Raw genomic sequence first — 225,861 nt, forward strand, 5'->3', positions numbered from 1 at the left:
ACAAGTACATCTGGCTCGGCACCACCAAGGTCTTCGACTCCTTCACCTTCGCCTTCGTGGAGACCGCGCACGGCTGGATCTGGTGCTACGGCTACCGCTTCAGCGACGAGCGGAGCACCTGCGTCATCGAGTGCTCCCCGGAGACCTGGACGGGCCTTCGTCTGCACGAGGCGAGCGAGGCCGAAGGGCTCGCCCTCCTGGAGCGGCTCTTCGCGGGGCCCTTGGACGGGCATCGTCTGATCGGCCGCGCGCACGCCGACGGCAGCGCGCAGTGGCTCAACTTCCGGACGCTGACCAACCGGACGTGGCACCGCGGCAACGTGGTCCTGCTCGGCGACGCCGCCCACACCACGCACTACTCGATCGGCGCGGGCACGACGCTCGCCCTGGAGGACGCGATCGCCTTGGCGGGCGCGCTACGGGGGAGCGATGCGCTGCGGGGGAGCGATGCGCTGCGGGGAGGCCCGCGGCTCACTCCCGCTCTCGCGCGCTACGAGCGGGAGCGGCGCGCCGCCCTGCTCTCCGTGCAGAGCGCGGCGCGCTACAGCGCCCAGTGGTACGAGAACCTGCCGCGCTACATCGGCCTCGACCCGGCCCAGATGTTCGCGCTCCTCGGCCAGCGCCACTCCCCGCTGCTCCCGCACGTCCCGCCGCAGCTGTACTACCGGATCGACCGCGCCGCCGAGCAGTTGGAGCCGCTGCGCAGGATGAAGCGCTGGCTGGGCCCGAGGGTTGCCCGCACCCTGCACGGCCGCTCGCGCCCGCAGACTCCTCGGGGCTGAGCCGCGGCGCGCCGGGGCACGCGTACGGGCGCGGCGGGTCACGCGTACGGCCGCGGCGGGGGAGAGGTGAGCAGGCCGTCCACCGCCCGTCCGAACATGTGGCGCGCGGCGGCCCGGAGCACCCCGTCGAAGGCCCGCGGCAGCCACCGCACCCGCAGTTCCTCGCGCCAGACGACCGCCGAACCGGCAGTCCCCGGCCGGGCGGACACCTCGATCTCGGCCCACCCCGTCACGAACGAACCCCGCTTCTCCAGTCGGCACATGCCGCCGCCCTCCGTGGCGGGGCCCCACGTCACGACCTCCATCACGTCGTCGAACCCGAGGGGGCCGAGTCCGCTGCGGGCGACGAACACCGTGCCCTCGCCGCTGGGCGGGGGCGTGCGCACGGTGATCCGCGTCAGCGGCACCACATCGGCATGCCGCTCCCACGTGGTGAGCCGGCGCCAGACCTCGGCGGCGGGCAGAGACGATTCCCGCTCGATACGGAAGAGAGCCACACGTCGATCCTGCCAGGGCTAGGGGCGGTAGACCTTCCCCGGCTCGGCCTTCCCCGGCGCGAGCAGCTGCGGAACCGTCACGAAGACGTAGCCGCGCTTCTTCAACGCGTCGATGATGCCCGGCACCGCGGGCACCGTCCCCTTGTAGATGTCGTGCAGCAGGATGATGCCGTCCCGCTTGGTCTGATCGATGACGCGCTTTCGGATCAGGGCGGAGTCGTTGGTCGTGTAGTCCTTGGCGGTGACGCTCCACAGGACCTCCGAGAGGCCCTCCTCGCGCGCGATCTCGTTGACGTCGGGGTTGGTGCGGCCCTGCGGCGGGCGCATCAGCGTCGGCTCGTGGCCGGTCAGCTTCTCTATCGCCTCGTCGGTCCTGCGCAGTTCCTCGCGCGCCTCGTCCGGCGTGATGTCAGTGAGGATCTTGTGCGACCACGTGTGGCTCGCCACCTCGTGCCCCTCGGCGGCCATGCGCTTCACCAGCTCGGGGTGCTCGGCGATGTGGTTCTTGCCGAGCAGGAAGAAGGTGGCCGGCACCTTCTCCTCCTTGAGGATGTCGAGCAGCCGCGGCGAGTTCTCGCTCGGCCCCGCGTCGAACGTCAGGGCCACGCACTTCGCCTTGCGGCAGTCGACCGTTCCCAGCTTCGCCTGGCGCTCGACGCTCACGGACGCCGCGTCCTTGCGGACGGAACTGGGCGCCGTCGTGTCCACCTTCGTGCATCCCGTCAGGGCGACGGCCATGACCGCGGAGGTCATGGCCGTCATGGAAGCGGCTCGACGGAACGCTGGGGTGGATCTCTTCATCTTGCTTTTCGCAGCAGGCATGGCGAGCACTATACATAGCGTGTATAAACGCCATGTATATACGGGGTGCATAGACGTACGGAGGTCTCTAGTGGCCGTCCGTAAGGGCCCCTATTCAGGCGTCGACTCCCTAGCCCCGGAGAGAGGTATGTGACATAGTACTGACGTGACAGAGCGGCTGACCTGCGATGTTGTGGTTGTCGGCGCCGGGATGGTGGGCGCCGCGTGTGCCCTGTACGCGGCGCGGGCGGGGCTGTCCGTCGCCCTGGTGGACCGCGGGCCGGTGGCCGGCGGTACGACCGGGTCCGGCGAGGGGAACATCCTCGTTTCCGACAAGGAGCCAGGGCCGGAGCTCGAGCTGGCCCTCCTCTCCGGCCGGTTGTGGACGCGGCTCGCTGCCGAGCCGGGCGTGGGCGAAGCCATCGAGTACGAGGCCAAGGGTGGCGTGGTCGTGGCGTCGTCCGAGGAAGGACGCGCGGCGCTGGGGGAGTTCGCCGCCGGGCAGCGCGAGGCGGGGGTCGACGCGCGGGCCGTCACGGCCGACGAGCTGCACGACCTCGAACCGCACCTCGCACCCGCCACGGCAGGCGGCGTCTTCTATCCGCAGGACGCCCAGGTGATGCCGTCCCTGGCCGCGGCCCAACTACTGCGCATGGCACGGCGTTTGGGGACCGAGCTGCGCACAGGCTGGACCGTCACCGCAGTGCTGCGAACCGCGGCCGGTGCGGTACGCGGGATCCGTACCGACGGTGGCGAGATCCACGCCCCGTACGTCGTGAACGCGGCGGGCACCTGGGGCGGCGACCTCGCCGCCCTCGCCGGAACCACCCTGCCCGTGCTGCCCCGGCGCGGCTTCGTCCTGGTCACGGAGCCACTGCCGCGCATGGTCCGGCACAAGGTGTACGCCGCCGACTACGTGGCGGACGTGGCCAGCGGTTCCGCCGCGCTCCAGACGTCACCGGTGGTCGAGGGGACAGCGGCGGGGCCGGTCCTGATCGGGGCGAGCCGCGAACGGGTCGGCTTCGACCGCTCCTTCTCCCTGCCGGTCATGCGGGCCTTGGCGGCCGGGGCGACCCGGCTCTTCCCGTTCCTCGCGGACGTCCGCGCGATGCGCGCGTACATCGGCTTCCGCCCCTACATGCCGGACCACCTCCCCGCCATAGGCCCCGACGCCCGCGTGCCGGGGCTCATCCACGCCTGCGGGCACGAGGGCGCGGGGATCGGACTGGCCACGGGGACGGGCCACTTGATCGCACAGACGCTGGCCGGGACGGCCCCGGATCTGGACCTGACTCCGTTCCGTCCCCACCGTTTCGCCGACAGCCGGTCGTCCGAGGAGGCGCCTTGAGTGGACGAATGAGTGGACACACCGTCACGTTCGACGGCCGGGAGATCCCGGCCCTGCCGGGCCAGACAGTGGCCGCGGCGCTCTGGTCGGCGGGCATCACGGCCTGGCGCACCACAAGATGGGGCGGCGAACCAAGGGGAGTCTTCTGCGGGATCGGCGTCTGCTTCGACTGCCTGGTGGAGATCAACGGGCGGGCGAATCAACGGGCTTGCCTGGTACCGGCGGCTCCCGGAGATGTGATCAGGAGCGGAGATGAGGACGTTGCGTGACGGCGGTGGCGCTTCCCCGGGGCGCGGCTGGTCGCTACGGGGCAATCGGGTAGGTGGGCGGGAAGGCTCGTTCGTCCAGGGTGGGATGCGGGGTTATGGGCGGGTGGGCGGTAGAGGCGGGAGAGGCCCGTTCGGCAAGGGCCGGATCCCGGGGGCCCAGCGGTGACGCCGGAGGCGCCGCCCCGCACACTGGCGGTGATCGGCGCGGGCCCCGCAGGCCTCGCCGCAGCGCTGGCCGCCGCGCAGCGGGACCTAAGGGTCACGCTGATCGACTCCGCCCCGCAGGCAGGCGGACAGTTCTACCGCCGCCCCGCAGCCGCGCTGGGCGCCCGCCGCCCGCAGGCCCTGCATCACCAGTGGCGTACATGGGAGCGGCTGCGGGACGGGCTCGCGGAACAGATCGCGGCGGGCGGCATCACGCACCTGACGGAACATCACGTCTGGTTCGTGGAACGCGTAGAGGGAGAGGGCGGCTTCGCCGTGCAGGCCCTCATCGGCCCCGAGCAGCAGGAGTCCGTGGCCCTGCGCGCCGACGCCGTGCTCCTCGCCACCGGCGGGTACGAGAAGGTCCTGCCCTTCCCCGGCTGGACCCTGCCCGGCGTGGTCACCGCCGGTGGCGCGCAGGCCATGCTCAAGGGAGGCCTCGTCCTGCCGGGCCGCACCGCCGTTGTGGCCGGAACCGGGCCGCTGCTCATGCCCGTCGCCGCCGGGCTCGCGGGGGCCGGGGCCGAGGTGGCCGCCCTGGTCGAATCCGCCGACCCCAAGGCCTTCGCGCGGCACGCCGCCACCCTCGCCGCCCACCCGGACAAGCTCGCCGAGGCGGCCCGGTACGGCGTGCAACTGCTGCGCCATCGCGTCCGGTTGACGCCCCGTCACACCGTCGTCCAGGCGCACGGCAAGGCGTCCCTTGAAGCTGTGACCATCGCCGCGCTCGACCCCGCGGGGCGCGTCAGGCCAGGCACTGAGCGGCGTTTCCGGTGCGACACCCTCGCCGTCGGCCATGGCATGCTGCCGCACACCGATCTCGCCGAAGGGCTCGGCTGCCGCGTCGACGGCCTGAACGTCGCCGTCGACGCCGAGCAGCGCACCGACGTCCCCGGCGTCTGGGCCGCGGGGGAGGCGACAGGCATCGGGGGAGCCGCCCTCTCCCTCGCCGAAGGGCACATCGCCGGACGTTCGGCCGCCGCCCGGCTCCGGGGGCGTACACCCGACCCGCGCGCCTGGGCTGCCGCCGCCAAGTCCCGTACCAAAGCACGGGAGTTCGCCGCCGCGATCAGCCCCGTGTACGCGCCTCCCGCGCACTGGGCCGAGCAACTCCGCGACGACACCCTCGTCTGCCGCTGCGAGGAGGTGCCCGCGTCGGCGGTCCGCGAAGCCGTCGACGAGCTCGGGGCCACGGACGCGCGCTCCGTGAAACTCCTGACGCGGGCCGGCATGGGCTGGTGCCAGGGCCGGATGTGCTCGGCGGCCGTCGCCGGACTCGCGGGCTGCGAAGAGCGCTCCGCACGGCGGCCCTTCGCCAGACCCGTCCCCCTCGGCGTACTCGCGCAGACCCCCGACGAAGACGAGCCGACCCCCTCCTCTTGAGCCGCCACGAAGGGACCCCGCCGATGACTCAGCCCGTGACCCCGCCCGCAGCACACCCCGCCCGCCCCTGGCGCGGCGTCCTCGTCGCCACCGCCCTCCCCCTGAACGAGGACCTCTCCATCAACTACGGCCGCTTCGCCGAGCACTGCGCCTGGCTCGTCGAGAACGGCTGCGACGGCGTCGTCCCCAACGGGTCGCTCGGCGAGTACCAGGTGCTCACCCCCGACGAACGCGCCAAGGTCGTGAAGACGGCCGTCGCGGCGGTCGGCGGGCCGCGCGTGATGCCCGGCGTCGCCGCCTACGGCTCCGCCGAGGCCCGCCGCTGGGCCGAGCAGGCCAAGGACGCGGGCTGTGCCTCCGTGATGCTGCTCCCGCCGAACGCCTACCGCGCCGACGAGCGCTCCGTCCTCGCCCACTACGAGGAAGTGGCCAAGGCAGGCCTCCCCGTCGTCGCGTACAACAATCCCGTCGACACCAAGGTCGACCTGATGCCCGAGCTCCTCGCGAAGCTGCACGCGGAGGGGTACATCCACGGCGTCAAGGAGTTCTCCGGCGACGTGCGCCGCGCGTACCGCATCGCCGAAATCGCCCCGGAACTCGACCTGTTGATCGGCGCCGACGACGTCCTGCTCGAACTCGCCCTCGCGGGCGCCAAGGGCTGGATCGCCGGTTACCCGAACATGCTGCCCGCCGCGTCCGTCGAGCTCTACCGCGCCGCCGTGTCCGGCGACCTGGGAACGGCCACCAAGCTCTACCGCCAGCTGCACCCCCTCCTCCGCTGGGACTCCAAGCCCGAGTTCGTCCAGGCCATCAAGCTGTCCATGGACCTCGCCGGGCGTCACGGCGGGCCCTGCCGCCCCCCACGGGTGCCGCTCCTTCCCGAGCAGGAGAAGGCCGTACGCACCGCCACCGAGCGAGTCATCGCCGCCGGGCTCGGCTAGCAGCTCCACGGCACCAGAGCGACAAGCGAAAGGCACCGCACATGCGCAGCAAACTCGTCCTGCACGCGGTCGACTCGCACACCGAAGGCATGCCGACGCGGGTGATCACCGGCGGCATCGGCACCGTCCCCGGCGCGACGATGAACGAACGCAGGCTCCACTTCCGTGAGCACCGCGACGACATCAAGCAGCTCCTGATGAACGAACCGCGCGGGCACGCGGCCATGAGCGGCGCGATCCTCCAGCCGCCCATCAGGACCGACTGCGACTACGGCGTCATCTACATCGAGGTCTCGGGCTATCTGCCGATGTGCGGGCACGGCACCATCGGCGTCGCCACCGTCCTGGTCGAGACCGGCATGGTCGAGGTCGTCGAGCCGGTCACCACGATCCGTCTGGACACACCGGCGGGCCTCGTCGTCGCCGAGGTCACCGTCCAGGACGGTGCGGCGAAGGCCGTCACGCTGAAGAACGTGCCGTCGTTCGCCGTCGCCATCGACCGCGAGATCACCCTGCCCGACGGCCGTTCGGTGACGTACGACCTGGCCTACGGCGGCAACTTCTACGCGATCCTGCCCCTGGCGCAGTTCGGACTCCCCTTCGAGCGCGGGCGCAAGGACGAGATCCTCGCGGCGGGGCTCTCGCTGATGGAGGCGATCAACGCCGAGGGCGAGCCGGTGCATCCGCAGGACCCCTCGATCCGCGGCTGCCACCACGTCCACCTCTACGCACCCGGCGCCACCGCCCGCCACTCGCGGCACGCGATGGCCATCCACCCCGGCTGGTTCGACCGCTCGCCGTGCGGCACCGGCACGAGCGCGCGCATGGCCCAGCTGCACGCGCGCGGGGAGCTGCCGCTGGACACGGAGTTCGTCAACGAGTCCTTCATCGGCACGCGTTTCAGTGGCCGGCTCCTCGGCACCACCGAGGTCGCGGGAATCCCCGCCGTACTGCCCAGCTTCACCGGCCGTGCCTGGGTGACGGGCACCGCGCAGTACCTCCTCGACCCGGAGGACCCTTTCCCGGCGGGGTTCGTGCTCTAGCGGGCTGGGATACTCGACGCAGCCGTACGACGTGACATTGCACCCAGGAGGAACCGCCCCCATGGCCGCCCGGCGCACCCCCGCCCCCTCCGCTGCCCCCGCGGCCCTGCCCAGCCTCGGCGGGACCCGCAGCAGCTACCGCGAGCGGGTCGCGGACGCCCTGCGCGCCGCGCTCATCGCGGGTGAACTGCGGGCCGGCGAGGTCTACTCCGCGCCCACCCTCGCCGTCCGCTTCGGCGTCTCCGCCACCCCGGTCCGCGAGGCCATGCTCGACCTCGCCAAGGAGGGGCTCGTCGACACGGTGCCGAACAAGGGCTTCCGGGTCACCGCGGTCTCCGGGAAACAGCTCGACGAGTACAAGCACATCCGCGCGCTCATCGAGATCCCCACCACGGCGGAGCTCGCCACGTCCGCGGACCCCGCCGCGCTTGAGGCACTGCGGCCGGTGGCGCGGGAGATCGTCACCGCGGCGACGGCCGGCGACCTCATCGCGTACGTGGAGGCCGACATCCGCTTCCACCTCGGCCTGCTCGCGCTCTCGGGCAACGACCACCTGGTCGAGGTGGTCGGCGACCTGCGCAAGCGTTCCCGCCTGTATGGCCTCCAGGCGCTCGTCGACGCGGGGCGCCTCGATGTGTCGGCCGAGGAGCACCTGGAGATCCTCGACGCGCTGCTCGCCCGCGACGAGGAAGCCGTACGCACGGTGCTGACCCGCCACCTCGGTCATGTGCGCGGCCTGTGGGCGGCCGATTAGCGCCAAGGCCGTGTCGGTCGTCGCCGGCATGCATGGGCGACGTTCGCGTCTGCCAAGTGCGTGGCCGTTGAAGCTAGTTCGGGGGTGCCCGTCGGCGTCCGCCCGAGTAGGGTCGGGGGCTGCGTGACGGCCGGCGGTCGCCGCCTGACGTCTCGCGGGCAGTACGGCGGGCCTCCGGGCCCGTACCCCCCACACACAAAGAGCCGCGCGTGCGCGGCCGCAGATCAGGAGCACCAGTGCAGGGCACCCCCCACATAGCCAGCACACCGCACGACGGGCGATTGCCGTCCGAGCCTCCCTGCCCACCGGGCGCGCTCGGGCACCCGGCGCGGCAAGGCGTCGCCACGGCGAGGCAGGACCCGGTCGTGCGGCTGCCTCCCGCCGAGCCTCAAATCCCCGTGTTCATCGACGAGTCGGGCTGGCGCAGGCGGACGCTGCAAGGGCTCGGACTCGCCGTGGGCTGCGCCTGCGTCGGGTATCTGCTGTTCGTCGGCACGCTCGTCAGCGGGTTCTGGCAGCCCGTCGGCACACAGCCGCCGAGCACGAACGCACCGGCCGGCCCGCACTCACCCGCGGCCCCCTCCCGCCAGGACGCGGCCTCTTCACGCCAGGACGCGACCCCCTCCCGCCAGGACGCGGACACGTCGCCGGAAGACCCCGGCGCTCCCGTCCCCGCCGGGGCCCGCGCGGACCGGGACGACCACCGCCGCCCGCCGGCCGGCAGATCAGCCCCGCCGGCCGGAGGCCCGAAGCAGTGAGCCGGCGCGACGCCGCCGTCCGCCGACCACCGCGCGGACACTGGCTCGTGCTCCTGCTCGTCCTCCTCGTGGTCGCCGTCGTGCTCCTCTTCGAGGGCTGGACCACCCACCAGGTCGACGCCGCACGCACCAAGCCGCCGTGCACCCGGCCGATCCCGCGCGAAGCGGACGACGGCAAGCCGCTGCTGCGCTTCGGCCCCAAGGGGGTCACCACCGCCAACATGCCACCGGGCACCGCGGCGCTCACCTTCGACGGCGGACCCGACCCGGTGTGGACGCCGCGCCTGCTCGACCTGCTGCGCAGGCACCACGCACGGGCGACCTTCTTCGTCTACGGGAAGGACGCGGCCCGGCATCCCGAACTGACGCGGCGGATCGTGCGCGAAGGCCACGAGATCGGCTCGTACACCTACAGCGGCGGCGATTTCGGCGTCGCGTCCCCGCTGCGCACTCGCCTCGAACTGTCGCTCACCCAGACCGCCTTCGCGGGCGCGGCCGGCGTCCGCACCACCCTGCTGCGGCTGCCGCACACCACCGCGGCGGACACACTCTGCGGCCCGCAGTGGCCGGCCGCGAAGCGCGCGGCCGAGCAGGGCTACCTCGTGGTCGCGTCGGACTACAAAGACCGCAAGCCGTGGCGCGGAGTGGTGACACAGCACAGCCAGACCGACCTCGGCTACCGCGAGGCCGAGAAGTTGCTGCGCGACCCCAGAGTGACGTCGTTCACCACCGTCAGCGGTGGCCTGGGCCGCCCCTCCTTCACGCAAGCGGTCCCGGTCGCCCAGGAGATCGAGGGCGAGGGCCTGATCTGGTCGCAGCGGCTCGGCAAGGCGTTCCTCAACGTGATGGTGTGGACGCTGACCCTCGCGGGCGTGCTCGGCGTCCTGCGGATGCTCCTGTTCGCGTTGTTCGCCCGGCTCCACGTACGCAGACTGCACCGGTACCGGCCCGGTGCGCCACGGCTGCGCGAGGTCCGTGACCCGGTGACGGTCCTGGTGCCCGCGTACAACGAGGAGGCCGGTATCGCCTCCACCGTGTACTCGCTGCTCGCCTCGACCCACCCGCACTTTCAGGTCATCGTCATCGACGACGGCTCGACCGACGCCACCGCCGACATCGCCGAGGACATCGACGACCCGCGGGTGACGGTGGTCCGGCAGCCCAACGGCGGCAAGCCGAGCGCCCTCAACACCGGCCTCGCGCACGCCCGGTACGACATCGTCGTGATGGTCGACGCGGACACCATCTTCGAACCGGAGGCGCTCGCCCGCCTCGTCCAGCCGCTCGCCCACCCGGCGGTCGGCGCGGTCAGCGGCAACACCAAGGTCGGCAACCGCCGCCGCCTGCTCGGCAAATGGCAGCATCTGGAGTACGTACTCGGCTTCAACCTCGACCGGCGGATGTTCGAGGTCCTGGAGTGCATGCCGACGGTGCCGGGAGCCATCGGAGCCTTCCGCAGGGACGCCCTGATGGGTGTGGGCGGCGTCAGCGACGAGACCCTGGCCGAGGACACGGACCTCACGATGGCGCTCTGGCGGGCCGGCTGGCGCGTCGTCTACGAGCAGTCGGCGGTCGCGTGGACCGAAGTGCCGGTCAGCGTCCGGCAGTTGTGGCGGCAGCGCTACCGCTGGTGCTACGGCACCCTCCAGGCGATGTGGAAGCACCGCTACGCGGCGGTGGAGGTCGGCCCCGCGGGACGCTTCGGCCGCCGGGTCATGCTCTACGTCACGCTGTTCCAGATAGTGCTTCCGCTGTGCGCACCGGTCGTGGACATGTTCGCCCTGTTCGGGGTGCTGTTCCGCGACCCCGTGGAGGCGGCTCTCGTCTGGTGCGGTTTCCTCGCCGTCCAGCTGGTGACCGCCGCGTACGCGCTGCGGCTCGACCGCGAACGGCTGCGCGTGCTGTGGGTGCTGCCGCTCCAGCAGTTCGTCTACCGGCAGTTGATGTACCTGGTGGTCATCCACTCCGTGCTGACGGCGCTGCTCGGCACCCGCCTGAAGTGGCACAGCATGAAACGCACCGGCACCGCCGACCCGTATCTGCTCGAAGCGCCGCCCCAGGAGGCGCGGCGGAGTCTGCAAGGGAGCTGACGATGACAGACCCACTTCCGTTCACCGACCGGCCCAGCTCCCGCTACGGGCCCCGGCGCGCCCACGCCCGTCAGGCGAAGAAGAAGCGCAGGCGGCTGCGGCGCGCGGTGCTCGCCGTGCTGACCGGCGCCGTCGTCGCGGCGGGCGGCACGTACGGCTGGGCCGAGACACGGCTCCAACGGGAGGTCGACCTCGGCGCGTACGGGGACCGTCCGCCACCCGGCGAAGGCACCAACTACCTCATCGTCGGCTCGGACAGCCGCGACGGTCTCTCGCCGGACGCCGTGCGGGATCTGCGCGCCGGCGGGGGCGGCGGACGGCGCACCGACTCGATGATGCTGCTGCACACCGGCGCGCACGGGACCAGCATGGTCAGCCTGCCGCGCGACTCCTGGGTCACCGTGCCCGGCCGCCTCGACACATCGACGGGCAAGACCAAGCGCCCCGAGGGGGACAAACTGAACGCCGCCTTCGCCTACGGCGGCCCCGAACTCCTCGTGCACACCGTGGAGCGGAACACCGGGCTGCGCATCGACCACTACGCGGAGATCGGCTTCGCGGGGTTCGTGAACATCGTCGATGCCATCGGCGGCGTACGGATGTGCCTCGACCGGGACATCAAGGACAAGAAGTCGGGCGCCGACCTGCGCCAGGGCTGTCACACCCTGGACGGCAAGCAGGCGCTCGCCTTCGTCCGCCAGCGGCACCAGGAGAAGGAGGGCGACCTGGGCCGGTCGAAGAACCAGCAGAAGCTCCTGTCGACCCTCGCCCACCAGGCCGCGAAACCCGGCACCCTCTTCGACCCGACGGAGATCGGCCCGGCGATGCGGGCCGGGCTCGAGACGCTCATCGTCGACAAGGACATGAGCCTGCGCGATCTCAGCGAGATGTTCCGCGCCGTGCAGAGCGTCTCGGGAGGACAGGGCAAGCGGATCAACGTACCCGTGTCCGGCTTCGGCGTCCCCACCTCCAAGGGCAACGTACTGAAGTGGGACGCCGAGAAATCGGCCCGCCTCTTCGCCGACCTGCGCCAGGACAGGCCGCTGACATGACTCAGGCCATCTCGGGCTGTGGTTCCGGCTGGAGCGCGGGCGCGTCCTTCGGCTCCCAGGGCCGGGTGGTCCGTACGTAGCCGTGGATCACGGACAGCATCGACGCCATGACCAGGGGGCCGAACACCCACGGATGCCGGGCCATCTCCATCGGCAGGTAGCGGTAGGTCACCAGAAGCGCGGCGAAGACCGCCGTGCCGTGAGCGATCAGCCGGATGCCCGACGGGTCCCAGCCGCGGTCGTACGCGCGCAGGGCGCCCTCGACGGTGAGGGCGAACACCACACCGGCCACGAGGTCCACGCCGTAGTGGTAGCCGAAGCCGAGCGTCGCGCTGAGGGTGGCGACCAGCCAGAAGGTCCCCGCGTAGCGCAGAAGGCGCGGGCCCTTGCGGGAGTGGATGAAGATCGCGGTGGCCCACGCGGTGTGCAGGCTCGGCATGCAGTTGCGCGGGGTGAGCCCGTCGTACGGCACCGGGTGGGGGGCGCTGATCGGCGGCGGGGTGTGCGGCCACAGGTTGGCCGCAGCCCACTGCAGGCCGCCGGTTCCCGAGGTGCCCGGACCGTAGGCGAAGATCGGCCCGACCACCGGGAAGATCATGTAGACGGCGGGGCCGAGCAGGCCGATCACCAGGAAGGTGCGCACCAGGTGGTGGCGCGGGAAGCGGCGCTCGGCCGCCACGTTCCGCAGCTGGTACAGGGCGGCGACGACCGCGGCCACCGCGAGCTGGGCGTAGACCAGGTCGATGACGTGGGGGACGAGCGGGCCGCTGGCGTCGAGTATCCGGCCCGCGAGCCACGACGGGTTGCCCAGCGCGTGATCGGCGACCGCGAGGTAGGGGTCGAGCACGGTCGGGCGGGTCTTCGCCGTGATGAGCAGCCAGGTGTCACCGGTTTTTCGGCCGGCCACGAGGAGCAGACCAAGCCCGACGCCCTTCAGGAGCAGGACACGTTCCTCGCCCGCGCGGCGCGTGAACGCGACGAACGCCCAGCCCAGCATCACCCATAGCGCGCCGTTGCCGAAGAACTGGCCTTCGGGCACCTCGGCGTCGACCGCCCACCGCACCACCACGAAGACGAGGTCGATCCCGATCGCCGCGCCTGCCGAGATGAACCGCTGCCGCCAGGTGAGCACCACCATCATCAGCGCCAGACCGCCGTACAGCGGCCCCGGTTTGGGCGGGAAGAGCACCTCGCGCGCCTGATTGGTGAGCGGCCCCGGTACGCCGCCGTAGCGGCGCGCGGCGATCTCCAGCGCGATCAGGAAACCGAGGGCCACCACGCCCGCCGCGACCCAAAGGATCACGCGCGGCCGAGACCGAGCAGGCCGTGCGGGACCTGCGGGACCTGCGGGCTGTGCGGGACCTGCGGGCTGTGCGGGACCTGCGGGCCGCGGAGCCCGCACGGCGGAGTCGGTTCTGCGAGGTATTCGCGAAATCACTCGCGAAACTATAGGTATCCACTTTTTCCCACCGACGGCGGGGCAGGGTACTCCCTCGGTCGATGGCCGAAGTCGCCCCCTACGGGACCGAGGCCTCCGAGCGGCATGTTTGCATATGTCCATGATCATTAGCGCAGAGCAAACACCGGGCAGCGAGCAAACACCGGGCGGCGTCCAGCAGATATCGGGCAGCCCGCAGCAGGCCCTCCAGCAGGCCCTCCAGCAGGCGCCCGCCCCGCGGACGTACGTGGACCGCATCCTGGAGCACTGGAACAAGGACGGGGACGCCGAGGCGCTTGTCCAGGGCGCGCGGCGGCTGACCCGGGGCGAGGCCCGGCGGCAGCTGTTCCGGCTGGGGCACGCGCTGCGCCGCCGGGGACTCGAACCGGGCGACGGCGTAGGGCTTTTCCTGGCCAACCGTGTGGACTCGGTCCTGGTGCAGCTCGCGGTCCACCTCATCGGCTGCCGCGTCGTGTTCCTGCCGCCCGAGCCGGGCCCGGGCGAGCTCGCCGCGCTGGTCGAGCAGTCCCGGGCGCGGGTCGTGGTCACCGACCCGCTCTTCGCGCCGCGGGCCGCCGACGCGGCAGGCCGCAGCGTCCACGCCCCCGAGCTGCTCAGCCTCGGCCCCTGCGAGCAGGAGTGCGAGGACCTCCTCGCCCTGGCGGCCGAGTGCCCCGAGGTGCGCCCCGAGGGCGTGCCCGCCCCGGGTGAGGACGAGGCCGTCACCGTCCTCTACACCGGCGGCACGCTGGGCCGCCCGAAGCTCGCCGCGCACAGCCACCGGCTCTACGGCGCGCTGGTGGACCGGGCGCAGGACGCACCGCAGGAGTCCCGCCCCTCGGTCTTCCCGGTCATGGCGCCGGGCGCGGACAGGGTGCTCGCCGCCACGCTGCTCACGCACGGCAGCGGCCATCTCACCTCGGTCCAGGCGCTGGTGACAGGTTCCGTACTCGTCGTCCTGCCGGAGTTCGAAGCGACCGCGGCACTGAAGGCGCTCCGCGACGAGCGGATAACGGCCACCATGTTCGTACCGCCGATGCTGTACGCGCTTCTCGACCACCCGGAGTGCGTACCGGGCGCCCTGCCCGCGCTGCGCCGCATCGTCGTCGGCGGGGCGGCCTCGTCACCCAGCAGGCTGCAGCAGGCGGTCGAGGTCTTCGGACCGGTGCTCAGCCAGGGCTACGGCCAGTCGGAGGCGCTCGGCATCGCCGCGTTCGGCGCGGAGGACCTCGCGTCGGAGGGAGCCAGGCGCCCCGAGCTCTGGCGCAGCTGCGGCCGGGCGATATCCGACACCGAGATCGAGATCCGCGCCGGGGCCGACGCCGAGGACAGCACAGCGGCGCTCCCCGCCCGCCAGGTCGGCGAGGTGTGTGTACGGGGCGAGACGGTGATGCTCGGCTACTACGAGGACCCGGAGCGCACCGCGGAAGCACTGCACGACGGCTGGCTGCGCACCGGGGACATGGGCTACCTCGACGCCGACGGCTACCTCTTCCTCGTAGACCGGGCCAAGGACATCATCGTCACCGGCAGCACCAGCGACAACGTCTACTCCCGGGTCCTCGAGGACTTCCTGCTCACGCTGCCCGGAGTGCGCAACGCGGCGGCGCTCGGCGTACCGGACGAGGAGTTCGGGGAGGCCGTACAGATCTTCCTGGCCACGGCCGAGGACACGAACGTCGACCCGGCCACGGTCGGCGCGGCGGTGACCGCCGAGCTGGGTGACCTCTACACACCCCGCAGGACGATCCTGCTCGACCGCCTGCCGACGACGAAGGTCGGCAAGGTGGACAAGAAGGCGCTGCGGGCGGCTTGGACGGCTGGGGCGACGGCGGCGGCCGGCTAGAGCTGGCCCGGTCGCCCCAGAAGAGGCTCGCCGCTACAACCAGTCCCGTCGCTTGAAGATGAAGTACAGGCTGACGCAGACCACGGCCATCAGGGCGATCGCGAAGGGGTAGCCGAACGCCCAGTGCAGCTCCGGCATTTCGTCGAAGTTCATGCCGTAGATCGTGCCGACGAGGGTGGGGGCAAACAGAATGGCGGCCCACGAGGAGATCTTCTTGATCTCCTCGTTCTGTTCGAAGCCCGCCTCCGCGAGCGCCCGCATCTCCGCGTTCTGCTGCTGGGTGACGAGCGTCGAGTTGACCGTGAGGATCTCGGTCAGGGCCTGGCGGAAGCCGTCGACTCGTTCGCTGGTGTGCGTGACGTGGTCGGCGACGTCGCGCAGGTAGCGCTGGAGTTCCTCGTCGGTGCGGTACTTCGCGAAGCCCGCCATCAGGGAGTGCAGCATGGACACCAGGGGGCGGGTCGCCCGCTGGAACTCGACCATTTCCCTGGAGAGTTCGTAAATGCGGCGGGAGACCTCCGGGTCGCCGCTGAAGACCTCGGTCTCGATCTCGTCGATGTCGTTCTGCACGCCGGCGACGACCGGGGCGTACCCGTCGACCACCGCGTCCAGGATCGCGTACAGGACCGCCTCCGGGCCGAGCTTGAGGAGGTCGGGGCTCTCCTCCATGCGGCGGCGTACGGCGGTCAGGTCCGGGGCGGCGCCGTGGCGCACCGTGATGACGAAGTCCGGGCCCACGAACACGTGCAGTTCACCGAAGTCGACCTCCTCCGGGGCGTCCAGATAGCGGGCCGCGCGCAGGACGACGAAGAGGGTTTCTCCGTAGCGCTCCAGCTTGGGCCGCTGGTGGGCCTCCATCGCGTCCTCGACGGCCAGCTCGTGCAGGTCGAACTCGGCCGCCAGGGAGAGGAGTTCGGCCTCCGTAGGGCGCGCGAGGCCGATCCATGCCATGCCGTCGCGCTGCTCGCGCAGCTCTCGGAAGGTGTCGGCGAGGGAGGCGGGCGTCGCGACGCGGACTCCGTCGCGGTAGAGCGCGGCCTGTACGACGCTCGCGGCTTCCTGCGGTGCGGAGGGAGGGGGCGCGGGGGCGGCCTCGGGGTTCCCGGAGCCCCCGTTCCCGGAGGCCGAGGAGGTGCCGGCCGGGGCAGAGCGCCGCCAGCCGTGCCTCTTCGCGCTCGGTACGGGCCGGGCCCGGCGCTCCGCCATGCTGGCTGCCTCCGATGTCGGGCGGTATTGGACAGTGTTTGTCGGTTTTCGGTTCTCGGTTTTCGGTTCTCGGGTTGAAGCAGGATATACGCCTCAAATGTCACGAGCGTGGCGACATCTCGAACGCCGGGCACGTCGTACGTCGGGTACGCCGCGCCGGACTTGCGACCGCAGGTGTCCGCCGGCCCGGCTAGCGTGCCGAGCATGACGAAGACGCCGAGTACGCCGAGCACGCCGAAGACCCCGAAGTCTGCGGGCCCTCAGTCGAAGCCGCCCCGCGCGCAAGCCGACCGGCACACCGCCCCCGTACTGAGTACTCGCGCCCTCAACCGCGCCACCCTCGACCGCCAACTCCTCCTGCGTCGCTCGGCCGACCTCTCCGTCGAGGGCGCCGTCAGTCACCTCGTCGGCCTCCAGGCGCAGAACGTGAAGCCGCCCTACTTCGCCCTCGCCGCGCGGCTGGCGGAGTTCGATCCCGAGGACCTCTCCGCGCTTCTGGCCGCCCGCGATCTCGTACGCATCGTCACGATGCGCTCCACCATCCACCTGCACACCGCCGACGACGCCCTCGCTCTGCGCCCGCTGGTGCAGGCCGCGCGCGACCGTGAGCTGCACGCCTTCCGCAAGGGGCTGACCGGCGTCGACCTGGGGGAGCTCGCCTCGCTCGCCCGCGCGGCCGTCGAGGAGGAGCCCCGGACCATGAAGCAGCTGCGGGAGATCCTGCTGCTCCGCTGGCCCGACGCCGACCCGCAGTCGCTCGCCGTCGCCGCCCGCTGTTCGCTTCCGCTGGTCCAGGTCACCCCGCGCGGCCTGTGGCGGCGCAGCGGACAGGTCGCTCTCACCACCGCCGAGCACTGGCTCGGCCGCCCGAGCGAGCCGGTGCCCGCCCCCGACGCCACCGTCCTGCGCTACCTCGCCGCGTTCGGGCCCGCCTCCGTCAAGGACATGCAGACCTGGGCCGGTCTGACGCGGCTGCGGGAGGCCTTCGAGCGGCTGCGGCCCCAGCTGTGTACGTACCGTGACGAGAACGGCGTCGAGCTCTTCGACCTCCCCGACGCGCCCCGCCCCGACGCGGACACCCCGGCTCCGGCACGCTTCCTGCCCGAGTTCGACAACCTCCTCCTGTCGCACGCGGACCGCACCAGGATCGTGCCGGCCGACTACAAGGGCCGTACCTGGAAAGGGAACTTCGCCTACAGCACCCTCCTGGTCGACGGTTTCCTGGCGGGCGTGTGGCGCATCGAGGAGGGTGCGGGAGCGGGAGCGGGAGCAACCAAAGAGTCCGCCGTCCTCACCATCGAGCCGTTCGGAACCTTGACCAGAACCCAAAGGCGCGAACTTGCCGAGGAGGCAGACCAGTTGTTGAGCGGGCCGATGAACCAGGCAGCCACGTACGACATCCGCTTCGGCACGGTCATCGAGCACTGAGCCGCACTGCGAGGGGCACGGAACGGCCAAGGCCTCAGTCCGCACGTCCCGTCGCCGCGACCGTCACGCCGAGCCCGATCATCGTCACGCCCCCGGCCCCGCCGATCAGCGAAAGGCGCCGCTCCGAGCGCGCGAACCAGGTGCGCGCCGCGGACGCCGTCAGACCCCACAGCGTGTCCGTGACCAGCCCGATGCTGATCGGGACGAGACCGAGGAGCAGCATCTGCGCGGGCAGATGCCCCGCCGAGTGGTCGACGAACTGAGGCAGCACCGCCGCGAAGAACACGATGCCCTTCGGGTTCGTCACGCCGACGAGCGCGCCATCCAGGACCGTACGCAGATCAGTGCGTGCCTCGCCGGGGGAGGCAGCCCCCATGGACTGGGCCCGCATCTCCTTGCGGTGCCGGAAGGCCTGCACACCGAGGAAGATCAGATAGGCGGCTCCGGCCAGCTTCACCGCCATGAACACGGCGGCCGAACGCTCGACGAGCGATCCGACGCCGAACGCGACCGCGACGACGAGGACGTACGACCCGAAGACGTTGCCGATGGCCGTCGCCAGGGCGGTGCGCCTGCCATGGGCCAGGGCCCGGCCGATCACGAACAGGACGCTCGGCCCCGGGATCACGATCACCAGCAAGGACATCGCCGCGAAAGCGAGAAGCCGGTCGGTGGCCACCATGCCCATCATCCCCTCCAGAGCCCATTCAGCCGTTCGTACAGCCGTGTTCGGCCACCACTCCTGCAGCAGCCATCCGCCGGCCATGCAGCAGACCATTCAACCCGACGCTCCCGGCAGTGCGCCCAACAGCGCGCCCGGCAGCGCTCCACCGTCGCTCGCTCGGTGTCGTGAGTCTCGTCGTCACTTCGTGAGACGAGACTGGCGTTGTGGCCGCCGAACCACGCCGATTCGGCGATCATGCTCGGGCAGAAGAGAGCAGGGCAGGGCAGGGCAGGGCAGGGCAGGGTGACGCATCGGTCGGGAGGCCGGTGCGGGAGATGCGAGAAGGGTGGTCGGTGGCTCATGACGGACAAGGGCGTGACGGAGGAGTTCCGCGCGGCGAGGGACTTCCTGCTGCGGCATCGCGAGGACTACGACGCCGCGTACGAAGGGTTCAGCTGGCCCCGGTTCGAGCGGTTCAACTGGGCGCTCGACTGGTTCGACGTGATCGCCGACGGTAATGACCGCCCGGCCCTCCACATCACCGAGGAGGGTGGGGGCGAACAGCGCTTCAGCTACGCCGAGTTGGCGGCACGCTCGAACCAGGTGGCCAACTGGCTGCGCGAGCAGGGCGTCACGGCCGGCGACCGGATTCTGGTGATGCTCGGCAACCAGGTGGAGCTGTGGGAGACCGCGCTCGCCGCGATGAAGTTGCGCGCCGTGATGATTCCGGCCACCCCACTGCTCGGGACAGTCGACCTGCGGGACCGGATCGAGCGGGGCAGGGCGCGGCATGTGATCACGCGAGGGGAGGACGTAGGGAAGTTCGAGGGCGTTCCCGGCGCGTATACAAGGATCGTGGTCGGGGAGGGCTCCGGCTCCCCGAGCGCGGGATGGCTGGCGTACGCGGACACGGCATCGGCTGCTGAAGACTTCGAGCCGGACGGCCCCACGGAGGCCGACGACCCGCTGATGCTGTACTTCACCTCGGGCACGACCTCGCAACCGAAGCTGGTGGAGCACACCCATGTGTCGTACCCCGTCGGGCACTTGGCCACGATGTACTGGATCGGGCTGAAGCCCGGCGACGTACACCTCAACATCTCGTCACCCGGCTGGGCCAAGCACGCCTGGTCGAACCTCTTCGCCCCCTGGAACGCGGAGGCGACGGTCTTCATCTACAACTACACGCGCTTCGACGCCGGCAGTCTGATGGCGGAGATGGACCGGGTGGGCGTCACCAGCTTCTGCGCCCCGCCCACGGTGTGGCGGATGCTGATCCAGGCAGATCTGGGTCAACTGCGTACGCCACCAAGGGAGGTCGTGGCGGCCGGAGAGCCGTTGAACCCCGAGGTGATCGAGGCGGTGAACCGCGCCTGGGGCGTGACGATCCGGGACGGCTTCGGCCAGACGGAGACCGCCGTCCAGGTGTCCAACTCCCCGGCCCAGCGCCTGACCCCCGGCTCGATGGGCCGTCCGAGCCCCGGCTACCGCGTCACGCTCCTTGACCCGGTCACCGGCGCACCGGGAGCGGCGGAGGGCGAGATCTCCCTCGGCCTGGTGGCGAGGCCCGTCGGCCTGATGACCGGCTACCACGGCGACGCGGAGCGCACGGCCGAGGCGATGGCGGACGGCTACTACCCCACGGGCGACATCGGCTCGCTCGACGCCGACGGGTATCTCACCTATGTCGGCCGTAGTGATGACGTCTTCAAGTCCTCCGACTACAAGGTGTCCCCCTTTGAGCTGGAGAGCGCCCTGCTGGAGCACGAGGCGGTGGTCGAGGCCGCGGTGGTCCCCGCACCGGACGAGCTGCGGCTCGCGGTGCCGAAGGCGTACGTCGTGCTGGCGAAGGGCTGGGCGCCGGGCGAGGAGACGGCAGAGGCGATCTTCGCGTACACGCGATCGGTGCTGGCCCCCTACAAGCGCCTGAGGCGTATCGAGTTCACCGAGGAGCTCCCCAAGACCATCTCCGGCAAGATCCGGCGGGTCGATCTCCGGGACCGTACGGCATCGGGGGCGGTGGACGAGTGGCTGGAGCGGGGCAGGAGTTGAACACGCCGACGCGGCTTCACGCAGGCATCCGTTCGAGGGTCGACGCAGCGAGGGTCGACGCAGCGTTGACCCCCACGTCACACTTGACGCCGTGCTTCACAAGGGAGGGGCTGCGGTGGATGGACTGAGCGAGACGGCTGAACAGGGCGAGACGGCCGGACCGGGCGAGACGGCTGGCCCGGGCGAGGCGGCTGGACCGGGGGAGAAGGCTGGACCCGGCATGCTCTCCTACACCCACGGCGTCAGTTCGACGCCGCTGCTCGGGGACACCGTCGGGCGCAATCTCGACCGGGCCGTCGAGGCCTGGCCCGAGCGGGACGCGTTGGTGGACGTGGCGGCGGGGACGCGCTGGTCGTACGCCGAATTCGGCTCCGCCGTCGCGCAGTTGGCCCGGGGCTTCATGGGGGTCGGGGTCGCCAAGGGGGATCGCGTCGGTATCTGGGCGGTGAACTGCGCCGACTGGGTTCTCGTGCAGTACGCCACCGCGCGGATCGGCGCGATCATGGTGAACATCAATCCTGCTTATCGCGCCCACGAGTTGGAGTTTGTGCTCAAGCAGGCCGGGGTGACGGTGCTGGTCGCCTCGCAGGCGTACAAGTCGAGCGACTACCGGGCGTTGGTGGATCAGGTGCGGCCCGGCTGTCCCGAGCTGAGGTCCGTGTACTACATCGAGGACGGCTCCTGGGATGAGCTGCTCGATGCCGCGGCGGTGGTGACCGACGCCGAACTGGGTGCTCGTGAAGCCACGTTGAGTTGTGACGACCCCGTCAACATCCAGTACACCTCGGGCACCACCGGCTTCCCGAAGGGGGCGACGCTCTCCCACCACAACATCCTCAACAACGGTTACTGGGTGGGCCGGACGATCGGTTACACGGAACAGGACCGGGTGTGCCTGCCCGTGCCCTTCTATCACTGCTTCGGGATGGTGATGGGCAATCTGGGCGCCACGTCCCATGGTGCCTGCATCGTCATCCCCGCACCGTCCTTCGACCCCGCCGCCACGCTGCGGGCGGTGGAGCGCGAGCGCTGTACGTCGCTGTACGGGGTGCCGACGATGTTCATCGCCGAGCTGAACCTCCCCGACTTCGCCTCGTACGACCTGAGTTCGCTGCGCACGGGCATCATGGCGGGCTCGCCCTGCCCGGTCGAGGTGATGAAGCGGGTGGTCGCCGAGATGCACATGGAGGAGGTGTCCATCTGTTACGGCATGACGGAGACGTCCCCGGTCTCGACGCAGACGCGGCGCACGGACGACCTGGAGCGGCGGACCGGCACCGTGGGCCGTGTGCTGCCGCACATCGAGGTGAAGGTGGTCGATCCGGTCAGCGGAGTGACGCTGCCGCGTGGCGCATCCGGCGAGCTGTGCACGCGGGGCTACAGCGTGATGCTCGGCTACTGGAACGAGCCCTCGCGCACCACGGAAGTGATCGACGCCGGGCGCTGGATGCACACCGGCGACCTGGCGGTCATGCGGGACGACGGTTACGTCCAGATCGTCGGCCGCATCAAGGACATGATCATCCGGGGTGGCGAGAACATCTACCCGCGGGAGATCGAGGAGTTTCTGTACGGCCATCCGAAGATCGCCGATGTTCAGGTGGTGGGTGTCCCCGACGAGCGCTACGGGGAGGTTCCGCTGGCCTGCGTGATCCTGCGGGACCCGGCGGATCCGCTGACCCTGGAGGAGCTGCGGGGCTTCTGCCAGGGGCAGTTGGCGCACTACAAGATCCCCGCCGGACTGCGGCTCCTGGAGAGCTTCCCCATGACGGTGTCCGGGAAGGTACGGAAGATCGAACTCAGGGAGCGGTACGGGGCGTAGTCCCGGCCGGGGTGAGATCGCGGCGCATGGTCACGCGCGGCCAGCGGTCGAGGCCGAGCTCGGCCTCGTGGGCGCGGATCTTCCGCAGCCCCGGGGTGAGTTCGGCCTCGCCGAGCACGCGGAAGCCGATGCGGGCGTAGTACGGAGCGTTCCAGGGGACGTCCGCGAAGGTGGTCAGGGTGAGGGCTTCCCTGCCCTCCTCGCGGGCACGGTCGGCGGCGTGCTCGATCAGGGCTTGTCCGATGCGGCGGCGCGCCGCTCGGGGGTGCACGGTGATCTGCTCGATGTGCTCCGCGGTGTCCACGGGTTCGCTGATGAGGTACGCCAGGGGTGCGAGGTCGGTGCCGTCCGCCTCGGTCGCCACCCAGGCCCGGCCTGCCCTGCGGAAGCTTTCGAGGGTCTCGATGCCGGGGGGCTCGTCATCGGCGATCGGCGCCATGTCCAGGGCGCGGAAGAGTTCGCCTGCGGCGCGCTCGATGTCCTGGAGTGCGGGGAGCTCGGCTGTCGTGGCGGGGCGGATGAGCATCTGTCGAGTATGCCGTCGGCCCGCCCACCGCCCACCGCTCACCGCTCACCCCGCGGCCACCAACTCGTCCGCCGCGCCGTTCACCGGCTGCGGGGTTCCCGCCAGGTCGATGACGAACAAGGGGATGGCCAGGGTGTCCGCCCGGGCGCGGGCGGGTTCCTCGTAGCCCGCCAGGGAGAAGCAGACGCAGGTGACGGCGTCGGACATCGCGCTGAGCCATACGCACTCCACGTCACGCAGTGACGTCGGCTGCACGGACGGTTCGATCAGGGCGAGCACGCCCCGCGCCGACACCCGCACCCCGGAAGGCGCCCGCTTGACCGCTCCCCGGATGTCCCCGTACCCGAGCCACCGCAGATACAGCCCCGCCACCGTCACCGCGTCCCGCGCCGTACGCACCGGCACCGGCTTGAAAGCGGGCCGGGGCGTCGGGGCGGTCCGGGGGAGCGAGATGTGCGCCGGGGGGAGGGGAGGGCGGGCCGGAGCGGTGGGAGAGGAGGACGCGGTGGGAGGAGAGGAGGGAGCGTCCGAAGGCGCCTGTACGGCCCGCACCGGAATGCGCAGCACCGCCCCGCACGCGCAGCCCAGCTCGGGCTGCGGCCACTGGTCCCTGCGTCCGCACATCCTGCACCGCACGGTCACCCACTCGTCCGCCCACGTCCGGTCCGTCACCGGCGTCACCGTCGCGCCGCGCGCCACCGGCACCGCCACGGGGGCGCCGCACGCGCAGGGGTAGGACGGCGGGGCGTACACATGATCGCGCCGGCAGACCGGGCACCGTACCGGGACGCCGCTCTCCGTCATCACCCTCACCCGTCACCGCTCACCGGTTCGTGCTGTCCATTCTCCCCCAAGTGGGTTGGCGGTGGGGGGTAGTTGAGCCAAGAACAGCGTGCCCGCCAGGGTCAGTGGACGCACTCCGCGGGGAGCCAGGGCAGCGTCCCATGTGTCCCGGCGTCGGTCAGCCCGGCGACCTGGCGGCGCGGCACCGCACCGAGCGCCCGGACCTCGCGGGCGGAGCACCTGCGGAACCCCTGGTCGCGGGCGAGGGTGGCACGCCCCCCGGCAGGGCGGCCGCGCGTCCCGTCCCATCGTGTCCGTCGCATCCGCCCAGTCCGCCCAGTCCGTCGTGCGCCGGGAGCGCGGGAGCCGTCCGAGAGTTCCGAAACCCCCCTGCCCGAGCAGAGGCCCGGCCGTCCAGCGGCCGTCCAGCGGTCGTACTGCCGCCGTACCGCCGTGGGCTCTGCCCGGCAGGCGACGCCTCTGGTGGGTCGGCCACGGTCGAGTCCCGAGGGTGTGGCCCCCACGGTGTGGCCCGAATTCGCCCGCTGGGAAGCCCCCTTCGCGCTGCCCGGTTCCCGGACATCTCTTGACTGTCCGCGCCGCGCCCCCCTACATTGCTTCCATATAGCAGAACATAATTTCCACAATGCGGAAACAGAAGCTCACCGCGGGGCGCGACGGGAGCCGGATCCGCCAGCCGTATCCGTCAGCCGCATAGCTGATGAAGCTGTCGAAGCTGTTGTCGAAGCAGGAGAACCCCATGGCCCGTATGACCGCTGTCCGCGCGGCAGTCGAGATCCTCAAGCGCGAGGGCGTCACCAACGCGTTCGGTGTGCCCGGCGCCGCGATCAACCCCTTCTACAAGGCGCTCCAGGAGGGCGGTGGCATCGACCACACCCTCGCCCGGCACGTCGAGGGCGCCTCGCACATGGCCGAGGGCTACACCCGCGCCAACCCCGGCAACATCGGCGTCTGCATCGGTACGTCGGGCCCGGCGGGCACCGACATGATCACCGGCCTGTACTCCGCGACCGGTGACTCGATCCCGATCCTCTGCATCACGGGCCAGGCGCCGACGCACCTGCTCCACAAGGAGGACTTCCAGGCCGTCGACATCGCGACGATCGCCAAGCCGGTCACCAAGATGGCCGTCACGGTCCTGGAGGCCGCGCAGGTCCCCGGCATCTTCCAGCAGGCGTTCCACCTGATGCGCTCGGGCCGCCCGGGTCCGGTCCTCATCGACCTGCCGATCGACGTCCAGCAGACCGAGATCGAGTTCGACATCGACACGTACGAGCCGCTGCCGGTCTACAAGCCGACCGCGACACGCGCGCAGATCGAGAAGGCCATCACCTACCTGGTCGAGTCCGAGCGTCCGCTGATCGTCGCCGGCGGCGGCATCATCAACGCCGACGCCTCCGACCTCCTGGTCGAGTTCGCCGAGATCACCAACACCCCGGTCGTCCCGACCCTGATGGGCTGGGGCACCATCCCCGACGACCACGACCTGAACGCGGGCATGGTCGGCCAGCAGACCGGCCACCGCTACGGCAACGCCACGTTCCTGGAGTCGGACTTCGTCCTCGGCATCGGCAACCGCTGGGCCAACCGTCACACCGGCTACAAGCTGGACGTCTACACCCAGGGCCGTAAGTTCGTCCACGTCGACATCGAGCCGACCCAGATCGGCAAGATCTTCGCCCCGGACTACGGGATCGCCTCCGACGCCAAGGTCGCTCTCGAACTCTTCGTCGAGGTCGCCAAGGAGCTCAAGGCCGCCGGCAAGCTCCCCGACCGTTCCGCGTGGGTCGCGTCCCACCTGGAGCGCAAGGAGACCCTCCAGCGCCGGACGCACTTCGACAACATCCCCATGAAGCCGCAGCGCGTCTACGAGGAGATGAACAAGGCCTTCGGCCCGGACACGCGCTACGTCACCACCATCGGCCTCTCGCAGATCGCGGGCGCGCAGATGCTGCACGTCTACAAGCCGCGCCACTGGATCAACTGCGGCCAGGCGGGCCCCCTCGGCTGGACCATCCCGGCCGCCCTGGGCGTTGCCACCGCGGACCGCGACACCCCGGTCGTCGCGCTCTCCGGTGACTACGACTTCCAGTTCATGATCGAGGAGCTGGCGGTCGGCGCGCAGCACCGCATCCCGTACGTCCACGTCCTGGTGAACAACGCCTACCTGGGCCTGATCCGCCAGGCGCAGATCGGCCTGGACATCAACTTCCAGGTCAACCTGGAATTCGAGAACCAGAACAGCCCTGAGCTGGGCGTCTACGGCGTCGACCACGTCAAGGTCGCCGAGGGCCTGGGCTGCAAGGCCATCCGCGTCACGGACCCGAACGAGCTGGGCGAGGCCTTCGAGAAGGCCAAGAAGCTGGCCCAGGAGCACCAGGTCCCGGTCGTCGTCGAGGCGATCCTGGAGCGCATCACGAACATCTCCATGAGCCCCACGGCCGACATCAGCGCGGTCAAGGAGTTCGAGGAACTCGCCACAGAGCCGGGCCACGCGCCCACGGCCATCAGGCCGCTGAAGGTCTGACGCGGCGCTGATCACTGACAGGGGCGGTCCACCCGTGGGGGGTGGGCCGTCCCTTTAGTGTGTGCGGATGGAATCGCTTGAGGGCCTGCACGTCATGACCTGTGCGGACGCCGCGGAGCTGGACGCCTGGCTGGCCGCGCACCACGGCACCGCACCGGGCCTGTGGCTGATGGTCGCCAAGACGGCCTCGGGCGTGCCCTCGGTGACGGCGGGGGAGATCATCGACACGGCACTCTGCCACGGCTGGATCGACGGCCAGCGCAGGTCGTACGACGACGTGTACTACCTCCAGAAGATCACCCGGCGCCGGCCGCGCGGCCTCTGGTCGAAGGTGAACGTCCAGAAGGTGGAGGCCCTGACGGCCGCGGGACGCATGCGCGAGGCGGGCCTGGCAGAGGTGGCGGCGGCCAAGGCGGACGGGCGCTGGGCGGCCGCCTACGAGTCGCAGCGCAACGCCACGGTCCCCGACGACCTGGCGGCGGCGCTCGCGGCGACCCCGGCGGCTCGCAGGACGTTCGAGGCCCTGGGCAAGTCGGACCAGTACGTGGTGTTGCACAGGCTGATGACGGCGAAGACCCCCGCGACGCGTGCCGCCCGCCTGGAGCGGATGGTCGCGAAGCTCGCTTCGGGCGAGAAGGTGAGCTAGGCAGGCTGCTGTCTGCGGGGTGCGTCGTGGTTGCTCGCGCAGTTTCCCGCGCCCCTGGCGGGGCTGCCGGTGGGCGCCCCTTTAGGGGCGCGGGGAACTGCGCGACCAGCCCCCACCCACCCGCAGACAAAGAAGAGCGGCGAGCACGGGACCGTCCGTACTCGCCGCTCTGGCTCTGCTGAAATGCCGTACTGCCATGTGAAGTTGTAGCCGCCCGACCGCGCGCGACTGGCGGAACATGCATACGCGCTGCCGGACGGAGTCATGGGGGCCCAGGGGCCAAGAGCTCCAGGCCAAGGCCCAGGGGCCAGAAAACGGCTGGGACCGCGGCGGCTGCGAATGGCTCTGCGGGTTCCTCTTCCCTCAGGTCGAGAAGGGGATCGCAAGGCCTTTACCACCGCACTGGCTCGCATGGCCGCCGCGGTCCTCGTCCGGCCCGGTCCACCACGGGACCACCCCTCATCCGGGTCCGTGATGGCGCGGGCACAGCACCGGTGAGCTGACCTCCCGTCAGATCACCGGTGCAGCTCGGGAGTTCTAGTCCTCGCGCAGGGCGCGGACAGCCTCCTCCACGCGCTTGCCGTAGTCGGCGTCGGCGGCGTGGAAGTGGGCCAGGTTCTTCTCGATGACGTCGTCACGGGTGACCTGCGAGAGGCCGCCCGCGATGTTCGCCACCAGGCGCGCCTGCTCCTCGGCCGACATCAGGCGGTACAGCTCGCCGGCCTGGAAGAAGTGGTCGTCCTTGGTGTGCAGCGGAGCCTCGTGCGTGCCCGTGTGGCCCTGGATCGCCAGCGGGGCGGAGAGCGGCTGACCGGTCTCGGCCGGGCCGTCGTACGAGTTGGGCTCGTAGTTCTTGCGGTCACGGCCGTACGCGTTGGCCGCCATCAGGCCGTCACGGCCGTAGTTGTCGGCCTTGCCGCCGAGGACGGCCTTCGGCGCGTTCACCGGGAGCAGGGTGTGGTTGACGCCGAGGCGGTAGCGGTGCGCGTCCGCGTAGGCGAACAGGCGGCCCTGGAGCATCTTGTCGGGGGAGGGGCCGATACCCGGAACGAAGTTGTTCGGGGAGAAGGCGGCCTGCTCGACCTCGGCGAAGACGTTGTCGGGGTTGCGGTCGAGGACCAGACGGCCCACGCGCTGCAGCGGGTAGTCGCTGTGCGGCCACACCTTCGTCAGGTCGAAGGGGTTGAAGCGGTAGTCCGCCGCGTCCGCCGCCGGCATGATCTGCACGTGCAGCGTCCAGGACGGGTTCACGCCGCGCTCGATGGCCTGGAGGAGGTCCGTCTGGTGCGAGTTGGCGTCCTTGCCCGCGAGCTCGGCGGCCTGATCCGACGAAAGGCTGCGTACGCCCTGGTTCGTCTTGAAGTGGTACTTCACGAAGAAGGCCTCGCCCGCCTCGTTCGTCCACTGGTAGGTGTGCGAGCCGTAGCCGTTCATGTGGCGGTACGACGCGGGGATGCCGCGGTCACCCATCAGCCACGTCACCTGGTGCGTCGCCTCGGGGGAGTGCGCCCAGAAGTCCCAGACGTTGTCCGGCTCCTGCTTGCCCGTGAAGGGGTCGCGCTTCTGGGAGTGGATGAAGTCGGGGAACTTGATCGGGTCCTTGATGAAGAACACCGGGGTGTTGTTGCCGACGAGGTCGTAGTTGCCCTCTTCGGTGTAGAACTTCAGCGCGAAGCCGCGCGGGTCACGGACCGCGTCCGCGCCGCCGAGGCTGTCCGCCACCGTGGAGAAGCGCAGGAACGTCTCGGTGCGCTTGCCGATGGCGCTGAGGAAGTCGGCGGAGGTGTAGGCGGTGACGTCGTCGGTCACCTCGAAGTAGCCGTAGGCACCGGAACCCCGCGCGTGCACCACACGCTCCGGGATGCGCTCGCGGTTGAAGCGGGCGAGCTTCTCGAGGAGGTGCTGGTCCTGGAGGAGAAGCGGGCCACCGACGCCGGCGGTGGCTGAGTTCTGATTGTCGGCGACGGGAGCGCCGGACTCGGTCGTGAGCACACGCTTCGACATGGTGGCGGGATTGACCTTCCGTACGGACTACTGAAACTGCTGAAGTGACGTGAGCGTAAGTACGCCTGAACAGCTACGTCAACAGTTTGTTGAAGTTGAGGTTAGGGTTCCGGGCCGCGGCGACGCCTGGGCGCGACAGGACAGGTGTCAGCGCCGCCACGGCCCGGAAGTTGAGGGAGCTCTCGCGAAAACCCTTGGGGCTGCTTAGAGCTCGGCGCCCGAGAGGCGCTCCACGCCGCGCAGCAGCGCGGAGTGGTCGAGGCCGCCGTCACCCTGCGTGCGCAGCGAGGCGACCAGCTGGGCGACCACGGCGCCGACCGGGAGCGAGGCACCGACATTGCGGGCGGCGTCGGTGACGATGCCCATGTCCTTGTGGTGCAGGTCGATCCGGAAACCGGGCTTGAAGTCGCGCTTGAGGAAGTTGTCCTTCTTGCGGGTCAGGACGGTCGAGCCCGCAAGCCCCCCGTTCAGGACGTCGAGGGCGGCGGTCAGGTCCACCCCGGACTTCTCCAGGAAGACGACGGCCTCGGCGCACGCCTGGATGTTCACGGCGACGATGAGCTGGTTGGCGGCCTTCACGGTCTGACCCGAGCCGTGCGGACCGCACAGCACGATGGTCTTGCCGAGGGCGTCCAGGAGCGGCTTGGCCTCGTCGAAGTCGGCCTGCTCGCCGCCGACCATGATGGAGAGCACGGCCTCGATGGCACCGGCCTCGCCACCCGACACGGGGGCGTCGAGGACGCGGATGCCCTTGTCCTTGGCGGCCTTGGCCAGGTCCACGGAGGTCTGCGGGGTGATCGACGACATGTCGACGATCAGCGCGCCCGACTTCGCATTCTCCAGGATGCCGTCCGCACCGTATGCGATGGCCTCGACCTGCGGCGACGCGGGCACCATCGTGACGATGACGTCGGCGTCCTTGACGGCCTCGGCGATGGACTTGGCGACGGTGCCGCCGGCCGCGGCGAGGCGGTCCAGCTTGTCCTGCTCAAGGGTGAAGCCGGTGACGGAGTAACCAGCCTTGATCAGGTTCTCGGACATGGGGGAGCCCATGATGCCGAGTCCGATCCACGCGATCTTGGGAAGGTTGCTCATGAGGGAGCCTCTCTAAAACTCTTCTACTTCAACGAATCGGGTGCTGGGTGCCGAGTGGGCGGGTGGGAGACACCCGCCGCGAAGCGGCGGACTAGCCGGCGGCCGGCAGCCAGCCGAAGGCCTCGGCGCTGGGCCGGTCGCCCGGCTTGTACTCCAGGCCGACCCAGCCCTCGTATCCGGCCTTCTGGAGCTGGTCCAGCAGCTCTTCCAGAGGCAGCGACCCCGTCCCGGGGGCCCCACGGCCAGGGTTGTCGGCGATCTGCACGTGCGCGGTCTGGGCGACGTAACGATCGATGACGGCCGGGAGGTCCTCACCGTTCATGGACAGGTGGTACAGGTCCATGAGGAACTTGGCGTTGCCGAGCCCGGTGGCGGAGTTCACCTTGTCGATCACGGCGATCGCCGCGTCCGCGCTCACGATCGGGCAGCGCGGCGACTCCGGCTTGTTCAGGGCCTCGATCAGCAGCACCGCACCCACGCGGTCGGCCTCACGGGCCGCCAACGCCAGGTTCTCCAGGGCGAGTTCGTCCTGAACGGCGGGGTCGACACCCTCCACCCGGTTGCCGTAGAGCGCGTTGAGCGCCTTGCAGCCGAGGGACTCGGCGAAGTCCGCCGCCACCGAGAGGTTCGCGCGGAACTTCTCGCTCTCCTCGCCCGGAATCGACAGGGCGCCGCGGTCCGGTCCCGGCAGCTGTCCCGCGTAGAAGTTCAGGCCCACCAGCTGTACGCCGGCGTCCGTGATCGCGGCCCGGAGGGCGTCGAGCTCGGACTGCTCGGGGGTGGGGGCGTCGACCCAGGGCCACCACAGCTCGACCGCCGTGAAGCCCGCCGCGGCGGCAGCCGCGGGGCGCTCCAGGAGCGGGAGTTCCGTGAAGAGGATCGACAGGTTCACATTGAAGCGCTGGTCGGAGTATCCCATGGGGCTTCCGCGCTCCTTCCGTATAGCGGAAGTTAATTTCTGTCTGATGGAAGATTGCCGTCGAGGATCCGCCCTTGTCAAGAGGGGGCTGCCGGAAAATCACCACGCGGCAGCAGTCGGCAGTAGGTTGTGCGCGTGCGATTGAGAGTGGAGTTCACGACCGAACCCTTCGACCTGGACGAGGCGCCCGCCCATGCGGTGGTGGCCCGGGACGTCATCCAGGGGGCCGAGCTCGACGCCGTGGACGTCGGCCCCTTCGGCAATACCGCGGAGGGCGGCGCGGACGAGGTCCTGACCGCCGTCGACGCGCTGCTGCGCAAGGCCCTGGAGGCGGGTGCCACGCGCGTCTCGCTCCAGGTGAACGTGCTCGGAGAATCGGGGGAGGCCGTCGAATGACCGGTGCCAGAGACGACCACGGCCCCTTCGTGGCCGCCGTCAAGCCGCTCGTGGACGCCATGGGCGGCGAGATCGTGCCCCCCGACGAGGCGGGCACCGACGACGTCGTCCTCGCCTGGGAGGGCGAGGACGTGGTCGCCGTACGCCTTCCACAGCTCGCGGACTCCCTCGACCACATCCTGCTCGCCCTGGAGCGCAAGCGCGGGATGCCCCTGTCGGACCTCGACCGCAAGGCCAAGCAGGAGGTCGTACGGATACTCGAGGCGCGAGGCGCCTTCGCCGTGCGGCACGGGGTGGAGACGGTCGCCGGCGCGCTCGGCGTATCGCGCTTCACCGTTTACAACTACCTCAACCGTTCCACCTGACCTCGCGAACCTCCCAGGTCAGAGCGGTTTGGAAGGCCGCCGTCCGTTAACCGGACGGCGGCTTTTGTTTCTCGAAGTTTTCAACAAAGTGTTGACGTGGTGTTTCGGCTGGCGTTAGCTATCCGCAGCCCGTCCAGCACAAGGCCGTAAGGCCACGGAGGCACCCGTGACTTCGAGCTCGACGCCGGGCCTTGCCCGGTTCAACGCCTTGCAGGAGAGTGCGGCCACCGCCGCTCTCCACGAGGCATGCGCCTCATCGGCCTGGGGAAGCAAACTGCTCTCCCAGCGCCCATTCCCCACCGTCGAAGCCCTCTTCGCCGCCAGCGACGCCGCCATGGCCGAGCTGAGCGCCGAGGATCTGGCCGAGGCGATGGCCGGGCACCCGCCGATCGGCCGCCCGAAGCCCGGGGACCCCACGTCGTCGCGTGAACAGCGCGGCATGGCGGGGGCCTCCGAGGAACTCAAGGCCGAGATGCTCGAACTGAACCTGGCCTACCAGGACCGGTTCGGACATGTCTTTCTGATCTGCGCCACCGGGGCGACCGGCGAGCAGATGCGTGACGCGATGAAGGCACGGATCGGCAACACGGCCGAGGCGGAGCGCGAGATCGTGCGCACCGAACTCGGGAAGATCAACCGAATCCGTCTCACCCGTCTCGTAGAAGAGGACAAGGACTGATGAGCACTGACACCACCGCCTCGGTGTCCACGCACATCCTGGACACCAGCGTCGGACGCCCCGCCGAGGGCGTCGCCATCTCGCTCACCGCCCGCAGCGGCCGTGACGCCGAGTGGGTGGCGCTCGGCGGTTCCGCGACCGACGCGGACGGGCGCTGCAAGGACCTTCCGGCCCTGCCGGAGGGGACCACACACGTACGACTCGACTTCGAGGTCGAGGCGTACTTCGACAAGAAGCAAGCCGAGGCGCAGCAGGACGCCCCCCGCGTAAGGGACAGCGGTGCGTTCTTCCCGGAGGTGGCGATCACTTTCGCCGTCACACCGGGCGAGCACTACCACGTACCGCTGCTGCTCAACCCGTTCGGCTACTCCGTTTACCGAGGGAGCTAGCAGACATGCCCACGATTCTCGGCCAGAACCAGTACGGCAAAGCAGAGAACCGCGTCGTCAAGATCACGCGGGACGGCGACACCCACCACATCAAGGACCTGAACGTCTCGGTCGCCCTCTCCGGCGACATGGACGACGTCCACTACTCCGGCTCGAACGCCAACGTCCTGCCGACCGACACCACCAAGAACACGGTGTTCGCGTTCGCCAAGGAGCACGGCATCGAGTCCGCCGAGCAGTTCGGCATCCACCTCGCCCGTCACTTCGTGACGACGCAGGAGCCGATCCACCGCGCTCGGATCCGGATCGAGGAGTACTCCTGGGAGCGCATCGCGACCTCGGACAACAACTCCAAGTTCATCGGCTCGGACGAGGTCAACCACTCCTTCGCCCGCAAGGGCCAGGAGCTGCGCACCAGCCAGATCACCTTCGACGGTGAGAACTGGGAGATCATCTCCGGGCTCAAGGACCTCACGGTCATGAACTCCACCAACTCGGAGTTCTGGGGCTACGTCAAGGACAAGTACACGACGCTGAAGGAGGCGTACGACCGCATCCTGTGCACCGACGTGTCGGCCGCCTGGCGTTACAACTGGACCAGCGACGCGGACCGGATGCCCAACTGGGAGAAGTCGTACGAGCAGGCCAAGAAGCACATCCTGCAGGCCTTCGCCGAGACGTACTCCCTCTCGCTGCAGCAGACCCTCTACCAAATGGGTTCGCGCGTCATCAACAGCCGGAGCGAGATCGACGAGATCCGCTTCTCGCTGCCGAACAACCACCACTTCCTGGTGGACCTCGAGCCCTTCGGGCTGAAGAACGACAACGAGGTCTACTTCGCGGCGGACCGTCCCTACGGCCTGATCGAGGCCACGGTTCTCAGGGACGGGGTCCAGCCGAAGATCCCGGTCGACATGACCAACCTCTGATACGGGACGCGCGCCCCCGTCCGTCCGCAGCGGACGGGGGCGCGCCACACCGGAGGGAACAGCAGCAATGGCACAGCCTGCAAAGGGGCCGGCGAAAGGCCCGTGTTCCACCCCATCGGACATAGCTGACAGCGAGTCAAATCCCGACTGTCATCCGGTGGATGAGAAGCTCCACCCCTCGCGGCTCGTCCCCGCCGCGCTCCAGCACATCGCCGCCATGTACGCGGGCGTCGTCACTCCGCCGCTGATCATCGGCCAGGCCTGTGGCCTGGACACCGTGGCCCAGACCCGGCTCATCGCGGCGGGCCTCCTTATCGCAGGACTCGCCACCATCCTCCAGACGCTCGGCGTCAAGGGATTCGTCGGCAACCGGCTCCCCTTCGTCAACGCCGCCTCGTCGGCGGGCATCGCGCCCATCCTCGCCATCGCCGAGACCAACGCCAAAGGCGCACAACTCCCGGCCATCTATGGCGCGGTGATGGTCGCGGGCGTCTTCTGCCTCGCCATCGGCCCGTTCTTCGGCAGACTGCTGCGCTTCTTCCCGCCGCTGGTCACCGGCGTCGTCATCACCCTCATCGGCGTCACGCTGATGCCCGTGCCCGTGAAGTGGGCGCAGGGCGGGGACGACACCGACCCGACGTTCGGCGACATGAAGTACCTGGCGCTCGCCGCCTTCACCCTCGTCGTGATCCTGCTCTTCCAGCGCTTCGGACGCGGCTTCCTCAAGCAAGTCGCCCTGCTGGCAGGCATGTTCATCGGAACGCTGGCCGCGATCCCCTTCGGGATGGCCGACTTCACGTCCGTGCAGACGGCCCCGCTCGCCGCCCTGCCGACGCCGTTCGCCGCCGGCGCCCCCACCTTCCAGCCCGCCGCGATCCTCTCGCTCTGCATCGTGATGCTGGTCCTGATGACCGAGTCGGCGGCCGGCATGCTCGCCCTCGGCGAGATCTGCGAGCGCGAGACGAACGGCAAGACCATCACGCGCGGCCTGCGCACCGACGGCATCGCGACGCTCGTCGGCCCCGTCTTCGGCGGCTTCCCGACCTCCGCCTTCGCGCAGAACGTCGGCGTCGTCTCGCTGACCCGCGTCCGCAGCCGCTACGTCGTGGCCGTCGCCGGTGGCGCGCTCATCGTGCTCGGGGCCTTCCCGGTGCTGGGAGCGGTCGTCAACGTGGTTCCCATGCCGGTACTCGGCGGCGCGGGCATCGTCCTGTTCGGCTCCATCGCCGTGAGCGGCATCCGCACGCTCTCCGAGGCCGGCCTCGACGACAGCTCCAACATCATCCTGGTGGCCGTGGCGCTCGGAGCGGGCATCATCCCGCTCGCCGCGCCCACCTTCTACGCCGAATTCCCGGCCTGGGCGCAGACCGTCCTCGGCTCCGGAATCAGTGCGGGAGCGCTGGCAGCGGTCCTGCTCAACCTGTTCTTCAACCATCTCGGCACCCGTGGCCCCGCGGCCGCGGCACTCAAATCTTCCTAGGGTCATGCCGTGCCCACATCGCCACTCACCACAGAAGGAAGAAGCACCATGGCAGCACCGGCAGACCTGCAGCGCATCGTCATCGAGAACTGCGCGATCGCGACCGTCGACGCGAACGACACCGAGTACGCGTCGGGATACGTCGTCGTCGCGGGCAACAAGATTGAGTCCATCGGCGCGGGCAAGGCTCCCGAGGGCCTCGCCAACGTCGTACGCCGTGTGGACGGGACCGGTCACCTGGTGACCCCCGGCCTGGTCAACACCCACCACCACTTCTACCAGTGGATCACCCGCGGCCTCGCCACCGACCACAACCTGTTCCAGTGGCTGACGGCGCTCTACCCGACCTGGGCCCGCATCGACGAGCAGATGGTGAAGGCCGCGGCCCAGGGTTCGCTCGGCATGATGGCCCGCGGCGGTGTCACCACCGCGATGGACCACCACTACGTCTTCCCGAAGAACTCGGGCGACCTGTCCGGCGCCATCATCGGCGCCGCGAGCGACATGGGTGTGCGCTTCACCCTCGCCCGCGGCTCCATGGACCGCAGCGAGAAGGACGGCGGCCTGCCGCCGGACTTCGCCGTCGAGACCCTTGAGGGCGCGCTCGCCGCGACCGCCGAGACCGTCGACAAGCACCACGATGCCTCCTTCGACGCGATGACCCAGGTCGCCGTCGCCCCCTGCTCCCCGTTCTCGGTCTCGACCGAACTCATGAAGCAGGGCGCGGAGTTGGCGCGCGCCAAGGGTGTACGTCTGCACACCCACGGCAGCGAGACGGTCGAGGAGGAGAAGTTCTGCCACGAGCTCTTCGGCATGGGCCCGACCGACTACTTCGAGTCGACCGGCTGGCTCGGTGACGACGTGTGGATGGCGCACTGCGTCCACATGAACGACTCCGACATCGCCGCGTTCGCCCGCACCGGCACGGGTGTCGCGCACTGCCCCTCCTCCAACGCGCGCCTCGCGGCAGGCATCGCCCGCGTACCGGACATGCTGAAGGCGGGCGTCCCCGTCGGCCTCGGTGTCGACGGCACCGCGTCCAACGAGTCCGGCGAGCTCCACACCGAGCTGCGCAACGCGCTGCTCATCAACCGCCTCGGCGCCCACCGCGAAGCCGCCCTGAACGCACGTCAGGCGCTGCGCCTCGGCACCTTCGGCGGTGCCCAGGTCCTGGGCCGCTCCACGCAGATCGGGTCGCTCGAGCCGGGCAAGCTCGCCGACCTGGTCCTCTGGAAGATCGACGGTATCGGGCACTCCTCGATCGCCGACCCGGTGACCGCCATCGTCTTCGGCGCGGCGGCCCCGGTCACGCTCTCCCTCGTCAACGGCCGCCCGATCGTCGAGAACGATCGTCTGCTGCACGTCGACGAGGACGCCATCGCCCGCTCCACGCGGGAGGAGGCGCAGCGCCTCGCGCGGATCGCCGCCGGGAGCTGAACACCTGGAACTCCGGTCAGGGGGGACGGCCCCTGACCGGACTTGAGCAGCCGAGCGGGCTGCTCAAGTGCCGCCCCGGAACGTGGCCCAAAGCTTCACGTTCCCGGGGCGGTCAGTACTACCTGGGCGCACCACCCACCGGTTTCGCCGGTACTTCTCAGCACCACTTCTCAGCACTACTTCTCGGCACCACCCACAACTTCATACCGAGCAAGCCCTTGCACCACGCACCACCTCCCAGAAGCGAAAAGTGCCGGCAGAGCCGCCCGTACTGGAAAACAACCGGAGGAGCCACAGTGGCCACTCAGCCCAGGTTCACCAAGCAAGGCACCACCCCAGGCACCACTCCAGACCCATCCGATGTCGACGGCGAGAGCGCCATAGCCGGCGAAAGTGCCGTCCACCCCGTCGACCAGAAGCTCCCGCCGCTCAAGATGGCGACGACCGGTCTCCAGCACGTGGCGGCCATGTACGCGGGTGTCGTCGCCCCGCCGCTCATCGTGGGCGCGGCGATAGGCCTCTCCGCGAAGGAACTCACCTTCCTGACCGGAGCCTGTCTGTTCACGGCAGGACTGGCCACCTTCCTCCAGACGCTCGGCATCTGGAAGATCGGCGCCCGTCTGCCCTTCGTCAACGGCGTCACCTTCGCGGGTGTCGCCCCGATGATCGCGGTCGTCGAATCGACCGACAACAAGGACGACGCGCTCCCGATCATCTTCGGTGCGGTGATCGTCGCGGGCGTACTCGGCTTCATCGCGGCGCCGTTCTTCTCGAAGCTCGTCCGCTTCTTCCCGCCGGTGGTGACCGGCACGGTCATCACGCTCATCGGCATCTCGCTGATGCCGGTCGCCTTCGGCTGGGCGCAGGGGCCGGTTCCGGGCGCGGATGACTACGGCTCGATGAAGAACCTGGGCCTGGCGGGCATCACCTTGGTGATCGTTCTGCTCCTTCGCCGCTTCACCACCGGCTTCGTCAAGCAGATCGCCGTGCTCCTCGGCCTCATCGTCGGCACGGTCATCGCGATCCCGTTCGGGGTCACGGACTTCAGCCCGGTCGGCGACGCGGACATCGTCGGCTTCCCGACTCCGTTCCACTTCGGCGCCCCGCAGTTCGCGGCGGCGGCGATCGTCTCCCTGTGCGTGGTGATGGTCGTCTCCATGACCGAGTCCACCGCCGACATGCTGGCGCTCGGCGAGATCGTCGACCGCCCCGCCGACGAGAAGACCATCGCGGCCGGCCTGCGCGCGGACTGCCTCGGTTCGGCGGTCAGCCCGCTCTTCAACGGCTTCATGTGCAGCGCGTTCGCGCAGAACATCGGCCTGGTCGCGATGACGAAGATCCGCAGCCGGTACGTCGTCGCCGTGGGCGGCGGCTTCCTGGTCCTGATGGGCCTGTGCCCGATGGCGGCCTCGCTGATCGCGGTCGTACCGCGGCCGGTGCTCGGTGGCGCGGGTGTCGTCCTGTTCGGATCGGTCGCGGCGAGCGGCATCCAGACGCTGGTCAAGGCGAACCTGGAGCGCGACAACAACGTCCTGATCGTGGCCGTCTCGCTGGCCGTCGGCCTCATCCCGATCGCGGCGCCGGAGTTCTACCACGCGTTCCCGGAGACCGCGAAGATCATCCTCGACTCGGGCATCTCCACGGGCTGTGTCGCGGCGGTGCTGTTGAACCTGGTCTTCAACCACATCGGCAAGCGGGGCGAGGACGACGACGTGACCAATCCGATGGAGCCTGGGGGAGAGATCGCTGAGCAGAGGGTCCACGAGGAGCGCGAGGTGCACAAGGGGTCTTCCCCGGCGGGGGCCCACTGACGTAACGTGCGTGACGCCGCCCGTATGGCGGAAGTTACTTTCCAGTCGGAGTTGTGGTCGGCTCCGCCGCGCGCCTCGTGGACTCCCGCGCGGCGGGGTCGACTTCCGGCGTCACGCACACGGAAGAAGCGCCACCATGAGTTCTCAGCACAGCCCTGGCGAGAAGGCGGCGGCGGTCGGCGCAGCCGACCCCACCGACGCGGCCCCCGAAGTTCATCCGGTCGACGAGATCCTGCCGCCGGGCCGGATGCTCGTCGCAAGCCTCCAGCACGTCGCCTCCATGTACGCCGGCGCGGTCTCGGTCCCGCTCGTCGTGGCCGTCGCCGCCAAGATGTCGCCGGGGGACACGGCCGTACTCATGGGCGGCAGCCTCCTGATGGCGGGCATCGCGACGCTGCTCCAAACCCTGGGCATAGGCAACTTCATCGGTTCGAAGCTGCCGTTCGTGAACGGCGTCTCGTTCGCGGGCGTCGGCGTGATGCTGACGATCATCACGACCCAGGGCGGCGTCGAGGCGGGGATGCCGGTCGTCTTCGGGGCGATCATCGTGTCGAGCATCTTCGGCTTCCTGGTGAGTTCGTACTTTTCGCGACTGGTCCGCTTCTTCCCGCCGGTGGTGACGGGATCGGTCATCACCTTGATCGGCGTCTCGCTGATCCCCGTCGCGTACGACTGGATCGTGGACGATTCGGCCACGGGCACGCCGGAGCCGGGCAGCATCGGCCTCGCGGGTGCGACGGTCCTGGTCATGCTGTTGCTCCAGCGCTTCACGCGGGGGTTCCTCAAGCAGATCAGCATGCTCTTCGCGATGATCTTCGGAACGCTGCTCGCGATCCCGATGGGCCTCGCCGACTTCTCCAAGCTGGACGACGCCGCGCTGGTCGGCATCCCCTCGCCACTCCACTTCGGAGCACCGGAGTTCAACATCCCGGCCATCATCTCGATGTGCGTGGTGATGCTGGTGATCCTGACGGAGTCGACGGCGGACATGATCGCCCTGGGCAAGATCGTCGACAGGGATGTGGACGAGAAGACGATCGCGCGCGGCCTGCGCGCCGACGCGCTCGGCTCGGCTCTCAGCCCTCTCTTCAACGCCTTCCACGCGAGCGCGTTCGCGCAGAACATCGGCCTGGTCGTCATCTCCAAGGTGCGCAGCCGGTTCGTGGTGGCGCTGAGCGGAGCAATTCTGGTCCTGATCGGCCTGAGCCCGGCCGCTGCGAGGCTGATCTCCGTGGTTCCGATGCCGGTCCTCGCCGCGGTCAGCCTCTTCCTCTTCGGCTCCATCGCGGTCAGCGGCATCCAGACACTGCTCCAGGCGGACCTGCATCGGGGCGACAACGCCCTGATCGTGGTGGTCACCCTCGGCGCGGGCTTGGCCCCGGCACTCTCGGACGGCTTCTACGACGCGTTCCCGGCCTGGGCGCAGATTGTTCTGGGGTCGGGGATTTCTACGGGGTGTTTGTTGGCGGTGGCGCTGAACTTGGTGTTCAACCATCTGGGGAGTGGGGCGAGTTCGAGTCCTGCCGAACCGGAGCCTGCGGTCACGCACTGAGCCCAGCGGTGCGGCTCGGCTCGGGCGGTGCGCGGGAATCCGACATCACCCTCGCCGCGCCACGTCCGTGTCGCATACGTGCCGGACCAGGGCTGTACGGCCCTGCTGAACTCGGCGGCATGCCCGCACCCGCCACGAAGCACCCGACCCACCGCCGGCCTGATGACGACCCTGCCCGGCATCCTCGCGGCGTCGCCGCACCGGTTGTCGGCGGTGGCCGTGATGGCTGGGGCGGGGACGAATCCTGTTTCGGGCAGCGTCGAAAGTTCTTCCTCCGGCGCCGGGCGACCGGCAGCGTTGTCACCGGAAAGATGACCGCAATCCACGGTTCGGGGGAACCATGCTCATCGCATCACGCTCCATCAAAACCGCACTCATCGGAGTGAGCAGCGCCACGCTGCTCGCCACCGGGGGCATGGCCGAGGCCTCGGCCTCGGCCGCGCAGAAGACGACCACCACCGCTGCCGCCGCCAAGAAGCGGATGAGTTCCGCCGAGTCGGAGAGCTGGGGTTACGGCAAGGTCAAGTGGACGTTCACCAAGGGCCACCGCGGGACGTTCTCCAATATCGACTCCTACGCGAAGGACAAGAGCTGCGACAGCAAGGAGGTCTACGTCCAGCTCCACGCGAGGACCACCTCCGGCAAGACGCTCAAGGTCAACCTGGCCCAGGACGACTGGTGCAGCGGCGGCGGTGACTCGTACAACAACAGGACGTGGAGGATCGGCTACAACGTCAAGTGGGCCCGCGCCGTCGTGTGCAAGAACGAATGGGGCCCCAACAACACCTGTAAGGCCGGCAACAAGCAGTACTACCCGTTCTGATCCCTGTCCGAGGGAGGTGGGGAGGCCCAGGGCGCGGGGCGGGGCGCGCCCTGGGCCCGGGGTTTCTCAACCGGCCGTCGCCGGGGCCCTGTCGGTCGCCAGCTTGATGGCGAGGACGCCCAGCACCGTGCCCATCACGTACCGCTGAATTCGCAGCCACGTCGGGCGGCGGGCCAGGAATACCGCGATGGTGCCCGCCGCCAGGATGATGGCGAGGTTCACTCCCAGGCTGATCGCGATCTGGAGGCCGCCGAGCACGAAGCCCTGGAGGAGGGTGTGGCCGGCTGACGGGTCGATGAACTGGGGGATGAGCGAGACGTACATGATGGCGACCTTCGGGTTCAGGAGGTTCGTCAGCACTCCCATGGTGAACAGGCGCCGGGGGGAGTCGGGGGACAGTTCCTGGTGGGCGAAGACCGATAGGCCGCCCGGCTTGAGTGCCTTCCAGGCCAGCCATGCCAGGTAGGCCGCTCCCGCGAGTTTCACGGCCAGGTACAGCTGCGGGACGGCGAGGAAGACCAGGGACAGGCCCAGGTTGGCCGCCGTCAGATAGATGATGAACCCGACGGCGACCCCCGCCAGCGAGATCGCTCCGGCCCGCCTGCCCTGGGTGATGCTCCGCGAGACCAGGTACATCATGTTGGGGCCGGGTGTGAGCACCATGCCCAGGGACACCACTGCGACGCCGAGCACCGCGTTCGTTCCGATCATTGGACAAGGATCGAACGGTGGTGCCGTGCAGCACCAGCGACGAATGCTTTACGCGACACGTAAGCGCTGCTACATCGGCGCGGGATGTGCGTGTGCGGTGTCCCGCGCCGATGGTGTCGGTCAGCCGATGCGGTAGGCGTCCCCGTACACCTTCCACTCCAGTGGCGGGTCCAGGTTCAGGTTGCCCTCGTTCAGGAACACCCGCTGTGCCGTGTCGACGCGGCTGGTGTCCTCGTGTGCCTCCTCCTGCTTCATCGCCCAGACGCGTGCGTCGAGGAACGCGTGGAGGTACGTCACCTCGTCACCGCCCTGCGCCGGCGGTTCGGCCGAACGCAGGGCGCGCTGGCGGATGTTGCGGAAGCTGGTGCTGTCGCCGCCGTCGCCGTGCATGACGATCGCGTCGTAGTACGCGAACTGTCCGAGGACGCCGATGCCGTCGGCCTTGCCCTGTCCGACCGCCGGGTTGAAGTAGACGCGGTCGCGCTCGTCGTTCTGCGCCCTCTGGAACTCGGAGTCCTCGGCGGCCCTTTCCCAGTCGCCCTTGTACGTGGGGTCGAGGCCCTCGTGGGAGTCGGTGCCGTCCACCTCGCGCAGGGCGGGGAGGTACTTGGCGAGGATGTTGCCCGGCGCGCGTTGGGTGTAGAGCTCGACGAGGTCGAGCATGTCGCCGGTGCCCGAGCAGAAACCGATGATCCCAGCGGTGTAGCCGCGGCCGTCGCCTATGTCCTCGCAGTAGCGGTAGTACTCCTTCCAGTTGAGGTCGGAGTTCTCCGCGCTGCACACGATCTTCATGGCGATCTCCTTCTTCGCCGGATCGTCGAGCCCGCCCGCCTTCGGGGTGGGGGCGGCGCCTGCCGTCTGCGAGGCGATGACCGGGCCCGCGACGAGCGAGGCGCCCAGGAAGGCGAGCACTGTGCGGCGCGAGGTGTGGGTGGGGGGAGTGGGGATGTGACGGGGAGTGGGCACGGGGCCTCCAAGGTGGGGGGAGTACGTCGATCCGATGACGCTTGGGCTCTTCCGTGTTCTGTTAGGAAGGTTTCCTACCAGAGTTCGGAGGTGCCGTATACCCGTCAAGGGAGGGCGAGTTGCCGATCTTGGAGGCCTTGTCCCGCCGGTTATTGAGTGTTGGTCAGCCGTTCGCGCACCTGCACGGCGACTTTGTACGTGTCTCCGGTCGGCCGGGTGGCGAGGTGGCCCGGGTCGCGAACCCAGCCGTCCTCGATGGCGAACCAGTCGATGGCCTTCGGGTCGCGCTTCTCGTCGAGTGCGGCCCTCAGTTCCGCGAAGTACGTTTCCCAGCGCAGCCGGTAGAGCCCGCCGACGAGGCCGGCCCACTCCCGGTTGGCGTAGTCGCGCAGCCCCGCGTCCGCCCCGGCCCGCGTGCCCCACACGGTGAGCAGCGACAGCTGGTCGTACGCGAGACGCTCGCGCTCCGTCGCGTCCGCGCCCCACGAGCGGGCATCGGCGACCCAACGGCCCAGGAGGTGGCGGGAGTCGGTGGCCACCAGTTCGTCGAGCAGGTCCATCAGGGCGAGCCAGGTGCGGGTCAGGCGGTCGAAGCGGTCCTTGTCCTGATCGTCGTACGCCTTCTTGATCTGGGGGAGCAGTACCCGGCTGCGGTTGGAGAGCGCCTGCCGGGCCACGTCCAGGACGTCGCGGCGGTAGGCGGATGAACGCCTCAAGTCGGGGCGTGTGGCCAGCAGTTCGGTGAGTGCGGGTTCGAAGTCCTCCGGCTTGTACCGCATCGCCTTCGGGGACCAGGCCGCCGCCGACTTCGCCGCGAGGTCGGGGCGTGCGCCGAAGAGGCCGTCCGCGCCCTCGGACCACTCGTCGGCGCGGGTCGTGCCGTACGCGGTGCGGCGCAGGATGTCCCAGGCGGCGGCAGCGTGCGGGTCGGCCGCGCCGTAGCGGGACACGGGCCAGTCGTCGAACCAGGAGGCGAGGTCCAAGTCGCCCGTCCGCCAGGCGAGTTCCGAGAAGAGCTCGAAGGCGGCGGGGTTGTTGTCGGCCGCCTCCGGCATCAGGGAGATCCCGCGCTGCGTGCTGCCTTCCTTGGTGCGCCACTTCTCGTAGAGCGCGGCCCAGTCGGGGGTGTTGGCGCCGAGTGTGGTGTGGCCGCCGAAGTTCCAGATCGAGCCGAAGGTGTAGGGGGTGTCGTTCCAGTCGGACTCGCGGTCGGTGATCTTCGAAAAGCGGTCCGAGAGGCCGTCTACCACGAGCATCCTCGACTTGTCGACGGCGTCGACGATGGCCTGGGGAGGGTTGCTCTGCCAGCCGAGGATCACCCAGGTGGCGCCGGGGTGCGCGGACCGGAGGGCTTTCTCGACGGCCTTCGCGGCGACCGGCACCGGCACGTCGCCCGGCTTTCCGCCCTCGTGGAGGAGGTCCATCTTGTACATCGTCGACGCGCCGAACAGCTCGTCCTGCGCACGGTAGAAGGCGGCGGCCACCCGGCCGAAGTGCTCGGTGCGCGGATCGAGCCAGTCGGGGCGCGCGAAGCCGACCCAGTCGCCCTGCGGCACGGTCCTCGCGCCGGGGTTCTTGGCGGCGAAGCCGGGCGGAACGGTTCCGAAGTAGCCCGGGAGGACCGGGGTCATGCCCAGCTCACGCAGCCGGTCGGTGATCCGGCGCCCCAAGGCGGCCCGTTGGTCCAGGAGTTGACGCGAGACCGGATACGGGAAGGTGGACATGTTCTGGAGCAGCCACCACGGCTGATGGGCCGGGGCTGGGATCCACTCGCGCATCTCCTGGTCGGAGTAGCCGAACTCCTGGAACACGCGGTGGTAGAGCGCGTCGGCGCCGACGTAGACGAGCACCTCGTTGTAGCCGTGCAGGGCGAGCACGTCGATCTCCCGCTCCCAGTACGACCAGTCGTGGTACGCGCCCGTGTAGCCGTCGTTCGTGTCGTTGAGGGCGAAGCGGTGCGGGGCGTTCGCACGTCCGGCCGCCGGCTTGTCGAGGCCGGGGAGCCGGTCGGGCAGGTCGAGCTGGTCGCCGGCCCAGGTGATGTTCACCCGGGCGGTGTGTTTCAAGTAGTGGCGCAGTCCGGTGAGTTGGACGGCGGGCGTCGGTCCGGCGATCTCGATCCTCCCGCGCCGCCCGGACACCCGGAAGGTGTCGGTGGGACCCGCGGTCGTGAACGTCAGCTGCTTCCAGTGTCCTGGCAGCAGGCGCCGGGCGGCCTTGACCGCGGGCGAAGCGGAGGCCGGGGCGCCGTCGGCGGTGGAGCCGGAACAGGCGACGGCGGCGCCGGTGGTCCCGGCGATGGTGGCGAGGAAGGTGCGACGGGCAAGGGGCATGACGTAGGGATACCCTCCCGGTTCGGCGGTGCTCGGCAGCCGCCCGGCCGAAGCGGGACGGCGCACCACGATGAACCGCGCGCGAACCATGGTCAAGTACGCGCGGCCATCGCCGGCGCCCGGCTCGACCGCACCGCCGCGCGGCAGGAGCGGTGACGCGATGTCGTCCGGCGAAGCGGCGTCCTGAGTGTGGCCCACTCCCGGGAATTTGGAGCAGTCATCGGAGCGGTGGCGTGCGAACATGCCAACCTCGAACCCATCAGGGCCGGTTGGGCGCATTGACATCCGATGTATTCAACCCTACGTTCCCGAGCGACCCGTCAACCTCAGGGAGCCGCCCCCATGCGCACACAGCTCAGTCGCACCCGGCGAAGAGTCGCCGGGATCGCCTTGCTCCTCGCCTCGGCCCTCGCCGCGACCGCCGTCCCCGCCGCGGTCGCGGCGCCGACGGAACCCCCGGCCGCCGCACCCCGCGCGGCCGAGCGGGCCGACTCCGCGGGCCCGGGAACGGACCACGCCACCGACGACCCCTTCACCGCCGACCGCACCAGCTGGTTCCGGCAGGACCGCTTCGGCATGTTCATCCACTTCGGCGCCTACTCCAACCTGGAGGGCGAGTACAAGAAGGCCGACGGCTCCCTGTGCCGGGACGCCGAGTGGATCCAGCGCCAGTGCGACATCCCGAAGGCCGAGTACGAGAAGCAGGCCGCGACGTTCAATCCGGCCGACTTCGATGCCAAGGCCGTGGTCAAGGCGGCCAAGGACGCCGGAATGCGCTACATCGTCATCACCTCGAAGCACCACGACGGCTACGCGATGTGGCCCACGAAGGTCAACGACTGGAACCTGCGCGACCGCTCGTCCTTCGACAAGAACCGCGACATCCTCGCCGAACTGAAGAAGGCCTCCGACGACGCGGGCATCAAACTCGGCTTCTACTACTCGATCTGGGACTGGCACGACCCGGACTTCCCCGACCCGGCGACCTTCCCGAAGTACGAGAAGCGGATGCGCGCCCAGCTCAAGGAGCTGGTCGACACCTACGACCCCGCCCTGCTCTGGTTCGACGGCGAGTGGGACACGGACAAACCCCACAACCCCTGGACGGCGAAGCACGGCGAGCAGCTGGAGGCCTACCTCCGCGACATCGACCCGGACCTGATCATCAACAACCGCGTCGGCAAGCGCCGCGTGGTCGACGGCGACTACGGCACCCCCGAGCAGGAGATCCCCGGCGCACCGGTCGACGGCCAGCTCTGGGAATCCTGCATGACCCTCAACGGCCACTGGGGCTTCGCGCGCTACGACACCGACTGGAAGTCGTCGGCGACCCTGGTCAGGAACCTCCTCTCCACGACGTCCCGCAGCGGCAACTACCTCCTGAACGTCGGCCCCGACGCCCGCGGCCGGGTCCCGCAGCCCTCCGTCGACCGCCTGCAGCAGATGGGCGACTGGCTGCGTACGTCGGGCCAGGGCGACGCGGTGTTCGGCGCGCGCTTCGGCGGGCTCGTCGAGGAGCCCTCCTGGGGCTCGGTCAGCCGTAAGGGCGACAAGCTGTACGCGGCGGTCACCCAGTGGCCGGCGTCCGACGCCGCCCTGCACCTGAAGGCACGTACGGACTTCGAGGTGAAGTCGGCGCGGGTGCTCGGCAGTGATCAGAAGGTGACGGTCACCCGGTCCGGCGACGGCATCGACCTGAAGCCGTCCGGTGCCGCGACCAACGACACCGCCACGGTCATCGAGCTGAAGGTGGACCCGGGGCCGACAGCACGGCCCGGCAAGGGCAAGGGCCTGCGGCAGGAGATCTTCGACAACGCGGAGCTGAGCGGCACCCCGAAGATCACCCGCACCGACCCCACCCTCAACCACGCCTGGAAATACGAGGGTTCACCCGCGGCGAGCATCCCCTCCGAAAAGTTCAGCGTCCGCTGGACCGGCAAGCTTCAGCCGCGCCGCTCCGAGACGTACACCCTGACGACCGTCTCGGACGACATGGCGCGGGTGTGGGTCGACGGCAAGCTCGTCATCGACTCGTGGACCCCGCACGAGCCGAAGATCGACAAGGGGCAGGTGGCCCTCACCGCGGGCAAGCGCCACTCGATCAGGGTCGAGTACGCGGAACGGACCGGCGAGGCCCACCTGAAGCTGCTCTGGTCCAGCCCCGGCCAGGAGCAGCAGATCGTGCCCGCGACACAGCTGTACGCGCGCTGAGCGGGAGGCGCACGCTGCTCCGCTGAACGGATCGGGCCCCAAGTCCTGGGAAGTCAGGACCTGGGGCCCCTGCCGTGAGGACCAATGGCGGGCACCTTCCGGTCCGCGAAATTGACAGTGTTGATCGACGCCCGGCTGGGCAGACGACCGTTCGTCGATCTCTGACTTCCCAGGTCAGGCGGTCGCCGACAGATTATTGCCGATCAAGAGAGTGACTGCCCCGTGAGCGCGCCCGAAGCCCCTGAAACACCGGATCCCGCTCCGGAGGCCATAGCCCGGCACCGGGCGCTCTTCCGCGCGATCCACCGCCGCAAGAACCCGCGCCTGCGTCAGTCGGACATCACCGTCACCGAAGAGGCGCAGGTCAGGCGAGCGGTCAAGGCCACAGCCCTCGGCAATGCCATGGAGTGGTACGACTTCGGCGTCTACGCCTACCTCGCGGTGATCATCGGCAAGGAGTTCTTCCCCTCCGGCAACGACACCGCGCAGACCCTCTCCTCGCTGGCCACCTTCGCCGCCGCCTTCCTCGTGCGCCCCATCGGCGGCATGTTCTTCGGGCCGCTGGGCGACAAGGTCGGCCGCAAGAAGATCCTCGCGTTGACCATGATCATGATGTCCACGGCGACCCTGGCGATCGGTCTGATCCCGAGCTACGCCACCATCGGCGTGTGGGCCCCGGTGCTGCTCGTCCTGTGCCGCATGGTGCAGGGCTTCTCCACGGGCGGTGAGTACGGCGGCGCCGCGACGTTCATCGCCGAGTACGCGCCGGACAAGCGCCGCGGGTTCTGGGGCTCCTTCCTGGAGTTCGGCACGCTGATCGGCTACACGGTCGCGGCGGTCCTGGTGACCGCCCTGACCATGGGGCTCAGCGACGGCGCCATGCAGTCCTGGGGCTGGCGCATCCCGTTCCTGGTGGCGGCGCCGCTCGGACTCATCGGTCTCTATCTGCGGCTGAAGCTCGACGAGTCGCCCGCCTTCCAGAAGATGGCGGAGGCGGAGAGCGGACCGGCGGCCGAGCGCCAGAAGAAGTCCCTCAAGGACTCCTTCTTCGGCCAGTGGCGCGCGATGCTGCTCTGCATCGCGCTGGTCGCCGCGTTCAACGTCACCGACTACATGCTCCTGTCGTACATGCCGACGTATCTGACGCAGCTCGGCTTCGGCGAGACCGGTGGCCTGATGTCCATCGTCATCGTCATGCTGATCCTGATGGCGCTCATCAACTCCGTCGGCCGCCTCTCCGACCGCATCGGCCGCAAGCCGGTCCTGATGGCGGGCTCGGTGGGCTTCTTCGTCCTGGCCCTCCCGGCCTTCCTCCTCATCAAGCAGGGCGGCACGGTGGCGGTCTTCACCGGACTGCTCATCCTCGGCCTCGCCCTGGTCTGCTACCTGGGCGTCATGTCCTCGTCGCTGCCGGCCCTCTTCCCGACGGACGTCCGCTACGGCTCCCTCTCCATCGGCTTCAACATCTCGGTCTCACTCTTCGGCGGTACGACCCCGCTGGTGGTCGCGGCCCTGATCGGCGCGACCGGCAACGACCTGATGCCCGCCTTCTACACGATGCTCGCGGGCCTCGTCGGCATCATCGCGGTGGCCGCGATGAAGGAGACGGCCCGCAAGCCCCTGGAGGGCTCCCCGCCGTCGGTCGCGACGGACGAGGAGGCCCGTGAACTGGTGGCGGCGCAGCGTTCCTGAAGTCAGTCGCACATACGGCGCGTGGTGAGGGAGCCGCCCGCGTTCTCGTCGTCCGTGCCGAGGGCCGCGAGGTCGGAGCCGGGGACGCACTGCAGCCCCTCGATCTTGTAGCCCTCGAACTTCTCCAGGAGCTCGGGTGTCTCGGCGACGGAAAGACGCACCTCTCCGGCGGAGTTGACGCTCAGCTTGCCCGCGTCGCTCACGGCGGAGTCGAACGGCCCGTCGTCACCGGCGTCCGAAGCCGAACTGACAAGGACGTGGCCCGACTTGGTCACCTCGATGTCTGAGGCGTGGCGCACGTTCCCCTTCGGGTACGGCACACGCAGGGACGCCCTGCGCACCGAGCCGAACTTCGACTCGCCGTAGGAACCGACCGAGAACGGCGCCGCGTACAGCGTCGCGGGGCGGTCCGCGCCCGCGCCGCGGTCCGCCCAGACCGCCGCCATCTTGCCGTTGCGGGAGGTCAGCGTGAAGCTCTCGAAGTCGTCGCCCATGCCGATCGAGGGCAGCGGCGTGATGTCGAGGACCTTCACGGCCTCCCCGGCGTCGGTCAGCTTGAGGTGGTAGACGAGCCCGCGGCTGGCCAGGGCCACGTACTCGTCGGACGTCCCCGGCACCGCGTCGACCGCCTCCAGGTCGACGGGCTCGATGCTGTCCTGCCAGGTGATCGCCTCGACGGCGGCGGGCCTGCCGGGACGGTGGGTCACTTCGGCGATGCGGTTCTCGCCGGGGCGCTTGTTGTCGCGTACGACGAGGGCGCGAAGATCGTCACCCGAGCGAGAGGTGACGGTGAGCCCGCTGATGCCGGACTTCACGTCGTCCCCGACCTGGTGCCATCGTCCGGCCTCCGGCTGCGCCGCGGAAAGACCGGTGCTGAGCACCACGGCAATTCCCGCGCCTAGGGCGGTCATTGCGGTCAGAAGGGACTTACGCATGGTCAGGGGCCTTTCGCTCGGTGTGCGACGCGCGTAGATTTTTCACGGCTGGCCGGACCGTAATCGCCCGGCCGACCGTGAGGCAAGGGAAGTACCTGGATCGGTCTAACCAGTCGACGGGCTCACGCCGTCGTGCGTTCGCGGTGGTCCTGCTCCCGCTCGCGTCCGACGGCGTCGACGGCGGCCGTCGTCCCGCGCCCGGGGCGCAGCAGCGCCGCCGCCAGGGCGAAGCCCGCGGCCGCGATCCCCGTGGCCACCCAGAAGGCGAGGCGGTAGCCGTCGGCCGTGGCCGCCACGGTCTGCCCGCCGTCCGCGAGCAGGCTCTCGGTGCGTCCGGCCGCCAGCGTGGTCAGCACGGCAAGTCCCAGTGAACCGCCCACCACCTGCGTGGTGTTGAAGAGCCCGGAGGCCAGTCCCGCGTCCTCCTCGCGCGCCCCGGACATCGCGAGCCCCGTCACGGCGGGCATCGCCGCCGCGAACCCGGCGCCGAGCAGCAGCATCGCGGGGAGTACGTCGACGACGTACGAACCCTCGGCGGGCAGGCGGCCGAGAAGGGCGAGACCGGCCGTGATGAGGACGAGCCCGGAGAGCAGTGAGCGGTACGGTCCGAAGCGGCCGATCAGCCGGGCGGACAGGCCCACCATCAGGACGCCGATGACGACGGGCGCGGGCAGGAACGCGAAGCCGGTCTTCAACTCGCCATAGCCCAGAACGCGTTGGAAATAGAGCGCACCGATGTACTGGAAGCCGTACATGCCCGCGATCATCAGGATCTGCACGGCGTTGGCGCCGGTCAGGGTGCGGGAGCGGAAGACGCGCAGGCGCAGCAGGGGACGGGCCGCCTGGTGCTGCCGCACGGCGAACGCGGCGTACAGGGCGAGGGACAGGGCGGCGAACGCGAGCGTGGTGGGTGTCCCGTGCTCCGCGGAGCCGACGATGGTGTAGACGGTGAGCATCAGGGCGCCGGTGACGAGCGCCGCGCCCGGATAGTCGGCGCCCCCGGAGAGTCCTGTGCCGCGGTCGGCCGGCAGGACGCGTACCGCGGCGACGAGCGCGACGACCCCGACCGGCAGGTTGATGAGGAAGATCCAGTGCCAGTTGAGGGCCTCGGTGAGCGCGCCGCCCAGAAACGTGCCGAGTGCGCCGCCCGCGGCGCCGACCGCGCTGAACACCGCGATGGCCCTGGCCTGTTCACGCGGCTCGGGGAACAGCGCCACCAGCATGCCGAGCACGACCGCCGAGGTCATCGCCCCGCCGACCCCCTGCACGGCGCGCGCCGCGATGAGCAGACCCTGGTCGGTGGCGACCCCGCACAGCACGGACGCGGCGGTGAACATGGCGAGACCCGAGACGAACATCCGCTTGCGGCCGATGAGATCGCCGAGCCGTCCGGCGAGCAGGAGCAGGCCGCCGAAGGCGATGAGGTAGGCGTTCACGACCCAGGCGAGGCCCGGTGCCGAGAAGCCGAGATCGCTCTGGATGGCCGGCATCGCGACGGTGACGATGTTTCCGTCGATGATCGTCATCAAGAGGCCCGAGGACAGCACGGCGAGCGACGCACGGCGGGAGTGTGGTGTGGTGGATGGGCCCTGAGCCCTGGCCTCGGACACGATGAAAACCTCCATGAGCTGCATAGGTGCACGACTTGTAACGGGGCTCATCGTGCGTGACTATGGAGGCCGGGAGAAGGAGGAACTTCAATGTCCCAAGGGAACACCGGTGTTACGGCGCAGGTCGTGAACGCGCAGGCGTGCCCGCTGCGCGAAGTTCTTGACAGGGTGGTGGGGAAATGGAGCATCCCGATCCTGGTCGCTGCGGCCCACGGCCCCATCCGCTTCACGGAACTGGAGCGCAGCATCGATGGCATCAGCCGCCGCATGCTGACGCTGACCCTGCGGAATCTGGAGCGCGACGGCCTGCTCACGCGCACGGTGCATCCGACGGTCCCGCCGAAGGTCGAGTACGAACTGACGCCGGTGGCCGAGGAGTTGCACGGCACCCTGCTGACCCTGACGGGCTGGGCCGAGCGGCACCGGGTGACGATCGCGCGGTCGCGGGCGGACTACGACGAGAAGCGGGTGCCGGTGGAGGCCTGACCCCGAGGCCCGACCCCCGCCTTTGAAGGCCGCGGGGGAGGCTACGGCTTGCGGCCCACCGCGCCGTACGCGTCGACCGGGGTCGTGTCCTCGGATTCGGGGCGCCACCGCGTGACCTGCGCGACTCCGGGGTCCACCAGCTCCAGGCCGTCGAAGAAGCCGGCGATCTCCTCGATGCCGCGCACGTGGTAGGGGATCGCGCCGCTCCTGTTGTACGCGTTCGACGCCGCGATCATGCCGTCGCTCGTGGCGGTGCTGTCACTGATGACGAGATAGCTGCCGGGCGGCAGACCTGCCATGAGCCGGGACACCAGGTCGCACGCCTGCGCGTGATCACCCACATGGCCAAGGGTGTTGAGAATCATCAGGGCGACCGGCCGGGAGAGGTCGAGGGTCGCGCTCGCCCTCTCCAGGATGGCCTCGGGGGCGTACAGGTCGGCGTCGATGTACGCGGTCTCGCCCTCGGGCGTGCTGGTGAGCAGCGCGCGGGCGTGGGCCAGGACGAGCGGGTCGTTGTCCACGTACACGATCCGGGAGTCGGGGGCCACGCGCTGGGCGACCTCGTGCGTGTTGTCCGCGGTCGGCAGGCCCGTGCCGATGTCGAGGAACTGGCGGATGCCCCGCTCCGTCGCCAGATGCCGGACCACGCGGCCGAGGAAGAGCCGGCTCAGGCGCGCCACGTCGACGAGACCCGGGTGGATCTGCTTGATGTGGTCGCCCAGTTCGCGGTCCTTCTCGTAGTTGTCCTTGCCGCCCACGAAGTAGTTCCAGAAGCGCGCGGAGTGCGGCGTGCTGGTGTCGATGCGCGCGCGTATGTCCGCGGCGGCGTCGGCTTGGGGGTCGCTGTCCGGCACGGGGGCCTCCGGTGAGTGATCGGGGTCGGCTGCTACTTGAATGAACGATCACCCGCCCGTCCAGTTCCCGCCACCCCCCTTCGGATGCCCCAACTCCCTTGCAGCAGAAGGCCGGTCAGAGTCCGATCACGGCCGGATCGTCCGCCAGCGCCCTGAAGTACTCGCGCGGGTCGGTCACCATCTGGCGTGCACTCAGGTCCAGGAGGCCGCCGATGGAGTGCAGTTCGGCGGCCTTGGTGCCGTCCGCCTTGCGGATCGACTGCTCGATACGGAACGTCTTGCGCTCGCCCCAGATGAACTCACAGGTCACCTCCACCTCGTCACCCGCGCGTAGCTCGCTGAAGTAGCGGATGGTGTTCTCCAGGGCGACGGGGCCGACCCCCTTGGCGAGCAGATCGGCCTGCTCGATGCCCGCCGCGCGCAGCACCGACCAGCGTGCGTGCTCGGCGTACTGCAGATAGACGGCTTGGTTCAGGTGGCCCTGCGAGTCCGTCTCGTACCCACGGACGCTGATGCTCACGGAAAACGGCTCCGCCACGACATTCCCTTCAACGGTTCTTCACGGTCACTTCGATGGTCTGCTTCTTCGGGGCGAGGCAAGGAGGTAGCGCACGCCACCCGGCCGCTCGGCGTGCTCGCTGACCTGCCAGCCCGCGGCTACCAGGGCGCTCGCGCACGCCCGCAGCCCGTCCGCCGCCTGATCGCGCACGGCGACCGCCTCGGGCTGCGGTGTGGCGGCCACCCGATAGCCGTCGGGCCCGGGGCGGCGGCCCGCCGCCTCCAGGGCCAGCGCGGCGGCCTGCACCAGATGCGTCCGCTCCCAGGCGCAGGGGCGCTCCCGCGCGCCGTCCGGATTGGTCATGCGGCGCATCTCCAGGAGCCCTTCCCAGGCGCTGCGTACGTCACGTGCGCGGGCCTCCGGTCTCTCCGCGCCCGGCGGTGGCGCGGGCTCGGTGCCGGTGCGCGCGGCGAAGAGGCCGGAGGCGGCGGGGGCGTCCGGAGGCGGACCGGGGGTCTCGGCGACGGGAGGGCTCTGCGCGCCCTCCCGTATGCGATGGCCCGTCGGCGTCAGGAAATAGGCGTGCGGCGGCCGGGGGTGCCGGAAGGCGAGGCGGTGGCGCACGAGTCCCGCCAGCTGTGCCTCGCTCCCGGTGAGACGGCCGGTCGCCGGGTCCGCGGCCTCGATGATCCGCCGCTGGGCGGCCGTCGGAGGCTTCGTCATGAGCCCACCTCTTCCCCAGGTCCTAGTGCCTGGTTCCGATAGTGCCTCGCGCCACTGACAACGGCCGCCGGACGTCATCTTTCCGGCGTCTGCCGGCTCAGCGAAGTGTTCCCGTCGCCGGGTCGACCACCTTCTCGGCGACGAGTTCGAGCGTGCGCCGGTCGTCGTCGGCGGTGCCCCGCTCGTCGGGCGTGCCGGGGTAGGTGTCGAGCAGCACGTCCGTGGCGCCGAGCCCGGCGAGGGCCTCCAGGTCGGCGCGGAGCTGGTCGGGGCTGCCGTGCCCGAGGGGGCGGTCCTCCGTGTCCGGCTGTTCGGTGAGCCTGAGCTGGAGGCGGGGCACCAGGTCCGGCGCGGGGCGCCCGGCGGCCTCGGCCTCGGCCGCGATCCGGGGCAGCGCCGCACGCAGGAGCCCGAGGGTCGGCATGAACGGGTGCCAGCCCTCGCCGAGGCGGGCCGCGCGGCGCTGGGCGGCGGGGGAGTTGCCGCCGACCCAGACGGGCAGGGGCGTCGCGGGGGCGGGGGCGTTGCGGATGTCCTCGTAGGAGACGTGCCGGCCCTGGAACGAGGTCGTCTCCTCGCTCCACGCGGCACGGATCGCGGTGAGGTACTCGTCCGTGATGGCGCCGCGCTCCTCGAAGGGGACGCCGAGCGCCTCGTACTCGGCGCGGGACCAGCCGACACCGGCGCCGAGGATGAAGCCCGCTTCGTTCAGCTGGTCGATGTTGGCGGCGAGGCGGGCGGTCTGGAGGGGGTGGCGGTAGGGGATCACGGTGATCGTCGTGCCGAGGCGCAGCCCGGGGACGCGGCCCGCGAGGTGCGCGGCGAGCACGAACTGGTCGTAGAACGGGGCCGGATAGACCGCGTGCACGTCGGGGGTGACCGTTATGTGGTCGGAGATCATCGCGAAGCCGAACCCGAGTTCACGGGCGTCGGTGGCCTGGCGGACGAGGGAGTCGGGGGTGGTGCCGGAGCCGAAGTTGAGGAGGTTCACGCCGTATCGCATGGCGACAAGTCTTGATGATCTTGGGGGTGCGTGTCGAACCGGGCCGGCCGGCGGCACCGGCCGGCCCGGTCCTCCCTCGGTTACCTGCTCATCCTTCGGTCACTTGCTCATCGCGAAGCGCATCAGGGCCTGCTCGTCGCCCTGCTTGATCTTCCCGGTCTCGTTGATGACCTGGAGCTTCCAGCTCCCGCCGTCCCGGATCGCCTTGGCCACGGCGCAGCCGTTGTCGTTCGTGAGCAGGCTCGGCCAGATGTCGGCGACCTGCTGGGTGCTGCCGCCCGTGGCGTCGTACACCTTGAAGCTGATGTTGCGGGCGTTCTGGAAGGCGCTGCGCTTCTTGTACGCGGCGGCGACGAACACGATGGCCGTGATGTTCTCCGGCACCCGGTCGAACTCGACGGTCACCGTCTCGTCGTCGCCGTCCCCCTTGCCGGTCTGGTTGTCGCCGCTGTGTACGAGCGAGCCGTTGCCCAGCGGGTCGAGCGAGTCGAGACCGGCGAGGCGCACCGGGTCGGCCCCCGCCATCGCGATGGCGATCAGGTCGAGGTCGGTGCCGGCCTTCTGGCGGAGCTTGCCCATCAGACCACCGCTGCTGCCGACGGTGGGGTCCCAGGACACGCCTATGGACAGACGGGTCACGCCGCCCAGGTCCGCGGGTCCGTCTTCCTTCTTGAGCGTGATCATTCGCGATCCTTCGTGGTGGTGAGAGAGCTATATGGGACAGAGTGTGCCTGGTTTCACGGCCGAATGTTCCAGCTCGCCACCACCGGGCGGCCGTGCTCCGTGCTGAGGCGGCAGACCGTCCCCGTCGCCAGCTGGAACAACGCCCCGCCCGACACCGGCAGTCCGAGCCGCCGGGCCGTCAGCACCCGCAGGAAATGGGAGTGCGCGAAGAGCACCACGCTGCTCTCGTAGTTGGCGAGAGCCGCGTCGACCTTCGCCAGCATCCGGTCCGCCCGCTCGCCGACCTGCTCCGGGGACTCACCGGGATGCTCGGCGGGGCCAGGGGCCACGCCGTGCGTGAACAGATACCAGTCGGGGTGCGTGCGGTGGATCTCCACCGTCGTGACGCCCTCGTACGCCCCGTAGTCCCACTCGCTCAGGTCGGGGTCCACCCGGGCGTCCGGGAACCCCGCCAACTCCGCCGTGTCCCTGGCCCGCTGCCGGGGGCTCGTGAAGGCCGCCCCGATCCGGAACCGCCCCACGAGCCCCGCGAGGCCCCGCGCCTGTTCCCTGCCGTTCTCGGTGAGCGGGATGTCCGTCCAGCTGGTGTGCCGGCCGTTCATCGACCACTCGGTCTCGCCGTGCCGGACGAGGAGCAGGTCACCCATGGTGCGGAACTTCCTGTCTGTCGATGGATCCGAAGCGTTCGCCGACGGTCGTGTCGGTGGTGGCACAACCGGAGCCGCCGACGGCCCGGTCCCGCCACCACCGAGACTAGATCCCCGCAGGTACGCGCGCCGGGCGCCCCGAGCCGCGCGTCAGGCGATAGCCACCGATGCCGGCGAGCGCGCCGAGCACACCGCCGCCCGCCGTCCACAGCCAGCGGGACGACCACCAGCCTGACGCCCAGCCGTCCTCCGGCTCACTGGAGGCCGCCGCCATCTTGGTACCGGTCCCCGGCACCAACGGCTCCGCGAGCGCGCCGTCCACCGCCTGCGCGCCGCCCGCGTCGCTGGACGTCACCAACGCCTCGGCCCGCATCGGAAGACCCAGGTCGTCCGCCTTGAGGCCGGTGACCGTCAGGCGTGCGTAGTACGTGCCGGGCAGCGGGTCGTCGGCCCACGGCTCGGACCAGCCGCGCACGGTGCGCAGCGCGCAGGACAGCTCGACCGTGCCGGCGTCCTGCGCCACCGCCTTGGTCTGCGCGCCGAACCGGCACGCCTGGCGGCGCCGGAGCCCGTCGTACACATCGAGCTGCCAGGTGGAATCGCCGTGCCTCGCGGCGTCCTCGGGCAGCTTCACCGTCGCGTGCACGGTGGGGCGCTGCCCGGTGTCCGCGGGGAACGACCAGTACAGGTAGTCGCCGGTGGACGCCTCGGCCGTCGCCTCCTGGTCCTGCTGGATCGCCGTCGCCGTACGGAAGGACGTCCCGGCCTCGGAGGGCGCGGCGGACTTGTCGTCCCCGTCGTCGGAACCTCCGGCGAACGCGGCTCCGGCCGTCCCGGCCAGGGCGATCAGGACGGCACCGGCCAGCACGCCGGCGCGGCTCAACACACGCTTCGTACGCATCAGTTGGTCCTCCAGACCGCGAAGCGCCAGCGGGAGAGCCAGCCCCAGACCAGACCGGCGACGAAGCCGGTGAGGATCAGTACGCCGAGCAGCCACCAGCCGTTGCCCAGGCCGAAGGACGCCACGTCCGACGCCTCGTCGGGCGCGGCCACCAGATCGACGGCGAGCTCTACGGGGAGTCCCGGGGTCGTCTTCACCGAGGAAGGCGCCGAGTAGGAGTTACTGACCTGGAGACACACGGCCTCGGCGGCGGGGTCGCTCCCGTCCGTCGCGTCGTCCGTCGCGTCGTCGTCCGTGTCGTCGCCCTCCGGCTTCGGATAGCGCAGGCCGGTCGAGATCACGTCCGTACGCCCGTCGCCCGCCTCGGAGCCCCGCACGATCTCACGGCCGTGCACGGTCGAGGCCCGCAGCAGCACCCCGTAGTCCTTGTTCACCGCGCGGTCGGCGCCGACGCTGACGGAAGCGCGCAGCTCCTGGCCGGGCTCCACGTCGACGCGGTACCAGCGGTGCTCGCCGAACTTCTCGCGGTCGGTGTAGACGCCCGCCTTCAGCCGCGGGGCGTCGGTGCACTGGGCGGCGCCCTCCGTGGCCACCGGGGTGGCGACGGGGTCCGCCGCGCGGTCCACCAACTGCTTGACACGGCCGGAGAGTTCATCGGTGTGCCGCACGGATGTGTACGTACCGCCGGTGGCCTCCGCGATGCAGCTCAGCTGGTCGCGGGTCTTGGCGTCCGGCACCAGGCCGAGCGTGTCGACCGTGAGGTGGATGCCCTCGGCGGCGATCTTGCGGGCCACCTCGCACGGGTCGAGCGGCTGGCAGGTGTCCTCGCCGTCGGAGATGAGGACGATGCGGCGGCTGCGCTCCGTGTTGTCGTCCTTGAGGTCGTCGGCGGCCTTCAGGAGCGTGGGGCCGATCGGCGTCCAGCCGGTGGGCGCGAGCGTGGCCACCGCGGTCTTCGCTTCGGTGCGCCCCGCGCGGTCGAGTTCCGCCACCGGGTAGAGGAGCTCGGTGTCCTTGCAGCCCGTCTTGCGGTCGTCGCCGTGGTAGTTCGCGCCCAACGTGCGTATGCCGAGCCGGACTTCGTCGGGCGTGGCGTCCAGCACCTCGTTGAACGCCTGCTTGGCCGCCGCCATCCGGGACTTGCCGTCGATGTCGCGGGCCCGCATCGAACCGCTGACATCCAGGACCAGCTCGACCTTGGGGGAGGGGCGTGCCGGTTCTTCGTCATCGGCGGCGGCGGGGCCCGCCGCGCCGAGCCCGGCGGTCAAGGCTGCGAGCAGGGCGAAGGCCCCGGCCGCCAGCCGTTGTCTTGTGATCATCGCCGGATCTTATTGATCTTGACGTGCATACCCAAACCGGCGGGTGGGTATGAGCTTGTGCCGCTTCAGTCGGGGCGACGGTCACCGCCTCACCGCCTCAGCTCACGGCCCCCGAACCCCCCGCCCCCGTCGGCCTGCTTCCACCACGTCTCAAGGGCCGTCTCGTCCATCGACCGCCACGGCGGCGTCTCCTCGACCAGCGCACGGCCGAGGCGCCGCCCCAGATCGACCATCGCGGCACCGGAGACAGTGCGGTCGGTGTCGTACGTGTCGAGCGCGTCCGGCCAGGTCGTGGCCGTGGCGAAGGCGGACTCCAGGACCGTCGCGTCCTGCAGCGCCTTGACCGCGCCGGCCCCGGTGTGCGGCCGGGCGACGGTGGCGGCGTCGCCCATCAGGAGCAGACGGCCCGCGGTGCGGCGGGGCGCCGTGAAGTCGTACATCGGCTGGAGGAAGACCTCGTCGGCAGCGGTCGCGCGGACGAGATCACCCCAGTAGGGAGGCAGCAACGCCTCGCACACGTACGCGAGATGAGAGGAGAGGGCCTCCGTGAGCCCGCCGGGCGGCAGGCTCGTCGGGGCGGTCAGCCTCAGGTCGAGACCGAGCCCCAGGTCGAGGTCCGGCGGCGGCGCCGTGTACAGGACCCAGTTGACGCGGTGACCGCCGACTTCCTGGTCGGGAATGCGGTAGACGATGACGTGTCCGCCGGGGAAGACGACGTACGCGCAGTCCTCCTCGGCCCACAGCTCCGGGTCCGGCAGCCGGTCGACGGGAAAGGCGCCACGCCAGGCGAGGTAACCGGCGTACGTGGGACGGACGGTGGCGAACGCGGCCGTACGGACCACGGAGCGGTAGCCGTCGGCGCCGACCACGAGATCGAACCGCTCGGTGCCGTCGGCGGTGACCACTTCGGCGCCCTCAGGGCCCTTGGCCGCACCCGGCCGCACCTCGTCCACGGTCACGCCCGTGCGGAAGTCCACGGAGCCGGGCACGCGGCCGCGCAACTCACGCCACAGAGGACCCCAGTTGTACGTACGAAATGGGAACGGCATCGTCCCGATCTCGTGCCCGAGCGGCCCCGCGGCCGACCCGTCCCGCACATACCAGCGGCGCCGCGCCAGCTGCACCCACGGCATGTCCGCGTCCAGGTACCCGGCGGAATCCAGCTCCGCGTAACGGGAGTTGTGCACCGCGAGCCCGACACCGCGGTCCGCCAGACGGCCCGCGGCCCGCTCGTACACCGTGATCTCGTCGGCGCCACCGCGGTACGCGGCGAGTGCGGCGGCGCATCCGGCGATGCTCCCACCCACGATGGCGACCCTGCCTCCACGCATCATCGCGCCATCCTGGCAGCCCGGGTGACCCTCTGTCAGTGCAGGGACACCCCGCGGCCGGCGAAGAACGGCTCGAAGTCCGAGAGCGACATGTCCGCCGTCCGTGTCCCGGCGTCGACCCCGGACGGGTTGTGCAGGTGCAGGCCCCCGTCGGCGGCACGACCCGTGACCAGCACCAGATGGCCGCCCCGGCCGGGCGACGGCCGCTGCGGGCGGCGGATCTCGTAGTGCACCGAGACCATGACCGAGCGGCCCTCGTCGAGCAGGCCGGTGATCTCGTCCACCGTGAGGTGCCGGTGGACCGTGGCGTTGACGCCGTGCACCTCGCGTACGTACTCCGCGAACGGCGCGTAGATCAGCCCGCGGATCGTGCCTGCCGCGCCCTCTGCGGACTCCGTGTACGCGCCGTACTTCAGCGCGCCGTCCCGCAGCTCGAAGAGCGAGGGCGCGGACGGGCCGAGCGCCATCCGCAGGCATGTCAGACCGCACAGGTGGCCGCACCAGCGCGCGTAGTCGTCGAGGGTGGCCGCGCCCGACTCCGCCCAGGCGGGGTCGGCCGCGCGGTCGAACTCGCCGTACACGATGGGCCCGACGAGCTCGGGCGACGCGAACTGGGTGAGGGAAGGCACCCGGCAGCTGGAACAGAGCGACACACGACCCCCGTCGTCCGGTGGCATCACCGGTCACATCACTGGCGGTAGCCGCTCAGGAAGCGGCCGATGCGGCTGATCGCCGCGTCGAGGTCGTCAGCGTAAGGCAGCGTCAGGATGCGGAAGTGGTCGGGGCGCGGCCAGTTGAAGCCCGTGCCCTGGACGACCTGGATCTTCTCCTGGAGCAGCAGGTCGAGGACGAACTTCTCGTCGTCGTGGATGGGGTGGACCTTGGGGTCGAGGCGCGCGAAGGCGTAGAGGGCGCCCTTGGGCTTCACGCACGAGACGCCGGGGATCTCGTTCAGCTTCTGCCACGCCATGTCGCGCTGTTCGTACAGCCTCCCGCCGGGGAGGGTGAGTTCACGGATCGACTGCCGACCGCCGAGCGCGGCCTGGATGGCGTACTGGGCGGGGGCGTTCGGGCACAGGCGCATGGAGGCGAGCATGGTCAGCCCCTCCAAGTAGCTCTTCGCGTGCTGCTGCGGGCCCGTGACGACCAGCCAGCCGGACCGGAAACCCGCCACGCGATACGTCTTCGACAGGCCGCAGAAGGTCAGGACGACGAGGTCCGGGGCGAGGGCGGCGACGCTGTGGTGCACGGCGTCGTCGTACAGGATCTGGTCGTAGATCTCGTCCGCGAAGACCATCAGGCCGTGGCGGCGCGCGAGGTCGAGGATGCCCTCCAGGATCTCCTTCGGATACACGGCGCCCGTGGGGTTGTTCGGGTTGATGATCACGACGGCCTTGGTCCGGTCGGTGATCTTCGACGCCATGTCGTCGAGGTCGGGGTACCAGTCCGCGGACTCGTCGCACGTGTAGTGGACGGCCTTGCCTCCGGAGAGGGTCGTCACGGCGGTCCACAGCGGGAAGTCCGGCGCGGGGATGAGGACTTCGTCGCCGTCCTCCAGGAGGGCCTGTACGGCCATCGTGACCAGCTCGGAGACGCCGTTGCCGAGGAAGACGTCGTCCACGGAGACCTCGTCGAGGCCCAGCGCCTGGTAGCGCTGGGCGACGGCGCGGCGGGCCGAGAGGATGCCGCGCGAGTCCGTGTAGCCGTGCGCCTGGGGGAGCATCCGGATCATGTCCTGGACGATCTCCTCGGGCGCTTCGAAGCCGAACAGCGCGGGGTTGCCGGTGTTCAGGCGCAGGACGCTGTGGCCCGCCTCCTCCAGGGCGTTGGCGTGCTCGATGACCGGCCCCCGGATCTCGTAACAGACCTCGCTGAGCTTGCTGGACTGCCGGAACTCCATGCGCTGTGCCTCCCGTGACGTGAGTTACTTGGTTTTACCAAGCTGGAGCTTGGAAAGTCCAACAACTTGCATAGACTGTGCCGCATGGGTCGCACGCCACCTGCCGCCAGGTCCCGCCGAAGCTATGACCAGTACTGCGCCGCCGCCCGCGCGCTCGACGCCGTCGGTGACCGCTGGACCCTGCTGATCGTCCGGGAGCTCCTGACCGGGCCGCGCCGTTACACCGATCTGCACGCCGATCTGCCGGGCGTGAGCACGGACGTCCTGGCGTCCCGGCTCAAGGACATGGAGCGCGAGGGACTGACGACCCGCCGCCGCCTGCCCCCGCCCTCGGCCGCGTACGTCTACGAACTGTCCGAGCGGGGCCGCGAGTTGCTGCCGGTCCTCCAGGCCCTCGCCACCTGGGGCGCACCCGCCCTGGAGGAGCGAGGCCAGACGGACGCGGTCCGCGCCCACTGGTTCGCGCTGCCGCTGCTTCGGGTCCTGACGGGTCTCGGGGCGGAGGGAGTGGTCCAGGTCCGCCTGGACGAGGGGGAGTTCCACGTACGGGTGGGGGGCGCCGCCGAGTCGTACGGCGACGGGCCCGCCGCCGAAGCCCCCGACGCACTCCTGACCCTCGACGCGGAGACCTGTGTCGCGGTGGGCCGGGGCGCGCTGACGGTCGCCGAAGGGGTGCGGGCGGGCCGCATCGAGGTGTCCGGCGAGAGTGTCCTCGCCAAGGCCCTGCGCGCGGGCTGACCCGGCGAAACCGGATCGTGGTCGGAGCGGCCCCCCGCATACAGTTGCCGTGTGCTGCGTGAAGTGACTGCTGTCCGGTATGTGAACCCGCTGCGGACCGGGGGCTCCGTGCCCGGCGTCGTCGAGACCGACGACCTCGGTACGTACGTCGTCAAGTTCACCGGTTCGGCGCAGGGCCGCAAGGCGCTGGTCGCCGAGATCATCGTCGGTGAGCTGGCCCGCCACCTCGGCCTGCGCTTTCCCGAGCTCGTGCTGGTCCACTTCGACCCGGCGGTCGCGGCCGACGAGCCGCACCAGGAGGTCCAGGACCTCCTGCACGCCAGCGCCGGCCTCAACCTCGGCATGGACCTCCTGCCGGGCGCCGTGGACTTCACCCCCGAGGCGCTGGACGTGGACCCGCTGGAGGCGGGCAAGGTGGTGTGGCTCGACGCGCTCACCGCGAACGTCGACCGGACGGTGCACAGCTCGAACCTGATGATCTGGCCCACGTTCGGCATCCAGCCGCCGAGGCTCTGGCTGATCGACCATGGCGCGGCCCTGGTCTTCCACCACCGCTGGGGCGCGTCCGCGCCGGACAAGGTGTACGACTTCCGCCATCACGCCCTCGGGGGATACGCCCCCGATACGGCTGCCGCCGATGCGGAGCTGGCGCCTCTCGTCACGGAGTCCGTCCTCCGTGACATCGCCGCCCTGGTCCCGGACGCGTGGCTCGCCGACGAGCCGGGCTTCACGTCTCCCGACGAGGTGCGTGAGGCGTACGTCGCCTTCCTGCTGGCCCGCGCGCGTGCCTCGGCGGTCTGGCTGCCGGTGGACTTCCCCTCCCGGGGGGAGCTGGCGGCGGCTGACGCGAGGCGCGCTGCCGCCACCGAGAGGGGCCGTCCGGCCTGGCTGAAGCGGGTGCCTGATCTGCACGGGGAGCCTGCGGCTGAGCAGGATTGGTCGCGGCACATCGGTTAGTACGTGCGGGCTGACTGTGGCCGGTCGCGCAGTTCCCCGCGCCCCTTGCGGGGCACGACTGAGCCCCCGGCGCTGTGCGGTGCCGGGGGCTCGGTCATCGGGTCGAGCTCAGCGCAGCTGCTCGTACGCCGGGAGCGTGAGGAAGTCCGCGTAGTCCGCGTCCAGGGAGACCTGGAGGAGGAGGTCGTGCGCCTGCTGCCACTTGCCGGCCTCGAAGGCCTCGTCACCGATCTCGGTGCGGATGTTCGCCAGCTCCTCGGCGGCCACCTCGCGGGCCAGGTCGGCCGTCGCGGTCTTGCCGTTCTCGAAGACGACGCCCGCGTTGATCCACTGCCAGATCTGCGAGCGCGAGATCTCGGCGGTGGCCGCGTCCTCCATGAGGTTGAAGATGGCGACGGCGCCGAGGCCGCGCAGCCACGCCTCGATGTAACGGATGCCGACCTGGACGGCGTTGACCAGGCCGTCGTACGTGGGCTTCGCGTCGAGCGAGTCGATGGCGATCAGGTCGCCGGGGGCGACGCTGACGTCCTCGCGCAGACGGTCCTTCTGGTTGGGCTTGTCGCCGAGGACCGCGTCGAACGACTTCATCGCGATCGGGACCAGGTCCGGGTGCGCGACCCAGGAGCCGTCGAAGCCGTCGCCGGCCTCGCGGTCCTTGTCGTTCTTGACCTTCTCGAACGCGACCTTGTTGACCTCGACGTCCTTGCGGGACGGGATGAACGCCGCCATGCCGCCGATCGCGTGCGCGCCGCGCTTGTGGCAGGTGCGGACGAGGAGTTCGGTGTACGCCCGCATGAAGGGGGCGGTCATCGTCACAAGATTGCGGTCCGGCAGGACGAACTTCGAGCCGCCGTCACGGAAGTTCTTGACGATGGAGAAGAGGTAGTCCCAGCGGCCCGCGTTCAGGCCCGAAGCGTGGTCGCGGAGCTCGTAGAGGATCTCCTCCATCTCGTACGCGGCCGTGATCGTCTCGATGAGGACCGTGGCGCGGACGGTGCCCTGCGGGACGCCGACGTAGTCCTGCGCGAAGACGAAGATGTCGTTCCAGAGGCGGGCCTCCAGGTACGACTCCGTCTTCGGGAGGTAGAAGTACGGGCCCTTGCCGAGGTCGATGAGGCGCTTGGCGTTGTGGAAGAAGTACAGGCCGAAGTCGACGAGCGCGCCGGGGATCGGGGTGCCCTCGAACTGCAGGTGGCGCTCGTCCAGGTGCCAGCCGCGGGGGCGCATGACGACGGTGGCGAGCTCGTCGGCGTCCTTGAGGGCGTACGACTTGCCGGTGCGCTCGTCCGTGAAGTCGACGCGGCGCTCGTAGGCGTCGGCCAGGTTGAGCTGGCCGAGGACCACGTTCTCCCAGGTGGGCGCCGAGGCGTCCTCGAAGTCCGCGAGCCAGACCTTGGCGCCCGAGTTCAGGGCGTTGATGGTCATCTTGCGGTCGGTCGGGCCCGTGATCTCCACCCGGCGGTCGTTGAGCGCGGCCGGGGCCGGGGCGACCTTCCAGGAGTCGTCCGCGCGGATCGCCGCGGTCTCGGGGAGGAAGTCGAGCGTGGAGGTGCGGGCGATCTCGGCGCGGCGCTCGGAGCGGCGGGTGAGGAGCTCGTCACGGCGGGGCGTGAAGAGCCGGTGCAGCTCGGCCACAAAGGCGAGGGCCGCGTCGGTGAGGACCTCCTCCTGCCGCGGCAGAGGCTCCGCGTCGACGATGGCCAGCGGGGACTGCGCTGGTGCGGACATGAGCTGTCACTTCCTTCAGCGAGCTTCACAAGCGGTGCCGCGGCGACCGCCGGGCATTCGCAGTGACACTCAGTGCCACCGGAGCCGAGATACGGCCGTGGACCCCACTTGAGGGAACGGGTGCTTCTGAACAGTGGATACTAGTTTCCTCATAGTGGAAGTTCAATCGTCTGTTGATGTCGAGATTCTCTTCATCGACAGAACGTGTCGCTGAGTGCCATGCCGGTCACTCAAGGTGGATCAGGTCGGCGGGCGTGTCGATGTCGTACGCTTGGGCCACGTCCCCGCACTCGACGAGCGTGATGTCCCCCGCGTGTTCCTTCAGATAGGCGCGCGCCCCGCGATCACCGACCGCGCTCGCGGCGATGCCCGGCCAGTGGTCGGCGCCGAAGAGCACGGGGTGGCCGCGCTCCCCCTCGTACGCGGCTGCCGCAAGGGTGGCGGGGGATCGGTAGGCGGCGTACACGCGGGCCACGGCGGCGGGGCCGATGCCGGGTTGATCGACGAGGGAGACGAGGGCGGCGTCCGCTTCGCCGCCGCGCAGGGACGCGATCCCGGCCTGCAGGGACGAACCCATCCCCTTCGCCCACTCGGGATTGTCGATCAGCACGCAGCCGGGGAGCGAGGCCTTCTCCCGTACGGCGTCGGCGTCGGCGCCGAGCACGACGTGCACGTGCGTGCAGCCGCCCTCGCGAAGTACGCGGACCGCGTGCTCCACGAGGGGCCGCCCCCGGTGGTCGAGAAGCGCCTTCGGCCGGCCGCCGAGCCGTCGCCCGCCGCCCGCGGCGAGGAGCAGCCCAGCGATCATCGGATTCGTCATGGTCATGGCTCCTGCATACCGCACCCTGCCCGTGCGGTGCCTTCCGGCCGGAAAGTGGCGCGTCCCGCTTCCCGTGGCGTTTACTGACCCGCGTCCCTCTGGTGTCTGACCAACGCCGTGCGGGACGGCGAGATCTGACCGAGCAGGGGGAGAGCTGTGTTGCGGAGTGTGGGGCAGAGGCGAGTGGCCGACAGCGATGAGGATCCGCGGGTCGCGGAGCTGGACACGGCTGTGTCCCGGCTGCGCCGGGAGCTCGCCGCGCACCCGGTCGAGTTCCCCGACCGGGGCATCGCCGAGGACGAGCTCGCGGCACTGGCGGCGATGGCCCTGAGCGGCGCCCCTGAGGTACCGAGGCTGCGCCGCTCGCTCCTGCTGGTCGCAGGCGCGATCGGCTCGGTCAGCGCCCTGGCCTCAGGCCTCGCGGCGGTCCGAGGAGCGGTCGAACTCTTCGGCGACCCGCCCCCGAAGTAACCCCCAGTCGGCACAGGGGCCGTCAAACACCGGACGCCTCGCCGATGCCCACCCTCCCGTCGACCAACCCCACCACCCGGTCGGCGACAGCCAACCGCGCGCGGTCGTGCGTGACCAGGACCGTCGCCGTCCCCCACTCCCGCGTGAGCCGGGCCAGCAGATCGAGGACCGCCGCGCCCCGCTCGTGGTCCAGGGCGCTGGTCGGTTCATCCACCAGGAGCACCTCGGGTGCGTTCATCAACGCCCGTGCGATGCCGACCCGTTGCCGCTGTCCGCCCGACAGCTGGTGCGGGCGGCGATGCGTGAGGGACGCCAGGCCCACCGTGTCCAGCAGCTCCCGAGCCCGCTCCCGAGCCGCCGCCCGAGCTCGCTTCCGCCCCCGCTGACGCACTTCGCCCGCGCGCCCACCCCCCTCCAGGCGCGCCATCAGCTCCACCTGCTCCAGCGCCGTCAGCGACGCCAGCAGGTTCGGCTGCTGGAAGACGATCCCCATCCGCCTCCGCCGCAACTCCGCCCGCTCGGCCGCCGAAAGGGCCCCCGTCTCCGTACCTCCGACCAGCACCCGCCCCCGGTCAGGAGACACCAGCGTCGCCGCCACCGCGAGCAGGCTGGACTTACCGGAACCGGAGGGGCCGACGACCGCCGTCATCGTCCCGGCGGGGACCTCGAGGCTGACGCCGTCCAGCGCCGTGAGCCTGCCCTCACCATCCGGATACGTCAGCGTGATGTCTTCGAGGAACAGACTCATCGGGCACTCCCCAGCGCGGTCAGCGGATCTACGGCGGTGATCCGCCGTACGGACAGGCCCGCGCCCAACGCCCCGAGGGCGATCATCACGGCGGCGGGCCACAACACGGTCGGCGGATCGAGTACGAACGGGACGTCGCCGCCGCTGATCGCGGCGCCCACCACCGCCGCGATCCCCGTCCCCAGGGCCGTACCGGCCGCCAGTATCAGCACGGCCTGGCCCAGAGCGTCCCTGAGCAGATACGGCGTCGACGCGCCGAGCGCCTTCAACACCGCGATGTCACCGGCGCGTTGGATGGTCCACACGGTGAAGAACGCTCCTATGACGAGCGCGGAGATGACGAAGAGGAAACCGCGCATGAGCTGCAGCGAACCGTTCTCCGCCTGGTAGGAACCGATGGCCGTGAGCGCGCCGTCGAGGGACTTCGTCTCCGTGCCCGCGGCCTCGTCCCCGGCCGCGAGGTCGGCCCCGCCGCCGGTCCGCAGCGCGATGACCGTGGCCTGCTCGTCCATCGACGTACCCCGGTGACCGAGCCCCTGCCAGTCGTCGAGGACGGTCCACACGACGGGCGTGTGGCTGTACGAGGCGTCCGAAGCGACCCGCGCCACCCGCTCCTCGACCCCGCTTCCCCTCCCGCTCCCGCTTCCGCTTCCGCCGAGCCGCACCGTGTCCCCGGGGCCGACCCCGAGGTCAGTCGCCGCCTTCTCGGAGAGCACGGCCTCGCCCGGCGCGATGCCGGCCGGGGCGATACCGGAGTCCGGCTCGACGCCGAAGGCGGACACCGCGGCCGAGCGGTCGCCCGCGGTGGCGTTGAGGGTGCTGATGCCGATGGGCTCGGCGGACCGTACGCCGGGCTGCTCCGCCCAGGTCCGCCAGGCGCGCTCCTCCACCCGGGAGTTGGTGAAGGAGACGGACTGGCCGGACGGTGGCGCGGCGAAGGCGATGCGGTCGGCCGGGAGGCCGGTGATCGCGGAGGTGTTCTCCCTGGCGAGCCCGGCGGTGAGCCCGGAAAGCAGCCCCACGAGCAGAGTGATGAGCACGACGACGGCTCCCATCAGGGCGAACCGCCCCTTGGCGAACCGAAGGTCTCTCCATGCGACGAACATGCCCCCACCCTCCGTCCACGCCCGCCCTCACGGCATCGCGCCACAGCACGCTTCACCCGAATCGAAGGGGGGAGTCCGAGCTCAACCTTTCGGTTGACGGAAGCGGGGGCGGCTGCGCCTACGCTGGAGGGTCCGATGAACACCTCCACCGAGCCGCCACCCTCGCCCCGGGCGGGGCAGCCGCCCTCGTCCCGGACCACCCCCGTCACCCTCACCCTGCGCCTGTGCCTGCACGCGCTCCTCGCGGGGCTGCTCGCGCTCGCCGTCGTGCGGGCCGTGGCCGACGGGGCGCCGCACGGTGGTGCCGTCGTGGCAGTGGCGGTCGCGATGGGCGGTGTCTACGCGGCGGGCACGCTCAGTCCCGCCGTGGCGCGGTCGCGGCGCGCGGCGGCGGTATGGCTCGCGGCGCTCGGTGTGTGCTGGGTGGCGCTGCTCGTGCTGTCGCCGGACGGGCTGTGGACGGCCTTCCCCCTCTACTTCCTGCAACTGCATCTGCTGCCCGTGCGCTGGGCCCTGCCCGCCGTCGCGCTGACCGCCGCTGCCGCCATCGCCAGTTTCGTGGCGCACGGCTCCGCACTCTCGCCCGGCAGCTTCATCGGACCGCTGCTCGGCGCGGCCGTGGCGGTCGCCACCGTGCTCGGGTACGAGGCGCTGTACCGGGAGAGCGAGCGGCGGCGGCAGCTGATCGACGAACTCATGGCCACGCGGGCCGAACTCGCGGCGGCCGAGCGGACCGCGGGCACCCTCGCCGAGCGCGAGCGTCTCGCGCGCGAGATCCACGACACGCTCGCCCAGGGGCTCTCCTCGATCCAGCTCCTGCTGCGTGCCGCGCAACGCGCGCTGCCCGCGGGCTCGCCCGCCGCCCCGCACATCGAGCAGGCGCGTGCCGCGGCGCAGGACAACCTCGCCGAAGCACGTCGCTTCGTACGTGCCCTCAGCCCGCCCGACCTGGAGCGCGGCTCGCTGGCCGGAGCCCTCGAACGGCTCTCCGCGTCCCCCGGAGCCGAGGTCGACGTCAAGTTCACGGTGAGCGGCAAGCCCGCCGAACTCCCCACCCCGTACGAGGTCACCCTGCTCCGCACCGCCCAGTCCGCCCTGGCCAACACGTTGCAGCACGCGGGCGCTGAACGCGCTGAGATCACCCTGAGCTTCATGGACACGTCGGTGTCCCTGGACGTCGTCGACGACGGGCGCGGTTTCGACCCGGCGTCGGCGCCCCGCGGGGACGGGGGTTTCGGGCTGCTCGCGATGCGGGCGAGGGCCCGGTCCCTCGGCGGGACGCTGAGCGTGGAGTCGGCGCCGGGCCAGGGGACGGCCGTCGCGGTCAAGCTGCCGCTCCCGACGGAGGCCGCGCTGTGAGCCCCGGGGTGCCGGAGGCTGCGGGCGCCGGGGTAGGAGAGCCCGTCCGGCTGCTTCTCGCTGACGACCATCCCGTCGTACGCGCCGGGCTGCGCGCGGTGCTCGACACTGAGCCCGGCCTCGCCGTGGCGGGGGAGGCGGCGACGGCCGAGGCCGCGGTGTCGCTCGCCGCGGCCGGTGGGTTCGACGTCGTACTGATGGATCTTCAGTTCGGAGCGGGGATGCACGGGGCGCAGGCCACGGCCGCGATCACCGCGGAGCCCGGCGCGCCGCGGGTACTCGTCCTGACGACGTACGACACGGACGCCGACATCCTCGCCGCGGTCGAGGCGGGGGCCGCGGGATATCTCCTGAAGGACGCGCCGCCGGAGGAGCTGGCCGCGGCGGTGCGGACCGCGGCCGCGGGGCAGTCCGCGCTCGCGCCCGCGATCGCCCATCGGCTGATGGACCGGATGCGGGCGCCCGGGGAGGCCCTGTCCGCGCGGGAGTTGGAGGTGCTCAGGCTGGTGCGGGAGGGCCTGTCGAACCTGCAGATCAGCAAGCGGCTCTTCCTGAGCCAGGCCACCGTCAAGTCCCATCTGGTGCACATCTACGCGAAGTTGGGCGTCGAATCGCGTACGGCCGCCGTGGCGGTGGCGACGGGCCGGGGGCTGATCCGGGGCGGCGCCGGTCAGTAGCCGACCACGTGAGTCGCCCACATGCCCCGACGCCCGTGGTTACGCCGCCGGACCCGAACTGGCCAGCGCGGCGCTCAGCTCCACCGCCACTTCCTGCAGCACCGGCACGATCTTCTCCACCGCGGCCTCGGTCACCCGGCCCGCCGGACCGGAGATCGAGATGGCCGCCGCCGTGGGGGAGTTGGGGACCGACACGGCGAGGCAGCGCACCCCCATCTCCTGTTCGTTGTCGTCGACCGCGTAGCCCGCGCCGCGGACCACCTCGAGCGCGTCGAGGAAACCCTCCGGCGTGGTGATCGTCTTCTCCGTGGCGGAGGGCATCCCGGTGCGGGAGAGCAGGGCCCGCACCTCCTCCGGCGGGGTGTGGGCGAGGAGAGCCTTGCCGACGCCCGTGGAGTGGGGCAGGACCCGGCGGCCCACCTCGGTGAACATGCGCATGGAGTGCTTGGACGGCACCTGTGCGACGTAGACGATCTCGTCCCCGTCGAGCAGCGCCATGTTCGCGGTCTCGCCGGTCTCCTCGACCAGGCGCGCGAGGTAGGGGCGCGCCCAGGTGCCGAGAAGGCGCGAGGCGGATTCGCCGAGGCGGATCAGACGCGGGCCCAGGGAGTAGCGGCGGTTGGGCTGCTGACGTACGTAGCCGCAGGCGACCAGCGTGCGCATCAGGCGGTGGATCGTGGGCAGCGGCAGGCCGCTGCTCGCGGAGAGCTCGCTCAGGCCGACCTCGCCGCCGGCGTCCGCCATCCGTTCGAGGAGGTCGAAGGCGCGCTCGAGGGACTGGACACCACCGCTGGCAGCGGGCGGCTTGGAGGCGGCGACTTCGGTGGAGGCGTCGCTGGCGCTTGACGTCGGCACGGCGCAGTCCTTTCGGGGCTGACGGGCAAGGCAGCAGCCTACCGGGCGGTTCCTCGCGAGGTCCCTTCGCGGCTCTGGCTTCCGAGCCGGTCAGGGCTGCTCAGGGACCGGTCGGGGAGCCTTTGTCCGCTTCTCCGCCGACACCCCCGGTGATCGTTCGACGGCCCGGTTGTGCGTAGCTACGTTCTGGCCTGTGGAATTCTAATTCCACTTTGTGGAAACGTCCAGAGTGCTCCAGGTGACCTCTTGACGGTTCGGGATCGGCCGTGAAGACTCATTCAACAGAACGTTGAATTCCGTTTAGCGGAAACGAATGGTCTGTGTAGCGGAAAAGAACGAACACACAGACGACAGTGAACGCACAAGCAACAGCGAAGAGAGGGCGTTGAGGACGTGGACGTAGAACTGGTGCTGCGCTCGACTCGCGTGATCACCCCGCAGGGAACCCGCCCCGCGTCGGTCACGGTCTCCGGGGGGAAGATCGCGGCCGTGCTCGCACACGACGCCGACGTACCGGCGGGAGTCAGGGTCGAGGACTTCGGTGACGACGTCCTGCTGCCCGGCCTCGTCGACACGCACGTCCATGTGAACGACCCGGGCCGCACGGAGTGGGAGGGCTTCTGGACCGCCACCCGCGCCGCCGCCGCCGGTGGCATCACCACCCTCGTCGACATGCCGCTCAACTCCCTGCCGCCGACCACCACCGTCGACAACCTGCGCACGAAGCAGGACGTGGCCCGCACCAAGGCGCACATCGACGTCGGCTTCTGGGGCGGCGCCCTGCCCGACAACGTCGGCGACCTCAAGCCCCTGCACGACGCCGGTGTCTACGGCTTCAAGTGCTTCCTCTCGCCGTCCGGCGTGGACGAGTTCCCGCACCTGGACCAGGACCGTCTCGCCACCTCCATGGCGGAGATCGCGGGCTTCGGCGGACTGCTCATCGTGCACGCCGAGGACCCGCACGAGCTGGACGCGGCCCCGCACAAGAGCGGCCCCAAGTACACGGACTACCTGGAGACCCGGCCGCGCGTCTCCGAGGACGCCGCGATCGAGGGCCTCATCGGGCTCGCCAAGCGGCTCGGCGCCCGTATCCACGTACTGCACCTGTCGTCGTCGAACGCGCTGCCCCTGATCGCCGCCGCCAAGCGCGAGGGCGTCAAGGTCACCGTCGAGACCTGCCCGCACTACCTCACGCTCACCGCGGAGGAAGTCCCGGACGGTGCCAGCGAGTTCAAGTGCTGCCCGCCCATCCGCGAGGCCGCCAACCAGGATCTGCTCTGGGACGCGCTCGCCGACGGCACCATCGACTGCATCGTGACGGACCACTCGCCGTCCACCGCCGACCTCAAGACCGACGACTTCGCGACCGCGTGGGGCGGCATCTCCGGCCTCCAGCTGAGCCTCCCCGCGATCTGGACCGAGGCCCGCAAGCGCGGCCACAGCCTCGAGGACGTGGTGCGCTGGATGTCGACGCGCACCTCCGAACTGGTCGGACTCGACCAGAAGGGCGCCATCGAGGCCGGCCGCGACGCCGACTTCGCGGTCCTCGCGCCCGACGAGACCTTCACCGTGGACCCCGCGGCGCTGCAGCACCGGAACCGAGTCACGGCGTACGCGGGCAAGACCCTCAGCGGCGTCGTGAAGTCCACCTGGCTGCGCGGCGAACGCATTCTGCACGGCGGCGAGTTCAGTGAACCCGCAGGCCGACTTCTGGAAAGGAAGAACTGATCACCGTGACGGCGATACCCACCTTCACCGGCGACGCCAGCCCCTACGGCGGCGGCGACCCCTACGCGGACTACCGCACCGCGGACTTCCCCTTCACGCAGTACGCCAACCTCGCCGACCGGCAGCTCGGCGCCGGTGTGATCGCCGCCAACGACGAGTTCTTCGCGATGCGCGAGAACCTGCTCCTCGACCACGCCGCCGTGTTCGACCCGGAGCACTTCGGCCACAAGGGCAAGGTCATGGACGGCTGGGAGACCCGCCGCCGCCGTGGTGTCTCCGGCCAGCACCCGTGGCCGACCGCCGACGACCACGACTGGGCCCTGGTCCGCCTCGGCGCCCCCGGCGTCGTACGCGGCATCGTCATCGACACCGCCCACTTCCGCGGCAACTACCCGCAGGCCGTGTCCGTCGAGGGCACGAGCGTGGACGGTTCGCCGACCCCCGAAGAGCTCCTCGCGGACGACGTGAAGTGGACGACTCTCGTGCCGCGTACGGCAGTTGGCGGCCACGCGGCCAACGGCTTCGCCGTCGACATCGAGCAGCGCTTCACGCACCTGCGCGTCAACCAGCACCCGGACGGCGGCATCGCGCGCCTCCGCGTCTACGGTGAAGTCATCGCCGACCCCAAGTGGCTCGCGGCGCTCGGCACGTTCGACGTCGTCGCCCTGGAGAACGGCGGCCAGGTGGAGGACGCGTCCGACCGCTTCTACTCCCCGGCCACCAACACCATCCAGCCGGGCCGCTCCCGCAAGATGGACGACGGCTGGGAGACCCGCCGCCGCCGCGACAACGGCAACGACTGGATCCGCTACCAGCTGGTGCAGCAGTCCGAGATCCGCGTCGTCGAGATCGACACCGCGTACCTGAAGGGCAACTCGGCGGGCTGGGCGGCGCTTTCGGTCCGTGACGGCGAGAGTGGCGAGTGGGTCGAGGCGCTGCCCCGCACCCGGCTGCAGCCCGACACCAACCACCGCTTCGTCCTGGACGCCCCGGTCGTCGGCACGCACGTGCGCATCGACATCTTCCCGGACGGCGGCATCTCGCGGCTGCACCTCTTCGGTTCGCTGACCGAGGCGGGCGCGAGCCGCCTGGCGGCACGCCACCAGGAGCTGGGCGGCTGATCAGCTTTGGCCGAAGCCCTCGAGCGAGCTTCGGCTGAAGCCCCCGAAGAACGTGGGGCGCACCGGGTGGACAGCCCCGGTGCGCCCCATACCCATGCCCGCGAACCCCTGCCCGCGATCCTCGGCTAGGCGGTGTACCCGCCGTCGACCACGAGCTCCGCGCCCGTGATGAACGCGGCGTCCTCCCCGGCGAGGTAGGCGACGAGCGAGGCCACCTCGTCGGCGGAGCCGAAGCGGGCCAGCGCGGTCGCCGCCCTCTGCGGCTCGGCGAACGGCCCGTCGGCCGGGTTCATGTCCGTGTCGATCGCGCCCGGGTGGACCACGTTCACGGTGATCCCGCGCCCGGCGAGCTCCCGCGCCAGGGGCTTCGTCATGCCGGTGAGGGCCGCCTTGCTCATCGCGTAGAGCGTGCCGCCGCCTCCACCCGAGTACCGGGCGAGCGCCGAGCCGGTCGAGATGATCCGGCCCCCGTCGGCCAGCCTGCCGGCCGCCGCCTGCGAGGCCAGGAAGACCGAACGTACGTTGATGTCGAGCACCCGGTCGACGTCCGAGAGCGCCAAGTCCCCTATGGGCCCGAGGACTCCGATCCCCGCGTTGTTCACCAGGACGTCGAGCCGGCCCAGGTCGTCGGCCGCGCGCTCCACCGCGCCCGCCGCGTCACCGGGGTCGGCGGCGTCGGCCCTGATGGCGAACCCGCGCCGCCCCGTCGACTCGATCTTGGCCACGACGTCGAGAGCCGCGGCCTCCTCCTTGACGTAGGTGATGGCCACGTCCGCACCATCCTGAGCGAGCCGCAGAGCGATCGCCGCGCCCATGCCGCGGCTGCCGCCGGTGACGAGTGCGGTCTTGCCGGTCAGAGAAGACATGTCAGTGCCTCGTTCGCGTAGATAAGGGGCGATTCGCCCGAGAAGTTCCGTGGGTTCAATGAAAGCGGGCTGCCTCCGCCGTCGCTGGCGGGAAATGGACACCGATTTCCCGCCGGAGCGGATACGGTGATCGCCCCGCGTGAGAGCCGCCGAAGTCTCCACACCGCCCCACCTGTTGGAGACCGCGCCCCGTGTCGACGCTCACCGCTCCCGCCGCGCCCGCAGCGCGCCGCGCCTGGCTCACCGATCTGCCCGTCCTGCTCGTGGCCGTGGTCTGGGGCGCCAGCTATCTCGCGGCGAAGGGCATCACGACGACACACACGGTCGTCGCGGTCCTGGTCCTGCGGTTCGCCGTCGTGCTGCCGGCACTCGTGGTGGCCGGATGGCGAGGCCTTCGCGCGCTGACGGTGCCGCAGTGGCGCGGAGCGGGAGCGCTCGGCCTCGTCCTGAGCGGGATCTTCCTCCTGGAGGCCTATGGCGTCGTCCACACATCGGCGACCAACGCGGGCCTCATCATCAGCCTCACCATGATCTTCACCCCGCTCGCCGAGGCCGCGGTGACGCGGAGGAGGCCGCCGCGCGCCTTCCTCGCGGCGGCGGGGCTCTCCGTGCTCGGCGTGGTCCTGCTGACTCAGGGCGGCGGTTTCACGCAGCCGTCCGTGGGCGACGGCCTGATGCTTCTCGCCGCGCTCGCCCGCACGGTGCACGTCCTCGCGATGTCCAGGATCAAGGCGCTCAAGGACGCCGACGACGCCGCGTCTCTGCCGCTCACCACCGTCCAACTGGGCTCCGCCGTCTTGGTGTTCGCGGTGCTGGCCGCCGCGGGAACGGGCGTGTCGCCCTGGTCCGTCGCAGTGGATTTCGGTCCGCGCGAGTGGGCGGGGCTGCTCTTCCTCTCCGTGTTCTGCACGCTCTTCGCCTTCTTCGTGCAGATGTGGGCGGTACATCGGACCTCGCCCTCACGGGTGAGCCTGCTGCTCGGCACGGAGCCGCTGTGGGCGGCCGCCGTGGGGATCGCGGTGGGCGGGGAGCGGCTCGGGGTGGTGGGTCTGGTGGGTGGTGTGCTGGTCCTGGTGGGGACCAGTTGGGGCCGCGGGGTGCGGTGATACGTTCCGTGGTCGATCAGCCAGGAGATCGGTCAGCCAGCAGGTCGATCCACCAGGGGGAGCCCGTGAACGAGTATTTCGAGCAGGATTTCGCCGCGGGCGCGGAGAAGCGCCGTATCTGGGGCGGGGTGCTCTTCCTCGCCGCGGGGGTCATCTGGGCCGTGCTCGCCTGGCAGTTGATGGTGCCGTTCAGTGAAGAGGACGACGACTCGTCCAGCAGTCGCAAGTGCCAGTCGGTGCTCTTCTACGAGGGGGACGCCCCGACATGGCAGGACTCCACCTGGGAGGACTGCCGCGCCCAGCGCCGCTGGCCCGAGATGCTGGGCTGGCTGGGACTCTCCGTGCCGCTGTCGGTGGCCGGCGCGGTGCTCTACACCGGCGGGACCACCAGCCTGCGGATGCGTGAGTACATGGCGCAGCACCGCATAGCTGCCGCGAAGAGCGCCGCGCGCAAGGACTGACGGCGGCGAGCCGGCGGCGAACATGCGGCCAACCGGCGGCGTGCCGACGCCACTTGGTTAACTCCCGGAAAATTCACCGCACTTGACGTTGACACGCCAACCTCTACGCGCGTCACACTGGTCGCATGCGAATCCCCCCACGAATCGTGAGCGTCACCGCCCTCGCCGCCGCCCTGTTCGTCGGCGCCCCCGTCGCCGCCTCCGCGAGCGCGGCCCCCGACCACCACGCCCCCGTGTCGACGGCGTACTCCGTCACCGCCGTCGCCGCCGTCGGCGACATCTGCTACTCCGCGCTGCCCGCCCAGGCGCACGACACCCTGGACCTGATCGAGGCGGGCGGCCCCTACCCCTATCCGCAGGACGGCACCGTCTTCCAGAACAGGGAAGGCATCCTGCCCTCGCAGGGCTCCGGGTACTACCACGAGTACACCGTGAAGACGCCGGGCTCACCGGACCGCGGCGCCCGCCGCATCGTGACCGGTGAGGAGAACCAGGAGGACTACTACACCGCCGACCACTACGAGTCCTTCGACCTGGTCGACTACGCCTGCTGAGGCCGCTGCGGCCCCCCGTGACCGCAGCGACCCCGGATCAGCAGGCACTAGCGGGTCTTCCGGCTCTGCGCGACGGCGAACAGCGCGAGCGCGAGCACGATCAGCGTGACGCCCGCGTAGACCTCGTAGCCGTCGAGGAACCCGATCCGCCGCACGAGACCCCAGCCGCTCAGCCGGCCGGTCAGCTCGTGCACCAGGGCGGCCACGCCCTGGACGAGGAAAAGGAATCCGAAGACCTCAAGTACCTGCTTCATACCGGAGAGCCTCGCTCCGTGGACCCCCCACGCACATCGGCCACGGGGTGAGGCTTCTTCCTCCTCACCCCCTCCGAAAGTCTCCGCCTGCGCGACTTTGGTAGACGATCACGTCCGTACGGCGCCCTGCGCCCTCGGCAGTGCGTAGATTTGTCGACCATGAGCGGCAATGAGCCCCTGCGTGTTCCCCCGGCGCCCCCGGCCCTCTTGGCCAGGCGCTCATGGGCGCTGCCCTCGGCCGTCGCCGCCGAGTTCGACCCGGAACGCGGGCCGCGCAAAGGCGGACGCAGGCCCCGCCGGACAGCCCGCGACTGGGTGGTCGACTTCGCCTGCTTCGGTGTGGCCGTCGTCATCGGCATGGTGGGCGCGGACGCGGTCGGCAAGAACCCGAACGTCTCGCCCGGCATCGCCGAGGCCGACCAGCTGATCGGCGCGCTCGCCTGCGCCGCCGTCTGGCTGCGCAGACGCTGGCCGGTCGGGCTCGCGGTCGCCATGGTGCTGGTCAGCCTGGCCTCGGACACCGCGGGCGGCGCCGCCGCCATCGCGCTGTTCACCCTCGCGGTGCACCGGCCCTTCCGGTACGTCGGCTGGATCGGCGGGGTCTCGATCGCCGTGGTTCCGTTCATCTACTGGCTGCGTCCCGACGCCGACCTGCCGTATCTCGTCACCGTCCTCGTCGGTGTGCTGATCAACGCCTCCGTCATCGGCTGGGGCATGTTCGTGCGCTCTCGCCGCCAGCTCCTGCTGAGCCTGCGCGACCGCGCGATCCGCGCCGAGAACGAGGCAACGCTCCGCGCCGAGCAGGCCCAGCGCCTGGCCCGCGAGTCCATCGCCCGGGAGATGCACGACGTGCTCGCCCACCGTCTCACCCTGCTCAGCGTGCACGCGGGCGCCCTGGAGTTCCGCCCGGACGCGCCCCGCGAGGAGATCGTCCGCGCCGCCGGTGTCATCCGCGAGAGCGCCCACGAAGCGCTGCAGGACCTGCGCGAGGTGATCGGCGTCCTGCGTGGCGGTGGCGAGGACGGGGAGGCATCGGGCCGGCCACAGCCCACCCTCGCCGCGCTGGAGACCCTGGTCGCCGAGTCACGCGACGCGGGCATGAAGGTCGCGCTCGACCACCGGGTCGCCGAACTGGCGGCGGTGCCCGCCGCCGTAGGCCGCACCGCCTACCGCATCGCCCAGGAGGGTTTGACCAACGCCCGCAAGCACGCCCCGGGCGCCGAGGTGACCGTCCTGGTGTCCGGCGCCCCCGGCGAAGGCCTCACCCTGTCGGTGCGCAACCCGCCGCCGCCCGGCGACGTGCCGAAGGTCCCCGGTTCCGGCCAGGGACTGATCGGCCTCACGGAACGGGCCACGCTGGCGGGCGGCCGCATCGAACACGGCTCTGCTGCGGACGGCGGCTTCCGCGTCGACGCGTGGCTGCCATGGGACTGACCGCACCGGGCGCGACGGCGAACTCCGAGCGCAACAGTGCGGTCCCGTCTCGTTACTGTGGGGCCATGAACCCGATCCGCGTGCTTCTCGTCGACGACGACCCGCTGGTCCGCGCCGGTCTGTCCTTCATGATGGGCGGCGCGGACGACATCGAGATCGTCGGTGAGGCGGCGGACGGCTCCCACGTGGCACCGCTGATCGGCGAGCTCCGCCCCGACGTCGTCCTGATGGACATCCGCATGCCCACCATGGACGGCCTCGCGGCGACGGAGGCCCTGCGCAAGCGCCCCGACGCCCCCGAGGTCATCGTCCTCACCACCTTCCACGCCGACGAACAGGTGCTACGGGCCCTGCGGGCCGGGGCCGCCGGGTTCGTGCTCAAGGACACCCCGCCCGCCGAGATCGTCGCGGCGGTACGGGCGGTCGCGGCGGGGGAGCCGGTGCTCTCGCCCACGGTGACGCAGCAGCTGATCACGCAGGTGACGGGGGTCAATCCCCAACAGGGGCGTCGCGAGCGGGCGTTGGAGCGGCTCGCGCTGCTGGGGGAGCGGGAGAGGGAGGTGGCGGTCGCGGTGGGCCGGGGCGCGTCGAACGCGGACATCGCGGCTGAGCTCTTCCTGAGCGTGGCCACCGTCAAGGCCCACGTCTCCCGCGTCCTGACGAAGCTGGACCTCAACAACCGGGTGCAGATCGCGCTGTTGGCCCATGACGCGGGGCTGCTGGACGGCGTGGAGTGACCCGCTGAGCGGGCCGAAGTGCCCCTACGGGCCGGGGGGATCAGCCGTCCGCGACCTCCGTCATCCTCACCAACCGGCCTTCCCTGCGCGACAGTTCACACGCCTCCGCGATCCGCAGCGCCGCCAGCGCCTCCCGCCCGTCGCAGGGGTTCGCCCGCTCTCCCCGTACGACATCCACGAACGCGGCGAGCTCCGCCTCGTACGCGGGGGTGAAGCGTTCGAGGAAGCCGGGCCACGGCTTCTCGGGCGGTGGCGGGCCGGACGGTTCCACGGACGACAGCGGAGTGCGGTCGTCGAAGCCGACCGCGATCTGGTCGTCTTCCCCGGCCAGTTCCATGCGTACGTCGTAGCCGGCGCCGTTGCAGCGCGTGGCCGTCGCCGTGGCGAGCGTGCCGTCGTCCAGGGTGAGGACCGCCGCGGCGGTGTCGACGTCGCCCGCGTCACGGAACATCGACGGCCCGGCGTCCGAACCGGTCGCGTACACCTCGGTCACCTCGCGGCCCGTCACCCACCGCAGCATGTCGAAGTCATGGACGAGGCAGTCGCGGTAGAGGCCGCCGGAGAGCGGGAGATACGCGGCCGGCGGCGGCGCGGGGTCGGAGGTGATCGCCCGGACCGTGTGCAGCCGCCCGAGCCGCCCCGACCGCACGGCCTCGCGCGCCGCCGCGTACCCCGCGTCGAACCTGCGCTGGAAGCCCAGCTGGAGCACCGTGCCCGCGGCCTCGACCTCCGCGAGCGCGGCGAGAGTACCCGGCAGATCGAGGGCGATGGGCTTCTCACAGAACACCGGCAGGCCCGCGCGCGCCGCCTTGCCGATCAGCTCGGCGTGCGCGGCGGTCGCCGCGGTGATCACCACCGCGTCCATGGCCCCCGACCGGCCCTTCCCCGTGAGGACGTCGTCCACCGAGGCCGCGGACGCCGCGCCGATCCGCGCCGCGAGCCCGGCCGCGCGCCCCGCGTCGGCATCGGCGACGACCAGCGCGTCCACCTCGGGATGCCGCTGCAGAGCCGCGGAGTGAAATGTGCCGATACGACCCGTCCCGATCAATCCGATGCGCATGAACCCCACCCTCGCCACGGCTCGCGGTCCTGTCAATCCTTTGTCCGGACAATAGAACTTCAGAGATAGTGGCTTCCGCTTCCGTGATCAAGGAGGACATCCGGGATCGCAGCAAGTCAGCGCCGAATCAGTGCAGGTCAGAGGCATACAAACGGAGGGGTGCGAGCCGTTGCCGAACGGAGTTCTTACCTGGTCATTCCCCGGCTTTCCCTGGCTGTCGTCAGCGTTCTGTCCCCCGGCGGTCCCCCGCGATGTCCCCCTGCAAGGAGCTCTGGCGCTTCCAGCCAACGTGCCTGTTCAAAACCCCAGGTGACTGGTCCCTCGGCAATCGACTGACTACCGGTCCGGGTTCGTGGGCGGCATCGGACTTAGGCGGGGCCGGTCAGCCAGGCCGTCGACGGTCCGTCCTTGCTGTCGAAAGCCACCCGGTGGAAGTCCTCCAACGAAATGCCGGAGTGTCCGGGCCGTACCGTCCCGTCGTATACGGAGTCGGAGACGCATAGCGCGAAACCGTCGTCGCGTTCGCGCGATGCGGTCCGCAGGAACTCAGCGTCCAACAGACGGCAGGCGCGGTTGAGGTCGGAGCCGATCCAGCCGTCGAGTTCGTCGACTGCCACGTGTCCTGTTGAGAGCACTACTCGCAGCCTGATCTGTGCCGAGCTCGCGGTCATTCGATTCACCGCCCGCAGTTGCACCGGCACCTCGGTGAGCAGGGTACGGAGGAGCGCGATCAGCGAGGCTTCGGCGGCGATCAGCTCCATGACTGAGTCTCCGCGGTCGGCACGTTGGTGTTGGGTCTCGTCGATTCCTGAGGCGGTCAGTACGCGGTCGACGATGCCGTAGAGCGTGCGGCGCAGGTGGCGTTGCTCGACGTCGTCGCGGTCGCTGTATTGCGCGATGTCGAGCAGGAGGAGGGTGCGGCTCACGGGGGCCGTCGTGATGGGAGCCGACGACGTTGCTGGGCGCTGTCCCGCTGTGGCTGCCCGCATCCAGAGGGCATGCATGGGTTCCAGCTGCTGCTCGGCAATGACGACGGGTGCCATGGACGAGAGGATCTCAATGAGCGCATCGACGACTCGCCATCGAGGAAGGCGAGGGCTGCTGAAGGCATCGTGGATCGAGCTTCGAGAGATTCCCGCGTCCCGCAGGTTCCGGGTCATCTCCGCAAGGCTGGGGAGGCCAGCCAGGAGGTGCAAGTGGTGGAGGGTGTCGTTGAACTCGCGGTGCTCACGGCCAGTCAGATCCGGCTTGTGGAATACCCCTGGTCGCCCCATGCTCGCCCTCCGTCCAAGACCGTCCAACAGCATGGCATCTCAGCTGATCCCAGAGGATGGCATCCATAGATGTTCAGGGCTGGCCTCTAGGCGTCCAGTTCACACACGTCCGCCGTGATGCTCGAAACCGCACTCGGATAGCCCGGGGTGGTTAATGGGAGGGCAAGAGATCATGTGGACAAAGAAGACGGTCCGGCGGCTTGTGAACACTGCGCTGTTTGCGGTGATCCGTGGGGCTGCTACGGCTGCCGGCGGCGCAGTGGTTGCAGGTGGTGTGTGGTGGTTGCAGCGCCGCTAGTCGCGCCGACGTGGTGCCGTGACGGCATCAAGTTGTTCGAGTGGCGGTTCGGCGTAGCGTCTGAAGTCCATTGTCAGCGTGCGATGTCGCATCGGTCGGCGTGGAGTGTGCCGGGTGAGTTGGCGCAGTCGGGGCAGCGGTCTGTGGCCGGTGCGTTGAGCTGGATTCGTGGGTCGACGGTGGTGGTGGGGGTGTCGAGTCGGCCGAGCCAGAGGGTGGGGAGGGCGTTGTTGAGGTCGCGGCCGGGGGTGATGGTGTTGAGGCCCATGGTGCGGTGGATGAGTTCGCGCAGGAGCGTGGGCGGGAGTTGGGCTGTGGCCCAGTGCAAGGTGAGTCCGCGGGTTGGGTGGTTGTGGGTCATCGCCTGCGCCCGGGATGGATGACTGCCTGTCTCCCGGCCGTTATGAAGGTATCGAGGCGCGCGGCCTCAGTCCTTGACGCTGTGCGGAGGTTCGAGCAGCAGAGCTCGGTGGGTCTTGCGGTCTTCGCTGCGCTGCACCGCTTCGCCGGTGCCGAGGATCGCCGCGGCCAGGGCGAGGATCAGTCCGGTCGGTAGCCCATCTGCGGGGTTCTGACAACACTAGTCAGAACCCCGCACGTCGCCTCGTGATCAGCAGATCGGAGCGAGCATGACTGATGAGGGACTCGAGTACACGCCTCGCTACCACAAGATTCTGGGTACAGCAGAGGCCATTGCGCGAACTATGGGGCATACCCATGTGGGCACCGAGCACCTGTTCCTCGCCATTCTGCAAGACCAAGATGCCGTTCCCACTCAGGCGCTTGCCGAGCAGATCGCCCCGCAGAGGATCACCGACGGACTGACGAGGATCATGCACTCAGCAGAGTACTCGGGCGCTCCGGAAGGCGATTTCCCATGCGAGTCAGATCTCTAAGGTGTGCTCGCAGACGGCACGTTCAGGGCATCATCGAGCGCGGGACTGTGCGACAGGGCCTGACTAGTCTTACGGTCTTCGATGCGCTGTACTACTTCGCCGGTGCCGAGGATGGCGGCAGCCAGGGCAAGAATCAGCCCCGTCGGTAGTCCGTCCACGTAGTAGGCGATCAGCGAGAGTGCTGCTGAGACGATGGCGTACAGGCGGGTGCTGTTGCTGTGGATGAAGTTGCTCAAGTTCAGTTCCCGTAGGCGAGTTGGTGTAGGAGGTCCCAGCCGCGGCGGCCGAGCGAAGGATCGTCGGGACGCCCGGTGCTGAAGAGGTTGTGCTTGCGGTTGAACCCAGAGACACTCTTCTGGGTCTGCTGGCCGTAGTTGTCCGACAGCGGCACCGAGCGGTCGAGCCAGCCGGTGTCCTTCAACGCCTGCTGGAGATGCTTGGCCGAGGGCGAGCTGCGGCCCGGAGCGAGGCCGGCAGGGAACGGCGGCGGCGTGTACGGCTTCACGCTGCTCTTCCCCGGAACCTTGAGCCGCTGGCCAGCCTTGATGACGTACGGCGCGGCGATGCCGTTGGCCTTCGCGATGGCCTGCCAACTGACACCGAGGCGCTTCCCAATCTCAGACAGTGTGTCGCCGCTCTTCACCGCGTACGTCGCGCCACGAGAACCACCGCTGGGCTCCCCGGCCGTGGGGCGGCCCTTCAGCCGGGCGGCAACCTGGCCGCGCAGCCAGCCCATGCCGAAGCCCTTGGGGTCGATCTTCCCGGGCTGCCACTCCCGGTGCCCGATCCCGCTCGCCGAGCTCCAGCCGTGCGCACGGCACAGCGCCGCCGAGACCCGCTCGATTGCCTCCAACTGGGCTGCAGGCCAAGGGTCATGACCGTCGCCCAAGTTCTCGCATTCAAAGCCGTAGAACGACGTGTTGCCGTCCGTATCGGCCTGATTCGCTGAAGGAAGGGATCGCTCCGCAGTGACCGCACGAAGAACGTCTCCGTCCCCCCGGCCAGCATGGTTGGCGCGGCCGTTCCCGATCAGATAGACCGTGCCGTCCTTCGCGATCACGCCATGGCACAGCGGGCCCGGTAGCCCCGCATATCCGCGCTCACAGATACTGACGGTGTTGCTTGGACCGGACGTCACGGTGTGGTGAATCATCACGCCGCGCACAGGCCCCCAAGGGCCCTTGTGGTTTCGATTGTGGGACCGCCAGCCAGCACGCTCGACGACACGTACGCCTTCAGCGTGCAGTGCCGCGACCAGCCGGTCAGAAGTAAGAGGTGTTGCCAACTCGACGCCCGAAATCTCCCCGCGCCCCAACTTGATGCTGAAAGCTGCTCGACACTGCCTACGGCGGTGCACCGCGCGAGACGATCCACAGCTGTATAGCCATGAGCAGCAACGGGGCCACGAAGGAAGAGATCACCAGCCGCCTCGTCGCGGCAGCCTGCGCCTGGTCCTCGCGCCGCTGCTGCTCGGAACGATCGAGGCCCTGATCGTGCTCACCGCGCAGGCCGGACAACCCAGCTTCGAGTTGACTGATGCGCTGATCCAGCGCCCGCTGATCAGCCCGATACACGTCCTGCGTGACCACTTGATCGAGGCGTGCAGCGAGCTGAGCGAGGTCGCCACGGAGATCCTCACGCAGCTGTGAGACAGCACGATGCAGCTCCCACAGCGTGGGCTCGGCGCTCGGTGGCACAGACACCGCGATCACTCCTGGCGGCCCCGAGCCCTACCTCGATCGTACGGGTACGAGAGCCGCGACAGGCGCCTGACCTGCCGAGACGCTACGCGAAGACGCGGCGAGTTACCAAGATGCGCAGCGCATGACTAGGGCCCGTATCGGGTCGTGATCAATCTGTGGGTTTCGCCTTCGTGGCGGGGGCGAGTCCGGTAGTCCGGAACGTATGACGCGTGGGCAACTGAGCGACGAGGAGTGGAAGTACGTCGAGCCCTACCTGCCGGTTGGTGAGTACGGCCCGTATCCCGCCAGGCTGCGGCAGCAGTTCGAGGGCGTCATCTGGAAGTTCCGCTCAGGAGCGCAGTGGCGGGAGATGCCGGCCGAGTTCGGCGCCTGGTCGACCGTGCACAACCGCTTTAGGCAGTGGCGCGACGCCAGTGTCTTCGAAACCCTGCTGGAGGGCCTGATCGCCGAAGCCGCCAAGCGTGACAGGGTGGACTTGTCGCTGGTCAGCGTGGATTCCACCCCCTCCCGTGCCCACCACGACGCGGCCGGGATGCACATGGACGACGAGGTCCTGACCGCCCTGGACAGCCCTTCTGGGGCGCTCGCGGGGCGGCCAGACCAGCAAGGTCCACCTCGCAGCCGACCGCCGTTGCCGCCCGCTCGCGATCATTCTGACCGCCGGGCAGGCAGCCGACAGCCCGCAGTTCATCCCCATGCTGGACAAGGTGCGGGTCCGCGGCCCGGTCGGCCGTCCGCGTACGCGTCCGGATGCGGTGGCGGGCGACAAGGCCTACGCCTCCCGCGCCAACGTGCCCACCTGCGCAAACGCGGCATCAAGGCGGTCATCCCGGAGAAGAAGGACCAGGCCGTCAACCGCAAGAAGAAGGGCCGCCGGGGCGGCCGCCCGGTCACCCACGACGCCGATCTGTACAAGGAACGCACCACCGTCGAACGTCTGATCAACCAACTCAAGGCGTGGCGGGGCATCGCCACCCGCTTCGACAAGACCCCCGAGAGCTACCTCGCCGGACTCCACCTCCGCGCCTCCATGATCTGGATCAAGGACCTCACCCGGACCACATGATGACGACCCGATACAGGTTCTGGATCGCCGCAATCCGCCTCTGGCTACGCTCCTGAACAGGGTCAGGGCGTCAAGGTGCCGGCCAGGATGCGCAGCCCCGCCTCCTGGTCGCCGGTCCAGCTAAAGGCGGCATCCGCGCAGCGCATCCGACCCCACAGGAGTAGTACCAGCTGTTCCGCCGTCGCTGTGAGCGTGGCCACGGCAGTGCCAGGGCCGTACACCCAGGATGTTCCGGTCTCCGTCGCGTGCAGTCGCAGGGCGTGCTGCGGGTGCTGGGCTTGTCCCCGGGCTATCTGCCGTGGTGCCATCGTGTCGAAGACCTCGGCCACGCCTTCGCCGGCCAGGGCCGGGTCGAGCGGTCGACTACTGCCCAGTGCGTTCTCGGCATCCCAGCGGTGAATGAGTGCCTCCAGCGCACGGCGCCGTTGCCAGAAGCCCGCCGTGTGCGGCGGATGGAAAGTCCAGGCGCTCGCACTCGGGTCGGTGTCGAGGGCCTTGAGCAGAGTCCCTGAACTCTCCTCGAACCACCGCAGAAACTCATCAGGATCACGCGGGGGCGAGGTGGGCTCGTGCTTGCCGTGCTGCTCGGTGACTGCGGCCGCCGCCCACAGATTTGAGCTGCCCAGGTGCTCGGCCAAGTCGCGGAGCGTCCACTCGCCGCAGTGTTCGACGGGTACGGACAGATCACCATCGAGGCATGCGCGGAACGCGTCGAGTTCGTTGCTCAGGTGCTGCAGCAGAGATTCCGAGTCCATGACCAGCGAACCTAACCCAGCCCACTGACTTCGCGACCCGGACGCCCCCGTCGCCTACTCCGCTGGTGACCAGGGAGCGGAGCGCAAGTACGCGACGCTACGCCGGTCACGGACCCCTGAAGGTCTGTCAGCCGCCTTGCCTACCGCGACCATGGAGACGATCGCCCAGCCCGGGTTCGGGTCCAGCTCCTTGGTGAGCCCTTCCAGGCCGAAGGCCCGGAATTGGTGCGTGGCGAGTCCCATAGCCTGAGCTTGAACAGTCATGTGGGCGACGGCCTGGCCGAGGTCGTAGTCCGCGAACTCGGAGTAAAGCAACTGTGTGTCATCAACGTGCCGACGCGTCAGCGTGACGACGAGCAGGCTCGCATCCGTCGCCCAGCGGGCCGAGCTCGGCGCAAGGTGAGGGAGCACCCGGTCATGCTCCGGCTCACCGGGCCTGCCGATGAAGAAGCCCCACGGCTGGGAGTTCCCCGCCGACGGTGCCCACCGTGCGGCTTCCAGCAGCAGCCCGAGGGCATGGTCGTCGACCACCGCTGACGGGTCGAACCGGTAGGGGCTGAAGCGCCCGGCAAGCAGTGGGTGTATGCCGCTGGGCGGCTCCTGAGGATGGTGCACGTTCCGCTGCAACCGGCGACCGTGAGTGCGTATTCCGGCCGGTGCAAGCACAGACACCGGCCACGCCAGACGATCTACCAGAACGAAGATCAACGAGGGGGAAGCCCACACATTGATCACGACTCGATACGCGCCCTAGTCCGACAAGGAAACTTCAACTCCCACGATCACCGGGGAGAGGTGAAGCAGCTGACCGTGGTACTCGGCCGCCGCGGCGGCCGAGTCTCTCGTGCGTGACGCACCAAAAAGCGCGGGGCGAGAGCCGACCGTGTGCCCGTACCCGCGCACATCGAGGTTGCGTACCGCGTGGATTCGCGGCAATACCGAAACGTGCCCCCTGTCGTCGAGGCACGACGACGGCGCCGACTAAGGGTTGTCGATGTGGTCTGAGATCCAGTCGACCGTACCGATGACGGCATGGATCGTTTCGGGCACGTCATTGGTTACCACATGAGGTGCTCCGAGGATTCCCGAGACCGCCAGGACCGCGGCTACCGCAGCCTTGGACTCGATTCTCTGCGATCTGGATGGATGTTTCAGGCCATCTACGAGAATCTTGGCGGCGGCAACAGCTTGCGCCGATCCGCCTGCCTCGGCGACGAACTCACGGGCCCACCGTTTGGCACGCCGACGCTCTTTGGCCGTGCTCCCGGGCATGAACTCATCGAGGAAGCGGGAGTCGATGCGGGCAGGCCGACGCTCGGCCGCAGCGACGGCTGCTACGACATCGGACGCCAACGGAGGCTGCGCATTCAGGGATTCACCGCGCCGAAGAGAGCGAGCGGCTGCAATGCCTAGTACTGCCTTTGAGGAATCCAGCATTAGCTCACAGCGCCGAGACCGCCCCCCCTTGACGGCACTGCTTCGCCAGCAACAGCGCCTCGTCGTAGGGATGTTGGTGTGGGAGGCTGTCGTCATTCGCGCACGGGCGAGATGGCTGTGGCGGTGTTCGAGAGGAGCGCAGTGTGAGGCAGGAAGGCGGCTTCAGTGCCGAGGAGATCGACACCAGCAGGCCGCATCCAGCGCGGATCTACGACTACCTCCTGGGCGGCAAGGACAACTACGAGGTAGACCGCAAAGCTGGCGACGAACTTGCTGCCGCTGCGCCCGAGGTGAGAATCGGCGTCCAGTCCAACCGGGAGTTCCTAAGTCGCGCCGTTCGCTACGTCGTCAGCAACGGCATCCGCCAGATCATCGACATCGGCACCGGGCTACCCACCGTTCCCAACGTGCACCAGACCGCGCAGGCGATATCGCCGGACGTACGGGTTGCCTACATCGACAACGACCCGATCGTGAACACTCACGCCAACGCACTGCTCAGCGACGCCGGCGCGACCAGTACCGTGCTCGCTGACCTGCGCGACCCACAAGCCATCATTGACCACCCCGATGTCCGCCGGATCATCGACTTTGACGAACCGGTCGCCCTGTTCCTGGTCGCCATCGTCCACTTCCTCACCGACGCGGAGAAGCCCGCGCAGATCGTAGCCACTCTGCTCGATGCACTACCGGCCGGGAGCTTCCTCGTGCTCTCGCACGCCACCAGTGACTTCGCTGACCGCAGTGACGCCGAAGCCGTCTACAACCAGGCCACCGCAACCTTGAACCTGCGGCCCCGCACAGAGGTCATGCGGTTCTTCGAGGGCCTCGAACTCATTGAGCCCGGCCTGACGCAGGTACCGTTCTGGCGCCCGGACACCACGCCACCGCCAGGATCCACAGAGGTCGGCATCTACGGCGGCGTGGCACGCACGACCAGATGATCTGCCTACGCAGTGGAGAGTGGACCGTCCTGTCCATCAGACGCAGCTCGCCTGCGATCGCTTCACGTTCCTCATAGCCTCTCGGGCCATGCAGGCATCGTCATCTACGTGGCCAAGCTTTTCGCAACCGAGTTGTCACTCGCTGAGCGCAGCTTGGCCTCCGACTGGTCGCTCGCCACCTATCAAGACGGCCACTCAGCTGTTTCGATCGGAAGCTGTATGCACGCTGCTGTTCCCGCAGGTCAGGGCGCCATAGGGTGTGGTGGAAACTCTGCTTGCCCTTCGTGGGCATGTAAGGATGTGCCGTTAGCGCAGGCTTCAGCCCCCACTTCAAGATGGAACGACGGGCTGCCCGCGTGCCCCGCCATCTCAGCCGGAGATTTCATGTCCTATACAGACGACATCACCTCATCCTGGACCCGGATCGTGCGTTGGCTGGAGAGCGAAGCCCCTGCCAGTGCACAGGCACTCAATCCGCCGGCCACGGTTGCTGACATTCGACAGTTGAATGATGCTCTCGGGTTCCGCGTGCCTCAGCCTCTAGAGACGTGGCTGCGCTTGAACAACGGGAGTACCGCGAAGGACCCGCGCATCTCCATCCCCGGGGGCACCCAGCTCATCCCTCATCTGGACTCCAAGATTTTTCCCGGAGGTGAGGTGTTCCTGGACTGTCAAAGTATCGTTGCCCATCACCGGCAGTTTCTGCGTATCGCCGAGGACATCGGCGACGAGGACTGGTGGAAGCCATCGTGGGTTCCCGTTCTGGCTGAGTCTGATGCCCACTACGGGCTGACCCTGGACGCCGGACAGACCGGTGAGAGTGTCCCGGTCCTGGCCTACCGGGAGACTGACTACGCCAAGTCTTATGCCTCATCACTTGAGGAAGTTCTGGAGGCTATGGCTGACGCGCTGGAGAACCCCGAGGCAGGCAGTGTCCTCACGCGCGGACGGCGCGCGTACGTCCAGGACGGACGGGTGGCCTGGGACTGACCGGCCTTCGCCTATACGTTGACAACGGCGGCCTCAAGACCAGGTTGCGGTCTTCGAGGCCGCCGTCGCGTACGGCTTGGGAGAGACGGGCAGCCTCTGGGGCTGCTAGGGCAATGTTCTTTGTCTACATGGCAGTGGGGCTACGGCTTCTGCGCGTCCAGCCAGTAGTCGTCGCCTTCCAGGACGCGGTTGTTCCTCCGGAAAGTCGGGAACAGGCTCATCGACTGTGTGTTCTGATTGTTGGACATGCTGGATCGGCCGCACGGTTCGTTCCACGTCGGTACGTGGTATCGGGAATCCGGGACGAGCCGCCATTTCCCGTCCGAGCCCTTCTGCGCGATGGTGTTCAGGCACTCATTACCTGAACCGACGCCCGAGGCTGGCGCGTTGGCGTTCTTGCCTCCCCAGGACTTGGGGGTGGCGGCACTGTGCCAGCTCGCTGCGAAGGGGAACTCGTCACACGATGGCACATCGTTTGCGCCCAGTTCTGGTGACATGGTCGCCAGCGGGCTGCGTGTCCACGACGTCGGGCAGATCTTGTCACGGTTGTGGTCCACGATCGATTTGTTCGAGGTGGGCGGGTCTGGCACCAGGACATCGTCCGAGAGGAAGGTGAGTGGATCGCCGGTTCCCCGCAGCCCGTAGTGGCCCGGGAGCATTTTCTGGACCAGCCAGGCGTGCGCCGCTGCCGCCGGGAACTTCTTCGAATTCATGACGTATGTGGGCTTGTACCAGCTGAATACGCAGCCCGCCGCGGTCTTTACCTCGACGTCACAGCGGATGTCGAAGGGGCTCTTCTCGATGGTGGGCGTGCTAGCAGTGTTCACCCCGTCGAGCTTCCCGCGGAAAGTCCAGCGAGGGTTGATGACCGAGTGGTCGGTGCCCTTGTTCCATTTGATTGTCTGTGTGGCGATGGCGGTGTGGGTGTCGCCGGTGGTGAAGGTCGTGCTTCCGGCCCACACCGGGTCTTCCTTCACGCAGTAGCCCCGGCAGTCGAAGTCGACGTTCAGGGTGGCGTTCTTGGCGCCGGTCATGCTCTTGAGCTTGATGTAGACCTTCTGCGTGAAGGTGTCGCTGTTGGGGTCGGTGTGGATTTCGTGCCGGTAGGTGAACCCGGCGCTCTTGGTCGGGTTTGCCTGATTGATGTACACCTCGTCCACGATGCACGCGTCGGTTCGCGTGTAGGTCATGGAGATTGCCGAAACCGAACAGCTCTTCGTTTCCCCGGAGGAGGCCCTTGCTGATTTGGAGGCCGGAGTGTTCTTGGATGTGCCGGCCTCAAGTAGCGGTTTGCCACTGTCTCGCTGCTTGGCCGACGTCCCGTTGTCGGCCGCGTCGAAGAACCGGCCGTTGATCGTGTTCGGCGGCTCGACTGGTGCCGGGTCGGGTGCGTTGGGGTCGGGGTTGCCGAAGGTGAGGTCGGAAGGGATGCCGGAGTAGTCGCCGGGAACGAACGCGAGCGCGTCCCAGGCGATGTCCTTGGTGCCGTCGCCGCCGTTGAAGTTGTCCAGGCTAACTTCGGGTCTGTTGTTGGCGAACCAGTAGGCGCCCAGGTCGACCCACTTGTTGGACTGGTTGTCTGTCTGAGAGATCGCCTTCTCAGTGGTGCCCTGGTCATGCTTGATGCGGTAGACGGCCTTGGAGGTCTGTGCACCGTGGTCGGGAATGTGTGCGTACACCTTGGCCATGCCGAGTCCAGGAATCTCCTTGCCCAGCTTCCAGGTGCCGTTCACCTTCATCCGGTCGCCCGGCGAGGGGGAAGACTCAGGTGAACGGGTGTGAGCGAACCAGAAATGGTTCTGGTAGCCGGCGCCAATCTGATGGGTATCGATCTTGCCTGGATAGGTGGTGACCGTGTCACCCGTGTCGGAGTCGGTGATGTCGGATGGCTGGTAGGTGAAGGCGAAGGTGCCGTCGGACTTCGCGGCGCCGCATCCACGGCTGCCCGCTCCTGCCGGGGTGGTCCCCTCTGGCAGGTCGTCGACGATCAGAGCATCGGCGGGGAGGCCGGTGGAACAGCGGGGCGGGTAGGAGTTGGCGTCGGCCTGCTCGGGGTAGCTGGTGGTGAAGCGGTGCACGCTGTTGCCGCATTCGGCCTGCGCGTCGCAGTCTTTCCACTTGGCTGATTTGTCCCACCAGCAGTGCAGCCAGTGCGGGTTGGTGTCGCTGTCGCCCGCATCGAGCTTGCAGGCTCCTTGACCCGGGTCGTTGGTGTCGCTGTCGCTGATCTTCGAGGGGTCGCAGTTGTTGTCCGCGGTGCAGAACAGATCGACGGGCGGCTTGGCGGCGGTACGTTGCGCCTCACTGTTCCACCAGGCAGGCCGGTATCCGGCCTGGAAATCACCGGGCCCGAACATGGCGGAGATGGGTCGAGCGGCCCATCCGATGACCTTTTCCTGGTAGGGCCAGTCCTGCGGGTGCGCCGCGTGGCTGTAGTCGTCATTGCCGGCCGCGTTCTCCAGGAACGGGGTGCGGTTGGCTTTCCACAGCGGGTTGGCCGGATTGTTGGTCCAGCCCAGGCCCTTGTGTCCTGCAGAGTCCGCGGCGCTGTAGAACCCGGAGTTGTAGGCCCACAGGGCGAAGAACCAGTTCTCGATCCACTGTGGGTGACCGTTGTTGATCTTCATCCCGGCGCCGTGAAGGTCGTTCCACTTCCTGGTCAGGATTGTTGTGCCATAGGCGATGTTGGCGGTGTAGTCCAGCGCGACGGCTTCCTGGGTTGCGGGGGGAAGGGCTGTTTCGCCCTTCTTCGTCTTTCCCGCCAGGCGCATGCCGTCAGTGGCCTGGGTGATGCCGTAGCCGCAGTCGGCGTCCGAGAAGTTGATGCGCCAGGGGTCGGCCTGGGTGCCGTCGGAGGCGTACTGGGTCCCGTAGTAGTTGCCTATGAGGCTGTTGGCGGTCACACCGGGTACGGCGAATCGGGTTGCCTGCCACATGTTGGATTCCTGCGCGGTGATACCGAGCATCACCTGGGCGGGGATGTGCCACTTGTCGGTGACGTCGGGGTCCTCGTTGTCGAGGGTTCCGTTGGGATCGCCGGCCAACGTGTGCGCCGGGAACAGCCCGTTGGGGCTGTACCTGTCCATGCCGGTGTTCTTCCAGTTCGCCGGACGGTCAAAGCGCAGTTCTCCGACGACGGCCTGGTCCACAGCCCATTCGACCTGGCGCGGGGTGGGCTGAAATGCTTGCTTCTTGACGTCGTTTCGGGCCACCGCGCAGTAGCGTTCGTCGCTGCCTTCACTCGGGCTGGTCGGCGAGGCCGCCAGAGGTTGGATGCGAAGGTTCTGCGTGGAGACGCCTCCCTTGGAACTGCCCTTCGTCTCAGGTGCGGTAAGCGCGGGGGAGGAGCGAGTTCCGGTGTCAGCGTTCTTCCCGGTAGCGGCAGGCTTGGCATCCAGCGTGACCGACTTGCCAGTGCCCAAAACCGTCAGATGTGTGCGAGCCGAACGCACGGAATCTGCTTCTTTGGGGGCGATCAGGCTGGTCTTGCCGTCCGCCCACGTGGTGGAGACCGCGGCGTGCCCCAGACTGGACATGCGTGCGCCCTTGGCCAGGTGTCCGGGGTTGGAAAGGCGGGCGGGCAGCTTGCCCTTGCTGGTGGCCTTGCCTGTGATGAACACGCGCCCGGCGGCCGTGGGGGTCAAGCTCCAGTCGGTGAGCCTGCCGGAAGCCACTGTGGCCGCATGCGTCTTGCCGCCGCGCGTCTTGTCCTTCGTGAGGTACTTGGCGCGGCTCTGGGGTTTCTTGGAGGCCTTCTTGTCCAGGTCACGCTCGATGTATGTGACGCCGCCGTCGGCGTCGGCGGTGATGTCAAAGGGCACCGTGCGTGTGCGGAGAAGCTCGGTCTTCTTGGTGCCGTTCAGGCGGACCAGTTTGTTGCCGTGGGCGGCAACGATCCCGTGCTGTGTCGGGATCGCGGAGGTGACCTGCCCAGGGTAAGTGGCCGGCTTGGACTGCTTGCCGGTGTGCGTGTTCACGGTGACCAGCCGGGTCTGCTGCTTCTTGTCGCTGTCGGCTGTGAGCTGGGTGAACACAGCCTGCTCGCCGTTGCCGCAGCCTGGGCTGAAATAGGCAAGCGATGCGGTGAAGGGCAGCTTGGTGACCTTGCCGGAGGTGAGGTCGACCACGGCGGTGAACGCGCCGCGCGCCATCAGCTCGGGACGGTTGGTGAATGTGCGTGGAGCGTATGCGACGGCTGCGAAGGCATTGACTGCGAGGCCCAGATGCGGGAACGGGGGCTGGTTGTAGTGACGGCCCAAGGAATCAACGCCGACGAACCCGAACTCCAGCCGCCTGCCCTGCGGCGCGTCCGTCCCGACCGCACCCACGATCACGGGCCCGGCCCGATGGACTTCGGACTGCCACGACGCCCGATACTTGCCGGTGACCACCCGTGGGCCCGGGCGGCCGGAGGCATTGCGCTGCACCTGCACCACCAATGCCTTCGCGCCGTGCCGCTTCGCGATCTCAGCCGCGGACACCGCCGCCTTCCCGCCACGGTTCAACACCGCTGCGAGGTGTGACGGGTCCTGAAATGTCCCGCCGCTCACTGCGCCACCAGCGTTCGGTTGTGCTCCTCCAGCCACACGGTGCGCAGCACCGGGAACGACGGCACTTCACCCAACGCCGATACCCGGTACGTACGGCCAACGGCCTGCTCGTCGCGAGCCTCAACGATGAGGACAGTGTCGTTCTCCCAAACCTCCGGAGCCTCAAGCGGCAACAGCAGCCGGTAACCGGCACGCACCTCCTGGACATACGCACCGTCTTGCCCCGAACCCTTGCTGCGGATCCGCTCCTGATGCGCGTAGAGCCCCGCCTTGTCCTCGTACACAGTCACTGGCGGTGTCGACAGAAGGTCGCCAGTCGCCGGGTCGAGCATGTCGTCACCACTGCCCCGGCTGACCTGCACCTTGTCCGGCATCAGATGGCGCTCCGCAAACCGGACGAGCCCGGACTGGTCAAGCACCCGCAGCCCACTCCCTCAGCTGCGCCAGCATCCCGCGGGTCAGCTCACCCGGCCGCCCATCCAGGTCATCCCGGTCGAGAACAGCCTCATCGAGCTTCTGCCAGTCCACCGCCTCAAGGAAGCCGATCACGACATGCCGCACGTCCGCGGGCTCCACAACCACCTCGGCCAGGCCGTCGTACTCCACGCCACGCCATCCCTGCTGAACGTACAAGGTGACCTCGGGGCCGTCGTCGACGGTCTGCGTGATCCTGTACGCCTCAACAGCCGATGCGACATCGTGCCCGTCGATCTCGATGACCGCGGACTCCTCCGGGCGGGCAGCGATCCGAACGCGGCGGGGCTCCAGGTACGTGCTCATGAAGCCGACCCTAGGTGCGCGAAGCTCAGCGGTTACGGGTCAGCGGCGGAGCTGCTGCCCGCTGGGCCCGAACTCGTAGTTACTCGCCAGCCTTGCGGTAGCGGGCGCGACGGCCTTCTTCCTTCACTAGTACTTCCTCGTGGGCGAGGTCGCGAAGCAGCTTGCGCGCTTGCTTCTCGTCGACGCTGTGCCCCAGTGTCTCCAGCACCTCAACAGCACGCGAGGGGTCCAGGTGCCACCCTCGTCCAGCACGGCGTTCTCCAGACAGCCGGACTGTGTGCCCTTCTGCCGCTGTCTCGGGCGGCCGTTCCGCTCCAAGATTCGGTAGACCCGAGAGGGGGGCATGCTCGCTGCGATGCCCAGCGCGGATCGGTCGGCGTCCTCGCTGGTCTCATCCGCCTTGACCATCGCCAACTCACGCCAGCCTTCCAGGTGCTGGATGAGATGACTGATGTGCGCGATGTCTCGCAGCAGATCCATGAACTCTGTCGCTGTGGGCGCCGAGGCGGCCCGATCCTCACAGAGGGCGTCGTACAGGGCGCGGGCCACGTCGTCGGACCTGTGCTTCGTGGCGAATTCCGTGGCGTCGTCACCGAAGTTGAACTTGATACGCGTTGGCATGATGCTCCTCCCCTAGCGTTCGCTAGACATAGCGATACACGCCTTGCGAACGCTAGGGAGGTGTCATCGTTACAGTCCCGCACGCTTCAACAACAGAGGAAGGTCCTGGCTCTTGACGAGGGTGACGCCTTGAGGGTGCTGGTTGGTCATCTCTGCGAGTTTCACAGGGGAGTTGTGTAATGCGCGCGTTGCCTGCTCGTGCAGCGTCGCGGAGAATCTCCACGGGTACTTGGCGTCCCAGGTCACCCCGTAGGGCTCGTCCTCGACGTAGCCCATCGCCGCGACCTTCTTCTCCGGGGTGGCGAAGTAGATCCAGATGCGGTCTCCGCGCTGCATGTGGCGAGGCACGGACAGCCACCAGTCCTGCCGGGGGCTGGTTTGAGCGAGGGCCAGCACGTGGCGTGGCGTCGACGGCCCGCCGTCCATCTGATTCTTCTTTGGGTCCAGGATGTACAGCCAGTTCCTCATGGACTCGTCGCCCCCCTCTGCCCGCCCACCGCAGACCGCAGGGGCTTCAGCAACGGTAGCCCCGACTTTGAAACGGGATATAGGTTCCGAGCAGGCGTGGCAGCGGATAGCGGCATCGAGGTCGCGCAGCCATTCCCTCTTTGAATTTGGGTCTGGCCGACATCTCGGGACCGTCATGATCGACTGCCTATAGCGATCGCGATGCTGGGCAGGATCCAGGGAATTGCCGGGCAGTAGAGGGGAGTTCACGCGTCTGAGGTATTTGGTCGAGGTGGGCCGAAGGTAATGACTGTGTACGTCTCGCCGGGTCCCGGCGGGCGCGTCCAGGAGCGGGTGACGAAGGTGTGCAGTCGGCCGTGGTCGAGGGCGAATCGGGGCAGTGTGGCACCGAACGTCGTGGCGATCGCCGTCAGGGCGGCGGCCTCGCCCGGCAGTTCCCGGTTCCGGCCGCCGCTTCGAGCCTCGGAGAAGAGGCGGTCGGGGTCCAGGTCCTGCGGAATCTCTCCGGAGCGGTCGCAGCGTTCGCCCAGGACCGTGTACGCGTAACGTTCTGTGCTGCGCTGGGCCACCGAGAGGTGGAACAGAGCGCCCCTGTCGAACTCGTCGGACGAGGCCCAGACCACGACGGCGCGGCCGTGTCGTGAGGCGGCGACGGCCGGGGAGGTGAACCGTGCCTCGTTGAACGGGTGTGGCGCACTGTCGAATGCGAAGCTCCAGCCGTGCCCGGCCCGGCCGACGGCGACCAGTGCTTTGTCGTCGTACGAGGAGGACGTCCCACTCGACCGCAGTTTCGAACGCGCATCCCACAGGGTCATCGGCTCGTGCAGCTCCGTGCCGTCCTCGGCGCCGATGAGGGCGGGCAGCGCGTCGGGCTCTACGCCCTCGACGAGGAGGAATCGGTAGCCTCGGCGCTGGCCGTTCGAAGGCCGTTCGGCGAGCCACGCCATGCCTTGGGGGTCCTCGTCGACCGGAACGGCCCGACTGCCGGTCGCCTCCTCGCCTCTGGGGGTGGCCAGCAGCGCCCGACCACGCTCCTGCGTGAGCAGCGGCCCGAGCAGCGGGTCGGCGACGAGGCCGACGGGTGCGAGGTGGTCAACACCCAGCGGCTGCCACTGGGGCAGCGCGGTCAGCAGCGTCCGCCAGGCCGCGTCCACCTCGCCCCACCGTGCCTGTTCCCGGGCCCTCTCCACGGCGTCGCCGAACGGGCCTGAAGCGGTGTAGGCGTAGGTGCCCTCCCGCAGTTGTCGCAGCACCACCCGCTCCAGCGCGCGCACCTCGTCGGACCTGCCACGCACGTGGCCCTCATATGCCCCGTCGCCACGCCAGGTCCGCTCCCCGCGGCCGGCGATCAGGGCGGGCAACAGCTCCGGCGCGTACACCGGGTCGGCAGCGAGCCCGTCGAAGTGCTTGGCGTGGCGGTCGCCGAGCAGCCACACGATCTGGTCCCGCAGCGCCCCGGCGCGGGGCCTGCCGTACTTCTGCGCCTGCGCGAAGACCGCTTCGGCCCGCTCGTAGTCGCCGCGCAGCGCGTCACGCCGCGCCTCCTCCACCATGGCGTCCAGCGATTCGGTCGTGGCGTTCACGAATTCCGGCGCGTCGTCGGACCGAGCCCGCAGGCTGTGGAACTCCCGGTAGGCATCCTGCATGAACTCCCAGAAGGACGCGTGCCGTTCCGGAGGACTGGCGCGCCAGGGGGCCCACGTGTACACCGCCCATTCGCCGAGCGGGTCCACGTCTTCCGGGTCGAGCATGACAGTCATGGCGTCGGAGTCCACGGCCAGTTCGAGCCCTCGCGTCCAGATCGTGGCTTCCAGGACCTCCTCCCGCGTCGCATCCTCGTCCAGGTTCTCCTGGAAGATCTCGGCGAGTCCCGCGTCGTCCTCGTGCCAGCGGGCCTCCTCCGTGCCCGCGAGCAGCCACACGAACCCGCCCGCATGCCGCCAGCCGTTGGTGACCTCCAAGAACGTCTGGTACGACGGCGGCAGCCGGTGCCCAAGGCGTTCTTCGAGAGCCGCGACACGCGCGGGCGCCGCGGGTTCGAAGCCGAGCCAGCGGGTGCGACGGGCCTCCTCATCGCCCGAGTCCCGCGCATCATCGGGATCGTATGCGTCCGCCCACTCCTCGCTCCACCGCGTGAGGAAACCCCGCCAGTCGTAACTCGCGCCAGCTGTCTCAGTCATGTGTGCGATCGTCGCACCCGGCACTGACAACGCCCACCCACGAGGCGCGAGGCGGGCCCAGAGTGTGATGGCATCACCTCAGTCTCACCAACGCATGCCGATCGCGCTCGGGCGGGAATGCCTGGTCATGCGGGACTTAACCATGCTGCAGGAGGCTCTGCTGCCGAAGGCGGTAGGGCTGGTGCTCGACCAGTTCACGGAGATGGACAGGCTGGTCGTGGTCGACGCCCACAGCAATGTCGGGGAGGTTGGCGTGTCCCGACTGTGCGGAGGTCTCCCGGCGGGTGCACAGCCGGCATCAGCGGCGCCTCGCCGAACTGCCTGTCGGCGGGGCGAAGTGGTGGTTCGGCTGACGGTGCGGCGGTTTCAGCGGCAAGACGTCATTGGGCACACAGCCGCTTCGACAACGAAGACGTTGCCACCGACGGGCAGACGCACCCGTTCCTGCGGGAGCACCTGGCTGAGCTGAACACCGACGGGCTGTAGGGGAATGACAAGACGAACACACGGCGTCCCGCACCGAAGTTTGGTGTGGGGGCGCTGTCGGCCTGCCTCGGGCCACAATGGCCGCCTGGACGACCGCGGCCAGGTCACTCGCGTCTTCACCTTCGCAGTCACCGTCGAACACCCTGACAGCATCCGCCAGGGCGGCAACGTCGGGCACTGCTGGATCGGACCATCAGCATCTCGGACACCCTCAACGGCATCGACGGCATGCTCCGCACCAGCATCACCGCCAGCCTCCGGGAGATGTCCTACGGCCCTTCACTTGTCCACTCGATCTCCTCGGCCTCACGCCGCGACCACCAACGACACCAAGATCAAAGGACTTTGGAACAGCACTGGTTTATGGATGGTCTGACGATAGGTGGCGATCGCGGACCCGAGATAGTCGAACCACTGTCGGAGTGTGGCACCGTTTGGCGCCAGAATTTCGAGACCCAACGTCTCCGTTACCTGGTCCAGTTCGCTCTCGGATTACACAAGCGAGAGCAGCTCAGGTACCTCACGCATGACGCGTTCGAGGTCGTCGCCGGGGGGTGGCGGAGAGGTAGTCGCTGAGAGCCTCATCCGGGCGGGCCGCGATCCGAACGCGGCGGGGCTCCAGGTACGTACTCATGCCCCCGACAGTAGGTGCGTGAAAAGCAGGGCCCGCGCCATGAAGATGCTTCCGAACCGCAGTATCTGGGTTTCGATTCAGTGGGCGCCGCTGTTCACCGTTGGCGTTGGATCAGGGAGTCGTAGGCGCCGAACGGGGGGATCGGCTCCCAGTTGCTGCTCATGTCGATGCCCCGGCGACTCTCGCTGGAGACATCGTCTCCGATTTCGATCTCCTGTACGACAATTCCGTCCGGGTTGAAGTCGTATGACTCCATGCGCTCGGAATCTGCATATCCGCCACGTTCAGTGGAATCGCCGTAATCATAGAAGGTTACCGTTTCAAGGAACAGTGCTCCATTGAGGATGGTGAAGGTGTACTCGAAAGACGTGCGTCCGTAACCGTCCATGAAGACGACAGCGGCATAGCCGGTTTCCAGACGGATGTGCACACGTAGTTCCGGAGCGGAAGTCTCCGCGGGGCGGGCGACTGCGGTGTACAACTCCCCAGAAGCGTGGCGGGCCTGAGCCTCCTCAGGCTTCAGCGGACCCATCGACTCTTCGGTGAGCGTGTTCCAATCCTCACAGTAGGTCCAGTTGGTGTGGCCCAACCTCATGGGGCGGCTTGCCGTCCTTGTCCCGCACCTTGATCCGGCGTGGCCGCATCAAGGAACTCCTGTACGTCCAATGTGAGAAGAAGGTAGTAGCGCCTCAGGGAGGCCAACCTTTCGTAGATTTGTCGGGCAGTGGCTTCCTGCCGTCCGATGTCCGAATCGAAGTCCCTGACCGCGAAAACCGAGTTGTACCGCTCGAACGGCATCCCTTGGTCTTCCTCATACTCATGTTCCAGCTCAAGCTCGATGGCCGCATACCCGAGGTTCGCGCTGTAGTCAACGTCAGGGTTGCTGTCGAGCGCACGCAGCTGGACACCGCAGGCCCAGGCGAGATCAGCGACCAGCTGCTCATGTGGAGAGCTCGGATGGACGAAGACGTAGTGATGCTCGCTCATGTGAAGGTTCCTAGGGCCAGGTAATGTTGTAATTATTGCCAATGATCCTGATGGAGTTCATGCGCCCGGGTGGGTTGTTACGCAGCCACTTCCCGAGTACCTCCCTCGCCTGATCCTCGCTGACCGTGCTATTACGCGTATCGATGATCGCGTCACGCGCCTGCTTCTTGGCGGTGTTGAGATTGTTCTTGATCGCATTCGGGGTGGCCTCTGGAGCCAGAGACTTGAATTCAGTCGGAACTCCGTCCACCAGCGAGTCTGCCCGCTTCTCGCCGTCTACCGTCGATTCCTTAACCGCCTTCACATGTTTACCCTCCCCCTCCAGTTCCTCGGCGATTCTGCGTTCCTTCGGCGAAAACGGCTTCTCCGACTCATCGATAGAACCCCGGCCTGTCGGTGAGCCACCCCCCTTCCCGCTACGCGACTCCGACGGCATGGCGTCATTGCTGCCACCCTGACTCCCGTTCGCCATAAGGGCAATACCCACCACGCCGAGGGCGCTGATCTCGGCGACTCCCAGTGATCCCGCCGCGCCTGCGGCCACCCCGCCGCCGGCCAGGGCAAGACCGGCGGGCGGGAAGAGCATGAGGAGCCCGAAGAGCGCGACGATGGTGAAGGCGATCCCCGCATACAGATCGAGGTCCTCCAGAAATGCCAGGAGCATCGCTGCAGGGCCGGTGGCGTCTCCGTCCAGCGGCTCGCCCTGGCGATAGTGGACGAACAGCAACAGCCCCCCGGTCACCATGGACCCCGCCGCCGCCCACACGCGCAGCCGTATCAGCGCGACGACCTCAGCCAGCGGCTGCTGGCTCGCCTTCCGCCAGGCGCGCAGCAGGAGCGCCAGCAGCAGCACCGTCCAGGCCATGGCCGCGATCCCGAACCACAGCAGAATCCGGGGGCCGTTACCGGTGGTGAACCACTCCTGGAGGCCCTTCGTGGACGTGAATGAGCCCACCCCGAGGAAGAGCAGTGACGGCAGCATCAGGATCAGCGGAATGACCAGCATCGGCCAGCGTCGCCGCCAGGGCCGCAGGTGGCGCGCCGACTTGAGCAGGCTGCGCACCCGGGTCGTCTCCCAGGCGCCTTGGTGGTTGGAGGCGTTCATCCGTGCCGCGGTGTTCGCAACCGCGGCATGCAGGCTCTCCAGGCGGTCAGGGGGGACGCGTCCGGCGGCATAGCAGAGGGACCGGCGCATGCGGGCGAAGCGCAGCGCGATCAGCAGACTCCAGGGCACGCGCCAGGCCGCGAAACCGCCCAACGCGGCCAGTCCAGTGCGACCTTCGCGTTCGGCGTCCAGCAGGATGGCGGACATGGCGCCACGGCCCCGGCGTATCGCCGCGTAGTCCAGGCCCATGGCGAGCACCAGGCAGACCAGGGGTGCCCATTCAAGGACGGCGTCGGGAAACTTGAACAGAGTCTTGGCCCACCCGGGGCCGCCCGAGCCGCCGCCGGTGTAGTTGAACAACGCGTGGTGCCCGATCGCGTAGACCAGCGGCAGCACGCCCAGCAGGCGCCGCCAGCCCCGGGCCCGCAGCAACAGCGCCACGCCCAGCCCGTCGACGGCTCCCCACACCAGGTGCAGATTGATGCCCAGGCTTGTCTGGGTGAAGCTGAAGTCCAGGCTGCCCAACGAGTTCGGCAGCCACGTGCTCAGCACGGTCGACCAGTCGGGAATGTAGGGGGAGCCCTTGCCGATGCTGCCGATCCCGCCCGACAGCATCCAGCCCCCGCCGCCGGGCAGCGGGAAGGCCCGCTGGGCGTCCAGCATGTGTGAGAGCAGGACCTCCAGGAGGCCGAGGCCGGCGCCGGTCGCGGCGCCCAGGACGACGAAGTCGGCGAAGCCCAACTGGGAGCGGATCTTCAGGTTCACCCCCGCCAGTACCAGAGGCGCGATCTGCGCGAGTTCCTCGACCACCGGGACGAGGGTGTAGGAGCCGCTCCCCATCGCCTCGGTCAGTGACTGGCTCGGACGCGAGACGGCGGCGCGCGCGTAGAAGTACTCGATGAGCACTGCCATGACGCCGCTGCCGTACACACCGACCGCGACCGTCACCAGCACGGTGGTGAGTTTCAAGGACCGCACCGGCGAGGCCAGCAGGGCCAATTGCAGGACGCCGTATATCGCCGCGGCCGCCATAATGAGCGTCACGCACAAACCCCCGATAGCCAACAACCAGCACAAGCCCCAGGAGGCTAACAGCACACCATGCCGCCGCGAATGGCTGGCCCTTGGCCCGCCGAGAAGACGCTGGATGACGGAGGGCATTTCCCTTTTGGGGCCTAACTCGCACTACAAGGCACGCTGTTGCCGAGCATGCAGGCAAATTCCGCCCATGCGCTCACATCTGGAGAGATATTGGATACGATCACTCGCCTCAACGGCAGATGAGATGACGCCGTGAAGAGTGGGTGAAAAACACGCACGCCGCAGATGGCACAGGGTCCGGGGGGGAGTTGAACCCGCCATGCATTTGCCCGACCTTCAGTGCACTACCGTGAAACATGTCCTATCCGAGCTGCTGGCTGCTTCTCGGACCCTGCTCTGCCCCCGGCTTCGTGAGACCGGGGCAGAGCATGCTCACCCCTGCGGATCAGACTTGTGCCCTCTTAGGAGTCCCTGCGAGCAGAGCCTTCCGGATCGCCCACACGCGGTGGAATTACTCCCGGAACCCCTAGATCGGGCAGGGCCGGAGCCGTGCGTGGCGGGGTGAGGAGCGCCTGCTCGTAGCAGGCATCCATGATCCGATGCAGACGGCGTGAGCGGCGAGTCTTGGCCGTCGCTATGCGGCTTGCGCGGGCGCGGGCCCAAAAGGAGCGGCCGATCTCGCCGGCAAAGATCTCGTCGGCTGCAGCGGCAACCCACTCATCGGTAAGGTCCCCGACCTCGTACTCCATGGACCAGTGCGAGATCGCGAGATTCACATACAAGTGCTGACGGCGCAGCAGCACAGTACGAGTGGAATCGGGGCCGCCCCAGCAGTCCAGGTACTCGGGATTGTCCATGGCCATCTTGGTCAGGTCGATGTGCATGGTCCTGGAGCCTTGCAGCCGTGTCGCCTTCGCTTCACGGGCCTGAAGCACCAAGGACACCGCCACGCCAACAACCGCCAGCGCGGACAGCAGCGCCGACACCGCCCCATAAGCTTGGGCGATCTCGCTGACGTCCTGCCACTCCCTGTCCGTGGCGGGGTCGAAGGCCCGCAGCGCGAACGGCGACAAGACCACGAGGCTCAGAGCGCCGACGATCGCCAGAACCGACAGGGCCAGAAGAGCAGCTCGGGACCGATACCAAGGCCGCTTCACACTCGGGCGCTGATTCACCATCGGTGGGCGTGGGTCCGCAGTCACTTCACACTCTCCGCACACCGGGCACGAAGCACTGGCTCCGTCTCCCGCGCATGGAAGGCTGCAAGATCCTCACCCGCGGAGTACAAGGTCTCAAAGTCTGTCCGGCACGCATCCATCAGGAGTGGATCAGTGTGCCGATACGCGCCAGCCAGAGCACCATCTGGCTTGTACCTCAACTCAAAGAGCGAGTACGTCCCGAGAATGACAAGTTCGGAAAACCAGCGGGGGGGTGCTTGAAAGCCGGGTCGGCCCTGGCCGACCAAGACACGAACCTGCTCCCCAAGATCAACACGCTGCCGCAGCACAGCCATCTCCCACACCACATAGTCCGATACAGGAAGCTCGATATATCGGACACGACGCAAGCGGAGCCCACGCTGCTCAGCAGCGGAGAACTGCCGAGCCATCTTTGGCCGTTCGCCCGTCAGGAGAGCCATCGACTCGCGCCACGCCCCACGATCGAAAGCGTCCCACGAAGCGAACCCCGGCTCCCGGAAACGCTGACCGCACTCCACCTTGTCGACCACCGACACGCTCTCGTGCGCATAGTCCTCCCGGAACGCCGCCAGATAGTCAGAGACGGGAAGAAGCGGGCCACGCTCAGCCTCGGGCAGGCCCACCACGCGACGGATCCCGTCTGGGCCAGCCTCGGCATTGCAGGGCTGGCCCACGTCACCCGCATCACGCATCGGGAATATCCGGCTTGGCCGCAACTACCAGACTCCGCGGAAGAATCACCAGCCGCTCGTCCGGACCGATCGACGCATCCTCAGGAAGACGCGCAACAAGCTCCGATGGAGCCTCGCGGCCGATCACCGCCACATCACCATTCGACAGTTCCCACATATCCGGACACGTCTCCGTGGAACTCGTCAACCCCAACTCGGCGGGCGAACGCCCCAGTCGGCGAGCAAAACCAGCATCCGGATCCGCTTCCCACGGCCGCCCCATAACCCACCCCGAACTTGTAGCGGTGCGCCTACAGCAAGTGAAGATCGAAGCGAGGCTAACAATCACCCCGCCCACTCGCAATGGGCCGCCAGCCCAGCTGCCCCACGAGACCACAGCTCCAATCGAGCACCCTGCTGGTCACGGGCCGGGCTTGAAGAACTCGGCCACAGGCACATAGTGGTGCCATCGCTGCTTGAACACCGCCAGGAGCGTAAGTATCCGAAGCCCTCGTCTGGACAGACGAACGCATCGCCCGCTGGAAACTCACCGGCGAAAAGCCCAGCCCCGTCATGGTGTGGACCCCCGACCAGACCGGCGAATTCCTCGACGCCGCAGCCGACCACCCCATGTACATCATGTGGCACCTCATGGTGTTCCGCGCCCCACGCCGCGGCGAAGCAACGGGCCTGCCCTGGACCGAAGTCGACATGACCCACGGGGCCGCCAGGATTGTCGAGCAGCTGTCCACCAACACCGCCTACGAGGTATGGGAAGACACCCCCAAGAGCCGCGCAGGCAAACGCAGCCTCACCCTCGACCACGCCACCTTCGCCCTACTCCAAGCCTGGCGCGACGTACAGAAAGCCCAGCAAGCTGAGTAGGAACAAAAACACCGAGACAACCCCGCCAAGTACGGTCCCTACATCAACTCCGGCAAGGTCTTCACCCAAGCCGACGGAAGCCCCTGGCACCCCAACAACGTCTCCCAAGCCTTCGAGCGATTCATCAAACGCCTCGCCCTACCACCCATCCGACTCCACGACCTACGACACTGCGCGGCGTCCCTCAGCCTCGCCGCCGGCCTGTCCATGAAGGCCATCCAGGCCCTACTCGGCCACAGCAGCTACCAGCTCACCGCCGACACCTACACCTCGCTGATGCCGCAGTTCGAACAGGCAGCAGCCAACGCGCCCGTCGACCTCGTACCACGCCGCAACGCAGCTGAGCAGCCCACCCCAGAGGGACCCCTCGCCGTGGCCACGGTGGGGGACGAGGGATCCGTCGCCACCGCAGACGCAGGGGAGACACTGTCCGAGGCCAACGAGTCTGATCAAAGTGGCGAAGAAGGCCGCCGCCTTCGCCTTGTCCTGCCTTCCGTGGCCCCGGCTGAGGCCACGGGCGCCGCCTGACGCACTCTCCGCCGTTCGTCCCCCGCGCCACGAAATAGCCCCTCGGAGATCACCCTGAGGGGCTACTGGACGCTTGCTGTGTCAATCGTGGTCGGCTCGCAGGTACCGGTGGCCGAGGGGCCGCACTTGGAGGCCGCATCCGCAGCCAGCCCCCACATCCTGGTGAGTTCGGCGGCATCCGGCGTCGCGTTGAAGTCGCCGAGAACGAACGCGCGGTCGTGCCGGGTCACCTCCGCCGCGAGTACGCCGGTCTGTTCCGCCCGGACTGCTTCTTGACGTCGTTGGGTCAGGTGTGTGTCGAAGACCCGGGCAGGCTGGCCGTCCACGAGGGCGGTGACTGCCAAGTACCCGCCGTCTGCCCGAGGCTATGGGACGGGTTGTCGGGGGCATATGAGGTCCCTGGATCTCATCGCGCTCGGAGGGAAGCTGTCATCTTCTCTGATGTCAGCGACACGATCGCGACGCCGAACTACGGTGTACCACTGTGGTGTTCGGCCGAAGCGGTGGCGGCGGGACCTGCTTCCGACGAACTGGAAACGCTGGATCGTTCCGCTGTCCTTGCCACGCGCCCTGATCTATTGAGAGAAGCACTGTAATGAGCAGCGAACCAGCAGACATCCACCAGATAGACACGTCCCTGCCGCACAGCGCACGCGTCTGGAACTACTGGCTGGGCGGCAAGGACCACTACGCATCTGACCAAATGGCAGGCGACGCCTATAAAGAGAAGTTCCCCCTGATTGTCCCGATGGCCCAGGAGTCTCGCGATGTACTGCGTCGCTCGGTGACCTGGATGGCGCGGGAAGGCGTCAAACAGTTCCTCGATGTGGGTGCCGGGTTACCCACAGCCAACAACACCCACGAGATTGCTCAACGCATCGCGCCGGACAGCCGGGTGGTCTACGTGGATCACGACCCGATCGTCCTGATGCACGTCGACACGCTCCTCAGGAGCACACCTGAAGGCGCCACGGACTACGTGTTGGCAGACATGCGCGACACCGAGACGATCCTTCAAGGCGCCGCGAAAACATTGGACATGACCCGGCCCATCGGTCTCGTGATCAATGACGTACTGGGTCACATTTCCCCGTGGGAAGACGTTCTGACCTTGGTGCGTGGTCTGGTATCAGGTCTCCCTTCGGGCAGCTTTGCCTCACTGACACACTCCGATGCCGACGACGAACTGCACCGCAGTGTGCAGGAGGAGTACAACAACTCCGGCGCGATCCCCTACATCCTGCGCAGCCCGGAGCAGACGATCTCCCTCTTTGATGGCCTTGATCTCGTCGATCCTGGATTCGTTCCCTGGCCGAAGTGGAAGCCGGACGCGGCCATGCCGGGCTCGCTGACCATACGGGCCGGCTGGGTTGGCGTGGCACGGGTACCGTGACGTCGCCCGCGGCGAACTCCACGGGCGCGGGCCACGCGCAACTGGGCGTACATCGTGCAGTTGCAGCAGGGTCCTCGTTTCGGGGGTCGCCGACCCCGACGCCGTGATCGAACACCGGCCAGTCGGGTGCGGCGGTTACTAAGAGGTCATCTCGTTTGGGCCGCCGCTCCTGCCAGCGCGGTTGGCTTCTCACATACCGCGGTCTGGGCCGTACCAAGGCTCGGGACGTTCGTCGACGGACATCGGCAGGTGTCGCATCTGCACAGGGCCTGGATAGAAGGCTGCGCTGTTGGGACCGGTCATGTCTTCACCGATGAGATAGCGGTAGAGCCACTCGGCGAAGCTCATGCGGTGCTCCGCCCAGGTTTCGTCGTAACTCACCAGGAGCCGGGGGACACTGGTGGCAGCGATGAGAAAGATTGCCTCTCCTCGGTCGGTGCTCGCGATCGGCCACAGCCCGTTGCGGGTGCCGAAGCTCAACTCGTCGAGTCCGAAGAGCTGGCGCGGGTCCTCGTCCGCGTCGAGATCGAGCTCGTCCCACGGCACCTCGGACCATGCTTGGATGCTTCTTTGGATCTCCTGCCCCAGGTTCCATCGCTCGGTCGCCGGATGATGGAGGTACAGGTGGCCATTGAGCTGGATCGGGGCGTAGGCGTCAACCAGGACCCGGTAGTCGGGCGGCAGTTGTATACCGAGATCCGCGTGGAGACGGTCCCAAGCAGCAGGGTCCGCAAAGCGGTTCTGGGCCGGGCCGAGCATCGCCAAAACGGCGGGCAAGTAGTCGGTCATGCAGTCCTCGATGGTGTGTGCCCGGCTCGGTCCTCCACGGCAGGCCGGCGTCGTATGGGGCCGTACTCTACGGATCACGTCGCAGTGATGCCCTTCGCCAGTCTGCGGTAGCAGATCAGGGCGGCGGCGATTGCGGCGAAGGCGAGGAAGTGTTCTGCCTTGCGTTCATAGCGACGGTGCAAGCGGCGGCACCCAGCGAGCCACGCGACCGTGCGCTCCACGGTCCAACGGTGGCGGCCCAGCCGTTGTGAGGACTCCGTGCCCCTGCGGGCAATGCGCGGGACGATGCTCCGGGCGCGAAGCCATCGGAGCAGGTGGTCGTAGTCATAGCCCTTGTCGGCGTGAAGCTTGTCGGGCCGTCGCCGACGCGGTCCGCGTCGGGAGCGGATCGGCGGGATACCCCGTACCAGTGGTTCCAGCCCCTGGCTGTCATGGGTGTTCGCAGCGGAGATGCCGATGGAGAGAGGCAGACCAGTCCGCTCAGTGATCAAGTGGATCTTTGAGCCCTTCTTGCCGCGATCTACGGGGTTCGGACCCGCCAGGTCCCCCCTTTCATCGCCCGCATGTTCGCCGAGTCGATCGCGCATCGCGACCAGTCCAACTCTCCTCGGACGCCGAGTTCGTCCAGCACCAGGCGGTGGAGCTTGCCCCACACTCGAGCCCGGCTCCACTCAGTGAACCGCCGGTGTGCGGTCGGCCCGGACGGGCCAAAGCCCGGTGGCAGCTGTCTCCACGTGCAGCCGGTCGTGGCCACGAACACGATCGCCGCCAGCACCTGTCGGTCTCCATACCTGCGGCGGCCCCCACCCTGAGGCCGTACGGGAGCGGCCGGTACCACCCGCTGGAACAACTCCCACATTCTGTCCGGCACCAGACGCTCCACCATCGCCAGCCGCCCGGGGCCCTGATGCCGTGCCGGTCGCATCCTCCCGGCGGCCGAGGAACCTGCTACCGCAGAAGCAGGGCAGAAGCAGAGCAGAAGCAGATGAGACGAAGCCCGCCGCCAACGAGCCTGATCAGAGCGGCGAAGACAGCTCCCGCCTTCGCCTTGTCTTGCCTTCTGTTCCCGCGGTTGAGGCTCCGGGTGCAGCCTGACGCGCTGTCCCCCGTTTGTCCCCCGCACTACGAATCACCCCCCTCGGAGATCACTCTGAGGGGGGCTTCTCGCTGTTCCATTGCAGGTCAGAGGCGCGAGAGCGATCCACGAACCGCTTGGAATTTGTCCGGACAACAGAACTTCAGAACTTCCCGTCATCATTCCCTGCGACTACGCTCGCCACGTGCCCAAATCAGCCGCCAGATCAGCCGCCAAACCAGCCGTGGACCCGACCGTCTCGCTCCAGCTCGGCGTCGACCGCAGCAGCCCGGTCCCGCTGTACTTCCAGCTGTCCCAGCAGCTGGAGGCGGCGATCGAGCGCGGTGCCCTGACGCCGGGCACCCTGCTCGGCAACGAGATCGAGCTCGCGGGGCGACTCGGTCTGTCCCGGCCGACCGTCCGCCAGGCCATCCAGTCGCTCGTCGAGAAGGGGCTGCTAGTCCGCCGCAGGGGCATCGGCACCCAGGTCGTGCACAGCCAGGTCAAGCGCCCCCTCGAACTCAGCAGCCTCTACGACGACCTGGAGGCCGCGGGCCAGCGCCCCGAGACCCGTGTCCTGCGCAACACCGTCGAACCGGCCTCCGCCGAGACCGCGGCCGCGCTCGGCATCGCGGAGGGCGAGGAGGTCCACCTGGTGGAGCGGCTCCGCCTGGCGCACGGCGAGCCCATGGCCTACCTCCGCAACCACATCCCGTCCGGGCTGCTCGCCCTCGACACCGCACGCCTGGAGGCCACCGGCCTCTACCGCCTGATGCGCGGCGCGAGCATCACCCTGCACAGCGCGCGCCAGTCCGTGGGCGCCCGCGCCGCCACCGCCGATGAGGGCGAGCGGCTCGGCGAACCGGCCGGGGCCCCGCTGCTCACGATGCAGCGCACGACCTTCGACGACACGGGCCGCGCGGTCGAGTTCGGTTCGCACATCTACCGGGCCTCGCGCTACTCCTTCGAGTTCCAGCTCCTCGTACGGCCGTAGGTCTCGACGTCCTAAGTCCCAGTGCCTTTTAGGTCCCGCGTCCCGACTTCCGCGTCCCGACTCCCGCGTCCCGAGTCCCAAGTCGCTCACAGTCGTCAGAATGTTCTGACAAAGCCATTGACGCTGCCGCGCACCCGCCGCTAGAACTCCCCCAGCCGCATTCGGGCGGCCGGGAGAAGAGGTGGTCCCACCATGCGCAGTCCCACCAGGCGCACAGCGCGCACGGCAGCAGCTCTCGTAGCGGTGATCGCGCTCGCGGCCGGCTGCAGCAGCTCCGGCGGCAAGGACGACGAGGACAAGTCGGGTGACGGCGGGGGAGGCGGGGGAGGCGGCAAGGGCGTCAGCACGCCGCGCCTCAAGATCGCGATGGTCACGCACTCCGGCGAGGGCGACACCTTCTGGGACATCGTCCAGAGCGGCGCCAAGCAGGCGGCCCGCAAGGACAACGTCGAGTTCCTCTACTCCAACGACAAAGAGGCCAAGGGCCAGGCCGAGCTCGTCCAGTCGGCGATCGACAAGAAGGTCGACGGCATCGTCGTGACCCTGGCCAAGCCCGAGGCGATGAAGGCGGTCCTCGGCAAGGCGGAAGCCGCCGGGATACCGGTCGTCACGATCAACTCCGGCGGCGAGTTCTCCGCCGAGTTCGGCGCGCTGAGCCACATCGGCCAGGACGAGTCCGTGGCGGGCGAGGCCGTCGGCGACGAGCTCGACAAGCGGGGCAAGAAGAAGGCGCTCTGCGTCATCCACGAACAGGGCAACGTCTCCCTGGAGCAGCGCTGCGCGGGCGTCAAGAAGACCTTCAAGGGCTCGGTCGAGAACCTCAACGTCGAGGGCACCAACGCGCCGAACGCCCAGTCGTCCATCAGCGCGAAACTCCAGGCCACCAAGGACATCGACGCGGTGGTCACGCTCGGCGCGCCCATCGCCGCCCTCTCGGTGAAGGCCAAGGAGGACGCCGGAGGCGCGGCCGGCAAGGCCGAGGTCGCGACCTTCGACCTGAACGCCGAGGTGGTCAAGCGCCTCAAGGCCAAGGAGGTCGGCTTCGCCGTCGACCAGCAGCCCTACCTCCAGGGCTATCTCGCCATCGACGAGCTGTGGCTCTACAAGACCAACGCGAACGTCCTCGGCGGCGGCAAGCCCGTCCTCACCGGACCCGCCGTCGTGACCGAGAAGGACGTCCCGAAGCTGGAGAAGTACACCGCCCGCGGTACCCGATGAACGCATGCGAGATCCGCGTGGTCGATACTTGGGCGGCTGGGGCCGGGGATCCGGACCGGCCGCACCGAGGAGCAGAGCTAGAAGGGCACGGCGTCGTGGCAAGGGTTAAGACAGGGGTACGTGCGGTGGGCGCCGTGCTGGTCGCGGCGCTCGGGGTGTCCCTCGCGGGGTGCAGCAGCACCGGCGGCAAGCGCGCCGAGGACGCACGCAAGGCGGCGACGGCACACGGCAAGGCCGCGGTGAGCACGCCGAGGTGGACGTTCGGCATGGTGACCCACTCGGGTGACGGTGACACGTTCTGGGACATCGTCCAGGAGGGCGCCGAAGAGGCGGCCCGCAAGGACAACATCAAGTTCCTGTACTCCCACAACGCCGAGGCCCAGCAGCAGGCCCAGCTCGTGGACTCGTACATCGACAAGGACGTCGACGGCATCATCGTCAGTCTCGCCAAGCCGGCCGCGATGAAGGGCGCCCTGGCCCGCGCCAAGAAGGCCGGTATCCCGGTGGTCACCGTGAACTCGGGCTCCGCGGAGTCCAAGGAGTTCGGCGCGCTCACCCACATCGGCCAGGACGAGACGATCGCGGGCGAGGCGGTCGGCGAGGAGCTCAACAAGCGCGGCAAGAAGAAGGCGCTCTGCATCCTGCACGAGCAGGGCAACGTCGGCCACGAGCAGCGCTGCGAGGGCGCCAAGAAGACCTTCGACGGCAAGATGCAGAACCTGTACGTGACCGGCACGAACATGCCCGACGTGCAGTCCTCCATCGAGGCCAGGCTTCAGTCCGACAAGTCCGTCGACTCGGTCGTCACGCTCGGCGCGCCCTTCGCGGACACCGCGGTGAAGGCCGCCGACAGCGCGGGCAGCAAGGCCGAGGTCGACACCTTCGACCTGAACGAGAAGGTCGCGGCCGGCCTGAAGGACGGCACGCTCGGCTTCGCCGTCGACCAGCAGCCCTACCTCCAGGGCTACGAGGCCGTGGACCTGCTCTGGCTCTACAAGTACAACGCCGATGTGCTCGGCGGCGGCAGGCCGGTCCTGACCGGTCCCGAGATCGTCACCAAGGACCAGGCCGCCGAGCTGGAGGAATACGCGAAGCGAGGAACGCGATGACAGCGACCGCACCCGCACCGGCGCCGTCGCCGGACACCAAGACGGACGAGCGCCTCCTGAAGGCATCGCCGCTGAAGAAGCTGATGGGCAGGCCCGAGCTCGGCTCCGTCGTCGGCGCCATCGCCGTCTTCATCTTCTTCGCGGTCGCCGCGGACAGCTTCCTGCAGGCCACCAGCCTCGCCACGGTGCTCTACGCGGCGTCGACCCTCGGCATCATGGCGGTGCCGGTGGCGCTCCTGATGATCGGCGGCGAGTTCGACCTGTCGGCGGGCGTCATGGTGACGTCCTCCGCGCTGATCTCCTCGATGTTCAGCTATCAGATGACGGCGAACGTCTGGGTCGGCGTGCTCGTCTCGCTCCTTGTGACGCTCGCGATCGGTGTCTTCAACGGCGTGATGCTGACGCGCACCGACCCGCCGAGCTTCATCATCACGCTCGGTACGTTCCTGATGTTGACCGGCATGAACCTCGGCTTCACGAAGCTGATCAGCGGCACGGTGTCCACGAAGTCGATCGCCGACATGGAGGGCTTCGCCTCCGCCAAGGACGTCTTCGCGTCGACGCTCACCATCGGCGGCGTCGACTTCAAGATCACGATTCTCTGGTGGCTCGGCCTGATCGCGGTCGCCACCTGGGTCCTGCTCCGCACCCGCGTCGGCAACTGGATCTTCGCGGTCGGCGGCGGCGAGGACGCGGCCCGCGCGGTCGGCGTCCCGGTCGCGGCGACCAAGATCGGCCTCTACATGGGCGTCGCCTTCGGCGCCTGGATCTCGGGCCAGCACCTGCTGTTCTCGTACGACGTCGTCCAGTCCGGCGAGGGCGTCGGCAACGAACTGATCTACATCATCGCGGCCGTCATCGGCGGCTGTCTGATCACCGGCGGCTACGGTTCGGCGGTCGGCGCGGCCGTGGGCGCCCTCATCTTCGGCATGGTCAGCAAGGGCATCGTGTTCGCCGAGTGGAACCCGGACTGGTTCAAGTTCTTCCTCGGAGTGATGCTGCTCCTGGCGACCCTGCTCAACCACTGGGTCCGCAAGCGCGCGGAGGCGACGAAGTGAGCACCGAATCGACCGCAGTCACCGACGTCGTGTCGGGGCCGGACCGCACCCCGCTCGTCGAGCTCGACGACGTCAGTAAGTACTACGGCAACATCCGCGCTCTCGAAGGCGTATCCCTGGAGGTCCACGCGGGCGAGATCTCCTGTGTCCTCGGCGACAACGGCGCGGGCAAGTCGACCCTCATCAAGATCATCGCGGGTCTGCACCAGCACGACGCCGGAACCTTCCGGATCGAGGGCGAGGACGCGAAGCTCAGCACGCCGCGCGACGCCCTGAACCACGGCATCGCCACGGTCTACCAGGACCTCGCCGTGGTCCCCCTGATGCCGGTCTGGCGCAACTTCTTCCTAGGCTCCGAGCCGACGAAGGGCGTGGGCCCCTTCAAGCGCCTCGACGTCGACCTCATGCGCGAGACGACCCGCGCGGAGCTGCTGCGCATGGGCATCGACCTGCGCGACGTCGACCAGCCCATCGGCACCCTGTCGGGCGGCGAGCGCCAGTGCGTGGCGATCGCGCGCGCGGTGTACTTCGGCGCGAAGGTCCTCGTCCTGGACGAGCCCACCGCCGCGCTCGGCGTCAAGCAGTCGGGCGTCGTCCTGAAGTACGTCGCCGCGGCGCGGGACGCGGGCCTCGGAGTGGTCCTGATCACCCACAACCCGCACCACGCGTACCTGGTCGGCAACCGCTTCATCCTCCTGAAGCGCGGCACGATGTTCGGCAGCTACGGGCGTGACGAGGTCACCCTGGACGAGCTGACCCGCCAGATGGCGGGCGGCTCCGAACTGGACGACTTGCGTCACGAACTGGAGGTCGGGGGAGCCCCGTAAGGGGCGCGGGGAACTGCGCGCTCAGCCCTCGAAATGCCGCAGTCGCGTCTGCTCGGTCACGCAGCAGACGCGGCTGCGGCTTCTCTGTGGTCGCTCGCGCAGTTCCCCGCGCCCCTGACGGGGCACCCCGGGGTGCCGCGCACCCCGGGGGCCCGTCGTGCGCGCCCCCGCGAGAGTGAGGCAGAATCGCCGCAATGAGCACCTACCGCGACCTCGCGCACCGCGGCTCCGCCCGAGCCACCGTCCTGCGGACCGTGGGCACGCGTGAGCGCCGATCACATCTGACGGCGCCCCGCGTGCCCACCGTCGGCATCGACATCGGCGGCACGAAGGTGATGGCGGGCGTCGTCGACGCCGACGGCAACATCCTGGAGACCCTCCGCACGGAGACCCCGGACAAGTCCAAGAGCCCCCGGGTCGTCGAGGACACCATCATCGAGCTGGTCCTCGACCTCTCCGACCGGCACGACGTGCACGCGGTGGGCATCGGCGCGGCGGGCTGGGTCGACGCCGACCGCAACCGCGTCCTGTTCGCCCCGCACCTTTCCTGGCGCAACGAACCCCTGCGCGACCGTCTCTCGGGCCGCCTCGCGGTCCCTGTGCTCGTCGACAACGACGCGAACACGGCCGCGTGGGCGGAGTGGCGCTTCGGCGCGGCCCGCGGCGAGGACCACCTGGTCATGATCACGCTCGGTACCGGCATCGGCGGCGCGATCCTGGAGGACGGCCAGGTAAAGCGCGGCAAGTTCGGGGTCGCCGGCGAATTCGGGCACATGCAGGTCGTCCCCGGCGGCCATCGCTGCCCCTGCGGCAACCGCGGCTGCTGGGAGCAGTACAGCTCCGGCAACGCGCTGGTCAGGGAGGCCCGCGAGCTCGCCGCGGCCGACTCCCCGGTCGCGTACGGGATCATCGAGCGGGTCAAGGGCAACATCCCCGACATCACGGGCCCTCTGATCACCGAGCTGGCCCGCGATGGTGACGCGATGTGCGTGGAGCTGCTCCAGGACATCGGCCAGTGGCTGGGCGTCGGCATCGCGAACCTCGCGGCCGCCCTCGACCCGTCCTGCTTCGTGATCGGCGGCGGTGTGTCGGCCGCCGACGACCTCCTGATCGGCCCGGCCCGCGACGCGTTCCGCCGCCAGCTGACGGGGCGCGGTTACCGCCCGGAGGCCCGTATCGCCCGCGCCCAGCTGGGCCCCGAGGCGGGCATGGTGGGCGCCGCGGACCTGGCACGCCTGGTGGCCCGGCGCTTCCGGAGGGCGAACCGCCGCCGCGTGGAGCGCCACGAACGCTACGAGCGGTTCGCGGAGGCGCGCCGTACCAACGACCGTACTTCTCAGGGAACTCAGTAAGCAGATGACCGTCCCCCGCCAGCCTTCGTCCCCGGATTCCCCGGACCCCTCGGGTTCCCCGGAATCCGCCGACGGAGGCGGCGGTCCCCGCGAGGACCGCCGCCACATGATCCGCCGCCGCTGGCTGACGGCCACGATCATCGTGCTCCTGATCGGCGTACCGGCCGGCTATCTGGTGATCTCCGCGAACCAGAGCCGCAACAGCGGCCGCGACAAGGAGGCCAAGTACTCCGCGACCGGCCTCACCGCGGGCTGGCCGTCCAGGGTGCAGCGCCGCCTCTACGACGTACCGATCCCCCCGTACTCCCGGGAGGTCGCCTACTACGAGACGAACAACTGGCGCACCAGCCGCCTGTACGCCCAGTTCCTGACGAGCAACAAGGGCCTGGACAAGTTCCTCAAGCGGATCGGCACGAGCACCGGTGAGCTGAAGAAGAACGACATCACGATCAGCAAGCGCGACCGCAAGGTGGTCGGCTGGGAGTTCACCGACCCGGGCCCCTGGCTGGGCCTCACCCATGTGAAGAAGGACCCGGCACCGACCCTCGACGTGGTGGTGAACCGCGCCAACTCGGAGCACCCGATGGTCTATGTAGTGTCTACGACAACCCCGTAACTGGCGTGTTTCATCGGTGAGTTGCCCGATGGGCGGCTCGTACGATGACGCCCATGATCTCCAGAGAGACGTCCGAAGAGGCATCTGAAGAGGCATCCGAAGAGGAGTACGACAGACGCCGGCACGCGCAGTGGTGTGCGGGGGAGGCGCGGGCGGACGGGGTGGCACGCAGGGACATGCTGCGGCTGCTCGCGGCGGCGGGGGCCGCGGCGACGCTGCCCGTGGCGCTGGGTGCGCCCCGGGCACGGGCGGCAGGTGGCGCGGTCGCAGCCGGGATCGTGAAACCGCTCCCCGCCGACCGCTTCACGATCCGCGGCACGAACGCGGAGACGAGGTTCGAGGCGCTGGCGCAGACGGGCTTCCACACCCCCGCATCGCACTTCTTCGTACGCAACCACACGGCGACGCCACGCCTGGACGCGAAGACGTGGAGCCTGAAGATCTGGGGCGACGGCCTACGGGGCGCCGGAACCACGGAGTTCACGCTTGCGGACCTCAAACGCCTCCCGTCGACGACCCGCACCGCCTTCGTCGAATGCGCGGGCAACGGCAGAAGCTTCTTCACGACCCAGCAGGGCGGCGAGGTCTCCGGCACGGCCTGGACCCTGGGGGCGATCGGCAACGCACGCTGGCGCGGCGTACGCCTGTCCGAAGTCCTGCGCAGGGCAGGCGTATCGCGCGACGCGGTGGACGTGCTGCCCAGCGGCCTCGACGCGGAGTACGTCACGGACGACGGCACGAACCTGGGCAGGGTCCGCCGCCCGTTGCCGCTCTCCAAGGCGATGGACGACGTGCTCCTGGCGTACGAGATGAACGGCGCACCGCTCCCCGCGGACCACGGTTACCCGGTGCGGGTCCTGGTCCCGGCGTGGGTGGGCATAGCGTCGATCAAATGGGTGGGCGACATCGAGGTCTCGTCGACGCCTCTCTACTCGCCCTGGAACACGCGGTTCTACCGCCTCTTCGGCGACCAGTACCCCCCGGAGGGCAGCGCCCCGCTGACCCGCCAGACCCTGAAGTCCGCCTTCGAACTCCCCTGGAACGCAAACCTCCCGGCGGCCACGACCCACCACCTCACCGGCCGCTCATGGTCGGCGGCGGGCGCGATCACCCGCGTGGACATCAGCACGGACGAGGGCAGAACCTGGCACAGGGCCCACCTCAAGGACACGCCCCACCGCGCCACGTGGACCCGCTGGACCACCCCTTGGCGCCCCGAAACCCCGGGCCCGACAACACTCCTGGCCCGCGCCACGGACACGACGGGCCACACCCAGCCGGAGACGACGGCGTACAACACGCAGGGGTATCTGTTCGACGCGGTGGTGCGGCATGCGGTGAGGGTGGTGTGAGGCCGTCGCGCCCCGGACGGCCAGGGAGTTCCGCGATCAGCCGAGGCTCGACCACCGCTCATACGCCGCCGCCCCCACCCCCAGGTCCTCCCAGGCCATCCCCGCGGACTTGAACAGGCGGGGGCGGCCCTCCGTGACCTTTACCTCGCCCCGTACCAACTCGGCCAGAGTCCGCAGCCGTTCCGTGTCGAAGGCGCCCGCGGACACCGCGAGTGCGATGTCACCGCACTCGCGCAGTGCCACCTCATGCGACTCGGCCACCACCAGGCCGCGGCGCAGGAGCTCCTCGTCCACCTCGCGCGCGTCCGGTTCGTGTGAGCCGACCGCCGCGACCGTCGCGTGGGCCGGGAGCAGTGCGCTGTCGAACAGCGGCTCGCGGGCCGTCGTGCAGCAGCAGACGACGTCGGCTCTCGCGACGTCCGCCGGGGTCGCGGGCGCCGCGGACAGGCCCGCATCGCGGCAGCGGTCGACGAAGGCCGCCACCCGCTCGGGATTGCGCGCCACCACGTCCACGTGGGCGAGCGTCGGGCGTACCGCGCGGACCGCTTCCACGTGCCCCCAGGCCTGGGGGCCGGTCCCGAAGACCAGCAGGCGACGGGCGCCCGGGACCGCCAGATGCCTGATCGCGGCGCCCGACACCGCGGGGGTCCGCAGGGACGTCAGCGCGATGCCGTCCAGCAGGGCCAGCGGCGTGTGGGTCTTTCCGTCCAGGAGGAGGTACACGCCCTGGACGCGGGGGAGGTCGCGGGCCGCGTTCCCCGGCGTGACCGTGGCGACCTTCACTCCCGTGTACGACGTCGTGGAGGACGGCATCAGGAGGAGCTGGCCGCCGGGTACGCCCACCATGCCTCGCGGCGGCTCCGTCTCCGGGTCAAGGCCCGTCCTGAGTACGGCTTCCACCGCGTCGACGGCCGTTGACATCGGGACGAGCCGGGCGATCGCGTCGGCATCGATGTAGGGCGGGGCCTCGCTCATGTCGGGTCCTTTCGGGGCTCTGACCGCGGGTTGGTCAGCGGGGGGCGATCCGGCTGCGGACCAGGAAGCGGCCCACCGACTCGTCGCCGGACGGGTGCAGGGCGACGGCGACGGGCCCCGCGAAGGTATATCCGTGTTCGGCCGCGTGACGACACACGTGCCCCACCAGCTGCCGCGACACCTCGTCGGTGTGCTCGGTGAGCCGGCGGTGACTCTCGGACGGCAACTCGACGACGAACGCATTGGGCACCAGGACGCGCTGCCGGTCGAGGATCAAGGCGTTGTCGTCGCACTCCCGTTGGAGTATGGCCACCACCTCCGCGGGCCGACGCGGCGACGGAATCACGAGGGCCCACAGAGGGGAGGTCCATCGTTCCATGGTCTGTTCGACGGTGTTGAGGAGTCCCATCGAACTCGCCTGCCCGACAACGGCTACGGCACGCTCGCCCATACGAGTAGTCACTTGTTTGCAGCTCGCCCGAAACGGGGTACTCCGGCGGCGCACGATTTCCACCTCGTCCACTCAGGAAGATCCGGCGGAGGCTGTAGTGCACCAAGAGGAACCCGATGAGGAGCGCCGTACAGGCCGGATCAGGGGGGCCATGCGACGAGTCGGTGAAGCCTATGCCCCGGATGACCAGCACCAGCACCAGCACCAGCACCGGGACCGGCTCAAAGGGCATCTCGCGGCCGTCGTCGCGTTCGGCGCGTACACCGCCGCTTGGGGAACCGTGGCCACTCGGCGAAGGAGCAAGGCCCCGGACAGCTTCGCGCCTTGGGATGTCCTGCTGACGGGAGCGGCCGTGTTCCGGCTGAGCCGGCTGCTCAGCAAGGGGTCCGTCACGAGCCCGCTCCGGGCTCCCTTCACCCGTTACGAGTCCGCCACGGGCCCCGCCGAAGTCAGCGAGAGCCCGCGGGGCGGGGCCGTCACGTCGGCCGTGGGAGAGCTGGTCACCTGTCCGTTCTGCCTGAGCGTCTGGCTGACGACCACGTTCACCGGCGCTCGCCTGGTGTGGCCGCATGCCACGCGCACCGTGACGGGGGCCCTGACCTCTCTGGCGCTCGCCGACACCCTGCAGTTGGGCTACGACGGTTGGCAGCAGAAAGTCGAGGAGTAGGGGGTCTACGCCTCGACCCAGGTGCGGAGCGTGTCGCTGGTGTACTGGACTTCTTCCATCAGGCGGGTGGCCTCGATGACCAGGACGCCGTAGGGACGGGTGGCGTCGGCCAGCGGCAGCCCCTGGGCCTCGGCCTCCTCGGCGACCTCGCGGCGCCGTGCCTGAGCGTCGCGGGCCAGCCCGGCCAGACGTCGTGACTGCTGGGCCAGGGTCGTCTCGTCCAGGGTGCTCAACGCCAGGGCGAACTCCGAGACCGCTTCCAGGAAGGCCGCGTACCGGTCGAGGAAATGCGGTACTGGTAGTCGTTCTCCGCCTCCTGCCGCTGGTCGAGACTCCGCGTCAACGACGCCAGTTGGTGCAGGGTCCGCTCCAGAGCGTTCAGGACCGTGTCGTACCCCTGGAAGGTGAGGTGCCTCCGATGGCGGCGCAGCAGCCGTCGGGGGTTGTACTGAACGCTCTCCTTCGCGGTGGCGACGCCCGCCCTGGCCTGAGTGATCAGGTCGTCGGTCTGGGCGGCCTGCTCGCGCCACCGTGCGGTAGCGCACGTTCCTGATGGACGAATCGCTCGGTCACGGCGAGGATCAACTGCCGGTGCGCCGGGCGCGCCTGGCCCCGGGAACGCCGGAATGGACAGGGCGGTCTGGCGCGGTCACCGGGTCGGTCGCGGCTGGTCGCCGAGTTCCTGCAGTTCGCGTCGCCGATCGGGTACACGTGGGAAATGCACACTCACAGCCATACAGTCCTGGCCGCCTCCGGTGGCGCTTCGCTGCTCCTCATCCTCGTCGGCGTGGTTGTGGTCGTCGGCCTCCTCGCCATGTTCATCGCCGGAAAACGCCGCGCCGCCCGGCGCAGCCGAAGCGGCCCGCCCGCGCACGGAGCCAACCCCACCGGCGGCGAGGCCCAGCGCGGCTCCGCCTGGCAGACCCCCGATGACGACCCCGACCAGGGGAACCCTCACCGCTGACCGGTGGGCTCCGTGTAGACGCCGGATCCCGGGGCACAGAGGGATGTGTTGCGGGGGCGGCAGAAGTCACTGGGGAGTGTCGGGCCGCCCCCGCCGCTTCCTCCTTCCGACCCTGCCTGTGGGGGAGGCGCCGGGCGGTGGCCGTGCGTATGCGCTTCCGCCATGTCCTGCCTACGGTGGTGATGTGGCCGGCTCGGGCGGGTGACCCGCACGAGGCCGAGCGGCACACTGACCGGAGGTAGATCCTGATGCGAGCACTCACCTGGCACGGCAAGCGCGACGTCCGGGTGGAGACCGTCCCCGATCCCGTGCTGCGGGACCCGACCGACGTCATCGTGCGGGTGACTTCCACCGGTGTCTGTGGTTCGGACCTGCATCTGTACGAGGTCCTTGGGCCCTATCTCGACCCCGGCGACATCCTGGGGCACGAACCGATGGGGATCGTCGAGGAGGTCGGCGCCGGAGTCACCGAACTGTCGGCCGGTGACCGGGTGGTGGTGCCGTTCAACATCTCCTGCGGGCACTGCTTCATGTGTGACCGAGGCCTGCAATCGCAGTGCGAGACCACCCAGGTCAAGGAGCGCGGCACGGGTGCCTCGCTTTTCGGGTTCAGCAAGCTTTACGGGCAGGTGCCTGGCGGGCAGGCGGAACTGCTGCGGGTGCCGTTCGGCAACACCTTGCCGATCAAGGTGCCGGAGGGTCCCGCGGATGACCGGTTCGTGTTCCTGTCCGATGTGCTGCCCACCGCCTGGCAGGCGGTGGAGTACGCCGACATCCCGCCCGGCGGCACGGTGACCGTCCTGGGCCTTGGGCCGATCGGCGCCATGGCGGCGCGTATCGCGCTGCACCGGGGCGCGAGCCTCGTCGTGGGCGTGGACCTGGTGCCCGAGCGCCTGAGCCGCGCTCACGGCGACGGCGTCAAGGCCCTGGACCTGCGTCGCTATGGCAAGGACCTCGGCGACAAGATCCGGGACCTGACGGAGGGGCGGGGCACGGACGCCGTCATCGACGCCGTCGGGATGGAGGCACACGGCGCGCCCCTGGCCAAGGCGGCCCACTGGGGCGTGGGCCTGCTCCCGAACGCCGTGGCCGAGAAGCTCATGGACCGCGCCGGCATCGACCGGCTCAGCGCCCTCTACGCGGCGATCGACATCGTCCGCCGCGGAGGCACCGTCTCGGTGGTCGGTGTGTACGGCGGCGCGGTCGACCCGATGCCGCTCCTGACCATGTTCGACAAGCAGATTCAGCTCCGCATGGGACAGGCCAACGTCAAGCACTGGGTGGACGACATCCTCCCGCTCCTCACCGACGAGGACCCCCTGGGAGTCGACGACTTCGCCACCCATCACATGTCCCTGGAAGACGGCCCCAAGGCGTACCAGATGTTCCAGGACAAGGAAGACGGCATGATCAAGACGCTGCTCAAGCCCTGACGGGGTGCCTGTTCCCAACGTACGGGGTGCCTGTTCCTAACGTGGTGCCTGTTCCTAAGAGCGTGTCGTGAAGGGGCCGCTCGCGTAGGCGACCGGCTGGTCTTTCGCGCTGTGCCGGGCGTGCAGTGCGGCGCGGCCATGCTGCTTTTCGCGCCTTCCCTCGGCGCGCAGCGTCTCGTTGCGCAACACGATGCCGTCCACCTCCTTCTTGCGCCCGGCGATCTGTTTGATCACTGCTTTCACCCAAGTCATGCCCGCCACCCTTCTGCTCGGCGTCCTTCGCCCACCCCAGGGTCCCCGGTAGTGACGCGTTCACGCGGGACGTTGGTCCCCCAGTTGGCGGGACCTCGTACTTCGGGACCTCCTACTTCGGGACCTCCTACGGCGCTCAGGACACCGGACAGGCGTCCGGGCCCGATGCGGAGAGCGTGGCGAGGACGCAGTAGCCCGTCCTGGGGTAGTAATCGCCCATCACCTGGGCTGTGCGACCGGAGTCGCTGCCCGTGGGCACCTGTTGAATCGCTTCGGCGAAACCGGTGGCGGCGAGCATGTTGCGCAGGATCAGCACGTGCTTCGCTGTCGGTGTCGCCGCGGACAGGGGGACGAAGGTGACGCCCGGGACGGCATCGATGGTCGCGCGCTGCGCCTCCGTGCCGACGACGTACGTGTACGTCCCGTCCGCTGAGAGACGGGTGTCGGTGTCCGTGCGGCAGCCGGGATCCACTGTGCCGTCGGGGAGGGGGTTGGCGACCACCTCACCGGGCCCCCACCACAGGTTGTTGCACATCGACCAGTACCGCACCTGGGCTTTGGGGTCGGGCCATGGCCGCGCGCGGTCACCGGTGGTCGAGGCGGGGGCCTTGCCGCGGACGATGAGCACCTGCCCTGCGGGCGGGGCGTCGAAGCCGGCGGAGACGTAGGCGTTGTCGGGGTTGGGGTACAGCCCCGACCCGCCCTGGCGGGCGAAGGCCGGGCGGGCCGGGGTGCCGGAGAGGTCGGGAGCGGAGACTCGCGGGGCGTCCGGGGTCTTCGCGGTGTCCGCGGTGGCGGTAGGGGCCGTAGGGGCCGTAGGGGCGGAGGTCAGGGCGTCGGCGCAGGTGGCGACGTGGACGCGGTGGCCGTTGCGGTGGAAGGTGACCTTCGGCAGCCGGATCTTCCCGTCGGGCAGGTACACCCGGAAGATGACGGTCCCTTCGGCGCCGTCGGGTGTTCCCGCGGGCGAGAGCGGCAGCGTGTTGTGCCCGGCGTCGGCCCGGTCCGTGACGGTGACGGAGAACTTGCCGCCTGCGCGGCTGTGTTCACGGTAGGGGTTGTGACTGCCCCGGTCGGGCGCGATCTGGTGGTCGCCCAGGACGGAGGGCTCTGCATCGGGGCCGGTGAAGCTGTCGCGGGCCGCGTCGTAGGAGGCGAACGACATGTAGCGAGCGTCCGGGTAGCGCCCGTCGAGGGTGATGGTGAGGCCGTCCTGCACGGTGTGGTGGAGCAGCCAGTACTGGGAGTTGGTGTCGGGGTAGGCGACGTTGGATGTCCGGTAGCCGAGCGGATGCCAGGCGCAGTCGGGCGTGGTGGGCACCGAAGGGTCGGCTCGCGCGGCGCTCGCGGGCGCGCCCGTCGTCAGGGCGAGAACGGCGGCGAGCAGTAGGGGCTTCCAGGACCTCATGCGGGTGTCCTTTCCGGCAGGGGGTGAACCGTCGGCTGTCATGCGGTCGCGGCACCGTTCAGCCAGGCGCCCGCGGCCGTGAGCAGATGGCGCACCCCGGCGGCGACGGCGTGGCGGTCGGAAGGCGCGTAGCGCGGGGAGTGGTTCATGACGGTGCCCGGCGGGAGCGCGCCGCGTTCCAGGGCGGCGACGGCCTCGGCGTCGAAGTCGGCCGGGTCGGCGCCGCCGAAGTGGAACATGACCGACGGGCAGTCGGCGGCCGCCGCGAACCGGCCGAAGTCCTCGCTGGCCGACAGCGGATCGCGCAGTACGTGGCTCATCGTCCCGTCGGCGTCAAGGGCTCTCAGGACGCGTTCGGTGGCGTCCGCGTCGTTGACCGTCGTGCGGAAGGAGTCGTAGGTACTGATGTCCGGCTCCCGGCCGGCGCCCTGGGCCTCCGCTTCCGCGCGGACGATGCGGCGCAGGTCGGTCAGTACGGACTCGCGGGTTCGTTCGTCGAAGGTCCGCAGGCTGCACAGGAGTTGGGCCGTCTCGGGGATGACGTTGGCGACGGTTCCGGAGTGCAGTGCGCCGACCGTGAGGAGAGGCGAGGGCGACAGGGGCGCGAGCCGGGCAGACAGCGTCTGCAGCCGCATCACCACGGCCGCCGCCATGACGATCGGATCGACGGCGAGGTGCGGTGCGGAGGCGTGCGCGCCCGACCCGTACAGGGTGACGCGGATGCTGTCCGCCGCGGCCATGACGATGCCCGGCCTGGTGACCACCAGACCGGCGGGCAGGGGCCCCACATGCTGGCCGAGCACCACAGTCGGGCGGGGAAAGCGGTCGAGGACGCCGGCGTCCAGCATGGCCTGCGCACCGCGGCCCACCTCCTCGGCGGGCTGGAAGACGGCCACCACCGTCCCCTGCCACGCTTCGGGATACGCGGCGAGCTGCCGGCAGGCTCCGAGGAGCGCGGCCACGTGCACGTCATGGCCGCACGCGTGCATGCGGCCCGCCTCGACGGAGGCGTAGGGCAGACCGGTCTCCTCGTGCACGGGCAGCGCGTCCATGTCCGCCCTCAGCCATACGACGGGCCCGTCGCCGTTGCGCAGGACGGCCACCACCCCGGTGCGGCCCACCTGTCGCGTGACCTCCCAGCCTCCGATGCGGCCCAGTTCGGACACGACGGTGGCCGCGGTGCGGTGCTCCTCGAAGGCGAGTTCGGGGTGGGCGTGCAGGTCTCGGTAGACGTCCTCCCAGTGCGGGAGGTGGGCAGGGAGGTCAGCCGTGAGGGCGGTGGGGGTGGCCGGCGTGGCCGGGGCGCTCGGGGCGCCCAGGGCGCTCGGGGTGCCCCGAGCGCCCCGAGCGCTCGGAGCGTTCTCAAGCGGAGTGGTGGGCTGCGGACGCATCGCTGTCGTCCTCCTTCGTACGGGTGTCGCCGATGACGGCGCGCAGGCGCGCCAGGAACTGGGGGGAGGTCTGGGGGACGCTGAGCACGGCGGCGACGGCGAGGGCGGGGCCGAGAGCCAGCGACCAGAAGGCGAGTCGGTAGGAGTAGGTGTCGACCACGTGCCCGAAGAGGGCCGGGACCACGATCCCGGAGAGCTGCCCGCCGAAAAGGATGATGCCGGAGGCGGCGCCCGTCAGACCCGGCGGCAGACTGCGCAGGGGCACGGAGAAACAGGGCATGTAGCACAGACCGATCACCCCGCTGATGAGGGTGGCCACGACCACGAACCCCGCCGACGAGGTGGTGAGCGGCAGCACGACGAGCAGGACCGCGGCGGCAGCCATGGCCGGTACGACGATGCGTCCCGGCCGGCCCTCGAACCGGTCGGACAGGCGCCCGCCGACGACAGCGGTGACCGCCGCGACCAGCGTCGGCGCCAGCGAGACCAGGCCCGCGTCGGCCACCTCCAGACCGCGCTCCTCCATCAGGTAGGAGGCACTCCAGCTGTTGAGCCCCCAGACCACGGTGTCGTAGCCGAAGAACATCAACGCGAACCCCCAGATCACCGGGGATCTCAGGAGGGAGGACGCGGCACCTTCGGCCCGTTCGAGGGCAGGGCCCGTCAGGGCGGCCGGGAGGGGCTCGGGCATGCGGCGGCGAATGGCGATCACGACCGCGAGGCCCAGCACGGACACTGCGGTGAACATCACGCGCCAGTCGAAGTGCGCGAGCAGCAGCCCGCCCAGCACGGCGGCCAGCAGGCCGCCGACCGCGTTCGAACTCTGGATCCAGCCGTTGGCGGTGAGCCGCTGTCCGGGGAGGCTGCGACGGCTGAGCGTGTCGATCGCCGCTGCCGGGAACAGACCCTGGGCCACACCGAAGAGGCAGCGGAACACCAGCAGCGCGGCGAAGGACCAGGCGACCGCGGTGAGGCCGGTGAAGAGCGACCACAGGACCAGCGCCACGCACATCACACGGACACCGCCGAAGCGGCCCGCGATCAGTCCCGCGGGAATCTGGGTCAGCGCGTACGTGACGAAGAACGCGGAGAGAATCAGGCCGCGTTCGCCGTGCGTCAGGCCGAAGGTCTCCCCGATCGACGGCAGGGCCAGGTTGATGACCTGCCGGTCGATGTAGTCGACGGCCCAGGCGACGAAGAGCAGGACAGCGGTGGACCGGGTCGTTCTGTGCATGGGTGGTTCCCTCCCGCTCCGCGAGGTGAGGCGTGGCCGACACCTTGCCCCGCGGGCCGATCGGCACCGCCGTAACGCCGGAATCCGTCGCCGGAGCTCCGGTGTCGCCGTAAATCGTCGGCGCGGGGGCGCGGGGGCGCGGGGGCCCGGGGGCCCTATGGAGCGGTCGACGGCCGTGCTCCGCGGAGGCTTCTGTTCCGCCGTCGGCATTGACAGGGTGATCGGCACGGGCAGGATGAGACGCGTGCCGCCCATCGCTACCGTCTCGCCCCGCCCTCAGAACCGCATGACGTCGAGGGGCCGGTCACCGAACTCACGGAAGTCGACCTGGCGTTGATCGAGGCGCTGCAGTTGCAGCCCCGGGCGCCGTGGTCGCGGATCGCCACGGTCATCGGCATCGACGCCACCACCGCGGCGCGCCGCTGGCGGCGCCTGACCGCCAGTGGCACGGCTTGGATGACGGCCTATCCGACGCACCACGCCACGGTCGTCGGCTACGTGGACGTGGCCTGCGAGGCGAACGCGGTGGAACCCCTGACCTCGCGCATACGCCACTGGGGACCGGTGTTCAGCCTCGAACGGACCACGGGGGACCACCAGTTGTTCCTGTCGGTCGCCGCCCGCGATCTGCCCGCGCTGGACGACCTCGTCACCCGGCGGCTCGGCGGCCTGCCCGGGGTGCGCTCGGTGCGGCTGAGCATCTGCACCGAGGTGCACGGGGAGGGCAGCGGATGGCTGGTGCACACACTCAACGACCGGCAGCGTTCCGACCTGACGCGCGGCGAGCGGCGTGCCCGGCCGCGGCCGGGCACCGGGCCGTTCGAGAGCGACCGCAGGCTGCTGCTGGCCCTCGGCGTCGACGCCCGCCGCGGCCACACCGAGCTGGCGCGGGAGTGCGGGCTGAGCGAGGCCACGATACGCCGCCGACTGCGGCGTATGACCGGCCACGGTGAGGTCTACTTCCGCTGCGACCTCACCCAGCAACTGGCCGGCTGGCCGGTCATCGCCACCTTCCGTATCGCGGCTCCCGGGCCCGGCGCGGACGCGGTGGCTCGCACGCTGGCGGCACTGCCCGAGACACGGGTGTGCTCCACCGTCACCGGGGCGGACAACCTCCTGCTGTCGGTATGGCTGCGTTCCCCCTCGGACTGCGCCGCGCTGGAGGAGCGCATCCTGCAACGCCATCCGGATGTCAGGGTGAGCGCCCGCAACATCACCCTGCACACCGCCAAACGCATGGGACGGCTGCTGGACCGACGGGGCCGCGCCCAAGCCCACGTGGCGATCACCGCGGCACCGGAAGGTCTGGTACCGCATGACGTGAGGCGGCCCGAGAGGTCTTCCACCTGGCCGAACAGCCACAGCCAGGACCCCGCTCACAGGGGCTGTGCGGCTCCTGCCGACTAGGTGCTGCTCATGCGGATGCGGCGTCTGTCAGCGTATCGAGTGGCCGCCGTGAGTAGCGCTGTTGCTCGGCTACCTGTTGCGAATCGGTCGCGAACGATCGCCTGTGTCAGTTCCATGATGCCCGAGGGCTGGGACTGAGCATGCTCTCTGTTTCCCGGTGGGAATGCTGTGGCGGGCGGGAGGATTGGTGGGTGCTGTCCCGGGGCTGGGGTCTGACTCCTGACATCTCTGACCGTAGCGCTGCCTCTCGGCACGCATTGCCCCTGCTGGCGCGCACTCATCCTGAGCCACGAACGTATCAGTGGTGACGTCATGGCACCGTGGCCCTACATCTCTCGCCGGCACCGGAGGAGGCAGCACCATCGTGGACGTGCAGCGCATGATGAACGGATTGATGCAGGCCGGGTCGCAGGGCGAGAGCGAATACACGGTGCGACCGCACTTCATCAGCACGAAGACGTTCGCGGCCTTCGCCTATGTCGCCGACCAGCTGGGCTACCGCTATGTGGGCCATGCGCCCGGCACCGGCGCCACGAACAATCCGTACTTCTCTTTCCAGCGGACCCCGGATGCTCGCGAGCGAGCCATGGCAGCCGTCGCCGCCCACCCCGGCATGCTGCACGGCGGGCCGCTGCCCGGGATGCGGCCGGGCGGCGGGCTGCGGCCGTTGCCCGAGGTCCAGCCCGAAGTCGACCTGCTGCACTCGCAGATGACCTTTGACGCCTGCAGCCGCTACAGCCGACGCGTACTGGGCAATCTCCTGATCCTGCTGATCATGGGAGCTGTCTTTCTTGCTTTCCGCGGCTACACGGTTGACCGTGTGCTCGTCGCCGGAGGGGCCTGGCTGGCGCTCTTCGCGCTCTATCTCATCGGTCTCGCGGTCACCCGCCGCAGGCGAGCCACCCATCTCGCGCGGTTGAACAGGGCAGGCGTGGAGTGGCCTCCACGCCGGACGCGGTGAGAACCCGCCAACTCTACTTTTCGGCGCCGGAGTTCTTCTTCAGCTCGTCGTGGAGCTTCTGATCCAGCTTCTCGAATTCCTCGGACGCCTTGTTGGCGAACCGCCCAGGGGCGTTGGCCCGCTCCAGCCTGCCGCACACCCTGTCCGGTGTCGTCGGCGCCCGCCTCGCTCCGGCCGTGATGCGCCGCATCGGTCCCCGGGCTCTGATCGTGCTGGCCGCGCTGCTTGCCGCGGCGGGGTTCCTCTGGCAGAGCCGCATCGGCCCCAACAGCACCTACCGGGAGGGCTTATTGGCGCCCGCGGTCGTGATGCCGGCCGGGATGGGCCTGCTCATCGCCCCGATCACTACCACCGTCACCTCCGGCATCGCCTCACAGGACGCAGGCGTGGCCTCGGGACTGATGAACGCCACCCGCCAAATCGGCGTGCCGTCGGCCTGGCCGCCCTGGTCACCCTCGCCGCCACCGGTACGGCTGCCTCCTACCGCACGGTGTTCCTGGCCATGGCGGCCGTGTCCACGACAGTTGCCGCCTGGCCTGTGCGCTGCCTGCCCCGCGCCGGCCAGAAGCCGCCGGTGCACCCGACCACTAACGACCTCGGGGGAAATTGAGGTCGGGACGTGTTGGCCTGGCGATTCGGCTGGTGTGTGATCAGCGGGTGCTGTCGCGGAGGAGGACGAGTTCGGTGCTTGTCCGGCCGCGGGTGGGCCGCTGCGCGGAGCGGTCGGAGACCAGGGCGGCGATGGCCAGGTGGGTCTCGGAGTAGGTCTCGCGGCGTCCGGTGAAGCGTCGCAGGGGTGCCCATTGCCGCAGTTCAGCGTGGGTGTGCTCGACGCAGATCCGGGCCGAGGACTGGCGCCGTCGTGCCTCGGTCCAGGCTCGCTTGTCGCCGTCGCAGGCCGTGCCCTTCGGCTTCTTCGGTGGGGCGGTGACCTGGCCGGGGAACTCCTTGGCGAGCCCTGCGTACCCGGCGTCGACCTCAGATTTCACCGGTGGACGGAGGCGGAACTGTTCGGCGATACCCTCGGTGCGCACGGCGGTCTGGTCGTGCATTCGGCCGGGCCGGACGACTCCGGACAGCAGCATCCGGCCCTGCCCGTCGCTGATCGTGGTGGTCTTGATCGTGTTCTGCCGCCGCTTGCCCGATACGAAGGCACGCCGTCCGGGGAGCCCTGGTTGCGGGCGCCTGACCTGGGTTTCGGCGCCGTCGATTCGGAGCGTGACGGCCTCGGCGTAGGCGAAGGCGTCCTCCAGGGTGTGCAGCCGTACTCCGGGCTGGTCGGGCACGGCAAAGCCACGGGCCGCGAGCAATGGACGGACCTGCCGGATGGCCGCCGAGACGGTGGAACGGTCCACGCCGAACAGCTCGGCCAGGACCTCGTGCGGCAGCTGGTGACGCAGGTGTACCAGGGTGAGCAGCAGCCGGTCGCAGAAGACCAGCTTCGGCTTGCGCCCGGCGCCGGCTGCCCTGCGGCGTTCACCGCCCCGGGCTTCGTGGAGGGCGGACTGACGTGCCGCCTCCCACGGGGCGGCGAGTTCGGCGAACAACTCGCCGAAATGTGCGCGGGAGACCCCGGACAGGGCAGGATGGGAACAGGCCGCGCGGGCCCAGGTCAGCTTCACAACTCACCCAACCCGCGCGGCCCTTGTCAGGTCACGCGCCGAGTATCTCCGTGTTCTGGCAGGCGACCAGGCGCCATTGCCCGTCTTCCTTCGCCATGACGTAGAGCGGCGTACCCGGGTTCCCGATGGGCTGACCATCGAGCGTCAGGTACTGGGCATGCACCTTGACAGCGGCGACGTCGGGGCGGATGAACAGCACATCCACCACCTCGTAGGTGGCCGTCGAGTCCTTCATGGCACCGGGAAGTACCTGGTGCGTGAAAGCCGATATCTCATCGCGCCCGGTGAGGCGCTTGCCGTGGCCCGTGGTCCAGATCGCGTCGCTCCGGAAGAGACTGACGAACTCGTCCACGAGCTCGTTCTGCTGGGAGTGCTCAAGAGTGGCGATCACCTTCTTGAGCGCCACCATCTCGGCTTCCTGTACCTGCGCATCGATCACAGTTGCGTTCATAGGGGCCAGCATTGAACCTCAACCAGGCTTGAGGTCAAGCATCTTCAGATATTGCTCCCCAGGTCGTAAGTCCGGTCAAGGCTGTTCGCCGACCGGCTCTTCGCCCGTGTCGTCAGCGCCTGCCGCCGCGCCGTAGCTCGGTGGGCAGGGGCAGTGCAGCCAGGATGCCCGGGGTGCCGATCGCGGCGACGAGGGCGGCATCGCCGGGGATAGGTGTCCGGTGAACGGATCAGGCTGTCTGAATAACGGTCTGGTTTCGTTCGCTGGACTTTCGAAGATTACGCATGGTTATGTGACATGCATCACTATAGAACACGTAAAGATCGTGGTAGAACTGCGCAACTCCGCAGGTGGCACCAGCCCTCGCCGCGTGGCGGAGCGGCCGGCACGCACCGGCAGTACGACCAGGGTGATCACGTTCCGAGTCCGCGGCACGTGCGCACTGGGTCGCCAATCGGACAACGGCGTCTGCTCAAAGACCGCACATCTTTCCGGCGCAACCCCCAGCGCCGGCCCTGCGCCATCGAGGTAGCCATCGTGTCACTCGACTCCATCACCAATTCCGTCGACAAGGCCGTCAGCGGATTCTTCGAGCCCATAGCCACCTGGCTCGGGGAAGTCGTCTTCTACTCCGTCCCCGTCGCCGGTACGGAAGTGCCCCTCATCGTTGCCTGGCTCGTCGTCGCAGGTCTGGTCTTCACCGCCTGGTTCGGCCTCGTGCAGGTGAGAAAGTTCAAACTCGCGGTAGACGTGGTGCGTGGGAAGTACGACGAGAAGGGATCGGCCGGAGAGGTCAACCACTTCCAGGCGCTGACAGCCGCCGTCTCCGGCACCGTCGGTCTCGGCAACATCGCCGGCGTGGCCGTCGCCGTCTCCGTCGGCGGCCCCGGCGCCACCTTCTGGATGATCCTGTGCGGCCTGCTGGGCATGGCCACCAAGTTCGTCGAGGTCACCCTGGGGGTGAAGTACCGCGAGGTGCACGCGGACGGCACCGTCTCCGGCGGCCCGATGCACTATCTGCCCAAGGGCCTGACCGCCCGTTTCGGCAAGAACGGCAAGAAGCTCGGCAAGATCCTCGCGGTCCTCGCCTCCGTCATGATCCTTTTCTTCGGCCTCTTCGGCGGCAACCTCTTCCAGGTCAACCAGTCCTACGCTCAGCTCGTCTCCGTCACGGGCGGCGAGGACGGCCTGATGGGCTCCTCCGCCGGTGCGCTGTTCTTCGGCATCCTGGTCGCCGCCCTCGTCGGCATCGTGCTGCTCGGCGGCATCCGCTCGATCGCCAACGTGACCAGCAAGCTCGTGCCCTCCATGGCCGGCATCTACATCGTGGCCTGCCTGGTCGTCATCCTCGTCCACGTCACCGCCGTGCCGACCGCGATCGGCAAGATCATCGAGGGGGCGTTCAACCCGCAGGGTGTCGCCGGCGGAATCCTCGGCGCGCTGATCATCGGCTTCCAGCGAGCCGCGTTTTCCAACGAGGCGGGCCTCGGCTCTGCCCCGATCGCCCACTCCGCGGTCAAGACCAAGCACCCCGCGAGCGAGGGCCTGGTCGCCCTCCTCGAGCCGTTCATCGACACCGTCATCATCTGCACGATGACCGCGCTGACGATCGTCATCGCCAACCCGGCCAGCTATCGCGAGGCGCGGAACGGCGAGTCCATCGGCGGTGTCACCATCACCTCCGACGCCTTCGAGACCGTGATGCCCTGGTTCCCCTACATCCTCACCGTCGCGGTGATGCTGTTCGCCGTGTCGACCGTGCTCACCTGGGGCTACTACTCCCTCAAGGCGTGGACGTACCTCTTCGGCCGCAGCAGGGGCAGCGAGCTCACCTTCAAATCCCTCTACACCCTGTTCGCGATCGCGGGCTCGCTGCTGACGTTGGAGACCCTGATCGGCATGGCTGACGCTGTGCTCTTCATGCTCGCTGTCATCAACATCATCGGCCTGTACCTCCTGGTTCCGGTGGTCAAGCGTGAGCTGAACTCCTTCCTGGAGTTCGTCCGCGCTCGCCGCGCCGGGGAGACCACGGACGGCGGTGATGAAGACCAGGAGTCGGTGAGGACCACCGTCTGACCGCCCCCGCGGCCCGGCTCCTGAGCGGGCCCGCCCACACCTGACGCCTGGTGTGGACGGGCCCGTTCGCCATGGCTGTACAACACGTTTGAGCAGGTGAAACGAGGTCTGGCGGGGGGCGCGTAGGGCGGTTAGGGTGTAAAGGACGCGTCAATGGTCCGCTCCGCAGGCGGCCGTATCGGGCGCGTGGTGTGCCGGGAAGTCTGGTCGGCGTCCTAGGGCCCTCATGCCCTCATGTCGATGCCCTGGAGGATTCCCCTGATGGCTGCCGCCCCCCGTGAGCGTTCCCCCTTCCTCGGCCTCCTGCCGCTGCCGGAGCGCAACGCAGTAGTGCAAGCCCTGAGGACGGAGACGGTGGGGGGACTGGTGCTCCTCGCGGCCGCCGTCGTGGCGCTGGTGTGGGCGAACACCCCGTGGAGCGGGGTCTACGAGCAGATACGCGACTTCCACTTCGGCATACCTGCCCTCGGCCTGGACCTGTCCGTGGAGCATTGGACCGCCGACGGACTGCTGGCCATCTTCTTCCTGGTCGCCGGTATCGAACTGAAACGTGAACTGGTCGTCGGCGAGCTCCGCACTCCCGCCACCGCGGCACTGCCGGTCATCGCCGCCCTCTGCGGCATGATCGTGCCCGCCGCCGTCTACGCGATCACGGTCACGGTCGGCGGAGGCAGCCTGGAGGGTTGGGCCGTGCCGATGGCCACCGACATCGCCTTCGCCCTGGCCGTCCTTGCCGTCCTCAGCACTCACTTGCCTGCCTCGCTCCGAGCGTTCCTGCTCACCCTCGCCGTCGTCGACGACCTCGGCGCGATCCTGATCATCGCGATCTTCTTCACCAGCGACCTGAACTTCGCCGCTCTGGGCGGAGCCTTCGCCGGACTGGCCGTCATCTACCTGCTCCAGCGCTTCCGCGTACGGGGCTGGTGGTGGTACGTCCCACTCGGCGTCGTCACGTGGGCGCTGATGTACAACGGCGGTGTCCACGCCACCGTCGCGGGGGTCGCCATCGGCCTGATCCTGCGGACCACCCGCGACAAGGGCGAGAGCGCATCCCCCGCCGAACGGACCTCCCACCTGCTCCACCCCGTCTCCGCAGGCGTCGCGGTGCCCCTGTTCGCCCTGTTCGCCGCCGGTGTCGGCGTCTCGGGCGCGGCCCTGGGGGAAGTGTTCACCCAGCCGGAGCCGCTGGGCGTGGTTCTGGGCCTCGTCATCGGCAAGACCCTCGGCATCTTCGTGGGCACCTACCTCGCCGCCCGCTTCACCCGGGCCCAGCTGAACCCGGACCTCGCCTGGGCCGACGTCTTCGCACTCGCGGTCCTGGCCGGGATCGGCTTCACCGTCGCCCTGCTGATCGGCGAACTGGCCTTCCCTGACCCGGCGACCGCCGAGCAGATCAAAGCCGCGGTTCTGATCGGCTCCCTCATCGCCGTCGGCCTGGCGGCTCTCCTCATCAAGCGGCGCAACGGCGTTTACCGGCGCCTATATGACGAGGAGACCCGCGACGACGACCACGACGGCATCCCCGACATCTACCAGCGGGCCGATACCACCAGGCGCTGACAGAGAGCCACGCATGGACGCCACCGTGCTGCCTGTGGCAGTCATGGCCTCCGCTCTGGATCATCAGAACGGCCTTGAATGAGATCCGCACCCCGGGCAGCGCTCGCCGAGAATGGGCCTTCGCCACCGATGGCGAGACCATCCTCGCCGGTGCGGTGGCCGCCTTGTGCCTGGGGGCCACGGGCTGGTCCTAGGGGGAAACGGCGCTGTTGCGTGGGCGGAACTGGCAGGACTGCTGGTGGCTTACCTGATCGGACCGCGTCGCCCCGGCGCCTGAGCCCGGCGGGTCGCTCGCAAGAAATGTGAAGGGCGCCTTAGCTCGCCCTGTGGACCCGAGTAGGGGTGGCTGGCGGCTGGACATAGCTCGAGAGGCGGTTAACGGGGTGGGGAGGAGGTCGATGCCCGGCCGGGCACCAGGGCCGGTGACGGGGGCCGGTGTTCACCCGGAGCCGATATGCAGCCGGATTTCCTTGCGATGCCACATGACCGATCGCCCCGCCGATCGTACGAGGCCCACCGCCCGCACCTCCGCCGGGCCGCCACCTCGAAGAACTTCTGCAGCGTGAACCCGAGTCGGGGACGCCCCCGACTCGGGTTCGACCGAGGGCTGCCTCAGTCGCCGGACCTCTGCCCTCGGCCCGGCACCGTAGGCGTGCTCGTAGCCTCTGCCTCCGCCTTGGCGTCGTTGACCGCCGCGGCGGCCTGCCTTGTGGCCTCGTCAACAGCCGCAGCGGCATCGAGAGAAGGCGTCGATTCCGCCTTGGGCTCTGGAGTCCCGCCCCCGTCCGACGTTTGATCAGAGCCCGCAGCGCGCGCTTCTTCGGGCCGCGCAGGTGTGGGGAGGCCCATTGCTGAGTGATCGTTGAACGCGCCGGTGACAGTGCGAACCGCCTCGGTCAGCTCTCCCGGGATCACCCAGAACGTGTTGTTGTCGCTGCTCGCCAAGTGCGGGAGCGTCTCGAGGTACGGACGGCGACAAGGACAGGCCACCGCGCTCCCGGGGCGCTCGCGCCCCGGGAAGCAGGCCCGATCCAGCCGCCCTCCCCAAAAACCAAGCCTCCCGGCAGCCACACAACGGAGGCGTCACGGCAGTCGCCCGATGGGCGGTTCTTCTTGCCGCGATGCAGGAGAAGAACCGGAGTTGCTTTCCCTGCCAAGGGTGTGGTGCTGCTCGTCGTAGGCGACCGACAGCAGGACAGCGACGATCACCAAGCCGAGCGCAGCGCGGGACGAATCCGGAGCGCATATCGCCAGATGACGGACATCTGTGACCTCTGGAGTGGAGGTGGGGGGCGGCAGCTGTCGACCAGACTTCCGGGCTCACCTGGATCGATTCTGGCGGCGAGCATCGCAGGACCGCGGGTGCGGCGTCGTGAAGTGGGCCAGGCGGGCATGCCTATGCCTCCGGGCCGTGTGCGTGGACCCGGTGGTGTCGCCGGAGGAGGTCGGCAAGGCCCTGGCGGGTGGCAGCGAGGACGACCCGGTCCTGCGGCTGCAGCACGTAGCCGGGGTGGAGGTCCCAGGTCAGGCCGGTGGGGCGTTCGTCGCCGTCTCCGGCGGGGGCGGATGCCAGGTCCGGGAGACGTTCGTCGGGTGCGGTGGTGTCGAGGGCGAGGACGCGCCACGCTCCGGCTCTGAAGGATTCGGCGACGGTGCGCCCTTCGAGCTGGGGGTGGCCGGCGACATTGAGGGCGGCGAAGAGCAGGACTCTGCGCTCGACGGGGATCGCTCCGAGGACCTGACGGCCCATCATCGCCCCTGCGAAAGCGGGGGCGGCGAGGGTGGAGACGCTGCGGCTGCGGGTGAGGGCCTGGGGATGTGCGGCGCGCAGGGTGCGGTAGACGGCGGTGGCGAACGCGTCGTCGTACAGGCGCATCGCCACGCGTAGGTCGGGCTTGACCGAGCGTGCGTAGAGGGCTGCTTCGAGATTGGTGGTGTCGCTGCTGGTGAGGGCGAGCAGGGCGTGCGCGCGGTGGATCTTCGCGGATTCCAGGACGCCCTCGTCGGTGACGTCCCCGATGACGGTGGGCACACGCAGTCGTCGGGCCAGGGGGATGCCGCGGGCTTCGGGGTCTTCTTCCACGCACACCACGGGGATGCCGAGTTCGCGAAGCCGGGCGAGTACACGAGTGCCGATCTTGCCGAGTCCGAGCAGGACTACGTGGCCGGAAAGACCGCGAGGCGGTCGGCGCAGGGCGGCCGAGTTGCGGAAGGTGCCCAGGGCTTCCAGGACGGCGGCGAACAAGACGGGCAGGAGCAGCAACCCGGCCAGCCCGGCGAGGAGTTGGAGGATCTGGCGGGAGGTGGCTTCACCGAGGGCAGGGTCATCGATGGCGAAGAGGTCGAGCAGAGTGAGGTATCCGGCGTGCAGCGGGTGAGTGCGCGGGGCGGTCAGCCAGTTCGCCACCGCCAGGCCGAGTACACAGGTCGCGAGCCCGGCCAGGGACCAGCGCAGACGGGGCGAGAACAGTGAACCGAACGGCAGGCCACGCCCCGCGAGGCGACCCGGCGGCACTGCGGGCGCGGCGTGCGAGACGGCCTCCAGGGCGATGGTGCCCCGGCCCGTCGCAGCGGCCACCATGCGGTCGTCGGGCAGCAGCAGTGGCCCCTGCCCTTGACCGCTGTCGTCGGAGCCTTCGTCGCCTGCTGGGTCGTTGGTGGTGGCCGACAGCAGGGCGAGGGTGCACAAGCCGGGGTCAGCGACCTGGCCGCGGCCCGGCGGGGTGCGTTCCACTGCACGCAACAAGAGCCCGTCGGCCTGGACGACCTTGCTGGTCCCGGCGACCGCGGTGGCTGCCAGGGCAGGGGCAGCGGTATCGGCGTCGGACAGGACAGTGGTGGAGGTGTCGAGTGCCGTGGGGTCGAGCCCGGGCGCGGCGACGGCCGCGGCTTGGTCGAGGAGCTCCTCCAAATGCTGGCCGAGCTTGCGGTTGTAGAGACGGATCACCAGCCGCAGGCGGGGGTTGAGGCGACGGGCGGCCAGTGCGGCGTGGATGTTTGTCTCGTCATCGTCGTAGACGAGCGCCAGCGCGGCGGCTCCACGCACTCCTGCCTCGATCAGGGTCGCCTCGTCGGGTTGTGGAGCCTCCAAGACCCGTGGTTCTTGCGTCCCCTCGCCGGAGGCACGGGAGGGCCGGCTCATCACGGCCTGTATGCGGCCGAGGAGAGCGGTGGCCGCCCGGCCCGCCGAACCGCTCGGAGCTCCGTCGCCCGCTCGTGAGGACGGTACGACGACCGTGACGGTCTCGCGGTAGACCGAGTGCAGTTCCGCGGCCAGGCGTTCGGCGAGCGCATCGTCGCCGCACACGATCATGTGGCCTGCCGGCGGGAGCTGTTGCATCTGTTGAGGAAGAGAGGACACATCCCGTGGAGCGCGATGGGGGGCCTGGTGGTTCCCACGGTTCACCATCCATCCTCTCCCTCACACCATCGGACATCGGCCAGCTGCAGCAGTAGCCGGGCGCCGGCCGCAGCGGCGCATGCGAGGCGCTTCCTCCGTGATGTCGAGTCCATACATCGCGCCGGCGGTCAGCCACCGGGACACCGACTCGTCTGGTGTTCGTCGGAGCGAGCGGCGGGTACGGCGGTGTCGGAGGGCTCATCGACGTGGAAGAGCCGGGCGATGGGTACGTCGGTGCTGCTGTGGGCCACGATCGAGAAGGCGATGCACACGGCGATGAGCGTGTACGCCTCCTCGCCCTGGGGGATCCCGGCCTGCAACACCAGCAGCCCGTAGACGACCGAGGCGAAGCCCTTGGGCCCGAACCAGGCGGCGACCAGCTTCTCCTGGCGGGTGAAGCGGGTCCCGAGCAGGGAGAGCATCAGCGAGGCGGGCCGGATCAGCACGATGGCCAGGACCACTGCGCCGTACCCGCCGAGGGACAGATCGCCGAACAGGCTCGGAGTGAGCAGCGCGCCGAACACGAGCAGAGCGGCGAACTTCGCCAACTCGGCCAGCGCCTCGCCCAGCGGCTCGAACGTCTCCTTCGCCTCGACCGAGCGGGCGGTGAGGACCGCGCCTGCGGAGAACGCCGCGAGGTAGGGGTTGGCGTGCGTGAGGTGGCACAGCGCGTACAGGATCACGCCGATGGCGAGCGGGAGCAGGGGCTGCAGTTTGGGCTCCGCGCCGAGGTGGCGGAAGCGGACCAGGGCGATGACCAACATCGGCAGGACGACGCCGAAGACCAGGCCGAGCAGCAGCTCCAGGCCGATCTTCGCCAGGGAGGATTCGGCATGTCCAGAGGTGGGCCCGGCCGCGGCAATGAGGATGAGGACAACCGGCAACGCCAGACCGTCGTTGATGCCGCTCTCTACGTTCAGCAACTGCCGCAGCTTGGAGGGGACTTCTTTACGGCCCACGATGGCCGAGGCAAACACTGGGTCGGTCGGGGCGAGGACCGCGCCGACAAGGAAGGACGTGGTCCAGTCCAGGCCGACCAGGTAGTGGGTGAGCAGGGCCACGCCGACGAACGCCAACGGCATGCCAAGGCCCAGGGCGCGAGCCGGGTTCTTCCAATTGGCTCGGAGCTTGGGGAAAGAGACGTGCATGCCGTCGGTGAACAGCACCGCGAACAGGGCGAGATCGGCCGTCACGGACACGATCTCGCTGTCCGGCGTGATGTGGATCAGACCGAGGAATCCGTCGCTGACGAGCGCGCCACCGACGAGGAAGAGGAACGAGGTGGAAAGCACCGTGCGGGCCGCGAGGCCGGACAACAGCACTGCGATCAGCAGTGCGACTCCGAAGACGACGATGAGCACCATGGCCGGAATTCCCCGATCAGCGAAGAGACTTGTCTCAAGACGCCGACCAGACTTCCCGGCACACCGATGGGAACCCTACACGTTCTTGATGCGGCATTGACAGGTTCTTGATGGGGGTTCGAGTGGCGCGAATGTTGCCTGAACCTGGCACGGCGAGGGCTGTTGAGACGGTCCTGCCGCGGTAGGTTCCAAGCCGTTTCCTGATCGTGCCCGGCAGTGACTGCGGTGACCGGTGAACTGAGGCGAGGGAGGAGTCGCCTCTCATCGTTCGGGGTCAGCCAGGGCACGGAAGAAGCCGATCTGGTCCAGAGTCGCCGTCGCTCTCTCGTTGGCATGCGTGATGATCAGGCGTGTGCCCCTCTCGCGGGCCGCCATGAGCGCCGAGAAGAGCGCCATGCAGCCTTCTGGGCTGAGACAGGTGACCCGGCCCAGGTCCACTTCCAGAACTTCCAGCCCGGCGCTGAGCGCGTGAACCAGCAGCTGTCCAGTGGAGGCGGCGTTCTCGCCGCTGATCTCGCCGCGCAGCCGCACCACCTTGTGCGCGGGCGGCTGCCTGGGCTCGGACCGTCGGCGGGGGCGGAAAGGGGGCATTACAGCTCCAGAGGGCAGCGGGAAACGACCGCCGACCAGACTTCCCGGCACACCTGTGCACCGCGCTATGGCCCACTCCCCGAATACGCCCACAGATGTACAGCCGATGCGCCGCGCGGAGCTCCGGTCGTCAGGCGGGTGACTCAGCGCATTCGAGGGGGACGGCCGTGGCGGGCGTCGACTGAGCATGCCGCGCCCGGCATCAATAGCGCGTAAAGATTGCCGGAATACGGCAGTGAACTGTGGTGGCCCGGCAGGTGAGTATGGGCCTGGCAGGAACGGGGGCTTGGCCCCGATGCCGGATTACGGAAGCGTAATCCGGCATCGGGGTCGGAGCTGCGGAGGCGTGAAGGGGGATTGACGGATGACGGAGTTTCTAGAGGCAGCCGCGGGTTTTCCGGCCGTCCTCTTCAGCTCCGCCCTGCTGGTCGTCATCGGCTTCTGGCTGCTCGTCATGGTCGGCGGGGCCGAAGTGGACAGCTTCGACTCGGACGTGGACCTCGATGTGACGGGGCTCGGCGGCGTGCCGGTCACCGTGGCGGTCTCGATGGCGGTCGTGGTGGCGTGGTTCAGCACCCTTGCCGGGTCCGTGCTCATCGGCAGGGCCGGTCTGACCGGGTTGGCCCACGCGGCGACCGACCTCGTGCTGCTGCTCGTCTCCGTACCGGTGGCCTGGGGGGCGGCACGCGCTCTCGTACGTCCCTTGGCGAAGCTCTTCCCTGATGAACCCGGGCCGTCCCGGCAGGACTTCATCGGGTCGCTCTGCACCATCCGCACGGGGCGGGTGGATGCGGGCTTCGGCCAGGCGGAGGTCACTGCCAGGGACGGCGCCGTCGCCCTGGTGCAGGTCAGACAGAATCCGCAGGCCCGCGAGGGCGCGCTGACCGCCGGCAGCAGCGCGCTGCTGTACGCGTACGACGATGCCGGCGAGTTCTTCTGGGTCGCGCCCTACGCGGCGTCGCTGGACCCCGGTCACCCGCGCGTCGACCACGGCTGAACGCCCGGCCCGAACACCTCTGCCGCACCGCGCGCCTCAGCTGCCCCGCTCGCTCCACTCGCTCACTGGGCATCGACGCCCAGGAACCTTGAGGACTTCACCATGGATGCCATCACTTTGGGCATCGGCGTGTCCGTCGCCGCTGTCCTGCTCATCGTCATCGTCCTGCTGTTCACGGTCACCCGCTTGTTCCGCAAGGTCGAGCAGGGCAAGGCGCTGATCGTCTCGAAGATGCGGAAAGTCGATGTGACCTTCACCGGTCAGGTCGTCCTGCCCGTGCTGCACAAGGCCGAGGTGATGGACATCTCGGTGAAGACCATCGACATCATGCGCACCGGCCGTGACGGCCTGATCTGCCGGGACAATATCCGTGCCGACATCCGCATCTCCTTCTTCGTACGGGTCAACAAGACCATCGAGGACGTCATCCGCGTCGCGCAGGCCATCGGCACGGCGCGAGCGAGCGACCAGAACACGCTGCAGGAGCTGTTCAACGCGAAGTTCTCCGAGGCGCTGAAGACGGTCGGCAAGCAGATGGACTTCGCCGACCTCTACACCAAGCGTGACGAGCTGCGGGACCGCATCATCCAGGTCATCGGCACCGATCTGAACGGCTACAGCCTGGAGGACGCGGCGATCGACTACCTGGAGCAGACGCCGCTCGCCCAGCTTGACCCGTCCAACATCCTGGACGCACAGGGCATCCGGAAGATCACCGAACTGACGGCCGTCGAGCACGTACGCACCAATGAGTTCACGCGGCACGAGGAGAAGGAGATCACCCGGCAGAACGTCGACGCCCGCGAGGCCATCCTCGAACTGGAGCGGCGCCAGGCGGACGCCGAGATCAAGCAGAAGCGCGAGGTCGACACCGTACGGGCCCGTGAAGAGGCCGAGACGGCGCGGGTGGTGGAAGAGGAGCGGCTGCGGTCGCAAGGCGCCTTCCTCCTCACCGAGGAGAAGCTCGGCGTGCAGCGGGAGAACCAGGCCCGTGAGGTCGCCGTCGCGCAGAAGAACCGCGAGCGGGTCATCGCCATCGAGAACGAGCGCATCGAGAAGGACCGCCTGCTCGAAGTCATCGCCCGGGAGCGGGAGACGGAGCTGACCCGTATCGCCGCCGAGAAGGAGGTCGAGGCGGAGAAGCGGGAGATCGCCGAGGTCGTCCGCGAGCGGGTGGCCGTGGACCGAACGGTCGCCGAGCAGGAGGAGTCCATCAAGAAGCTGCGGGCCGTGGAGGAGGCGGAGCGCGGACGCCAGGCCGTGATCATCGCCGCCGAGGCGGAGGCGCAGGAGGGCCTGGTCAAGAGCATCAAGGCGGCGGAGGCCGCCGAGCAGGCGGCCACGCACCGTGCCGCCGAGGAGATCACCTTGGCCGAGGCCCGGCTGAAGGCGTCCGACCTGGACGCGCAGGCCAAGCTGCGGATCGCCGAGGGCGTGCAGGCCGAGTGCGCTGCGGAGGGACTCGCGGCCGTGCAGGTCCGCGAGAAGGAGGCCGGCGCCATCGAGAAGGCGGGTCGTGCGGAGGCCGAGGCGACCGAGGCCCGGATGCGTGCGGAGGCTCAGGGCGTGGAGGCCAAGCTGAAGGCCGAGGCGGCGGGGCTGACCGAGAAGGCCGTCGCGATGGCGGCACTTGACGAGGCGTCCCGTGGTCACGAGGAGTACCGGCTCCGCCTGGAGGCCGAGAAGGACATCCGCCTGGCGGGCATCGAGGTGCAGCGACAGGTCGCCGAAGCGCAGGCGACGGTCCTGGCCACCGGCCTGGAGAACGCCGACATCAGCATCGTCGGCGGCGAGTCCGTCTTCTTCGACCGCCTGATGTCTTCGATCTCGCTCGGCAAGAGCGTCGACGGGTTCATGCAGAACTCCGAGACGGCCCAGGCCCTGGCCGGACCGTGGCTGGACGGCACCGCGAGCTTCACCGACGACCTGTCCCGGCTGCTCGGCTCCGTGTCGACGTCCGACGTACAGAACCTCACTGTCTCCGCGCTCCTGATGAAGCTCATGAAGGGCGGAGGCGAACAGGCCGGGCAGCTGCGTGAACTACTCGACAAGGCAGGCCAGTTGGGCCTTGCCGACATGCCGATCGCCGAACTGAACGGCGCTCTCAAGAGCTGAACGGCTCTCCCAAGAGCCGACAGAGACCGGCCGGGACCGCTCCACGGGGGTGAGCGGCCCCGGCCTCCTCATCCGTCCCGTACGTGAGTGCCGGACGGCACCGCACGCACGCACACACAGGAAGGGAAGCCGGACATGGAGAGCGGGACCGGTCTGGACGCGGGAACGTACGAGGTGCTGCGCGACCGTCTGGCGGTGCAGGCCAGGCAGCTGGCCGATCGCGTCACCGCCCTCAACGACCGGCGCGTGGCCGTTTTCGGCTCGACCGAGCTCACTCTCACCGGCACCGACAGCATCCGCACCGGGCAGCCGTGTGTACCGCGAGACGTCATCGCCGTCGGCGACATCCTGCTCTTCGGCTACCACGTCCACGTCGGCCACAAGCCCGACACCGCCATCGGTGACGTCTTCGCACTGCACGACCGCGACCTGAATCGCCTGCCCGACGACGCGGTGCCCGGACTTCTGGACGGCCCGGACTTCGTGCGCGAATTCGCCGCGCTCTTCCGCTACTACCGTGACGCACGGCTCCTCCAGCTCCGGCACGTCGACGGTAAGGTCCTCGCTGTCTTCAGGACCGGCGAGAAGGCCGAGGACATCCGGGTCCTTCGCTGGACACTCTCGACCGACGGGCAGGCCGAGTTCCTGGACGCCCGCGGCGAGCGCGACCACGTCTTCCCGCCCTCGCACGACTTCGACTGGACCGAGGCAACCCGCGAAGACCACGTCCTGGGCCGCCACCCGCACATCTCCATCGGCGGCGAGATCTTCGTCGAGACGGTCGGCGGCACCCTGACCATCAAGGTCGAGAACGACACCGAGACGGAGGGAGGGGTCTACGAGGAGCCGGTCGAGGAACCGCTGCAGTCCCTCGCCGACGCGGACGTGTTCCACGCGCGCGTCGGCGCGCTGATCCTGCTGCGCGTGCGCCCCTACAAGGAGGACGCCTGGCGCCACCTCGTCTTCAACACCCTTACCCGGCACGTCATACGCCTGGACGGCATCGGGCAGGCATGCCGTCGCCTGCCCGACGACCAGGGCATCGTCTTCCCCGGGGGCTACTGCCTGGCCACGGGGACGTACAAGACCTTCGACGCCCTGGACACCAGCGGCCTGGAGTTCGAGCGCGCGGTGCGCTCTCCCAACGGTGAGGACGTCGTCTTCGCGTTCCACGCGCGTGTGGAGGGGCGCACGCTGCTCCTGCCGTACAACATGATCCGCAAGGAGGTCGCCACCCCGCTGTCCTGCCACGGGTACGCACTCTTCGACGACGGCCTGCTGGCCGTGCTGCGAGCCGACTCGACGGAACCCGCGCGTGTCCACGCGCTGCAGCTGTGGCAGTCCCCCTACGTCTCCGACACCTATGCCGCCTCCCGCCCGGTGGGGGAGGGGCCGCTGGCGCGCATCGGCAACGCGGACCTCGTACGGGGCATCTCCGACTGCCTCTCCATCGCCCGGTCCGTCACCGAGACCACACCCACCTCCGAGGTGTACGAGGCGCTCGCCGCGGCCTGCGTACGGGCCGCCGACTCCTACCACTGGCTCGGCGACCGCGAAGCGGGGGACCTGGGGGAGCCGCTGGACGCCGTGCGCGAGACAGCCGAGCAGGTGGTCGCGGAGTTCGCCACCGTGCTGGCCCTGACCCGGCAGGCCACGGACGCGCTCACCGAATCGTCCGCACGCATTGCCGCGCTCGTTCGCCGCATCCGTGGGGAGGCCCCGCGCGACGCGCCCGCATGGGTGGAGCGGATCACCGAACTGCGCCGTGCCCAGGGGCATTTGCTGACGCTGAAGGACATGCGGTACGCCGACACCGACCGGATCGTCGAGCTTGCCGAGGAACTGGCCGGGGACATCGCATCGGCCGGGCAGCGAGCCGTCGCCTTCCTGGAACGCCCGGACGCCTTCGCCGCCCACCACGCCGACATCGAGCAGCTGACCGCCGACGCCGACGCACTCGCCACGGTCGCCGAGGCGGCCCCCCTCGCGGACCGGCTCCAGGAACTGACCGAGCAGCTCCAGACCGTCACCGAGGTCGTCGCCGGCCTCGACATCGGCGACGCCACCATCCGCACCGGCATCCTGGAGCGCGTCGCAGCGGTACTAGCGGGCGTCAACAGGGCCCGTGCCGCGCTGGACGCCCGCCGCCGCGAACTGACCGCGCACGAGGGGCGGGCCGAGTTCACCGCCGAGTTCTCCTTGCTCGGCCAGGCCGTCACCGGTGCGATCGCCGCTGCCACGACCCCCGAGACCTGCGACGACCAACTCGCCCGCCTCCTCCTCCAACTGGAGAACCTGGAAGGGCGGTTCGCCGACTCGGACGACTTCCTCGCAGAACTCGACGCCAAGCGCACCGAGGTGTACGACGCGTTCGCCTCCCGCAAGCAGACGCTCGCCGACTCCCGCGCCCGGCACGCCGAGCGCCTCGCCGTCTCGGCCACCCGTGTCCTGGAGACGGTCGCGCGCCGCCTGGCCACGCTCGCCTCCGCGGACGAGATCAGCACCTACTTCGCCTCCGACCCGATGGTCGGCAAGGTGCGTCGCACCATCGACGAGCTGCGTGAACTCGACGACCAGGTGCGGGCCGAGGAACTGGAAGGACGCCTGAAGGCGGCCCGGCAGGAGGCCGCTCGCGCGCTGCGCGACCGCACCGAGCTGTACGGGGACGGTGGCGACACCATCCGCCTGGGCCGCCACCGCTTCGCGGTCAACACCCAGCCCCTCGACCTCACCCTCGTCCCGGCCGCGGACGGCGACGGCATGGCCTTCGCGCTCACCGGCACCGACTACCGCTCACCCGTCACCGACCCGTCCTTCGCCGCACTGCGTCCCTACTGGGGCCAGGTCCTGCCGTCGGAGACCGTCGAGATCTACCGCGCCGAACACCTCGCCGCCCGCCTCCTTGCCGAACACGGCCCCGAGGCGCTCCTGGACCGTGATGACCTGCCGGGCCTCGTACGCGCGGCGGCGGAAGCCTCGTACGACGAGGGGTACGAGCGCGGCGTCCACGACCACGACGCGACCCTCATCCTCGGAGCCCTGCTTCGCCTCCACGACGGCGCGGGACTCCTGCGGCACACCCCCGAGGCGCGCGCGGCGGCCCAACTGTTCTGGGCGCACCGAACGAAGCCGGAGGAGCGCGACCTCTGGCAGCGGCGCGCGGTGTCGCTCGCCCGCGCCCGCGACACCTTCGGCCTCGCGCCCGCCATCGACGACCTCTGCGCGGAACTCGCCGAGCGGACAGGCGGACCCGCCGCCGCGTACCTCTTCGAAGAGCTCACCACCGGGCCCGCCGGGTTCGTCACCACGGCGTACACCCGCACCTTCCTGGACAAGTTCCGCCGTGCCATGGACAGTTCGGCGTACGAGGATGACCTCGCGGGTATCTCCGACCTCGGTGCGCGGCGACAGCTGGTCGAGGCGTGGCTGTCCTCGTACGCGACCGCCACGGGCGAGGGCGCCGACGACCTCGCGGAGGCGGTCGCCGTCGAACTCTGCCCCGACCTGCGGCGCTACGACCGCGAGGCCCCACTCGCCGAAACCGTCGACGGACTCCTCGGCACCCATCCGCGCATCGAAGGGCGCCGCCTCACCGTCCGCGTCGACGAACTCCTCGCCCGCACGCACGATTTCCGTGCCGAAACCCTCCCCGGCTTCCGCACCTACCAGGCCCGGCGCGCCGAGCTCGTCGCTGCCGAACGAACCCGCCTGCGGCTGGACGAGTACCGGCCCAAAGTCATGTCCGCCTTCGTCCGCAACCGCCTCATCGACGAGGTGTACCTGCCGCTCATCGGCGACAGCCTCGACAAGCAGCTCGGCACGGCGGGCGGCCTGCTGCTGCTCATCTCCCCGCCCGGCTACGGTAAGACGACCCTGATGGAATACGTCGCCGACCGCCTCGGCATGGTCCTGGTGAAGGTCAACGGCCCGGCGCTCGGTCACGGCGTCACCTCGCTCGACCCAGCCGAGGCTCCGAACGCGACGGCCCGCCAGGAGATCGAGAAGGTCAACTTCGCGCTGGAGGCGGGCAACAACGTCCTCCTCTACGTGGACGACATCCAGCACACTTCGCCCGAACTGCTGCAGAAGTTCATCTCCCTGTGCGATGCCCAGCGCCGGATGGAAGGCGTCTGGAACGGCACTTCACGCACCTACGACCTGCGCGGCAAACGCTTCGCGGTCTGCATGGCCGGCAACCCCTACACCGAGGCCGGCGCCCGCTTCCGCATCCCCGACATGCTCGCCAACCGCGCCGACATCTGGAACCTCGGCGACGTCCTCACGGGCAAGGAGGACGCCTTCGCCGTCAGTTTCGTCGAGAACGCCCTCACAGCGAACCCGGTCCTCGCCCCGCTCGCCGGGCGTGACCGTGCCGATCTGAACCTCCTGATCCGCCTCGCGGAGAACGACCCCACCGCACGCGCGGACGCTCTCACGCATCCCTACGCCCCCGCCGAAGTGGAACGTATCGTCGCCGTGCTCAGGCACCTGCTCACCGCCCGCGCGACGGTCCTCGCGGTGAACGCCGCCTACATCGCATCGGCGGGCCAGTCCGAGGACACCCGCACCGAACCGCCCTTCCGGCTCCAGGGCTCCTACCGCAACATGAACAAGATCGCCGCCAGGATCGACCCCGTCATGAACAACGCCGAACTCAGCGCCCTCATCGACGACCACTACTCCGGCGAGGCCCAGACCCTCACCACCGGGGCCGAGGCCAACCTCCTCAAGCTGGCCGAGCTGCGAGGCACACTCACCCCGGAACATGCCGACCGCTGGGCCGGCATCAAGGCCGCCCACGTCCGCGCCCGGACACTCGGCGGCCCCGACGACGACCCCCTGGTCCGCGCCGTGGCCGCTCTCGGCCTCCTCGCCGACCGCGTCGCCTCGGTCGAGACCGCCATCACCCGGGCCACCGACCCGCGCCACGCCCTCACCAACTCGAAGGCCCGGCACGCCAATCGCCCCTGAGCGAAGCCGGCCCACGGGCCACTTCTCAGTGCTCTTGATAGCGCAGCAGAAGCATCGCCGCGTCATCGTGCAGCGGCCCCTGCGCATGCCGTACGAGCTCGGCCCGGATCGCGTTCAGAGCGGCCTCGGGATGATCATCCTTGAGCAGAGACGAGTGCTCTCCGAGGGGGTAGAAGGCGCCGTTGTGGTCACGGGTCTCGCTGACGCCGTCGGTGTAGAGCAGGACTTGGTCACCCGGCACGAAGTCCACCTCGTACGGTTCCGGGGCGACGACGTCATGCAGGCCCAGACCCAGAGGCAGCGCGTACCGCGGCGGTTCGGGAAAGCAGGCCGTGCCGTCCGGCCGTACGACCATGGGGGCGGGGTGGCCGTAGTTGAGCAGTGTCATCGTGTGCCGGTCGGCCACCTCGGCGAGTATGGCCGTCACGAACTTCTCGCCCCGCAGTTCCCGGTTGACCACACGCTCCACTCGGTCGCCGACAGATGTCAGGTTTGGCTCGTCGTGGGCCGCCTCACGGAAGGCGCCGAGGACGAGGGCAGCGGTCTCCACCGCCTCAAGTCCCTTGCCCTGCACGTCTCCCAGGATGATGCGCACGCCGTGCGGGGAGGCGACCACCTCGTAGAGATCGCCGCCGATGCGGGCCTCGGCGACCGCGGAGGTGTACGAGGACGCGATCCGCAAGGGCCCGGCGCTTCGCGGCACCGGACGCAGAAGCACCCGCTGGGCGACCTCCGCGATCGAACGGACGCTGGCTAGTTCCGCCTCGCGGCGCTGGCGCATCACCGCGGCCGCGACACCCGCCGCGGTCACCCCGGCCACCGAGGCCATCGCGGTGTAGAGGCGGCGCTGCGAGTAGGACTCGTTGTAGATGCCGAGGGCGGTGCACAGCAGCAGTGCCGCGGCGCCGATGAGCGCCGTACGCCGCCAGCCGCCGATGAGGCCGGCGAAGGCGGGACCGAGTGACACCAGAGGCAGGTAGCCCACGCCCGGTCCGGCCCCGACATCCACCGCGGCGACGATCACCATGACGGCGAAGGGAAGAACGGCCAGAACCGTGAGGTGCGGGGGCTTGTGGTCGGACATGGCGTGCTCCAGGTTGCGCCTTTGGTGACGAGCAGCCTTCCGTGGCGCCCACTCTCCAGGTGAACTCTAGGGAGGGTTTGTCCGGCCGACGTGTCCGGGTGCTTGCCCCGTTACTGAATCGCAGTCACCAGCCCGTGGCCTGTGGGTCCTTCAGCCGTCGCCCGGGACGGGCTCCCGCAGTCCCGCCGAGACGCCCCCGCCGACGTTGCGCTAGAAAGGCGTCAGGACTTCACGATATCGGGGGCGATCATGACCGACCGCGACGTAGCGGCCAGCTACCTGGAGGGCTACCCACGGTTGATCGCCGATGCCTCCGCCACCGGCCGTCGCTTGACCCGCGACGAACTCGACTCCCGGCGCTCTCTGGGCGAGCAGGCAGCGGAGGCCGGCCATGGGATGAGGGCCCTGGTGGCCGCCCACCTGGCCGCGGCGCGGACGCACTGGCCCGCCGGCGCCGTCGCGCCGGACAGCGTCCTGGCGGTTGTCGCTCAGTCACTTGACGCGTTCGCCGAGGGGTACGAGCGGGCCCAGCGGGCCGCGGTGCGCCAAGAGGAGGCGGCCCGTCGCGAGTTCATCGACGACCTGCTGTACGGCCGCAGCGACATGGGCAAGCTCGCCGAACGCGCCGAACGGTACGGGCTGCGCCTTTCCTACGCCCATGCCGTGGCCGTTGCCCGGGGCGCGGCCGCGTACGAGGAGGGTGATCCGACTCCGCGCAGCGTGGAACGCGCCTTGATCAGCCGTTTCGGCGACCGCCATATCCTGCTCACCACCAAGGACGGCCGCCTCGTCTGCGTCGCCCCTGCCGACCAGGACGAAGTGCTCGCCTTCTTCGCCAAGCACGCCTACGCGGCCACCGACGGAGGTCAGGTCGCGATCGGTCGCCCTCAATCCGGTCCCGGCGGTGTCGTCCAGTCCTACGAGGAAGCCCTCAACGCACTGGAACTCGCCGAACGGCTCGGCCTCAGCGACCCGGTTCTGCGTGCCGCGGACCTTCTCGTCTACCCGGTTCTCACCCGCGACCGGCAAGCCATGGCCGACCTGGTCGTCAACACACTAGGGCCGCTGCAGCGCGCCCGCGGCGGCGCCCAGCCCCTCATCGACACCCTCGCCGCCTACTTCGACTCCGGCTGCGTCAGTGCCGAGGCCGCCCGCCGACTCGCCCTCAGCGTGCGCGCCTTCACCTACCGCCTGGACCGCATCCACAAGCTCACCGGAGCCGACCCCGCCGACCCCGTCCACCGGTACACCCTGCAGACCGCGATCATCGGCGCACGCCTCCTGGACTGGCCCGATCAGCAGATGTGACCAACTCGCCACGGCCGATGTCCGGGCGGGCTTCGGTGTGGTTCGAGGTTCGAGGCAGGGGCGGCTGGTGTCGTGATCAGTGGCCGGCGGTCAGCTGTCCGGCCAAGGCCCGCACGCAGGCGATCAATCGGCTCAAGTCCGTTCTCATCACTGCCGATCCAGCCTTGCGGGAGGAGCTGGCTGGACTGGGTAATGCCGAACTCTTCCGGATCGGGGATTGGTCCGGACACGGCTGTCGCTTTGCTGATCGCGGTGGGGGGCAACCCGGAACGGCCGGGCAGTCAGGCGTCGCTCGCCGCGCTGTGCGGGGTCAGTCCCGTCGAGCGTTCCTCTGGCCGCCGGCAGTATCGCCGCCTCAACCGCGGCGGCCGGGTGGTGGTGCCGTTCAACGTCTCCTGCGGACATTGCTACATGTGCGACCGTGGACTGCATTCGCAGTGCGAGACCACCCAGGTCAAGGAACGCGGCACGGACGCGGCGCTCTTCGGGTCTACGGCCAAGTGCCCGGGGACAAGCAGAGTTCCTACGGGTGCCGTTCGGCAACACCTTGCCCATCAAGGTGCCGGAAGGACCTGCGGACGATCGTTTCGTCTTCCTCTCCGACGTCCTGCCCACCGCCTGGCAGGCCGTGGAGTACGCCGACATCCCGCCCGGTGGGACGGTGACCGTCCTGGGACTCGGACCGATCGGTGCCATGGCTGCCCGGATGGCGCTTCACCGGGGCGCGAGCCTTGTCGGGGGGTGGACCTGGTGCCCGAGCGGCTCAGCCGCGCACACGCGGACGGCGTCAAGGCTCAAGGCCCTGGACCTGCGCCGGTACGGCAAGGAGCTGGGCGACAAGATCCGCGACCTGACCGACGGGCGCGGCACGGACGCCGTCATCGACGCCGTGGGAATGGAGGCGCACGGCGCGCCTCTGGCCAAGGCGGCTCAGTGGGGCGTGGGCCTGCTGCCCGGTGCCGTGGCGGAGAGAAACTCATGGACCGTGCCGGCATCGACCGGCTCAACGCCCTCTACGCGGCGATGCACATCGTCCGGCGCGGGGCACTGTCTCAGTGGTCGGCGTCTATGGCGGCACGGTCCACCCCATGCCGATTCTGACCATGTTCGACGAGCAGACCCAGCTACGCATGGGACATCCGCGCCGCGTCATGGGCGCTCTCGTGCGCCTGCACGCACTGCGCGCCACCGGTCATGATGTCCCGTGCCGTCGTGGTGGCCATGGTGAATCGCCGACCCATCTCTGCTTGCGGATGCCCCGCACGCCTTGATGCCGGAGCTGTCCCGCTTCGGGTGACCGGGTCCGGCGCCGGTGAAACAGGTTGGTCGGAAGTTCCCCACGACTCGGATGATCTCTGTCCTTGAAGCGTGAAGGAGTGCGAGTGAGCCGGGGCAGTCGGGGCAGTGGGCGAAGTGGCGCGACCGGCAGGAGCACAGAGCGTGATCCGCTGAGGGCGCCTGTGAGCAGCCGGTGGGCTCCGGATCGAGCCTTAAGGAAGAGCGGAAGAAAGTGAGTTCACTATGGCGGCTGGACGGGCGGACGCTCACGAGTCGTCGGGGTGGTTCGTACGGGGGCGGCAGTGGTGGGGCCGGGCTTTCCACTACGCGGGTTCCGAGCGCCAGAGCGTGCTGCTGGTCACGAAGAGCACCCTCGCGGCCACGCTCGCCTGGATCGTCTCCTACTACGCTCTTGACGCGCAGTCCCCGGCGTTCGCGCCCTTCTCCGCGGTGATGATCATGTATGTCACCGTTTACCAGTCGGTGACACAGTCCCTGCGCTATGTCGGCGCGGTCGCGGCAGGGGTCGCTGTCCAGGCTGCGCTCGGCTTCCTCGCGGGCCCAGATCTGCTGACCTTCGTGCTGGTGGCGGCCATCGCCCTGTCGATCGGGCGCTCAAGGGTTCTGGGTGTGCAGGGGCCACAGGTGGCCACCGCCGCGTTCTTCGCGTTCTCCACCTACAGCAGCGCCACTGACAACATGACCCGCATCTCGCAGCTGGGACAGATCGTGCTGCTGGTCCTCATCGGCTGCGCCATCGGCACCGCGGTCAACGTCACCATCGCCCCGCCGCTGCGCTACCGCAGCGCCGAGCACAGCGTCCGCATCCTGGCCCGAGCGCTCTACGACCTCACCGCCGACATACACCCCGCCCTGCGCGAAGGCGCGCCGGAGGCGGACACCACCGCGCATTGGCGCGAACGCGCCAACCAGACGGACAGCCTGATCGCGCAGGCCAGGGCCGGCTTGCACACCGCAAAAGAAAGCATCCACTACAACCCCCGACGGCTGCTGAGACGCCATCGTGGGCATCTGACCTTCCAGGGATACGAGACGGTGCTGAACGCCCTGGAACGCACCCTGAGCCAACTGGCCTCCCTGACACGAAGTCTCGACCAGTGGAAGCAAGAGGAGAGCGAGTACGAGTACCGCTCCTTCCTGGATCGGTACGCGGCGTTCCTCGAAGCCACCTCCGAGATCGCTTACGCGCTGAGCACCCTGGACGAGAAGGAACTGAGCCGGCAGACGGAGCATCTGGACGGACTGGTCCGCGACGCGCAAACGCGGCGTCGAGAGGTCGCCGAGGAGGCCGAGGCCCAGACCCTCCCGCTGGCTGACCCCACCCGGCCTTACGGGGCCCTGGTCATCGAGGCCACCCGCCTCATGGAGGAGGTCCAGCACACGAACGACACTCTCCAGAGCTGGGTAGAGGCGTAACCCGCCCCCTCCGGGAGGCTACGCCTGGGGCAGGGGCGTCATGACGAAGCCGCTTCGAGGTGCCGTAGGTATGCGCCGCAGCGGAATGCTGAGGTCCTGGGCGGGCACGTCGTAGCGCAGCGCGGCCAGCAGGGGACGAGGGTTTCGAGGACCGTCAGCGTGCCGTCCTCCCCAGGGCAGCGGTGGTTGGCGGCGGGGTCGCCTCCGCCCTGGGGCACCAGTTCGTCGCGGTCGGGCTCACGCCCCACGAAACGGCCGTGGTCGAAGTTGTACGGCTTCGGCCAGAGATCCGGGGCGTGGTTCTGCCGTACAGGTCGAGCAGGACCATGCTGCCGACAGGAATGTCCTGCCCGTCCCAGAGCAGGTCGGCTGCGGCAAGCCCGCCGACGAAGGGGGCGAAGGGGTAGAACCGCCGGACCTCGTGAGCGAAGGCACGCGCGTAGGCCGTGTCACCGCCGGCGAGGAGCTTGCGGTGTTCGGGCCTGCGGTGCAGAGCATGCCCGGCGAAGGTCAGGAACCCAGCTGACGGCGACCGTCGGGCGGAGCACGTTCAGGACCTCGACCGCCGCGGTATGCGCATCCAACGGTTGCCCCCTCGGCGCCACGGTGGGTGGCCACGGCCGCAAGGACCGAGTCCGCGGGAGCGGCTTCCGTCCCGTTGCGGACCGCCTCGACAAGCCGGGCGATCCGCTTCTCCTGACGGCTGCGGGCGCGGTGGGCACGTAGGTGGCGGGGCCCGGGGGAGGCGAAGCCGTCGATCATGGCCACCAGACCGCGGGCCATCTCCTCGGTGTCGACGTCGTCGAGGGGCACGCCGGACCAGGCGCACACCGCGCGGGTGAGCAGCAGGCTCGACTCGTCGAAGAGCACTACCTGGTCGCGGCCCGCCCACCGCTGGCGGGCAAGGTCCCACTCGGCCCTGAGGTGCTCCGCGAGGGGGTGGAGACCGCTGCGGTCTTTGAGCAGGGCCATGAACAGGGCCTTGCGTGCCCGATGTTGCCGGCCGTCGAGCGTGTGCACAGCCCCGCGTCCGAAGAGAGTGTCGAGAACGGGGCCCGTCAGCGCGCCGTGGCGCTCGATGTGGTTCTCGTCGTAGAAGAAGCGCACCGCTTCGGGGCTGTGGATGGCCACAGCGTTCTTGCCCATGAGCCGGGCCCGCGCCGGCTTGCCTTGGCGCGGCGATGACGGTCGGGCAACCACGCGTGTCCCTGGGCCGTCAATGCCAAGGTGCTGTCGAACACGCAGAGCCTCCGTCTGCTGTGAACTATGCCGTGAACCGGGTGTGGAGATGCACGTGGACGTAGGGGTACGGGCATGGGCTGCGAAGGGAGCTTGCGAGGGCAGCGGTCAGGCGTCGCGATGGTGGGCGTCTTCCTGCGCGTCCTCGTTCGGGGACAGCGCGTCCGCCGCCTCGCCGTCCTTGCCGCGCCGTTCCCCGTCGTCCACCACGCTCGTCTCGGCATCGTCCGCCTCGTGCAGAACCTCGTCGGCGGCCGTGGCCGGGTGCGCCTCGTCCTGTGCGGGCTGGTGCTTCCTACGGGTACTGCAGTTGTCGGTCAGCGGCCGAGGGCCTTGGCCAGTTGCTGTTTGTTCATGGATGAGCGGCCGTCGATGTTGCGCTTTTTGGCCTCCGCGTAGAGCTGGTCCTTCGTGGGGCCTTGGGAGCCGCTGTGGGAGCGTTCGCCGCCGCGCTGTGAGGCGGATTTCTTGTCCTGCGTGGAGGTATTGCTCGCGGTTTTCGATTCGCCGGAACGGGCTCGTTCCTTGTTCACGGTGCGTGCCGCGATCTCCTTCGCGCGGCCTTCGGAGGTGCCGCGTTTCTCCGCGCCTTCCTTGATGTGCTCGTACTGGCGCTCACGCTTCTTGCTGGATCCCTGCGGCATGACGTACTCCTTCCGGAGCGGATGTGGTCCACCGGCGGGCTGCCCGATGACCTTCCGCGTACCCTCCGGCGGGCCTCTCATCCAGGACGCGGACTGATCCCATCTGACGTGGAGCCCTGGGAGGCGTGCGAGCAGACCGCGACCGAACGGATGAGTACCGCAGGCCGGGTCTTGCCAGGGGGCGTCGGCAGCTGAGGCACACGGCCGCCTTGCGTCGCACCCCTGCTCGAAGGGACTGGAGCACGGTCACGTGGGAGCATGGAACGCAGGGCCGGGTCTGGTCCGCACCGGGCCGGGCGCCTGGTCGGTGAACCGGATCATGTGATGGGAGCGATCGCAATGTCGAACCCGCAGCAGCCCGAACAGCGGCGCAGCGACAAGGGCGGGGCCACCCCCCAGGACAGCGCCGAACTAAAGGCGCGACAGACCGGCAAGTCCCGCCGAGCGGGTGCTCACGACCACGGAACGGACAAGGGCAGCAAGGGCGGCGGCCCCGGCGGCGGGACCCCGCCCGAGGAACGCCCGGGCCATCCGTAGCCTCTGACCGAAGAGGCTTCGGGGTTGCTGTAGGGCCTGCGGATCAGCTGACGAGGATCTGGGTGGCGGACTCTTTGAGTTTCCCGTTCGCCCAATGCAGTTGCCGCTGCGTATCGGGGTGGCAGCGCTGTACGGCGTTCAGCAGTCCGGTGTCGCGCAGGCCCTGGGCAGCTTGGCCGAGGAGTTCCCAGTCGACCGAGACCCCCGATGCTTTGGTGTAGATCTCCCGGAGGTCGCGCAGCAGGGAGAGCGCGGCCTCGGGCCTTCGGCCTGTCAGTTCGGCGGCCTTGTCTCGCGCGCGGGCTGCCATCGTGAGGCTGCCCACCGGTTCGGGGTCGAGGTGGGCTCCGAAGCGCTCGCCGAGCGTGGCCAGGGTACGGACGTGGTCTTGAGACCAGCGGGCCATGTCCCGGCCGAGATGGTAGATCTCGTGATCGACCTTGTGACGTTCCGCGACGTGAAGCAGCGTATGGGCGAGGTCGTTCTCGTCGTGGTGCATGGCGTGCAGGAGCAGGTTGATTTTCACCGGGCGGCTCCCTCCGCTGAGGCGCTGAGGTTCTCGTGGGTCAGCGCTGTGGGTCCGCCGGCAGTTTTGGGCACGTCTGCGGAGACGGGCGCGGATGCGGCGGTCGTGGGAGCTGGCGCCGGTCCCGCGCGGTTTTCGATGCGACGAAGCGCGGCGGCTGCGGTCTTGAAGAGCGGTTGCTTGGAGGCGGGGTCCCAGTCGGTGAGGGTGAGTTCGTTCGCGGCACGCCCTGCATCCTGCGGGCTTTGTCCGGTGTCCCAGTTGCCGAAGTGGAAGGGCAGGAAGAGCACCCCGTCGCGGACGCCGCTGACCCGGAGCCTGGCGTGCACTTTCCCCCGAGGGGTGGTGATCTCCATCAGATCGCCCTCTCGGAAGCCCTGAGCCGTGGCGTCGCCGGAGGAGCATTCCACCCAGACCTCCGGTGCGGCGGCCTGGAGTTGGGGCGTGCGCGCGGTTTTGGTCCGGGTATGGAAGTGGTAGAGCGTGCGTCCGGTGATCAGTGCGTAGGGGAAGTCGGCGCTGGTCTGTTCGTGGGGTGGCTGGTACCCGGCAGCTTTGATGACTGCTTTGCCCGAGGGGTTCATCGCCTTGTACTCGGTAGGCTCCACGGGGGCTCCGGTGATGAGGTCGCGACCGTAGTTTTCGCAGCGCTGAGGGTCGCTCCAGAAGTCGGCTTCCGCGTACAGACGTTCGGTGCCTTCGGGGTTGGCCTCGTTGCACGGCCACTGGATCCCGCCGTGTTCGCGAAGCTTGGCGTAGGTCAGGCCCGTGTAGTCGCACAGACGGCCGCGGCTGCACTCCTTCCACGCTTCGAAGGCACTCTCCGCGTCGTGCCACTTCACCAGTGGGTCCCCGTCTTTGTCGCGCAGGTCGAGCCTGCGCGCGTAGTCGAGGAAGATGGCCAGGTCAGGGCGGGCCTGGCCGGGCGGTTCGACGGCCTTTTCCGACAGGTGGACGGTGCGGTCGGCATTGGTGAACGTTCCGGTCTTCTCCCCCCAGGCGGCGGCAGGCAGTACGACGTCCGCTAGTTGAGCGGTCTCGGTGAGGAAAATGTCCTGCACCACGAGGAAGAGCCGCTCTTGTGAGAGAACGGATCGGATGCGGCGCAGTTCGGGCAGGGAGATGGCCGGGTTGGTGCCGCTGACCCACAGCATGCGAAGGGATCCGTCCTCGACGTAACGGATCATCTGCATGGCGTGCGTGGGCGGGGCGAAGTGCGGGATCCGTGCCGGGTCGACGTTCCAGACTTGGGCGAGTTCTGCCACGTGGTCGTCGTTGGCCCAGTTGCGAAAGCCGGGCAGGTCGCCGTCGGCTCCGCATTCGCGGGTGTTCTGCGCCGTGGGCTGCCCGTTCATCTGCAGGATGCCGCAGCCGGGCCGGCCGAGCATGCCGCGCACCAAGTGCAGGTTGTTGACCTGCACGGCGGCGGCCGTGGCCTGGTGAGACTGGTAGAAGCCCTGCAGTACCGTGGACAGCAGACGCCGCGCGCCTCCCAGCACGCGCGCTGCCTCCCGGATCTTCTCTGCGGGCACGTCGCAGATGTCCGCCACCCGCTCGGGCGGATACCCCTCGACCCGCTCGCGCAATTCATCGAAGCCGACCACGTGGTCGTCGATGTAGCCCTGGTCGATCCAGCCGCCCGCGATGACCTCGTGCAGCAGTCCGTTCATGAGCGCCACGTTGGTGCCGGGGTTTGCCGCCAGGTGCACGGTGGCGGCCTTGGCGACCGGTGTCAGGCGGGGATCGACACAGATCAGCGCGGGCGGATTGGGGCCGGCGAGCCGGTCCAGGACGCGGCTCCACAGTACGTTCTGGGTCTCGGCCATGTTGTGCCCGAACAGGGCGATGACGTCAGCGTGATCGATGTCGGTGTACGAGCCGGGCTGGCCGTCGCAGCCGAACGACTCCTTCAGGGCCTCTGCCGCGGTGGCGGTGCACAGGCGGGTGTTGCCGTCGACATGATTGGTACCGATGCCGCCGTGCGCGATGACACTGAGGGTGTAGTACTCCTCGGCGAAGAGCTGACCGCTGGTGTAGAAGCCGATCGAGCTGGGCCCCTGCTCATCCAGCAACTGCCTTGAACGGGCGGCGATCCGATCCATGGCGGTGTCCCAGTCGCACGCCACCAGGCGCCCGTCTACGCGGATCAGGGGCTGGGTCAGCCGGTCGGGCGAGGAGTTGGCCTGCCACGCGAACAGGTCCGTCACGCCGAGCCTCCCGCGGTTGACCCGGTCCCCGGCCCTGCCGCGGACACCGACCATGCGGCCGTCCTTCACGGCGATGTCCATGGCGTCTCCGTTGGAGTGCAGGATCGACGCCGTCGACACCCACCGCTCGACGTCTTGGGCTCGCACGCCTTCGGCGAGGTGGGTGTCCACCCGCACCGGCCACTCCTGGCCGCAGCCGTAGGGAGTCCGGCTTCCCCAAGGCTCAGCGATCCGGTCCACTTGCCCCACACCGATCACACCCTTCCACCGTCACAGCCGTCGGACCTGGTTGGCTCTGCTCATCCCTCGGTACCCGTGGAGGCGTGCGGGGTTCCGACGGGCTTGGACTCGGGAGAACCGCGCTGGCGCAGGTAGACGGAGAGGATGGCCATGGAGGCCACGGCCAAGAGCTCGGACTGCCAGTTCTGCAGGCTGCGGCTCCAAAAGTCCGCAGACGCGATGTACTGCGTCCAGCTGATCGGAGCCTGGAGCTGCCTCAACTGCTGTTCGTTGTACGCGGCGGCCCCCGCGATGGACTGCGCCAGCCACGACAGAAGGAACAGCGCGGCCATCACCAGACCGAGCGACCGCGAGAAGATCGCCTGGCGCATCCCTCCCACGCCTGCCCAGCGTGGTGAGTCAGGGCCCGCATGCGCGCCCATCCGCTGGTCCTGATCAGATTCGGTGCCGGCTTTGTGCATCTCCTTGGATTCCGGTGAACCGCGTTGCAGCAGCCAGACGGTGGCGAAGATGTACAGGAAAAACTGCAGGTACTCCGACTGCCAGTTCTCCGTTACGTCCACGGCGAAGTCGGAGGAAGCCAGGTAGCTGAGGAAGCCGATCTGCGCGAGCCCGTCGGTGGTGAGCTGGTTGTTGAACTCCGCCCAGCCTGCGATGGCTTGACCTGCGAGGGCCAGCAGAAAGGCGATACCGAAGCCGAGGCTTATGCCGTTCTCGCGCACGAAGCGGCGCACGCGGGGCTTCCCTGAGCTGGTGGCGCCCTCTTCCTGGCCCGGTGCGCCGCGCTCAGGCGTTGGTGCGGAGGCGGTCATCGGTGCATCAGCCCCACCACGATGAAGTAGGCCAAGCCGCCCAGGACGACGGTCAGGCAGAGCGTGAACATGGTGCGCACCCGTCAGCCTCCCTTCACCGTGCACTGGTACGGCTGGGCGGGGCGGGGCTGGCACCCCGCGGCCACGACTTTCCACCCGTCCGGGAACTGGGACAGAAACAACGTGTCCGAGGCCAGCACTGCGCGTGCCTGACGTCCGTAGACATCCACGGAGCGGACGGAGCCCCCAGCCGGGATGCCCTGCGCTCCGATAGCTTCGACACACGGCTTCTTCTCGGAATCCTCCACCTCACCACGCGTCTCCGGAGCCAAGGCCGCACACAGTGCCGTTCTGTCCCGGCCGGCCAGGACGTGCTCGAAGGCAGTGGCTGCGGCTGACGCGTCCGCACTCCGCTCACCGGCACCGCCACAGCCGGTGAGGGCAAGCACCAGCGGACCCAAGGTGAGGAGTAACCGTGTGCTGTGCCGAGGTCGTTCGCTCACCCGGGAGCCCTTTCCGGCAGGTACAGATTCGGTCCCATCGTGGACCCGCACTTACCCGAAATGCTGTCAGACACGCGTGGTGGGCCTGGGCGGCGCCGTTCCGGAACCAGGGTTCAGCGCAGCACACCCCCGTCCTTCCTAAGATTGCGTTGTGATCGGGCCTGTTGCGTAGGAGAGCGGCTGGTCGCCCGCGCTGCGCCGGGCCTGCAGTTCTCCGCGGCCACGCTGCTGCTCGCGCCTTCCTTCGGCGCGCAGGGTTTCGTTGCGCAGCACGATGCCGTCCGCCTCCTTCTTGCGCTCACTCGGGACGTTGGTCCCGGCGCCCGAGGAACAAGAGCCGGTAGGGCCCAGGTCCAATGCAGGTGGCCGGGTCCTACGACAAGGAGGGCCACGAGACGGCCGCGGCTTCGACACCGGAGGGGACCCGGACGGGCGAGAAGTGGTCGGATCACAGCCAGCTCACCTCGCTGACGGTCGGCGGCAAGACCTACGCCGGGCAGTATGGCTCGACCGACCAGAGCGAGCGCGTCAAGCTGGGCGACACCTACTTCCACAACGGCCCGATCGGCCTGTCGGCAACGTCAACTGCGGGTGTGGACACGGGCTTTAACCGGGAACCGGAGGGCACACTCAACTCCATGACCCGGGACGGAAAGGCGGACTACTACCTCACCGACGCCCTCGGCTCCGTTGTCGACACCGCCGACGAATCCGGCACGAAGGTGAACTCCTATTCCTACAGCCCTCGTGGCGTCACTCGCACTGCGAGCAGCGAAAGGTCGCCCAGCCCTACCGGTTCGCCGGCGGTTACCAGGACGTCACTGGCCTCTACCATTTCGCGGCCCGCTACTACGACCCCAGCATCGGCCGCTTCACTCAGCCCGACCCCTCCGGCTAGGGGAAGAATCCATACCTGTACGCCGAAGGTGACCCCGTCAACCGAATCGATCCCGGCGGATTGTGGTCGATCAACGACACCATCAACACGACCATTGCAGTTATAGGTCTGGCCGCAGCAATCCCCACGGGCGGAGCTTCGCTCACTGTTTTGGGAGGGATCGGCTTGGCGACAGCCCAAGCTGACACGGTGTGGGCCGTGGGCTGCGGGTTCTCAAAACTCACGAGCCCGCTCGACCTGGACGCCAATGAGCGCGAGGCTCTGCTTCAGGGCGCGCTTGACGTGGTGCGTGCCGAGCTCCCGGAAGGCATGGACGCCAACGCTCACATGCCCCTCTCCGAGGTCGTACCGCTGGCCTGACATCAGCAGGTTCGGCGAATGCCCGGCGAGATTCCGGCGTGGTTCGCCGATCACTGAACGAAGAGTTCGATGCCACGACAGTCGGGAGGATAGGTGGGTGCTGACCCGGGCCCGCGGTCTGATTCATGACATGCCTGACCAGAGTGTCTAAGCCTCACAGTGTCGGTCGTTGGTCAGGGACGGCGCGTTGTCGGTGCCGGGCTGGCGGGGCGTGTCCCGACAGGGGGCTGCCGCTCGTTTGGCGTCCTCACGTTTCTGACCGCCCACGCGGCCCGGTGCTGGCAACGCGATGCGCCGTCGGACCGGGAGGGGGCGTGTCCAGTTCGGCCTGTCCAGCACGCCGCCTGCTGCGCAGGCCCGTCGTCGTCTCCTTGCAGGGGCGGTTTTGCTGGGAGTGGATATGCCATCGGGCCAGGAAGTGGCAAGCCGTGAGGCGGCCGGAGGGTTCTTCCACCTGGTCAAACAGCTACAGTCAGGACCCCGCTCACAGGGGCTGTCGTGACAGATGAGAGGGTCGGGCGAGTGAGCGAGACACCGACGAACACCCTGCAATACCGCTTTGACGGGCCGGAGGACGCCCCGGTCCTGATCCTGGGCCCTTCCCTCGGGACCACCTGGCATATGTGGGACCGGCAGGTGCCCGAGCTGGTCAAGCAGTGGCGCGTGTTCCGCTTCGACATGCCCGGGCACGGGGGCGCGCCCGCGCACCCCTGTGGCTCCGTCGGCGAGCTCGCTCAGCGGCTTCTCGCCACGCTCGACGAGGTCGGCGTGCAGCGCTTCGGTTACGCGGGCTGCGCGTTCGGCGGTGCCATCGGCGCCGAGCTCGCCCTGCGGCACCCGCAGCGGGTCGCGTCCCTGGCGCTGATATCCGCCTCGCCACGCTTCGGCAGCGCCGACGAGTTCCGCCAGCGCGGGGTGATCGTGCGCAGCAACGGCCTCGACCCCATCGCGCGCACCTCCCCGGAGCGCTGGTTCACGCCCGGCTTCGCCGCCGCGCAGCCCGCCATCACCGACTGGGCCGTACAGATGGTGCGGACGACCGACCCGGGCTGCTACATCGCCGCCTGCGAAGCTCTCGCCGCCTTCGACGTGCGTGCCGAGCTGGGGCGGATCGGGGTGCCCACGCTCGTCCTGGTCGGCTCGGAGGACCAGGTCACCGGGCAGGGCGAGGCCCGCACCCTGGTCGCGGGCATCCCGGACGCCCGCCTCGCCGTGGTGCCGGGAGCGTCCCACCTGGCCCCGGTCGAGCAGCCCGCGGCCGTCACCGACCTTCTCGTACGCCACTTCTCCACCGCCTGGCAGCTCGCGCCCGACGCCACAGGGACGCACGCGGCGATCAGCGCACCGCCGGTCAAGCCGGTGCTCGCGCCGCCGATCCCCGTCTTCCCCGTCGCCGAGATCGGCCCCACGGAGCAGCCCGAGGCCGTGGGCGGCGGACGCCCCGACCCGTACGAGGCGGGGATCAAGGTCCGCCGCGAGGTGCTCGGAGACGCGCACGTGGACCGCGCGCTCGCCGCGGCCGACGACTTCTCCACTGATTTCCAGGAGCTCATCACGCGCTACGCGTGGGGCGAGGTCTGGAACAGGCCCGGCCTCGACCGGCGCTCCCGCAGCTGCGTCACGCTCACCGCGCTCGTCGCGGGCGGCCACCTCGACGAGCTGGCCTTCCACACCCGCGCGGCCCTGCGCAACGGCCTCACCCCGCAGGAGATCAAGGAAGTCCTGCTCCAGGCGGCCGTCTACTGCGGCGTACCCGCGGCCAACTCCGCCTTCAAGGTCGCCCAGGCCGTGATCCGTGAGGAAACCACGCCCCAGGAGTAGCAGGATGGGGGCATGACGACTGCCGCGAAGCGCATCAAGCTCACGAAGAAGACACACGCCTGCGTCCGCCTGGAGCGGGACGGACGAAGCCTCGTCATCGACCCGGGCGGCTTCAGCGAACAGGACGCGGCGCTCGGCGCCGACGCGATCCTCGTCACGCACGAGCACCCCGACCACTTCGACGAGGACCGGCTGCGCGCGGGCCTCGAAGCCAACCCCGCCGCCGAGATCTGGACCCTGCGCTCCGTCGCGGAGAAGATCTCGGCGGCCTTCCCGGGGCGGGTGCACACCGTCGGGCACGGCGACACCTTCGAGGCCGCCGGGTTCGACGTGCAGGTGCACGGCGAGCTGCACGCCGTGATCCACCCGGACATCCCGCGGATCACGAACGTCGGTTACCTGGTGGACGGTTCGGTCTTCCACCCGGGCGACGCGCTGACCGTCCCGGAGCAGCCGGTGGACACCCTGATGCTGCCGGTGATGGCCCCCTGGAGCAAGATCTCCGAGGTCATCGACTACGTGCGCGAGATCAAGCCCCAGCGTGCCTACGACGTCCACGACGCGCTGCTCACGGACCTGGCCCGGCCGATCTACGACTCGCAGATCGGGTCGCTGGGCGGGGCCGAGCACCTGCGGCTCACGCCGGGGGAGTCCGCCGAGCTGTGACCGGCGGCCCCGGGGCTGTCAGTGGCGCCCGGTAGGTTGGGAAGCATGCGCATTGCCACCTGGAACGTGAACTCGATCACCGCTCGGCTGCCCAGGCTCCTCGCCTGGCTGGAGAGCAGCGGTACGGATGTGCTGTGCATCCAGGAGACCAAGACCACCGCGGAGCAGTTCCCCGCCGCCGAGCTGCGCGAGCTCGGCTACGAGTCGGTGGTGAACGCGACGGGCCGGTGGAACGGCGTCGCGCTGGTCTCCCGCGTGGGCCTCGACGACGTGACGACCGGACTGCCCGGCGGCCCCGACTACGACGGGATCCAGGAGCCGCGCGCGATCTCCGCCACCTGCGGCCCGGCCCGCGTCTGGTCGGTCTATGTGCCGAACGGCCGCGAGGTGGACCACGCGCACTTCGCGTACAAGCTCCAGTGGTTCGAGGCCCTGAAGGCCGCGGTCGCCGCCGACTCGGCGGGCGACCGCCCGTTCGCGGTCCTCGGTGACTTCAATGTGGCGCCGACCGACGCGGACGTGTGGGACCCGACCCTCTTCGAGGGCGCCACGCACGTGACGCCCGCCGAGCGCACGGCGCTCGCGGCGCTGCGCGAGGCGGGCCTCTCGGACGTCGTGCCGCGCCCCCTGAAGTACGACCACCCGTTCACGTACTGGGACTACCGCCAGCTCGGCTTCCCCAAGAACAGGGGAATGCGCATCGATCTGGTGTACGGGAACGAGGCCTTCACCAAGGCCGTGACGGACTCGTACGTGGACCGTGAGGAGCGCAAGGGCAAGGGCGCCTCCGACCACGCGCCGGTCGTAGTCGACCTCGACGTGTGACACAGCGGTGAGCGGGTGCGGTGACGGCCGGAAGAGCACCTCCGGCCGCCGCCCGTCCCTTACGGCTCCAGCAACCGCAGATCCACCGACTCCGCGATCGCGGCGAGCCCCGCGTCGCCGGGATGCAGATGGTCCCCGCTGTCGTACTCCGCCCGCATCCGCGCCTGATTCGCCGGGTCGCGCAGCACCGCGTCGAAGTCCAGGACGGCGTCGAAGTCGTCGCCGCCCCGCAGATAGGCGTTGACCTTCATCCGCTCGGCATCCGCCGCCGCCGTGCACAGTGACTCGCCCTGGCAGGGCGCGATCGTCGCGGCCACCACACGCAGGCCGCGCGCGTGCGCCCGCCCGGCGATCTCCCGCATCCCGGCGACGACCTGATCCGCCGACGCGCCCCACCGCACGTCGTTGACCCCCTCGAAGAGGACGACCGTACGGGCCGACGTCTGGGCGAACACATCCCGGTCCAGGCGGTGCAACGCGCTCACGCCGCCCGTGTCCGTGGAGACACCGTCGCCGGGGTAGCGGTCCGCGACCACGCGATTCGCCGAGATCCCCTGGTTCAGCACGCCGAAGCGCGGCACCTCGTCCTGCTGGAGCAGCCGCGTCGCGAGGACGTCGGGCCAGCGGTGGTTCGCGTCCTGCGTCGACTTCACGCCGTCCGTGATGGAGTCGCCGAGCAGCACGACCGATCCGGGTCCGCCCGACACGTCGACGCCCGTGAGCAGCGGCCAGGTCGTGATCGTCGAGGTGTACGCCGCCGGGGAGCCGTCCGCCGCGTGGTCGCCGGGACCGCTCACGTACGAGCGCTGAATGGCCTGGCTGTGGACGGGCGCTGTCGTCACCGTCTCCGGGAGGTGGAAGCTCACCAGGAGGTTGGTGTCTTCGGGTACGTCGAAGTCGAGCGGGTCGCTGAACACCTGTGCTCCCGCCGGGAGTTCAGCACCCCTCTTGCCCCGGAAGGACAGCGGCACGGGCTCGCCGCGCGCCCCCGCCCCGGACTCCTGCACCGCCACCGTCGCGCTCCCGATCCGTACCGGAGCCGAGGCGAAGGTGTTGTCGAGCCGGATCCGCACCCGGGGACCGCCCGTACTGGTGTGGACGACGAGCCGCACGGTCCGGTCGGCCCACGGGCCCACCGCGGTGTACCCGGCCGTCGACGTCGACCAGCTCCCGGTCCACCCCTTCGCCGGCTGCCGCACGGAGAGCGCGAAGACGTGCAGATCCGGGGCGCCCGGGTCCTTGGGCAGGGTCACCGACGTGACATCGCGCCCACGCGCCACCGGCACGGTCACGACGTACAGCTTTGCCTTCTCGGCGAGTTGGCCGCCCGGAGTGTTCACATGCGGCAGCGCGACCGCCTTCGTGGCGAGCGGGCCCGCGCGCCAGTCCGGCGCCGTCAGACGGTACGTCCCCTTCGAACCGTCCCCGTAGCGCACCGTCCCCGTGCCGCTCGCCTCGCCGCCCGTGCCCGCGACCAGGAAGGCCAGGGCGTCCCCGCGCCCGCGCACCCGCACGGCCTGCCCGTCGGCGCGGACGTTGTCCGCCTCGCCCGGCTCCGTGCGCGGCAGGGTGAGCCGCGCCCCGTCCACGGCGAGCGAGCGTCCCGGGGTCCAGCCCGCCGCGTCGAGATCCCGCGCCGAGAGCGAACCGCCCGAGCCGTCGAAGTCCGCGTCCGCGGGTCGCGCGTCGTCACTGACCGCCCTGTTGTCGAAGAGCCGCTCCAGAGGGAGCGGCCCGGGTCTGTGCGGGGCGGCTTGCGCCGTTGCCACGGGGACGGCACCGGCGAGTACCGCCAGTACGGCTGCCGCTCCCCATGAACGTCGGCCTGGACGTTGGAGCATGTGGACCCCCCAGGGCTGTAGCTGACGTGACGACAGGTGCGCCATGAAGCTAAGGAGGTGAGGGATAAGCGTCAATGAGGTGCGCGTGAACATGACCCGAACTCACCGCGATGCCGCACTCGCGGGGTGGCATCGCTCCTGACCCCGGCTCGGGGTCTTCGGCTTGCGGCGCGGACAGGCACACCCGAACGGCGCGGACAGGCGCACCTGAACAGCCATGGTGGGAGGCGGACTTGTCTGTGAAGCTGTCCCGATGACCACCACACCAGAATGGGAGCAGCGCTCCACCGACCTGTGGGCCGCCATCGACGAGTTCGACGCCGCGGACTTCCGCGCGAAGATCGGGGCGCTGGCCGATGAGCTCCCCGAGGGGCACCCCGTCGGATACTTCGAGCGTGCGTCGGCGAACGACTCGACCGGCGAGGGCCGGGCGGCCGTACCGCTCTACCGGCAGGCGCTCGAGGCCGGGCTGACCGGCGAGCGCAGGCGACGGGCCGTGATCCAGATGTCGAGCACGATGCGCGCGCTCGGGGACGCCGAGAGGAGCGTCGAGCTGCTCACCGCGGAGCGGGACCACGGTTCCGACCAGCTCGACGACGCGGTCACGGCTTTCCTGGCGCTCGCGCTGATCGACGTCGGCCGTGAACGGGAAGCGGCGGCGCTGGCCCTGGGCGCGCTCTCCAAGCACCTGCCGCGCTACAACCGCTCTCTGGCGAACTACGCGAAGATCGCCGTCGGTGAGGAGCCGACGGCGTAACCGCCCGGAGCTTGGCCCCGTGGTGATCGCCGCGGGGCCGCGGGCGCGCGCGGCGTGATTCGCCTGATTCCGTGATCAACTGATGCAAGATACATTCTTGGAGATACGGACATCCGCGCCCTGGGAACAGGGAGACGGGTGGGAGATGAGCTCGTGCGACCACGCGTCAACGAGGGTCCGGCAGGGCGAGCCCGGCCGGTCCGTCGCAGGCCGGATCCGTCCCACCAGTCGCGCATCCGGCGTTGACGTCCAACGGAGAGGCCGATCATGAACATCTCCTTCTTCGACAGGTGGCGCAGGCAGTCCGCCGACCGGAGCCCAGGACTCGCCTCGGTGTTCGACGAGGATCCGGCCGGCGTGGCCGAACTCCTCTCCGAATGCGAGCTGCTGCGTTCCCAGGCGGCCACCGCCGGGCTCGAACTCGACGACTCCCCGGGTTCGTTGACCGCGCTCGACCAGCTCCTGCCACGCTGGCGCGACGACCCCGAACTGCTGCCGTGGCTCGGCAACGACGCGGGTCTCTACCTCGGGTCGGTCATCGTCCGCCGGGTGCCCGGCGCCACCTGGCACGTCTGGCCCGGCGGCAGCCCCGTCGTGTGGCTCCCCTCGGGGCGGGAGATCCAGGTGGTCGAGGCGGGGCTCGACTGGGCGGTGCAGGGCGCTCCGGAGCTGTCCCAGGTCTACGCGGAGGCGTCGGAGTCGTAGTCGCGGGATGACGTAAGTGCAAATACGGTTAATGCCCATAAGTGCGTGTCGTCCAGTAAGTGCCGTTTTCACGTGGATAGTTTGCGCGGACCGACACCGCTGAGAGTGGGCAGGGCAGGGCATGGCCGTCGATCCGCTGATCGAGCTGCGTGAAGTGAACAAGTACTACGGGGAGCTGCATGTCCTCCAGGACATCAACCTCACCGTCGGCAAGGGGGAGGTGGTCGTGGTCATCGGCCCGTCAGGGTCGGGGAAATCCACGCTCTGCAGGACGATCAACCGGCTCGAGACGATCCAGTCGGGAGCCATCGCACTGGACGGGCAGCCGCTTCCCGAAGAGGGCAAGGCCCTGGCTTCGCTCCGTGCCGACGTAGGCATGGTGTTCCAGTCCTTCAACCTCTTCGCACACAAGACAGTGCTGCAGAACGTCTCCCTCGCGCCGGTCAAGGTGCGGGGCAAGAAGAAGGACGACGCCACGCGGCGCTCCCGCGAGCTCCTGGACCGGGTGGGCCTGGCGACACAGGCCGACAAGTACCCGGCGCAGCTCTCGGGCGGCCAGCAGCAGCGCGTGGCCATCGCACGCGCGCTCGCCATGGAGCCCAAGGTGATGCTCTTCGACGAGCCGACATCGGCCCTCGACCCCGAGATGATCAATGAGGTGCTCGAGGTCATGCAGGGACTCGCCCGCGAGGGCATGACCATGGTCGTCGTCACCCACGAGATGGGCTTCGCCCGTTCGGCCGCCAACCGCGTCGTCTTCATGGACGCGGGCCGCATCGTCGAGGACCGGGCCCCCGAGGACTTCTTCAGCAACCCGGAGAGCGACCGAGCCAAGGACTTCCTCTCCAAGATCCTCAAGCACTGACGGGGGGACAGGCATGATGCGTACGACACGTCTGCTCGCGGCGCTCGTCCTCGCCGCCTGCGCCGTGACCGCCTGCGGCAAGGAGGGCAGCCCCCCGGTGAAGGGGCCGCAGCCCGACGAACTGCCCAAGTACCAGGTCGCGACGGGCTTCACACTGCCGCAGTCCAGTACCTGGAAGAAGGCCAAGAGGCGCGGTCACCTCGTCGTCGGAGCCAAGGAGGACCAGCCGTTCCTCGGCGAGAAGAACCCCGCCACGGGGCAGTACACCGGCTTCGACATCGAGATCGCCAAGATGATCTCGGCCTCGCTCGGCTTCGACCCGAACTCGATCCGGTTCCGCACGATCGCCTCGGCGAACCGCGAGACCGCCCTGCAGAACGGGCAGATCGACTACTACGTCGGCACCTACACGATCAACGACCTCCGCAAGAAGCTCGTCGGCTTCGCCGGCCCGTACTACATGGCGGGCCAGGGCCTGCTCGTGCGCACCGACGAGGACGACATCAACGGGCCGCAGGACCTGAACGGCAAGCGGGTCTGCTCGGCGGCAGGATCGACCCCCTACCAGCGCATCCAGAAGGAATACCCGAAGGCGATCCTCGTCGCCTACGACACCTACTCGGTCTGCGTCGACAACCTGCTGACCTACCAGGTGGACGCCGTCACCACCGACGACGCCATCCTGATCGGCTATGCGGCCAAGGTGCCAGACGAGCTCAAGGTGGTCGGCAAGCCGTTCTCGAAGGAGCCCTACGGCATCGGCGTCCCCAGAAGCGACAACGCCCTGCGGTTCGCCGTCGACGACGCCCTCGCCGCCCGGGAGAAGGACGGCGACTGGAAGAAGGCCTACGACGCCACCCTCGGCCTCTCCGGGGTCCCGGCGCCCAAGCCGCCCGCCATCGACCGCTACCCGGCGAGCTGAGGAGGCGTCGTGGACGTACTGACAGACAACTTCTCCACCTTCGGTGAGGGGTTCCTCGGCACCGTCGAACTCACCGTGTACGCCTCCATCCTGGCCCTCGTGCTCGGCTTCGTCATGGCGTCGTTCCGGGTGGCGCCGGTCGGCTCCTTCCGGGTGTTCGGCACCGCCTGGGTGACGGTTCTGCGCAACACCCCGCTCACACTGCTCTTCTTCGCGGTGCTGCTCGGGCTCCCGCGCTTCGGACTCGTCCTGCCCTTCAAGGTGTTCGCCGTACTCGCACTCGGCTGCTACACCTCCGCCTTCATCTGTGAGGCACTGCGTTCGGGCATCAACACCGTCCCCAAAGGCCAGGGCGAGGCGGCCCGCAGCCTGGGGATGACCTTCGGACAGACGCTGTCCATGGTCGTGCTCCCGCAGGCCTTCCGGTCCGTCATCTCACCGGTCGGCTCCAACCTCATCGCACTGGCGAAGAACTCGGCGATCGCGGGCGCGTTCAGCGTCACCGAGCTGCTCGGCACGTACAAGACGCTCAGTGAGCTCGGCTACAACATCATCTGGACGTTCGTCTGGATCGCCGTCGGCTACCTGATCATCACCCTCGCCATCAGCGCCATCTTCAATGTCCTCGAAAAGCGCTGGGGAGTCGCCCGATGAAAGCCCTCTCCCACGATTCCACCGCCCTCTACGACGTACCAGGCCCGAAGACCGAGCGCAGACACAAGCTCTACGGACTGCTCTCCACCGTGGTGCTGCTGGCCCTGTTCGGCTGGATCCTCTACCTGCTCTTCGACACCGACCAGTTCACCGAGACGAAGTGGATGCCCTTCGAGTACAAGGGCATCCAGGAACTCCTCCTGAGGGGCCTCGGCAACACCCTCAAGGCCTTCGCCATCTCCGCGGTGCTCGCGCTCGCGCTCGGCGGGCTGCTCGCCATGGGGCGGCTGTCCGAGCACCGGCCCGTGCGCTGGCTGGCCACGCTCCTCGTGGAGTTCTTCCGCGCGATGCCGGTCCTGGTGATGATCTTCTTCGTCTTCGTGGCGCTGAAGGTCCAGGCGCTGCCCGCCCTGGTCACCGGGCTCACGCTCTACAACGGCTCGGTGCTCGCCGAGGTCTTCCGTTCGGGCGTCAACTCCGTGGACCGCGGGCAGCGGGAGTCGGCGTACGCGCTCGGCATGCGCAAGACGCAGGTCATGAGTTACGTCCTGGTGCCGCAGGCCCTGCGCGCCATGCTGCCCGCCATCATCAGCCAGTTGGTGGTGGCCCTGAAGGACACCTCGCTCGGCTTCTTGATCACCTATGAGGAGTTCCTCCACGCCGGGAAGCTGATCGCGTCGAACCTCGACTACGATCTACCTTTCATCCCCGTGGTTCTGGTGATCTCGCCGATCTACATCGGGATGTGCATGCTGCTCTCGTGGTTCGCCCAGTGGGTGTCCAAGCGACAGCGGCGCAATCCCAAGACCGAGGCCGCGGAAGTGGCGCCGGCCGAACCAGGGACGCTGCTGCCGGGTCCGCAGTAGCTAAAGGGGCCAGAGCCCGACCCGGCAGCAGCCGGTGATCACTGTTCGCGCAGCGGGACCGACACGTACGACGGGTCGGACGCGGGCGAGGAGAAGGTCAGCTGCGAGCCGGACGGGTTGTGCTCGATGTAGAGCGGGTCGACCGTGTCGACCACCAGGGCGAGCCTGTGTCCTGCCGGGACGTCGTAGGCCGTGGAGAACAACTCCAGGTCCACGCCGAACGGTTGGCCGGGGGTCTTGCCGTGGAAGGTGTACGGCGCGTTGCTGACCAGCTTGCCGAGGCCGAGCGGGCCCACGTCGTAGAGGTACGCGACGAGGGTGCCGCTCTCCTTGGTGCTGGTGAGCGTGGTGTGCAGCTTCGCCGTGCCGCGCACCCGCTGGGCCGTGTCGTACTTCTCGGACTGCCAGACGCCCGCGTAACGCCGCGGAAGCAGCGGCATGGAGGCCATCGGCGGGATCTTGAGGAACTGGTCGAGGGTGTTCGAGAGCAGGACGGTGCCGCCGTTGGCGCCCGAGTCGACGTTCGCGCGGAGCGTGGTGGAGCCCGCCAGGTCGATCTTCTTCTGCGTCGCCCCGACGGACTTCCAGTCGGGGTAGCCCTCGTAGCCGCCCGTGGAGCGCGACTTGAGCTGGACGGGCTGCTCGCTGTCGACGCCGTTCTTCTCGCCCTTGAGGTGGCGGTCGAACCAGCGCTGGGTCGAGGTCCAGGTGTCGTTGGGCAGCCCGAACAGGCCGGTCAGCTCGGCGGTCGCGTGGTCGCCCGGCCGGAATTCGAGGCGCTTGGGGCCCGTCAACTGCTCGTAGAACTCGGCGTATTGGTTGGGCGGGAAGATCGTGTCGCCCCAGGCGTTGCCCAGCATGACGGCCGCGCCGTTCTTGTTGATCTGGTCGATGTAGGTCGCGGGGGAGCGCTTGGCGCCCCACGCGATCATCTCGTCCTCCTTGTCCAGGTTGGACGCGAGGAAGTCCTTGAGGGTCTGCTGGAGTTCGGGGCTCGGGCGGCCGGTGAGGACGCCCGCGCCGCCGAGCAGACCGGCGGCCTGGCGGTGCTGGGTGCGGCCGCTGTAGATGGAGTCGATGAGGTCGCCCCAACCGCTGAGCGCGGCCACGGCCTTGATCCGTTTGTCGTGCCCGGCGGCGAGCAGACTGATGCCCGCCCCGTACGAGACGCCGCCCATGCCCACCTTCGCGGGGTCGGCCGGGGTGTTGGCCAGCGTCCAGTCGATGACCTTCGAGGCGTCCGCGATGTCCTCGGGGCCGCCGGTCTCGATCTCGCCGCCGGACTGCCAGAAGCCGCGCGAGTTGTAACTGACCACGACATAGCCGGAGTCGGCGAGCTTCTGGGCCTGCGCGACGTACTCGATCTGGGGCATGGCCCAGCTGGTGGGCAGCACGATCGCCGGGAACTTCGCTCCCGCCTTCGCGCCCTTGAGGGTGAAGACGTTGGCCTTGAGGACCGTGCCGCCGTCGCCCGGGATGTCGACGAAGCGTACGTCTGTGGCGCTTGCCGCCTGTGGAGCGGCCGCCGGGGCAGCCTGGGCGGCCGGGGCCAGGCCGAAGGCGGCGCCGGCGATGAGAGTCGCCGACACGGCGCCCACGGTGGTCGTACGCAGAGCCTTGCGCGGTTGTCCCACGGGTCACTCCCTACTCGTGCAAGCAAAGTGACCCGACGGTAACCGCGCGTCCTTACCGGTGGTAACCCGTCGGTAAGTTACGCACCGGTAACGATTGTTGAGTTGTGTACCTTCGCGGCGGCCGTCAGCTCAGCGCGCTCTTCGTCTGCCAGTCGGCCCAGGAGAGGTTCCACTCGCCGTAGCCGTTGCCCGGGTCGGGCACGCCCTTCGAGCCGCTGCCGGAGACCTCGAAGGGGTCGCCGACCTGGACCTGGCCGTAGAGCCAGGAGGCGTCGCCGTCGCTCATGCCGATGCAGCCCGAGCTGTGGTTGGTGTTGCCGAAGAAGCGGGCGTTCCAGGGAGCCGCGTGCGCGTACATGCCCGACCAGGTCAGACGCATCGAGTTGTCGACCATCTTGTCGTAGGCGTCGCCGAGGCCGACCGTCTCGGAGCGCATGTTGATCGTGCCCTCCTTGGCCATCAGGACGGACGTGCCGCCCCAGGACGCCTTGTCGCCGCCGGGGGTGCCCGCCGACATCGGGACGGTCCTGACGCTCTGTCCGTCGCGCACGAGCGTCGCCCGCTTGCTGTCGAGGTCGACCTTGACCTTCTGGCTCTTGCCGACCGTGAAGCCGGTCGCGTAGTCGCGGACGAACCAGCCGCCGCCGGTGCCCGAGTCGATCCCGCCGAGGCGGGCGTCGAGCTTCACCTTCGTGCCGGACTTCCAGTACTCCTTGGGGCGCCAGTCGATGCGGTCCTTGCCGTCGTAGTTCTTGATCCAGCCCCAGGACCCGGTGGTGTGGTTCGAGGTCGTCACCTTCAGGTGCTTCTCGACCTCCGCCTTGTTCTTCACCGGGTGGTCGAAGACGACCGACAGGGGCTGCGCGACGCCGACCGTGGTGTCCTTGCCGGGGGTCAGCGACAGCTTGTTGACCTGCTCCGGGGCGGCCGTCCTGAAGGAGGCCCGCGCGCTGGTGCCCTCGTCCGTCGTCGCCTTCACCTTGTACGAGGTGCCGGGCACCGCCTTGCGGTCCGAGGTCCAGGTGGTGCCGCTCGCGCCGACCTTGCCGGCCAGCTTCGCGCCCTCGGAGTCGGTGACCTCGACCTGCTTCAGCTTGCCGTCGGCCAGCTTCACCTTGACCGGGGAGCCCGCCTTGGCCTGCTTGCCCTGCAAGTTGACCGATAGGTCCGGCTTTTCCGCGGCCGTGTCGGCGGACGCGGGGGTGCTGCCCGAACAGGCGGTCAGGGCGGCGGCCAGCGCCGCCAGGCCCGCGGCCGTGACCGCGGCCCCGGTGTGGCGGGGGCGTGTGGGGCGTCGACGACTCTGCGAGCTCAGGGGCCTCAAGGGAACGTACCTCCGTGCGAATGTGGAACTGCACGGTGAGAGGGACAAAGGTCCCGGTGGGTTGCCTCTTGCCCCGAATTTCCCGACTAGGTCACAGAGGCGGCCTATGGGACGGGCGTGACCATCGGCGCCCGGTGACCGCTCACCTACTTGGCGCGATGGGAAGTGCGGGGCGGAGTGATCGCGGGCGCCGGGGCCTGGGCGGCGCGGGTGACGTCACCGACGAGCTCGACGACGTCGGGACCGTACGCCTGGGAGTTGACGACCTTCAGGAGCAGGACGAAGGTGTTGGCGCCGTGCTTGCGGGCGAGGCGCTCGTGGTGCCGGGCGAGATAGCGGGTCGCCGCCTGGTTGGTGATCGCGCGCTGACCGCAGAAGACGAAGACGGGTCTCGCCTCCTGGTCCTGCCCCGCGGTGAGCCGCGCGAGGATCACGTACTCCGTGATGCCGCCCTCCATGCGGTAGCGCTCGCTGCCGATCTGGAAAGCCCCGCGGTCCGGGCCGGGTTCCGGGTCGGTGTTGATGCGCACGCCGGGCAGCAGGGAGTGCATGTGCGCGGCCATGCGGCGGTTGACGGCCGGGGAGCCGACGCAGAACTCCGTGCGCTCGCCGAAGCTCTGCTGGGCGGCGTCGTGCGCGACGAGCTGGGCGTGCGCCCCGCAGTCCTTGATCAGCGCGGCCAGTTCGAGCAGCGCGAACACGTCGTGGCGTACGACGGTGAGCTCGGGGCCGCCCGCCTCGCGGTTCACCACGAGCAGCGACTCGGCGTTCTCGGGCAGCCCGAAGAAGGCCTGCTTGCGGCGGAGCTTGCGCCGCCACAGGTAGGTACGGGTGAGCCAGCCCAGCACGGCACCGAGGCCGGCCGCGATCAGGCCGAGGACGATGTAGCGCACGTCTTCAGTCATGGGGGCGCATGCTAGCGGGCTCTAGGACCCGTGTTCGAGGGGGTCCTGACGTGGCAGGGGAAGCGAAGTTACGCTGCGCGGACAGTTGTTGACTGGAGGTACGAATGCGTCGTGCTGTCGTACGGAATCTGACGCTATTGGCGGTCGGAGGGGTGTTGGTGTCGGTCGGAGCGGCCGTGCCCCCTTCGTCTCCGCGCATCGCTGAAACGACTTCGAAGACCCCGCAGAAGACACCACTCGCCGTCGGTCATGGCGGTGCTGTCTCCAGCGTCGACCCGGACGCGTCGGCCGCCGGGATCGAGGTCCTGAGGAAGGGCGGCAACGCCGTGGACGCGGCGGTCGCCACGGCGGCGGCCCTCGGCGTGACCGAGCCCTACTCCGCGGGCGTCGGAGGCGGCGGCTACTTCGTCCACTACGACGCCAAGAGCCGCAAGGTCAGCACGATCGACGGTCGCGAGACGGCCCCGCGGACGGCGGACTCCGGCCTCTTCCTGGAGGACGGCAAACCGATCCCCTTCGCGGACGCCGTCACCAGCGGCCTCGGCGTGGGCACCCCCGGCACCCCGGCGACCTGGCAGTCCGCGCTCGACAAGTGGGGCAGCAAACGGCTCGGCACGCTCCTGAAACCCGCCCAGCGGCTCGCGCGCGACGGGTTCACGGTGGACGGGACCTTCCGCTCGCAGACCGAGTCGAACCAGGCGCGGTTCGCCGACTTCCCGGCCTCGGCGAAGCTCTTCCTGCCCGGCGGCGAGCTGCCCGTGGTCGGCTCCACGTTCAAGAACCCCGACCTCGCGCGCACCTACGAGGAGCTGGGGCGCAAGGGTGTCGGTGCGATGTACCGCGGCGGCATCGGCAAGGACGTCGTACGGACCGTGAACAAGCCGCCCGTGGACCCGGCGTCCGGGCGGGTGGCCCGGCCCGGTGACCTGTCGGCGAAGGACCTGAAGGCCTACGCGACAAAGCGGCAGGCGCCGACGAAGACCTCCTACCGGGGCCTCGACGTCTACTCGATGGCTCCCTCGTCATCCGGCGGCACAACCGTCGGTGAAGCGCTCAACATCCTTGAGCGGACCGACCTTTCGAAGGCGTCGAAGAAGAAGTACCTGCACCGGTTCATCGAGGCGAGCCGTGTCGCCTTCGCCGACCGCGGGCGGTGGGTGGGCGACCCCGCCTTCGAGGACGTACCGACGAAGGAGCTGCTCTCGCAGAAGTTCGCCGACTCGCGGGAGTGCCTGATCCGCGACGACGCGACCCTGAAGAGTCCGCTCGCACCGGGCGACCCGCGTGACCCGGCGTCCTGCAAGTCCGGCGACAAGGCGGCCCCGACCACGTACGAAGGGGAGAACACGACGCACCTCACGGCTGCCGACAAGTGGGGCAACGTCGTCGCCTACACCCTGACCATCGAGTCGACGGGCGGCAGCGGGATCACCGTGCCGGGGCGCGGGTTCCTGCTCAACAACGAACTGACCGACTTCTCCTTCGCGTCGGCCGACCCGGCGGTGCACGACCCGAACCTGCCGGGCCCCGGCAAGCGGCCCCGGTCCTCGATCGCGCCGACGATCGTCCTGGAGAAGGGCAAGCCGCTGGTCGCGCTGGGATCGCCCGGCGGTGCCACGATCATCACCACGGTGCTGCAGACCCTGACCGGGTTCGTCGACCGTGGCCTTCCGCTCGTCGACGCGATCGCCGCGCCGCGCGCGAGCCAGCGCAACGCCGCCCAGACCGAGTTGGAGCCGGGCCTCTGGGAGAGTCCGCTGCGGGCCGACCTGGAGGCGATCGGGCACTCCTTCAAGCAGAACCCGGAGATCGGCGCGGCCACCGGGGTGCAGCGGCTGCCCGGCGGGAAGTGGCTGGCCGCCGCGGAGAAGACGCGGCGCGGTGGCGGGTCGGCGATGGTGGTGCGGCCGGAGTGAGGCGGGGGCGGGCGGGCTGCGGGCCGCGAGGGCCCGCCCGCACGAGCCCGCCCGCCAGGCTGCCTTACGGAGTCACAGCGCCGTCAGGATGCGCGGTCCGTCGTTCGTGATCGCCACCGTGTGCTCCGCGTGGGCCGCGCGGCTGCCGTCGTTCGTGCGCAGGGTCCAGCCGTCCGGCGCCGGGTGGTAGTGGTCGCTGCCGCTCGCGATCACCATCGGCTCGATGGCCAGGGCCATGCCGTGCCGCAGGGGCATGCCGCGGCCCGCGCGGCCTTCGTTCGGAACGCCCGGGTCCTCGTGCATGCTGCGGCCGATGCCGTGCCCGCCGAAGCCTTCCGGGATGCCATAACCCGCGTCCCTGCACACCGTGCCGATCGCGTGGGCGATGTCGCCGATGCGGTTGCCCACGACGGCCGCGGCGATGCCCGCCTCCAGGGCGCGCTCGGCGGTCTCCACGAGGCGTACGTCCTCGGGGCGGGGGGTGCCGACGATGAAGCTGATCGCCGAGTCGCCCGCCCAGCCGCCGAACTCGGCGCCGAAGTCCGCGGAGAGCAGGTCGCCGTCGCGCAGGCGGTAGTCGGTCGGGATGCCGTGCACGATCGCGTCGTTCACCGAGGCGCAGAGGACCGCGGGGAACGGTGTGGGGGCGAAGGAGGGGCGGTAGCCGAGGAAGGGCGAGGTCGCGCCCGCGTCCCGCAGCACGGCGTGCGCCACCTCGTCCAGTTCGAGCAGCGAGACACCGACGCCCGCCGCCTCCCGCACCGCCGTCAGGGCCTGGGCCACGATGCGGCCGGCTTCGCGCATCGCGTCGATAGATGTGTCTGTCTTGAGTTCCACCATGCCAATAACTATACCGGTATGAGAATGGGTTTCTGTACGGGGACGGTCTAGACTGACCGCATGGTGCGGACCCCCCTGACCCCTGAGGAGCGCGAACGCGGCGAGCGGCTCGGCCGTCTCCTGCGGTCGGCGCGTGGCGAGCGGAGCATGGTGGAGGTGGCCGCGAGCGCCGGCCTCTCCGCCGAGACGCTCCGCAAGATCGAGACGGGGCGGGCCCCCACGCCCGCGTTCTTCACCGTGTCGGCGCTCGCCGTGACCCTCGGCCTTTCGCTGGACGAGGTCGCCGAGACGTGCGCGCTGGTGCCGCTCGCACCGGCCTGAGGCCGGGGTGCCGCGGCCGCCGAGGTCACCGCGGGCGGCCCCACTCGGGGGCGTGTTCGGCGGCGAAGTCCGCGAAGGCGCGAGCCGGCCGGCCGGTGATCCGCTGCACCGCGGGGTCCACACGGTCCTCGGAGCCGTGCGCGATGTCGTCGTCCATGGCGGCCAGCATCCGCGCGAACGCCTCGGGTACGCCGATGGCTGCGAGCCGTTCAGTGAACTCCGCGACCGGGACGGGGCGGTGGCGGATCGGGCGCCCCGAGACCTTGGACACGACCTCCGCCACGTCCGCGTAACTGAGCGCTTCCGGCCCTGTGATCAGGTGGGCCGTGTTGTGCGGCCGCTCGTCCGTCAGGGCTCTTACGGCGACGGCCGCGATGTCGTCCGCGTCGACGAAGGCCACGCGTCCTTGCCCGGTGGCCGTCACGATCTCATCCGCGGTGCGGATGCTCTCGACGTGGAGATGGCCCGGGGCGACGAAGTTCTGCATGAACCACGAGGGGCGCAACACCGCCCACTCGGGAGCCAGTTGACGCAGGGCTCGATGGACTTCGCCGACCCCGGGGTCTCCCTCGGCGATCGCTGAGGAGCTCAGCAGCACGAAGCGCCGCACACCCGCCTCCAGCGCGCGTTCCAGGAACGGCACCATCAGTCGGGCGGGTGCGGAATCCCCGATGGGCGGCACCAGATAGATGCCGTCCGTGTGGATGCCGTCCGTGCCGGTGAGGGCGGGGCCGTGCGTGGTGGGGTCGGTCCAGTCGAAGCGGACCTGGTGGGTGCCCGGCGCCGGGGTGCGGCTTCCGGTGCGCACGTACATGCCCTGGTCGGTCAGGGCGGCCGCCACGCGGCTGCCGGTGGTGCCGGTGCCGCCGGTGATCAGGAAGCGCATCGTCAGCGGCCCTCTCCGGCGTGGGCGGCGCCCACGGGGATCTCCCCGTCGAAGGCGTCAGCCGCCAACGCGCCGTTCCAGTAGTCGCGAAAGCGCGTGATCTGCCCCTCATGGACGGTGACGACCTGGATGTACGGCATGTCGAAGGGGCGCCCGGTGGCGACCGCCAGGCCGGTGCCGCGCAGCTCCACGACGATGGTCTCGGGGTCATCGGTGCGGTGGACGGTCAGGTCCTCGAAGCTCCGCAGGTCGATGTGGTCGGGGTAGTCGGCCATGTATCCGCGTACGGCGTCACGGCCGACGAGTCGGCGCGGGGCCCCGGGGAGCGCGAAGGGGAACTCGAAGACTCCGTCCGGCGCCCAGAGGGCGACCCAGCCGTCGATGTCCTTGGCGAGCAGGAGGTCGAGTGAGCGGGTGAATACGTCGGTCGCTGATGCGTTCGTCGTCATGGTGGCGACGTTAACCTGACCCCGGGTCCGTTTACAAATACCGGACCTCGGGTCGACTTATGCTGGGGACCCTGCCGATCCGCCCCCGCGCGGTCCACCCGCGCTCCCGGAGCGCCCATCGAGGAGGAACCATGGCCGCCGCCCGCAAGGAGCGAGCCGACTCCGTCCGCAACAGGGCAGCGTTGCTGGCCGCCGCCGCCCGGCTGTTCAAGGACGCCGACGACCCCGACGGCGTCAAGATGGCCGACATCGCCCAGGCCGCCGGGGCCGGCAAAGGCACGGTCTTCCGGCATTTCTCCGACCGGCTCGGCCTGGTCCGGGCGCTGGTCGTCGAGGAGACGCAGCAACTGCGCGAGCAGGTCACCGACGGTCCGCCGCCGCTCGGACCCGGCACGCCGGTGGCCGAGCGGCTGCCCGCGCTCATGGCCGCGCTCCTCGACCTCAAGCTCGACCAGCGCGCGCTGATGCTGGCCCTGGAGCGGGCGGGGGCCGGCAGTCCTTACCTCAATCCGGCGTACGACCTCTGGCACTCCGAAGTCGCCGGGATGCTGTCCGGCGTACACCGTCGCGAGGACGCCGACTACCTCGCGCACACCCTGCTCGCCGCCGTCCGCAGTGACCTGGTCGAGCACCTGACCAGTCAGGGTGCCGCCCCCGGGCAACTGCACGCGGGGCTGCGCACGCTCTGCGCCTCCGTTCTCGCTCACGGCGCGGGCGGCGGCGTGTGAGGTGCTGTCGTGCGGTCGGAAAACCGCGTGTAGTCGTCCCGTAACACATCTGGTGTTATCTTCCGGACCGGAAGACTGCAGGCTCCATGGGGCGGTGCTGGCTCGGATGGCAGTAGGACAACTCCCTGATCAGGTCCGGGAGTTCGCGCGGTACCTGAGAGACCTCCTGACGCGCCTCGATCAGGGCGCCGGGTGGTGCGGCGTGTTCTGGTCGCGTGACCCCGAGGGGATGCGGGCCTGCCTGGACGGCTCGGAGGTTCCCCCCTGGGATGTGGTGGAGGCGCTGCTGCACGACCTGGCCACGGGGTACGGGGCGCAGGCCGCCGAGCGCGAGGCGGAGCGGGCGCGGGCTCTGCACACGGCCTCGCTGGCCGCGTACGACGCGCGCCCCGGAGGCCGCGGGCTGCTCGGTGAACGCCTCGACATGATGCTCACCGAGCAGCGGTTCGCCGTGGAGCGCCAGGTGGAACTGGGCTACACCCTCGCGGCGGCGGACACGCCGGACGAGGTGGAGCGGCTCAACCGCGATCTGGCCTGGATCCGCGACGACCACGAGCGTGCGACCGCGCGGTGCGCGGAACTCCGGCAGCGCATCGAGCGGTTGGACCGGGCGGACCGCCCGCAGTGGGTCGACTTCGGGACCCCCGTGTCGGACGACTTCGCGGCGGTGGGGGCGGACGACTTCGCCGACTTCGGTGCCTATGCCACCTCCGGCGACTACGACGAGCAGCCACGGAACGCCTTCGGGGTGCCTGCCGCCGACGACTTCGGCTCCCGTGACGCCGACGGCTTCGACTCCCGTGCAGGCGACGGCTTCGGAGTCGGTGCCGGGGGCGCTGCGGGCGCGGTCGGTGATCCCGGCGCCCGCGCGCCGGAGTTCGGTGCCGCACCGGACGGGCAGGACGCCCCGGCTCCCGATGCCCGTACCCTGTCGGCCGACTCCGCGGAGCGGGCAGACGAGACCCGCGTCCCCAAGCAGGGCCGCAAGTCGCGCGACACCTCCCGCCGTCCGCGCAGGCCCCGCGGCGCCCGGTTCGCGGGGTTCTCCGGCGCGGACGACGAGGACGCGGACATCACCGCGGCCGGTTCCGGCGCCGTACCGCGGACGCCCGCGCAGTCGCCCGCAGCCAACAGCCCGCGCGGCGCGCGGTTCGCGCCCGCCGCCGAAGAGCCGGGCGATACCGGGCGCCGCGAGGTCGCCGAGCCGGACCGCGATGCCGAGCGGATCACCGCCGAAGCCGTCGCCGCGCTCATCGAGCTCCGTGGCGAGGGCCGCAGCGGCGAGGCGCACGGCGTACTCGTCGAGGCCGCGGGCTGGCCCGCGCGGCGCCTGCCCGTGTTCGCCGGTGAACTGCACCGCGCGGGCCTCGGTGCCGACTGGTCGACGCTGCTCTGGGAGGCCGCGTCGCTGCCGCCCGATCGCCTTGTCGCCCTTGCGGACGCCCTCGCCGGGGCGGGCCGCGCCGACGACTGCCGCAAGCTGCTGCGCCAGGGAGTCTCCCGCCCCGCCCCGGAGATCGCCGAGGCGGTGCTCGCGCTGATCGACGCGGGCCGCGAGCGCGAGGCCCGCGCCCTGCTCGACGCCTACATCCGCGTACGGACCCCCGAGGACACGGCAAGCTGTGCGCACACCGATCCGTACCGCCTCATCCCGCTGCTCCTGCAGGCTGCCCAGGGAGTGTCGGACGAGCGTCACTGGGATCTCGTGCACGCGCTGCGTGTTGCCGGATTCAGTGCCTGAAGTTGCCGGTTTCAGTGCCTGAAGCGCCCGAGGAAGCGCCTGACGCGCCGGTTGCGTCTGCGCGTTCCGCGCCGCTTCTCGCCCGCTTGGGTGCGAAACATGATCGACTCCGCCGGTTCACGGCGATGGTCTTGCCCAGCCCGTCGGGGAGGCTTACGTTTTCCTGTCTACGCACCAAGTCTACGGGCGTAGAGGCTCTCTGACGTCCCGTCGAAGGAGCAGCTCATGGCCAACGTCGTACGCGCCGCACTCGTCCAGGCGACCTGGACAGGCGACACCGAATCCATGATTGCCAAGCACGAGGAGCACGCCCGCGAGGCGGCCCGCCAGGGTGCGAAGATCATCGGCTTCCAGGAAGTGTTCAACGCCCCCTACTTCTGCCAGGTGCAGGAGCCCGAGCACTACCGGTGGGCCGAACCCGTGCCGGACGGGCCCACGGTCACGCGGATGCAGGAACTCGCCCGCGAGACCGGCATGGTCGTCGTCGTCCCTGTCTTCGAGGTCGAGCAGTCCGGGTTCTACTTCAACACCGCCGCCGTCATCGACTCCGACGGCTCGTATCTCGGCAAGTACCGCAAGCACCACATCCCCCAGGTCAAGGGCTTCTGGGAGAAGTACTACTTCAAGCCGGGGAACGCCGGCTGGCCGGTCTTCGAGACGGCGGTCGGCAAGGTCGGCGTCTACATCTGCTACGACCGCCACTTCCCCGAGGGCTGGCGCCAGCTCGGCCTGAACGGCGCCCAGATCGTCTACAACCCCTCCGCCACGTCCCGCGGCCTCTCCGCCTACCTCTGGCAGCTGGAACAGCCCGCCGCGGCCGTCGCCAACGAGTACTTCGTCGCCGCCATCAACCGCGTGGGCGTCGAGGAGTACGGCGACAACGACTTCTACGGCACCTCGTACTTCGTCGACCCGCGCGGGCAGTTCGTCGGCGAGCGGGCGAGCGACAAGACCGAGGAACTCGTCGTCAGGGACCTGGACTTGGGGCTCATCGAGGAAGTACGCCAGCAGTGGGCGTTCTACCGGGACCGCCGCCCCGACGCGTACGAAGGACTGGTACAGCCGTGAGTGACCTCCACACCCGCCACAAGGCCGTCCTGCCCGAATGGCTCGCCCTCTACTACGCCGACCCGCTGGAGATCACCCACGGCGATGGCCGCCGCGTCTGGGACGCCGACGGCAGGCAGTACCTCGACTTCTTCGGCGGCATCCTCACCACCATGACCGCCCACGCGCTGCCCGAGGTCACCAAAGCGGTCAGCGAGCAGGCCGGGCAGATCATCCACTCGTCCACGCTCTACCTCAACCGGCCGATGATCGACCTCGCCGAGCGGGTCGCCGGACTCTCCGGCATCCCGGACGCCCGGGTCTTCTTCACCACGTCGGGCACCGAGGCCAACGACACGGCCCTGCTCCTGGCGACCGCGCACCGCCGCTCGAACCAGATCCTGGCCATGCGCAACAGCTACCACGGCCGCTCCTTCACGACCGTCGGCATCACCGGCAACAACTCCTGGTCGCCGACCAGCCTCTCGCCGCTCCAGACGCTGTACGTGCACGGCGGCGTCCGCAGCCGCGGGCCGTACGCCGCGCTGAGCGACGCCGAGTTCATCGAGGCCTGCGTCGCCGATCTCAGGGACATGCTCGGGCAGGCGCGCGGGGGAGTGGCGGCGCTGATCGCGGAGCCCATCCAGGGGGTCGGCGGCTTCACCTCACCACCGGACGGGCTCTACGCCGCGTTCCGCGAAGTGCTGTGGGAGCACGGCGTCCTGTGGATCTCGGACGAGGTGCAGACCGGCTGGGGGCGCACCGGTGACCACTTCTGGGGCTGGCAGGCGCACGCGGCCAGTGGCCCGCCGGACATCCTCACCTTCGCCAAGGGGATCGGCAACGGCATGTCCATCGGCGGTGTCGTCGCGAGCGCCGAGGTCATGAACTCCCTTGACTCCAACTCCATTTCGACGTTCGGCGGCTCACCGGTCACCATGGCGGCGGGCCTCGCCAACCTCACGTATCTCCTGGAACACGACCTCCAGGGAAACGCGCGCCGGGTCGGCGGTCTGCTCATCGAGCGGCTGCGCGCCATCTGCGCCCAGCTGCCCGTCGTACGCGAAGTGCGCGGCCGGGGCCTGATGATCGGCATCGAGCTGGTCAACCCCGTCACGGGCGAGGCCGATCCGCGGGCGGCCGGCGCCGTGCTCGAAGCGGCCCGGGAAGGCGGACTCCTCATCGGCAAGGGCGGCGGCCACGACACCAGCGTCCTGCGCGTCGCCCCGCCGCTCTCGCTGACCGTGGCGGAGGCGGAAGAGGGGGCGGCGATCCTCGAACAGGCGCTGCGGAGCGTCTAGTTCACGTGCCCCGCGGTAGTTCACGTGCCTTCCGGTATGAACGTACGAGCATGAAAGGGAGCGCCCCATCATGAGCACCCGCACCCTGATCCGCGGCGGACTCGTCATCACCGCCGCCGAAGAGACCCACGCCGACGTGCTGATAGAGGACGGCAGGATCGCCGCGCTCGCCGCGCACGGCTCGGGCGCCGCCGAGGCCTGGACCGCGGACCGCGTCATCGACGCCTCCCACAAGTACGTGATCCCGGGCGGGGTCGACGCGCACACGCACATGGACTTCCCCTTCGGAGGGACCTTCTCGTCCGACGACTTCGAGACGGGTACCCGGGCCGCGGCCTGGGGCGGCACCACGACCATCGTGGACTTCGCCGTGCAGACGAAGGGGCAGGCGCTGCGCGCGGGCCTCGACGCCTGGTACGCGAAGGCGGACGGCAAGTGCGCGATCGACTACGGCTTCCACATGATTCTCTCGGACGTCAACGAGAGGACCCTGAAGGAGATGGACCACCTCATCGAGGAGGGGGTCAGTTCCTTCAAGCTCTTCACCGCCTACCCCGGCGTCTTCTTCAGCGACGACGGGCAGATCCTGCGGGCGATGCAGCGGGCTGCCGTGAACGGCGGGCTGATCATGACGCACGCGGAGAACGGCCTCGCCATCGACGTCCTGGTGGAGCAGGCCCTCGCCCGCGGCGAGACGGACCCGCGCTACCACGGCGAGGTGCGCAAGTCGCTCCTGGAGGCGGAGGCGACGCACCGGGTGATCAAGCTCGCCCAGGTGGCGGGCGCTCCGGTGTACGTGGTGCACGTGTCCGCGCAGGAAGCGGTGGCCGAGTTGGCCAGGGCGCGCGACGAGGGCCTGCCGGTGTTCGGCGAGACCTGCCCGCAGTATCTGTTCCTCTCCACGGACAACCTCGCGGAGCCCGACTTCGAGGGATCCAAGTACGTCTGCTCGACCCCGCTGCGGCCACGCGAGCACCAGGCGGCGCTCTGGCGCGGCCTGCGCACGAACGACCTCCAGGTGGTCTCCACGGACCACTGTCCCTTCTGCTTCGTCGGGCAGAAGGAGCTGGGCCGCGGGGACTTCTCCAAGATCCCGAACGGCCTCCCGGGCGTCGAGAACCGCATGGACCTCCTCCACCAGGCCGTCGTCGACGGGCACATCAGCCGCCGCCGCTGGATCGAGATCGCCTGCGCGAGCCCGGCCCGGATGTTCGGCCTCTACGGCAAGAAGGGCACGATCGCGCCGGGCGCGGACGCGGACGTCGTCATCTACGACCCGACCGCCGAGCAGATCATGTCGGCGGAGACACACCACATGAACGTCGACTACTCCGCGTACGAGGGCAAACACGTCATGGGTCAGGTGGAGACGGTCCTCTCCCGCGGTGAAGTGGTCATCGACCAGCGGAAGTTCACCGGGCACGCCGGGCACGGCGCGTACGTCCCGCGCGGCACCACCCAGTACCTCGGCTAGGAGAGGCGACGCACCATGGACTTCGGACTCGTCCTGCAGACCGATCCACCGGCCGGCCAGGTCATCAGCCTCATGAAGCGCGCCGAGCGAAACGGGTTCCGCTACGGCTGGACCTTCGACTCCGCCGTGCTGTGGCAGGAACCCTTCGTCATCTACAGCCAGATCCTGGCGAACACGGACCGGCTGATCGTCGGCCCGATGGTCACCAACCCGGGCACCCGCACCTGGGAGGTGACGGCCTCCACGTTCGCCACGCTCAACGACATGTACGGCAACCGCACGGTGTGCGGCATCGGGCGGGGCGACAGCGCGATGCGCGTGGCCGGCCGCACCCCGAACACCCTCGCCCGGATCAGCGAGGCGATGAAGGTCATCCGCGCACTGGCATCGGGCGAGGAGGCGGACCTGGGCGGCACGACCATCCGCTTTCCCTGGATCGGGCCGGACGCCCAACTCCCGGTGTGGATGGCCGCGTACGGACCCAAGGCGCTGAGGATGGCGGGCGAGGAGGCGGACGGCTTCATCCTTCAGCTCGCCGACCCGTATCTGACGGAGACGATGGTGAAGGCGGTCCGCGACGCCGCCGCCGCGGCGGGCCGTGACCCGTCCTCGGTGAAGATCTGCGTCGCCGCCCCCGCCTACCTCACGGAGGACGACTCACCCACCGCCCTTGCCCACGCCCGCGAGCAGTGCCGCTGGTTCGGCGGGATGGTCGGCAACCACGTCGCCGACCTGGTCGCCAAGTACGGCGCCCACTCGGACCTGGTCCCCGAGGCCCTCACCGAGTACATCAAGGCCCGCGAGGGTTACGACTACTCCCATCACGGCCGCGCCGACAACCCCGACACGGCCTTCGTCCCCGACGACATCGTGGACCGCTTCTGCGTCATCGGCACGGCACGCCAACACAGCGCCAAACTGACGGAGTTGAAGCGACTTGGCGTCGACCAGTTCGCGCTGTACGCGATGCATGACGCCCGCGAAAGCGTCATCGACGGGTACGGGGACACGGTCATCCCCGCTCTGAGGTGAGCGGACCCTCTCCGAGCAGCCCCACCTCCAGGTCGGCGACGACCCCGTAATGGTCACTGGCCCCTACGCCGTCGATCGGCTCGTCGAAGGCGAGAAAGGCGCTCCGCACGCGGGCGAAGGCATGTCGGTGCGCGTGCGGGGAGCCGACGAGGACGTAGTCGATCCTGCGGCGGTGGCCGGGCTGGCGTACCAGGAGTTCGATGTCCTCGGCCGCACCGGTCCGCGTAGGGCGGAGCCGTGGCGGCGCTCTGCGACTGATGGGTGCCGTGCAGCTCCGTTCCCGCGATGAGACGGGGCAGTTGATCCGGCAGGACCTCCTGGAAGGCGACGAGATCCGGCGCGAGCCTGCGCAGCTCGGCGTTGATCAGTGCCGACCGCGCGGCGGCGTCACCGCGGCTGTTCCATACGTTCAGCGTCACGACGCGCACTCTCGTCGCCATCAGATCCGGGCCTTCCGGACCGCGATGACGTCGAACTCCAGCGTCACCTTCGGGCTCACGAGCACCGAGGTCGCGGCGTTCCAGTTCACGCCCCAGTCCTTGCGGTTGATGGTGACGCTGCCCAGGAAGCCGACCCGGAAATCACCCCTCGAGTCCAGCTCGGCGGCGGTCAACTCGACGTTCATCGTGATCGGTTGGGTCACCCCACGGATGGTCAGATCGCCGGTGACCTTGTAGGTGGTCTCGTCGACCGGCTCCACCTCGGTCGAGTCGAAGGTGAGGGTGGGATGGCTGTCCGTGTCCAGGAAGGTGCTGCGCAACTGGTCGTCGCGCTGCCGGTGGTGGGTCTGGAGACTCGCCGCCCGAATCGAGAGGTGGGCGCCGGACTTCGACGGCTGGTCGCCGCAGAGGTACGCGTTGCCCTCGTACTCCGTGAACTCCCCGCGCACTCTGGTGGACATGGCGTGCCGGGCGATGAAGCCGATCCGGGTGTGGGCGGTGTCGATGACGTAGGCGCCGGTCAGCTCGCCGAGGCTGATCGTGGTGGGCATGGGGGCACTCCTCAAGGGGGTGGGAAGTCTTGATGGGGGTGGGAAGGGGGGGTGGCGGTTCGGGCAACCGGTCAGGTGGAGTGGCCGATCAGGTGACCCGGCCAGTCGCCCGGACCGCCAACTGGCCCGCTAGCCGAGCTGGCCGACCCTTGTAGTCGCCGGCGGGCCGCTGGGTGAAGACGTTCAGGCGGTTGAAGGCGTTGATGATGGAGATGCCCGACACCAACGCGGCGAGCTGGTCCTCGTCGTAGTGCTTGGCGGCGTCCGCCCACGCCTCGTCGGTGACACCCCCGGCCGCGTCCGCGATGCGGGTGCCCTGCTCAGCGAGTTCCAGGGCGGCGCGCTCGGCGTCGGTGAACACCGTGGCCTCACGCCAGGCCGCGACCAGGCTCAGGCGCACCGCGCTCTCCCCGGCGTGCAGGGCCTCCTTGGTGTGGATGTCGACACAGAAGCCGCAGCCGTTGATCTGACTGGCGCGGAGCATGGCCAGTTCGCGCGCCGCGGCCGGCAGCGTCGAGCCCGCGAGCGCCTTGCCCGCGGCGGTCAGGTGCTTGACGGCCTGGGCCGAGACCGGATTGGTGAGGAAGTCGAGACGGGTCTGCATGGTGCTCTCCCTTGCCTGTTGGGCCGGTCCATCCCCCGGATGAACCGGCCGTTCGCGGGATCGTGTCGTCCCAGCAGCACCGACGAGACAGCCCCGCGGAATGTGAGGCGAGGGCCCGACGTCACATTCCGCGGGGCTGTCTCGTCGTACGGGGGACGGCACATTCGGCACAGGGAGCGGCGACACCATGAGGACCCAGTTCAAGCCCGGAGACGGACGGCATGACCCGAGCCTGAGCACGGTCATGAGTGAGCGGCGCCAGCTGATCAATCTCGCGTACCGGCTCCTCGGCTCGCTGGCCGACGCCGAGGACGTCGTACAGGAGGCCTACGTCCGCTGGTACGCCATGACCCCGCAGCAGCGGGAGGCCGTCGAATCCCCCGGGGGCTGGCTGACGAAGGTCGCGGGGCGCATCTGTCTCGACCAGCTCCGCTCGGCGCGTGCCCGGCGCGAGAGCTACGTGGGTGAATGGATCCCGGAGCCGCTGCCCGACCGCACGGAGTGGGCCGGCGGGCGGCCGGGCGGCGCGAACGCCGACCCTGCCGACCGTGTCACGCTCGACGAGTCGGTCAACATGGCCTTCCTCGTCGTGCTCGAATCGATGACCCCGGCTGAACGCGTCGCGTTCATCCTGCACGACGTCTTCCGCTACTCCTTCGCCGAAGTGGCCGAGGTCGTCGGCCGGAGCCCGGCGGCCTGCCGCCAGCTGGCCTCTTCGGCACGCCGCCGCATGCGCGCCTCGGACGCCCCCGCGGCTCCGACGACGACGGCGGCCCGCCGCGCCGCCGTCGTCAGGGACTTCAAGCACGCCTGGGAAACCCAGGACATCGCCGCGCTCATCGGCCTGCTCGACCCCGACGCCACGGCTCTCGCCAACGGCGGCGGCCTGGTCAACGCCGCGCCCCACCCCATCTCGGGAAGCGCGGAGATCGCGGCCTACGTGGTCGCCATCGCGGGCAGGGCGCCCGACCAGACCCTCCTGGAGCGCACGGTCAACGGCCAGCCAGGCCTGGTGATCCAGCAGGACGGAACCACCACGGCGGTCCTCGCCTTCCACATCACGGGCGACCGGATCACGCACTTCTGGGCGGTACGGAACCCGGAGAAGCTGCGGCCTTGGATGGCGGGCTGAGGGGGCGGCGGGCGGAGCCGGGCCAGAAAGGGGAAATCTCTGGCCATGGCATGATCTCCGCGTGACCGTCCTGCCTTTCAGAGTCCTACCGTTCAGAGTCCTACCGCTCCGCGCCCTACCATCCAGAGCCCTTCCGATCAGGCACGTCGCCGTCCTCTCGGCCGTGGTGCTGCTCGCCTCCGGCTGTGGGCTCTCGGCGGAGTTGGAGCGGGAGCGGGATCCCGGGCGTACCGCGACGGAGGCTGCCACCGGGGAGGGGGCGCGGTCCGCCGTGGGGGGTGGGGTGTCCGTGCCGCCCGGATCTGGTGCGCCGACGGGGATTCCCGTTCAGAGCGGGCCGCCGGAGCTGCCCGACGTGCCCTCGTCCTCGTGCCCGGCGTCCGGTGTCCGTGTCGAGCCGGGCATGGTCGAGGCCGCCATGGGGCTGCGCGCGATGCGGGTGACCGTGACCAACTGCGGCAAGGGCGTCTACCGCCTGAAGGGCTATCCGAAGCTGCGGGTTCTCGACGAGCGCCGCGAACCCCTCGACGTACAGATCCTCGAAGGGCCCGAGCCCGTCACCACGATGGACGACCCCGGGCCGCACCCCGTCTCGCTCAAGCGGGGCGAGGAGGCGCACACCGTGCTCGTCTGGCGCAACACCGTCACCGACACGACGACCACCGCCGTCAGCGGCACCTATCTGGAGGTCACCCCGGCCCCGGGCACCCGCCCCGGCACCGTGACCCCCGAGGGCGGCATCGACCTCGGCAACACCGGCCGCATCGGCACGACCGCCTGGCAGCGGAGTCCGGCGGACGACGCCGACCCGTCCAGGCCTACGGCACCCGCGCCGTCCACTCCGGCGAGCTGAACTTCGTCCGGGCGAGCTCGCGCGCCCTGGCCATCTCCTCGTCCGTGGCCTTGCCCGGAGTCAGGCCGTACCGCGTGCGGAAGGAGTCGAGCATTCGCTCGATCACGGCCTCGCGCGGGAGGCCCGTCTGGCGGCGCAGCGGGTCCACGCGCTTCTTCGCGCTCCTCGTGCCCTTGTCCGAGAGCTTCTCGCGGCCGATGCGGAGCACCTCGACCATCTTCTCCGCGTCGATGTCGTACGACATCATCACGTGGTGCAGCACGGCGCCGTCCCCGCCCGCGAGGCGCTTCTGCGCGGCGCCCGCCACCTTCCCCGCGTCGGTGGCGATGTCGTTGAGCGGTTGGTACCACGCCTTGATGCCCATGTCGCCGAGAGCCTCGAGCACCCAGTCGTCCAGATAGGCGTAGCTGTCGGCGAAGGACAGGCCCTGCACGAGGGAGTCGGGGACCGAGAGCGAGTACGTGATGGTGTTGCCCGGCTCGCAGAACATGGCGCCCCCGCCGCTGATCCGGCGCACCACCTCGACGCCGTGCCGTTCGGTGCCCGCCGGGTCCACTTCGTTGCGCAGCGACTGGAAGCTGCCGATGACGATGGCTGGCGACTCCCACTCCCACACCCGCAGCGTCGGCGGACGGCGCCCGGCGGCGACCTCCTCGGTGAGCACCTCGTCCAGCGCCATCAGCAGGGCGGGGGACTGCGGGGCTTCGTGGATGAGCTGCCAGTCGTAGTCGGTCCAGTCCGTGGCGTGCGCGAGGGCGCGGCGCACCGCGACGCCCACGCCCTCCGACGTGAGCCCGTACATCACCGTGCCCTCGGGGAGCGCCGCGTCGATGCGGGCGGCGAGGCCCGCCGCGTCGGTGTCGGCGGGGGCGCCCTCCAGGGCGTGGCTGAGGGCGTCGAAGGCCTCGTCGGGTTCCAGGAAGAAGTCCCCCGCCACGCGCACGTGCCGCAGCGCCCCGTCCTCGACCTCCAGGTCCACCACGACGAGCTTGCCGCCGGGGACCTTGTACTCACCGTGCACTGTGCTTCCTCCGGGCCTGCCTGAATCGCGAACACCGTCAGCCTGCGATTTCATAACAGGACAACTCGACCCACCAGGGATAGATTCCCGCAGCCGACGAGGAATCCATGAGCCACGCCGAGACGAGCGACCGAGCCACCGAGGGCGCGTCACCGGCCGTCAAGCTGACCCTCACGACGCTGACGATGATGGTCGTCGGCTCGATGGTCGGCGCCGGGGTCTTCTCGCTGCCCAGGCGGTTCGCCCAGGAGACCGGAGTCGCGGGCGCGCTGATCGCCTGGGCCATCGCCGGTACGGGCATGCTGATGCTCGCGTTCGTCTTCCAGGCCCTCGCCGTCCGCAGACCGGACCTGGACGCCGGTGTCTACGCCTACGCGAAGGCCGGGTTCGGCGAGTACCTCGGCTTCTTCTCCGCCTTCGGGTACTGGGCCAGCGCGTGCGTCGGCAACGTCACCTACTGGGTGCTCATCATGTCGACCGTCGGCGCCATCTGGCCGGCCCTCGGCGACGGCGACACCCTGCTCGCCGTCGTCCTGTCCTCGATCGGCCTGTGGGCGTTCTTCCTGCTGATCCGGCGCGGGGTCAAGGAAGCGGCGGCGATCAACAGGATCGTCACTGTCGCCAAGATCGTGCCCATCCTCGTCTTCGTGATCCTGGCGCTGTTCCTCTTCAAACCGTCCGTGTTCGCGGACAACTTCGGCGGCGCCGACTACGCGGGATCGCTCTTCAACCAGGTGCGCGGCACCATGCTGGCCACCGTCTTCGTCTTCCTCGGCGTCGAGGGCGCGAGCGTCTACTCCCGGCACGCCAAGCGCCGCGAGGACGTCGGCCGGGCCACGATCCTGGGCTTCCTCAGCGTCTTCGCCGTCTTCGCCTCCGTCACCATCGTGTCGTACGGGATCATGCCGATGGCGGAGATCGCCGAGCTGCGCCAGCCGTCCATGGCGGGTGTCCTGGAGGAGGCCGTCGGCACCTGGGGCAAGGTCTTCGTCAGCGTCGGACTCATCGTCTCCGTGCTCGGCGCCTACCTCGCATGGACGCTCATGGCCGCGGAAGTGCTCTTCGTCGCCGCCAAGGACGACGACATGCCCCGCTTCCTGCGGAAGGCCACCTCCGAGGACGTGCCCGTCCCCGCGCTCCTCATGACCACCGCGCTGAGCCAGGTGGTCCTGGTCGTCACGATGTTCTCCGACGACGCGTTCAACTTCGCGCTCGACCTGACCAGTGCGCTGAGCCTGATCCCGTTCCTGCTCGCGGCCGGCTTCGCCGTCAGGATCGGCCTCGGGCACGGGAGTGAGGACGTCGCCGGGCACAGCACCCGCAAGGAACTGGTGATCGCGGAGATCGCCACGCTCTACACGGCGTTCCTGCTCTACGCCGCCGGGCTCAAGTTCGTCCTGGTCTCCTTCATCCTCTACGCCCCCGCGACCCTCCTCTTCATCAAGGCCCGGCGGGAACAGAACCGGCGCCTGTTCTCCCCTCGCGAGGCCGTCATCTGCGCCGTCTCGATCGCCGGCGCCGTGGTGGGCGTGATCGCCCTCGCGGCGGGCTGGATCGAACTCTGACCGGCCCCTGACCCCAGTTGCCATCGACCGAAAGGCGCACCGTGACCAGCGTGACCAGCCACGACAACCCCGCCGCACCGACGTTCGGTGTCCACTCCGAGGTCGGCAGGCTGCGCAAGGTCCTGGTCTGCGCGCCCGGCCTCGCGCACCGCAGGCTGACCCCCACCAACTCCGGCGACCTGCTCTTCGACGACGTCATGTGGGTGGAGAACGCCCAGCGCGACCACGCCGACTTCGTCATCAAGCTGCAGCAGCGCGGCGTCGAGGTCGTCGAACTGCACGACCTGCTCGCCGAGACCATGGCGCTCCCCGAGGCGAGGACCTGGCTCCTCGACCGGAAGATCACCGCGAACGAGGTCGGCCCCGGGCTCATCGACGGCACGCGCGCCTTCCTGGAGACGCTGGAGCCCCGGCAGCTCACCGAGTACCTCATCGGGGGCCTCGCCACCGCGGATCTCCCCGACGAGTTCCGCTCCGGATATCTCGCGCTGGTGCGCGAATCCACCGGCGTGAGCGAGTACCTGATGCCGCCTCTGCCGAACACCCTCTACACCCGCGACACGACGTGCTGGCTGTACGGAGGCGTCACGCTCAACCCGCTGTACTGGCCGGCCCGGCACGACGAGACGCTCCTGATGAAGGCGATCTACCGCTTCCACCCCGACTTCACCGGTGCCACGGTGTGGTGGGGCGACCCCGAACTCGACTGGGGCCAGGCGACGTTCGAGGGCGGTGACATCATGCCGGTCGGCAACGGCGTCGTCCTGATGGGCATGAGCGAGCGCACCTCGCGGCAGGCCATCACCCAGGTTGCCTCGGCGCTGTTCGAGAACGGCGCGGCCGAGCAGGTCGTCGTCGCCGGCATGCCCAAGCTGCGGTCCGCGATGCACCTCGACACCGTCTTCACCTTCGCCGACCGCGACATCGTCACGCTCTACCCGAAGATCATGGACGACGTGCACTCGTTCACGCTGCGCCCCAGCGACAAGGCCGCGGGCGTCGACATCACGGACGAGGGCTCACGCGCGTTCGTCGACGTCGTCGCCAAGTCGCTCGGACTGCCCGAGCTGCGCGTCATCGAGACCGGCGGGGACGTCTACGCCTCGGAGCGCCAGCAGTGGGACAGCGGCAACAACGCCGTCGCCCTGGAGCCGGGTGTGGTCTTCACCTACGACCGCAACACCCAGACCAACACGTTGCTGCGCAAGGCGGGGGTCGAGGTCATCACCATCGTCGGCGCCGAACTCGGGCGCGGTCGCGGCGGCGGACACTGCATGACGTGCCCGCTCGTACGCGACGCCGTGGAGTTCTGAGGTGGCTGACTTCTGAAGCGGCCTTGCCGGTACGGGGGTTCAGTACCGCTGGGCCTTGACCAGCTTCGCGGAGAGCTTCGGTTCCGGGGGCTCGTGGCTGATGGCGTAGCGCTGGGCCCGCTTGCCCGGTTCGAGGTTCTGCGTGCCGACGTAGCGGGTCTCCACGACCTTGCCCGAGGCGTCGACGAAGTCGACCTGCACGGCGAAGTCGGCCGTTTTGTCCGTCCTGTTGGTGAAGGTCACCACGGAGGCGAGCACTCCGCCGGTCTCGGAGCGCGGCTTGCCCGTCATGGAGACGTCCGGCATCGCGTTGCCGCGCCCGTCGACACCCTTCAGGGCGGACTCGGCTGCCTGGTTGGCCCGTTCCGTGTCGGCGGACACGGACGCCTCGAACTCGTCAGCGCGCTCCGAGGCGGAGGCCTCCGCCTCGGAGGCGGACGCGCGGGCGGACTCGGCGGCCTCGGACGCCTGTGACTTGAGCGGTGACGCGGTCTTCTCCGAGAACGACGAGGAGTCGGGGGCGGTCGGCCGGTCGCTGACCGTCCTGCTGTTGGCGGAGGAGGGCTCGTCGCTGTCGGAGCCGCACGAGACGAGGGCGGCGGCGGCCGTCACCGTGGCGGCGAGGGTGAGGGCGGCGGAGACCGCGGGCCTGCGGCGTCCGCGGTCTTCGCGGCGCCGCTTGCCGCTGAGCGGCATGGGGTTCATTCGGTGCGGTCCTTTCCCTGCTCCTGGTACTCGCTGCCTGTGTTCGTTGCCTGCACTCGCTGCCGGTGTTCGCTGCCTGTGCGTACGGGGGTGTCAGTACCGCAGCGCGCAGGCGATCCGGCCCCGGTCGGCGAGCGTGCCTTCGGGTACGAAGCGGACCTGCGCGCCGGTGTCCAGGGCCCGCTCCACGATGTCGTCCACGACGTCGTCCACCGCGTCGAAATCGTCACCGTCCGCCGGGACGAGATGCCCGCCCTCGTCGCGCACGGTCGCTTGGTAGCTGTCCTCCACGACGAGGAGACGGACCCGGTCCGTCGTCACGTTCTGCCAGACCTCGTCGAGCCCTGCGGCGTAATGGCGCCGCCCCTGCGCCAGCTCCAACTCGCGTACGACGGAGTCGATCTCGTCCTTCTCCCGGGTGGCGAGGAAGGGGCGCGCCGCCTGCCACACCGCGTCCGCGGGGCCGTGCGCGAGGCCGCCGTGCGGTACCCGCGTGGCCTCCTTGGCGACCGTGCCGACGTCGTCGATGAGGGAGAGCGCGTGGGCCTCCCCGGCCACGAACAGGGGGCGCGGATGGGAGTGCAGGACGCGGGCCGCGGCGTGGTCCGCGTCGCGCAGGAACTTGCGGGTGTGCTCGTCGCGGAAGGTGCTCGGCAGGTCGCCGATCCGCTCCTTGCGCTCGGCGTCGGGGTCGTCGAGGCTGCGGGTCAGCGGGAAGCCGTCCGCCGTGTGCTCGACGACGCGCTCCGGGGTGCCGCTCCACAGCGAGACGCGGTCGGCGGAGAGGGCGAGGACCCAGTACGGGCGCTCGGCGGCCTGAGCCGCGACGACGTTGCGTGTCAGGAAGGTGTCCGAGAACACCACGCGGGACGGCACCGTCCTGCCGAGTGACCACACCTGGTGCTCCCCGGGAGCGGCGAAGACGGCGAGCCCGTCCTCGGCGTGCACCAGGTCGATCTCCGCCACCGCCCGGTCGAGCTGCGCGGCCACCTCGATCCGCTGCTCCCTGGCCACCGCCGGGTCCGATTTCAGGTGCTCCTTGGCCTCGGCGACGAGATTGCGCAGCCGCACGGGATCCTGGGCGTTGTCCGGCTCCCTGCGGTGCGTCGGCAGCAGGACCGAGACGGCGGGATAGGGGCGGGGCCGGCGCAGCCCGGCCAGTGTGGCCGGGTTCAGGGAGGGGTGCATGGAGTGACCCTTTCGACACCTGCGGGTGTTACACCATTGAATGCACCATATGTCTGTTACGGGGGCACGGCACCTCCCCGAGTGACTGCCCCAGGGGGCGCGCGAGAGGGCGCCCGCAGGGTTGCCCGAGGGGCTGTTCGTGCAGGTGATGCGACCAGGACGGTGCGCGGGGGCCGGGTCACGTGGGATTCATCTCGAATCCATGAGCCGTTCCCCCGGGCCGCACGGATTGTCAGTCCGGCGTGCTCTCATGGATGCATGATCGAAGCGATCGAAGACTTTCTTGTACGTGGCGTTCCCGACGTCGAAGAAGCCCTCCGCAAGGCCGCCGCGGCCGAGGTCATGCCGCGGTTCCGACAGCTCGCCGAGGACGATGTCGTCCAGAAGAGCGGGCCGCACGACCTCGTGACGGTGGCCGACCGCCTCGCCGAGGAGCAGCTGACGGCCGCGCTCACCACGCTGCTCCCGGGCTCCGTGGTCGTGGGAGAAGAAGCGGTGCACGCGGACCCCTCCCTGTACGAGGCGATACGCACCGATGCGGCGGTGTGGATCGTCGACCCCGTCGACGGCACACGCCAGTTCGTGCACGGCGACCCCGGATTCTGCATGCTGATCGCCCTGGCATGGCGCGGCGAGGTGCTCGCCTCCTGGACCTACGCCCCGGCGCTCGACGAGATGGCGGTCGCCGTGCGCGGCAAGGGCGCCTGGCTCGACGGAGAGCGGCTGGTGGCCGGTTCGCCGGGGGAGGTCCTGGAGGTGGCGACCTCGCACCCGGACTTCACCACGTCCGAGCAGAAGCACGCGTTGCTCGGCCTGCGCGTGCAGGGTGTCGCGCCGCGGCCGTGCGGTTCGGCGGGGCTGGAGTATCTCGCCATCGCCAAGGGAGAGTTGGACGCGGTCGCCTTCTCCTGGGAGCTCGCCTGGGACCACGCGGCGGGTCTGCTGCTCGTGGCCGAGGCCGGCGGCAGCAATCTGACCGTCGCCGGTGAGCCCTTCCGGATCGAGGGCGGCAACGCGCTGCCGTTCACGGCCGGCCGGGACGCCGCCACCGTCGACAGGGTGGTGGAGTTGCTGTCGGCCGCGCTCTGATCCGCGGGGCCTATCCTGGGCGGCGAAGGCCATCGGCTGACAAAGGAGTCCGAAGGTGCCGTCGATGCTTGACGCCGTCATCGTGGGGGCGGGACCGAACGGTCTGACCGCTGCCGTCGAGCTGGCCCGCCGCGGCCTCTCGGTGGCCGTGTTCGAGGCCAGGGACACCGTGGGCGGCGGGGCGAGGACCGAGGAGCTGACGCTTCCCGGGTTCCGGCACGACCCCTGTTCAGCCGCGCACCCCCTGGGCATCAACTCGCCCGTGTTCCGCACCATGCCCCTCGACCGGTACGGCCTCGAGTGGCTCCAGCCGCGGCTGCCCATGGCGCACCCTTTCACGGACGGCAGCGCCGCCGTGCTCTCCCGCTCCGTCGCCGAGACCGCCGCCTCGTTCGGGCCGCGCGACGCCGGGGCGTACAGGCGACTTGTCGACCCCTTCGTCAGCAAGTGGGACGACCTTCTGCGGGACTTCATGGCGCTGCCGTCGACCGCGCTGCCGCGCGACCCCGTGACCCTCGCGCGCTTCGGCCTCGCGGGACTTCCGCCGTCCACCTGGCTGATGCGGCGCTTCGGCGAGGACCGGGCCCGCGCCCTGTTCTCCGGGCTCGTCGCCCACGTCATCGCGCCGCTCGGCGGGATCGCCACCGGCGCCGTCGGCATGGTCTTCGCGCTGGCCGCGCACGCCCGCGGCTGGCCGGTCGCCCGGGGCGGCTCCCAGTCGATCTCGGACGCGCTCACCGCGTATCTGAAGGACCTCGGCGGCGCGGTCCACACGGACTACGAGGTCAAGCGGCTCGACGACCTGCCGCCGGCGCGCGCGTACGTCTTCGACACCTCGCCCACCGCCCTCGCCCGGATCGCGGGCCTCGGGCACAGCTATGAGCGCTATCGCTACGGCGCGAGCGTCTTCAAGGTCGACTACGCCCTCGACGGGCCCGTCCCGTGGGCGGCGGAGGAGGCGCGGTCGGCCGGCACCGTGCAGGTGGGGGGCAGCAGCGCCGAGATCGGGGCCGCGTTGCGCGCCGCGTCCCGGGAGAACCGTGCGCCCGACGCGCCGTTCCTGATCACCGTGCAACCCAGCCTCGTCGACCCGTCCCGCGCGCCCGCGGGCAAGCAGGTCTTCTGGGCGTACGGTCATGTGCCGAACGGCTGGGACGGCGACCTCACCGACGCGATCGAGCGCCAGCTGGAACGCTTCGCGCCCGGCTTCCGTGACCGCGTCCTCGCCCGCGCCACCGCGGGTCCTGCCGCGCTCGCCGCCCGTAACGCCAACTACGTCGGCGGTGACATCGCCTGCGGCGCGGCCAGCGGCCTCCAGCTGCTGCTCCGCCCCAAGATCTCCCTCTTCCCGTACGGGACCGCGCACCCGGCGGTCTTCATCTGCTCGTCCGCGACGCCGCCGGGGCCCGGGGTGCACGGTATGTCGGGGCACAACGCGGCGAAGGCGGTGTGGCGGAGGCTTCGGGTGGCGTGAGGGGCCTTGGGGCGGCCGCGGGGGTCGTTTTCCTGGGCCCCTGCATCCGATCCTGGGCGAACGAGCCTTCCCGCCGCCCACCCGCCCGTTCACCCCGCGTCCGATCCTGGACGAACGAGCCTTCCCGCCCACCCGCCCGTTCACCCCGCGTCCGATCCTGGACGAACGAGCCTTCCCGCCGGCCGCTCGCCCGTTCACCCCGCATCCGATCCTGGGCGAACAAGCCGAGCGGCCGGCACCGACGTCGGACGTCCATGTCGGATTCTCGCCAGCCACCCCCACCCCCGATCCCCGATCCTTGACGCATGGCGACCACCACCGCGACCACCAGCATCAGCCGGCCCCCCTCGATGCACACCGACGCCGAGCGCTGCGTCCGGGCCGTGCAGTCGAAGGATGCGCGGTTCGACGGATGGTTCTACACCGCGGTGCTGACCACCCGGATCTACTGCCGGCCCAGCTGCCCCGTGGTCCCCCCGAAGCCCGAGAACATGAGCTTCTACCCGAGCGCGGCAGCCTGCCAGCAGGAAGGGTTCCGGGCCTGCAAGCGGTGTCGGCCCGACAGCAGCCCGGGGTCCCCCGAGTGGAATCAGCGCGCCGACCTCGTGGCCCGCGCGATGCGCCTCATCGCGGACGGAGTCGTCGACCGGGACGGCGTCCCCGGCCTCGCCACCCGCCTCGGCTACAGCACACGCCAGGTGGAACGGCAGCTCCTCGCCGAACTCGGCGCAGGCCCCCTCGCCCTGGCCAGGGCACAGCGCGCCCAGACCGCGCGCCTCCTCATCGAGACAACCCCCCTGCCCATGGCGGACATCGCCTTCGCCGCGGGCTTCTCCTCGATCCGCACCTTCAACGACACCGTCCGCGAAGTCTTCGCCCTGGCCCCCGGCGAACTGCGGGCCCGCGCTCCTAAGGGCGCCGCACAGGCATCCGGCGCCATCTCGCTCCGCCTCCCTTTCCGCGCGCCGCTCAACCCCGACAACCTCTTCGGCCACCTCATCGCCACCGCCGTACCCGGCGTCGAGGAGTGGCGCGACGGTGCGTACCGCCGCACACTCCGTCTTCCCTACGGCCACGGAGTCGTCGCCCTCACCCCCACCCCGGACCACATCGCCTGCCGCCTCAGCCTCACCGACCTGCGCGACCTCACCCACGCCATCAGCCGTTGCCGCCGGATGCTCGACCTGGACGCTGACCCCGTCGCGGTGGACGGCAGGCTCAGCGCCGACCCGCTGCTCGCACCCCTGGTGGCCAAGGCGCCGGGGCGCCGCGTGCCGCGCACGGTCGACGAGGCGGAGTTCGCCGTACGCGCGGTCCTTGGCCAGCAGGTCTCCACGGCCGCCGCCCGTACCCACGCCGCCCGTCTGGTCACCGCGCACGGCGAGCCGATCGACGACCCCGAGGGCGGCCTCACTCACCTCTTCCCGGCGCCAGAAGCCCTCGCCGCGCTCGACCCCGAGGCACTCGCGCTGCCGCGCAGCCGCCGGGCCACGCTGACCACGCTCGTACGCCATCTCGCCGACGGATCACTCCGGCTCGGCGTGGAGAGCGGCTGGGACGAGGCGCGCGCCCGGCTCACCGAACTGCCCGGTTTCGGCCCCTGGACGGTCGAGGTCATCGCCATGCGGGCACTCGGCGACCCCGACGCCTTCCTGCCCACCGACCTCGGGATCCGCCGCGCGGCACAGGAACTCGGCCTGCCGCACACCCCGGCGGCGCTCACCGCTCGGGCGGCGGCCTGGCGCCCCTGGCGCGCGTACGCGGTCCAGTACCTGTGGGCCACCGACACCCACCCCATCAACGCCATCCCGGCCTGAGCGCCGGCCCGAGAGGACAAGCCCCATGCACAGCCAGCGCCAGCGCCACCGCCACAGCCCCCGCCGACACACCCTCATCGACAGTCCCTACGGCCCCCTGACCCTCGTCGCCACCGACGGCGTCCTCAGCGGTCTCTATATGACGGAGCAGCGCCACCGCCCACCCGAAGAGACCTTCGGCGACCGCGACGCGAGCCTGTTCGCCGAGACGATCGACCAACTGGAAGCGTACTTCGCGGGCGAGTTGACGCAGTTCGACCTGCCGATGCGCCTCGACGGCACGCCGTTCCAGCGCACCGTCTGGCAGCAGCTTCAGCTCATCCCGTACGGCGAGACCCGTACGTACGGCGAGCTCGCGGCAGTGCTGGGCAAGCCCAACGCCTCACGCGCGGTGGGCCTGGCCAACGGCAAGAACCCCATCGGGGTCATCGTCCCCTGCCACCGGGTGATCGGCGCGGGCGGCTCCCTGACCGGCTACGGCGGCGGACTCGACCGCAAGCAGCGCCTGCTCGCCTTCGAGGGCGCGGCAAGGAACTAACCGGCCCGCAGCCCGTTCTCCAGCTCTACCGGACCCGTCCCCGCGTCCAGCGCATCGAGCCCGGCCCGCACCCGCAGCCCCAGCTCGTGGGGCAGGAACCGCGCAAGGTCCTCGCGGGCCACCAGACGCCAGGAGATCAGCTCCTCCTCCTGAAGCCTGATCGACTTCACCTGGTCGTCGCCGAGCACCCCGCCGTCGTAGAGGTAGGCGACCAGCGGTGGCCGGGCCGCGCCCTGCACCCAGTCCACCGCGAGCAGCGCACCCAGCTCGACGTCCAGGCCGATCTCCTCGGCGGTCTCGCGGCGTGCCCCCTGCCGGGGTGTCTCGCCCTCGTCCGACTCGATGGTGCCGCCGGGCAGGGCCCATCCCTCGCGGTAGTTGGGCTCGACGAGCAGCAACCGCCCCTCGGAGTCCCGGAAGAGCGCGGCGGCCCCGGCGATGACGCGGGGGAGGCCGGCGATGTACGTGGCGTAGTCCTGAATGGTCACGTGCCAAGCGTAGACAGCTCCACGGTCCGTGCCGCGAGGTCGCTGATCCGAGCCCCGTCGAAGCCGAACACCGCGCTGCGTACCCGGTCGTCGAGAGGGTCGCGCCACTGGGCGGGGATCGCCTTGGCGCCGCACAGCACCCCCGCGAAGGACCCGGCGGTCGCGCCGTTCGAGTCGGTGTCGAGGCCGCCGCGCACTGTCAGGGCGATGGTCCGGGTGAAGTCGCCCTCGCCGTAGAGGAGTCCCGCGGTCAGGACGGCCGAGTTCGGCACCGCGTGGATCCAGCCGAGCCCGGAGGTCTCCGACTCGGCGGTGGCCAGTGTCTCCTCCCAGCTGAGCCCGGCCTCGTGGAGCGTGACGACCCGGCGCACCGTACGGGCGAGCCGACAGCTGGACGGGATCACGCCGAACGCCACGTCGAGAGCGGCGCGCGGGGTCGCGGACGTGAAGGCTGCGGCGATGAGCGCCGCCGCCCACATCGCCGCGTAGACGCCGTTGCCGGTGTGCGAGAGCACGGCGTCACGGCGGGCGAGGGAGGCCGCGCGGCGCGGCGCGCCGGGGTTCGTCCAGCCGAAGACGTCGGCACGGATGAGGGCGCCGATCCACTCCTGGCAGGAATTCTCGTACGTCGCGGTGAGCGGCGGCTTGAGCCCGTTCACGAGATTCCGGTACGCGGCGCGTTCCGCGGTGAACGTCTGCAGGTAGGGGAGGCGAAGCAGCCACAGCTCGCCGACCTGTTCGGTGCTGAACGTGAACCCGTGGGTCTCCAGGAGGTGCAGCCCGAGGATCGCGTAGTCGACGTCGTCGTCGCGGCAGCTGCCGTGCACCCTGCCGCGTACGCACTGCTGCCACTCGGGCCGCAGCTGGAACTCCTCGACCCAGGAAGGGGGTTCGGGCAGGTAGTCGGTGAGCGGCAGTGCGTCGGCCTGACGGAGGTAGCGTTCGATGCGCTCACGCGTCCAGTAGTCGCCCCGCTCGATGGGTTTGCCGAGCATGTTGCCCGCGATCCGGCCTAGCCAGCCGCCGAGGACGCGGTCGGCGAGGAGGCGGCCGGCGAGTTCCGTATGCGCTGGGGTCATGTGTCCGGTTTACCGAATCCGGGAGGGTTATGCGCGGTCCGCCGGGACGGGTTCGGCACGGAGCGGGAGACGTTTGTCCGGTTTCCGTCCGGGCCGGCTCGGACGAAGTCGCTGATCGATCATTTCTGCGATCGAGCTGTACCGTTTTGTGCCGCCTTACGATCATTTCGGGGCGGAATGGATGCCTCCGAAATGCGGGCGGCCATGGGCAGGCGGCCCCTCCTCCGGTTATGGTCGCAGCGGCGCGACTGCCTTGACGCGAGCAAGGCCCGGAAAGCAAGGGGATGCAAGGTGGCGGACGCTGCTGGGACGGCGGGGCATGTGCTCATCGCCGCGGACAAGTTCAAGGGCTCACTCACGGCCGTGCAGGTCGCGGAGCGGGTGACGGCCGGGCTCCGCCGTGTCGCCCCGCAGGTGGAGGTGGAGGCCCTGCCGGTGGCCGACGGCGGCGACGGCACGGTCGCCGCGGCGGTCGCGGCCGGTTTCGAGCGCCGTGAGGTGCGGGTGACGGGGCCGCTCGGCGACGAGGTCACCGCGGCGTTCGCGCTGCGGGACGGTACCGCCGTGGTGGAGATGGCGGAGGCGTCCGGCCTCCAGCTGCTGCCCGAGGGCGTCTTCGCGCCGCTCACGTCCACGACGTACGGCTCCGGGGAGCTGCTGCGCGCCGCGCTGGACGCGGGCGCGCGGACCATCGTCTTCGGGGTTGGCGGCAGCGCGACGACGGACGGCGGGGCCGGGATGCTGGCCGCGCTCGGTGCGGTCTTCCTGGACGCGGCCGGGGCGCCGGTGGCGCCGGGCGGCGGCCCGCTGGCCACGCTGGCCACGGCGGACCTGTCCGGTCTCGACCAGCGGTTCGCCTCGGTCGATCTGGTCCTGGCCAGCGACGTGGACAATCCGCTGACGGGACCGAAGGGTGCTCCCGCGGTGTACGGGCCGCAGAAGGGGGCGAGCCCGGAGGACGTCGCCGAGCTGGACTCGGCCCTCGCGCACTTCGCGCAGGTGCTCTCCGAGTCGGTGGGCTCCTCCGCTCTGGAGCACGCGCAGTCGCCCGGGGCCGGGGCGGCGGGCGGTATCGGCTACGGGGCCCTGGTCGGGCTCGGCGCGAGCTTCCGCCCCGGGATCGAGGTCATGCTGGACGTCCTCGGCTTCGCGCCGGCGCTTGCGCGGGCGTCGCTGGTGATCACCGGGGAGGGCTCGCTGGACGAGCAGACCCTCCACGGCAAGGCTCCCGCGGGGGTCGCTTCGGCGGCTCGCGAGGCGGGCGTGGAGGTCGTCGCGGTCTGCGGTCGCCTGGCCCTTCCGGCGGAGGCGCTGGGCAAGGCGGGGATCCGGCGGGCGTACGCGCTCACTGATGTGGAGCCGGATGTCGCGCGGTGCATTGCTGAGGCGGGGCCGATTCTGGAGACGGTGGCGGAGGGGATCGCCCGGGATTTCCTGCGGTAGGCGGGGGCGGGGTTTCACCTCGGGGCGGTGGGGCTGGTTGCGCAGTTCCCCGCGCCCCTTGGCGGGGGCCACGCTGGATGGGTACACCGCGGGCCGGTGGGGGTCGGCCGCGCAGTTCCGCGCGCCCCTTCCGGGGCCTGAGCGTGGTGTCGTACGTCCGGGTCGGTGGGGGTTGGCCGCGCAGTTCCCCGCGCCCCTTACGGGGCCTGAGCGTGGTGTCGTACGTCCGGCCCGGCGGGGGCTGGTCGCGCAGTTCCCCGCGCCCCTTGGGGGCCTGAGGTCGGCTTGGTACGCCTTGGGTCGGTGGGGCTGGTTGCGCAGTTCCCCGCGCCCCTTACGGGGCCTGAGCGTGGTGTCGTACGTCCGGCCCGGCGGGGGCTGGTCGCGCAGTTCCCCGCGCCCCTTGGGGGCCTGAGGTCGGCTTGGTACGCCTTGGGTCGGTGGGGACTTGTCGCGCCGTTCCTCGCGCCCCTTACGGGCCCGGGGTATCCAGCCCGTCCGGCGTTTGAGGACGAGCTCGGCGTAGCCGGTGATGGGCGGGGCCCCGCTGCCGAGGGCTAGGCGGCTGTTCTAGCCCGGCGCCAGCCGGTACGCGTCCAGGGCCAGTGTCATCTCCATCAGGTCCCGTGGGCGCGCCAGCGATCGTGACGTCAGTTGTTCCAGGCGGCGGAGGCGGTTGAACACCGTGTTGCGGTGGCAATACAGCCGCCCCGCGGCCCGCCCCGCCGAACCCTCGCACAGCAGCCACGCGTCCAGCGTCTCCAGGAGTACCGCTCTGTCCGCCGGTTCCAGGGACAGGACCTCCCCGAACACGTCCGACACCAGACGCCCCGCCAGCTCCGGCTGGCTCACCACCAGAGCCGTCGGCATCCGCTGGTCGAGCCGTACGATCCCGGTCGCGTCCGGTGGGCACGTACGCAGGGCCAGTTCGGCGAGGCGTCGCGCGTGGCCCAGCTCGGACAGTCCCGCCACCACCGGGCTGATGCCGCCCGGCCCGGGGCACCGCCCCTCCAGCGCGGCGGCCAGCTCGTCCAGGCCGTCGTCCGCCCCCAGGGCCACCACCCCCACCTCCCGGTCCGTCCGCATCCGCCAGACGAAGCGGAACCCGGCCCGCTGGATCTGCCGGTGGAACGCGGCCCGCCCGTCCCGCCGCTCGGCGCGCAGCACCACCACCGCGTACGGCCCGCGCTCCGGCAGATCGAGCCCCGCGGCCACCTGCGAGGTCAGACCGGGGGCCGACTGGCCCTCCAGGAGCGCGTCCAGCAGCGCCTGCAGCTGCTCGTCGGTGCGCCGCCGCAGCTCCATCTCCGTCGCCCGGTACGCGTCCGACGCGGCCGCCGCCTGCGCGTCCACCGCCGACCACACCATCGTCGCCGACCGCATCAGGACCGCGAGCTTCTCCGGGTCCTGCCCCACGGTGCCTTCGAGCAGCGAGTCCCAGACCAGGTAGCCCGCGTTGCGGTACGAGTGGACCACCAGGTCGAGCGGCAGGCCCTGCTGGGCCCGGCGGCGGCCCGCCTCCTCCGCGTACTCCAGATCGCGGCGCGGCGACGCACGCGGCGCCGAGATCGTCTCGATGCCGATCCGCATCGCGTCCTCCGCCTCCCGCCACTGCTGGTCGTACGGCAGCACCCGCGCGTACACCGGCGAGTGCTCGAAGAGCTGCCGCAGATGTTCGTCCACCAGCTCGGGGATGCGCGGCTTCAGCGCCGCGCACGCCTCCTCCAGCACCTTCCAGTCGTGTCCCGTCCGTGGCCTGCGCCCGCTCATGGTGCCCCCATCGCCGCCGCCCGCCGTGCCTTCGTGCTGCGGAGGATGCCACCGCTCGGCCACCCCTGGCAGGCCCCTGACACGGGGTGTTGTGCCCGTGCACAACGGGCGGCCGGTCCCGCTGGTCACCCGCAGCGATTCGGACACAGGCCGTGGACGGGCGGGCGCGGCGGTGCTGGGCTGAGCGCCACGCGGAGGGCAGCAACAGGACGCGGCAACAGAACGCGGCAACAGGACGCAGCAACAGGACAGGGGGTCCCAGGTGGGTGGTTCCGGACTGGTCGTACAGGACGCGTCAGTCGGATACGGACCGGTACGCGCACTGCGCCAGGTGTCGCTCGAAGTACCGGACGGCGCCGTCGTCGCCGTGCTCGGCGGCAACGGCGCGGGCAAGTCGACGCTCCTGCGCGCCATTTCACGCACCCTCGCCTTTCACCGGGGGGCTCTCACCACCGGCTCCATCCACTTCGGCGGACGGCGCATCGACACTCTGCACGCGGACCGGGTGGTCGCCGCCGGGGTGTCCCAAGTGCCCGAAGGCAGGCGGGTGTTCGCCCGCATGACCGTCGCCGACAACCTGCGGGCGGGCGCGCTCGGCTCCGCGGGGAGCCGGGGCGCGAAGGACAGGGCCCTGGAGCGCGTCCATGAACTCTTCCCGGTGCTCGCCGAGCGCGCGGGCCAGCGCGCCGGGCTCCTCTCCGGTGGCGAACAGCAGATGCTCGCGGTGGCCAGGGCGCTGATGGCCTCACCGAAGCTGCTGCTCCTGGACGAACCCTCCCTGGGGCTCGCCCCGTTGATGGCGGCACGCATCGCCGACACCATCCAGGAGATCAACGCCCAGGGCACCGCGGTCCTCCTCGTCGAGCAGAACGCCGCGCTCGCCCTGCGCCTCGCCTCACGGGCGTACGTCCTGGACGTGGGCGAAGTGGCACTCGCGGGCCCCGCCGACGAGCTGTCCGCGTCCGACGAGGTACGCCGCCGCTACCTCGGCGTGGTCGACGAGGCCGCCGCGGCGGACGCCTCGCGCGGCGTCAGCGCGCTGCCGGTGCTGCGGAGATGGGCGGGCCGACGATGACCGACGACCACTCGGCGCCCGGAGCGACACCGCCCCAGCCGGACGTACCCGCCCTGGAAGTACGGGAGTTGACCGTGCGCTTCGCGGGTCTCACCGCGCTGGACGCCGTCAGTTTCACCGTCCGGCCCGGCACCGTGCACGCCATCATCGGGCCCAACGGCGCGGGGAAGTCCACCTGCTTCAACGTCCTGTCCGGGGTGTACCGCGCCACCGGCGGCAGCGTCCGCTTCGGTGAGCACGAGCTGACGACGATGCCTCCGCACCGCATCGCCGACCTCGGCGTCGCCCGGATCTTCCAGAACCTGGCCCTGCCGCCGCGCGCGACAGTCGCCGACAGCCTGATGCTCGGCCGCCACCGGCTGACCCGCACGGGGTTCCTCGCCGCGGGACTTCGCCTTCCGTCGGCGGCGCGCGAGGAGCGTGCCCACCGCGAACGGGTGCGGGAGATAGCGGCGTTCGTCGACATCGAGCACCAACTGCACGCCCCGGCGGGCGTATTGCCGTACGGGCAGCAGAAACTCGCCGAACTGGCCCGCGCGCTGTGCATGGAGCCCCGGCTGCTCCTGCTCGACGAGCCCGTCGCCGGCATGACCGCGGACGAACGGCAACGCACCGCCGCCGTCATCGCGGGCGTCCGCGACAGCCTCGGAATCTCGATCGTCCTGGTGGAACACGACATGGGGGTGGTGATGCGGCTCGCGGACGCGGTGACCGTACTGGACTTCGGGCGCCGGATAGCCGACGGCGCCCCGGCCGACGTACAGAACGACCCGGCGGTCGTACGGGCCTACCTGGGAGAGGGGACGACCTCGTGAACACCTTCGTCGAGCTGCTCCTCAACGGCCTCTCGATGGGGTCCGTCTACGCCCTCATCGCCCTCGGCTTCGTCGTCATCTTCCGCGCCACCGAGGTCGTGAACTTCGCGCACGCCTCACTGCTCCTGGCCGGCGGCTACGTCACCGCGTCCCTCCACGACGACATCGGCTTCTGGCCGGCGCTGCTCGTCGGCATCGCGGGCGCCGCCGTCGTCGGCGCGGCCATCGAGTTCCTCGTCATGCGCCGCTACCGGGGCGCGGACCACAGCGTCCTGGCCATCGTCACGATCGGCGTCGACATCCTGCTCACCACCGAGCTCACCCGCCGCCTCGGCACCGACGTGCTCGCCCTCGGCGACCCCTGGGGCGACTCGGTGCTCACCATCGGTTCGGTCTCCATCGCCCACACGCGGATCGCCGCGTTCGTCGCCGCCGCGCTCCTCATCACCGTTTTCCTGCTCGCCTTCCGCTACACCTCCTGGGGCGTGGCGATGCGCGCCGCCGCGGAGAGCCCGGAGACCGCCGCCCTGATGGGTGTGCGCCTGGGCAGGGTCTCGCTCGGCGCCTGGGCGGTAGCGGGAGGCCTGGCCGCCGTGGCGGCGCTCTTCCTCACCGTCTTCCCCACCCCGGGGCTCGAACGGGCCACCTCGCTCGCCGCCCTGAAGGCGTTCCCCGCCGCGATCCTCGGCGGCCTCGACTCCACCACCGGTGCGCTCGTCGGGGGCCTCGTGGTCGGGGTCACCGAATCGCTCGCCACCGGCTATCAGAGCGAACTCACCTTCCTGGGGAGGGGATTGGGCGACCTCGCGCCCTACCTCGTGATGACCGTCATCCTCCTCATCCGGCCCGCCGGACTCTTCGGCACGAAGGAGCTCGCCCGTGTCTGAAGTCCTGGCCCGCGGACGGGAGCTGCGCTCCCGAGGCCGTACGAGGCTGACCCGCCCCCGCACGTACGTCTGGATCGCGGGCAGCGTGCTCCTGCTCGCCCTGCCCTTCTACCTCGACCGGTTCTGGCTCCAGGCGGGTCTGTTCGCCATGGCCGCCGCGATCGGCGCGATCGGCATCAACCTCCTCACCGGCGCGACTGGCCAGCTCTCCATGGGGCACGCCTTCTTCCTCGCGATCGGCGCGTACGGATACTGCGTCTTCGCGGGGGAGGGGGGCGACACCGGCCTGACCGGACTCGGGCTCCCCACCTGGATCGCCGCCGCCCTGGCCGTCGGCGTCGCGGGGGTCGCCGGCGGACTCTTCAGCCCCATCGCGGGACGGCTGCGCGGTGCCTACCTCGGCATCGCCACCCTCGCGCTGATCTTCATCGGGCAGCACGTGCTCTTCAACGCCCATGACCTGACCGGCGGTTCCAACGGGCGTGACGTACCGCCCCTGAGCGTCTTCGGTATCACCTTCGACGACAGCGAGCTCGTCGTGGCCGCCGTGCCGTTCGGGGCGTCGGAGAAGCTCTGGTACGCGGGGCTCGTCCTCCTGCTCGGCTGCGGACTCTTCGCCCGCGGCGTGCTGCGCGGGCGCCCCGGCCGCGCCATGAACGCCATCCGCGACCACCGCATCGCCGCCGGTGTCATCGGGGTGCCCGTGTCCCGCTACCGCGCGGGCGTCTTCGTCCTGTCGTCGATGTACGCGGGCCTCGCCGGGGTGCTGCTCGCCCTCGTCTTCCAGCGCACCGTGCCGGACTACTTCGGCATGACGCTGTCGCTCGAATACCTCGCCATGATCGTCATCGGTGGCCTCGGCTCGGTGGCGGGCGCGGTGGCAGGCGCCGCCGTGGTGTCCCTGCTGCCGCAGCTCCTGACCCGGTACAGCGACGCGCTGCCCCTGGTCTCGGCCCCCGGCACCGGCGGGATCACACCGGGCGAGGCGTCCCGGTATCTGTACGGCGCCGCCGTCGTGGCGGTGGTGCTGTTCCTGCCCGGCGGCCTGGCCGGCATCGCCGCCCGGCGCTCCAGGCCGACGTCGGGCCCAACCGCAGGGGAATCAGGGGAGGAACGATGAGTTCACGCAGGTCGACAAGGGCGAAGAGGGCCACGGCGACGGCGACGGCGCTCGCCGCGCTGCTCGCGGTGGCCGGCTGCAGCTCGAAAGCGGGGGACAGCGAGGGGGACAAGAAGGACGCGGGCGGGGTCAAGGCCGGCGTCGGAGTCTCCGCCAAGACGATCAACCTCGGTGTGCTCACCGACATGACCGGCGTCTACGCGACCCTCGGCAAGAGCGTCACCCAGGCCCAGCAGCTCTACGTCAAGCAGACCAACGCCGACGGCGGCATCTGCGGCCGCAAGCTGAAGCTGACCGTCCGGGACCACGGCTACGACCCCCAGAAGGCGGTCGCCGCGTACACCGAGCTGGAGCCGGACGTCCTCGGCTTCGCCCAGTTCATCGGCTCGCCGTTCGTCGCCGCGGTCAAGCAACGGATCGACGGCGACAAGAGCCTCGTACTGCCGCAGGCCTGGTCGGCGAACCTCCTCGGCAGCCCGTACGTCCGGGTCGTCGGCTCGACGTACGACCTGGAGACGATCAACGCGATCGACTTCCTGATGAAGGAGAAGGGCCTCAAGAAGGGCGACAAGCTCGGTCATGTCTACTTCGAGGGCGACTACGGCGAGAACGCCCTGGCGGGCTCGCAGTACATGGCGAAGAAGTCGGGCCTGACCGTCGTGGAGCAGAAGATCAAGGCGACCGACAACGACATGACGGCGCAGGTCGCGGCCCTGAAGAAGGCCGGTGTGAAGGCCGTGGTGATCAGCGCGGGCCCGCGGCAGGCGGCCTCCTTGGTCGGGGTCGCGGCGGCGGGCAAGTTCGACGTGCCGATCATCGGCAACAACTCGGCGTTCGCACCCCAGCTCCTGGGCACGCAGGCGGGCCCGGCCCTGGCCAAGAACTACTACGTGGCCTCACCGACACTCCCCATCGGCGCGGACACCCCCGCGGCGAAGAAGCTGGTGGGCGACTACCAGAAGGCCTACCCGAAGGACGCCCTGGACAACGGCGTGACGGCCGGCTGGACCGCGGCGTCCATCTTCGGAGAGGCCCTCAAGAAGGCCTGTGAGAGCAAGGACCTCACCCGCGAGGGCGTCGACAAGGCGCTCCTGACGATCGACTCCTTCGACACGGGCTTCGGCGTCACCCAGGACTTCAGCGACCCCAAGGCCCCCTCGTCGAAGGAGAGCGTGATCCTGCGCCCCGACAAGAGCGTGACGGGCGGCATGAAGGTCGCGAGGGAGCCGGGAGCGGCGCAGGCGGCCGAGGGATACACACCCGGCGCCTGAGAGGTGTTCGAACAGCCAGAAGGGGCCCGAACCAAGTGGTTCGGGCCCCTTCTGCAACGTTCAAGCGCCGCTACGGCACCTGCGCCGCCCGTGCCTCACGCCGGTTGTCCCGGAAGTTGTTCACCCTCCGTGCCGTGGCGAAGAGGGGGATCACCGCACCGAGAACGACCTGGAGCGCGCAGCCGGTCTGCAGGAGCAGCAGTCCGCCCGGGGCGTCGAACGCCCAGGCGGCGAGCAGCCCCATGGCGGCGACGATCCACGCCAGCATGGCCACCGCGAGCGGGCCCCGCGGCTTGGGGTACTCGACACGGCTGACCATGAGCCAGGCCGTGCCGGTGATCGCGAGGAGCGTCGCCCAGAAGGGCAGCTCCAGGAGCACGATCGAGACGACCGTGAGCGCGCCGAAGGGCGATGGCATGCCCTGGAAGGTGCCGTCCTTCACGGTCACGCAGCTGAACCGCGCAAGCCGCAGCACCACCGCCAACAGCACGACGATCGCTCCGACCGCGGCCACTCTCTGGTGCGCGTCGTCGGCGACCATGCCGTAGACGAGCACGAAGTACGCGGGGGCCAGACCGAAGCTGATCAGGTCCGACAGGTTGTCGAGCTCGGCGCCCATCGGCGAGGACCGCAGCTTGCGCGCCACGAGCCCGTCGAAGAGGTCGAACACGGCCGCGCAGAGCATGAGGATCACGGCGGTCGCGGCGGAGTGCCGTGCCATGCCGCTTTCGTTGCTGCCCTGCAGGTGCGGGATGAGGATGCCCGTGGTGGTGAAGTACACGGCCATGAACCCGCACGTGGCGTTACCGAGGGTGAGGGTGTCCGCTATCGAGAGGCGGAGTGAGAGAGGCATCTCCTCGTCGGCCTCGTCCTCGGCCGCCTCGGGAACCCAGCCCGCTTGTGTTTCAGGATCAACCACGGTCAATTCGAGTCACCCCAGCCACGGTCTTCTGACCGACCTCGACGTCCACGTCGACACCCTCGGGAAGATAGATGTCGACACGGGAGCCGAAGCGGATCAGGCCGATCCGTTCGCCCTGCTCCACCTTCGTGCCCTGGGGCACGTAAGGAACGATGCGCCGCGCGACCGCGCCCGCGATCTGGATCATCTCGATGTCACCGAGCTCGGTGTCGAAGTGCCAGACAACGCGCTCGTTGTTCTCGCTCTCCTTGTTGAACGCCGGGACGAACCCGCCGGGGATGTGCTCCACGGACGTCACCGTGCCCGCGAGGGGCGCGCGGTTGACGTGGACGTTCAGCGGGCTCATGAAGATCGCGACGCGGGTGCGCCCGTCCTTCCACGGCATGATGCTCTGCACCACGCCGTCGGCCGGGGAGATGACCCGGCCCTGGGCGATGTCGCGCTCGGGGTCGCGGAAGAACCACAGCATGCCCGCCGCCAGAGCGGTAACGGGTACAGCTACGGCCGCGGCGCCCTTGGAGCGACGCGCACGCACGAGGCTGAGTGCCGCGGTCGCGACAGTCGGCAGGAGCCACGGCGATGCTCCGCGCGCAAGGCGTACGCCAGCGAGGCTGTCGCGTGGTGCAGAGGTTTGGCTGTGGGGCATGGATGACCTTCGTAGCGGATGATGCCGCGCATGAACGGGGGACGGCGGCTTTATCCGGATGGTATCGGTTGCGAGCCACAACTGGGCAAGCCAGGAAGCGGAGTCGGCGGCCGAAGAGTGCTGACAGGGTGTGACCTTCTTCTCGATGAAAACACCCCAAATCGGGCATCTAGCCCTGGAATCGATACTCTTCGAGCAGTCGCCGCCCAATGATCATTTTCTGGATCTCGGCGGTACCTTCGCCGATCAGCAGCATGGGAGCCTCACGGTACAGGCGCTCGATCTCGTACTCCTTCGAGAAGCCGTAACCGCCATGAATCCGGAACGCGTCCTCTACGACTTCTTTGCAGTATTCGGAAGCGAGGTACTTCGCCATCCCTGCTTCGAGGTCGTTTCGTTCCCCGGAGTCCTTTTTGCGTGCTGCATTCACCATCATCGCATGGGCGGCCTCGACCTTGGTAGCCATCTCGGCCAGCTTGAACTGAATCGCCTGGTGCTGAGCGATCGCCTTGCCGAAAGTGTGACGCTGCTGGGCATATGAGACACCGAGCTCAAATGCACGCTGAGCGACCCCGCAGCCACGCGCCGCGACATTCACGCGGCCGACTTCGACGCCGTCCATCATTTGGTAAAACCCTCGGCCGGTGGTCCCGCCGAGCACACGATTGGCCGGAATTCGCAGTCCATCCATGATGAGTTCGGTGGTGTCCACCCCCTTGTATCCCATTTTGTCGATCTTGCCCGGAATGGTGAGGCCGGGGCGGACCTCTCCGAAGCCGGGCTCCTTCTCGACGAGGAAGGTCGTCATCGACTTGTGGGGCGCGGTCCCCTCGGGGTGTCCTTCATCACTTCGGCACAGAACGGCCACCAGAGTCGACGTTCCGCCGTTCGTGAGCCACATCTTCTGACCGTTGAGGACGTACTCGTCGCCGTCCTTGACGCCCTTCGACGTGATCGCCGACACGTCGGAGCCGAGCCCCGGCTCCGACATGGAGAACGCGCCGCGCACCTCGCCGGCCGCCATCCGCGGCAGGAAGGTGTCCTTCTGCTCCTGCGTCCCGTGCTGCTTGAGCATGTAGGCGACGATGAAGTGGGTGTTGATGATGCCGGATACCGACATCCAGCCACGCGCTATCTCCTCGACACACAGCGCGTACGTGAGCAGCGACTCGCCCAGACCGCCGTACTCCTCGGGGATCATGAGCCCGAAGAGGCCCAACTCCTTGAGGCCGTCGACGATCGCCTGCGGGTACTCGTCACGGTGCTCGAGCTCCGTGGCGACCGGAATGATCTCCTTGTCGACGAAGTCCCGGACGGTGGAGAGGATCTCCTGCTGGATGTCCGTGAGACCTGCGGTCTGCGCGAGTCGGCTCATGGCTACTTCTCCTGCGTCTTCTTGGAAGTGTCCAGGAGCTCAGGGCGGCCGGGCTGCTCGCCGCCGCGCTCCTTGATGTACGTCTCGGTGGGGACCATCACCTTGCGGCGGAACACGCAGACCAGCGTGGAGTCCTGCTTGTAACCCTTGGTCTCCACGTAGACGATCCCGCGGTCCGACTTGGACTTCGACGGGGTCTTGTCCAGGACCGTGGTCTCGCCGTAGATCGTGTCGCCGTGGAAGGTCGGCGCCACGTGCTTGAGCGACTCGACCTCCAGGTTCGCGATCGCCTTGCCCGAGACGTCCGGCACGGACATGCCCAGAAGCAGCGAGTAGATGTAGTTCCCGACGACGACGTTCTTACCGAAGTCGGTCGTCTGCTCCGCGTAGTTGCTGTCCATGTGGAGGGGGTGGTGGTTCATCGTCAGGAGGCAGAAGAGGTGGTCGTCGTACTCGGTGACCGTCTTTCCGGGCCAGTGCTTGTAGACGTCCCCGACGGTGAACTCTTCGTAGGTGCGGCCGAACTGCATGTCAGGCCTCCGGGGCTTCGAACTTGGAGGTACGGGTCATGCCCGCGGCGCGCCCCTTGCCGGAGATGACCAGCGCCATCTTGCGGCTCGCCTCGTCGATCATCTCGTCGCCGAGCATCGCGGAGCCCTTCTTGCCGCCCGCCTCGGACGTGTAGAAGTCATAGGCGTCCAGGATCAGCTCGGCGTGGTCGTAGTCCTCCTGGGAGGGCGAGAAGACCTCGTTGGCGGCGTCGACCTGGCCGGGGTGCAGGACCCACTTGCCGTCGAAGCCGAGCGCGGCGGCGCGGTTCGCGACCTCGCGGTAGCCGTCGACGTTCTTGATCTGGAGGTAAGGGCCGTCGATCGCCTGGAGGTTGTTGGCGCGGGCGGCCATCAGGATCTTCATCAGGATGAAGTGGTAGGCGTCGGCCGGGTAACCGGGCGGCTGCTCGCCGACGACCAGGGACTTCATGTTGATGGACGCCATGAAGTCGGCCGGGCCGAAGATGATCGTCTCGACGCGCGGGGACGCCTGCGCGATGGCGTTGACGTTGTTCAGGCCCTGCGCGTTCTCGATCTGCGCCTCGATGCCGATCTTGCCGACCTCGAAGCCCATCGTCTTCTCGATCTGCGTGAGCAGGAAGTCCAGCGCGACGACCTGGTCCGCCGTCTGCACCTTCGGCAGCATGATGCAGTCGAGGTTCTGGCCCGCGCCCTCGACGACCGTGACGACGTCGCGGTACGTCCACTCGGTCGTCCAGTCGTTCACACGCACGACCCGCGTCTTGCCCGTCCAGTCGCCCTCGTTGAGGAACTTGACGATGGTGTGCCGGGCCTCCGGCTTGGCGAGCGGCGCGCAGGCGTCCTCCAGGTCGAGGAAGACCTGGTCGGCGGGGAGGCCCTGGGCCTTCTCCAGGAAGCGCGGGTTCGAACCCGGGACCGCGAGACAGGAGCGACGCGGGCGGAGTCGGTTGATGGGCGCGGTCATGCGGGGACCTCCAAAGGGTCGAGCAGAGGGTCGAGCTTGTTCGCTTTCCGGATCTCGTCGACGATACGGCCGATGATCTCGGTGATACCGAAGTCCTTGGGGGTGAAGACGGCGGCCACACCCGCCGCCTTCAGGTCCTCGGCGTCGCTGTTGGGGATGATGCCGCCCGCGATGACGGGGATGTCAGGAGCGCCCGCCTCGCGCAGGCGCTCAAGCACGTCCGGCACGAGCTGCGCGTGCGAGCCGGAGAGGATCGAGAGGCCCACCGCGTGCACGTCCTCGGCGAGGGCGGCGTCGACGATCTGCTCGGGCGTGAGCCTGATGCCCTGGTAGACGACCTCGAAGCCGGCGTCACGCGCACGCACCGCGATCTGCTCGGCCCCGTTCGAGTGCCCGTCGAGGCCCGGCTTGCCGACCAGGAAGCGCAGCTTGCCCGTGCCGAGATCGGCGGCGGTCCTGGAGACCTTCTCGCGGACGAGGGCCAGCGGCGTGCCCGCCTCCGCGGTGACGGCCACCGGAGCGCTGGAGACGCCCGTGGGAGCCCGGAACTCCCCGAAGACCTCCCGCAGGGCGCCGGCCCACTCCCCGGTCGTCACACCGGCGCGTGCGCACTCCAGGGTGGCCTCCATGAGGTTGCCGGTGCCCGCGGCGACCTCCTTGAGCTTCTCAAGGGCCTTGCAGGGGCGCGGATGGTTGAACGGCGGCTGGTAGCGGGTGTCGCGCCAGGTGCCGAGCGCCTTCACGACGCGGTTCTCGACGGCCGGGTCGACCGTCATGATCGCGGTGTCCAGGTCCGACGTGAGCGGGTTCGGCTCGGTCGACTCGTAGGCGTTGACGCCGACGATCTTCTCCTCGCCCGACTCGATGCGGGCCCTGCGCTCGGCGTGCGAGGTGACCAGCTGCGACTTCAGGTAACCGGACTCGACGGCGGCCATCGCGCCGCCCATCTGCTCGATGCGGTCCATCTCGGCGAGCGACTCCTCGACGAGGGACTCCACCTTGGCCTCGATGACGTGGCTGCCGTCGAAGATGTCCTCGTACTCCAGGAGGTCGCTCTCCAGGGCGAGCACCTGCTGGATGCGCAGCGACCACTGCTGGTCCCACGGCCGGGGCAGGCCCAGGGCCTCGTTCCACGCGGGAAGCTGCACGGCACGCGCGCGTGCGTCCTTGGACAGTGTGACGGCCAGCATCTCCAGGACGATGCGCTGGACGTTGTTCTCGGGCTGCGCCTCGGTCAGGCCGAGGGAGTTGACCTGCACCCCGTAGCGGAACCGGCGCTGCTTGGGGTTGGTGATGCCGTACCGCTCGCGTGTGACGCGGTCCCAGATGCGGCCGAACGCCCGCATCTTGCACATCTCCTCGACGAAACGGACGCCCGCGTTCACGAAGAAGGAGATACGGGCGACCACGTCACCGAACTTCTCCGGGGGCACCTGCCCGGAGTCGCGCACGGCGTCGAGCACGGCGACGGCGGTGGACATCGCGTAGGCGATCTCCTGCACCGGAGTGGCCCCGGCCTCCTGCAGGTGGTAGCTGCAGATGTTGATCGGGTTCCACTTGGGGATGTGCGCCACCGTGTACGTGATCATGTCGGTGGTGAGGCGGAGGGAGGGCACCGGCGGGAAGACGTGCGTCCCGCGCGAGAGGTACTCCTTGACGATGTCGTTCTGCGTCGTCCCCTGGAGCTGCGTGATGTCCACGCCCTGCTCCTCCGCGACCACCTGATAGAGCGCCAGAAGCCACATGGCCGTGGCGTTGATCGTCATCGAGGTGTTCATCTGGTCCAGGGGGATGTCCTGGAACAGCCGTCGCATGTCGCCCACGTGCGAGACGGGGACCCCGACCCGGCCGACCTCACCGCGGGCGAGGATGTGGTCCGGGTCGTAGCCGGTCTGCGTGGGCAGGTCGAACGCGACCGAGAGGCCCGTCTGACCCTTGGCGAGGTTGCGCCGGTACAGCTCGTTGGACGCCTCGGCCGTGGAGTGACCGGCATAGGTCCGCATGAGCCACGGCCGGTCCTTCTGACGCTCTGTCATGTGCGAACCCTCAGCCCTCAGACGTTACGGAAGCGGTTGATGGCGTCGATGTGCTGCGCGCGCTTCTCGTGGTCGCGCACGCCCATGCCCTCACGGGGAGCGAGCGCGAGGACGCCGACCTTGCCCTGGTGGAGGTTGCGGTGCACGTCGTAGGCGGCCTGACCGGTGTCCTCCAGGGAGTAGACACGGGAGAGGGTGGGGTGGATCTTGCCCTTGGCGATGAGGCGGTTGGCCTCCCAGGCCTCGCGGTAGTTCGCGAAGTGCGAACCGATGATCCGCTTCAGGGACATCCACAGGTAGCGGTTGTCGTACTCGTGGTTGTAGCCCGAGGTCGAGGCGCAGGTGACGATGGTGCCGCCCTTGCGGGTGACGTACACGCTCGCGCCGAAGGTCTCGCGGCCCGGGTGCTCGAAGACGATGTCCACGTCCTCGCCGCCGGTCAGCTCGCGGATGCGCTTGCCGAAGCGCTTCCACTCCTTGGGGTCCTGGGTGTGCTCGTCCTTCCAGAACTTGTAGCCCTCGGCGTTGCGGTCGATGACCGCCTCCGCGCCCATGGCCTCACAGATGGCGGCCTTCTCCGGGCTGGACACGACACAGATCGGGTTGGCGCCGCCGGCCAGTGCGAACTGGGTGGCGTACGAGCCGAGTCCGCCGCTCGCGCCCCAGATCAGGACGTTGTCGCCCTGCTTCATGCCGGCCCCGTTGCGCGAGACGAGCTGGCGGTAGGCGGTGGAGTTCACCAGGCCGGGGGATGCGGCCTCCTCCCAGCTCAGGTGGTCCGGCTTGGGCATCAGCTGGTTGGACTTGACCAGAGCGATCTCGGCGAGGCCGCCGAAGTTGGTCTCGAAGCCCCAGATGCGCTGCTCGGGGTCGAGCATCGTGTCGTTGTGGCCGTCCGAGGACTCCAGCTCGACGCTCAGGCAGTGCGCGACGACCTCGTCGCCCGGGTTCCAGGCGTTCACGCCGGGACCGGTGCGCAGCACGACGCCCGCCAGGTCGGAGCCGATGATGTGGTACGGCAGGTCGTGGCGCTTGGTGAGCTCGCTCAGCCGGCCGTAGCGCTCCAGGAAGCTGAAGGTGGACACCGGCTCGAAGATCGAGGTCCACACGGAGTTGTAGTTGACCGAGGAGGCCATCACGGCCACCAGGGCCTCGCCCGGCCCGAGTTCGGGCACCGGCACGTCGTCCAGGTGGATCGACTTGCGGGGGTCCTTGTCGCGGGTCTCGAGCCCGGCGAACATCTCCGCCTCGTCCTTGTGCACGGTGATCGCGCGGTACGAGTCGGGCAGGGGGAGTGCGGCGAAGTCGGCGGACTGTGCGTCCTGCGACTGGATCGCGTCCAGGATTTCCTTCACGGTGATGCCTCCGGCGAAGTGCGGCCCCCCTCTGAGGGGAGCACGCTCTTGAGGGTTACGTCGGGTGCTGCTGATGCAGGTGGTGGAGGGTGTGCCGTCGGTTCGGCGAAGGGTGGTGCTCGGCAGCGCTTGGTGTGGCGCGGGAGGTTGCCTGTGACGCAGGCGTCCGGGCGCACGAGCCGTGGCTTGTGGGGACAGCCGGCGTACGGAAGTTCTCTGCACGCCGGCCGCCCGGACAACATCAACGTATGACACCGCGTGCCAGTCGGCAAGACACTGAGTGCCATCAATTTTTGATGGATGATCGATCAGTGCAGGTCAGAGGGTGTGGCGGCACGACGAAGGGGGCGCTACCGGTGGGTAGCGCCCCCTCAAAAGCCCAGGACGAAAGTGCGGAAAAGGGACTCTACGCCTCCCGCAGCGCCTTCTCGATCGTCCGCATGATCTCGTCCAGCGGTGCGTCCGTCCGGGCCACGGTGACCAGCACATCGCCCCCGGTGCTGACCGAGGCCGCCGGTGCAGTGGTGGTGTCGCGGCCCGCCCCGATGCCCGAACCGAAGGTCCTGCGGACGATGGCGAAGGCGTGGTCCAGTTGGGTCTCCACATCACCCTGGCCGCCCGCGCGCAGCCACCGGCGAAGGACGTGATTGTGCGCGGTCACCACCGCGGAGGCGGCCACCTCGGCGAGCAGCGGGTCGTCGTTGCCGTCGTGGTGCGCCTGCTCGTCGAAGTGGCCCAGGAGATAGCGCGTGAAGAGCCGTTCGTAGCGCGCCACGGAGGCGATCTCCCGCTCGCGCAGCGTGGGGACCTCGCGCGTCAGGCGGTAGCGCTCGACGGACACGGCGGGCGACGCCGCGTACATCTTCATGACTTCCTTGATGCCCCGGCACACCGTGTCGAGCGGGTGCTCGTGCGGCGGCGCCGCGTTCAGGACCGCCTCCGCCCGGATCAACGTGTCGTCGTGGTCCGGGAAGATCGCCTCTTCCTTGGAGCGGAAGTGCCGGAAGAAGGTCCGGCGTGCGACACCGGCCTGCGCGGCGATCTCGTCGACCGTCGTCGCCTCGTACCCCTTGGACGCGAAGAGCTCCATCGCGGCGGCCGCCAGCTCCCGGCGCATCTTGAGACGTTGGGCGGCGGCGCGGCTGCCGGCCGCGCTCTCCGGAGCGTCGGGCGTAGCGGGCGTACGTGAGGACTTGGCGGCCTTGGGCATGACCCGAACGTACTGCATATGCGCAGCCGAGTGCTCCTGTGGGACGGGGCTGAGCGGCGGCGGGACGGGGCCGAGCGGCGGTGGGACGGGGCCGCCCGACGGTTCGAGCAGCCCGCCCCAGTCCGTGCGCGGTCTTCCGTCGGGCGCGCTCCCGTCCGCTTCCGGCCTACCGTCGGGCATATTCGCGGAAGCCGCGGCCGGTCTTGCGGCCGAGGCAGCCCGCGGCCACCAGGTGTTCGAGCAGGGGAGCGGGGGCGAGGCCCGGGTCGCGGAACTCGCGGTGCAGGACCTTCTCGATGGCGAGCGAGACATCCAGGCCGACGACGTCCAGGAGCTCGAAGGGGCCCATGGGGTAGCCGCCGCCGAGCTTCATCGCGGCGTCGATGTCGTCGAGCGTCGCGTAGTGCTCCTGGACCATCTTGACCGCGTTGTTGAGGTAGGGGAACAGGAGCGCGTTCACGATGAAACCGGCGCGGTCGCCGCAGTCCACCGGGTGCTTCTTGATCGTCGAGCAGACCTGCCGGACCGTCGCGTGCACGTCGTCGTCCGTGAGGACCGTGCGGACCACCTCGACCAGCTTCATCGCCGGTGCCGGGTTGAAGAAGTGCATGCCGATCACGTCGCCGGGGCGTGAGGTGGCGCGGGCGCAGGCGACGACCGGCAGGGACGAGGTCGTGGTCGCCAGGATCGCGCCCGGCTTGCAGACCTTGTCGAACGCCGCGAACAGCTGCTGCTTGATCTCCAGGTCCTCGGCGACCGCCTCAAGGGCAAGATCGACATCGGCGAACGCGTCGTACGTACCGGCGGGAACGATCCGGTCCAGGGTCTTCGCCGCGGTCTCCGCCGTCATCCGCCCCTTGTCGACAGAGCGTGAAAGGGACTTGGCGATACGGGACTTGGCCTTCTCCGCCTTCTCCTCGCTGCGCGCGGCGAGCACCACGTCGTAACCGGCCTTGGCGAAGACCTCGGCGATGCCGGACGCCATGGTCCCGGAGCCCGCGACTCCGACCGAGCGGATGGTGCGCCCGCCGCCGTGCCGCCCGTCCTCCGGCGGGGTCAGCGCGTCCCGCACGACGACCGAACTGCCGGGCGCCTCGTACGAGTAGAAGCCGCGCCCCGACTTGCGTCCGGTCAGGCCCGCCTCGCTGAGCTGCTTGAGGATCGGGGCGGGTGCGTGCAGCCGGTCGTGGGACTCGGAGTACATCGCGTCGAGCACCGTGCGGGCGGTGTCGACGCCGATCAGGTCGAGCAGGGCGAGGGGGCCCATCGGCAGGCCGCAGCCGAGGCGCATCGCGGCGTCGATGTCCTCGCGGGACGCGTACTTGGCCTCGTACATCGCCGCGGCCTGGTTGAGGTAGCCGAAGAGCAGGCCGTCGGCGACGAATCCGGGCCGGTCGCCGACCGCGACGGGCTCCTTGCCGAGCGCGTACGCCAGGTCGGTCACGGAGGCGACGGCCGCGGGTGCGGTCAGCACGGACGACACGACCTCGACCAGCTTCATCGCCGGGGCCGGGTTGAAGAAGTGCAGGCCGAGCACGCGCTCGGGGCGCTGCGACTCGGCGGCCAGACGGGTCACGGACAGCGCGTTCGTGCCGGTCGCGATGATCGTTCCGGGGCGCACCACACCGTCGAGTTCACGGATGATCTGCTGCTTGATCTCGTACGACTCCGGGGCGACCTCGATCACCAGGTCGGCGTCGGCCGCTGCTTGAAGATCGGTGAAGGTGCGGATACGGGCGATCGCGTCACGCCGCTCGTCCTCGGTGAGCTGCTCACGGCGCACGGCCCGCGCGGTGGACGACTCGATGGCGGCGACGGCCTGGGCGCCCGCGGCCTCGCTGATGTCGATGCCGATGACCTCGCGTCCCGCGCGGGCCAGGACCTCGGCGATGCCGGTGCCCATCGTGCCGAGACCGATCACGGCGACGGTGTTCAAGGGAGTGTCCATGCGTGGACTCCAGGAAGTGAGTGACGACTGAGGGGCGCACGCGGTGCGCGGCAACGGCGGCGCGGCGTACGGGAGGAGAGCTGCTGTGTGTCGTGACCGGGCGGCGAAGCGCGTACGCCCGTGAGGAGTCGGCGGGCTCTGTCCCGGAGCCGCCGTACTGGGTGGAGCTGAGGTGCTCTGAGCACCGAACCGACAAGCACTCGCTCGCACCGGCTGCGTCACCAGGCCGCTGCGAGTTCAGGTACTGCTGACGGGGAGTGTGCCCCGCTCACTTGAGATTAACCGGCGAGTAACGAGCGCGCCAGTCCCCAGGGTTTGTGATCTACATCGCGGATAGGCTCCCCGTCATGGACGTGGAGTTGCGCACGGTGACGGAACGCTTACGCCGCGAGGCAGGAGTCTCGGAGAGTTACGAGAGGCTGGTCGCGACCGGCGATGTGGAGGAACTGGCGGAGGTGCTCGCCGCGGCGGGTCAGCCACTGTGGGCACGGGAGCTCGCGGCGGTCCGTCTCGGCGCCGCCGGGGACAGCCGGGCCTTCGAGTCCCTCGTGCTGCTCCTCAACCACCGTGATCCATCGCGCTGTGCGGCCGCCGCGTACGCCCTGGCCAGGCTGGGTGATCCCCGTACGGCGCGGGCGGCAGCCGCCCTGGCCACCAATGAGCTGCGGGTCGCCTACGCCCTGCACCCCGTACGTCTGCTCACGGAGCTGCGCGCGCCCGAGTCGGCGCCCGCCCTCATCACCACGCTGAAGCGCAGACTCGCCCCGCACGACCCCTACGGGAAGATCGCGCTGGCGTGCGTGGAGGGCCTCGGCGCACTGGGAGACCCACGGGCCCGCCCCGTCCTGACGGAGGCCTGCGGCTACCCACGTCTCGCGGCGGCGGCGTCCGCGGCCCTCGCCCGGCTGCCGGCCTAGCGTCCTACAGGACGGCGTACGCCTCGATCTCCATCAGGACCTGTGGCGATACCAGCGCGGAGACCTGGACCGCCGATGCGGCGGGGAGGCGCGCCGGGTCCAGGTATGTGTCCCGGGCGGCCCGTATGGCGGGCATGTACGCCATGTCCGTGACGTAGTACGTCAGCTTCACGACGTCCCGGAAGCTGCCGCCCGCGGCCACGAGGCAATGCCACAGATTGTCGAACACCTGCCGTGCCTGCGCCGCCGGGTCGTCCTCGCCGACGAGCTGCCCCTCCTTGTCCAGGGGGAGTTGGCCGGCTATCGCCACGAAGCGGCCCGTGCCCATCACCACGTGCGTGTACTGGGTGGCGGGAAAGACGCCGTCGGGGGCGTTGATGTGGGTCAGTTGGCTCATCGCGCCATCCTGGACCACGGGTTCAGAGCAGGGTGAGCTGCGTGCCGCCGGGTGGCGCCGGCTCGGGATCGGGGGGCTCCGGGGTGCGGATGCGGCGGGTGGCGCCCGCGCGTGTGGGGCCGATGCCGAACTCCTCGGCCAGTTCGTGCACTTGGCGGGTGATCCGGCGCTGGTACCACTTGGGTGCGTAGGCGCCTTCTGCGTACAGCCGCTCGTAGCGCCGCACGAGATACGGGTGGTGCTGTTCCAGCCAGGCCATGAACCACTCGCGTGCTCCGGGCCGCAGATGCAGCACGAGCGGCGTCACGGAGGTGGCCCCCGCGGCGGCGATGGCCCGTACGGTCGCCCGCAGTTGCTCGGGCCTGTCCCCGAGGAAGGGGATCACCGGTGCCATCAGGACCCCGCACCCGATGCCGTGATCCGTCAGCGTCCGTACGACGTCGAGGCGCCGTTCCGGGGCGGGTGTACCCGGCTCCACGGTGCGCCACAGTTCCTGGTCGATGAAGCCCACCGAGACCGAGATGCCGACGTCCGTGACGTCGGCGGCCTGCCGCAGCAGGTCCAAGTCCCGCAGGATCAGCGTGCCCTTCGTGAGGATGGAGAAGGGGTTCGCGTGATCGCACAGGGCGGCGATGATCCCGGGCATCAGGCCATAGCGCCCCTCCGCCCGTTGATAGCAGTCGACGTTCGTGCCCATCGCGATGTGCTCTCCGTGCCAGCGGGGCGAGGCGAGCCGGCGGCGCAGCAGGTCGGGGGCGTTGACCTTGACCACGATCTGGCTGTCGAAGCCCAGCCCCGTGTCCAGGTCCAGATAACTGTGGGTCTTGCGGGCGAAGCAGTACACGCACGCGTGCGTGCAGCCCCGGTACGGGTTCACCGTCCATTCGAAGGGCATGCGGGACGCCCCGGGCACCCGGTTCACGATCGTTCTGGCCCGGATCTCGTGGAAGGTGATCCCACGGAACTCAGGGGTGTCGAAGGTCCTCGTGGTGACCGCGTCCGCGCCGAACAGCGCGGCATCCGCGGTACCCCGTGAGGGCCCGTCGGCGAGGTTCTCCCAGCGCATGACGCCTCCTCGGTAGCACTGACCACAGAATAGAACATACGTTCCCTTGATCGTGCGAACCGGCGGCGACCCGGTGGCGGCCCGGTCCCTCGACGACCCCGATTTGGGGGGCCGGTAGGCAGGGTGGTTGGCTTCCGGGGATCACCCTGAACAACCGAGTGCTGGAGGAAGTGCCATGGCGCAGGTCGAGGCGACCACGGAGCGGATCATCGCGGCGCGGCCGGAGGACGTCTTCGACGCGCTCGCCGACTACGAAGGCACGCGACCGAAGATCCTGTCGGAGCACTTCAGCGAGTACGAGGTGCGGGAGGGCGGCGACGGCGAGGGGACGCTCGTCCACTGGAAGCTCCAGGCCACCAGCAAGCGCATCCGGGACTGCCTCCTCGAGGTGAGCGAGCCGACCGACGGGCAGCTCGTCGAGAAGGACCGCAACTCCTCCATGGTCACCACCTGGACCGTGACCCCGGCCGGGGAGGGCAAGGCGCGCGTGGTCGTCACCAGCGTCTGGAACGGCGCGGGCGGCATCGGCGGCTTCTTCGAGAGGACCTTCGCCCCCAAGGGGCTCGGGCGGATCTACGACGAGGTGCTCGGCAAGCTCGCCGCCGAGGTCGAGAAGTAGGGTCACAGCTGACCGGCCCTCAACTCCGGTAGCCCATAAGGGTTGTTGTCACGCTCACCGTTTCGAGTGGTTTTCTGTTCGGGCCAGTTGTACGGCGTAGGGCTCCCACCGGCGCATACGTGTGCCGGACCCCGCGCAGGGGCGACTCGTCGCGCTTGCTCGCAGTTGTCGCGTAATGCGAGAAATGCGGCGCAGGCGCGACGAGGGGAGCAGGACGTGGGCGGCACGACGTTGGTGAAGGGCGCCGAGCGGGGGGACTTGGCGGTGGCGGTGGCGCCCCCGGGGGCCGACACGGCGCCACCACCCCAGGAGCACATGTCGGCGACGGCGGGTCTCAGCCCCGGGCGCGTCCGGATGGTCTTCGTCGGACTCATGCTCGCCCTGCTGCTCGCCGCTCTCGAGCAGATGATCGTCGCCACCGCGCTCCCGAAGATCGTCGGAGAGCTGCACGGCCTGGACAAGATGTCCTGGGCGATCACCGCCTACCTGCTCACGTCCACCATCGGGCTGCCCATCTACGGCAAGCTCGGGGACCTCTTCGGGCGCAAGGGCGTCTTCCAGTTCGCGATCCTCATCTTCATCATCGGCTCCGCGCTCGCCGGTTGGTCGCGCACGATGGACCAGCTCATCGCCTTCCGCGCCATCCAGGGCATCGGCGCGGGCGGCCTCATGATCGGCGTGCAGGCGATCATCGCGGACATCGTCCCGCCCCGGGAGCGCGGCCGGTACATGGGCCTGATCGGCGCCGCGTTCGGTCTCGCGTCGGTCGCGGGACCGCTGCTCGGCGGGTTCTTCACCGACCATGTCACCTGGCGCTGGTGCTTCTACTTCAACGTCCCCTTCGGCCTTGTCACCTTCGCCGTCGTCAGCTTCGGCCTGAAGCTGCCCAAGCCCACCGCGAAGGCCCGACTCGACGTGCTCGGCGCGCTGTTACTCGCCTCCGCCTCCACCTGCCTCGTACTCCTGACCAGTTGGGGCGGCACCGAGCACGCCTGGGGCTCGCGCGTGATCCTGGGGCTCGCGGCCGGGGCCGTCGCCTCGGTCGTGCTCTTCGTCGTCGCCGAACACTTCGCCGCAGAACCGATCATCCCGCTGCGCCTGTTCCGCGACTCGGTCTTCAACGTCA

The 225,861-nt window shown here is 69.4% G+C and carries 208 protein-coding genes and 9 pseudogenes (2 of these 217 only partly in view); 111 read left to right on the forward strand and 106 right to left on the reverse strand.

Going from position 1 to position 225,861, the window contains the following annotated elements; all coding sequences use genetic code 11:
* Positions 1-782, forward strand: the 3' portion of a protein-coding gene (locus ABXJ52_RS29500) for an FAD-dependent monooxygenase (protein WP_367045991.1). 475 nt of this gene lie to the left of the window's left edge; 782 of the gene's 1,257 nt are visible here — the last part of the coding sequence; its start codon lies beyond the left edge, outside the window; it ends in the stop codon at positions 780-782.
* A 38-nt stretch (positions 783-820) separates the two neighbouring features.
* Here ABXJ52_RS29500 and ABXJ52_RS29505 read toward each other — a convergent pair whose 3' ends face one another.
* Positions 821-1,279: an SRPBCC family protein gene (locus tag ABXJ52_RS29505; RefSeq protein WP_367045993.1), complete on the reverse strand. Its 459-nt coding sequence runs from the start codon at positions 1,277-1,279 to the stop codon at positions 821-823.
* Positions 1,280-1,297: 18 nt separating this feature from the next.
* Positions 1,298-2,080: a polysaccharide deacetylase family protein gene (locus ABXJ52_RS29510; protein ID WP_367049360.1), complete on the reverse strand. Its 783-nt coding sequence runs from the start codon at positions 2,078-2,080 to the stop codon at positions 1,298-1,300.
* A gap of 166 nt (positions 2,081-2,246) precedes the next feature.
* On the opposite strand from ABXJ52_RS29510, the gene ABXJ52_RS29515 reads away from it, so the two are divergent.
* From ABXJ52_RS29515 to ABXJ52_RS29555, 9 genes are all read left to right on the forward strand, one after another.
* Complete coding sequence (locus tag ABXJ52_RS29515) at positions 2,247-3,428, forward strand: FAD-binding oxidoreductase (RefSeq protein WP_367045995.1); 1,182 nt, start codon at positions 2,247-2,249, stop codon at positions 3,426-3,428.
* Between the two features lie 8 nt (positions 3,429-3,436).
* A complete protein-coding gene (locus tag ABXJ52_RS29520; RefSeq protein WP_367045997.1) occupies positions 3,437-3,697 on the forward strand; it encodes a (2Fe-2S)-binding protein in 261 nt (86 codons plus the stop codon).
* Positions 3,698-3,859: 162 nt separating this feature from the next.
* Entirely contained in the window at positions 3,860-5,284 is a 1,425-nt protein-coding gene (locus tag ABXJ52_RS29525) for an FAD-dependent oxidoreductase (RefSeq protein WP_367045999.1), read from the forward strand.
* 23 nt (positions 5,285-5,307) lie between these two features.
* Positions 5,308-6,225, forward strand: a complete 918-nt coding sequence (locus ABXJ52_RS29530; protein WP_367046002.1) for a dihydrodipicolinate synthase family protein — start codon at positions 5,308-5,310, stop codon at positions 6,223-6,225.
* A 41-nt stretch (positions 6,226-6,266) separates the two neighbouring features.
* Complete coding sequence (locus ABXJ52_RS29535) at positions 6,267-7,268, forward strand: proline racemase family protein (RefSeq protein ID WP_367046004.1); 1,002 nt, start codon at positions 6,267-6,269, stop codon at positions 7,266-7,268.
* A 61-nt stretch (positions 7,269-7,329) separates the two neighbouring features.
* Positions 7,330-8,022, forward strand: coding sequence for a GntR family transcriptional regulator (locus ABXJ52_RS29540; protein ID WP_367046006.1), 693 nt, complete (start codon positions 7,330-7,332; stop codon positions 8,020-8,022).
* A 365-nt stretch (positions 8,023-8,387) separates the two neighbouring features.
* Positions 8,388-8,780 (forward strand): hypothetical protein, encoded by a 393-nt coding sequence (locus ABXJ52_RS29545; RefSeq protein ID WP_367046008.1) that lies wholly within the window; start codon positions 8,388-8,390, stop codon positions 8,778-8,780.
* The gene (locus ABXJ52_RS29550) at positions 8,777-10,870 is read left to right on the forward strand and encodes a bifunctional polysaccharide deacetylase/glycosyltransferase family 2 protein (protein ID WP_367046010.1); all 2,094 of its coding nucleotides are present in this window, start codon (positions 8,777-8,779) and stop codon (positions 10,868-10,870) included. Before ABXJ52_RS29545 ends, ABXJ52_RS29550 begins: the two co-directional genes overlap by 4 nt.
* Before the next feature lie 2 nt (positions 10,871-10,872).
* A complete protein-coding gene (locus tag ABXJ52_RS29555; RefSeq protein WP_367046012.1) occupies positions 10,873-11,922 on the forward strand; it encodes an LCP family protein in 1,050 nt (349 codons plus the stop codon).
* A 1-nt stretch (position 11,923) separates the two neighbouring features.
* Here the strand turns inward: ABXJ52_RS29555 and ABXJ52_RS29560 are convergent, their stop codons facing one another.
* Positions 11,924-13,222, reverse strand: coding sequence for a phosphatase PAP2 family protein (locus ABXJ52_RS29560; RefSeq protein ID WP_367049362.1), 1,299 nt, complete (start codon positions 13,220-13,222; stop codon positions 11,924-11,926).
* Between the two features lie 259 nt (positions 13,223-13,481).
* On the opposite strand from ABXJ52_RS29560, the gene ABXJ52_RS29565 reads away from it, so the two are divergent.
* On the forward strand, positions 13,482-15,206 hold the full coding sequence (locus tag ABXJ52_RS29565) for an AMP-binding protein (protein WP_367046014.1): 1,725 nt from the start codon (positions 13,482-13,484) through the stop codon (positions 15,204-15,206).
* A 33-nt stretch (positions 15,207-15,239) separates the two neighbouring features.
* On the opposite strand, the gene ABXJ52_RS29570 is transcribed toward ABXJ52_RS29565, so the two are convergent.
* Positions 15,240-16,412, reverse strand: coding sequence for a magnesium and cobalt transport protein CorA (locus ABXJ52_RS29570; protein WP_367046016.1), 1,173 nt, complete (start codon positions 16,410-16,412; stop codon positions 15,240-15,242).
* 204 nt (positions 16,413-16,616) lie between these two features.
* On the opposite strand from ABXJ52_RS29570, the gene ABXJ52_RS29575 reads away from it, so the two are divergent.
* On the forward strand, positions 16,617-17,840 hold the full coding sequence (locus ABXJ52_RS29575) for a winged helix DNA-binding domain-containing protein (protein ID WP_367046018.1): 1,224 nt from the start codon (positions 16,617-16,619) through the stop codon (positions 17,838-17,840).
* 34 nt (positions 17,841-17,874) lie between these two features.
* On the opposite strand, the gene ABXJ52_RS29580 is transcribed toward ABXJ52_RS29575, so the two are convergent.
* A complete protein-coding gene (locus tag ABXJ52_RS29580; protein ID WP_367049364.1) occupies positions 17,875-18,522 on the reverse strand; it encodes a LysE family translocator in 648 nt (215 codons plus the stop codon).
* A 342-nt stretch (positions 18,523-18,864) separates the two neighbouring features.
* Here ABXJ52_RS29580 and ABXJ52_RS29585 point away from each other — a divergent pair, with 342 nt between their 5' ends.
* Both ABXJ52_RS29585 and ABXJ52_RS29590 read left to right on the forward strand, forming a co-directional pair.
* Entirely contained in the window at positions 18,865-20,556 is a 1,692-nt protein-coding gene (locus ABXJ52_RS29585) for an AMP-binding protein (RefSeq protein WP_367046020.1), read from the forward strand.
* A gap of 220 nt (positions 20,557-20,776) precedes the next feature.
* Complete coding sequence (locus ABXJ52_RS29590) at positions 20,777-22,378, forward strand: AMP-binding protein (protein WP_367049366.1); 1,602 nt, start codon at positions 20,777-20,779, stop codon at positions 22,376-22,378.
* Here ABXJ52_RS29590 and ABXJ52_RS29595 read toward each other — a convergent pair.
* Positions 22,356-22,904, reverse strand: a complete 549-nt coding sequence (locus tag ABXJ52_RS29595) for a GNAT family N-acetyltransferase (RefSeq protein WP_367046022.1) — start codon at positions 22,902-22,904, stop codon at positions 22,356-22,358. The two genes, ABXJ52_RS29590 and ABXJ52_RS29595, sit on opposite strands and share 23 nt — an antisense overlap.
* 45 nt (positions 22,905-22,949) lie before the next feature.
* Positions 22,950-23,303, reverse strand: a complete 354-nt coding sequence (locus ABXJ52_RS29600) for a hypothetical protein (RefSeq protein WP_367046024.1) — start codon at positions 23,301-23,303, stop codon at positions 22,950-22,952.
* 106 nt (positions 23,304-23,409) lie between these two features.
* Between ABXJ52_RS29600 and ABXJ52_RS29605 the strand changes: the two genes are divergently transcribed.
* Complete coding sequence (locus tag ABXJ52_RS29605) at positions 23,410-23,640, forward strand: hypothetical protein (protein WP_367046026.1); 231 nt, start codon at positions 23,410-23,412, stop codon at positions 23,638-23,640.
* Positions 23,641-23,809: 169 nt separating this feature from the next.
* On the opposite strand, the gene ABXJ52_RS29610 is transcribed toward ABXJ52_RS29605, so the two are convergent.
* A complete protein-coding gene (locus ABXJ52_RS29610) occupies positions 23,810-24,010 on the reverse strand; it encodes a hypothetical protein (protein WP_367046028.1) in 201 nt (66 codons plus the stop codon).
* A 437-nt stretch (positions 24,011-24,447) separates the two neighbouring features.
* On the opposite strand from ABXJ52_RS29610, the gene gcl reads away from it, so the two are divergent.
* Together gcl and ABXJ52_RS29620 are read left to right on the forward strand one after the other, a co-directional pair.
* Complete coding sequence (gene gcl, locus ABXJ52_RS29615) at positions 24,448-26,235, forward strand: glyoxylate carboligase (protein ID WP_367046030.1); 1,788 nt, start codon at positions 24,448-24,450, stop codon at positions 26,233-26,235.
* A gap of 67 nt (positions 26,236-26,302) precedes the next feature.
* Positions 26,303-26,881: a YdeI/OmpD-associated family protein gene (locus tag ABXJ52_RS29620; protein WP_367046032.1), complete on the forward strand. Its 579-nt coding sequence runs from the start codon at positions 26,303-26,305 to the stop codon at positions 26,879-26,881.
* 537 nt (positions 26,882-27,418) lie between these two features.
* Here ABXJ52_RS29620 and ABXJ52_RS29625 read toward each other — a convergent pair.
* The 3 genes from ABXJ52_RS29625 to ABXJ52_RS29635 form a co-directional block, all read right to left on the reverse strand.
* Positions 27,419-28,885 carry a catalase gene (locus tag ABXJ52_RS29625; protein ID WP_367046034.1) on the reverse strand — a complete coding sequence of 489 codons (1,467 nt, stop codon included), beginning with the start codon at positions 28,883-28,885 and terminating at the stop codon, positions 27,419-27,421.
* Between the two features lie 204 nt (positions 28,886-29,089).
* Positions 29,090-29,980 (reverse strand): 2-hydroxy-3-oxopropionate reductase, encoded by an 891-nt coding sequence (locus ABXJ52_RS29630; protein ID WP_367046036.1) that lies wholly within the window; start codon positions 29,978-29,980, stop codon positions 29,090-29,092.
* Positions 29,981-30,071: 91 nt separating this feature from the next.
* On the reverse strand, positions 30,072-30,899 hold the full coding sequence (locus ABXJ52_RS29635; RefSeq protein WP_367046038.1) for a TIM barrel protein: 828 nt from the start codon (positions 30,897-30,899) through the stop codon (positions 30,072-30,074).
* Positions 30,900-31,034: 135 nt separating this feature from the next.
* Here ABXJ52_RS29635 and ABXJ52_RS29640 point away from each other — a divergent pair, with 135 nt between their 5' ends.
* The 10 genes from ABXJ52_RS29640 (at position 31,035) to ABXJ52_RS29685 (ending at position 40,760) form a co-directional block, all read left to right on the forward strand.
* Positions 31,035-31,295, forward strand: coding sequence for a hypothetical protein (locus ABXJ52_RS29640; protein ID WP_363209683.1), 261 nt, complete (start codon positions 31,035-31,037; stop codon positions 31,293-31,295).
* On the forward strand, positions 31,292-31,660 hold the full coding sequence (locus ABXJ52_RS29645) for a helix-turn-helix domain-containing protein (protein ID WP_367046040.1): 369 nt from the start codon (positions 31,292-31,294) through the stop codon (positions 31,658-31,660). Before ABXJ52_RS29640 ends, ABXJ52_RS29645 begins: the two co-directional genes overlap by 4 nt.
* 166 nt (positions 31,661-31,826) lie before the next feature.
* Positions 31,827-32,339 (forward strand): 2-oxo-4-hydroxy-4-carboxy-5-ureidoimidazoline decarboxylase, encoded by a 513-nt coding sequence (uraD, locus tag ABXJ52_RS29650; RefSeq protein WP_367046042.1) that lies wholly within the window; start codon positions 31,827-31,829, stop codon positions 32,337-32,339.
* The gene (uraH, locus tag ABXJ52_RS29655; RefSeq protein ID WP_367046044.1) at positions 32,339-32,728 is read left to right on the forward strand and encodes a hydroxyisourate hydrolase; all 390 of its coding nucleotides are present in this window, start codon (positions 32,339-32,341) and stop codon (positions 32,726-32,728) included. The genes uraD and uraH overlap by 1 nt, the downstream gene beginning before the upstream one ends.
* A 5-nt stretch (positions 32,729-32,733) precedes the next feature.
* Positions 32,734-33,657, forward strand: a complete 924-nt coding sequence (pucL, locus tag ABXJ52_RS29660) for a factor-independent urate hydroxylase (protein WP_367046046.1) — start codon at positions 32,734-32,736, stop codon at positions 33,655-33,657.
* Positions 33,658-33,724: 67 nt separating this feature from the next.
* Complete coding sequence (locus ABXJ52_RS29665; protein WP_367046048.1) at positions 33,725-35,137, forward strand: nucleobase:cation symporter-2 family protein; 1,413 nt, start codon at positions 33,725-33,727, stop codon at positions 35,135-35,137.
* Between the two features lie 48 nt (positions 35,138-35,185).
* Positions 35,186-36,574 (forward strand): 8-oxoguanine deaminase, encoded by a 1,389-nt coding sequence (locus tag ABXJ52_RS29670; RefSeq protein ID WP_367046050.1) that lies wholly within the window; start codon positions 35,186-35,188, stop codon positions 36,572-36,574.
* A 434-nt stretch (positions 36,575-37,008) separates the two neighbouring features.
* The gene (locus ABXJ52_RS29675; RefSeq protein ID WP_367049368.1) at positions 37,009-38,385 is read left to right on the forward strand and encodes a nucleobase:cation symporter-2 family protein; all 1,377 of its coding nucleotides are present in this window, start codon (positions 37,009-37,011) and stop codon (positions 38,383-38,385) included.
* Positions 38,386-38,521: 136 nt separating this feature from the next.
* The gene (locus ABXJ52_RS29680; RefSeq protein ID WP_367046052.1) at positions 38,522-39,937 is read left to right on the forward strand and encodes a nucleobase:cation symporter-2 family protein; all 1,416 of its coding nucleotides are present in this window, start codon (positions 38,522-38,524) and stop codon (positions 39,935-39,937) included.
* Between the two features lie 340 nt (positions 39,938-40,277).
* The gene (locus ABXJ52_RS29685; RefSeq protein ID WP_367046054.1) at positions 40,278-40,760 is read left to right on the forward strand and encodes a hypothetical protein; all 483 of its coding nucleotides are present in this window, start codon (positions 40,278-40,280) and stop codon (positions 40,758-40,760) included.
* A 66-nt stretch (positions 40,761-40,826) separates the two neighbouring features.
* Here the strand turns inward: ABXJ52_RS29685 and ABXJ52_RS29690 are convergent, their stop codons facing one another.
* The 3 genes from ABXJ52_RS29690 to ABXJ52_RS29700 form a co-directional block, all read right to left on the reverse strand.
* A complete protein-coding gene (locus tag ABXJ52_RS29690; protein WP_367046056.1) occupies positions 40,827-41,471 on the reverse strand; it encodes a LysE family translocator in 645 nt (214 codons plus the stop codon).
* Positions 41,472-41,591: 120 nt separating this feature from the next.
* Positions 41,592-42,437 carry a chitosanase gene (locus tag ABXJ52_RS29695; RefSeq protein ID WP_367046058.1) on the reverse strand — a complete coding sequence of 282 codons (846 nt, stop codon included), beginning with the start codon at positions 42,435-42,437 and terminating at the stop codon, positions 41,592-41,594.
* 149 nt (positions 42,438-42,586) lie between these two features.
* Positions 42,587-44,770, reverse strand: a complete 2,184-nt coding sequence (locus ABXJ52_RS29700; RefSeq protein ID WP_367049370.1) for an alpha-N-acetylglucosaminidase — start codon at positions 44,768-44,770, stop codon at positions 42,587-42,589.
* A gap of 342 nt (positions 44,771-45,112) precedes the next feature.
* Between ABXJ52_RS29700 and ABXJ52_RS29705 the strand changes: the two genes are divergently transcribed.
* Both ABXJ52_RS29705 and proP read left to right on the forward strand, forming a co-directional pair.
* Complete coding sequence (locus ABXJ52_RS29705; protein ID WP_367046060.1) at positions 45,113-46,981, forward strand: alpha-L-fucosidase; 1,869 nt, start codon at positions 45,113-45,115, stop codon at positions 46,979-46,981.
* Between the two features lie 222 nt (positions 46,982-47,203).
* The gene (proP, locus tag ABXJ52_RS29710; RefSeq protein ID WP_367046062.1) at positions 47,204-48,673 is read left to right on the forward strand and encodes a glycine betaine/L-proline transporter ProP; all 1,470 of its coding nucleotides are present in this window, start codon (positions 47,204-47,206) and stop codon (positions 48,671-48,673) included.
* A gap of 2 nt (positions 48,674-48,675) precedes the next feature.
* Here proP and ABXJ52_RS29715 read toward each other — a convergent pair whose 3' ends face one another.
* A complete protein-coding gene (locus ABXJ52_RS29715) occupies positions 48,676-49,608 on the reverse strand; it encodes a hypothetical protein (RefSeq protein WP_367046064.1) in 933 nt (310 codons plus the stop codon).
* 122 nt (positions 49,609-49,730) lie between these two features.
* On the reverse strand, positions 49,731-51,233 hold the full coding sequence (locus ABXJ52_RS29720) for an MFS transporter (protein ID WP_367046066.1): 1,503 nt from the start codon (positions 51,231-51,233) through the stop codon (positions 49,731-49,733).
* 75 nt (positions 51,234-51,308) lie between these two features.
* On the opposite strand from ABXJ52_RS29720, the gene ABXJ52_RS29725 reads away from it, so the two are divergent.
* Entirely contained in the window at positions 51,309-51,704 is a 396-nt protein-coding gene (locus ABXJ52_RS29725) for a helix-turn-helix domain-containing protein (RefSeq protein WP_367046067.1), read from the forward strand.
* A 41-nt stretch (positions 51,705-51,745) separates the two neighbouring features.
* Here ABXJ52_RS29725 and ABXJ52_RS29730 read toward each other — a convergent pair whose 3' ends face one another.
* The 11 genes from ABXJ52_RS29730 to ABXJ52_RS29780 form a co-directional block, all read right to left on the reverse strand.
* Complete coding sequence (locus tag ABXJ52_RS29730) at positions 51,746-52,558, reverse strand: SAM-dependent methyltransferase (protein WP_367046069.1); 813 nt, start codon at positions 52,556-52,558, stop codon at positions 51,746-51,748.
* 115 nt (positions 52,559-52,673) lie between these two features.
* Complete coding sequence (locus ABXJ52_RS29735; RefSeq protein ID WP_367046071.1) at positions 52,674-53,096, reverse strand: acyl-CoA thioesterase; 423 nt, start codon at positions 53,094-53,096, stop codon at positions 52,674-52,676.
* Between the two features lie 27 nt (positions 53,097-53,123).
* A complete protein-coding gene (locus ABXJ52_RS29740; protein WP_367046073.1) occupies positions 53,124-53,780 on the reverse strand; it encodes a hypothetical protein in 657 nt (218 codons plus the stop codon).
* A 97-nt stretch (positions 53,781-53,877) separates the two neighbouring features.
* On the reverse strand, positions 53,878-54,783 hold the full coding sequence (locus tag ABXJ52_RS29745; RefSeq protein WP_367046075.1) for a TIGR03619 family F420-dependent LLM class oxidoreductase: 906 nt from the start codon (positions 54,781-54,783) through the stop codon (positions 53,878-53,880).
* A gap of 99 nt (positions 54,784-54,882) precedes the next feature.
* On the reverse strand, positions 54,883-55,467 hold the full coding sequence (locus ABXJ52_RS29750; protein WP_367046077.1) for a TerD family protein: 585 nt from the start codon (positions 55,465-55,467) through the stop codon (positions 54,883-54,885).
* Positions 55,468-55,520: 53 nt separating this feature from the next.
* The gene (locus tag ABXJ52_RS29755) at positions 55,521-56,114 is read right to left on the reverse strand and encodes a histidine phosphatase family protein (RefSeq protein WP_367046079.1); all 594 of its coding nucleotides are present in this window, start codon (positions 56,112-56,114) and stop codon (positions 55,521-55,523) included.
* A 106-nt stretch (positions 56,115-56,220) separates the two neighbouring features.
* Positions 56,221-57,015, reverse strand: a complete 795-nt coding sequence (locus tag ABXJ52_RS29760; protein ID WP_367046081.1) for a hypothetical protein — start codon at positions 57,013-57,015, stop codon at positions 56,221-56,223.
* Complete coding sequence (locus ABXJ52_RS29765) at positions 57,015-58,334, reverse strand: VWA domain-containing protein (RefSeq protein WP_367046083.1); 1,320 nt, start codon at positions 58,332-58,334, stop codon at positions 57,015-57,017. The genes ABXJ52_RS29760 and ABXJ52_RS29765 overlap by 1 nt, the downstream gene beginning before the upstream one ends.
* An 89-nt stretch (positions 58,335-58,423) precedes the next feature.
* Positions 58,424-59,641 carry an FAD-dependent monooxygenase gene (locus ABXJ52_RS29770; protein WP_367046084.1) on the reverse strand — a complete coding sequence of 406 codons (1,218 nt, stop codon included), beginning with the start codon at positions 59,639-59,641 and terminating at the stop codon, positions 58,424-58,426.
* A 59-nt stretch (positions 59,642-59,700) separates the two neighbouring features.
* Positions 59,701-60,342: a C39 family peptidase gene (locus ABXJ52_RS29775; protein WP_367046086.1), complete on the reverse strand. Its 642-nt coding sequence runs from the start codon at positions 60,340-60,342 to the stop codon at positions 59,701-59,703.
* An 11-nt stretch (positions 60,343-60,353) separates the two neighbouring features.
* Positions 60,354-61,565, reverse strand: a complete 1,212-nt coding sequence (locus ABXJ52_RS29780; RefSeq protein WP_367046088.1) for a pyridoxal phosphate-dependent aminotransferase — start codon at positions 61,563-61,565, stop codon at positions 60,354-60,356.
* Positions 61,566-61,649: 84 nt separating this feature from the next.
* Between ABXJ52_RS29780 and ABXJ52_RS29785 the strand changes: the two genes are divergently transcribed.
* Positions 61,650-62,303, forward strand: a complete 654-nt coding sequence (locus ABXJ52_RS29785; protein WP_367046090.1) for a winged helix-turn-helix transcriptional regulator — start codon at positions 61,650-61,652, stop codon at positions 62,301-62,303.
* Positions 62,304-62,354: 51 nt separating this feature from the next.
* Positions 62,355-63,260, forward strand: a complete 906-nt coding sequence (locus ABXJ52_RS29790) for a HipA family kinase (RefSeq protein WP_367046092.1) — start codon at positions 62,355-62,357, stop codon at positions 63,258-63,260.
* 108 nt (positions 63,261-63,368) lie between these two features.
* Here the strand turns inward: ABXJ52_RS29790 and aceB are convergent, their stop codons facing one another.
* On the reverse strand, positions 63,369-64,988 hold the full coding sequence (aceB, locus tag ABXJ52_RS29795; RefSeq protein ID WP_367046094.1) for a malate synthase A: 1,620 nt from the start codon (positions 64,986-64,988) through the stop codon (positions 63,369-63,371).
* Between the two features lie 226 nt (positions 64,989-65,214).
* Positions 65,215-65,808 (reverse strand): nucleotidyltransferase family protein, encoded by a 594-nt coding sequence (locus ABXJ52_RS29800; RefSeq protein WP_367046096.1) that lies wholly within the window; start codon positions 65,806-65,808, stop codon positions 65,215-65,217.
* Positions 65,809-65,964: 156 nt separating this feature from the next.
* Here ABXJ52_RS29800 and ABXJ52_RS29805 point away from each other — a divergent pair, with 156 nt between their 5' ends.
* A complete protein-coding gene (locus tag ABXJ52_RS29805) occupies positions 65,965-66,279 on the forward strand; it encodes a DUF5955 family protein (RefSeq protein WP_367046098.1) in 315 nt (104 codons plus the stop codon).
* A gap of 22 nt (positions 66,280-66,301) precedes the next feature.
* Here ABXJ52_RS29805 and ABXJ52_RS29810 read toward each other — a convergent pair whose 3' ends face one another.
* Entirely contained in the window at positions 66,302-67,027 is a 726-nt protein-coding gene (locus ABXJ52_RS29810; protein WP_367046100.1) for an ABC transporter ATP-binding protein, read from the reverse strand.
* A complete protein-coding gene (locus ABXJ52_RS29815) occupies positions 67,024-68,133 on the reverse strand; it encodes an FtsX-like permease family protein (protein WP_367046102.1) in 1,110 nt (369 codons plus the stop codon). The genes ABXJ52_RS29810 and ABXJ52_RS29815 overlap by 4 nt, the downstream gene beginning before the upstream one ends.
* Positions 68,134-68,268: 135 nt before the next feature.
* Here ABXJ52_RS29815 and ABXJ52_RS29820 point away from each other — a divergent pair, with 135 nt between their 5' ends.
* Both ABXJ52_RS29820 and ABXJ52_RS29825 read left to right on the forward strand, forming a co-directional pair.
* Positions 68,269-69,492 (forward strand): sensor histidine kinase, encoded by a 1,224-nt coding sequence (locus tag ABXJ52_RS29820; RefSeq protein ID WP_367046104.1) that lies wholly within the window; start codon positions 68,269-68,271, stop codon positions 69,490-69,492.
* An 8-nt stretch (positions 69,493-69,500) separates the two neighbouring features.
* A complete protein-coding gene (locus tag ABXJ52_RS29825) occupies positions 69,501-70,169 on the forward strand; it encodes a response regulator transcription factor (RefSeq protein ID WP_367049371.1) in 669 nt (222 codons plus the stop codon).
* 39 nt (positions 70,170-70,208) lie between these two features.
* On the opposite strand, the gene ABXJ52_RS29830 is transcribed toward ABXJ52_RS29825, so the two are convergent.
* Positions 70,209-71,024, reverse strand: a complete 816-nt coding sequence (locus ABXJ52_RS29830) for an IclR family transcriptional regulator (RefSeq protein ID WP_367046106.1) — start codon at positions 71,022-71,024, stop codon at positions 70,209-70,211.
* Positions 71,025-71,417: 393 nt separating this feature from the next.
* Between ABXJ52_RS29830 and allB the strand changes: the two genes are divergently transcribed.
* Together allB and alc are read left to right on the forward strand one after the other, a co-directional pair.
* Positions 71,418-72,752 (forward strand): allantoinase AllB, encoded by a 1,335-nt coding sequence (gene allB / locus ABXJ52_RS29835; protein ID WP_367046108.1) that lies wholly within the window; start codon positions 71,418-71,420, stop codon positions 72,750-72,752.
* 5 nt (positions 72,753-72,757) lie between these two features.
* The gene (gene alc / locus ABXJ52_RS29840; protein ID WP_367046110.1) at positions 72,758-73,873 is read left to right on the forward strand and encodes an allantoicase; all 1,116 of its coding nucleotides are present in this window, start codon (positions 72,758-72,760) and stop codon (positions 73,871-73,873) included.
* A 125-nt stretch (positions 73,874-73,998) separates the two neighbouring features.
* Here alc and ABXJ52_RS29845 read toward each other — a convergent pair whose 3' ends face one another.
* Positions 73,999-74,739: an SDR family oxidoreductase gene (locus ABXJ52_RS29845; RefSeq protein ID WP_367046112.1), complete on the reverse strand. Its 741-nt coding sequence runs from the start codon at positions 74,737-74,739 to the stop codon at positions 73,999-74,001.
* Positions 74,740-74,930: 191 nt separating this feature from the next.
* Here ABXJ52_RS29845 and ABXJ52_RS29850 point away from each other — a divergent pair, with 191 nt between their 5' ends.
* The 3 genes from ABXJ52_RS29850 (at position 74,931) to ABXJ52_RS29860 (ending at position 76,860) form a co-directional block, all read left to right on the forward strand.
* Complete coding sequence (locus ABXJ52_RS29850) at positions 74,931-75,845, forward strand: DMT family transporter (RefSeq protein ID WP_367046114.1); 915 nt, start codon at positions 74,931-74,933, stop codon at positions 75,843-75,845.
* Positions 75,846-75,910: 65 nt separating this feature from the next.
* The gene (locus ABXJ52_RS29855) at positions 75,911-76,306 is read left to right on the forward strand and encodes a hypothetical protein (RefSeq protein ID WP_367046116.1); all 396 of its coding nucleotides are present in this window, start codon (positions 75,911-75,913) and stop codon (positions 76,304-76,306) included.
* 125 nt (positions 76,307-76,431) lie between these two features.
* Positions 76,432-76,860, forward strand: a complete 429-nt coding sequence (locus ABXJ52_RS29860) for a ribonuclease (protein ID WP_367046118.1) — start codon at positions 76,432-76,434, stop codon at positions 76,858-76,860.
* A gap of 47 nt (positions 76,861-76,907) precedes the next feature.
* Here ABXJ52_RS29860 and ABXJ52_RS29865 read toward each other — a convergent pair whose 3' ends face one another.
* On the reverse strand, positions 76,908-77,114 hold the full coding sequence (locus tag ABXJ52_RS29865) for a hypothetical protein (RefSeq protein WP_367046120.1): 207 nt from the start codon (positions 77,112-77,114) through the stop codon (positions 76,908-76,910).
* A 159-nt stretch (positions 77,115-77,273) separates the two neighbouring features.
* On the opposite strand from ABXJ52_RS29865, the gene ABXJ52_RS29870 reads away from it, so the two are divergent.
* The gene (locus ABXJ52_RS29870; RefSeq protein WP_367046123.1) at positions 77,274-78,548 is read left to right on the forward strand and encodes a histidine kinase; all 1,275 of its coding nucleotides are present in this window, start codon (positions 77,274-77,276) and stop codon (positions 78,546-78,548) included.
* A 65-nt stretch (positions 78,549-78,613) separates the two neighbouring features.
* Positions 78,614-79,285 (forward strand): response regulator transcription factor, encoded by a 672-nt coding sequence (locus ABXJ52_RS29875; protein ID WP_367046125.1) that lies wholly within the window; start codon positions 78,614-78,616, stop codon positions 79,283-79,285.
* A gap of 40 nt (positions 79,286-79,325) precedes the next feature.
* Here the strand turns inward: ABXJ52_RS29875 and ABXJ52_RS29880 are convergent, their stop codons facing one another.
* The 3 genes from ABXJ52_RS29880 to ABXJ52_RS29890 all read right to left on the reverse strand — a co-directional run bounded on the left by ABXJ52_RS29880 (position 79,326) and on the right by ABXJ52_RS29890 (position 82,245).
* Positions 79,326-80,345, reverse strand: coding sequence for a Gfo/Idh/MocA family oxidoreductase (locus tag ABXJ52_RS29880; RefSeq protein ID WP_367046128.1), 1,020 nt, complete (start codon positions 80,343-80,345; stop codon positions 79,326-79,328).
* Positions 80,346-80,713: 368 nt separating this feature from the next.
* Positions 80,714-81,505, reverse strand: coding sequence for a hypothetical protein (locus ABXJ52_RS29885; protein ID WP_367046130.1), 792 nt, complete (start codon positions 81,503-81,505; stop codon positions 80,714-80,716).
* A gap of 485 nt (positions 81,506-81,990) precedes the next feature.
* On the reverse strand, positions 81,991-82,245 hold the full coding sequence (locus ABXJ52_RS29890; RefSeq protein WP_367046132.1) for a hypothetical protein: 255 nt from the start codon (positions 82,243-82,245) through the stop codon (positions 81,991-81,993).
* A 301-nt stretch (positions 82,246-82,546) separates the two neighbouring features.
* Between ABXJ52_RS29890 and ABXJ52_RS29895 the strand changes: the two genes are divergently transcribed.
* A complete protein-coding gene (locus ABXJ52_RS29895; protein ID WP_367046134.1) occupies positions 82,547-82,813 on the forward strand; it encodes a Clp protease N-terminal domain-containing protein in 267 nt (88 codons plus the stop codon).
* Here ABXJ52_RS29895 and ABXJ52_RS29900 read toward each other — a convergent pair.
* The 4 genes and pseudogenes from ABXJ52_RS29900 to ABXJ52_RS29915 form a co-directional block, all read right to left on the reverse strand.
* Positions 82,810-83,049 (reverse strand): hypothetical protein, encoded by a 240-nt coding sequence (locus tag ABXJ52_RS29900; protein WP_367046136.1) that lies wholly within the window; start codon positions 83,047-83,049, stop codon positions 82,810-82,812. The two genes, ABXJ52_RS29895 and ABXJ52_RS29900, sit on opposite strands and share 4 nt — an antisense overlap.
* Positions 83,050-83,051: 2 nt before the next feature.
* Positions 83,052-83,318, reverse strand: a complete 267-nt coding sequence (locus ABXJ52_RS29905; protein WP_367049372.1) for a peptidoglycan-binding protein — start codon at positions 83,316-83,318, stop codon at positions 83,052-83,054.
* Positions 83,310-84,098: pseudogene (locus ABXJ52_RS29910) on the reverse strand (N-acetylmuramoyl-L-alanine amidase); the annotation flags it as partial. The gene ABXJ52_RS29905 and the pseudogene ABXJ52_RS29910, both read right to left, overlap by 9 nt.
* Before the next feature lie 58 nt (positions 84,099-84,156).
* Positions 84,157-84,516, reverse strand: coding sequence for a hypothetical protein (locus ABXJ52_RS29915; RefSeq protein WP_367046138.1), 360 nt, complete (start codon positions 84,514-84,516; stop codon positions 84,157-84,159).
* 202 nt (positions 84,517-84,718) lie between these two features.
* Between ABXJ52_RS29915 and ABXJ52_RS29920 the strand changes: the two are divergent.
* Positions 84,719-85,582: pseudogene (locus ABXJ52_RS29920) on the forward strand (IS5 family transposase).
* 62 nt (positions 85,583-85,644) lie between these two features.
* Here the strand turns inward: ABXJ52_RS29920 and ABXJ52_RS29925 are convergent.
* Positions 85,645-86,337 carry a maleylpyruvate isomerase family mycothiol-dependent enzyme gene (locus tag ABXJ52_RS29925; RefSeq protein ID WP_367046140.1) on the reverse strand — a complete coding sequence of 231 codons (693 nt, stop codon included), beginning with the start codon at positions 86,335-86,337 and terminating at the stop codon, positions 85,645-85,647.
* Positions 86,338-86,391: 54 nt separating this feature from the next.
* Positions 86,392-86,952, reverse strand: coding sequence for a nitroreductase family protein (locus ABXJ52_RS29930; protein ID WP_367049374.1), 561 nt, complete (start codon positions 86,950-86,952; stop codon positions 86,392-86,394).
* Between the two features lie 229 nt (positions 86,953-87,181).
* Here ABXJ52_RS29930 and ABXJ52_RS29935 point away from each other — a divergent pair, with 229 nt between their 5' ends.
* From ABXJ52_RS29935 to ABXJ52_RS29950, 4 genes are all read left to right on the forward strand, one after another.
* Positions 87,182-87,322, forward strand: coding sequence for an Rmf/CrpP family protein (locus ABXJ52_RS29935; protein WP_367046142.1), 141 nt, complete (start codon positions 87,182-87,184; stop codon positions 87,320-87,322).
* Positions 87,323-87,369: 47 nt separating this feature from the next.
* On the forward strand, positions 87,370-87,750 hold the full coding sequence (locus ABXJ52_RS29940) for a hypothetical protein (protein WP_367046143.1): 381 nt from the start codon (positions 87,370-87,372) through the stop codon (positions 87,748-87,750).
* A gap of 167 nt (positions 87,751-87,917) precedes the next feature.
* On the forward strand, positions 87,918-88,718 hold the full coding sequence (locus tag ABXJ52_RS29945) for an SAM-dependent methyltransferase (protein WP_367046145.1): 801 nt from the start codon (positions 87,918-87,920) through the stop codon (positions 88,716-88,718).
* A gap of 384 nt (positions 88,719-89,102) precedes the next feature.
* Positions 89,103-89,708: an SMI1/KNR4 family protein gene (locus ABXJ52_RS29950; RefSeq protein ID WP_367046147.1), complete on the forward strand. Its 606-nt coding sequence runs from the start codon at positions 89,103-89,105 to the stop codon at positions 89,706-89,708.
* Positions 89,709-89,848: 140 nt separating this feature from the next.
* Here the strand turns inward: ABXJ52_RS29950 and ABXJ52_RS29955 are convergent, their stop codons facing one another.
* The 12 genes from ABXJ52_RS29955 to ABXJ52_RS30010 all read right to left on the reverse strand — a co-directional run bounded on the left by ABXJ52_RS29955 (position 89,849) and on the right by ABXJ52_RS30010 (position 104,608).
* Positions 89,849-94,189 carry a hypothetical protein gene (locus ABXJ52_RS29955; protein ID WP_367046149.1) on the reverse strand — a complete coding sequence of 1,447 codons (4,341 nt, stop codon included), beginning with the start codon at positions 94,187-94,189 and terminating at the stop codon, positions 89,849-89,851.
* 65 nt (positions 94,190-94,254) lie between these two features.
* Complete coding sequence (locus tag ABXJ52_RS29960) at positions 94,255-94,677, reverse strand: DUF6093 family protein (RefSeq protein WP_367046151.1); 423 nt, start codon at positions 94,675-94,677, stop codon at positions 94,255-94,257.
* Positions 94,670-95,038, reverse strand: a complete 369-nt coding sequence (locus ABXJ52_RS29965; protein ID WP_367046152.1) for a hypothetical protein — start codon at positions 95,036-95,038, stop codon at positions 94,670-94,672. The genes ABXJ52_RS29960 and ABXJ52_RS29965 overlap by 8 nt, the downstream gene beginning before the upstream one ends.
* Before the next feature lie 126 nt (positions 95,039-95,164).
* The gene (locus tag ABXJ52_RS29970) at positions 95,165-95,659 is read right to left on the reverse strand and encodes a hypothetical protein (protein ID WP_367046154.1); all 495 of its coding nucleotides are present in this window, start codon (positions 95,657-95,659) and stop codon (positions 95,165-95,167) included.
* 69 nt (positions 95,660-95,728) lie between these two features.
* A complete protein-coding gene (locus ABXJ52_RS29975; protein WP_367046156.1) occupies positions 95,729-96,127 on the reverse strand; it encodes a hypothetical protein in 399 nt (132 codons plus the stop codon).
* Between the two features lie 245 nt (positions 96,128-96,372).
* Positions 96,373-98,307 (reverse strand): SMI1/KNR4 family protein, encoded by a 1,935-nt coding sequence (locus ABXJ52_RS29980; protein WP_367046158.1) that lies wholly within the window; start codon positions 98,305-98,307, stop codon positions 96,373-96,375.
* A 1,214-nt stretch (positions 98,308-99,521) separates the two neighbouring features.
* On the reverse strand, positions 99,522-100,022 hold the full coding sequence (locus ABXJ52_RS29985) for a hypothetical protein (protein ID WP_367046159.1): 501 nt from the start codon (positions 100,020-100,022) through the stop codon (positions 99,522-99,524).
* Entirely contained in the window at positions 100,019-100,414 is a 396-nt protein-coding gene (locus ABXJ52_RS29990) for a hypothetical protein (RefSeq protein WP_367046161.1), read from the reverse strand. The genes ABXJ52_RS29985 and ABXJ52_RS29990 overlap by 4 nt, the downstream gene beginning before the upstream one ends.
* Before the next feature lie 10 nt (positions 100,415-100,424).
* Entirely contained in the window at positions 100,425-102,563 is a 2,139-nt protein-coding gene (locus ABXJ52_RS29995; protein WP_367046163.1) for a hypothetical protein, read from the reverse strand.
* Between the two features lie 458 nt (positions 102,564-103,021).
* Positions 103,022-103,738 (reverse strand): DUF6082 family protein, encoded by a 717-nt coding sequence (locus tag ABXJ52_RS30000; protein ID WP_367046165.1) that lies wholly within the window; start codon positions 103,736-103,738, stop codon positions 103,022-103,024.
* A gap of 20 nt (positions 103,739-103,758) precedes the next feature.
* On the reverse strand, positions 103,759-104,451 hold the full coding sequence (locus ABXJ52_RS30005; protein WP_367046167.1) for a DUF6879 family protein: 693 nt from the start codon (positions 104,449-104,451) through the stop codon (positions 103,759-103,761).
* A complete protein-coding gene (locus ABXJ52_RS30010) occupies positions 104,444-104,608 on the reverse strand; it encodes a hypothetical protein (protein WP_367046169.1) in 165 nt (54 codons plus the stop codon). Before ABXJ52_RS30010 ends, ABXJ52_RS30005 begins: the two co-directional genes overlap by 8 nt.
* A 395-nt stretch (positions 104,609-105,003) precedes the next feature.
* Between ABXJ52_RS30010 and ABXJ52_RS30015 the strand changes: the two genes are divergently transcribed.
* Together ABXJ52_RS30015 and ABXJ52_RS30020 are read left to right on the forward strand one after the other, a co-directional pair.
* Positions 105,004-105,315 (forward strand): hypothetical protein, encoded by a 312-nt coding sequence (locus tag ABXJ52_RS30015; protein ID WP_367046171.1) that lies wholly within the window; start codon positions 105,004-105,006, stop codon positions 105,313-105,315.
* Between the two features lie 42 nt (positions 105,316-105,357).
* On the forward strand, positions 105,358-105,843 hold the full coding sequence (locus tag ABXJ52_RS30020; protein WP_367049375.1) for a tyrosine-type recombinase/integrase: 486 nt from the start codon (positions 105,358-105,360) through the stop codon (positions 105,841-105,843).
* A gap of 86 nt (positions 105,844-105,929) precedes the next feature.
* On the opposite strand, the pseudogene ABXJ52_RS30025 reads toward ABXJ52_RS30020, so the two are convergent.
* Positions 105,930-106,199: pseudogene (locus ABXJ52_RS30025) on the reverse strand (endonuclease/exonuclease/phosphatase family protein); the annotation flags it as partial.
* 239 nt (positions 106,200-106,438) lie between these two features.
* Here ABXJ52_RS30025 and ABXJ52_RS30030 point away from each other — a divergent pair.
* Complete coding sequence (locus ABXJ52_RS30030; RefSeq protein WP_367046173.1) at positions 106,439-107,236, forward strand: SAM-dependent methyltransferase; 798 nt, start codon at positions 106,439-106,441, stop codon at positions 107,234-107,236.
* Between the two features lie 189 nt (positions 107,237-107,425).
* Here ABXJ52_RS30030 and ABXJ52_RS30035 read toward each other — a convergent pair whose 3' ends face one another.
* Together ABXJ52_RS30035 and ABXJ52_RS30040 are read right to left on the reverse strand one after the other, a co-directional pair.
* Positions 107,426-108,025 carry an SMI1/KNR4 family protein gene (locus ABXJ52_RS30035; protein ID WP_367046175.1) on the reverse strand — a complete coding sequence of 200 codons (600 nt, stop codon included), beginning with the start codon at positions 108,023-108,025 and terminating at the stop codon, positions 107,426-107,428.
* Positions 108,026-108,099: 74 nt separating this feature from the next.
* Positions 108,100-108,911 (reverse strand): IS5 family transposase gene (locus tag ABXJ52_RS30040; protein WP_367046177.1). Its coding sequence is split into 2 segments (ribosomal slippage): positions 108,100-108,566 and positions 108,566-108,911, totalling 813 coding nucleotides; the frame shifts between segments, so codons are not numbered across the junction.
* A 433-nt stretch (positions 108,912-109,344) separates the two neighbouring features.
* Here ABXJ52_RS30040 and ABXJ52_RS30045 point away from each other — a divergent pair.
* The 8 genes from ABXJ52_RS30045 (at position 109,345) to ABXJ52_RS30080 (ending at position 117,626) form a co-directional block, all read left to right on the forward strand.
* Positions 109,345-110,094 (forward strand): GntR family transcriptional regulator, encoded by a 750-nt coding sequence (locus ABXJ52_RS30045; protein WP_367049376.1) that lies wholly within the window; start codon positions 109,345-109,347, stop codon positions 110,092-110,094.
* 192 nt (positions 110,095-110,286) lie between these two features.
* Positions 110,287-111,312, forward strand: coding sequence for a sugar ABC transporter substrate-binding protein (locus ABXJ52_RS30050; RefSeq protein ID WP_367046179.1), 1,026 nt, complete (start codon positions 110,287-110,289; stop codon positions 111,310-111,312).
* 95 nt (positions 111,313-111,407) lie between these two features.
* On the forward strand, positions 111,408-112,421 hold the full coding sequence (locus ABXJ52_RS30055; RefSeq protein ID WP_367046181.1) for a sugar ABC transporter substrate-binding protein: 1,014 nt from the start codon (positions 111,408-111,410) through the stop codon (positions 112,419-112,421).
* The gene (locus ABXJ52_RS30060) at positions 112,418-113,479 is read left to right on the forward strand and encodes an ABC transporter permease (protein ID WP_367046182.1); all 1,062 of its coding nucleotides are present in this window, start codon (positions 112,418-112,420) and stop codon (positions 113,477-113,479) included. The genes ABXJ52_RS30055 and ABXJ52_RS30060 overlap by 4 nt, the downstream gene beginning before the upstream one ends.
* Complete coding sequence (locus tag ABXJ52_RS30065; protein ID WP_367046184.1) at positions 113,476-114,306, forward strand: ATP-binding cassette domain-containing protein; 831 nt, start codon at positions 113,476-113,478, stop codon at positions 114,304-114,306. Before ABXJ52_RS30060 ends, ABXJ52_RS30065 begins: the two co-directional genes overlap by 4 nt.
* Before the next feature lie 194 nt (positions 114,307-114,500).
* Positions 114,501-115,658, forward strand: a complete 1,158-nt coding sequence (locus tag ABXJ52_RS30070) for an ROK family glucokinase (RefSeq protein ID WP_367046186.1) — start codon at positions 114,501-114,503, stop codon at positions 115,656-115,658.
* Positions 115,659-115,662: 4 nt separating this feature from the next.
* Positions 115,663-116,274 carry a sugar kinase gene (locus ABXJ52_RS30075; RefSeq protein ID WP_367046188.1) on the forward strand — a complete coding sequence of 204 codons (612 nt, stop codon included), beginning with the start codon at positions 115,663-115,665 and terminating at the stop codon, positions 116,272-116,274.
* Positions 116,275-116,327: 53 nt separating this feature from the next.
* Positions 116,328-117,626, forward strand: a complete 1,299-nt coding sequence (locus ABXJ52_RS30080; protein WP_367046190.1) for a sulfite oxidase — start codon at positions 116,328-116,330, stop codon at positions 117,624-117,626.
* A gap of 36 nt (positions 117,627-117,662) precedes the next feature.
* On the opposite strand, the gene ABXJ52_RS30085 is transcribed toward ABXJ52_RS30080, so the two are convergent.
* Together ABXJ52_RS30085 and ABXJ52_RS30090 are read right to left on the reverse strand one after the other, a co-directional pair.
* Positions 117,663-118,601 carry an ornithine cyclodeaminase family protein gene (locus ABXJ52_RS30085; protein ID WP_367046192.1) on the reverse strand — a complete coding sequence of 313 codons (939 nt, stop codon included), beginning with the start codon at positions 118,599-118,601 and terminating at the stop codon, positions 117,663-117,665.
* Between the two features lie 34 nt (positions 118,602-118,635).
* The gene (locus ABXJ52_RS30090; protein WP_367046193.1) at positions 118,636-119,010 is read right to left on the reverse strand and encodes a DUF3662 domain-containing protein; all 375 of its coding nucleotides are present in this window, start codon (positions 119,008-119,010) and stop codon (positions 118,636-118,638) included.
* Positions 119,011-119,203: 193 nt separating this feature from the next.
* On the opposite strand from ABXJ52_RS30090, the gene ABXJ52_RS30095 reads away from it, so the two are divergent.
* Positions 119,204-119,719 carry a DUF1360 domain-containing protein gene (locus ABXJ52_RS30095; RefSeq protein WP_367046194.1) on the forward strand — a complete coding sequence of 172 codons (516 nt, stop codon included), beginning with the start codon at positions 119,204-119,206 and terminating at the stop codon, positions 119,717-119,719.
* 5 nt (positions 119,720-119,724) lie between these two features.
* Here the strand turns inward: ABXJ52_RS30095 and ABXJ52_RS30100 are convergent, their stop codons facing one another.
* Positions 119,725-119,952 carry a hypothetical protein gene (locus ABXJ52_RS30100; RefSeq protein ID WP_367046196.1) on the reverse strand — a complete coding sequence of 76 codons (228 nt, stop codon included), beginning with the start codon at positions 119,950-119,952 and terminating at the stop codon, positions 119,725-119,727.
* Positions 119,953-120,437: 485 nt separating this feature from the next.
* Between ABXJ52_RS30100 and ABXJ52_RS30105 the strand changes: the two genes are divergently transcribed.
* Positions 120,438-120,683, forward strand: a complete 246-nt coding sequence (locus ABXJ52_RS30105) for a hypothetical protein (RefSeq protein ID WP_367046198.1) — start codon at positions 120,438-120,440, stop codon at positions 120,681-120,683.
* Positions 120,684-120,931: 248 nt separating this feature from the next.
* Positions 120,932-122,116: a zinc-dependent alcohol dehydrogenase gene (locus ABXJ52_RS30110; RefSeq protein WP_367046200.1), complete on the forward strand. Its 1,185-nt coding sequence runs from the start codon at positions 120,932-120,934 to the stop codon at positions 122,114-122,116.
* A 54-nt stretch (positions 122,117-122,170) separates the two neighbouring features.
* Here the strand turns inward: ABXJ52_RS30110 and ABXJ52_RS30115 are convergent, their stop codons facing one another.
* The 4 genes from ABXJ52_RS30115 to ABXJ52_RS30130 form a co-directional block, all read right to left on the reverse strand.
* Positions 122,171-122,368, reverse strand: a complete 198-nt coding sequence (locus ABXJ52_RS30115; RefSeq protein WP_367046202.1) for a hypothetical protein — start codon at positions 122,366-122,368, stop codon at positions 122,171-122,173.
* A 136-nt stretch (positions 122,369-122,504) separates the two neighbouring features.
* Positions 122,505-123,776, reverse strand: a complete 1,272-nt coding sequence (locus tag ABXJ52_RS30120; protein WP_367046204.1) for a hypothetical protein — start codon at positions 123,774-123,776, stop codon at positions 122,505-122,507.
* 38 nt (positions 123,777-123,814) lie between these two features.
* A complete protein-coding gene (locus tag ABXJ52_RS30125; protein WP_367046206.1) occupies positions 123,815-125,167 on the reverse strand; it encodes an amidohydrolase in 1,353 nt (450 codons plus the stop codon).
* Entirely contained in the window at positions 125,139-126,401 is a 1,263-nt protein-coding gene (locus ABXJ52_RS30130) for an MFS transporter (RefSeq protein ID WP_367046207.1), read from the reverse strand. Before ABXJ52_RS30130 ends, ABXJ52_RS30125 begins: the two co-directional genes overlap by 29 nt.
* 324 nt (positions 126,402-126,725) lie before the next feature.
* Between ABXJ52_RS30130 and ABXJ52_RS30135 the strand changes: the two are divergent.
* The 3 genes and pseudogenes from ABXJ52_RS30135 to ABXJ52_RS30145 all read left to right on the forward strand — a co-directional run.
* A pseudogene (locus ABXJ52_RS30135) lies at positions 126,726-126,836 on the forward strand (AsnC family protein); the annotation flags it as partial.
* Positions 126,834-127,808, forward strand: a complete 975-nt coding sequence (locus tag ABXJ52_RS30140) for an Lrp/AsnC ligand binding domain-containing protein (protein ID WP_367049379.1) — start codon at positions 126,834-126,836, stop codon at positions 127,806-127,808. The pseudogene ABXJ52_RS30135 and the gene ABXJ52_RS30140, both read left to right, overlap by 3 nt.
* 364 nt (positions 127,809-128,172) lie before the next feature.
* Positions 128,173-128,769 carry a hypothetical protein gene (locus tag ABXJ52_RS30145; protein ID WP_367046209.1) on the forward strand — a complete coding sequence of 199 codons (597 nt, stop codon included), beginning with the start codon at positions 128,173-128,175 and terminating at the stop codon, positions 128,767-128,769.
* A 13-nt stretch (positions 128,770-128,782) separates the two neighbouring features.
* Here ABXJ52_RS30145 and ABXJ52_RS30150 read toward each other — a convergent pair whose 3' ends face one another.
* From ABXJ52_RS30150 to ABXJ52_RS30160, 3 genes are all read right to left on the reverse strand, one after another.
* On the reverse strand, positions 128,783-128,959 hold the full coding sequence (locus ABXJ52_RS30150) for a hypothetical protein (protein ID WP_367046211.1): 177 nt from the start codon (positions 128,957-128,959) through the stop codon (positions 128,783-128,785).
* 460 nt (positions 128,960-129,419) lie between these two features.
* Positions 129,420-130,391 carry a transposase family protein gene (locus ABXJ52_RS30155; RefSeq protein WP_367046213.1) on the reverse strand — a complete coding sequence of 324 codons (972 nt, stop codon included), beginning with the start codon at positions 130,389-130,391 and terminating at the stop codon, positions 129,420-129,422.
* A gap of 31 nt (positions 130,392-130,422) precedes the next feature.
* Complete coding sequence (locus ABXJ52_RS30160; protein ID WP_367046215.1) at positions 130,423-130,842, reverse strand: SgcJ/EcaC family oxidoreductase; 420 nt, start codon at positions 130,840-130,842, stop codon at positions 130,423-130,425.
* Positions 130,843-131,379: 537 nt separating this feature from the next.
* Between ABXJ52_RS30160 and ABXJ52_RS30165 the strand changes: the two genes are divergently transcribed.
* Together ABXJ52_RS30165 and nhaA are read left to right on the forward strand one after the other, a co-directional pair.
* Positions 131,380-132,918 carry an alanine/glycine:cation symporter family protein gene (locus ABXJ52_RS30165; RefSeq protein ID WP_367046217.1) on the forward strand — a complete coding sequence of 513 codons (1,539 nt, stop codon included), beginning with the start codon at positions 131,380-131,382 and terminating at the stop codon, positions 132,916-132,918.
* Positions 132,919-133,179: 261 nt separating this feature from the next.
* Positions 133,180-134,478, forward strand: coding sequence for a Na+/H+ antiporter NhaA (gene nhaA / locus ABXJ52_RS30170; protein WP_367046219.1), 1,299 nt, complete (start codon positions 133,180-133,182; stop codon positions 134,476-134,478).
* 612 nt (positions 134,479-135,090) lie between these two features.
* Here nhaA and ABXJ52_RS30175 read toward each other — a convergent pair.
* The 4 genes and pseudogenes from ABXJ52_RS30175 to ABXJ52_RS30190 form a co-directional block, all read right to left on the reverse strand.
* Positions 135,091-135,444 (reverse strand): annotated as a pseudogene (locus ABXJ52_RS30175) (SPFH/Band 7/PHB domain protein); the annotation flags it as partial.
* Between the two features lie 430 nt (positions 135,445-135,874).
* Complete coding sequence (locus tag ABXJ52_RS30180) at positions 135,875-137,791, reverse strand: NAD-binding protein (RefSeq protein WP_367049381.1); 1,917 nt, start codon at positions 137,789-137,791, stop codon at positions 135,875-135,877.
* A gap of 215 nt (positions 137,792-138,006) precedes the next feature.
* A complete protein-coding gene (locus ABXJ52_RS30185; protein ID WP_367046221.1) occupies positions 138,007-139,242 on the reverse strand; it encodes a cation:proton antiporter in 1,236 nt (411 codons plus the stop codon).
* Between the two features lie 261 nt (positions 139,243-139,503).
* Positions 139,504-140,022, reverse strand: a complete 519-nt coding sequence (locus tag ABXJ52_RS30190) for an STAS domain-containing protein (RefSeq protein WP_367046223.1) — start codon at positions 140,020-140,022, stop codon at positions 139,504-139,506.
* 175 nt (positions 140,023-140,197) lie between these two features.
* Between ABXJ52_RS30190 and ABXJ52_RS30195 the strand changes: the two genes are divergently transcribed.
* From ABXJ52_RS30195 to ABXJ52_RS30205, 3 genes are all read left to right on the forward strand, one after another.
* Positions 140,198-140,830, forward strand: a complete 633-nt coding sequence (locus ABXJ52_RS30195; protein ID WP_367046225.1) for a hypothetical protein — start codon at positions 140,198-140,200, stop codon at positions 140,828-140,830.
* A 102-nt stretch (positions 140,831-140,932) separates the two neighbouring features.
* Positions 140,933-142,945, forward strand: coding sequence for an SPFH domain-containing protein (locus tag ABXJ52_RS30200; RefSeq protein ID WP_367046227.1), 2,013 nt, complete (start codon positions 140,933-140,935; stop codon positions 142,943-142,945).
* 135 nt (positions 142,946-143,080) lie between these two features.
* Positions 143,081-147,916 (forward strand): DNA repair ATPase, encoded by a 4,836-nt coding sequence (locus tag ABXJ52_RS30205; RefSeq protein ID WP_367046228.1) that lies wholly within the window; start codon positions 143,081-143,083, stop codon positions 147,914-147,916.
* A 25-nt stretch (positions 147,917-147,941) separates the two neighbouring features.
* Here the strand turns inward: ABXJ52_RS30205 and ABXJ52_RS30210 are convergent, their stop codons facing one another.
* The gene (locus ABXJ52_RS30210) at positions 147,942-149,000 is read right to left on the reverse strand and encodes a PP2C family protein-serine/threonine phosphatase (protein ID WP_367046230.1); all 1,059 of its coding nucleotides are present in this window, start codon (positions 148,998-149,000) and stop codon (positions 147,942-147,944) included.
* A 249-nt stretch (positions 149,001-149,249) separates the two neighbouring features.
* Here ABXJ52_RS30210 and ABXJ52_RS30215 point away from each other — a divergent pair, with 249 nt between their 5' ends.
* From ABXJ52_RS30215 to ABXJ52_RS30230, 4 genes and pseudogenes are all read left to right on the forward strand, one after another.
* Positions 149,250-150,308: a helix-turn-helix domain-containing protein gene (locus tag ABXJ52_RS30215; protein WP_367046232.1), complete on the forward strand. Its 1,059-nt coding sequence runs from the start codon at positions 149,250-149,252 to the stop codon at positions 150,306-150,308.
* A gap of 192 nt (positions 150,309-150,500) precedes the next feature.
* Positions 150,501-150,620, forward strand: a pseudogene (locus ABXJ52_RS30220) (transposase); the annotation flags it as partial.
* 51 nt (positions 150,621-150,671) lie between these two features.
* Positions 150,672-151,444 (forward strand): annotated as a pseudogene (locus tag ABXJ52_RS30225) (zinc-binding dehydrogenase); the annotation flags it as partial.
* 385 nt (positions 151,445-151,829) lie between these two features.
* Positions 151,830-153,023, forward strand: a complete 1,194-nt coding sequence (locus ABXJ52_RS30230) for a hypothetical protein (RefSeq protein ID WP_367046234.1) — start codon at positions 151,830-151,832, stop codon at positions 153,021-153,023.
* An 18-nt stretch (positions 153,024-153,041) separates the two neighbouring features.
* On the opposite strand, the pseudogene ABXJ52_RS30235 reads toward ABXJ52_RS30230, so the two are convergent.
* Both ABXJ52_RS30235 and ABXJ52_RS30240 read right to left on the reverse strand, forming a co-directional pair.
* Positions 153,042-154,264, reverse strand: a pseudogene (locus ABXJ52_RS30235) (cytochrome P450).
* A 315-nt stretch (positions 154,265-154,579) separates the two neighbouring features.
* A complete protein-coding gene (locus tag ABXJ52_RS30240; protein ID WP_367046236.1) occupies positions 154,580-154,906 on the reverse strand; it encodes a plasmid stabilization protein in 327 nt (108 codons plus the stop codon).
* 324 nt (positions 154,907-155,230) lie between these two features.
* Here ABXJ52_RS30240 and ABXJ52_RS30245 point away from each other — a divergent pair, with 324 nt between their 5' ends.
* On the forward strand, positions 155,231-155,443 hold the full coding sequence (locus ABXJ52_RS30245) for a hypothetical protein (RefSeq protein WP_367046238.1): 213 nt from the start codon (positions 155,231-155,233) through the stop codon (positions 155,441-155,443).
* Positions 155,444-155,486: 43 nt separating this feature from the next.
* On the opposite strand, the gene ABXJ52_RS30250 is transcribed toward ABXJ52_RS30245, so the two are convergent.
* Genes ABXJ52_RS30250 through ABXJ52_RS30260 form a run of 3 tightly spaced genes read right to left on the reverse strand, consistent with a single transcriptional unit; the run spans position 155,487 to position 159,228 of the window.
* Complete coding sequence (locus ABXJ52_RS30250) at positions 155,487-155,969, reverse strand: hypothetical protein (RefSeq protein ID WP_367046241.1); 483 nt, start codon at positions 155,967-155,969, stop codon at positions 155,487-155,489.
* Positions 155,966-158,425 carry a nitrate reductase gene (locus ABXJ52_RS30255; RefSeq protein ID WP_367046242.1) on the reverse strand — a complete coding sequence of 820 codons (2,460 nt, stop codon included), beginning with the start codon at positions 158,423-158,425 and terminating at the stop codon, positions 155,966-155,968. The genes ABXJ52_RS30250 and ABXJ52_RS30255 overlap by 4 nt, the downstream gene beginning before the upstream one ends.
* A 50-nt stretch (positions 158,426-158,475) precedes the next feature.
* The gene (locus tag ABXJ52_RS30260) at positions 158,476-159,228 is read right to left on the reverse strand and encodes a DUF6766 family protein (protein WP_367046244.1); all 753 of its coding nucleotides are present in this window, start codon (positions 159,226-159,228) and stop codon (positions 158,476-158,478) included.
* An 874-nt stretch (positions 159,229-160,102) separates the two neighbouring features.
* Between ABXJ52_RS30260 and ABXJ52_RS30265 the strand changes: the two are divergent.
* The 5 genes and pseudogenes from ABXJ52_RS30265 to ABXJ52_RS30285 all read left to right on the forward strand — a co-directional run.
* Positions 160,103-160,692 (forward strand): annotated as a pseudogene (locus ABXJ52_RS30265) (RHS repeat-associated core domain-containing protein); the annotation flags it as partial.
* A gap of 102 nt (positions 160,693-160,794) precedes the next feature.
* On the forward strand, positions 160,795-160,989 hold the full coding sequence (locus tag ABXJ52_RS30270) for a hypothetical protein (RefSeq protein WP_367049497.1): 195 nt from the start codon (positions 160,795-160,797) through the stop codon (positions 160,987-160,989).
* 522 nt (positions 160,990-161,511) lie between these two features.
* Positions 161,512-162,810, forward strand: a complete 1,299-nt coding sequence (pcaC, locus tag ABXJ52_RS30275; protein WP_367046246.1) for a 4-carboxymuconolactone decarboxylase — start codon at positions 161,512-161,514, stop codon at positions 162,808-162,810.
* A 33-nt stretch (positions 162,811-162,843) separates the two neighbouring features.
* A complete protein-coding gene (locus tag ABXJ52_RS30280) occupies positions 162,844-163,476 on the forward strand; it encodes an MBL fold metallo-hydrolase (protein WP_367049382.1) in 633 nt (210 codons plus the stop codon).
* A gap of 45 nt (positions 163,477-163,521) precedes the next feature.
* Entirely contained in the window at positions 163,522-164,301 is a 780-nt protein-coding gene (locus ABXJ52_RS30285; protein WP_367046248.1) for an exodeoxyribonuclease III, read from the forward strand.
* 59 nt (positions 164,302-164,360) lie between these two features.
* On the opposite strand, the gene ABXJ52_RS30290 is transcribed toward ABXJ52_RS30285, so the two are convergent.
* On the reverse strand, positions 164,361-166,142 hold the full coding sequence (locus tag ABXJ52_RS30290) for an SGNH/GDSL hydrolase family protein (RefSeq protein ID WP_367046250.1): 1,782 nt from the start codon (positions 166,140-166,142) through the stop codon (positions 164,361-164,363).
* Positions 166,143-166,395: 253 nt separating this feature from the next.
* On the opposite strand from ABXJ52_RS30290, the gene ABXJ52_RS30295 reads away from it, so the two are divergent.
* From ABXJ52_RS30295 to ABXJ52_RS30320, 6 genes are all read left to right on the forward strand, one after another.
* Complete coding sequence (locus tag ABXJ52_RS30295) at positions 166,396-166,899, forward strand: tetratricopeptide repeat protein (RefSeq protein WP_367046252.1); 504 nt, start codon at positions 166,396-166,398, stop codon at positions 166,897-166,899.
* Positions 166,900-167,166: 267 nt separating this feature from the next.
* Positions 167,167-167,604, forward strand: coding sequence for a DUF6278 family protein (locus ABXJ52_RS30300; RefSeq protein WP_367046254.1), 438 nt, complete (start codon positions 167,167-167,169; stop codon positions 167,602-167,604).
* A 121-nt stretch (positions 167,605-167,725) separates the two neighbouring features.
* A complete protein-coding gene (locus ABXJ52_RS30305; RefSeq protein ID WP_367046256.1) occupies positions 167,726-168,469 on the forward strand; it encodes an amino acid ABC transporter ATP-binding protein in 744 nt (247 codons plus the stop codon).
* 13 nt (positions 168,470-168,482) lie between these two features.
* Entirely contained in the window at positions 168,483-169,391 is a 909-nt protein-coding gene (locus tag ABXJ52_RS30310) for a glutamate ABC transporter substrate-binding protein (RefSeq protein ID WP_367046258.1), read from the forward strand.
* A gap of 9 nt (positions 169,392-169,400) precedes the next feature.
* Positions 169,401-170,045 carry an amino acid ABC transporter permease gene (locus ABXJ52_RS30315; RefSeq protein WP_367046260.1) on the forward strand — a complete coding sequence of 215 codons (645 nt, stop codon included), beginning with the start codon at positions 169,401-169,403 and terminating at the stop codon, positions 170,043-170,045.
* Positions 170,042-170,911, forward strand: coding sequence for an amino acid ABC transporter permease (locus ABXJ52_RS30320; protein ID WP_367046262.1), 870 nt, complete (start codon positions 170,042-170,044; stop codon positions 170,909-170,911). The genes ABXJ52_RS30315 and ABXJ52_RS30320 overlap by 4 nt, the downstream gene beginning before the upstream one ends.
* Positions 170,912-170,949: 38 nt before the next feature.
* Here the strand turns inward: ABXJ52_RS30320 and ABXJ52_RS30325 are convergent, their stop codons facing one another.
* The 3 genes from ABXJ52_RS30325 to ABXJ52_RS30335 form a co-directional block, all read right to left on the reverse strand.
* Complete coding sequence (locus ABXJ52_RS30325; RefSeq protein WP_367046264.1) at positions 170,950-172,545, reverse strand: CocE/NonD family hydrolase; 1,596 nt, start codon at positions 172,543-172,545, stop codon at positions 170,950-170,952.
* A 124-nt stretch (positions 172,546-172,669) separates the two neighbouring features.
* Positions 172,670-173,791, reverse strand: coding sequence for an Ig-like domain-containing protein (locus tag ABXJ52_RS30330; RefSeq protein WP_367049384.1), 1,122 nt, complete (start codon positions 173,789-173,791; stop codon positions 172,670-172,672).
* Between the two features lie 224 nt (positions 173,792-174,015).
* Positions 174,016-174,774: a hypothetical protein gene (locus ABXJ52_RS30335; RefSeq protein ID WP_367046266.1), complete on the reverse strand. Its 759-nt coding sequence runs from the start codon at positions 174,772-174,774 to the stop codon at positions 174,016-174,018.
* Between the two features lie 104 nt (positions 174,775-174,878).
* Between ABXJ52_RS30335 and ggt the strand changes: the two genes are divergently transcribed.
* Positions 174,879-176,690 (forward strand): gamma-glutamyltransferase, encoded by a 1,812-nt coding sequence (ggt, locus tag ABXJ52_RS30340; RefSeq protein WP_367046267.1) that lies wholly within the window; start codon positions 174,879-174,881, stop codon positions 176,688-176,690.
* Between the two features lie 72 nt (positions 176,691-176,762).
* On the opposite strand, the gene map is transcribed toward ggt, so the two are convergent.
* Positions 176,763-177,530, reverse strand: coding sequence for a type I methionyl aminopeptidase (map, locus tag ABXJ52_RS30345; protein WP_367046269.1), 768 nt, complete (start codon positions 177,528-177,530; stop codon positions 176,763-176,765).
* Between the two features lie 60 nt (positions 177,531-177,590).
* Here map and ABXJ52_RS30350 point away from each other — a divergent pair, with 60 nt between their 5' ends.
* Entirely contained in the window at positions 177,591-177,851 is a 261-nt protein-coding gene (locus tag ABXJ52_RS30350) for a helix-turn-helix transcriptional regulator (protein WP_363209574.1), read from the forward strand.
* Between the two features lie 25 nt (positions 177,852-177,876).
* Here the strand turns inward: ABXJ52_RS30350 and ABXJ52_RS30355 are convergent, their stop codons facing one another.
* Both ABXJ52_RS30355 and ABXJ52_RS30360 read right to left on the reverse strand, forming a co-directional pair.
* Positions 177,877-178,737 (reverse strand): ergot alkaloid biosynthesis protein, encoded by an 861-nt coding sequence (locus ABXJ52_RS30355; protein ID WP_367046272.1) that lies wholly within the window; start codon positions 178,735-178,737, stop codon positions 177,877-177,879.
* A gap of 2 nt (positions 178,738-178,739) precedes the next feature.
* Positions 178,740-179,186, reverse strand: a complete 447-nt coding sequence (locus tag ABXJ52_RS30360; protein ID WP_367046274.1) for a nuclear transport factor 2 family protein — start codon at positions 179,184-179,186, stop codon at positions 178,740-178,742.
* 131 nt (positions 179,187-179,317) lie between these two features.
* On the opposite strand from ABXJ52_RS30360, the gene ABXJ52_RS30365 reads away from it, so the two are divergent.
* From ABXJ52_RS30365 to ABXJ52_RS30390, 6 genes are all read left to right on the forward strand, one after another.
* Complete coding sequence (locus ABXJ52_RS30365; protein WP_367046276.1) at positions 179,318-179,914, forward strand: TetR/AcrR family transcriptional regulator; 597 nt, start codon at positions 179,318-179,320, stop codon at positions 179,912-179,914.
* A gap of 106 nt (positions 179,915-180,020) precedes the next feature.
* A complete protein-coding gene (locus ABXJ52_RS30370; protein WP_367046278.1) occupies positions 180,021-181,655 on the forward strand; it encodes a hypothetical protein in 1,635 nt (544 codons plus the stop codon).
* A 225-nt stretch (positions 181,656-181,880) separates the two neighbouring features.
* The gene (locus tag ABXJ52_RS30375) at positions 181,881-182,723 is read left to right on the forward strand and encodes a nitrilase-related carbon-nitrogen hydrolase (RefSeq protein WP_367046280.1); all 843 of its coding nucleotides are present in this window, start codon (positions 181,881-181,883) and stop codon (positions 182,721-182,723) included.
* Positions 182,720-184,003, forward strand: a complete 1,284-nt coding sequence (locus ABXJ52_RS30380; protein ID WP_367046281.1) for an aspartate aminotransferase family protein — start codon at positions 182,720-182,722, stop codon at positions 184,001-184,003. Before ABXJ52_RS30375 ends, ABXJ52_RS30380 begins: the two co-directional genes overlap by 4 nt.
* Before the next feature lie 70 nt (positions 184,004-184,073).
* Positions 184,074-185,477: a dihydropyrimidinase gene (gene hydA, locus ABXJ52_RS30385; protein ID WP_367046283.1), complete on the forward strand. Its 1,404-nt coding sequence runs from the start codon at positions 184,074-184,076 to the stop codon at positions 185,475-185,477.
* Between the two features lie 15 nt (positions 185,478-185,492).
* Positions 185,493-186,509 (forward strand): TIGR03842 family LLM class F420-dependent oxidoreductase, encoded by a 1,017-nt coding sequence (locus tag ABXJ52_RS30390; protein WP_367046285.1) that lies wholly within the window; start codon positions 185,493-185,495, stop codon positions 186,507-186,509.
* On the opposite strand, the gene ABXJ52_RS30395 is transcribed toward ABXJ52_RS30390, so the two are convergent.
* From ABXJ52_RS30395 to ABXJ52_RS30410, 4 genes are all read right to left on the reverse strand, one after another.
* The gene (locus tag ABXJ52_RS30395) at positions 186,490-186,618 is read right to left on the reverse strand and encodes a hypothetical protein (RefSeq protein ID WP_367049498.1); all 129 of its coding nucleotides are present in this window, start codon (positions 186,616-186,618) and stop codon (positions 186,490-186,492) included. The two genes, ABXJ52_RS30390 and ABXJ52_RS30395, sit on opposite strands and share 20 nt — an antisense overlap.
* Positions 186,563-186,949 carry an endonuclease/exonuclease/phosphatase family protein gene (locus ABXJ52_RS30400; protein ID WP_367046287.1) on the reverse strand — a complete coding sequence of 129 codons (387 nt, stop codon included), beginning with the start codon at positions 186,947-186,949 and terminating at the stop codon, positions 186,563-186,565. Before ABXJ52_RS30400 ends, ABXJ52_RS30395 begins: the two co-directional genes overlap by 56 nt.
* A complete protein-coding gene (locus ABXJ52_RS30405; protein WP_367046289.1) occupies positions 186,949-187,500 on the reverse strand; it encodes a YceI family protein in 552 nt (183 codons plus the stop codon). Before ABXJ52_RS30405 ends, ABXJ52_RS30400 begins: the two co-directional genes overlap by 1 nt.
* An 88-nt stretch (positions 187,501-187,588) precedes the next feature.
* On the reverse strand, positions 187,589-188,104 hold the full coding sequence (locus tag ABXJ52_RS30410) for a carboxymuconolactone decarboxylase family protein (protein WP_367046290.1): 516 nt from the start codon (positions 188,102-188,104) through the stop codon (positions 187,589-187,591).
* 187 nt (positions 188,105-188,291) lie between these two features.
* Here ABXJ52_RS30410 and sigJ point away from each other — a divergent pair, with 187 nt between their 5' ends.
* On the forward strand, positions 188,292-189,236 hold the full coding sequence (gene sigJ / locus ABXJ52_RS30415) for an RNA polymerase sigma factor SigJ (RefSeq protein WP_367046292.1): 945 nt from the start codon (positions 188,292-188,294) through the stop codon (positions 189,234-189,236).
* Positions 189,237-189,591: 355 nt separating this feature from the next.
* Complete coding sequence (locus tag ABXJ52_RS30420) at positions 189,592-190,089, forward strand: DUF4232 domain-containing protein (RefSeq protein ID WP_367046294.1); 498 nt, start codon at positions 189,592-189,594, stop codon at positions 190,087-190,089.
* Here ABXJ52_RS30420 and ABXJ52_RS30425 read toward each other — a convergent pair.
* Positions 190,055-191,110 (reverse strand): biotin/lipoate A/B protein ligase family protein, encoded by a 1,056-nt coding sequence (locus ABXJ52_RS30425; RefSeq protein WP_367046295.1) that lies wholly within the window; start codon positions 191,108-191,110, stop codon positions 190,055-190,057. The genes ABXJ52_RS30420 and ABXJ52_RS30425 overlap by 35 nt on opposite strands.
* A gap of 107 nt (positions 191,111-191,217) precedes the next feature.
* On the opposite strand from ABXJ52_RS30425, the gene ABXJ52_RS30430 reads away from it, so the two are divergent.
* Both ABXJ52_RS30430 and ABXJ52_RS30435 read left to right on the forward strand, forming a co-directional pair.
* Positions 191,218-192,675, forward strand: coding sequence for a basic amino acid/polyamine antiporter (locus ABXJ52_RS30430; RefSeq protein WP_367046297.1), 1,458 nt, complete (start codon positions 191,218-191,220; stop codon positions 192,673-192,675).
* Between the two features lie 50 nt (positions 192,676-192,725).
* Complete coding sequence (locus ABXJ52_RS30435) at positions 192,726-193,988, forward strand: arginine deiminase (protein WP_367046300.1); 1,263 nt, start codon at positions 192,726-192,728, stop codon at positions 193,986-193,988.
* Positions 193,989-194,027: 39 nt separating this feature from the next.
* Here the strand turns inward: ABXJ52_RS30435 and ABXJ52_RS30440 are convergent, their stop codons facing one another.
* Together ABXJ52_RS30440 and ABXJ52_RS30445 are read right to left on the reverse strand one after the other, a co-directional pair.
* Positions 194,028-194,693, reverse strand: a complete 666-nt coding sequence (locus tag ABXJ52_RS30440) for an FxLYD domain-containing protein (protein WP_367046302.1) — start codon at positions 194,691-194,693, stop codon at positions 194,028-194,030.
* A 93-nt stretch (positions 194,694-194,786) separates the two neighbouring features.
* Positions 194,787-195,881 carry a chemotaxis protein gene (locus ABXJ52_RS30445; protein WP_367046305.1) on the reverse strand — a complete coding sequence of 365 codons (1,095 nt, stop codon included), beginning with the start codon at positions 195,879-195,881 and terminating at the stop codon, positions 194,787-194,789.
* A gap of 258 nt (positions 195,882-196,139) precedes the next feature.
* On the opposite strand from ABXJ52_RS30445, the gene ABXJ52_RS30450 reads away from it, so the two are divergent.
* From ABXJ52_RS30450 to ABXJ52_RS30465, 4 genes are all read left to right on the forward strand, one after another.
* On the forward strand, positions 196,140-196,970 hold the full coding sequence (locus ABXJ52_RS30450; RefSeq protein WP_367046307.1) for an inositol monophosphatase family protein: 831 nt from the start codon (positions 196,140-196,142) through the stop codon (positions 196,968-196,970).
* Positions 196,971-197,034: 64 nt separating this feature from the next.
* A complete protein-coding gene (locus tag ABXJ52_RS30455) occupies positions 197,035-198,444 on the forward strand; it encodes an NAD(P)/FAD-dependent oxidoreductase (protein ID WP_367046310.1) in 1,410 nt (469 codons plus the stop codon).
* A 350-nt stretch (positions 198,445-198,794) separates the two neighbouring features.
* Complete coding sequence (locus ABXJ52_RS30460; RefSeq protein WP_367049385.1) at positions 198,795-200,261, forward strand: AlkA N-terminal domain-containing protein; 1,467 nt, start codon at positions 198,795-198,797, stop codon at positions 200,259-200,261.
* Positions 200,262-200,286: 25 nt separating this feature from the next.
* Positions 200,287-200,799: a methylated-DNA--[protein]-cysteine S-methyltransferase gene (locus tag ABXJ52_RS30465; protein WP_367046313.1), complete on the forward strand. Its 513-nt coding sequence runs from the start codon at positions 200,287-200,289 to the stop codon at positions 200,797-200,799.
* Here ABXJ52_RS30465 and ABXJ52_RS30470 read toward each other — a convergent pair.
* Both ABXJ52_RS30470 and ABXJ52_RS30475 read right to left on the reverse strand, forming a co-directional pair.
* Positions 200,796-201,287, reverse strand: a complete 492-nt coding sequence (locus ABXJ52_RS30470) for an NUDIX hydrolase (protein WP_367046315.1) — start codon at positions 201,285-201,287, stop codon at positions 200,796-200,798. The two genes, ABXJ52_RS30465 and ABXJ52_RS30470, sit on opposite strands and share 4 nt — an antisense overlap.
* On the reverse strand, positions 201,284-202,366 hold the full coding sequence (locus ABXJ52_RS30475) for an ADP-ribosylglycohydrolase family protein (protein ID WP_367046318.1): 1,083 nt from the start codon (positions 202,364-202,366) through the stop codon (positions 201,284-201,286). Before ABXJ52_RS30475 ends, ABXJ52_RS30470 begins: the two co-directional genes overlap by 4 nt.
* 321 nt (positions 202,367-202,687) lie before the next feature.
* On the opposite strand from ABXJ52_RS30475, the gene ABXJ52_RS30480 reads away from it, so the two are divergent.
* On the forward strand, positions 202,688-203,809 hold the full coding sequence (locus ABXJ52_RS30480) for a glycerate kinase (RefSeq protein ID WP_367049387.1): 1,122 nt from the start codon (positions 202,688-202,690) through the stop codon (positions 203,807-203,809).
* Between the two features lie 570 nt (positions 203,810-204,379).
* Here ABXJ52_RS30480 and ABXJ52_RS30485 read toward each other — a convergent pair.
* On the reverse strand, positions 204,380-205,579 hold the full coding sequence (locus ABXJ52_RS30485) for a helix-turn-helix domain-containing protein (protein ID WP_367046321.1): 1,200 nt from the start codon (positions 205,577-205,579) through the stop codon (positions 204,380-204,382).
* A gap of 262 nt (positions 205,580-205,841) precedes the next feature.
* Here ABXJ52_RS30485 and ABXJ52_RS30490 point away from each other — a divergent pair, with 262 nt between their 5' ends.
* The 5 genes from ABXJ52_RS30490 to ABXJ52_RS30510 are packed head-to-tail and all read left to right on the forward strand — an operon-like array spanning position 205,842 to position 210,747.
* Complete coding sequence (locus ABXJ52_RS30490; RefSeq protein WP_367046324.1) at positions 205,842-206,654, forward strand: ABC transporter ATP-binding protein; 813 nt, start codon at positions 205,842-205,844, stop codon at positions 206,652-206,654.
* A complete protein-coding gene (locus ABXJ52_RS30495; protein ID WP_367046325.1) occupies positions 206,651-207,469 on the forward strand; it encodes an ABC transporter ATP-binding protein in 819 nt (272 codons plus the stop codon). The genes ABXJ52_RS30490 and ABXJ52_RS30495 overlap by 4 nt, the downstream gene beginning before the upstream one ends.
* Positions 207,466-208,356, forward strand: a complete 891-nt coding sequence (locus ABXJ52_RS30500) for a branched-chain amino acid ABC transporter permease (protein WP_367046327.1) — start codon at positions 207,466-207,468, stop codon at positions 208,354-208,356. The genes ABXJ52_RS30495 and ABXJ52_RS30500 overlap by 4 nt, the downstream gene beginning before the upstream one ends.
* Positions 208,357-208,402: 46 nt before the next feature.
* Positions 208,403-209,476, forward strand: coding sequence for a branched-chain amino acid ABC transporter permease (locus ABXJ52_RS30505; protein ID WP_367049389.1), 1,074 nt, complete (start codon positions 208,403-208,405; stop codon positions 209,474-209,476).
* A complete protein-coding gene (locus ABXJ52_RS30510) occupies positions 209,473-210,747 on the forward strand; it encodes an ABC transporter substrate-binding protein (protein WP_367046329.1) in 1,275 nt (424 codons plus the stop codon). The genes ABXJ52_RS30505 and ABXJ52_RS30510 overlap by 4 nt, the downstream gene beginning before the upstream one ends.
* Before the next feature lie 70 nt (positions 210,748-210,817).
* Here the strand turns inward: ABXJ52_RS30510 and pssA are convergent, their stop codons facing one another.
* The 9 genes from pssA to ABXJ52_RS30555 form a co-directional block, all read right to left on the reverse strand.
* On the reverse strand, positions 210,818-211,672 hold the full coding sequence (pssA, locus tag ABXJ52_RS30515; protein WP_367046331.1) for a CDP-diacylglycerol--serine O-phosphatidyltransferase: 855 nt from the start codon (positions 211,670-211,672) through the stop codon (positions 210,818-210,820).
* Positions 211,659-212,315: a phosphatidylserine decarboxylase gene (locus ABXJ52_RS30520; protein ID WP_367046333.1), complete on the reverse strand. Its 657-nt coding sequence runs from the start codon at positions 212,313-212,315 to the stop codon at positions 211,659-211,661. Before ABXJ52_RS30520 ends, pssA begins: the two co-directional genes overlap by 14 nt.
* Positions 212,316-212,484: 169 nt before the next feature.
* Complete coding sequence (locus tag ABXJ52_RS30525; protein WP_367046335.1) at positions 212,485-213,690, reverse strand: acyl-CoA dehydrogenase family protein; 1,206 nt, start codon at positions 213,688-213,690, stop codon at positions 212,485-212,487.
* A 2-nt stretch (positions 213,691-213,692) separates the two neighbouring features.
* Positions 213,693-214,220, reverse strand: a complete 528-nt coding sequence (locus tag ABXJ52_RS30530; RefSeq protein ID WP_367046337.1) for a MaoC family dehydratase — start codon at positions 214,218-214,220, stop codon at positions 213,693-213,695.
* A 1-nt stretch (position 214,221) separates the two neighbouring features.
* On the reverse strand, positions 214,222-215,187 hold the full coding sequence (locus ABXJ52_RS30535; protein WP_160508253.1) for a CoA ester lyase: 966 nt from the start codon (positions 215,185-215,187) through the stop codon (positions 214,222-214,224).
* Positions 215,184-217,223: a protein meaA gene (locus ABXJ52_RS30540; protein WP_367046339.1), complete on the reverse strand. Its 2,040-nt coding sequence runs from the start codon at positions 217,221-217,223 to the stop codon at positions 215,184-215,186. Before ABXJ52_RS30540 ends, ABXJ52_RS30535 begins: the two co-directional genes overlap by 4 nt.
* A 17-nt stretch (positions 217,224-217,240) precedes the next feature.
* Positions 217,241-218,578, reverse strand: a complete 1,338-nt coding sequence (gene ccrA / locus ABXJ52_RS30545; RefSeq protein ID WP_367046341.1) for a crotonyl-CoA carboxylase/reductase — start codon at positions 218,576-218,578, stop codon at positions 217,241-217,243.
* 406 nt (positions 218,579-218,984) lie between these two features.
* Positions 218,985-219,788 carry a TetR family transcriptional regulator gene (locus tag ABXJ52_RS30550; RefSeq protein ID WP_367046343.1) on the reverse strand — a complete coding sequence of 268 codons (804 nt, stop codon included), beginning with the start codon at positions 219,786-219,788 and terminating at the stop codon, positions 218,985-218,987.
* Positions 219,789-219,954: 166 nt separating this feature from the next.
* The gene (locus tag ABXJ52_RS30555; RefSeq protein WP_367046345.1) at positions 219,955-221,736 is read right to left on the reverse strand and encodes a 3-hydroxyacyl-CoA dehydrogenase family protein; all 1,782 of its coding nucleotides are present in this window, start codon (positions 221,734-221,736) and stop codon (positions 219,955-219,957) included.
* 347 nt (positions 221,737-222,083) lie between these two features.
* Here ABXJ52_RS30555 and ABXJ52_RS30560 point away from each other — a divergent pair, with 347 nt between their 5' ends.
* Positions 222,084-222,653, forward strand: a complete 570-nt coding sequence (locus tag ABXJ52_RS30560) for an adenylosuccinate lyase (RefSeq protein WP_367046347.1) — start codon at positions 222,084-222,086, stop codon at positions 222,651-222,653.
* 4 nt (positions 222,654-222,657) lie between these two features.
* Here the strand turns inward: ABXJ52_RS30560 and ABXJ52_RS30565 are convergent, their stop codons facing one another.
* Together ABXJ52_RS30565 and ABXJ52_RS30570 are read right to left on the reverse strand one after the other, a co-directional pair.
* Positions 222,658-223,050 (reverse strand): RidA family protein, encoded by a 393-nt coding sequence (locus tag ABXJ52_RS30565; RefSeq protein ID WP_367046349.1) that lies wholly within the window; start codon positions 223,048-223,050, stop codon positions 222,658-222,660.
* Between the two features lie 22 nt (positions 223,051-223,072).
* Positions 223,073-224,116 carry an Rv2578c family radical SAM protein gene (locus ABXJ52_RS30570; protein WP_367046351.1) on the reverse strand — a complete coding sequence of 348 codons (1,044 nt, stop codon included), beginning with the start codon at positions 224,114-224,116 and terminating at the stop codon, positions 223,073-223,075.
* A 175-nt stretch (positions 224,117-224,291) separates the two neighbouring features.
* On the opposite strand from ABXJ52_RS30570, the gene ABXJ52_RS30575 reads away from it, so the two are divergent.
* Positions 224,292-224,735, forward strand: a complete 444-nt coding sequence (locus ABXJ52_RS30575) for an SRPBCC family protein (RefSeq protein WP_367046353.1) — start codon at positions 224,292-224,294, stop codon at positions 224,733-224,735.
* A 270-nt stretch (positions 224,736-225,005) separates the two neighbouring features.
* Positions 225,006-225,861 carry the start of an MFS transporter gene (locus ABXJ52_RS30580; protein ID WP_367049390.1) on the forward strand. The gene runs 1,502 nt beyond the window's last position, so the window shows 856 of its 2,358 coding nt (coding positions 1-856); the start codon lies at positions 225,006-225,008; its stop codon lies off the right edge, out of view.

Origin of the sequence: Streptomyces sp. Je 1-332, from assembly GCF_040730185.1 — a bacterium.
GTDB lineage: Bacteria > Actinomycetota > Actinomycetes > Streptomycetales > Streptomycetaceae > Streptomyces.

Coding starts and splice junctions, on each gene's coding strand:
- ABXJ52_RS29510 (WP_367049360.1), bottom strand. CDS start 2,080: ATGAAGAGATCCACCCCAGCGTTCCGTCGAGCCGCTTCCATGACGGCC.
- ABXJ52_RS29520 (WP_367045997.1), top strand. CDS start 3,437: ATGAGTGGACACACCGTCACGTTCGACGGCCGGGAGATCCCGGCCCTG.
- ABXJ52_RS29530 (WP_367046002.1), top strand. CDS start 5,308: ATGACTCAGCCCGTGACCCCGCCCGCAGCACACCCCGCCCGCCCCTGG.
- ABXJ52_RS29535 (WP_367046004.1), top strand. CDS start 6,267: ATGCGCAGCAAACTCGTCCTGCACGCGGTCGACTCGCACACCGAAGGC.
- ABXJ52_RS29540 (WP_367046006.1), top strand. CDS start 7,330: ATGGCCGCCCGGCGCACCCCCGCCCCCTCCGCTGCCCCCGCGGCCCTG.
- ABXJ52_RS29555 (WP_367046012.1), top strand. CDS start 10,873: ATGACAGACCCACTTCCGTTCACCGACCGGCCCAGCTCCCGCTACGGG.
- ABXJ52_RS29565 (WP_367046014.1), top strand. CDS start 13,482: ATGATCATTAGCGCAGAGCAAACACCGGGCAGCGAGCAAACACCGGGC.
- ABXJ52_RS29570 (WP_367046016.1), bottom strand. CDS start 16,412: ATGGCGGAGCGCCGGGCCCGGCCCGTACCGAGCGCGAAGAGGCACGGC.
- ABXJ52_RS29575 (WP_367046018.1), top strand. CDS start 16,617: ATGACGAAGACGCCGAGTACGCCGAGCACGCCGAAGACCCCGAAGTCT.
- ABXJ52_RS29580 (WP_367049364.1), bottom strand. CDS start 18,522: ATGGTGGCCACCGACCGGCTTCTCGCTTTCGCGGCGATGTCCTTGCTG.
- ABXJ52_RS29585 (WP_367046020.1), top strand. CDS start 18,865: ATGACGGACAAGGGCGTGACGGAGGAGTTCCGCGCGGCGAGGGACTTC.
- ABXJ52_RS29590 (WP_367049366.1), top strand. CDS start 20,777: ATGCTCTCCTACACCCACGGCGTCAGTTCGACGCCGCTGCTCGGGGAC.
- ABXJ52_RS29595 (WP_367046022.1), bottom strand. CDS start 22,904: ATGCTCATCCGCCCCGCCACGACAGCCGAGCTCCCCGCACTCCAGGAC.
- ABXJ52_RS29610 (WP_367046028.1), bottom strand. CDS start 24,010: ATGCGACGGACACGATGGGACGGGACGCGCGGCCGCCCTGCCGGGGGG.
- gcl (WP_367046030.1), top strand. CDS start 24,448: ATGGCCCGTATGACCGCTGTCCGCGCGGCAGTCGAGATCCTCAAGCGC.
- ABXJ52_RS29620 (WP_367046032.1), top strand. CDS start 26,303: ATGGAATCGCTTGAGGGCCTGCACGTCATGACCTGTGCGGACGCCGCG.
- ABXJ52_RS29625 (WP_367046034.1), bottom strand. CDS start 28,885: ATGTCGAAGCGTGTGCTCACGACCGAGTCCGGCGCTCCCGTCGCCGAC.
- ABXJ52_RS29630 (WP_367046036.1), bottom strand. CDS start 29,980: ATGAGCAACCTTCCCAAGATCGCGTGGATCGGACTCGGCATCATGGGC.
- ABXJ52_RS29635 (WP_367046038.1), bottom strand. CDS start 30,899: ATGGGATACTCCGACCAGCGCTTCAATGTGAACCTGTCGATCCTCTTC.
- ABXJ52_RS29645 (WP_367046040.1), top strand. CDS start 31,292: ATGACCGGTGCCAGAGACGACCACGGCCCCTTCGTGGCCGCCGTCAAG.
- uraH (WP_367046044.1), top strand. CDS start 32,339: ATGAGCACTGACACCACCGCCTCGGTGTCCACGCACATCCTGGACACC.
- pucL (WP_367046046.1), top strand. CDS start 32,734: ATGCCCACGATTCTCGGCCAGAACCAGTACGGCAAAGCAGAGAACCGC.
- ABXJ52_RS29665 (WP_367046048.1), top strand. CDS start 33,725: ATGGCACAGCCTGCAAAGGGGCCGGCGAAAGGCCCGTGTTCCACCCCA.
- ABXJ52_RS29670 (WP_367046050.1), top strand. CDS start 35,186: ATGGCAGCACCGGCAGACCTGCAGCGCATCGTCATCGAGAACTGCGCG.
- ABXJ52_RS29675 (WP_367049368.1), top strand. CDS start 37,009: ATGGCGACGACCGGTCTCCAGCACGTGGCGGCCATGTACGCGGGTGTC.
- ABXJ52_RS29680 (WP_367046052.1), top strand. CDS start 38,522: ATGAGTTCTCAGCACAGCCCTGGCGAGAAGGCGGCGGCGGTCGGCGCA.
- ABXJ52_RS29685 (WP_367046054.1), top strand. CDS start 40,278: ATGCTCATCGCATCACGCTCCATCAAAACCGCACTCATCGGAGTGAGC.
- ABXJ52_RS29690 (WP_367046056.1), bottom strand. CDS start 41,471: ATGATCGGAACGAACGCGGTGCTCGGCGTCGCAGTGGTGTCCCTGGGC.
- ABXJ52_RS29700 (WP_367049370.1), bottom strand. CDS start 44,770: ATGCCCCTTGCCCGTCGCACCTTCCTCGCCACCATCGCCGGGACCACC.
- ABXJ52_RS29705 (WP_367046060.1), top strand. CDS start 45,113: ATGCGCACACAGCTCAGTCGCACCCGGCGAAGAGTCGCCGGGATCGCC.
- ABXJ52_RS29715 (WP_367046064.1), bottom strand. CDS start 49,608: ATGCGTAAGTCCCTTCTGACCGCAATGACCGCCCTAGGCGCGGGAATT.
- ABXJ52_RS29720 (WP_367046066.1), bottom strand. CDS start 51,233: ATGGAGGTTTTCATCGTGTCCGAGGCCAGGGCTCAGGGCCCATCCACC.
- ABXJ52_RS29725 (WP_367046067.1), top strand. CDS start 51,309: ATGTCCCAAGGGAACACCGGTGTTACGGCGCAGGTCGTGAACGCGCAG.
- ABXJ52_RS29740 (WP_367046073.1), bottom strand. CDS start 53,780: ATGACGAAGCCTCCGACGGCCGCCCAGCGGCGGATCATCGAGGCCGCG.
- ABXJ52_RS29745 (WP_367046075.1), bottom strand. CDS start 54,783: ATGCGATACGGCGTGAACCTCCTCAACTTCGGCTCCGGCACCACCCCC.
- ABXJ52_RS29750 (WP_367046077.1), bottom strand. CDS start 55,467: ATGATCACGCTCAAGAAGGAAGACGGACCCGCGGACCTGGGCGGCGTG.
- ABXJ52_RS29755 (WP_367046079.1), bottom strand. CDS start 56,114: ATGGGTGACCTGCTCCTCGTCCGGCACGGCGAGACCGAGTGGTCGATG.
- ABXJ52_RS29760 (WP_367046081.1), bottom strand. CDS start 57,015: ATGCGTACGAAGCGTGTGTTGAGCCGCGCCGGCGTGCTGGCCGGTGCC.
- ABXJ52_RS29765 (WP_367046083.1), bottom strand. CDS start 58,334: ATGATCACAAGACAACGGCTGGCGGCCGGGGCCTTCGCCCTGCTCGCA.
- ABXJ52_RS29775 (WP_367046086.1), bottom strand. CDS start 60,342: ATGCCACCGGACGACGGGGGTCGTGTGTCGCTCTGTTCCAGCTGCCGG.
- ABXJ52_RS29780 (WP_367046088.1), bottom strand. CDS start 61,565: ATGGAGTTCCGGCAGTCCAGCAAGCTCAGCGAGGTCTGTTACGAGATC.
- ABXJ52_RS29785 (WP_367046090.1), top strand. CDS start 61,650: ATGGGTCGCACGCCACCTGCCGCCAGGTCCCGCCGAAGCTATGACCAG.
- aceB (WP_367046094.1), bottom strand. CDS start 64,988: ATGTCCGCACCAGCGCAGTCCCCGCTGGCCATCGTCGACGCGGAGCCT.
- ABXJ52_RS29800 (WP_367046096.1), bottom strand. CDS start 65,808: ATGACGAATCCGATGATCGCTGGGCTGCTCCTCGCCGCGGGCGGCGGG.
- ABXJ52_RS29810 (WP_367046100.1), bottom strand. CDS start 67,027: ATGAGTCTGTTCCTCGAAGACATCACGCTGACGTATCCGGATGGTGAG.
- ABXJ52_RS29815 (WP_367046102.1), bottom strand. CDS start 68,133: ATGTTCGTCGCATGGAGAGACCTTCGGTTCGCCAAGGGGCGGTTCGCC.
- ABXJ52_RS29820 (WP_367046104.1), top strand. CDS start 68,269: ATGAACACCTCCACCGAGCCGCCACCCTCGCCCCGGGCGGGGCAGCCG.
- ABXJ52_RS29845 (WP_367046112.1), bottom strand. CDS start 74,739: ATGTCTTCTCTGACCGGCAAGACCGCACTCGTCACCGGCGGCAGCCGC.
- ABXJ52_RS29860 (WP_367046118.1), top strand. CDS start 76,432: ATGCGAATCCCCCCACGAATCGTGAGCGTCACCGCCCTCGCCGCCGCC.
- ABXJ52_RS29865 (WP_367046120.1), bottom strand. CDS start 77,114: ATGAAGCAGGTACTTGAGGTCTTCGGATTCCTTTTCCTCGTCCAGGGC.
- ABXJ52_RS29870 (WP_367046123.1), top strand. CDS start 77,274: ATGAGCGGCAATGAGCCCCTGCGTGTTCCCCCGGCGCCCCCGGCCCTC.
- ABXJ52_RS29875 (WP_367046125.1), top strand. CDS start 78,614: ATGAACCCGATCCGCGTGCTTCTCGTCGACGACGACCCGCTGGTCCGC.
- ABXJ52_RS29880 (WP_367046128.1), bottom strand. CDS start 80,345: ATGCGCATCGGATTGATCGGGACGGGTCGTATCGGCACATTTCACTCC.
- ABXJ52_RS29885 (WP_367046130.1), bottom strand. CDS start 81,505: ATGACCCGGAACCTGCGGGACGCGGGAATCTCTCGAAGCTCGATCCAC.
- ABXJ52_RS29895 (WP_367046134.1), top strand. CDS start 82,547: ATGACTGATGAGGGACTCGAGTACACGCCTCGCTACCACAAGATTCTG.
- ABXJ52_RS29925 (WP_367046140.1), bottom strand. CDS start 86,337: ATGGACTCGGAATCTCTGCTGCAGCACCTGAGCAACGAACTCGACGCG.
- ABXJ52_RS29940 (WP_367046143.1), top strand. CDS start 87,370: ATGGATCGTTTCGGGCACGTCATTGGTTACCACATGAGGTGCTCCGAG.
- ABXJ52_RS29950 (WP_367046147.1), top strand. CDS start 89,103: ATGTCCTATACAGACGACATCACCTCATCCTGGACCCGGATCGTGCGT.
- ABXJ52_RS29965 (WP_367046152.1), bottom strand. CDS start 95,038: ATGAGCACGTACCTGGAGCCCCGCCGCGTTCGGATCGCTGCCCGCCCG.
- ABXJ52_RS29970 (WP_367046154.1), bottom strand. CDS start 95,659: ATGCCAACGCGTATCAAGTTCAACTTCGGTGACGACGCCACGGAATTC.
- ABXJ52_RS29975 (WP_367046156.1), bottom strand. CDS start 96,127: ATGAGGAACTGGCTGTACATCCTGGACCCAAAGAAGAATCAGATGGAC.
- ABXJ52_RS29980 (WP_367046158.1), bottom strand. CDS start 98,307: ATGACTGAGACAGCTGGCGCGAGTTACGACTGGCGGGGTTTCCTCACG.
- ABXJ52_RS29985 (WP_367046159.1), bottom strand. CDS start 100,022: ATGAGGTTGGGCCACACCAACTGGACCTACTGTGAGGATTGGAACACG.
- ABXJ52_RS29990 (WP_367046161.1), bottom strand. CDS start 100,414: ATGAGCGAGCATCACTACGTCTTCGTCCATCCGAGCTCTCCACATGAG.
- ABXJ52_RS30000 (WP_367046165.1), bottom strand. CDS start 103,738: ATGGTGAATCAGCGCCCGAGTGTGAAGCGGCCTTGGTATCGGTCCCGA.
- ABXJ52_RS30005 (WP_367046167.1), bottom strand. CDS start 104,451: ATGCGTGATGCGGGTGACGTGGGCCAGCCCTGCAATGCCGAGGCTGGC.
- ABXJ52_RS30010 (WP_367046169.1), bottom strand. CDS start 104,608: ATGTGGGAACTGTCGAATGGTGATGTGGCGGTGATCGGCCGCGAGGCT.
- ABXJ52_RS30015 (WP_367046171.1), top strand. CDS start 105,004: ATGGTGTGGACCCCCGACCAGACCGGCGAATTCCTCGACGCCGCAGCC.
- ABXJ52_RS30030 (WP_367046173.1), top strand. CDS start 106,439: ATGAGCAGCGAACCAGCAGACATCCACCAGATAGACACGTCCCTGCCG.
- ABXJ52_RS30035 (WP_367046175.1), bottom strand. CDS start 108,025: ATGACCGACTACTTGCCCGCCGTTTTGGCGATGCTCGGCCCGGCCCAG.
- ABXJ52_RS30050 (WP_367046179.1), top strand. CDS start 110,287: ATGCGCAGTCCCACCAGGCGCACAGCGCGCACGGCAGCAGCTCTCGTA.
- ABXJ52_RS30060 (WP_367046182.1), top strand. CDS start 112,418: ATGACAGCGACCGCACCCGCACCGGCGCCGTCGCCGGACACCAAGACG.
- ABXJ52_RS30070 (WP_367046186.1), top strand. CDS start 114,501: ATGAGCACCTACCGCGACCTCGCGCACCGCGGCTCCGCCCGAGCCACC.
- ABXJ52_RS30075 (WP_367046188.1), top strand. CDS start 115,663: ATGACCGTCCCCCGCCAGCCTTCGTCCCCGGATTCCCCGGACCCCTCG.
- ABXJ52_RS30080 (WP_367046190.1), top strand. CDS start 116,328: ATGATCTCCAGAGAGACGTCCGAAGAGGCATCTGAAGAGGCATCCGAA.
- ABXJ52_RS30085 (WP_367046192.1), bottom strand. CDS start 118,601: ATGAGCGAGGCCCCGCCCTACATCGATGCCGACGCGATCGCCCGGCTC.
- ABXJ52_RS30090 (WP_367046193.1), bottom strand. CDS start 119,010: ATGGGACTCCTCAACACCGTCGAACAGACCATGGAACGATGGACCTCC.
- ABXJ52_RS30095 (WP_367046194.1), top strand. CDS start 119,204: ATGCGACGAGTCGGTGAAGCCTATGCCCCGGATGACCAGCACCAGCAC.
- ABXJ52_RS30105 (WP_367046198.1), top strand. CDS start 120,438: ATGCACACTCACAGCCATACAGTCCTGGCCGCCTCCGGTGGCGCTTCG.
- ABXJ52_RS30110 (WP_367046200.1), top strand. CDS start 120,932: ATGCGAGCACTCACCTGGCACGGCAAGCGCGACGTCCGGGTGGAGACC.
- ABXJ52_RS30115 (WP_367046202.1), bottom strand. CDS start 122,368: ATGACTTGGGTGAAAGCAGTGATCAAACAGATCGCCGGGCGCAAGAAG.
- ABXJ52_RS30120 (WP_367046204.1), bottom strand. CDS start 123,776: ATGAGGTCCTGGAAGCCCCTACTGCTCGCCGCCGTTCTCGCCCTGACG.
- ABXJ52_RS30125 (WP_367046206.1), bottom strand. CDS start 125,167: ATGCGTCCGCAGCCCACCACTCCGCTTGAGAACGCTCCGAGCGCTCGG.
- ABXJ52_RS30130 (WP_367046207.1), bottom strand. CDS start 126,401: ATGCACAGAACGACCCGGTCCACCGCTGTCCTGCTCTTCGTCGCCTGG.
- ABXJ52_RS30150 (WP_367046211.1), bottom strand. CDS start 128,959: ATGCGGCGCATCACGGCCGGAGCGAGGCGGGCGCCGACGACACCGGAC.
- ABXJ52_RS30160 (WP_367046215.1), bottom strand. CDS start 130,842: ATGAACGCAACTGTGATCGATGCGCAGGTACAGGAAGCCGAGATGGTG.
- nhaA (WP_367046219.1), top strand. CDS start 133,180: ATGGCTGCCGCCCCCCGTGAGCGTTCCCCCTTCCTCGGCCTCCTGCCG.
- ABXJ52_RS30180 (WP_367049381.1), bottom strand. CDS start 137,791: ATGATCGTGTGCGGCGACGATGCGCTCGCCGAACGCCTGGCCGCGGAA.
- ABXJ52_RS30185 (WP_367046221.1), bottom strand. CDS start 139,242: ATGGTGCTCATCGTCGTCTTCGGAGTCGCACTGCTGATCGCAGTGCTG.
- ABXJ52_RS30190 (WP_367046223.1), bottom strand. CDS start 140,022: ATGCTCAGTCGACGCCCGCCACGGCCGTCCCCCTCGAATGCGCTGAGT.
- ABXJ52_RS30195 (WP_367046225.1), top strand. CDS start 140,198: ATGACGGAGTTTCTAGAGGCAGCCGCGGGTTTTCCGGCCGTCCTCTTC.
- ABXJ52_RS30200 (WP_367046227.1), top strand. CDS start 140,933: ATGGATGCCATCACTTTGGGCATCGGCGTGTCCGTCGCCGCTGTCCTG.
- ABXJ52_RS30205 (WP_367046228.1), top strand. CDS start 143,081: ATGGAGAGCGGGACCGGTCTGGACGCGGGAACGTACGAGGTGCTGCGC.
- ABXJ52_RS30210 (WP_367046230.1), bottom strand. CDS start 149,000: ATGTCCGACCACAAGCCCCCGCACCTCACGGTTCTGGCCGTTCTTCCC.
- ABXJ52_RS30215 (WP_367046232.1), top strand. CDS start 149,250: ATGACCGACCGCGACGTAGCGGCCAGCTACCTGGAGGGCTACCCACGG.
- ABXJ52_RS30230 (WP_367046234.1), top strand. CDS start 151,830: ATGGCGGCTGGACGGGCGGACGCTCACGAGTCGTCGGGGTGGTTCGTA.
- ABXJ52_RS30240 (WP_367046236.1), bottom strand. CDS start 154,906: ATGCCGCAGGGATCCAGCAAGAAGCGTGAGCGCCAGTACGAGCACATC.
- ABXJ52_RS30245 (WP_367046238.1), top strand. CDS start 155,231: ATGGGAGCGATCGCAATGTCGAACCCGCAGCAGCCCGAACAGCGGCGC.
- ABXJ52_RS30260 (WP_367046244.1), bottom strand. CDS start 159,228: ATGACCGCCTCCGCACCAACGCCTGAGCGCGGCGCACCGGGCCAGGAA.
- ABXJ52_RS30285 (WP_367046248.1), top strand. CDS start 163,522: ATGCGCATTGCCACCTGGAACGTGAACTCGATCACCGCTCGGCTGCCC.
- ABXJ52_RS30290 (WP_367046250.1), bottom strand. CDS start 166,142: ATGCTCCAACGTCCAGGCCGACGTTCATGGGGAGCGGCAGCCGTACTG.
- ABXJ52_RS30295 (WP_367046252.1), top strand. CDS start 166,396: ATGACCACCACACCAGAATGGGAGCAGCGCTCCACCGACCTGTGGGCC.
- ABXJ52_RS30300 (WP_367046254.1), top strand. CDS start 167,167: ATGAACATCTCCTTCTTCGACAGGTGGCGCAGGCAGTCCGCCGACCGG.
- ABXJ52_RS30305 (WP_367046256.1), top strand. CDS start 167,726: ATGGCCGTCGATCCGCTGATCGAGCTGCGTGAAGTGAACAAGTACTAC.
- ABXJ52_RS30310 (WP_367046258.1), top strand. CDS start 168,483: ATGATGCGTACGACACGTCTGCTCGCGGCGCTCGTCCTCGCCGCCTGC.
- ABXJ52_RS30320 (WP_367046262.1), top strand. CDS start 170,042: ATGAAAGCCCTCTCCCACGATTCCACCGCCCTCTACGACGTACCAGGC.
- ABXJ52_RS30335 (WP_367046266.1), bottom strand. CDS start 174,774: ATGACTGAAGACGTGCGCTACATCGTCCTCGGCCTGATCGCGGCCGGC.
- ggt (WP_367046267.1), top strand. CDS start 174,879: ATGCGTCGTGCTGTCGTACGGAATCTGACGCTATTGGCGGTCGGAGGG.
- map (WP_367046269.1), bottom strand. CDS start 177,530: ATGGTGGAACTCAAGACAGACACATCTATCGACGCGATGCGCGAAGCC.
- ABXJ52_RS30350 (WP_363209574.1), top strand. CDS start 177,591: ATGGTGCGGACCCCCCTGACCCCTGAGGAGCGCGAACGCGGCGAGCGG.
- ABXJ52_RS30355 (WP_367046272.1), bottom strand. CDS start 178,737: ATGCGCTTCCTGATCACCGGCGGCACCGGCACCACCGGCAGCCGCGTG.
- ABXJ52_RS30360 (WP_367046274.1), bottom strand. CDS start 179,186: ATGACGACGAACGCATCAGCGACCGACGTATTCACCCGCTCACTCGAC.
- ABXJ52_RS30365 (WP_367046276.1), top strand. CDS start 179,318: ATGGCCGCCGCCCGCAAGGAGCGAGCCGACTCCGTCCGCAACAGGGCA.
- ABXJ52_RS30370 (WP_367046278.1), top strand. CDS start 180,021: ATGGCAGTAGGACAACTCCCTGATCAGGTCCGGGAGTTCGCGCGGTAC.
- ABXJ52_RS30375 (WP_367046280.1), top strand. CDS start 181,881: ATGGCCAACGTCGTACGCGCCGCACTCGTCCAGGCGACCTGGACAGGC.
- hydA (WP_367046283.1), top strand. CDS start 184,074: ATGAGCACCCGCACCCTGATCCGCGGCGGACTCGTCATCACCGCCGCC.
- ABXJ52_RS30390 (WP_367046285.1), top strand. CDS start 185,493: ATGGACTTCGGACTCGTCCTGCAGACCGATCCACCGGCCGGCCAGGTC.
- ABXJ52_RS30400 (WP_367046287.1), bottom strand. CDS start 186,949: ATGGCGACGAGAGTGCGCGTCGTGACGCTGAACGTATGGAACAGCCGC.
- ABXJ52_RS30405 (WP_367046289.1), bottom strand. CDS start 187,500: ATGCCCACCACGATCAGCCTCGGCGAGCTGACCGGCGCCTACGTCATC.
- ABXJ52_RS30410 (WP_367046290.1), bottom strand. CDS start 188,104: ATGCAGACCCGTCTCGACTTCCTCACCAATCCGGTCTCGGCCCAGGCC.
- sigJ (WP_367046292.1), top strand. CDS start 188,292: ATGAGGACCCAGTTCAAGCCCGGAGACGGACGGCATGACCCGAGCCTG.
- ABXJ52_RS30430 (WP_367046297.1), top strand. CDS start 191,218: ATGAGCCACGCCGAGACGAGCGACCGAGCCACCGAGGGCGCGTCACCG.
- ABXJ52_RS30440 (WP_367046302.1), bottom strand. CDS start 194,693: ATGAACCCCATGCCGCTCAGCGGCAAGCGGCGCCGCGAAGACCGCGGA.
- ABXJ52_RS30445 (WP_367046305.1), bottom strand. CDS start 195,881: ATGCACCCCTCCCTGAACCCGGCCACACTGGCCGGGCTGCGCCGGCCC.
- ABXJ52_RS30450 (WP_367046307.1), top strand. CDS start 196,140: ATGATCGAAGCGATCGAAGACTTTCTTGTACGTGGCGTTCCCGACGTC.
- ABXJ52_RS30455 (WP_367046310.1), top strand. CDS start 197,035: ATGCTTGACGCCGTCATCGTGGGGGCGGGACCGAACGGTCTGACCGCT.
- ABXJ52_RS30460 (WP_367049385.1), top strand. CDS start 198,795: ATGCACACCGACGCCGAGCGCTGCGTCCGGGCCGTGCAGTCGAAGGAT.
- ABXJ52_RS30465 (WP_367046313.1), top strand. CDS start 200,287: ATGCACAGCCAGCGCCAGCGCCACCGCCACAGCCCCCGCCGACACACC.
- ABXJ52_RS30475 (WP_367046318.1), bottom strand. CDS start 202,366: ATGACCCCAGCGCATACGGAACTCGCCGGCCGCCTCCTCGCCGACCGC.
- ABXJ52_RS30485 (WP_367046321.1), bottom strand. CDS start 205,579: ATGAGCGGGCGCAGGCCACGGACGGGACACGACTGGAAGGTGCTGGAG.
- ABXJ52_RS30495 (WP_367046325.1), top strand. CDS start 206,651: ATGACCGACGACCACTCGGCGCCCGGAGCGACACCGCCCCAGCCGGAC.
- ABXJ52_RS30510 (WP_367046329.1), top strand. CDS start 209,473: ATGAGTTCACGCAGGTCGACAAGGGCGAAGAGGGCCACGGCGACGGCG.
- ABXJ52_RS30520 (WP_367046333.1), bottom strand. CDS start 212,315: ATGCCCCACAGCCAAACCTCTGCACCACGCGACAGCCTCGCTGGCGTA.
- ABXJ52_RS30525 (WP_367046335.1), bottom strand. CDS start 213,690: ATGAGCCGACTCGCGCAGACCGCAGGTCTCACGGACATCCAGCAGGAG.
- ABXJ52_RS30530 (WP_367046337.1), bottom strand. CDS start 214,220: ATGCAGTTCGGCCGCACCTACGAAGAGTTCACCGTCGGGGACGTCTAC.
- ABXJ52_RS30535 (WP_160508253.1), bottom strand. CDS start 215,187: ATGACCGCGCCCATCAACCGACTCCGCCCGCGTCGCTCCTGTCTCGCG.
- ABXJ52_RS30540 (WP_367046339.1), bottom strand. CDS start 217,223: ATGACAGAGCGTCAGAAGGACCGGCCGTGGCTCATGCGGACCTATGCC.
- ABXJ52_RS30550 (WP_367046343.1), bottom strand. CDS start 219,788: ATGCCCAAGGCCGCCAAGTCCTCACGTACGCCCGCTACGCCCGACGCT.
- ABXJ52_RS30555 (WP_367046345.1), bottom strand. CDS start 221,736: ATGGACACTCCCTTGAACACCGTCGCCGTGATCGGTCTCGGCACGATG.
- ABXJ52_RS30560 (WP_367046347.1), top strand. CDS start 222,084: ATGGACGTGGAGTTGCGCACGGTGACGGAACGCTTACGCCGCGAGGCA.
- ABXJ52_RS30565 (WP_367046349.1), bottom strand. CDS start 223,050: ATGAGCCAACTGACCCACATCAACGCCCCCGACGGCGTCTTTCCCGCC.
- ABXJ52_RS30570 (WP_367046351.1), bottom strand. CDS start 224,116: ATGCGCTGGGAGAACCTCGCCGACGGGCCCTCACGGGGTACCGCGGAT.
- ABXJ52_RS30575 (WP_367046353.1), top strand. CDS start 224,292: ATGGCGCAGGTCGAGGCGACCACGGAGCGGATCATCGCGGCGCGGCCG.